This window comes from Pelomonas sp. CA6, from assembly GCF_022549225.1.
In the GTDB taxonomy this organism is placed as follows: Bacteria; Pseudomonadota; Gammaproteobacteria; order Burkholderiales; family Burkholderiaceae_C; genus Roseateles.
Window position 1 is genome coordinate 55,274 of record NZ_JAKZFD010000005.1, and the last position, 226,242, is coordinate 281,515.

Below are 226,242 nucleotides of genomic sequence, written 5' to 3' on the forward strand. Positions count from 1 at the left end.
ACCATCACATGGCCGACGTCGAACACCTGCTCCATGGGCTTGCCCTCGTGGCGCAGGTGCGCCAGCGCGCTGGGCTCGGTGACGAAGAACCAGTCGGTGATCGCGTCGGTGACCAGGCGGTTGATTTCCTCGGGCATGCGCATGTCGCCGCTGCGCAGCCCGGCCTCGACGTGGGCGACCGGGATGCCGGCCTTCTTCGCGACGATGGAGCAGGCCAGCGTGGAGTTGACGTCGCCGACCACCAGGCAGGCGGCCGGCGGTTCGCTGGCGCACAGCTGTTCATAGGCCTGCATGATGCGGCCGGTCTGCTCGGCGTGGCTGCCGCCGCCGCAGCCCAGGCGCACGTCCGGCGCGGGGATGCCCAGCTCTTCGAAGAAGACCTCGTTCATGTCGCGGTCGTAGTGCTGACCGGTGTGGATGATCTTCCAGGCCAGGCGGCCATCGGCCCGCAGCGCGCGCACGATGGGCGCGATCTTCATGAAATTCGGCCGGGCTCCGGCGATCAGGTGCAGCAGGGCTTGGCTCATGCGGGTGGGGTCTCCTGGCGACCGCGCCGATTCTAGGCGGGCCCGCGGCGGCGCCGTGGCCAGTTGGGGGCGGCTCCCACCTGTTCGGGGGTGGGCGCGCGGCTGTTCGTCAGCCTCGCTGCGGGAGAATGGGGGCCCCTCGCTCAGGAGATCCCGTGAAGGTACTTGTCACCGGCGCCGCCGGATTCATCGGCATGCATGTGAGCCAGCTGCTGCTGGCGCGTGGCGACCAGGTCGTGGGCCTGGACAACCTGAACGACTACTACGACCCGGCCCTGAAGCTGTCGCGGCTGGCGCGCCTGCAGGGGCAGCCGGGCTTTTCCTTCGTGAAGCTGTCGGTGGAGGACCGCGAGGGCATGGCGGCGCTGTTCGCCCAGCAGCGCTTCGACAAGGTGGTGCATCTGGCCGCGCAGGCGGGGGTGCGCTATTCGCTGCAGAACCCGCATGCCTACATCGACGCCAATGTGCAAGGCTTTCTGAACGTGCTGGAGGGCTGCCGCCACCATGGCGTGCAGCATCTGGTCTATGCGTCCAGCTCCAGCGTGTACGGCGGCAACGAGCTGATGCCTTTCAGCGAGCACCACAGCGTGGACCATCCGGTGAGCCTGTACGCGGCGACCAAAAAGGCCAACGAGCTGATGGCGCACACCTATAGCCATCTGTTCGGCATCCCGACCACGGGGCTGCGCTTCTTCACGGTCTACGGCCCCTGGGGGCGGCCGGACATGGCGCTGTTCCTGTTCACCAAGGCCATCCTGGCCGGTGAGCCCATCCAGGTGTTCAACCATGGCCAGATGGTGCGCGACTTCACCTATGTGGACGACATCGCCAACGGCGTCGTCAAGGTGCTGGACCGCAACGCCACGGCGGATCCGGACTACGACCCGCTGCGCGCCGATCCGGCGCGCTCCAGCGCGCCCTACCGCGTCTTCAACATCGGCAACCACGACCCGGTGACGCTGATGGCCTTCATCGAGGCGATCGAGCAGGCCGTGGGCCGCGAGGCGGTGAAGAACTTCATGCCGCTGCAGGACGGCGACGTGCCGGCCACCCATGCCGACGTCAGCGAGCTGCAGGCCTGGACCGGCTTCAAGCCGGCCATGCCGGTGGCGCAGGGGATCGGGCGCTTTGTGGCGTGGTACAGGGAGTACTACAAGGTCTGAGCGCCCCGCCGGCCGCCGGCCGGCCCTCAGGCAAAGCTCGCCGCGTCAGCGAGCCGCGGCGCTGCGGCGTCCTTGCCGGCCAGCTGGGGCACCAGCCCGTCCTGCAAGGGCCATTCGATGCCGATGGCCGGATCGTCCCAGCGCACGCAGCCTTCGGCCTGCGGCGCGTAGTAATCGGTGGTCTTGTACAGAAAGTCGGCACTGTCGCTGAGCACCAGGAAGCCGTGGGCAAAACCGGGCGGGATCCAGAGTTGGCGGTGGTTCTCCCCACTGAGCTCCACGCCCTCCCATTTGCCGAAGTTGGGGCTGGAGCGGCGCATGTCGACCGCGACGTCGAAGACCCGGCCCTGCGTGACCCGCACCAGCTTGCCTTGCGCATGCGGCGGCAGCTGGAAATGCAGGCCGCGCAGCACGCCACGGCTGGAGCGCGAGTGGTTGTCCTGAACGAAGCGGACCTCATGGCCGACGGCCTCGTCGAAGCGCTGCTGATTCCAGCTCTCCATGAAGAAGCCGCGCGCGTCGCCGAAGACCTTGGGTTCGATGATCAGGACTTCGGGCAGCGAGGTAGGGCGGATATTCATCGGTAATTCTTGTCCAACAGGTTCAACAGGTACTGGCCGTAGCCGTTCTTCTTCATGGGCTGGGCCAGCGTTTCCAGCTGCTCGGCGCTGATCCAGCCGCTGCGGAAGGCGATCTCTTCCGGGCAGGCCACCTTCAGGCCCTGGCGCTTCTCCAGCGTGGCGATGAACTGGCTGGCCTCCAGCAGGCTGTCATGGGTGCCGGTATCCAGCCAGGCATAGCCGCGGCCCATGATCTCAACCTGCAGCTGGTTCTGCGCCAGATAGCGAGCATTGACGTCGGTGATTTCCAGCTCGCCGCGCGCCGAGGGCTTGATGTCGGCCGCAATGTCGCAGACCTGCTCGTCGTAGAAGTACAGCCCGGTCACCGCGTAGTTGCTCTTAGGGCGGCTGGGCTTTTCTTCGATGCTCAGTGCGCGGAACCGCGGGTCGAACTCCACCACGCCATAGCGCTCGGGATCGGTCACGTGGTAGGCGAAGACGGAGGCGCCGTCCTCTCGCACCGTGGCGTTCTTTAGCAGACCCTGGAAGTCGTGGCCGTAGAAGATGTTGTCCCCCAGCACCAGGGCGCTGGTCGCGCCGTTGATGAACGATCGGCCGAGGATGAAGGCTTGCGCCAGGCCATCCGGGCTGGGCTGAACACAGTAGCTGAGGTTGATGCCCCAGCGCGAGCCGTCGCCCAGCAGGGCTTCGAATCGCGGCAGGTCCTGGGGCGTACTGATCAGCAGGATGTCCCGCATGCCCGCCAGCATCAGCGTGCTGAGCGGGTAGTACACCATGGGCTTGTCATAGATGGGCAGCAGCTGCTTGCTGATGGCCAGCGTGGCCGGGTGCAGCCGGGTGCCGGACCCGCCAGCGAGGATGATGCCCTTGCGCGTCTTGTCGGTCATATGTCGGTCCTCTCTAGTGCCCCTAGGCATCACAGGATTTCGGCCAGCATGCGGTCCACGCCGATGCGCCAATCGGGCAGGCAAAGGCCGAAGTTCTGTTGCAGTTTGCGTGTCTCCAGGCGCGAGTTGAGCGGCCGGCGCGCCGGGGTCGGGTACTGGCTGCTCGCCAGCGGCTCGACCTGGTCGGCCCGCACCTTCAGCACCCGGCCCGCGGCTTCGGCGCGCGCCAGCACATGCTGGGCGTAGTGGTGCCAGCTGGTCTCTCCAGCGGCCACCGCGTGGTAGAGGCCGCACAGCGAGTCGTCGCGCAGCGCCGCATGGGCCATGTGGGCGCTGAGATCGGCGAGCAGATCGGCGCCGGTGGGCGCGCCGATCTGGTCGGCGACGACCTTGAGCTGCTCGCGCTCGGCGGCCAGCTTCAGCATGGTCTTGGCGAAATTGCCGCCGCGCGCGGCGTAGACCCAGCTGGTGCGCAGGATCAGGTGGCGGCAGCCGGTGGCCTGGATGGCGCGCTCGCCGTCCAGCTTGCTCTGTCCGTAGACGCTCAGCGGCCCCGTGGGTGCCTGCTCGTCGCGCGCCTGCTCGCCGCTGCCGTCGAAGACGTAGTCGCTGCTGTAGTGCAGCAGCAGCGCGCCGAGCCGGCCCGCCTCCTCGGCCAGCAGGCCCGGTGCCTGGGCATTGATGCGCCGCGCCAGCTCGGGCTCGGACTCGGCCTTGTCCACCGCGGTATAGGCCGCGGCATTGACGATGAGCTGCGGGCGCAGCTGCTTCACGGTGGCGCGCAGCGCCTCGCCATCGGCGAGGTCGCCGCCGTCGTCGCGGCCGGGGGTAAACAGTTCGCCCAGCGGCGCGAGCGAGCGCTGCAGCTCCCAGCCGAGTTGGCCATGGCGGCCCAGCAGAAGAATCTTCATCGCGTCAGCCACCGTACTGCTGGTCGACCCATTCACGATAGGCGCCGGACTGCACGCGCGCCACCCACTCGGGATGGTCCAGGTACCACTGCACCGTCTTGCGTATGCCCGTCTCGAAGGTCTCGGCCGGGCGCCAGCCCAGCTCGTCGGCGATCTTGCGCGCGTCGATCGCGTAGCGACGGTCGTGGCCGGGGCGGTCGGTCACATGGCTGATCAGCCGGCTGTAGGGGCCGGCCGGGTCGGGGCGCAGCTCGTCCAGCAGCGCGCAGACGATGCGCACGATGTCGATGTTGGCCTTCTCGTTCCAGCCGCCGATGTTGTAGGTCTCGCCGACGCGGCCGCCGGCCAGCACCGCGCGTATGCCGGAGCAGTGGTCGGTGACGTAGAGCCAGTCGCGGATCTGCTGGCCGTCGCCGTAGACGGGCAGCGGCTTGCCGGCCAGCGCGTTGACGATCATCAGCGGGATCAGCTTCTCGGGGAAATGGTAGGGGCCGTAGTTGTTGCTGCAGTTGGTCGTCAGCACGGGCAGCCCGTAGGTGTGGTGCCAGGCGCGCACCAGGTGGTCGCTCGACGCCTTGGAGGCCGAGTAAGGGCTGTTGGGCTCGTAGGGGTGGGTCTCGGCGAAGGGCGGGTCTTGGGGCTTCAGCGAGCCATAGACCTCGTCAGTGGACACATGGTGGAAGCGGAACGAGGACTTCGCGTCGCCCTGCAGCTGCGACCAGTAGGCGCGCGCCGCTTCCAGCAGGGTGAAAGTCCCTTCGACATTGGTGCGCATGAAGGCGCCAGGCCCGTGGATGGAGCGGTCCACATGGCTTTCGGCGGCGAAATGCACGATGGCGCGCGGACGGTGCGTGGCCAGCAGCGCGTCGACCTGCGCGCGGTCGCAGATGTCGCCCTTCACGAAGACATGGCGCGCATCGCCGTCCAGGCTTTTCAGGTTCTCCAGATTGCCGGCATAGGTGAGCGCATCGAGATTGACGACGGTCTCATCGCTGCCGCGCAGCCAGTCCAACACGAAGTTGCTGCCAATGAAGCCGGCACCGCCGGTCACCAGGATGGTCATGGGGAATCCTCGTTCTAAAGTGAACAGGCGCAGCAACCTGGGTGTTGCTGCGCCTGGCAAACAAGTTGCGGCCCGTACTTTACAGGCGCCAGAGTCTCAGTCCCGCCGACACGATGGCCTCGGCATCAAACGCCGCCTTGACGTCGATGAAGGCGCCGCCCTTGACCAGCTTGCGGCACAGGTCCTCGACCCCCAGGGCCTTGTACTCCTTGTGGGCCACGGCGGCGACGATGGCATCGGCGCGCGGCAGGTCGTCGTAGGACATCAGGCGCACGCCGTACTCATGCATGGCCTCGTCCGGATCGGCCGAGGGGTCGGTCACGAAGACGTCCACGCCATAGCTCTGCAGCTCATGGATGATGTCGATCACCTTGGAGTTGCGCAGGTCCGCGCAGTCTTCCTTGAAGGTCAGCCCCAGCACGTTGACCTTGGCGCCCTTGATGTAGCTGCCGCTGGCGATCATCTGCTTGATCGTCTGTTCGGCGACGAACTTGCCCATGCCGTCGTTGATGCGCCGGCCGGCCAGGATGACCTGCGGGTGGTAGCCCAGCATGTCGGCCTTGTGGGTGAGGTAGTAGGGGTCCACGCCGATGCAGTGGCCGCCCACCAGGCCCGGCTTGAACTTCAGGAAGTTCCACTTGGTGCCGGCGGCCTCCAGCACCTCGGAGGTGTCCAGGCCGATCTTGTCGAAGATGATGGCCAGCTCGTTCATCAGCGCGATGTTGAGGTCGCGCTGGGTGTTCTCGATCACCTTGGCCGCCTCGGCGGTCTTGATGCTGGAGGCGCGGTGCACGCCGGGCTGGATGATGCGCTCGTAGACCTCGGCCACCTTGTTGAGCGTCTGCGGCGTGTCGCCCGAGACGATCTTCAGGATCTTGGTCAGCGTGTGTTCCTTGTCGCCGGGGTTGATGCGCTCCGGGCTGTAGCCGACGAAGAAGTCCTGCTTCCACTTCATGCCCGACTCGCGCTCCAGCACCGGGATGCAGACCTCTTCGGTGGCGCCGGGGTAGACCGTGCTTTCATAGACCACGATCGCGCCCTTCTTCATGTGCCGGCCCACGCTGGTGGAGGAACCGATGAGCGGCTTGAAGTCAGGGATGTGGGCCTCGTCCACCGGCGTCGGCACGGCGACGATGATCACGTCGGCCTCGGCCAGGCACCGGGGATCGCTGGAGTACTCGGCGTGTTTGGCGGCCTGCACCTCGGCGTCGCTCAGCTCGCGCGAGGGGTCGGTGCCGGCGCGGCACTTGGCGACCTTGTCCTCGGCGATGTCGAAGCCGATGGTGCGGCCCAGCTTGCCGAACTCGACCACCAGCGGCAGCCCCACATAACCCAGACCCACAACCGCGATCACTGACACGATAGATCTCCCGTCTTCAAGTGTTGCCGGATTTGGCCCGGCCATAAGTGTCCTGGAAGCGGACGATGTCGTCCTCCCCCAGATAGGAACCCGACTGCACCTCGATGATCTCCAGCGGCACCTTGCCCGGGTTGGACAGCCGGTGCACCGCGCCCAGCGGGATGTAGGTGCTCTGGTTCTCGCTCAGCAGCAGCACCTCGTCGCCGCGCTGCACCTCGGCGGTGCCGGACACGACGATCCAGTGCTCGGCGCGGTGGTGGTGCATCTGCAGGCTCAGCGAGGCGCCGGGCTTCACGAGGATGCGCTTGACCTGGAAGCGCGGGCCCATGTCGATGCTGTCGTACCAGCCCCAGGGGCGATGGACCTTGCGGTGCAGGGTGTGCTCGCCGCGCTGCTGCTGACCCAGCTGCTGGACGATCTTCTTGACGTCCTGGCTCTTGCTGCGGTCGGCCACCAGCACCGCATCGGGCGTCTCGACGACCACGACGTTGTCCAGGCCCACCGCGGACACCAGCCGGCTGGTGGCATGGACCAGGGTGTTGCGGCTGTCGGTGATCAGCGCGTCGCCGCGCTGGGCATTGCCGTCCGCGTCCTTGTCGGCCACCTGCCAGACCGCGTCCCAGGCGCCCAGGTCGCTCCAGCCGGCGTCCAGCTCGACCATGCGCAGCGGGATGTCGCTGCCGGGGCAGTGCTCCATGACGGCGTAGTCGATGGATTCGGAGGGGACTTGGCCGAAAAGTGCCGCGTCGGGGCGGACAAAGGCATCGTCCTGGGTTCCGGCCTTGAAGGCGGCCTCCGTGGCGGCGGCGATGTCCGGCCGGAAACGGCGCAGGGCCTCCATCCAGCGGCTGGCGCGCAGCACGAACATGCCGCTGTTCCAGCAGTAGCCCCCTTCCGCCAGGTAACGCTCGGCCGTGGCCAGGTCGGGCTTCTCGACGAAGGCGAGCACGCTGCGGATGCCCTCATTACCAGGGTGGCTGTGGATGTAGCCGAATCCGGTCTCCGGCCGGTCAGGGCGTATGCCCAGGATCACGATGTCGCCCGCCGCCGCTTGGCGGATGGCCCGCCGCAAGGCCGAGGTGTAAGCCGCGGCGTCGGTGACCGTCTGATCGGCCGGGGTGACCACCAGCACCGGGTCCTGTCCACCGGCCAGGGCCTGCAGCGCGGCCAGCGTCAGCGCCGGTGCCGTATTGCGGCCCAAGGGCTCCAGCAGCACCGAGGCGGGGGTTTGCTTGAGCTCGCGCAGTTGATCCAGCACCATGAACCGGTGCTCCTCATTGCCGACGATCAGCGGAGGCGCGAAGTCGATGCCGGGCTCGGCGAGCTCGGCCATGCGCTGTGCCGCCTGCTGGAAGAGGCTTTGATTGCCCGAAAGCACCAGGAACTGCTTGGGATAGCCGGCGCGCGACAAGGGCCACAGCCGAGTGCCGCTGCCGCCGGCCATGATGACGGCCTGAGCCGGGATGGTTGAGGTCATAGGAAAAATTGGGTTTCAGCCTTCGTAGCCGTTGGGGTTCATTGCCTGCCAGCGCCAGCTGTCCTCGCACATGCGCTGCAGGTCCAGCTTCGCGGTCCAGCCCAGGCGCTCGCGCGCCAGTTGCGGATCGGCCCAGCACGCGGCGACATCACCGGCGCGACGCGGCGCAATATCGTACGGGATGCGGCGGCCGCTGGCCTGCTCGTAGGCGCGGACCAGTTCCAGCACGCTGTAGCCCCGGCCGGTGCCCAGGTTGACCCAGATCGAGTCGCGGCCCTGCAGCAGATAGCGCAGCGCCGCCACATGGCCGTCGGCGAGGTCGAGCACGTGGATGTAGTCGCGCACGCCGGTGCCGTCGGGCGTGTCGTAGTCGCTGCCGAAGACCTGCAGGCGTTCGCGCCGGCCCACCGCGACCTGGGCCACATAGGGCATCAGGTTGTTGGGCGTGCCGCGCGGGTCCTCGCCGATGCGGCCGCTCGGATGGGCGCCGACCGGGTTGAAATAGCGCAGGCAGGCGGTCTGCCAATTCGGGTCGGCGCGGCCTTGGTCGCGCAGGATCTGCTCGCCGAAGAGCTTGGTCGCGCCATAGGGGCTCATCGCCGCCAGCTCGGCGTCCTCGCGCAGCGGCAGGGCCTTGGGCTGGCCGTAGACGGTGGCGCTGGACGAGAACACGATGCGCGAGCAGCCCTGCGCCTGCATGGCCTCGCAGACGCTCAGCAGCGCGTCCAGGTTGTTGCGGTAGTAGCGCAGCGGCTGCGCGGCCGATTCGCCCACCGCCTTGTAGGCGGCGAAATGCACCACCGCGGCCGGCTGGTGGCGCGCGAACAAGGCCTTCATCGCGGCCGTGTCGCAGCAATCGGCCTGCTCGAAGACGGGGGTCTCGCCGCACAGCTCCGCCAGCCGCTCCAGCACGCGCGGCGAGCTGTTGGCGAAGTTGTCCACGCCCACGACCCGGAAGCCGGCGGCCAGCAGCGCGAGCCAGGTGTGGGAGGCGATGTAACCGGTGGCGCCGGTCAGCAGAATGGTGGGAGTCGTCATGGTCTAGCGAAGAATGCCCTGGATGTAGCAGCCATAGGTGCGTGCGTCATAGGCATAGCCCGGCACCGTGGAGTCCCGGGTCTGTTGAGTCAGGTTGCAGCCCAGCTCCAGTGCGCGACGCGGCTGCCAGCGCAGCCCCACACTGTAGCTGCGCGTATGGTCGTTGGCCTGGGTGGCGAGCAGGCTGTTGTCGCGGTCGGCGCGGCCGTAGCTGAATCCCGCCTCCAGCTGCAGCTTGTGGCTCAGTTCGTAGACGGCGCGGGTCTGGAAGCTGGTGGTGATGGTGGTGTAGTCGGCGCTGAGATTGCCGACGCCCAGGTAGTAACTCTCGATGCCGGAGTCGCGCGCGATGCGCGTCTGCAGCGACAGCCGGCCGCCGGGGCGCCAGGCCCAGGCCAGCGCGCCGGTCAGCCCGCGCAGGTTGCGCGCCGAGGCGGCGTCGTGCGTGGACCGGCTCACGCTGACACGGGCGTCCAGCGAGTGCGCGCTGCTGGGGTTCCACTCGGCACTCAGGTCCAGGTCATTGCGGCTGAACTCGTCGGCTTGCGTGGCGCCCGAGCTGAGCCGGCGGTAATGCGGATACTCGCCACGCGTGTGGCGCAGCGCCACACCCAGGCGCAGCGGCTCGCTGGGTTTGTAGAACAGGCCCAGCGAGCCGGCGTTCTGGCGGTACTCGAGGCTGTCGTACTCGACCGCGCTAAAGCGCCGATCGCGGTGGGTCAGCGTGCCCTCCAGCGTCAGCTTGGTCACCAGGCCCAGCCGGGCGATCGCCTGCAGCTGGCGGTTGTCCTCGGTGTTCTTGACGAAGATGGGCTGGATGCCGCCGACGTTGTAGTCGGCAAGGCTGCGGCGCAGGTCGGCGCTGACCTCGCCGGACAGATTGCCCACCGTGGCCCATTCCAGCCCGCCGCGCAGGTTGTAGCCCAGATGGTTGAGGCGCGAATTCTGCTGGTAGCGGTTGTGCTGCACCGAAGCGTCCACGAACAGGCGCTGGCGTCCGAAGCGCTTGTCCAGCCCGGCCAGCAGGCTGCTGCTGAGGATGGTGTCGCTGCTGCCGCCGCTGGCCTGCTGGTAGACGTTGCTGCTGTGATAGGCGCCCAGCGAGGCGCCGAGGTAATAGGGGCCGGCCTCCGCCGCCTCCTGGGCCCGGGCGGGCAGGGCGGTCAGCAGGACGGCCGCCGCCGCGGCCGCGGTCAGGGGGGCGGCCCGGAAGCGGGACGAAACGGGGGGGCGCAAGGGCATGGGTGGTTCAGCAGCGGCGGGACAGCGGGGCCCTGTCCATCAACAGACGTCCATCAATAGGCATGCCGGTCGAACAGCACCAACCGGATCGTGCGCACGATGATCTGCAGGTCCAGGCCCAGGGACCAGTTGCGCAGGTACTCCAGGTCGTACTCCACGCGCAGCTTCATCTTCTCGATAGTATCGGTCTCGCCACGCAGTCCATTGACCTGGGCCCACCCCGTGATTCCGGGCTTGACCTTGTGGCGCACCATGTAGGCCTTGATCAGCGTGCGGTACTCTTCGTTGTGGGCTACCGCGTGCGGCCGCGGGCCGACGATGCTCATGCGGCCCTGCAGCACGTTGATGAATTGCGGCAGTTCGTCCAGCGAGCTGCGGCGCAGCAAGGCGCCCAGCGGCGTGACCCGCGGGTCGTCCTTGGTCGCCTGGCGCACCACCTCGCCGTCGTCCAGCACGCGCATGGTGCGGAACTTGTAGACGGTGATCTCCTCGCCGTCCAGCCCGTTGCGGCGCTGGCGGAAGATCACCGGCCCCGGCGAGCTGAGCTTCACGCCCAGCGCGATCAGCAGCATCAGCGGCGACACCAGCAGCAGGATCAGCGCCGACAGCAGCACGTCGCTGGCGCGCTTGATCAGCTCGTTGGTGCCCGTGAAGGGGGTGTCGCAAATGCCCACCACCGGCACCCCGTTCAGGTCCTGCAGCCGGCCCTGGATGATGCTGATGCCGAACACGTCGGGCACGTAGAACAGCGAGGCGGTCGTGCCCTGCAGCGACTCCAGCAGCTGCACGATGCGCGGTTGCGAGCCCAGCGGCAGCGTGATATAGACCTCGCGCACCCCCTGCTCGCGCACATAGGCGCTGAGCCGGTCCAGCGAGCCCAGCAGATGGCGGGCGGCGTCCGGATGCAGCCGGTCCGGGCCGCGATCGTCGAAGAAGCCCAGGCAGGCCACGCTGTGGCGGGGCAGCCGCTCCAGCGCCTGGGCCGTCTTCGCGCCCAGCGCCCCGGCGCCCACGATTACCGCGCTGCGCCGGTGGCGGGGCTGCGCGGCACGCCAGCGCAGCAGCTGGCGCCCGGCCATCACGGCGGCGAACTGCAGCAGCGGGGTCAGGGCCAGCCACCAGACCAGGGCCGGCCCCTCGAAGTAATGCAGGCTGCTGGTGGCATAGCCGAACAGGCCCAGGATGAGCAGCAGCGTCAGCCAGGCCCACAGAATGTCCAGGAAGGCGCTCACCGGATGCTCGGCGAAGCGGTCACGCCCCGGAAAGGTCAGCGCGAACACCAGCAGGCACAGAATGTAGGTTGCGCGCAGCACCGGCTCGTCGAACCAGGCGAGCACGGCCAGATAGGTCAGCACGATGAGGCTGGGCTCGAGGATGGCCGCGACGAAGGACTGGATGGACTGCGGCGCGCTGTAAAACGTTCTTTTGTGACTGCGATCCTCGAACATCGTGCGGACCTGGTTCGTATCGCACGATTCTCACCCAATCCCCAGGGCCGCCGACCCGGCGCGCTGTTGCACTGTTCACGCTGCGGCCCCCCGGCCCCCCGCGCCAGGGGGGAGGCCGGCCCGGCTGCCTACAATCCGCCCATGCTCCAAGACTGGTCCTCCTTCTTCGCGCCGGCCCTGCAGGACCGGCTGACCCTGCTGCTCAACCATGTGCTGTCGCGCGAGCCGCTGGCCATGGCCCGCCTCGTGCCGCATGCCGGCAAGCGCGTCAATGTCCACCTGGCCGGCTGGCCGGGCCTGCTGCCGGCGGCGCCGGACCTGGTGCTGGTGATCAGCCGCGCCGGTCTGTGGGAGCGCGTGGACGGTGCCGACGGCACGCCGGCCGACCTGCGCATCGAGGTCGACGCGCGCAACCCGGCCGCGATGGCGCTGGCCAGCCTGGCCGGCGAGAACCCCAAGGTCCAGGTCCAAGGCGATGCCCAGCTGGCCGGTGAAATCAACTGGCTGACGCAAAACCTTCGCTGGGACATCGAGGACGACCTGGCCCAGCTGATGGGCCCGGCGGCGGCCCACCAGCTCGGGCGCGTCGCCCGCGCGGCCGCCAAGGCGCTGGCCCGTCTGAGCGCCGGTGCCGCGCGCCTGATGCCGGGTGGAACGCCGGCGGCGTGATGCGTTATTTTTCCCGCCTGCTGGTCATCCTCTGGACCGTCTATCGCTACGGTCTGGACGATCTGGCCCTGTCCACCCTCAAGCGCCGGCGCTTCCGTTTCCTGCGCAGCCTGATCACGCTCGGGCGCGCCTGGGAGCAGCCGCGCGGCGTGCGCATGCGCCTGGCGCTGGAGCGCCTGGGCCCCATCTTCGTCAAATTCGGCCAGTTGCTGTCCACGCGCCGCGACCTGGTGCCGCCGGACATGATCGAGGAGCTGTCCAAGCTCCAGGACGCCGTGCCGCCCTTTCCCGCGGCGCAGTCGCGGGCGCTGATCGAGCAGGCCTTTGGCCGGCGCATCGAAGAGGTGTTCGAGCAGTTCGACGCCGAGCCGGTGGCCAGCGCCTCCATCGCCCAGGTGCACTTCGGTCGCCTGCACGACGGCCGCGAGGTCGCCGTCAAGGTGCTGCGGCCCGGCATGCTGGACATCATCGAGGACGACCTGGCCCTGCTGCGCACGCTGGCGGGCTGGGTGGAGCGCTTCTCGGCCGACGGCCGGCGCCTCAAGCCGCGCGAGGTGGTGGCCGAGTTCAACACCTATCTGCACGACGAGCTGGACCTGGTGCGCGAGGCCGCCAACGCCGCCCAGCTGCGGCGCAACATGGACGGGCTGGACCTCGTGCTGGTGCCCGAGATGGTCTGGGATCTGTGCACCAGCCAGGTCATCGTGATGCAGCGCATGCGCGGCGTGCCGATCTCGCAGGTGCAGCGGCTGCGCGAGGCGGGGGTGGACATCAAGAAGCTGGCGCGCGACGGCGTCACCATCTTCTTCACCCAGGTCTTTCGCGACGGCTTTTTCCACGCCGACATGCACCCGGGCAACATCCAGGTCAGTCTGCATCCGGCCACCTTCGGCCGCTACATCGCGCTGGACTTCGGCATCATCGGCACGTTGACCGAGGTGGACAAAGACTATCTGGCGCAGAACTTCATCGCCTTCTTCCGCCGCGACTACAAGCGCGTCGCCGAGCTGCACATCGAGTCCGGCTGGGTGCCGCCGCAGACCCGGGTCGACGAACTGGAGGGCGCGGTGCGCACGGTCTGCGAGCCGCATTTCGACCGCCCGCTGAAGGACATCTCGCTGGGCCAGGTGCTGATGCGGCTGTTCCAGATCTCGCGCCGCTTCAATGTAGAGATCCAGCCCCAGCTGGTGCTGCTGCAGAAGACCCTGCTCAACGTCGAGGGCCTGGGCCGCCAGCTGGACCCGGAGCTGGACCTCTGGGCCACGGCCAAGCCCTTCCTGGAGCGCTGGATGGACGAACAGGTGGGCTGGCGCGCGCTGGCGCGTCAGGTGCGCGACGAGGCGCCGCGCTATGCCAAGCTGCTGCCCGAGCTGCCGCGGCTGCTGCACGACGCACTGCGTCAGCGGGCCGGCGGCGACGCCGAACGCACCATGCGGGCGCTGCTGCAGGAGCAGCGGCGCACCAACGCGCTGCTGCAGGGCCTGATCTGGGGCGTGCTGGGCTTCACGCTGGGGCTGCTCGCGGCCCAGTTCTGGAACTGGCACTGAGCGGGCGCGGTGCGGCCCGGGCCGGTCCCGGCCCCGCGTCGCCTTGAGAGATCTCCCGAGGTGCCGTTGACGCGCGCTCAACGATAATGCGCCATTTCTCGCGGCCGCCCCTGGGGCGGCCGTTTGTCCACCCCCCTCCCGGTTCGTCCCTGCCCGGTCTGTGACATGAACATCACGCTGATCGTCTTCGTCGTGCTTTATCTCCTGGGCACCCTGGCCCTGGGCGTCTGGGCCGGCACCCGGATCAAGAACACCAGCGACTTCGCGATCGCCGGCCGCAGCCTGCCGCTGGTGATGGTGATCACCACCACCTTCGCGACCTGGTTCGGCGCCGAGACGGTGATGGGCATCCCGGCCAAGTTCGTGCAGGGCGGCCTCAACGCCATCGTCGAGGACCCCTTCGGCGCCGGCACCTGTCTGATCCTGGTCGGCCTGTTCTTCGCGACCAAGCTGTACCGCCAGAACCTGCTGACCATCGGCGACTTCTACCGCCAGCGCTATGGCAAGGGCGTGGAGGTGTTCTGCTCCTCCGCCATCATCCTGAGTTACCTGGGCTGGGTCGCGGCACAGATCACCGCGCTGGGCCTGGTGTTCTCGGTGCTGACCCAGGGGGCGATGTCCGAAACGGCCGGCATGATCGTCGGCACGCTGGCCGTGCTGATCTATGTCGTGATCGGCGGCTTCCTGGCCGTGGCCTGGACCGACTTCATCCAGATGATCGTGCTGGTGCTGGGCCTGTCGGCCATCGCCGTCTTCTCGGCCGATCTGGCCGGCGGCGCCGACAAGGTGGTGGCGATGGCGCAGAGCCAGAACCTGTTCCGCGTCCTGCCCGACCCCAACCTGACCGACGTGGTGATGTTCGTCGGCGCCGCGATCACGATGATGCTGGGCAGCATTCCGCAGCAGGACGTGTTCCAGCGCGTCATGTCGGCCAAGGACGAGAAGACCGCCCGCAACGGCGCGGTGATCGGCGGCCTGAGCTACATCCTGTTCGCCGCCGTGCCGATGTTCATCGTTTCGGCCGCGGTGGTCGTGATGGGCCAGCAGGCGTTGGACATCGCGCGCGACGACTACCAGAAGCTGCTGCCCACCTTCGTGCTGTCGAAGATGCCGCTGCTGATGCAGATCCTGTTCTTTGGCGCGCTGCTGTCGGCGATCAAGAGCACCTCGTCGGCGACGCTGCTGGCGCCGTCGACCAGCTTCGTCGAGAACATCCTGAAGAACCTGCGTCCGCACATGAAGGACCGCGAGCAGCTGATGGCGATGCGCTGGACCCTGGTGATCTTCGCCGCGCTGGTGCTGGCCTATGCGATTGCGATGCAGGGCACCTCCATCTACGAGCTGGTCTCGTCGGCCTACCAGGTCACGCTGGTGGCGGCCTTCATCCCGCTGGTCTGCGGCCTGTACTGGAAGCGCGCCACCACGCAGGGCGCCATCTTCTCGCTGGTCGCCGGCATCGGCACCTGGATCGCCTTCATGCCCCAGGTCAGCGTGCTGGGTGAATTCATGCCGGGGCAGCTGGCCGGCCTGCTGGCCGCGCTGGCGGGCATGCTGTTCGGCAGCCTGGCGCCGCAGTGGCTGAAGAACCGCCACGAGCACAAGGCTCATGTGGCGGGCCTGCCGGACGAGGCCAACGCCTGATCCGGCGCCCACGTCGCCGGACGTCGAACAAAGGCTTCGGGCGCCCGCGGGCGACCGGGGCCTCTATAATTTCCTGTTTTTCATCAACAGCTTAGACAACCATGCCGATCTACGCTTACCGCTGCGCCTCCTGCGGTCACGCCAAGGACGTGCTGCAAAAGCTTTCCGACGCCCCGCTGAGCACCTGCCCGGCCTGCGGCGCCGAGGCCTTTCAGAAGCAGATCACCGCCGCGGGCTTCCAGCTCAAGGGCTCGGGCTGGTATGTGACCGACTTCCGTGGCGGCTCGGGCGGCAGCAGCGCGACGGGCGCCGCCGCCGCTGCATCCACCGGTGGCAGCGAAGCCGCGCCGGCCGCGGCCAGCGGCGGTTCCGAGAGCAGCAGCGCGTCGGCCGCCACGCCCTGCGGCGGCTCCTGCGCCTGCCACTGACGCATCCCGACCGAGGCACGCGACCCGCAGCATGAGAAAGTACATCATCACCGGCCTGCTGGTCTGGCTGCCCCTGGCCATCACCATCTGGGTGCTGCTGTGGGTGCTGGGCCTGATCAACGCGGTCTTCACCTCGCTGCTCGCCGCGGCGCAGGCGCTGTTGCCGGTATCGGCGCATGCGTCGCTGGACTGGCTGCGCTCGGTGCCGGGCCTGGGCGTGATCCTGCTGGTGCTGGGCATGCTGCTGACCGGCATGTTCGTCGCGAACATCTTCGGCCAGTGGTGGCTGCGCCAGTGGGACCGGCTGCTCTTCAAGATCCCCATCGTCAAGAGCATCTACAGCTCGGTCAAGCAGGTGTCCGACACCCTGTTCTCGTCCAGCGGCAATGCCTTCCGCGAGGCGGTGCTGGTGCCCTATCCGCATGCCGAGTCCTGGACCATCGCCTTCGTCACCGGCAAGCCCGGCGGCGAAGTGGCGCAGCAACTGCAGTCGGGCGCCGAGGAGGAATACCTCAGCCTCTACGTGCCGACCACGCCCAACCCCACGTCGGGCTTCTTCCTGATGATGCCGCGCGCCAAGATCCGGCCGCTGGCGATGAGCGTGGACGAGGCGCTGAAGTACATCATCTCGATGGGCGTCGTCGCGCCCGTCGAAGCCCAGCCCGTCGCGAATCGAAATTGACCGGGTTGAGCGCCTCGGCAAGCGCTCAGCCCTGAGGGCCTGGCCGTTGCCAGTGCCTCCCAGCGCCAGCCAAGACCCAGGGGCCGCGCCGTGGCGCGCGCTCCCGACCCGACTACCCTGCGGAGAAAGAATCCATGCGTACCTGCTATGCCGGCCAAGTCAGCGAAAAGCTGCTCGACCAGACCGTGACCCTGATGGGCTGGGCCCATCGTCGTCGTGACCACGGCGGCGTGATCTTCATCGACCTGCGCGACCGCGAAGGCCTGGTGCAGATCGTCTGCGACCCCGACCGCCCCGAGATGTTCAAGGTGGCCGAGGACGTGCGCAACGAGTTCTGCCTGAAGGTCGTGGGCAAGGTGCGCGCGCGCCCCGCCGGGACTGAGAACGCCGGCCTGGTGAGCGGCAAGATCGAGGTGCTGGCCCATGAGCTGGAGGTGCTCAACCCCAGCGTCACGCCGCCGTTCCAGCTCGACGACGAGAACATCTCCGAGACCACGCGCCTGACCCACCGCGTGCTGGACCTGCGCCGTCCCTACATGCAGAACAACCTGATGCTGCGCTACCGCGTGGCGATGGAAGTGCGCAAATACCTGGACGAGCAGGGCTTCGTCGACATCGAGACCCCGATGCTGACCAAGAGCACGCCCGAAGGCGCGCGCGACTACCTGGTGCCCAGCCGCGTGCACGACGGCATGTTCTTCGCGCTGCCGCAGTCGCCCCAGCTGTTCAAGCAGCTGCTGATGGTGGCGGGCTACGACCGCTACTACCAGATCACCAAGTGCTTCCGCGACGAGGACCTGCGCGCCGACCGCCAGCCCGAGTTCACCCAGATCGATATCGAGACCTCCTTCCTGACCGAGGAAGAAATCCGCTCGATGTTCGAGGGCATGATCCGCCACGTCTTCCGCAAGGCGCTGAACGTCGAGCTGGGCGACTACCCGGTGATGAAGTACGCCGACGCGATGTTCCTCTACGGTTCGGACAAGCCCGATCTGCGCGTCAAGCTGCAGTTCACCGAACTGACCGAGGTGATGGCCGACGTCGACTTCAAGGTCTTCTCCACCCCCGCCACGACCAAGGGTGGCCGCGTGGTCGCGCTGCGCGTGCCCGGTGGCGCCGAGCTCTCGCGCGGCGAGATCGACAGCTACACCGAGTTCGTCAAGATCTACGGCGCCAAGGGCCTGGCCTGGATCAAGGTCAATGAGCTGGCCAAGGGCCGCGAAGGCCTGCAGTCGCCCATCGTGAAGAACCTGCACGACAAGGCCGTGCAGGAGATCCTGTCGCGCACCGGCGCGCAGGACGGCGACCTGATCTTCTTCGGCGCCGACAAGGCCAAGGTCGTCAACGACGCGATCGGCGCGCTGCGGCTGAAGATCGGCCACAGCGAGTTCGGCAAGGCCCGCGGCCTGTTCGAGGACCGCTGGGCGCCGCTGTGGGTGGTCGACTTCCCGATGTTCGAGGAAGACGAGGAGAACAAGCGCTGGGCCGCGGTTCACCATCCCTTCACCGCGCCGAAGGACGGCCACGAGGACCTGATGGTCACCGACCCGGGCGCCTGCGTCGCCAAGGCCTACGACATGGTGCTCAACGGCTGGGAGCTGGGCGGCGGCTCGGTGCGTATCCACCGCGCCGAGGTCCAGGCCAAGGTCTTCGAGGCGCTCAACATCACGCCCGAAGAGCAGCGCATCAAGTTCGGCTTCCTGCTCGACGCGCTGCAGTACGGCGCGCCGCCGCATGGTGGCCTGGCCTTCGGCCTGGACCGCCTGGTGACGCTGATGACCAAGGCCGAGTCCATCCGCGACGTGATCGCCTTCCCCAAGACCCAGCGCGCCCAGTGCCTGCTGACCGGGGCGCCGTCCAACGTCGACGAGAAGCAGCTGCGCGAGCTGCACATCCGCTTGCGCAACCCCGCCGCGGGCGGCGCGGCCTGAGCATGACGCCAAGCGCTTGACGCGGAGAAGGGCAGCCTGGGCTGCCCTTCTTTTTGTCTGTATCCAAACGTAGAGGGAGTTGAGAACAATGAAAGCACGACACCATGCGCTGATCCTGGCCTGCGCGCTGCTGCTGACCGCCTGCGGCAAGCAGGGCGCCCAGCTGGGCGAGGGCAGTTCCGAAGTCACCGGCTCGGCCGGCCCGGCCGGCGCGCACAAGGCCAACCGCGAACTGATGAAGTGCGATGCGCCGGTGGCCACGCTGGCCCTGGTCGAGAACCCCAATGGCTACACCGTGCAGGGCGGCTACAACCTGCCGGCGACGCCGCTGCCGCTGGTGCGGCTGCTGGCGCAGCAGAGCGGCTGTTTCCGTGTGATGGACCGCGCCGCCGGCCTGCGCGCGACCATCAAGGAACAGGAGCTGAAGGACGCCGGTGTGCTGCGCAAGGAGGGCAGCACCGTCGCCAAGGGCAAGGGCTACGAGGCCCAGTACACGCTGACGCCCAGCCTGACCTTCAGCGAGCAGGACGCGGGGCGCCAAGTCGGCGGGCTCCTGGCCATGATCCCCGTGCTGAACAAATTCGTCGGCGCGGCCGAGCAGGTCAAGCTCAAGGAGGCCCAGGTGGCCCTGCTGCTGACCGACAACGAGACCACCGAGCAGGTGGCCGCCGCCACCGGCTCGGTGCGCGTCACCGACCTGGGCATGGGCGGCCTGGTGCTGGGCAAGATGGGCGGCGCCGCCGGCGCCGGCTGGAGCAACAGCAACGAGGGCAAGGTGATCGCCGCCGCCTTCCTGGACGCCCACAACCAGCTGGTCGTGCAGGCGCGCGAACTGGCTGCCAAGGCGCTGCCCGATCCGGTGCCCACGCGCCAGGGCGCGGCGGCCGGCAAGTCCTGATTCTTGCGGTGATCCGCGGCGCGTCAGCCAGCGCGAGGGCCGCAGCCGCTATCCTTGCGGGTTGCTCCAACCGATGCCGCCGATGAACGCCCAAGCCGCCTTCGCCTACGCCACCGCCCGCTGGGAGCGCGGCATCATGCGCCATCCCGCGCTGATGCTGCCGCTGCTGCAGCGCCAGGCCCAGCACAGCGGCAAGCCCGAGGCGCGCGCGGCGCTGCTGGGCGCCTTCTTCGTGCTGGAGCGCTGGGGCCGTGGCGTCGAACTGCAGGGCGAGCTGACCCAGGCGCTGGAACGCGCGCTGGCGCAGCGCGCGCTCGCCGAGGCCGCCGAACTCAGCGAGGCGCTGGGGCGGCTGCACTACCAGCGCGGCGACTATGTCCAGGCCTGCAAATGCTGGAGCCAGACCCTGGAGCTGGCCGAGGACGACGCGCGCAGCGCCTGCCTCGCGCGCATCGGCCTGGCCCATTTGTGCTTCGCTCTGGGCGACTGGGCGCGCGGCGGCCGCGTGCTGGACCAGGCCGAGCTGCACTATCCCAACCTCGCGGGCGACGCCTATCTGCGCGCCAAGATCGCGCTGAACCGTGCCGTCTCGCTGCGCGCCACCCAGGGCCCGCAGCCGGCGCTGGCGGCGCTGGACGAAGCCCAGGCCGCCGCGCGCACCGCCGGCCACCGCGACTACGAGGCCGAGGCGCGCTGGCACCGGGCCCGCTGCGCGCGCGACAGCGGCGCGCCCGACGAGGCGCTGGGCCTGGCGCGCCAGGCCCGCGCGATGGCGCAGCGCAGCCGCTACCGCTGGCTGGAGTCGCAGGCGCTGATGCTGGTCAGCGAACTGGAGCAGGGCGAGGCCGCGCTGGACGCCGCGCGCCAGGCGCTCGCGCTGGCCGAGTCGCTGCAATCGCGCTCGCTGCAGGCCGCGGCCCATGGCCGCATCGGCCAGCTGATGCTGGAACGCGGCGAACTGGGGCCCAGCTGGCACCACATGCAGCAGCGCCAGCAGCTGGAGGCCAGCCTGACCCAGCCCGAGTTGCCGATGCGAGTGGAGGCGCTGGCCCGCTTCGATGCCGACCCGCAGGGCGTTCTGGGCCTGCTGCGCGAGCTACAGCGCCTGTGCGAACAGCTGGAGACCCAGGACCTCGCGCTGCGCGACTGGGTCGACGGCCACCCCGAGCGCGCCGAGGCCGTGGCCCAGGCCATGGAGCGATTGCTGCCCAGGCTGCGGCGCGGCTGAGGCGGTCGCCTAACGCAGCGGCAGCGGCGCTCCGCTTTTCACACTGCGGATCGCGAAGCTGCTGGTGAGCTCCTGCACCATGGGCAGGGCCTGCAGGCGGCGCACGATGAGCTCGTAGTCGGGCAGGTCGGCCACCACGACCTCGAGCAGGTAGTCGTGCGCGCCGGACACCACGTGGCAGGCCACGACCTCGCTCATGGCCTCCATCGCCGCTTCGAATTCGCGCACCGCGTCCTCGCGGTGGTGCATCAGCCGCACATGGACGAAGACCGTGGTGCCCAGGTTCAGGCGCTTGCGGTCCAGCACGGCACGGTAGCCGCTGATCAGGCCGTCTTCCTCCAGGCGCTTGAGCCGGCGCGCGCAAGGGCTTTGCGACAGCGAGACCCGCTCCGACAACTCGGCCACCGTCAGCCGTCCTTCGCGTTGCAGCAGATCGAGGATCTGCAGGTCGATTCTGTCCATGGGTGGAATCCGCTCCAGAGGCTGTAGGAAGCGCAGATTCTCGCCAAGGTCGGCCGTTGTTGGAAGTGAATCCGCGTGAATCTGCCCAGAGGCCCCGCGCACAATCCCCGCCGAAGCCGTACCGCAGTCCCCATCCCCATGTCTTTGCCCGCCGCTCAGCTCGCCGTTTCCGCACTGCCTCTCTGTACCGAGGCGCAACGGGCCCGGCGCCGCCAGGAGCTGCAGGGCTGGGCCGCGCTGGCCGTGACGCTGGCGATCTGGGCCGGCTTCTTCATCTCACTGCGCGCCGGGGCCCGCGTCGCGCTGCCGCCGGCCGAGCTGGCGCTGATCCGCTTCGGGCCCGCGGGGCTGCTGTTCCTGCCGCTGCTGGCGACGCGCTGGCGCCGCTTTGCCGCGCTGCCGGCGCGGCTGTGGGTCGGCATCATCGCGGGCGCCGGGCTGCCGTACTTCCTGATCGCCGGCTGGGCCATGCGCCATGCGCCGGTGGCCGACGGCGCCACGCTGATTCCCGGCACGCTGCCGCTGAGCACCGCGCTGCTGGGGCTGGCGCTGCAGGGGCGCGCCGCGTTCGCGCGCTGGCCGGCGCTGCTGTGCATCGCCGCCGGCGTGGCCAGCCTGATCGCCTTCGGGGCCGGCGCCCATGGACAGGCGGTGGGCTATGCGCTGTTCCTGCTGTGCAGCCTGCTGTGGTCCAACTACACGCTGGCGCTGCGCGAGGCCCGGCTGCAGCCGCTGGAGGCCGCGGCGCTGATCTCCAGCGTTTCGCTGATCGCGCTGCTGCCCTGGTGCCTGCTGAACCCGCCGCGCGCGCTGCTGGCGCTGGACGCCAGCCAGCTGCTGCTGCACGGCGCCATCCAGGGTCTGGGCGTGGGGCTGGTCTCCACACTGAGCTACAGCCTGGCCGTGCAGCGTCTGGGCGCGCAGCGCTGCGCCGCCGTCGGCGCCTTGACCCCGGTGCTGGCCGGCGTGCTGGCCTGGGCGGCCTTTGGCGAACAGCCGGGCCTGGCCACCGTGATGGGCATGGGGCTCATCGTCGGCGGCGTGTGGTGGAGCCAGCGGGCCCCGCGCTGACGCAGTCTCCTGCGCGCGCCGTGTGGGTGCGAGGCCTCTCTGGCCACACCCGCGCCGCGAGGCCGGTCATGTGCGCTGGGATATGCTTTGCGCATGACCGAGGCTGTGACACGTCCCTACAAAATTCCCGAGTCGGTGCTGGTCGTGGTGCACACGCCGGACCTGCAGGTGCTGATGCTGGAGAGGGCCGACCGCCCGGGCTTCTGGCAGTGCGTGACCGGCTCCAAGGACGCGCCCGACGAGCCGCTGGCCTGGACGGCGCAGCGCGAGGTCGCCGAGGAAACCGGCATCGCCGCGCAAGACCTGCCCCCCGGCGCGCTGCAGGACTGGGGACTGGCCAATGTCTACGAGATCTATCCCGTCTGGCGCCATCGCTATGCGCCCGGCGTGACGCACAACACCGAACATGTGTTCGGTCTCACCGTGCCCGCCGGCACGCCGGTACGGCTGGCGCCACGCGAACACCTGCAGTACCGCTGGCTGCCCTGGCGCGAGGCCGCCGACCTGTGCTTTTCGCCGTCCAACGCCGAGGCCGTGCTGCAGTTGCCGGTGCGCCAAGGCGGTGACGGCAAGGAGAGCCGCTGATGCGTGCCCACGCCCACCATGTTCGCCACGAGCCGGCCCAATCGGCCGACGCGCCGCGCCTGAGCGTCGCCACCTACAACATCCACAAGGGTGTGCGCGGCGTCGGGCCGGGCAAGCGGCTGGAGATTCACAACCTCGGGCAGGGGGTGCAGGCCATGGACGCCGACCTGGTCTTCCTGCAGGAGGTGCGCCATTTCCATCACCGCGAGGCCAAGCAGTTCGCCCACACCTGGTTCGGCTGGCCCGACCAGGGGCAGGCCGAGTTCCTCGCTCCGGACGGCTACGAGGTGGCCTACCGCACCAACGCGGTGACGCGCCATGGCGAGCACGGCAATGCGCTGCTGTCGCGCTTTCCCATCGGCGATGTGGGCCACCACGACGTGTCCGACCATCGCTTCGAGCAGCGCGGCCTGCTGCATGTGCCAGTGCACTGGCAGGGGCGGGTGGTGCATGCCGTCGTCGCCCACCTGGGGCTGATGCACAGCAGCCGGGTGCGCCAGGTGCAGCGGCTGTCGGACTTCATCGCCGCGCACGTGCCGCCGGACGAGTTGCTGGTGGTGGCGGGCGACTTCAACGACTGGGGCGAGCGCCTGGACGCGCCGATGCGCGCCTGCGGGCTAGAGCGCGCCGAGGCGCCCGACGGCCGGCGCCGGCTGGCCACCTTTCCGTCGCGGGTGCCGGTGTTCTCGCTGGACCGCATCTACATCCGTGGCCTGCGCTGCGTCGGGCTCAAGGTGCCCCGTGGCCCGGCCTGGTCGCGCATGTCCGACCATCTGCCGCTGCTGGCGGAACTCACGCTCGCGTCATGAAGCGCCGCGGTCCGGCCCAGGCCCAGGCGGCTGCGGAGGCCTCGGAGCCGCTGTTCCCCTGGACCCTCGCCACGCTGCCGCGCTACAGCGGCGCCAATGAGGTGCGGCTGCTGCGCGGCGGCGATGCGCTGTTCCCGGCGCAGAACGAGGCCATCGCCCACGCCACGCACGAAGTCTGGCTGGCGACCTACATCTTCCACCACGACGCGGCCGGCGAGGCGCTGGTCGCGGCGCTGCGCGCGGCGGCGGCGCGCGGCGTGCGCGTGCGGGTGGTGGTGGACGGCTTCGGCTCCATGGGCAGCATGGACTGGCTGCAGCAAAGCCTGGCGGGGTCCAGCGTGGCGCTGGCGGTGTTCCGCCCGATCGACCGATGGTGGCGCTGGCTGCAGCCGGGCCAGCTGCGCCGGTTGCATCAGAAGCTCTGCGTGGTGGATGGACAGCAGGCTTTCGTTGGCGGCATCAACGTGATCGACGACCGGCTGGACGTGCGCCATGGACCCACGGACCGGCCGCGGCTGGACTATGCGGTGGCGCTGCGCGGGCCGGTGGTGCTGGAGGTGGAGCAGGCCGCGCGTGCGGTCTGGACGCGCGCCTGGCTGGGCCACGACTTCGGCGACGAGATGCTGGCGCTGATGCGCAGCGCCTACCCATTGGCGCGCGCCAAGCGCCTGCTGCGCCGGCTGCGCATGCCGCGTGGCCGCCACCTGCGCGGCGGCGGCGAGGGCCTGTCGCCCATGGTCACCGCCTTCGTGCTGCGCGACAACCTGCGTCAGCGCCGCACGATAGAGCGCGCCTACATCGAGGCGATACGTGCCGCCACCGAGCGCGTGGACCTGATCACGCCGTATTTCTACCCCGGGCAGCGCTTCCGCCGCGCGCTGCGCGACGCCGCGCGACGCGGCGTGCGCGTGCGCCTGCTGCTGCAGGGCAAGGTGGACTACCGCATCGCCGCGATGGCGGCCCGCGCGCTCTATGCCGAGCTGCTGGGGCATGGCGTGGAGATCTACGAATACCTGCCGGCCTTTCTGCACGCCAAGGTCTGCGTGGTCGACGAGCGCTGGGCCACGGTGGGCAGCTCCAACATCGACCCGCTGTCGCTGTTGCTCAATCTGGAGGCCAATGTCGCGGTGCGCGACACCGCCTTCGCCGGCGCGCTGGCGCAGGAGTTCGACCAGGCCGTCGCCGAATCGCAGCGCATCGAATGGCGCCAGGCGCGCGGGCTCAGCGGCATGTTCAGCCGCGCGCTGGTGGCCTGGGGGGCCTATGTCTATCTGAGGGTGGCGGGGGCGACGGGGCGGTACTGAAGAGCGCGGCCCCTCGGCCAAGGCCTCGCCTGGCCGACCATCGGCGGGACGCCGACGGCGCTCGGCCCGCGACCGGCACCATTGCCGAGCCGGGTGAACGGGGGCCTCAGCCGCCCAGCACGGCGCGGACGTCGAAGGGGTAGCGGCGCAGCAGCGGGTTCAGCGCGCGGCTGTAGCGGCGGAAGTCCACGCCTTGCAGGCCTTGCTGCTGGCGCAGCTGGACGCGCCGCGCGAACGCGGCGTCGAACTCGACGAACATGGGCAGTTGCAGTTCCAGCCCCAGGTCGGCGAAGTCACGGCCATGGTGGACGTCATGCAGCATCACCAGCGCGAAGGCGCCGGCGAGGAAATGCCCGCCCGACAGCGCGCTGAGCCGGCCCTGCTGCAGCGCCTGCAGCGCCTCGTCGGAAGTGTTGATGGCGGAGAACAGCACCTGCCGCCCGGGCAGGCGGCCGCTGGCTTCCAGGGCCTCCATGGCGCCGAAAGCCATCTGGTCGCTGCCGGCCCAGACCAGGCGCAAGTCCGGCAGCCGTGGCAGCAGGGTGCGCACCAGCTCGCGCGCGCGCTCGCGCTGCCAGTCGGCGAACAGCACCTGGACCAGCTCGACCTCGGCATGCTCGGCCACCGCGCGGCGCATGCCGGCATTGCGCGCGATGGAGACCGGGGTGGAGCGGTCGCCGGCGATCGCCAGCAGCGGCAGCCGTCCCTGGGCGTCCTGGCGCCGCTCGCGCAGCGCCTGCCGGATCAGGCTCTTGGCGGTCTGGTAGCCGGCCTCGTCGGCGAGCGGCTCCAGGCTGCCCAGCAGTCCTGGCAGGCCGTGGCGCGGCGCCCATTGCGCGCGCTCCTGCGGCAGCAAGCCGCTGAAGGCGGCCATGCAGCGGATGCCCGCGGCCTGCAGCACGCGCACGCTGGACACCAGCGCGCCTTTCTCGTTGACGACGACCGCATAGTCCGGCCGCTCGGCGGCGGGGCGCGCCGCGACCTGCTGGGCCAGCGCGATCGCGCGCTGCGGGTCGCGCTCGGCGAACAGCTGCTCCAGCCGCAGCCCCAGCGAATGCGCGGCGGCCTGCATGGCGCGGCCGGCGCCCACCCAGTAGGCCTCGTCCGAGCGTCCCGGGTTGATGAAGACCACGGCAAAGCTCTCGCCATGCGCATGGGCGCGCAGCGAGGGCAGCGGCAGGCAGGCACTCAGCAGGCGGACGGCCCACCGGCGCCGCGACCGGTCGGGTGGAACTACGGGACGCAACGCAAGAACTCCGCGAATTGCGAAGCCCCTATTGTCGCGTCAGTCGTCGAACGGATTGACTCAGCGCAAGACCCGCAGCCCGGTCACTTGCGTCAAAAGGCCGGCAAACGCGCCGGCGTCGACCTGATCCTTGGCGGCGCTGATGGACGGCGCCAGGAAATGATCGCTGGGCATGGGCGGGCAATCGCGGCGCAGCAGCGCATGCGCCTGCTCCAGCGTGGCCGAGCTCTTCAGCGGGCGCAGGAACTCGATGCCCTGGGCCGCGGCGAGCAGTTCGATGCCGATGATGTGGGCGGTGTTGTCCAGCATCGGGCCCAGGCGGCGCGCGCCGAAGGTGGCCATGGAGACATGGTCTTCCTGGTTGGCGCTGGTGGGCAGGCTGTCCACGCTGGCCGGGTGGGCGAGCGACTTGTTCTCGCTGGCCAGCGCCGCGGCGGTGACGTGGGCGATCATGAAGCCGGAGTTCAGCCCCGCGTTGGCGGTCAGGAAGGGCGGCAGGCGCGAAACGCCGGCATCGATCAGCATCGCGATGCGGCGCTCGGCAATCGCGCCGACCTCGGCAATCGCGCAGGCCAGCGCGTCCGCGGCCAGCGCCACCGGCTCGGCGTGGAAGTTGCCGCCGGAGACCATGTAGGCCGGCTCGCCCTCGGGCGCAAAGACCAGCGGGTTGTCGGTCACCGCGTTCGCCTCGCGCAGCAGCACCTCGGCGCAGTAGCGCGCCTGGTCCAGGCAGGCGCCCATGACCTGCGGCTGGCAGCGCAGGCAGTAGGGGTCCTGCACGCGGTCGTCGCCGTCGCGGTGGGACTGGCGAATCTCGCTGCCGGCCAGCACCTGGCGGTAGGCCGCGGCGACCTCGATCTGGCCGGGCTGGCCGCGCACCTCGTGGATGCGCGGGTCGAAGGGGCCGTCGCTGCCGCGCGCCGCATCCAGGCTCAGCGAGCCGCTGACCACGGCGCTGGCGTACACCGTCTCGAAGCGCAGCAGGCCTTCCAGCGCCAGCGCGGTGGAGGTCTGCGTGCCGTTGATCAGCGCCAGGCCTTCCTTGGCCTGCAGCACCAGCGGCACGAGGCCGGCGGCTTCCAGCACCTGGCGCGCGGGCCGCCGCTCGCCGTCCACCAGCATCTCGCCCTCGCCCAGCAGGGCCAGCGTCATGTGCGACAGCGGGGCCAGGTCGCCCGAGGCGCCCACCGAGCCCTGGCTGGGCACATAAGGCACCAGGCCGGCGTTGAACACATCCAGCAGGCATTGCACGACCTCGGGCCGCACGCCGGAGAAGCCGCGCGCCAGCGACGCCGCCTTGGTGGCCAGCATCAGCCGCACCACGCCGGGCGCCAGCGGCGCGCCCACCCCCACGCTGTGCGAACGGATCAGGTTGAACTGCAGCGTGGCCAGGTCTTCCTTGCTGATGCGCGTGGAGGCCAGCTTGCCGAAGCCGGTGTTCACGCCGTAGACCGGCGCGTCGCCGGCCGCGGCGGCCTGCACCACGGCGGCGCTGCGGCGGATCGCGGCATCGGCCGAGGCATGCAGGCTCAGGCGCACGCCGCCCGCGCGGATTTGTCGCAGCTGGTCCAGGGTCAGCTGGCCGGGGGTGATTTCGATGGAGGTCATAGGGGTCTCAGTTCTTGTGCTTCCAAGCGGAGTCCGAGCGTCCGGCGTTGCCGGGGCCTGCGGACGCGCGCCCTGGAAAGGGCGCGCGGAGCGGGTCAGGAGTGGGGCGTCAGCCAGTGATCATGGGCAGCTTCAGGCCGCGCTCCTTGGCGCATTGCACGGCGATGTCGTAGCCGGCGTCGGCATGGCGCATCACGCCGGTGCCCGGGTCATTGACCAGCACGCGCGCGATGCGCTTATCGGCCGCCTCGCTGCCGTCGCAGACGATGACCACGCCGCTGTGCTGCGAGAAGCCCATGCCCACGCCGCCGCCATGGTGCAGGCTGACCCAGGTGGCGCCGCCGGCGGTGTTGAGCAGCGCGTTGAGCAGCGGCCAGTCGGACACGGCATCCGAGCCGTCCCTCATGCTCTCGGTCTCGCGGTTGGGGCTGGCGACCGAGCCGGAATCCAGGTGGTCGCGGCCGATCACGATGGGCGCCTTCAGCTCGCCCTTGCGCACCATCTCATTGAAGGCGAGGCCCGCCCGGTGGCGCTCGCCCAGGCCCAGCCAGCAGATGCGCGCCGGCAGGCCCTGGAAGCTGATGCGCTCGCGCGCCATGTCCAGCCAGCGGTGCACGCCGGCATGGTGGGGGAAGAGTTCCTTGATCTTGGCGTCGGTCTTGTAGATGTCCTCGGGGTCGCCGGACAGCGCCACCCAGCGGAAGGGGCCGCGGCCTTCGCAGAACTGCGGGCGCACATAGGCGGGCACGAAGCCGGGGAAATCGAAGGCGTTCTTCACGCCCTGGTCCAGCGCGACCTGGCGGATGTTGTTGCCATAGTCCACGGTCGGGATGCCCAGGGCCTGGAAGTCCAGCATGGCCTGCACATGCACCGCGCAGCCGCGCGCGGCGGCGGCCTTCAGGTCGGCATGCTGGGCCGGGTCGGTGGCGGCGGCCTTCCATTGCGCCACCGTCCAGCCGGCCGGCAGGTAGCCGTTGATCAGGTCATGCGCCGAGGTCTGGTCGGTGACCAGGTCGGGCTTGATCGCGGTGCCGGCCTTCACCCGCCTCACCAGCTCGGGCAGGACCTCGGCCGCATTGCCCAGCAGCGCGATGGAAACGGCCTTTTTCTCGGCGGTATAGCGGGCGATGCGCGCCAGCGCGTCGTCCAGGTCGCGGGCCTGCTCGTCCACATAGCGGGTCTTCAGGCGGAAGTCGATGCGCGACTGCTGGCATTCGATGTTCAGCGAGCAGGCCCCCGCGAAGGTGGCGGCCAGCGGCTGCGCGCCGCCCATGCCGCCCAGGCCGGCGGTGAGGATCCAGCGGCCTTCCATCGAGCCGCCGTAGTGCTGGCGGCCGGCCTCGGCGAAGGTCTCGTAGGTGCCCTGCACGATGCCTTGCGAGCCGATGTAGATCCAGCTGCCGGCCGTCATCTGGCCGTACATCATCAGGCCCTTGCGGTCCAGCTCGTTGAAGTGCTCCCAGGTGGCCCAGTGCGGCACCAGGTTGGAGTTGGCCAGCAGCACGCGCGGCGCGTCGGCATGGGTCTTGAACACGCCCACCGGCTTGCCGCTCTGGATCAGCAGGGTCTCGTCCTCGTTGAGTTCCTTCAGCGTGGCGAGGATGGCGTCGAAGCAGTCCCAGTTGCGCGCGGCCTTGCCGATGCCGCCGTAGACCACCAGCTGGTCGGGGTTCTCGGCCACCACCGGGTCCAGGTTGTTCTGGATCATGCGGTAGGCGGCTTCGGTCAGCCAGTTCTTGCAATGCAGCTGCGTGCCGGTGGGGGCACGGACGACGCGGGCTTGGCTCATGCTTGTCTCCTCGCAAAGGACGGGTGGCGGTCCGGGCGGCGCGGACGCGGCGCCGTGCTGCCCGTGTTGGAATGGGCCGGACTCTAGTTGTCTATACAAGTAAAGTCAACTACCATCGCAGCCACCATGGTCAACGCCCGCATCGGCGGCCCGGCGCCGCAATACCTCAAGGTCAAGACCCATCTGCGCGAGGGCATCGCGGCCGGCCGCTGGCGGCCCGGCGAGCGCCTGCCGTCGGAGGCCGAGCTGACCGAAGCCTTTGGCGTCAGCCGCATGACGGTCAACCGCGCGCTGCGCGAGCTGCATCAGGAGGGAATGGTCGACCGCGTGCAGGGCGTGGGCAGCTTTGTCGCGCAGCTGCACCGCATCGCGTCCACGCTGACCGTGCGCGACGTGCACGAGGAGATCGCCGAGCGCGGCCATCGCCACGAATCGCGCCTGCACCTGCTGGAGTCGGTGCGTGCCGACGACGAGCAGGCGGCGCTGTTCGCGCTGCGGCCCGGAGCGCCGCTCTTCCACAGCGTCATCGTGCATCTCGAGAATGGCGTGCCCATCCAGTGCGAGGACCGGCTGGTCAACGCGGCTTGCGCGCCGGACTACATGGCGCAGGACTTTGCCCGCGTGACCCCCACCCACTACCTGCTGCAGGTGGCGCCGCTGTCCGAGGCGCGCTACACCATCGAGGCGCAACTGCCCAGCAGCCAGGACGCGAAGCTGCTGGCCATCCCCAAGGGCGAGCCCTGCCTGGTGGTCCGGCGCAGCACGCTGAGCCAGGGCCGGGTGGTCACCGCGGTCCGCCTGGTGCATCCGGGCAGCCGCTACTTTCTACAGGGAGCTTTTCAGGCATGAGCTGGATCCACCTCAGTGCGGCGCAGGTCGCGCCCAGCCCCTGGCGCAATGGCGGCGGCCAGACCCGCGAGCTGCTGGCCTGGCCGCATGCGCAGGACTGGACGCTGCGCATCAGCGTGGCCGACATCACCGCCGACGGACCGTTCTCCAGCTTCCCCGGCGTGGACCGCTGGTTCGCGGTGCTGTCGGGCGACGGCGTGGACCTGCAGGGTCAGGTCTTGCGCCCCGGCGACCCGGTGTTCGCCTTCGACGGCGAACGGGCGCCCGGCTGCCGGCTGCTGGGCGGCGCGACGCAGGACTTCAATGCCATGCACCGGCGCGGCGCCGGCCGCTTCGAGCTGCGGCCGGCCACCGAGGCCCTTGTCCCGCGCTGCGACTGGCTGGGGCTGTTCACCGAAGAGGGTGGGTCGCTGAACCATGGCGGCCGTGCCCGGGCGCTGCCGCCGCGCACGCTGGCCTGGTGCGAGAAGCCGGCGGCTCAGCCTTGCCGCTTTGCCTCGACGCACGGGCGGGGAGGGCCGGGCGCCGCCTGGTGGTTGATCTGGAGCGAGACATGACACAAACAACGCTGTGGCGCGACGCGCAATTGGTGACCCTGACCCCGGCGCAGGGCTGGGGCCTGGTGCCGGATGGCGCGTTGCTGACCGAGGGCGAGCGCCTGCGCTGGGCCGGCCCGCTGGCCGAGCTGCCGGCCGAGTGGCGCGCCAGCGTCGCCGCCGAGCAGGGGCTGGACGGCGCGCTGGTCACGCCGGGGCTGATCGACTGCCACACCCATCTGGTCTATGGCGGCGAGCGCTCGGCCGAGTTCGAGCTGCGCCTGCAAGGCGCCAGCTATGAAGAGATCGCGCGCGCCGGCGGCGGCATCCGCGCCACCGTCGCGGCGACGCGCGCGGCCGACGAGGCGCAGCTGGCCCGCGGCGCCGCGGCGCGCGCGCGCGCGCTGATGGCCGAGGGGCTGACCACGCTGGAAGTGAAATCCGGCTATGGCCTGTCGCTGGAGCAGGAGGCCAAATGCCTGCGCGTGGCGCGTGGACTCGCCGGGCTGGGGCTGAGCGTGCGCACCACCTACCTCGGCGCGCACGCGCTGCCGCCGGAGTTCGAGGGCCGCCAGGACGACTATGTGGACGCCGTCTGCGCGTGGATGCCGCAGTTGCACCAGGACGGGCTGATCGACGCGGTCGACGCCTTCTGTGAACGCATCGCCTTCACGCCGGCGCAGACGCGGCGCGTGTTCGAGGCCGCGCGGCGCCTGAACCTGCCCGTCAAGCTGCATGCCGAGCAGCTCAGCGACCAGGGTGGCGCGCAGCTGGCGGCCGAGTTCGGCGCGCTCTCCTGCGACCACCTGGAATACCTCGGTGAGGCCGGGGTCCGCGCGATGGCCGCGGCCGGCACCGTCGCGGTGCTGCTGCCCGGCGCCTACTACTTCTTGCGCGAGACCCAGTTGCCGCCCATGGCCGCGCTGCGCGAGGCCGGCGTGCCCATCGCGCTGGCCACCGACCACAACCCGGGCAGCTCGCCGGGGCTGTCGCTGCTGCTGATGCTCAACATGGCCTGCACGCTGTTCCGCATGACGCCGGAAGAAGCCCTGCGCGGGCTGACCGTGAACGCCGCGCGCGCGCTGGGCCTGGCCGACCGCGGCCGGCTGGCTGCCGGGATGCGCGCCGACTTCTGCGTCTGGGACGCCGCGCATCCGCGCGAGCTGGCCTATTACTTCGGCCGCAACCCGCTGCGCCAGACCGTGGCGGGCGGCCTTCCGCGCGCCTGACGCCTCGCGAGGAGACTGATCGAATGAAGCACGAGACCTTTGAACTGCGCCCGGGCCGCGGCCCGCTGCTGATCAGCATGCCCCACGTGGGCTCGCTGATCCCCGAGGACCAGCACCACCGCTACGTGGAGCGCGCGCTCGCCAGTGAGGACACCGACTGGCACCTGGAGCAGCTCTACGCGCCCATCGCCGAGCGCCTGGGCGCGGGCCTGCTGATCCCGCGCTATTCGCGCTATCTGATCGACCTCAACCGGCCGCCGCAGGACACGCCCATGTATCCCGGCGCCTCCAACACCGAGCTGTGCCCGACCCGCTTCTTCACCGGCGAGCCGCTCTACCGCGAGGGCCTGGCGCCCGATGCCGACGAGAAGCAGCGCCGGCTGGAAACCTACTGGGCGCCCTACCACCAGGCGCTGCAGGGCGAGCTGCAGCGCCTGCGCCAGCAGCACGGCCAGGCGCTGCTGTTCGAGGCGCATAGCATCCGCTCCGAGCTGCCCTGGCTGTTCGACGGGCAGCTGCCCGACCTGAACCTGGGCACCGTCGAGGGCCAGTCCTGCCGCGCGATCACGCGCGAGGCCATGGGCGTGGTGCTCGGCGCCCAGTCCACCTTCACGCAGGTGACCGACGGCCGTTTCAAGGGCGGCTACATCACGCGCCAGTACGGCCGCCCCCAGCTGGGTCAGCAGGCCGTGCAGCTGGAGATGTGCTATCGCTGCTACATGCAGGAGCGTGGGCTGGGCGAGGCCGGCTACCAGATTGACGAGGCGCGCGCCGCGCAGGTGCGCCCGTTGCTGGCGATGCTGCTGCAGGCCTATCTGATGGCCAACGGTTTCGTGTCGGAGCTCGGCGCATGACGGCGGCCCGCTTCCACGCGCCTCTGGCCTGGCTGCAGGGTCGCTGGCAGCGCCAGGTGCTGCTGGAAACCGACGCGCAGGGCCGCTGGGCGCGCATCGAGGCCGGCGTGGCGGTCGCGCCCGAAGGCTGCGTGGCGCTGGCCGGCCCGGTGCTGCCGGGGCTGGTCGACGCCCACAGCCACGCCTTCCAGCGTGCGTTCGCCGGCCTGGCCGAGCGGCGCGACAGCGACAGCGACGACTTCTGGTCCTGGCGCGACCGCATGTACGGTGTGGCGCTGCGTGTGACGCCCGACCAGCTGCGCGTGATCGCAACCCAGCTCTACACCGAGCTGCTGGCCGGCGGCTACACCCAGGTCTGCGAGTTCCACTACCTGCAGCACCGGCCGGATGGACAACCCTACGAGGATGAGCTGGCCATGGCCTGGGCGCTGGCCGACGCGGCGCGCGAGGTCGGCCTGGGCCTGACGCTGCTGCCGGTGCTCTATGCCCACCAGGGCTTCGGCCAGCGCGGACTGCGCGACACGCAGCGCCGCTTCGCAACCGACGCGGCCTGGGTCTGGCGCGCCTGCGAGCGCATCAACGCGGCCGGCCTGCCCGGCGTGCAGGCCGGCGTGGCGCTGCATTCGCTGCGCGCCGCGCACGAGGACGACATCGCCGCGCTGCGCCGCCTCGTCGGCGACGCGGACCTGCCCATCCATGTCCACGTCGCCGAGCAGCAGCAGGAGGTGCGCGACTGCCTGGCCGCCACCGGCCGGCGGCCGATCGAGCAGCTGTGCCAGCTGGGCCTGGACGCGCGCTGGCAGCTGGTGCACGCCACCCACAGCGAGCCGGCCGAGATCGACGCGGTGGCGCGCAGCGGGGCCGGCGTGGTGATCTGCCCCACCACCGAGGCCAACCTCGGCGACGGCCTGGCCGACCTGCCGGGCTGGCTCGCGGCCGGCGTGCCGCTGAGCCTGGGCTCGGACAGCCAGATCGGGCGCAGCGCGATCGAGGAGCTGCGCTGGCTGGAGTACGGCCAGCGCCTGGGCCTGCAGCGACGCAACGTGGCCGCCGCGCCGGGCCGCCTGCCCAGCACCGGCGAACGCCTGTTCGACGCCGCGCTGCAGGGCGGCGCCCGTCCCGCCGGGCTGGCGGCGCATGGGCTGCTGCCGGGCGCGCGGGCCGACTTCGTCGTGCTCGACGGCGCGGCCGACGGCCTGGCCGGCCTGCCGCAGAGCGCGCTGATGGACGGCCTGCTGTTCGCCAGCCAGGGCCAGGTCTTGCGCGAGGTCTTCGTCGCCGGCCGCCCGCGCTGGCGGGACGGTGCGCCGCTGCTGGCGGCGCGGCGCCAAGCCTTTGTCCAGACCCTGCAGGAGCTCTGGGACGACTGAGCGTTTGGTGCGAAATCCGCACTTCCGGCCGTGGCGCTGGACTGTTAGGCTGTGCGAAAAGAGGTGCCAGGGAGCCGCCATGTTCTCGCCAGCGAGGTGTCGCCATGTGGTCTCTGAGGAACTATTCCATCCGCGCGCGGCTGTTCGCGCTGGCGGCGCTGTCCATGCTGGCCATCGCGCTGATCGCGGCCAACGGACTCTGGAGCCAGGCCCGGGCGAGCGACGATTTCCGTCACTACGTCGCCCATGACGTCGAGTCGCTGGCCCGCCTGGCCGAGGTGCGCGCCGGCGTGGGTAATTTGCGCCGCTACGAGAAAGACCTGCTGATCAACCTGGGCGATCCCCGGGCGGTGGCGCGCTACAAGACGGAGTGGGAGTCGGCCTTCGCCAAGGTGGAGCAGGGGCTGCAGGCCATGGTCGCGCTGGACGTGCCGCAGACCGTGCGCGCGCTGCCGCCGCGCATGAGCCTGGCGCTGGCCGAGTACCGCCGCGGCTTTGACGTCGTCATCGCCCGCGTGCAGGCGCAGGGCTTCGCCGACACCACCGAGGCCAACCGTGCCACCGAGCCGATCAAGGGGCCGGTGCGCGAGATGGACCAGCAGCTGGCCGAGATGACGCGGCGGGTCGCCGAGAACGGCGAGGCGCAGTCGCAGCGCCTTGCGCAGCAGGCGCAGCGCGTGCGCCTGGCGCTGAGTTCGGTGTCGCTGATCGGTGTGCTCTGCATCGCGGTGTTCACCTTCTTCAACGTCCGCTCCATCGTCGCGCCGCTGTCGGCGGCGGTGCGCAGCACCGAGCGCATCGCGCGCCAGGACCTCAGCGAGACGGTGGCGGTGCAGGGCATTGACGAGACGGCCGCGATGATGCGCGGCGTGCAGGGCATGCAACATGCGTTGCGCCGGGTGGTGCAGGGCGTGCGCAGCGCCACCGACAGCATCGCGACCGCGTCGCGCGAGGTCTCCGACGGCGCGCAGGACTTGAGCAACCGCACCGAGCAGGCGGCGTCCAACCTGCAGGAGACCGCGTCGGCGATGGAGCAGCTGACCGCCAGCGTGCAGCACAACGCCGATTCGGCGCGCCGCGCCGACGCGATGGCGGGCTCGGCCGCCGAAGCCGCGCAGCGCGGCGCCGCGGTGATGGGCGAGGTGGTGCAGACCATGGAGCGCATCAGCGCCTCGTCCGCCCAGATCGGCGAGATCATCGCGGTGATCGACGGCATCGCGTTCCAGACCAACATCCTCGCGTTGAACGCCGCGGTGGAGGCCGCGCGCGCCGGCGAGCAGGGGCGCGGCTTCGCGGTCGTTGCCGGCGAGGTGCGCCAGCTCGCGCAGCGCAGCGCCGAGGCGGCCAAGGAGATCAAGGGCCTGATCACGCACAGCGGCGAGAACGTCGCCAGCGGCGCCGCGCAGGTGCAGCGCGCGGGCCAGGCGATGGGCGAGATTTCCGCGGCCATCGAACGGGTCTCGCGCATCGTCGCCGAGATCAGCCATGCCACGCAGGAGCAGAGCGGCGGCATCGCGCAGATCGGCACGGCGATCTCGCAGCTGGACCAGATGACGCAGCAGAACGCGGCGCTGGTGGAGGAATCCGCCGCGGCGGCGCAAAGCCTGCGTCAGCAGGCCGACGCCCTGTCAGAGTCGGTCGCGGTGTTCAAGCTCGCCTGAGCGCCGGCCGCGCCGATCAAAGGCGCTGCAGCACGACCTGGTCGCGGCCGCCGCGTTTGGCGCCGTACAGCGCCTGGTCGGCCGCCTCCACCAGCGCGCGCGGGTCCTGGCCCGGCTCGCCGCAGGCCAGGCCCATGCTGACCGTGATGCGCAGCGCCGGCGCCAGGCTGCCCCAGCCATGCGCGCGCACCGCGCGCAGCAGGCGCTCGCAGACCTCCAGCGCCAGGTCGGGCGGCGTGCCGACGAAGACCAGCATGAACTCTTCGCCGCCCACGCGCGCGATCAGGTCGGCGCCGCGCAGCTGGCTGCGCAGCAGCAGCGCCACCTGCTGCAGCACGCGGTCGCCGGTGCCATGGCCCAACGTGTCGTTGACGTGCTTGAAATGATCGATGTCCAACATCGCCAGCGCCACCGGCACCGCATCGGTCCGCGCGCGCTCCAGCAGCAGGGGCAGCGCGAACTCGGCATGGCGGCGGTTGTGCAGGCCCGTCAGCGCGTCTTCGTGGGCCATGCGCCCCCATTCGGCGGCCTGCTCGCGCAGCTGCGCCTGCTCGCGCTCCAGCTGGCTCGCGCGCTCGCGGGCCTGGCGCGCGTCCTGTAGCGCGTGTTCGGCGCGCGCCTGCGCATGGCGGAATTCCTGGCGGATCAGCATGGCCTCGGTCTGCAGCGCCATGGTGTCGCGCGCCACCTGGCGTTCCAGCTCGGCCAGCGTCTCGTGGTAGTGCAGGGCCTGCTCGAACTGGCCCTGGTCCTTGTAGGCCAGGTACAGCGCGCGGCAGAGCTGGCGGCGGCGGCGCGGCGTCGGGCCGGCTTGCTGGTCCAGCGCCCGCAGTTCGGCGATCGCCTCACCGAGCCGGCCGTTGGCAGACAGGATCAGCGCGCGCTGCAGCCGGGCCTGGACCTGCAGGTCGGGGTAGCCATGGGTCCGCGCCAGCGCTTCGTATTCCTCGATCAGCGGCAGCACCTCGGGCGAGGGCGCCTCGAACAGCCGCGCCTCGGCCAGATTGGACAGCGCGATCGCGGTGCAGAAGCGGCTGTCCATCTGCCGGCCCAGCCGCAGCGACTGCTCGGCGCAGTGCGTGGCCTGCTCCAGCGCGCGGCCGGCGCGACGCCTGTCTTGTTCGCGGCGCGCCTCCTCGTGCACCTGCAGCCAGATGAAGGCGAGGTTGTTCAGGCAGGAAAAGCGCAGCTCGTGGTCGGCCTGCGGGCCCTGCGCGATCTCCAGCGCCTGTTCGGTGTAGTGGCAGCCCTGCTCGGGATGACCCAGGCTGGCACAGGTCAGCCCCAGGCGGTTCAGCGCCCAGGCCTCCAGGTCCGGGCGTCCGGCGCGGCGCGCCTCGTGCAGGCCCTGCCAGGTGGTGTCCAGCGCTTCGCGGCCCATCAGGTACTGGGCATAGACATAGCCCAGCGAGATCAGCGAGGCCGACATCAGCGCCGCGTCGTCGATCTTGCTGCTCAGCGCCACGGCTTCGCTGGCGCGGCGCAGCGCCTCGTGCAGCTCGCCCTGGCGCGGCAGATGGTGGGCCAGCAGCGCCAGAATGCGCGCACGGTCGCGGTCGCGCAACGGCAGGTCCAACTGGGAACGAAGCAGGGCGGTCGCCTTCGCGTACTCTCCGCGCGCCGCCAGGTGCCGCGCCTGCGCCAGTTGTGCCTTCACTCAAACTCCTTGGCCGACGCGCGTCCGGGGGCTAGCCTCATGAGCCCCTTGCCAGTGCAGGCTGACGGCCATGACGCTAGCATCCGGAAGCCCCGCGTCCGCGTCAAGCCCAGACTTGCCTCAATGTCGCACGGACAATGACTTCTTTCCCCATGGACGCCGCCTTGTTCGGCGTGGATTTCTCCAGCGCCCCGGGACCGCGCAAGCCCATCGTCGTGGCCGGCGGCCAGCGCCAGGGCGCGGTGCTGCGTCTCGGCGGTCTGGAGGCGCTGCCCTCGCTGGACGGCTTCGACGACTGGCTGCGTCGGCCCGGTCCCTGGCTGGCGGCGCTGGACCTGCCCTTCGGCCTGCCGCGCGAGCTGGTCGAGGCCCTGGGCTGGCCGCGCGAATGGCTGGCGCTGATCGATCACTACGCCGCGCTGAGCCGGGCCGAGATCCGCGCGCGGTTTGCCGCGTTCTGCGCGGCGCGGCCGGTCGGTGGCAAGTTCGCCCACCGGGCCTGCGACGCGCCGGCCGGGGCCTCGCCCAGCATGAAATGGGTCAACCCGCCGGTGGCCTACATGCTGCACGCGGGTGTGCCACGGCTGGTGGCGGCCGACCTCAGCCTGCCCGGGCTGCGCCAGGGCGATCCGGCGCGGGTGGGGCTGGAGGCCTATCCGGGCCTGCTGGCGCGCGAGCTCATCGGCCGGCGCAGCTACAAGAGCGACGAGCGCGGCCGGCAGACGCCGGAGCGCCTGATCGCGCGCAAGGACTTGGTGGACGCGCTGGAGCAGGGGCGCAGCCGCCTGGGCCTGCGCCTGAAGCTCAGCCATGCGCAGCGCGATGCGCTGGTGGACGACGCCAGTGGCGACAGCCTGGACGCGGTGCTGTGCCTGATGCAGGCGGCCTGGGCGTCCGCCCGGCCGGGCTATGGACTGCCGCCGACCCTGGACCCGCTGGAGGGCTGGATCGTCAGCGCCTGAAGTTCGTCGACAAACGGTCTAGGATCTCGGCTCCACGATGACAGGAGCTTTGCCATGTCCGCCGCTAACGCCCCCGCGTCCGAACCCGTGCTGCGCATCGCCGTGATGGGCGCCGGCGCCGTGGGCTGCTTCTTTGGCGCGCTGCTGGCGCGCGCTGGCCACGCGGTGGTGCTGATCGGCCGCCCCGCCCATGTGGAGGCCGTGCGCCGCGACGGACTGCGTCTGGAGATGAAGGGGCGCGACGAGCGTCTGCCGATGGAGGCCAGCACCGAGGCCCGTGCGGCGCAGGGGGCCGACCTGGTGCTGTTCTGCGTCAAGTCCGCCGACACCGAATCCGCCGCGGCGCAGCTGCGGCCCTGGCTGAAGCCGGACACCTTGCTGCTGTCGCTGCAGAACGGCGTGGACAACGCCGAACGCCTGCGCGCCGCGCTGCCGGGTCAGCCGGTGGCCGCCGCGGTGGTCTATGTGGCCACCGAGATGGCGGGGCCCGGCCATGTACGCCACCATGGGCGCGGCGAGCTGGTGATCGAGCCCGCGCGGGGCGGCGAACGCGTGGCGCGCGCGCTGGTCGCGGCAGGCATCCCGACCGAGGTGTCGGCCGAGGTCCGCGCCGCGCTGTGGACCAAGCTGGTGATCAACTGCGCCTACAACGCGCTGTCGGCCATCAGCCAGCGCCCCTACGGCGAGGTGGTGCGGGGCGAGGGCGTGGCGCAGACCATGCGCGAGATCGTCGCCGAATGCCGTGCCGTGGCCCAGGCCGAGGGCGTGGCGCTGCCCGCCGACCTGGACGAGCGCGTGAGCCGGCTGGCCGACAGCATGCCGGGCCAGTATTCGTCCACCGCGCAAGACCTGGCACGCGGCAAGCCCAGCGAGATCGACCACCTCAACGGCCATGTGGTCCGCCGCGGCGAGGCGCTGGGCGTGGCCACGCCGGTGAACCGCGCGCTGCAGGCGCTGGTCAAGCTGCTGGAGACGCGGCGCGCGGGCTGAGCGCCCGGCCGGCGCTCATTTGCGCATCAGCGTGCTCTTGCCGAACAGCGATTCGATCAGGTCCACGGCGATCAGCGCGGTCTTGTTCCTGACGTCCAGCGCCGGGTTCAGCTCCATCACATCCAGCGACGCGAGGCGGCCGGTGTCGGCGATCATCTCCATGCACAGCTGGGCTTCGCGGTAGGTCGGGCCGCCGGGCACGGTGGTGCCGACGCCGGGGGCGACGTCGGGGTCCAGGAAGTCCACGTCGAAGGAGACGTGCAGATGGGTGTTGGCGTCCAGCGTGGCCAGCGCCAGCTCCATGGTGTGGCGCATGCCCATTTCGTCGATGTAGCGCATGTCGAACACCTCCAGCTCCTGCTCGTGCACGAAGCGCTTCTCGCCCGCGTCCACGCTGCGGATGCCGATCTGGCGCACCCACTTGGGGCTGATCGCCGGCACCTGGCCGCCGATGGAGATCAGCTCCTGCGGGCCGAAACCGCACAGGCAGGCCACCGGCATGCCGTGGATGTTGCCGCTGGGGGTCAGCGCGCTGGTGTTGAAGTCGGCATGCGCGTCCAGCCACAGCACGCGCAGCTTCTTGCCGGTCTCGCGGCAGTGGCGCGCCACCGCGCTGATGGAGCCCAGGCCCAGGCAATGGTCGCCGCCCAGCAGGATGGGCATGCGGCCGCCCTGCAGTTCCTGGTGCACCGCGTCGTGCACCGCCTGGTTCCAGGCCGCGACCTCGCCCAGGTGGCGGTAGCCGTCCACCGGCGGCAGCCAGGGGTTGGAGGGGCCGCTGAGATTGCCGCGGTCCAGCACGTCCACACCATGCCCGCGCAGCGCCTCGGCCAGCCCGGCCACGCGCAGGGCCTCGGGGCCCATGCTGGCCCCGCGGGCGCCGGCGCCCACATCGGTGGGGGCGCCAATCAGGGAAACGGAACGCGCTTGGGTCATCGCAGGCCTCGTCAGATGGGTTCGTTGGAATTCACGTGGTTGTGGTTGCCGATCTCGTACTCCGCCTTCAGCAAGGCCCAGGCCTCCTCGGCGGTTTCGACATAGCGGAAGAGCTGCTCGTCGCCGGGGCTGATCATGCCGGAGTCGATCAGCAGTTCGAAGTCGATCAGGCGCGACCAGAACTCGCGCCCGAACAGCAGGATGGGCCGGCGGCGGCACTTGCCGGTCTGGATCAGCGTGAGGGTTTCGAACAACTCGTCCAGCGTGCCGTAGCCGCCCGGGAAGCACACCAGCGCCACCGAGCGGATCAGGAAGTGCATCTTGCGCAGCCCGAAATAGTGAAAGCGGAAGCACAGCTCGGGCGTGATGTAGGGGTTGGGGAACTGCTCGTGCGGCAGCACGATGTTCAGCCCCAGGCTGCGTCCGCCCGCCTCGTAGGCGCCACGGTTGCCGGCCTCCATGATGCCGGGGCCGCCGCCGGTCACGACATAGATGGGGTGCGGGCGGCTGCCGGTGTTCTCGGTCACCAGGCGCGCGAAGCGGCGCGCCTCCTCGTAGTAGCGGCTCATGCCCAGGCGGCGTTCGGCGCGGCGGATGGCGTCGGGGTCGGCGTCCGCGCGCGCCTGCTCCAGCGCCTGTTCGGCGCTGGCCCGGTCCGGGATGCGCGCGCTGCCGAAGATCACCACTGTGTGCTCGATGCCCAGCTCCTTCTGGATCAGCTCGGGCTTGAGCAGCTCCAGCTGCATGCGCACCGGGCGCAGTTCCTCGCGCAGCAGGAAGTCCTCGTCGGCGAAGGCCAGCCGGTAGGCGGGCAGTTGGCTGATTTCCTGCGGTGCGGGTTGGCGGGCCTCTTCCTCGGCGGACGGGAAGTTGCGGGCGGCGAGCTTGTCGTGGCGGATCATGGTGGTCTGGCCCACGCGGGGCGGCGGTAGCTTAAGGGGCGATGGGAGTAATTTCCTGATCGCTTGGGCTGTGAATACGGCGTTTTATTGCGTCGGACCGCGGTGTTCGCGGCAGCAGGCGCAGGCCGGGTCGGGCTGGAGGCGGATTTCGTTCCACTCCATGCGGCGCGCGTCCAGCACCAGCAGCCGGCCGGGCAGCTGGCTGTCCATGCCGGACATCAGCTTCAGGGCTTCGGCGGCCTGCATGCTGCCGATGATGCCCACCAGCGGCGCGAACACACCCAGGGTGGCGCAGCGCTGTTCCTCGAAGCCCGGGTCGGGCGGGAACAGGCAGGCATAACAGGGCGAGTCGGCGCGGCGCGTGTCATACACGCTCAACTGGCCGTCAAAGCCCAACGCGGCGCCGGAAACCAGCGGGCGGCCATGGCGCACGCAGGCGGCGTTGACCAGGTGGCGGGTGGCGAAGTTGTCGCTGCAGTCCAGCACCACATCGGCCTGCGGCACCCATTCGTCCAGCAGGGCGGCGCCGGCGCGCTGCTGCAGCGCCCGGACCTCGGGTTCGGGGTTGATCGCGGCGATGCCGGCCGCGGCCGACAGCACCTTGGGCTGACCCACGCGGGCCAGGTTGTGCGCCAGCTGGCGTTGCAGATTGGTGAGGTCCACCGTGTCGGCGTCCACCAGCGTGATGCGGCCCACGCCGGCACTGCCCAGGAACAGCGCCACCGGCGATCCCAGGCCGCCGGCGCCGATCACCAGCGCATGGGACTGCAGCAGGCGCTGCTGTCCCTCCACGCCCAGCTCGTCGAGCAGGATGTGCCGCGAGTAGCGCAGCAGTTGTTCGTCAGTCATGGGTGAAGCATAGCCTCCGGGGGACCCGTGACAGGGGAAAGGGGCGGGCCGCCCGACCCGACTGGCCCCTCGCGCGGATTCATGGCGTTGCGGAGGTTTTGACATTAAATATGCATGCATATAATAATTGCACATACATAAAGGAGCTGATCATGCCGTCGACCCCTCTTGCCACCCGCTCTGTTCTGGGCCATTGCGCGGCTTCGCCGCAGGCGGTCTGGGACTGTCTGTCCGATGTCGCCCGGTGGCACGAATGGAACCCAGGCGTGCGCAGCGCGGCCCTGGACGGTTTATTTGCCGAGGGCGCCTGGTTCACCATGGACCTGCCTGAGGGGATGTCTCTCCGCTCTCGGCTTGTCGATGTGGTGCCGGCCCGGTGCTTCACCGACGAGACCGAGGTCGGGCCGATGATGGTCCGCGTGCGCCACGAGATCCTGCCGTCCGCGTCGGCCGACGGAACGGGCTGCCGCATCTGCTACACGATCGAGGTGCGGGGGCCGGATGCCCAGTCCCTGTGCGACGAGGTTTCGTCGGACTTTCCGCAAGTGATCGAAGCGCTGGCCCAACGGGCGCAGGCCGCGTCGACCTCTCGGGACGCGGCATGAAGGCGACGCTGGGCGTGGTGTCGCACCTGCGAGTGATGGGCGAAAATCCGTCACTCTGCGCAAGCCCGAACGGGGGCACGGTGCCGCGGCGGGGGCTGGAGCCCTGGTCGCAGCAGGATGCGCGCCACCTTCTCCTCGCCATGGACCAGCCCTCGGAAGACGCCGGGGCCGCCGCCTGACTCTGTCATGAAGCCCAGCCGCCCCGCCAAGCCTCTGCCCACCCGCCATCCGGGTCCGAACGACAGCCCCGGCTTTCTGCTCTGGCGGGTGTCCAACGCCTGGCAACGCGAGCAACGCGCGGCGCTGCAGCCGCTGGGGCTGACGCACACGCAATTTGTCATGCTGGCGGTGAGCACCTGGTTCGGCGACCCTCAGCCGCTCACGCAGGCCGCGCTGGCGCAGCTGGCGGGCAGCGACCCCATGACCACCTCGCAGGTGGTGCGCACCCTGGTGGCCCAAGGCTGGGTCACCCGCGAGTCCCATCCCGAGGACACCCGCGCCAAGCTGATCCGCGCCACGCCCCATGGCCGGGCGCTGGCGGCGCGCGCCGTGCAGGTCGTCGAAGCCGTGGATCAGCGATTCTTCGAGATCCTGGGGGCGGACGATCGCGCGGCGCTGGTGAAGAGCTTCCAGGGCTTGCTCGACCGAGGGGAGCCGGCCGGCGAATCCCGGCCGGACCTGGGCCGGGCCTGAAAGCAAGAGCGCCGCAAAGGTGCGGCGCTCTGGGGGAAGGGTGACGGCCGGGCGGCCGACGCGTCAGCGACTTATTCGCCCGGCTTGGCCTCGGCCTTGCGCTCGGTGGCGGTCTTGGACGCAATCACCGGCTTGCCCTTGAGCTGATTCAGCGCCTGCTGCAGCGGGAAGTCTTCGGTGCTGCCGAACTCGGGCAGCGGCTTGGGCGGCTCGTGGCGCTTGGCGAATTCCTCTTCCAGCTTCTTGCGCGCTTCCTCGCGCGCCTTCTCGCGCTCCTTGGCGGCGGCCTCGTCCTTGACCTCGTCCTTGCCGGTCAGGTGCTTTTCCAGGTCGGCCTCGCGGGTGCGCAGCGCGGCGAAGACATTGCCCTCGGCGGTCTCGTCCAGCATCACGTCGGGCACGATGCCGGTGGCCTGGATGGAGCGGCCCTTGGGCGTGTAGTAGCGCGCGGTCGTGAGCTTGAGCGCGCTCTCCGGGCCCAGCTGGCGCACGGTCTGCACCGAGCCCTTGCCGAAGGTCTGTTCGCCCATCACCATCGCGCGCTTGTGGTCCTGCAGCGCGCCGGCGACGATCTCGCTGGCCGACGCCGAACCGCCGTTGACCAGCACCACCAGCGGCACGTTCTTCACCGCCTCGGGCAGCTTCTTCAGCGGGTCGCTGCTGCCGCGGCGCAGGTAGTAGTCGGGGCTGGCCTTGTAGCTGGCCTTGGCCTCGGCGATCTGGCCGTTGGTCGACACCACCTCGACGCCGCCGGGCAGGAAGGCCGCCGACAGCGCCACCGCGCCCTCGAGCAGGCCGCCCGGGTCGTTGCGCAGGTCCAGCACCAGGCCCTTGAGCTTGGGGTCCTGCTTGTACAGATCGGCCAGCTTGGCGGCGAAATCTTCCACCGTGCGGTCCTGGAACTGGCTCACGCGCAGCCAGGCGTAGCCCGGCTCCACCATCTTGGCGCGCACGCTCTGCACGCGGATTTCCTCGCGCGTGATCGTGACCGGGAAGGTGCGCGACTCGGTCTTGCGGAAGATGGTCAGCATCACCTTGGTGCTGGGCTCGCCGCGCATGCGCTTGACGGCCTGGTCCAGGCTCAGGCCCTTGACCGCGGTGTCGTCGATCTTGGTGATCAGGTCGCCGCTCTTCAGGCCGGCGCGGAAGGCGGGGGATCCCTCGATCGGCGAGACGATCTTGACCAGGCCGTCTTCCATGCCGATCTCGATGCCCACGCCGACGAACTTGCCGCTGGTGCTCTCGCGGAACTCCTTGAAGTTCTTCTTGTCGAAGTACTGCGAGTGCGGATCCAGCCCGGCCACCATGCCGGAGATGGCGTCGTTGATCAGCTTTTTCTCGTCGACCGCCTCGACGTAGTCGGACTTCACGATGCCGAACACCGCGGCGAGCTGCTGCAGCTCTTCCAGCGGCAGGGGAGAGAGGGGGCTGCGGGCGTTCGCCTGCAGTTGCATCGTGGTCAATGCGCCGGTGACGGCGCCCAGCGCGACCCAACCCGCGACCTTCAATTTGCTGCCCATGATGCGTGGATTCCTAATGTCTGACTCAGCCTTGCTGCTTGGCTTCAAGAAAACGAAGGGCGGCCCCGAGTTTTCTGACCCCCCTCGGGGGCGGTCCGGGCCAGGGCCTGGACCAGGGGCACCTTCTTTCCGCTCCGAAGCGGGCGGACGTTGGGCGCCTTCAGTATATGCCTGGCCCCATGATCTCTGCAGGCGCCGGTCACGCGATAAGCCCGGTGTTTCCCCAGGAAACACGCGGGTTCGTGGATTGCTGGCGCCGCGGGGATGCCGGAAGACACCGAGCTTGGGGCGATCCGGCCGGTTTCAATCGGCCTGGGCCGGGTGGGGTTCGCGCGCGAAGGTCACCACATGGTCCATCGCCGCGCGTATGCCTATCCATTCGCCGATCTGGTGGTCGTGGTGCGAGGGCACATGGGCCATCAGGCGCTCGCCGCTGGCCAGGCGCAGCGTGTAGAGGAACTCGGCGCCGCGGAAGACCTTGCGCTCGATCTGCGCCTTGGACGGCGCGCTGTCGTCGTGGACGATGTCGTCGGCGCGCAGCAGCAGCTCGCATTCGCCGTCCGGGTAGGCGCTGGGCAGCGGGCAGGCCTGGCTGTCCGGGGGGCCGGACAGCACGCCCAGCCCGCCCACCTCGCCCAGCGGGGTCTGCACGCGCGGCCCGTCGGGGCCGGCGACGATGCGCGCCGGCACGAAGACGCCATGGCCGATGAAGTCGGCGACGAAGCGCGTCGCCGGGCGGTGGTAGACCGCGTAGGCCTCGTCCCATTGCTCCAGCCGGCCCTGGTGCATCACGCCGACGCGGTCGCCGATCGCGAAGGCCTCGGCCTGGTCGTGCGTCACGAACAGCGCGGTCGTGCCCATCTCGCGCAGGATGGCGCGCAGCTCCTGCGACAGGCGCTCGCGCAGGTCCACGTCCAGGCTGGAGAAGGGCTCGTCCAGCAGCAGCAGGCGCGGCGCCGGCGCCAGCGCGCGTGCCAGCGCGACGCGCTGCTGCTGGCCGCCGGACAGCTGGTGCGGCGCGCGCCGGGCGGCGTGGCCCAAGCCCACCAGGTCCAGCATCTGCTCGATGCGCTGCTGGCGTTCGGCGCGCGCCAGGTGCTTGAGGCCGAAGCCAATGTTGTCGGCGATGCTCAGGTGCGGGAACAGCGCATAGTCCTGGAAGACCATGCCGATGCGGCGCGCCTCCGGCGCCAGATGCAGGCCCTGCTGCGCATCGGCCAGGGTCTCGCCGGCGATGGCGATGCGGCCCTCGTGCAGCCGTTCCAGGCCGGCGATCGCGCGCAGCAGCGTGGTCTTGCCGCAGCCCGACGGGCCGATCAGCACCCCGATCTGGCCCTGCGCCAATCCCAGCGTCGCCGCGGCGACGGCGTCGCGCCGGCCGCTGGACTGGGGGTAGCGCAGGCCGACCTGTTCGAGAGACAGAAACATGGGCAGATATGATATCGGGTTGGCCCACCCGCCCTCACCAAGCCCCGCAAGGGCTAGCCCCCGTGCGACGACTGATCCTTCTGTTCTGCCTGCTGCTGGCCCTGCCGGTGCTCTCGGTGCTGGGCTCCTGGCTGACCCTGGACGCGCAGTCGCTGGCGCTGCTCAAGCACCAGGCCAGCACCGTGCTGCCCGACTATGCCTGGAGTTCGCTGAAGCTCTCGCTCGCGGTGGCGCTGGGCGTGGCACTGCTGGGCGGGGCCTGCGCCGCGGCGGTGAGCCTGTTCGACTTCCCGGGGCGGCGCTGGTTTGAATGGGCGCTGCTGCTGCCCATGGCGATGCCGGCCTATGTGGCGGCCTATGCCTACACCGACTTCTTCCAGTTCAGCGGCCCGCTGCAGGTCGGCCTGCGCGCGCTCACCGGGCGCGAGGGCGCGCTGCTGCCGGACCCGCGCAGTCTCTGGGGCGCGGTGCTGGTCTTCGTGTTGTGCCTCTATCCCTATGTCTACCTGCTCACGCGCACCGCGCTGGCGGAACGCGCCGTGGTGCTGATGGAGGCCGCGCGGCTGCTGGGCGCCGGGCCGTGGCGGCGCGTGCGCGAGGTCGCGCTGCCGCTGGCGCGGCCGGCGCTGGCGGCCGGCGTCGCGCTGGTGCTGATGGAGACGCTGGCCGACTACGGCGTGGGTGCCTATTTCGGGCTCAACACCTTCACCACGGGGGTGTACAAGGCCTGGCTGGTGATGAACGACCGTGCCGCCGCGGCGCAGCTGGCTTCGGTGCTGCTGCTCGTGGTGGCGCTGCTGCTGTGGGCCGAGCACCGCGCGCAGGCGCGTCTGCGCTTCGCCACCAGCCGTGCCGGCGCCCAGCATGGCGCCGAGGCCCGCCCGCTGCGCCTGCACGGCGGCGCGGCGATCGGGGCCTGGCTGCTGTGCGCGCTGCCCATCCTGCTGGGCTTCGTCGTGCCCTTGGCGGTGTTGGTGCGTCTGCTGTTGCTGGAGCTGAAGTACTCGGAGCTGGAGCCGGCGCTGGCGCTGAACCTCGCGCGCTACGGGCAGTGGAGCTGGACCAGCCTGAAGCTGGCCGGCCTGGCCGCGCTGGGCGCGGTGCTGCTGGCCCTGGTGCTGGGCCATGCGCAGCGCCTGCGCGCGCGCGGGGCCGCGCAGGATCAGGTCGCGGCGCAAGGCTGGCGCGCCTGGCGGAGCTGGGGTGAGCGCCTGGAGCAAGGCCTGCTGGCGGCGGCCGGCCGCGTGGTGTCGCTGGGCTATGCGGTGCCGGGCGCGGTGATCGCGGTGGGGCTGCTGCTGCCCATGGGCTGGATGCAGCAGGCCTGGCCCACGCTCCAGCTGCCGGCGCTGATGACGGGGACCATGCTCGGTTTGATGTATGCCTATCTGGTGCGCTTCTCCGGCGTGGCGCTGCAGTCGGTGCAGGCGGGCTACGCGCGCATCTCGCCGCTGGTGGACGAGAGCGCGCGCATGCTGGGCGCCTCGCGCCGGCGCCTGTTCCTGGAGCTGCATGCGCCGCTGCTGACGCGTTCGGCGCTGGCCGCGGCGCTGCTGGTCTTTGTCGACGTGATGAAGGAACTGCCCGCCACGCTGGTGCTGCGCCCCTTCGACAGCGACACCCTGGCCGTGGTGGCCTACCAGCTGGCGCGCGACGAGCGCCTGGGCGAAGCCGCGCTGCCGTCGCTCACCATCGTGCTGGTCGGGCTGGTGCCGGTGCTGATGCTGTCGCGCGCGATGCGGCGGCGCTGAGTCGCGCGCGACGCGCCGCCGAGCCCGGCTGGCTCGGGCTCGGCGGCCCAGGGCTTGCGGGGTGAGCCGAGGCGAGTCGGGGCGACTGCGAAGCCGCCCGGTCCTCCGTCGCTTCAAGGGCGGCCGCGGCAGGCGGCACCCGGCGCTCAGCGCCCGCGCTTGAGGCGGGTCAGCGCGAGCGCGACGCCGTTGGACGCGCTGGCGAACTCGGAGCCCGAGCCCAGCAGGCGCTGGGCGTCGCCCATCTGTCCGGCATTGATGCGCCGCGCCACCTCGCCGGCCGCGCGGTGGAAGGCCTGGTGCTGCTCCAGCAGCGTGACGAAGCCGGGGGCGCTGCTCATGCGCTGGCCGTCCCTGCCGTAGATCCACTGCCCCAGCACGCAGGCGTCGTCACAGGCGATCTGCTCGGCGTTCAGCTGCAGCCGGTTCTCGAGCGCGGCGCGCAACCGCACCTTCCACTGGCGGTGGGCGTCGATCGCGGCGTCGATGTCCAGGTCCTGCGGCGCGGTGGCGCTCATCTGCGCGCTGCGCTGCTTCGCCATCGCGGCGCGCGCCTGGGGCGGCAGCTTGAAGCGCGCCACCTGCTCGTTGAGCGCGCGCGCCAGGTCGCGCAGCGCTGCGGCGCCGGCGGCGGTCTGCTCCACCATCGCGGCGTTCTGCTGCGTCACGCGGTCCAGCTCCTGCACCGATTCGCGCACCTGGCCGAGGCCCTGGCTCTGCTCGCGCGACGCGGTGGCGATCTGGCCCAGCAGGCCGTTGACCTGGGCCGCGCTGCTGACGATCTCTTCCATCGTCGCCCCTGCCTCGCGGGCCACCTCGGTGCCCCCGCCGATGCGCGCCACGCTGGACTGGATCAGGGCCTTGATCTCCTTGGCCGCCTCGGCGCTGCGCTGCGCGAGCTGGCGCACCTCGCCGGCGACGACCGCGAAGCCGCGGCCCTGTTCGCCGGCGCGCGCCGCTTCCACCGCGGCGTTGAGCGCGAGGATGTTGGTCTGGAAGGCGATGCCGTCGATCACGCCGATGATGTCGGCAATGCGGTGGGAGGACTGCTGGATCTCCTCCATCGTGCCCACCATCTGCGTCATCACCGCGCCGCCGCGCTGCGCGAAACGGGCGTTCTCGCTGGCGCCGGCGGTCGCGCTCTGCGTGTGCTGCGCGGTCTGCTGCACGGTGGCGCTGATCTGCTCCATCGCGGCGGCGGACTGCTGCAGGTTGGCCGCGGTCTGCTCGGTGCGGCCGGACAGGTCCATCGCGCCGCTGGCGATCTCGTCGCTGGCATGGGCGATGTCCTCGGCCGAGCCGCCGACGTTGAGCACCATCCGACGCAGGCTCTCCTGCATGCGCGCCATCACGTGCATCAGCTCCGCGGCTTCGTCGCGGCCCCAGGGGTGCGGCGTGGTGGTGAGGTCGCCCTCGCTCATCGCGTCCAGATGGCGAGCGACCTCGCGCAGGCCGCCGTCCATCACCAGGTAGAAGGAATGGAACAGATAGCCCGCGATGAGCAGGCCCAGCAGCACCGCGCCAAAGGCCCAGTCGCGCGCCGACTCGGTGCGCTCGATGCGCGCCTGCAGCAGCTCATCGAGCAGCCGGGTCGCGTCCTGGCTCAGGGCCCGCAGGCTGTCCACCGCCGCCTGGCCCGGCTGGCCGAGCTTCTGCACCTCGGCGGCAAAGCTGTCGCCGAACCAGGCCTGCGCGGCGGCGTCGTAGAAGGCGCGGGTGACGCGCAGTGCTTCGGCGGTGCCGAGCCGCTGCTGCAGTTCCGGATTCGCCGCGGTCGCCCGCTGGGCCGCGGTGTCGATCAGCTGGAGCTTGCCATAGCCCTGGTGCCAGACCGCGTAGAGCTCGCGCAGCGTGGCGCCGTCGCCCCGGCCTTCGCGCGCGGCCGCGCCGGCCAGGGCGCGCGAGCGCGAGACCGACTCGATCACGTCCGAGCTGATCTCGGTGGCCACCAGCATCACGTAGTGGCTGTCCTGGTCGCGGTCCAGCGTCAGCTCCGAGCGGTCCAGGATCAGTCGCCGCAGTCCGCGTATCGCCTCCACATACTCCTGCAGCGGCGCGGCCAGCGCCGCGGGCTCGCCGCGGGCCCGGGCCAGCGTCTCATGCGCGGGCTGCAGTGCCGCCAGGTCCTGGGCCAGGTCCAGCCCGCCGGGCTGGCTCTGGATCAGCTCGGCCAGCGCGGCGCGCTGCTTGGCGATGGCGTCCATGTCGGGCCTGGCGCTGAGACCGGACAGCACCAGGCGGCGCTGCTTCTGCACCTCGATCAGCCAGGGCTCGAGCGCCTGCATCAGCGCGACGCCGGCGCGCTCGTGGCGCGAAACTTCCAGCGTGGCCTGCGCCGTGCGCCAGTACGCCGCCGCCAGCAGCAGCAGCGGCAGCAGAAAGGCCAGCGAGATCAGCGCCGCCTTGGGGCCGAAGCGCAGGCTGCGAAACAGCCGCACGCCGGGGGCCCAGGCGCCGTGGTACTGGAAGAAGCGGCTGTCGTGGGCAAGGGGCCGGGAGTCGGGCGAAGAAGCCATGGGGATGATCGATTTTTATGTTTCTGGGAGGAGGGCCGGCCGCGAAGTGCTAAGGGCATGTGCGCAACCTGCCGGCACATCCTCGCCAGCGTGGCTGACGGCTGGCTTGACTTGGGTCTAGGGCGCGGGCCGCCGATCGCGCGGCAAGCGCGGGCTTCGTGCAGAAATGCTCGCAACGGCTGTCGCCGACGGGACAGCGCAGCGGCGGGAGGGGGGGAGCGGGGCGACGCTGTCATGAGGCGCGGGGGGGCTCACGGATCACGCATCGCAGGAGGAAGAGGCTTCGCGCTGGCGCGCATGGTCCCGCCGACAGGAATCGAACCTGTATTTGCCGCTTAGGAGGCGGCCGTTCTATCCATTGAACTACGGCGAGCCCGGGTGCCTGGCGGCACCGAAGCGCGGGATTGTCGCATGAACCGACTGGGCCGCCGGGGTGGGCCCGGTGCGGTGGTCAGGGGCGATGCGAGGGCCCGGGCAGGGGCTTGAAGTGCCCGGGGTCAGGTCTTGCGGGCGGGGCTTATTCCCACTTCCATTGCCAGATCAGGTCCAGCCCCTGTTCTTCGCCGGCCAGCGCGCGCAGCGTGAAGCGGTTGGCGAGGCGGTAGATCAGCTGCCAGCTGCCGGTGGTGGCGTTGAGCCCGCGCTCGTAGCCCAGGTAGACGTTGCGGCTGATCTGCTTGCCCAGACGCACCACGGTGCCGCGCGCGTCCTCGGTGTCGCCGCCGAAGCTCAGCTCGTCCAGCCCCAGGCTCTTGATCAGCTTGTCGCTGCTGCTCTCGCCGCTGCCCGACAGCAGGGCCAGCGCGGCGCGCTGCATCAGCACGGTGTCGCTGCGGCCCAGGTTGTCGGGCGAGCGGCCCAGCACCAGCCAGGACAGCTTGGCGGTTTCGCTCATCTCGGGGTCGGAATAGAGCTTGATGCGCGGATTGTGCGCGGTGCCGCCGACGGTCACGCCCACGCGCACCTCGTCCAGCCCGGGCTTGATCGCGAGCACGTCCAGGCGCGGGTTGTCCAGCGGGCCGACGAAGCTGAAGACGCCTTTCTCGACGGTCAGCTTCTGGCCATAGGCGGCGAAGCTGCCGCCCACGGTGCGCACGCTGCCGTTCAGTGTCGGCTTGCCGGTGCCCGACTGCGCGAGCTTCAGCGTGCCGCCCAGCCGGGTGTCGATGCCGTAGCCCTTCAGGCGCAGGCGCTCGCCCAGGTCCAGGTCCAGGTCGAGCTGCACCTGCACGGGCTTGTCCGTGCCCTGGGCCGCCTTGGCCTGGGCCTGGCTGGGCTCGCGCAGCACCTGGACGTCGGCGTCCAGCTGCGGCGCGCCGGCGCGCGAGAAATCGACCAGGCCCTCGTCGACCGCGAAGCGCCCGTTCAGCGCCAGCGACCGCAGCCCCAGCTCCAGCGTCGCGTCGCCGCTGGCGACGACGCGACGGTCCACGCGCTGCAGCAGCGCGAAGCGGCGCGCCTCGATCTGCAGCTTGGCCTGCGGCTTGGCGCCGAAGACCAGCGGACCCTTCAGGTTCAGCGTGCCGTCGCCGGCCTTGGCGCTGAAGCGCTCCAGCAGCGCCTGTTGGCCGTCCATCTGCAGCGCGAACTCGCCCTGCGCCATGTCCACGCCCAGCAGCGGGTTGCGCACCGACAGCGCGCTGCCGCCAGCGCGGCCATGCAGCTGCGGCGAGCCGAGCCGGCCGGACAGGCTCATGGACGCGAACAGGCTGCCGCCCAGGCGCCAGCCCGCCGGCACCCAGGCGCCCCAGTTGCCCAGGTTGGCCACCTGCGCTTCCAGCACGCCCTCCAGCGCGGCCTGGGCGCCGGGCAGCGCGAAGGGGTCGCCGACGCGCGCGGTCAGCGCGCCGCCCACCGCGCCCAGGTTCTTGCCGGCGATGCCCTGGGTCAGGTGCCAGACGCCGCGGTCGGCCTGCAGCCCCAGGCGCAGGTCGCTCAGGCCCAGCCACTGGGTGTTGAGTTCGTCGGTCACGCTGAGGTCGCCGCTGCTGCGTTCCAGCGCCAGCTCCAGCACCAGGCCGCGCGCGTCGCGCCGCGTGCTCAGCTGGCCGTTGATCAGCAGGTCGCCGCCCCAGCCGAAGTCCGGCTGCAGCCGCGCCAGCAGCGGCGCTGCCTTCAGCGGCTCCAGCGCCAGCTCGGCCTGCCAGCCCTGCGGAGCCTGCAGCTCGGCGCGCGCCCAGCGCAGCCCCGCGCCCAGCAGCTCCATACGGCCGGGGGCCAACTGCAGCGCGGTCGGCGTGGCGCCGGGGTCCAGCTCCAGCGTCAGGCCCAGCCCGCTGGCCTGCAGCCAAGGCAGGGTGCCCGTGGCGGCGGGCTGGGCCAGCAGTTCCAGCGCCTGCGCCTGCCAGCGGCCGCCATGGGCCCACAGCGCGGGCAGGTCGGCGCCGCCGCGGCGCTCGCGCGGCAGCAGCGCGCCCTCCAACGCCAGCCGCGCGCGGGCCGGGTACAGCACCGGGCCGGGCTTGCGCGCAGCCGACGCGTCCTCGCGCGGCAGCGGCCCGGCGGTCGGCGCCAGCAGCGCCGGCAGTGCCAGCCGTCCCTGCGTTTCCAGCAGCAGCCGGTGCTTGGCCCAGCTGCCATCCAGATTCAGGCGCGCCTGCTCCAGGCGCAGCTGCGGCAGGGTCAGCCCGTTCAGCTCGACGCGCCCCAGCAGCGGCCGCTCGGCCGCGCTGGCGAGCTGCCACTGGCCTTGCAGCGAGTCCAGCCGCGCCGTGCTGAGGCCGGGCAGGCCGGCCAGGTTCAGCGCGCGCCCTTGCAGTTCGCCGTCGCTGGCGAACTGGGCGGTGCCGCCGCGCGTGCCCGGCGCCAGGTTCAGGCGCAGGTCGGCGCGCAGCTGGCCGTCGAGCCTGGCCTTGGGCCACAGCCCCTGCAGCAGCGGCTGCAGGCTGGCCAGGCGGGGCAGTTCCGCGCCCAGCTGCAGCTGCAGATCGCTGGTGGCCGCGGCCGCCGTGCCTTGCGCGGCCACGGTGGACGAGGCCTGCAGCGACGCGTCGGCCAACGCCAGCCGGGCCTGCAGTTCGGGCCGCGCGGCGCCGCTGCGGCGGTAGTCCAGCCGGCCCTGCAGCGGCAGCCCGGCCCATTGGCTGGGCAGGATCTCCAGCTGCGCCGTGCCCTCGGGCCAGACCGTGGCGGGGCCGCCGGCCAGCCGGGCCTGCAGGCGGCCATGCAGCTCATGAGGGGCGCTGGACGCGGCGGCCAGCGCCGGAACGAAGCGGCGCGGGTCCAGCCCCTGGATCTGCGCCTCGCTCTTCAAGGACCAGCCCTGGTCCAGGCTCAGCGCCTTGCGCAACGCCAGTTCGGCACTGGCCTGCAGCCGCGCCGGGCCGCTGTGCAGCTGCAGGCTTTGCAGCTGCAGCGACTGCGGCGCCAGCAGGGCCTGCAGCTCCACCGTCAGCGGCAGCGGCGGCTGGTTCTTGGCCTCGCGCGGCGCGCCGGCTGCCGGCCCGCCGCCCAGCTCGCCGCTCAGCTGGCCCTGCAGCTTCAGCGGCTGCGCCAGCAGGTCGCCGGACAGGGCCGCGCGCGTCTGCAGGCGCAGCTCGCCGCGGGCGCGCAGCGCGGGCCAGCGGGCGTCGATCTCGCGGCTGTCCAGCCCGTCCAGGCGCAGGCGCAGCTCGCTGCCGTCACCGCCGCTGCTCTGGCCCGTGGCACGCAGCTGGCCCTGGCCGGGCAGCGTGGCGTCCAGCTGGCGCAGCTGCAGCCGGCTCCAGTCGGACGGGTCGAGCTGCAGGTCCAGCTGCAGCGACCGCAGCGGCGCGCGGCCCTGGTCCAGCCGGCCGGCGCGTCCGTTGGCGAGCTGGCTGCGCAGCCGCAGCAGGCCGGCGCCCCGCGCGCCCGGCGCGCGGTCCAGGTCCGCGCTGCCGGTCAGCGCGGTGGCGGGCAGCGAGTCCAGCAGCGCCGACAGGTCCAGCTCGTGGGCGCGCGCCTGCAGGCGCTGCAGCGGCAAGGCGTCGAAGGGCAGCAGCGTGGCCTGCAGGTCCAGGGCCTGCCGCGCGGCCCGCAGCGTGGCCGTGAGTTGCGGCGCGCGCAGCGGGCCGTCCAGCGCCAGCGCGGCCTGCCAGGGCAGCGCCGCGTCGGCGTCCTGCGCCAGCGTGAAGCTGCCGCGCAGCGCCATCGTGTCGCGCGTCGCCACGCGGGCCTGGCCCTGCAGACGCAGCGTCTGCCAGGCGAGCGAGCGCAGTTCGGCGCGGTGCAGCTCGCCGCCTTCGTCGCCCAGCGCGAGCCGGCCGGAGATGCCGCGCAGCGGCGCCTTGCCCGGCTCGAAGCTCAGCTCGGCGATGTCCAGCTGCTCGACGAAGAGCGCCAGCGGCAGCAGCAGGTCGGTCGGCGGCTTGCTGGGTTCGGCGTCCTTGGACGGTGCCAGCTGCAGCGTGAGCCGGTCCATGGTCAGGCGCCGCAGATGCAGCTCGCCCCACAGCAGCGGCGAGCGATTCCAGGCCAGGGTCAGGTCTTGCCATTGCAGCGCGTCGATGCGGACGAGGCCGCCGTCGCCAGGCAACTGCAGCTGCACGCGGCGCGCGCTGAAGTCGCCGACCAGGCTGCCGCGCGCGTCCTCCACGCTCAGCCCGGGCACGCGCGCCAGCACCCAGGCGGTGCCCGACTCGCTCTTCAGTGCCCAGGTGAGCAGCAACAGGGCCAGCGCCACCAGCAGCGGCGCGGCCAGCATGGCCAGCAGCAGGCCGCGGGCGCGGCGGCGCCGGGCGGGCGAGGCGTTGGGGGGCGGTGCCCCGTCTTCGGGCGAGGGCGGCGAGGACGTCATAGCGCAATGGCGACGCTGAAATGCAGGCGCGGCCGGTCGGCCTGGTTGCCCTTGGCGATGTCCATGCGCAGCACGCCCACCGGGCTGCGGTAGCGCAGGCCCAGGCCATAGCTCCAGGCGGGTTTCAGATCGCTCCAGCGCGGCGCGGCCTGGCCGGCGTCGATGAAGACCGCGCCCAGCAGCCCCGGCACGCGCGCGGTGAGCGGATGGGCCAGTTCCACGCTGCCGTTCCAGAGCACCCGGCCGCCGGTGCGGTTGCCCTTGGCGTCGGTGGGGCCGAGGTCTTCGAAGCCATAGCCGCGCACGGTGTCGTCGCCACCGGTTCGGAAGCGCAGCGCCTCGGGCAGGCCGAGGTCCTCGCGGGCGAAGATCTGGCCGAACTCGGTGCGCGCGGTGAACAGCCAGCGGGAGGGCAGCGGGCGGTACCAGGTGCCCAGCACGCGCAGCCGGCCGAAGGGGCCGCGGCTCTCGGTGTTGCTGTCGGCCCAGCCGGCGCCCAGCAGCACGCTGGCGCTGTAGCCGCGCGTGGGCAGCAGCTTGGAATCCAGCCGGCGCCAGATGCGCTGCTCGTTCAGGGAGATCGCGCTGGCGCGTGTCTGGGGCAGTCCCGGCGCGCGCTCCCAGGCGTGCAGCAGTTCCAGGTAGTCCAGCCGGTCCTGGCGTTCGGTCTCGCGCGCATAGCCCAGCCGGGTGCGCAGGTTGGTGTTGACCTGCTGGTCCGCCTTGATCCGCTCCAGGTAGAGCGCGGCCAGGCTGCGCTGCATGTCGGGGCGGGGATGGGAGCTGATCTCGGTGTCGATCACGCTCTTGTCGCGGCCCAGGTTGAGCTTGGTGCGCGCGCGCAGGTTCAGCCCCAGCGGGCGGCGGTGGATGTGCTCGACGCCGATCGACGGCCCGTTGGCGCTGTGATAGCCCAGGCTCAGCGTGACCTGCTGGCGCGCCGCTTCGCGCAGCTGCACGCGCACCGGTACCTGCACGGTCTCCTGACCGGCCGCGGCGCTGACCGCCTCGGGCTGGATCTCCACCGCGACGCTGTCGAACAGCTGGGTGTTGATCAGCCGCTCCTGGAAGTCCAGCAGGGTCTTCTCGCGATAGGGGTCGCCCTCGTCATAGCCGGCGATGCGGCGCACGCTCAGCTCGGGCTGGTTCTTCAGCCCCTCGATCTGCAGTTCGCCCAGCAGGAACAGCGGGCCGCTGTCCAGCACCAGTTCCAGCTCGACCTGGTTGTCGGCGGCGAGCACGCGTGCCTGGCTGTCGCTGAGCCGGGCCAGCGGGTAGCCCTGGCTGCGCGCGCGCGTCAGCAGCGCGTTCTTGGCTGCCGACCACTGTGGCTGGCTGAAGCCGGTCTGCGGCTGCAGCGGCCAGTCGTTCTGCAGTCCGTCCAGCAGGCGTTGCGCGCGGCGCTCGCCCCGCTGGGCGGCGGCCTGCAGCGCGCCGTCCACGCGCAGGTTCAGCCGGCTGACCAGGGTGCGCGGGCCGGGGTCCACCTGCAGGGCCAGCTGGTAGAGGCCGTCCGATTCGCGGCGCTGGCGCTGCAGCTCGATCTGTGGGTTGAAGTAGCCCTCGGTTTCGAGCAGCGCGCGGGCCTGCTCGGGGGCGCTGGCGGCCAGGCGGGCCAGCTCGGAGGGGCTGAGCCGCTGGTCGGCCGGGGCCTCGCGAAAGCGCGCCAGGTCCAGGTGCTGCATCAGCAGATCGTCCAGCCCGCCGGGGGCGCTGATGCGCAGCTCATAGGCCGCGACGCGCGGCCCCTGCTCGACGGCGGCCGGCACGCCGGCCGCGGCGTCCGGCGCCGGCTGGCGTGTCAGCACCGAGCAGCCGCCCAGCAGCAGCGCCAGCAGCAGCCCGGCCGCGAGTCGGGAGCCGCGTCCCGTCATTTGCTGAGCATGCGCATGGCCGCTTCCAGACCGCTCAGGGACAGCGGGAACATGCGCTGGTGCATCAGCTGCTGGATCAGCGCAATGCTCTGGCGGTACTGCCAGACGCCTTGCGGCTCGGGGTTGATCCAGGCGTGGCTGGGAAAGGCGTGGGTGAGACGCTGCAGCCATTCGGCGCCGGGCTCCTCGTTGTTGTATTCGACGCTGCCGCCGGCCTGCAGGATTTCGTAGGGGCTCATGGTCGCGTCGCCGACGAAGATGAGCTTGTAGTCCTTGTTGTACTTGTGGATCAGGTCCCAGGTCGGGGTCTTTTCGGCGAAGCGGCGGCGGTTGTTCTTCCAGACGAAGTCATAGACGCAGTTGTGGAAGTAAAAGAACTCCAGGTGCTTGAACTCGCTCTTCACCGCGGAGAACAGCTCCTCGACGCGGTGCACATGCTCGTCCATCGTGCCGCCGACGTCCATCAGCAGCAGCAGCTTCACCTTGTTGTGCCGCTCGGGCACCATCTTGATGTCCAGCAGCCCGGCATTGGCCGCGGTGGCCTGGATGGTGTGCTCCAGGTCCAGTTCCAGCTCCGAGCCCTCGCGGGCGAAGCGACGCAGCCGGCGCAGCGCCACCTTGATGTTGCGCGTGCCCAGCTCGACGGCGTCGTCGTAGTCGCGGTAGGCGCGCTGCTCCCAGACCTTGACCGCGCTGCGCTGCCCGCCGGGCCCGCCGATGCGCACGCCGCGCGGATTGGCGCCGCCATGGCCGAAGGGGCTGGTGCCGCCGGTGCCTATCCAACGGTTCCCGCCCTCGTGGCGCTCCTTCTGTTCCTCGAGGCGCTTCTTCAGCGTGTCCATCAACTCGTCCCAGCCCAGCGCCTCCAGCTGAGCGCGCTGCTCGGGCGTCAGCTCCAGTTCCAGCTGTTTGCGCAGCCAGTCCTCGGGCAAGGCGCGTGCCAGATCGGTGACCATCTCCACGCCCTTGAAGTAGGCGCCGAAGGCGCGGTCGAACTTGTCGAACAGCGCCTCGTCCTTGACCAGGCAGGCGCGCGCCAGCACGTAGAACTTGTCCAGCGTGGGGCCACCGTCGTCGTCGAGCACGCCGGCCTTCAAGGCTTCGAGCAAACCCAGGTACTCCTTCACGGAGACCGGCAGCTTGGCGGCGCGCAGCGTGTAGAAAAACTGGATCAGCATGGTTCGCGAAAGCTAGGCGGTTCATTATCCACGGCGTGCATTTGCTTACGTTCGACCGAGAGGGGGTGGTATGGACCAGGGCGACGTGGATCTGACCTTGCAGGCCCTGCATGGGGCCCTCGCGCAACGCGAGGGGCGCTGGTTCGCGGCGTTCCAGGGCCTGGAGCTGTCCACCCATTTCCAACCCATCTACAGCTTTCCGCACCGCCGGCCGGTGGGTTTCGAGGCCCTGGTGCGGGTGCACGACGGGCAGGGCGGGGCGGTATCACCGATCCGCGCCTTCGAATCCGCGCGCGGCGCCGAGCAGCAGCTGATGCTGGACCGGCTGTGCCGGCTGCTGCACGTCCGCAACTTCCTCGCCCAGCGGCAGGACGACTGCTGGCTCTTCCTGAACATCCACCCGGCGGTCTTCGTGCGCGCCGCGGCCCAGCCCCTGATGCTGGCCGGCGCGGTGGAGGCGATGGAGCAGCTGGGCATGCCGCTGCACCGGCTGGTCTTCGAGGTGACCGAGGACGTGATGGCGCAGGAGCAGGACTTCGAGTCCGCGGTGAAGGCGGCGCGCGCCACCGGCTGTCTGCTGGCGCTGGACGATTTCGGTGTCGGCCATTCCAACTTCGACCGCATCTGGCGCATGCGGCCGGAGATCGTCAAGCTGGACCGCAGCCTGCTGCTGCGCGCGCTGGAATCCAACTCCATGGCGCGCGTGCTGGCGCAGATGGTGGCGCTGCTGCACGAGTGCGGGGCCATGGTGCTGCTGGAGGGCGTGGAGACCCGCGACGAGGCCCATGTGGCGCTGGACGCCGACGTGGACCTGGTGCAGGGCTATGCCTTCGGCCGCCCCGGCGCCGAGCTGCTGCGCGGCGGGGTCAGCGCGGAGATCGAGGACATCTGGTCGCTGTTCGACGAGCGGCTGCAATCGCGCCGGCGCGGCGCCGCCGAGCGGCTGGGGCCTTTCCGCACCGCGCTGGCGCTGGCGTTGCAGCCGCTGCAGGAAGGCCAGCCCTTGGCCCTGGCCTGCCAGGCCTTTCTGGCGTTGCAGGGCAGCCAGGTCTGCTACCTGCTCGACGAACAGGGCCGCGAGCTGGGCGAGCGCGTCACGCTGCGCAGCGCCGAGCCCGACCCGCGCTTCGCGCCCATCGAGCGCGCCGGCGACGCACGCTGGGCGCGCCGCCCCTACTTCCGCCGCGCCATCGAGGCCGTCGGCGAGCTGCAGGTCACGCGGCCCTATTTGAGCCTGCACGGCTCGCGGCTGTGCGTGACGCTGTCGGTCGCCTACTGGTCCGCGGGGCGGTTGCGCGTGCTGTGCGGCGACGTGGACTGGAGCGCGTCGGACTAGGCCCGCGCGCTCCGCGGCTTGCGTGCCGCGCGCCGGCCCGGGTCGTGGCGCGCCAGCCAGTCGAAGAACTCGCGGTACCAGAGCTGGCTGTTGCGCGGCTTGAGCACCCAGTGGTTCTCATCCGGGAACCAGACCAGGCGCGCCGGCACGCCCTGGGCCTTGAGCGTGTTGTAGTACATCAGGCCCTGGGCGTCGGGCACGCGGTAGTCCAGCTGGCCGTGGATCACCAGCGTGGGCGTGCGCATGTGGCGGGCGAAGCCGTGCGGGCTCTGCGCGGCGACGCGCTGCGGCTCGTCCCAGTAGTGCGCGCCCAGCTCCTTGGGGAACCAGTCGAAGGCATCGGCCGCGAACATGGACTGCCAGTCGTAGCAGCCGGCATGGCAGACATAGGCCTGGTAGCGCCCGGGCTTCAGGTGGCCGTTCATCCACGCCACCATGTAGCCGCCGTAGCTGCCGCCGGTGGCGAACAGGCGCTGGCGGTCGCTCCAGGGCTTCTTCAGCAGCCAGTCGGTGGCCGCCTCCACGTCCTGCAGCTCCAGCTCGCCCCAGCGGTGCGTGATGGTGTCCAGGAAGCCATGGCCGAAGCTGGACGAGCCGTGGTAGTTGACGCAGGCCACCACATAGCCCTGCGCGGCGAAGGCCTGGTGGTTCCAGCGCCAGTGCCAGCCATCGCCGAAGGCGGTGTGCGGGCCGCCGTGGATCACGTGCATCACCGGGTACTTCTTGCGCGCGTCGAAGCCGGGCGGGTAGACCAGCCACATCTGCACCTGCTCGCCCTGCGCGCCCTTGAACCAGACCTCCTCGTGCGCGCCCAGGCGCAGCGGCGTCAGCAGCGCGTCGTTGAAGCGCTCGATGCGCCGCGCGCGCGCCTCGTCGCCCTCCTGCTCGACGACGCTGATGCGCGACGGATGCTGCAGGCTGTCGTGCTGCACGACCAGGGTGCCGGCTTCCAGCGCGAAGCCGGTGGTGGTGCCGCCGTTGAAGAGCACGAAGGGCTCGCAGGTCTTGACGTCGAAGCGCCACAGGTGGCGCCGGCCCTGGTCCTCGGCGCAGAAGATAACGCCCAGGTCGTCCTCGTCCCAGCGCAGCGGGGCGGCGACCTCGCGGTCCCAGTGCTCGGACAGCACCGCCCAGTGGCCGTGCGTGTCCAGCACGGCCAGCTGCTGGGGCATGGTGTGGCGCAGCGCCTGGTGGCTGGCCAGGAAGGCCAGGTGCTGGCCGGCATGGCTGTAGGCCGGCGCGGCGAAGTCCCAGTCCTTGTCCTGCAGCAGCGTGCGCACCGTGCCGCCGCGCAGTTCGATCTCGGCCAGCGCGTGGCGCGCGTCCAGCTTTTTCACCGGGGCCGGATCGAACGCGAACGCGATGCGGCGGCCGTCCGGCGAGATGGCGAAGGTGTGGGCGTCGGGCTCGGCGCGGTTCAGCTCGTAGTCCGTGCCTTCGAACAGGTCGCGCGTGCGCCCGCTGTCCACGTCGATGACGTGCAGGTGCGGCACGCGGCCCATGGGGATGTGGTGGTCCCAGAAGCGGTAGACGCTTTCCTCGGTGGTGTAGGCGCTTTCCTTGCGTTCCTTGTGCGCCTTCAGCGCGCGCGCCTGCGCGGCCGCGCCCTTGAGCTGCGGCCAGACCCAGGAGACGAAGGCGATGCGCTTGCCGTCCGGGAACCACTTGAAGGCCTCGACGCCGGTAGCGATGCGGCTGACGCGGCGCGCCTCGCCGCCGTCGGGCGGGATGACGTAGAGCTGCGGCGCCTCGTCCTTTTCGCCCTGCTGCTCGCGCCGCGCGACGAAGGCGATCAGGTCGCCGCGCGGGCTCCATTGCGGCTGGCTGTCCTTGGCCTCGGGGCTGCCGGCCTGGGTCAGCACGCGTGGCTCGCCGCCCAGCGTGGACAGCAGCCACAGCGAGCTGGCCGAGCTGTTCTTGTCCATGTCGTGGCGCGTCAGCGCGACCACGGCCTGGGCGCCGTCCGGCGAGAGGCTGGGCGCGCCCACGCGCTCCAGCTGCCACAGGGTCTGGACGTCCAGGGTCCGGCTGTTCTTGCTCATCGGTTTCCTTTGTCAGGGACTTGGCGTGGCGCCATGGGGCGCCGGCCACGGGGCGGCCCGTGCCGCCATGGGGTCAGGTCTTGCGCGGCAACAGAAGCCGGCGCATCAGCCAGCGGCAGCCGCCCATGCCGGCCAGGATCAGCAGCAGGCCCAGCAGGTGGGGGCCCGAGAAGCCCGGCGTGGCGAGGACGTCCACGCCCAGCCAGCGCGACAGCTGCCAGCCGGCCAGCCCGCCAAGCACGAAGCCCAGCGCGTCGGCCAGCCCCTCTCGCAATGCGGCACGGGTGTCGAAGGCCATCGCGTCGCGCTCAGCGGTTGCGGCTCTGCATCATCACCAGCTTTTCGAACAGGGTCAGGTCCTGCTCGTTCTTCAGCAGCGCGCCCACCAGCGGCGGGATGGCGATCTTCTCGTCCTGCGACTGCAGCGTCTCCAGCGGAATGTCCTCGGCCAGCAGCAGCTTGAGCCAGTCGATCAGCTCCGAGGTGCTGGGCTTCTTCTTCAGGCCGGGCAGCTTGCGCACCTCGTAGAAGGTCTTCAGCGCCGCGGCGAGCAGCTCCTTCTTCAGGCCGGGGAAGTGCACGTCCACGATGGCCTGCATGGTGTCCGGCTCGGGGAACTTGATGAAGTGGAAGAAGCAGCGACGCAGGAAGGCGTCGGGCAGCTCCTTCTCGTTGTTGGAGGTGATGAAGACCAGCGGCCGGTGCTTGGCGCGCACCCATTCGCGGGTCTCGTACACATAGAACTCCATGCGGTCGAGTTCGCGCAGCAGGTCGTTGGGGAACTCGATGTCGGCCTTGTCGATCTCGTCGATCAGCAGCGCCACCGGCTGCTCGGCCGAGAAGGCCTGCCACAGCTGGCCCTTGACGATGTAGTTGCGGATGTCCTTGACCCGCTCGTCGCCGGCGCCGGCGAGCTGGCTGTCGCGCAGCCGGCTCACCGCGTCGTATTCGTACAGCCCCTGCTGCGCCTTGGTGGTGCTCTTCACATGCCACTGCAGCAGCGGCAGGTTCAGTGCGCGGGCCACCTCTTCGGCCAGCATGGTCTTGCCGGTGCCCGGCTCGCCCTTGATCAGCAGCGGGCGCTGCAGCGTGATCGCGGCGTTGACCGCCAGCATCAGATCCGGGGTGGCAACGTAGTGCTCGGAACCTAGGAATTTCATGTGTTGTATCAAAGACAGCGAGTCTCGGTTCAGTATATAAGCGGCCCCTATAATCGCCGGCCACATCCGACCACTGTGATCACATCGGGACCATGAAGACGATACTCAAAATTTCGCTCGCATTGGCTCTGGCCGCTTCCGGCACCGTCAACGCCCAGGAGGCCAACATCCAAGCCAAGGTTGCCATGTGCATCGGCTGCCACGGCATCCCCGGCTACCAGTCCAGTTTCCCCGAAGTGCACAAGGTCCCGATGATCGCGGGCCAGAACTCCAAATACATCGCGGCGGCGCTGACCGCCTATGCCAAGGGCGAGCGCAAGCACCCGACCATGCGCGGCATCGCGCAAACCCTGAGCGACAAGGACATCGCCGAGGTCGCCGCCTATTACGAGCAGCAGGCCAAGGTCAGCGCGCCCGAGAGCCTGCCGGCCGCGCCCGAGGCGGTGGCCAAGCTGCTGGAGAAGGGCGCCTGCGTGTCCTGCCACGGCGCCAACTTCAGCAAGCCCATCGACGGCAGCTACCCCAAGCTGGCCGGCCAGCATGCCGACTACCTGTATGCGGCGCTGAAGTCCTACCAGACCGAGGGTAATCCCGTGGTCGGCCGCGGCAACGCCATCATGGCGGCCCAGGTCAAGCAGTTCAGCCATGCCGAACTGAAGACGCTGGCGGCCTACCTGGCCTCGCTGCCCGGCGAAGTCCGTACGGTGCCGCAGAGCCGCACGCGTTGATGCGCCGCAGGCGCGGGCCGTGAAGATTCCATAAGCCGCCCTCCGGGGCGGCTTTTTGTTGGCAGCAGGCCATTGAGCAGGCGGGGAGCGGGGCGCGATACTGGCGCCAGTTCCAGAATTTGTTGCCATGCTCAAGAAGATCGCGATGCAAGAGCTGCGGCTGGGGATGTTCCTGCAGTCCGTGGAAGGGTCCTGGCTGTCTCACCCGTTCTGGAAGGCGCGCTTCCTGCTGACCGACCCCGAGGACCTGCGCAAGCTGCAGTCCTGTGGCGCCACCGCATGCTGGATCGACAGTGCGCGCGGGGCGGATGTCGGCGGGGATGCTGCGCCCGCCACAGCCGCGGCGGCGCCCGCTGCCGCGCCGGAGCCGGCCTCCGCCACGAGCCTGCCGGCCGAGCCCGCGGCGCCACAGGCCACGGAACCCGCCGCCGCGCCGGCGCGCGTCGAGATGGCCTCGGAGCTGGAGCGCGCCGCGCAGGTGATGAACCGCGCGCGCACCGTGGTCACCTCGCTGTTCGGCGAGGCGCGGCTGGGCCGCGCGGTGCAGACCGAACAGTGCATCCCGCTGGTGGAGGAGATCGCCGATTCGGTCACGCGCAATCCGTCCGCGCTGATCAGCCTGGCGCGGCTGAAGACCAAGGACGACTACACCTACATGCACTCCGTCGCGGTGTGCGCGCTGATGGTTTCGCTGGGCCGCCAGATGGGCTTCAGCGACGCGCAGAGCCGCGAGGCCGGGCTGGCCGGGCTGCTGCACGACGTGGGCAAGATGGCCATGCCGCTGGAGGTGCTGAACAAGCCCGGCGCGCTGACCGACGACGAGTACATGGTGATGAAGTCGCACCCGGTGCGCGGCTTCGAGCTGTTGCGCGAAGGCGGCGCGGTGCCGCATGCGGCGCTGGACGTCTGTTTGCACCACCACGAGAAGATGGATGGCACCGGCTATCCGCGCCGCCTCGCCGGCACGCAGATCAGCCTGCTGGCGCGCATGGGGGCGGTCTGCGACGTCTACGACGCGATCACGTCCAACCGGCCCTACAAGACCGCCTGGGACCCGGCCGGCTCGCTGGCGCGCATGGCGCAGTGGAAGGGCCACTTCGACCCCGAGGTGTTCCAGGCCTTCATCCGCTGCGTCGGCATCTATCCGGTGGGCACGCTGGTGCGGCTGCAGTCCGGCCGGCTGGGCGTGGTGGTCGAGCAGAACGCCACCGCGCTGACCGCGCCCATCGTGCGCGTGTTCTTCTCCACCAAGTCGCAGCTGCCCATCCCGACCGAGGTGCTGGATCTCGCGGCGGCCGACGCCCATGACCGCATCACCGGCCGCGAGGACCCGGCCGAATGGGGCTTCAGCCGGCTCGAGGAACTCTGGACCCAGCCCGCCGGCTGAACCCGCCGCGCCCGCCCGGCCCTCAGCGCGGGCGCGCCTGGATGCGCTGCGCGACGCGCAAGGCGTTGGCGGCGATGGTCAGCGAGGGATTGGTGCCGCCGCTGCTGGGGAAGAAGGACGCGTCGACGATGTAGAGGTTGTCCAGCTCGTGGCAGCGGTTGTCGGCGTCGACCACGCTGTCGTCCGGATTGCTGCCGGCGCGGCAGGTGCCGCAGACATGGGCCAGCATCGCCGGGTTCTCCGCGGCCGCGATGAACTGCGTTCGGAACGGCGTCAGCAGCTCGCGCATGGCCTGGCGCATCAGCGCGACGCGCTTCTGGTCCTGCGCATGCAGCGTGTACTCCAGCACCGGCCGGCCGTCGTGCAGGCGCAGGCGGTTGCCGGCCAGCGGCAGGTCCTCGCAGATGCTGGCCATCACGACACGCCGCTCGGCCAGCTCGCGCAGCACCGGGCGGACCAGCGGCAGCGCGGCGCGCACCAGCGGCGTGGCCAGCGCGAAGGGGCCGGCGGCCAGGTCGTCCAGCAGCGACGCGCCCAGCATGCTCGCCGGCGGCAGCTGGCCGAAGGACTGCACCGTGCCCAGCGGCATCTCGTTGCCGTTGCCGGGCTCGTACCAGTCGTTGAACGCGATCTGCTTGAGCAGCCCCTGCGGTGCCGCCTTGGTGCGTATCGCGTAGAGATCGGTGCCATGGCGCATCAGATGGCGCCCGACCGCGTCGCTGCCGTTGGCCAGGCCGCGCGGCCAGCGCGCGTCGGCCGAGGCCAGCAGCAGCGCCGGCGTGGCCAGCGCGCCGGCGGCGAGCACGACCAAGTCGGCATGCAGGGTCAGGTCTTGCCCATTGCGGCGCGCATGCACCGCGCTGACGCGCCGTCCGTCGGTTTCCAGCCGCGTCACCTCGCAGCGGTCCAGCAACTGCGCGCCATGACGGGCCAGCGCGGGCGCCAGCGCCACGGTGGCGGCGTCGCGCTTGCAGTCGCGCGCGCACAGATAACCCTGGCAGCCGCGGCAGCCCGGTTCGAAGCGGCAGCCCAGCGGGATGTGATACGGGTGCAGCCCGCGGCTGGAGAAGTGGCGTGCCAGCTCCATGGACGCTGGGCTCAGCCCCGGCGGCTCGGCCAGCGCCACCGGGTCCGGGCGCAGCGGGTCGGGGCTGCCGCGCAGCCCGAACAGCGCCTCGGCCTCCTCGTAGAAGGGCAGCAGCTCGGCGTAGTCGAAGGGCCAGCGTTCGGGCAGCGGCAGGTCCAGGCCCGCGTGCTTGGCGCGCGGCTGGAAGTCGCAGGGGAAGAAGCGCTCCAGCGCCATGCCGTACAGCGCGCTGGAGCCGCCCGCGCCGCTGCCGATGAAGGGCAGGCTGCGGCGCAGGCCGCGCGGCGTCTGGATGTCCAGCGGCTCGGCCAGCCGGCCCGCGCGGCGCAGCAGCGCGGCATCCCCGGCGCCGGGCACGCGCGGCGTGTCCAGCGCCAGCTCGGCGTAGCCGCCGCGCAGCGCGTCGCTGGCCGTCAGGTGGTTCTGGCCCTTTTCGACGAAGAGCACGCGCAGCCCCGCGCGCGCCAGCGACCAGCCCAGCAGCGAGCCGCCCACGCCGGTGCCGACGATGAGGCAGTCCCAGTGGCTGCGTTCGGGGAAGTCCAGGGCTTGCGCGGCGTCCATCGGGGTCGGCATTCGTCCAAGTGTGTGGGCCGCATTGTGCCGGGCCGCGCAGCCATTAGCATGCCTGTCCATGGCCGACACTTTTCCTTTCGCTCCGGCAGGCGCCGGCTTGCCCCAGACACCCGGGCCCGTCGACGGAAGCGGGCCACCCGGCGCGGCCGGCCAGCGCTGGCTGGCCCGGCTGCAGGCCGAGTACCGGCTGGAACGCGGCCGCACCGTGGTGCAGCACCGGCACGAGGGGCCGCTGCGCTTGTTGCGCAGCCTCTATCCCGAGGGCGACGCGGTCTGCCACAGCGTGATGGTCCATCCGCCCAGCGGGCTGGTCGGGGGCGATGTGCTGGACATCCAAGTGGCGCTGCAGCCCGGCGCCCATGCGCTGCTCACCACGCCCGGCGCGACGCGCTTCTATCGCAGCGAAGGGCCGCTGGCCTGCCAGCGCGTGGAGGCCCGGCTGGCGCCGGGCAGCCGGCTGGAGTGGCTGCCGCTGGAGGCCATCGCCTATCCTGGCTGCCAGGCCCGCAACGAGGCCCGCTTCCATCTCGCCCCCGGGGCCGAGCTGCTGAGCTGGGACCTCACCGCCTTCGGTCTGCCCGGCGCCGGCCAGGCCTTCGACGCCGGCTGCTTCACCCAGCATCTGGAGATTCCCGGCCTGTGGCTGGAGCGCGGTGCCCTGGACGGCGGCGATGCGCTGCTGAAGGATGGCGCGCTGGGGCTGGCCGGCCACCGCTGCCTGGGCACCCTGGTGTTCGCGGCCGGCGGCGTCTTGTCGCCCGAGCGCCGCGAGCGCGCGTTGGAGCGCGTGCGCGAGCGCATCGAGGCCGATCCGCTGCGGGCCAGCGCCGGCGCCACCTGCGCGCAGGACTCGGTGCTGGTGCTGCGCGTGCTGGCGCCGGTGGTCGAACCCGCGCAGCGGTTGTTGCGTGACTGCTGGGCGCTGTGGCGCGAGCTGCTGTGGGATCTGAAGGGGCAGGAGCCCAGGCTGTGGTCGCTGTAAGGGCGGCGCGACCGGGCGGGTTCAGATCGCCACGAGGTCGCGGATCTCGGGCTGGCGCATCTGCGCGCGGTCGCCGCGGGCGATGACACTGCCGCGTTCCAGCACCAGGAATTCGTCGGCCAGCTCGGCCGCGAAGTCGTAGTACTGCTCGCACAGCAGCACCGCGACCGGGTGGCCGTCCAGCCCCTGGTCGGCCAGCTGGCGGATCACGCGCCCGATGTCCTTGATGATGCTGGGCTGGATGCCTTCGGTCGGCTCGTCCAGCACCAGCACCGAGGGCGAGGCCGCCAGCGCGCGGGCAATGGCCAGCTGCTGTTGTTGGCCGCCGGAGAGATCGCCGCCGCGGCGCGACAGCATCTGCTGCAGCACCGGGAAGAGCTCGTACAGATGCGCCGGGATGGGCCTGCGGCCGGGCTGGCCGGCCAGGCCCATGCGCAGGTTCTCTTCCACCGTCAGCCGGGCGAAGATCTCGCGCCCCTGCGGCACATAGCCGATGCCGGCGCGCGCGCGCTCGTAGGGCGCGGCACGGGTGATGTCGCGGCCCTGCAGCCGCAGCTCGCCGCTGCGGATGGGCACCACGCCCATCAGGCTCTTGAGCAGCGTGGTCTTGCCCACGCCATTGCGCCCCAGCAGCACGGTCACGCGGCCGGGCCGGGCGCTGACGGACACATCGCGCAGGATGTGCGAGCCGCCGTAGTACTGATGGATGTTCCGGGCTTCCAGCATGGTGAATCCTGGGGGTTCAGCGACCGAGGTAGACCTCGATCACGCGTTCGTCGGCCTGCACCTGGGCCAGCGTGCCCTCGGCCAGCACCGCGCCTTCGGCGAGCACGGTGACCTTCTCGGCGATGCGCTCGATGAAGCCCATGTCATGTTCGACGACGATCATCGAGTGGCGGCCCTTGAGCGCGAGGAAGAGCTCGGCGGTGCGCTCGGTTTCAGGGTCGGTCATGCCGGCCACCGGCTCGTCCAGCAGCAGCAGCTTGGGGTCCTGCACCAGCAGCATGCCGATTTCCAGCCACTGCTTCTGCCCATGGCTGAGTAGCCCGGCGGGGCGCTCCATCGCATCCGCGAGCCGGATCAGCGCCAGCACCTCGGCCAGCCGGTCCTTCTGCGCGCCGCTGAGCCGGCCCCACAGCGACGCGCTCAGCGCCCGCGAGCCCTGCAGCGCCAGCTCCAGGTTCTCGTAGACGCTCATCGCCTCGAAGACCGTGGGCCGCTGGAACTTGCGGCCTATGCCCAGCTGCGCGATTTCGGCCTCGCTGTGGCGCAGCAGGTCGATGGTGCCGCCGAAGAACACCGTGCCCTGGTCGGGCCGGGTCTTGCCGGTGATGATGTCCATCATCGTGGTCTTGCCCGCGCCGTTGGGTCCGATGATGCAGCGCAGCTCGCCCGGCGCGATGTCCAGCGAGAGCTTGTGGATCGCGCGAAAGCCGTCGAAGCTGACGCTGACCTCGTCCAGGTACAGGATGCGCCCGTGGGTCAGGTCCAGCTGCCCGGGCTCGATGCGCCGGCCATAGCCGGCGCCGCCGGCGGCCGGGCTGGGGTTCTGCGCGTCCTGGTGCGCGCTCAGGCGCTCCCGGCCTTGCTCCATCAGATCGGGGTTCATGGCGCGCTCCTCGCGGTCTCGTCGGACGCTTCGGGCATCGCGGCGGTCCGGGCCGCGCGGTGCTCGCGCCATTGCCGCGCCAGGCCGATCAGCCCGCCCGGCATGAACAGCGTCACCGCGACGAACAGGGCGCCCAGCAGATAGAGCCAGAACTCCGGCGCCACTTGGGTCAGCCAGCTCTTGGCGCCATTGACGGCGAAGGCGCCCAGAATCGGCCCGAGCAGGGTGCCGCGCCCGCCCACCGCGGCCCACACGGCGATCTCGATCGAGTTGGCCACGCTCATCTCGCTGGGGTTGATGATGCCGACCTGCGGCACATACAGCGCTCCCGCCAGCGCGCACAGCAGCGCCGAAAGCACCCAGGCCGCCAGCTTGTAGGGCAGCGGCGAGTAGCCGCAGAACATCAGCCGCGACTCGGCGTCGCGGATCGCGCCCAGCACGCGGCCGAACTTGGCCCGCGTCAGCCAGCGCAGCAGCAGCGCGCTGCCGATCAGCGCCAGCGCCGACAGCACGAACAGCCCCACCCGCGTGCCCGGCGTGGTGATGCCGTGGCCGAGGATGCGCTTGAAATCGGTGAAGCCGTTGTTGCCGCCGAAGCCGGTTTCGTTGCGGAAGAAGAGCAGCATCGCCGCATAGGTCATCGCCTGCATGATGATGGAAAAGTACACGCCCTGGATGCGCGAGCGGAAGGCGAAGAAGCCGAACACCAGCGCCACCCCGCCCGGCACCAGCAGCACCAGCAGCAGCGTGGCGGCAAAGGAATCGCTCAGCGCCCAGTGCCAGGGCAGGGCCTTCCAGTCTAGGAAGACCATGAAGTCCGGCAGCGTGCTCTGGTACTGGCCTTCGGTGCCGATCTGGCGCATCAGGTACATGCCCATCACATAGCCGCCCAGCGCGAAGTACAGCCCGTGGCCCAGCGACAGGATGCCGGCATAGCCCCAGATCAGGTCCATCGCCAGCGCGCAGATCGCGTAGCAGCAGAACTTGCCCAGCAGGCTCACCCAGTAGGCGTCCAGGTGCAGCGCATGCCCCTCGGGGACGAACAGGTTCAGTGCGGGCACCACCCCGCAGGCCAGCAGCAGGGCCAGGCCCACGCCCAGCCAGCCGGCGCGGCCGAGCAGTGCCGTCGGCCGGGGCAGCGACAGTGACACAGCGGAGCTCATGCCTGCCTTCCCTTCACGGCGAAGAGCCCCTGCGGACGCTTCTGGATGAACACGATGATGAACAGCAGCACGGCGATCTTGGCCAGCACCGCGCCGACCACGCCTTCCAGCGCCTTGTTCGCCAGGCCCAGGCCCAGCGCGGCCAGCACCGTGCCGGCCAGCTGGCCCACGCCGCCGAGCACGACGACCATGAAGGCGTCGACGACGTAGCTCTGCCCGAGGTCGGGGCCGACGTTGCCCACCTGGCTCAGCGCGCAGCCGGCCAGGCCGGCAAGACCCGACCCCAGAGCGAAGGCGTAGGTGTCCACCCGCGCGGTGTGCACGCCGGTGCAGGCGGCCATGCGGCGGTTCTGCGTCACCGCGCGCACGAACAGGCCCAGCCGCGTGCGGCCGATCACCAGGGTCATGCCGGCCAGCACCGCCAGCGCGAAGGCGATGATCACGACGCGGTTGACCGGCAGCGCCAGCCCCGGCAGCAGCGCCAGGCTGCCGCCCATCCACGCCGGGCTTTCCACCGCGACGTTCTGCGCCCCGAACAGGCTGCGCACCGCCTGCATCAGGATCAGGCTCAGGCCCCAGGTGGCCAGCAACGTCTCCAGCGGGCGGCCGTAGAGCCAGCGCAGCACGCTGCGCTCCAGCGCCGCGCCCACCGCCGCCGCGGCCAGGAAGGCCGCGGGCACGGCCAGCAGCAGATAGGCGTCGAACCAGGCCTCGGGCAGCCAGCGACGAACCCCCAGCTGCACCAGGTAGGTGGCATAGGCGCCGATCATCATCAGCTCGCCATGGGCCATGTTGATCACGCCCATCAGGCCGTAGGTGATCGCCAGGCCCAGGGCCACCAGCAGCAGGATGCTGCCCAGGCTGATGCCGCTGAACAGCGCGGCGATGCGCTCGCCCCAGGCGCGGCTGGCCTGCACCTCGCGCAGCGAGCGCTGCAGCGCGCGCCGGACTTCGGGGTCGGCCTCCGCCCCCAGGCGCTCGTTCAGCAGGCGCAGCGCATCGGCGCTGCGGGCCTGGCCCAGGGCCCTGGCGGCGTCCATGCGCTGCGCCGGCACGGGGCTGGCGGCCAGCGCGGCGGCGCGGGCCAGGGCCAGCGCCTCGCGCACGGCGGCGTCCTGTTCGCGCTGCAGCGCGGCCTCCAGCAGCGGCAGGCGCTGCGGCGCGGCGTCGGCGTCCATGTCCTTGAACAGGGCCTGCGCGGCGGCCAGGCGCTCGGCGGCCACCGGGCTGGCCAGGCGCAGGCTGCCCAGCGCGGCGTCGATCTCGCCGCGCAGCCGGTTGTTGACCATCACGTCCTCCAGCGCCTCGGGAGGCGACGCCAAGGGCGCGCCGGTGACGGCGTCTTCCAGCTGGCCATCGGCGCGCTGCAGCAGTACGCGATCTCCGGCCCGCTTCAGCCGGTCCTCGCCCAGGGCCTGGAGCACCGTGGCCAGACGCGCGTCCGGCGGGGTGCCGGGCGCGGCCGCCGCGGCCGCGGCGCTGAGCTGGTTCAGCGCCGCGATGCGCTCGTCCGTCTCGCCCTGCGCCAGCCGCAGGGCCTGGGCCGGGGTCAGGGCCATCGCCGCCGGGGCCAGCGCCGCGATCCACAAGGCGGCCAGTGCGAGCGTGCGCAACATGGTCACTTCTTCGCGGGCTCGTCCGGCTTGCCTTCGTTGCCCGCGATGTAGGGGCTCCAGGGCTTGGCCTTCACCGGGGCCGGGGTCTTCCAGACCACGTTGAACTGGCCGTCGGCCTTGATCTCGCCGATGAACACCGACTTGTGCAGGTGGTGGTTCTTCTCGTCCATCTTGGAGGTGATGCCCGAGGGCGCGGTGAAGGTCTGGCCGGACATCGCGGCGATGACCTTGTCCACGTCGGTGCTCTTGGCCTTCTCGACCGCCTGCTTCCACATGTTGATGCCGATGTAGGTGGCCTCCATCGGGTCGTTGGTCAGCGGCTTGTCCTTGTGGCCGGCGATGTTCTTGGCCTTGGCGTAGGCCGACCACTTCTTGATGAAGGCGTCGTTGGTGGGGTTCTTGATCGACATGAAATAGTTCCAGGCCGCCAGGTGGCCCACCAGCGGCTTGGTGTCCACGCCGCGCAGTTCTTCCTCGCCGACCGAGAAGGCGACCACCGGCACGTCTTTGGCCTTCAGGCCCGCGTTGCCCAGCTCCTTGTAGAAGGGCACGTTGGAGTCGCCGTTGATGGTGGAGACCACCGCGGTCTTGCCGCCGGCGGAGAACTTCTTGATGTCGGCGACGATGGTCTGGTAGTCGCTGTGGCCGAAGGGGGTGTACTTCTCGTCGATGTCGCTGTCCTTCACGCCCTTGCTCTTCAGGTAGGCGCGCAGGATCTTGTTCGTGGTGCGCGGGTAAACATAGTCGGTGCCCAGCAGCACCCAGCGCTTTGCGCCGCCGCCGTCCTTGCTCATGAGGTAGTCCACCGCGGGAATGGCCTGCTGGTTGGGCGCGGCGCCGGTGTAGAAGACGTTCTTGCTCAGTTCCTCGCCTTCATACTGCACCGGATAGAAGAGCAGGCCGTTGAGCTCCTCGACCACCGGCAGCACCGACTTGCGCGACACCGAGGTCCAGCAGCCGAAGATGACCGCGACCTTGTCCTGCGTGAGCAGCTGGCGGGTCTTCTCGGCGAACAGCGGCCAGTTGGAGGCCGGGTCCACGACCACCGGCTCCAGCTTCTTGCCCAGCACGCCGCCCTTGGCGTTGATCTCGTCAATCGCCATCAGCACCGTGTCCTTGAGCACGGTTTCCGAAATGGCCATGGTGCCGGACAGGCTGTGCAGCACGCCCACCTTGATGGTGTCCGCGGCGAGGGCGGGCAAGGCGCCGAGCCCGAGGCCGGCCAGCGCGCTCGCGGCGGCCAGGGTTTTCAGGGTGTGGCGGCGGGGGGAGAACAAAGACATGGCGCGACTCCTTGAGGACGGTAGGAAAGGGATGAGCCATGCTAGGCAGCCCCCCACGGCCGGGCCATACGGCGGATGGCGTACGCCGCGCCGGCCCGTGGCGCGCCGGCCTCAGCCGGCCCATCCCGGATGCAAATCCCGCACCCGCTGCAGCGCCATCGCGGCGGCGGCGGTGCGGGTCTCGACGCCCAGCTTGGCGTGGATGCGTTCCAGGTGCTTCTTCACCGTGGCCGGGCTGGCGCCGAGGATGTCGGCGATGTCGCGGTTGATCTTGCCCTGGATCACCCAGTACAGCACCTCGGCCTCGCGCGCGGTCAGGCCGAAGCTCAGCGAGAGCGAGGCGATCACCGCATGGTCGGAGTGCTGGCGCATCACGATCAGCCAGTCCTGCTCCTCGGGTTCGCCGTCGGCGCCGATGCGCTGGTGCAGCGCGAAGCTCAGCCGTTCGACGCCGTGGGCGGTCCGGCGTTCCACCCCCCAGCGCGGGGCTTCGGCAGCGCCCGCGGACAGCGCGCCGGTCTGCTGGCGCAGCCAGTCCAGCAGCGCGGGCGGCGCCATCGGGCCTTCGCTGCCGAAGTAGTCGCGCAGCAACTCGCGCGCCAGTGGCGTCTGCCACAGCAGCCGGCCGGTGCTGGCGCGCAGCGCGATGCTGGCGTAGCCGAAGGCGTCCAGGGCCTGGCGCGCCTGGCGCCGCTCTCGCGCGCTGCGCAGGTGCACCTGCATGCGCGCCAGCACCTCGCGCGGCGCGACGGGCTTGGTGACGTAGTCCACCCCGCCGGCTTCCAGTGCGGCGACCAGGTGCTCGGTCTCGGTCAGCCCGGTCATGAAGATGATAGGGATGTGCGCGGTGGCCGGGTCGGCCTTGAGCCGGCGCGCGACCTCGAAGCCGTCCAGCCCCGGCATGACGGCGTCCAGCAGCACGATGTCCGGGCGTGCCTGCACGGCGCGCGCCAGCGCGGCTTCGCCGCTGGTGGCGGCCAGCACGGTGTAGCCGGCCTCGTCCAGCGCGTCGTGCAGCAGCGCGAGGTTGTCCGGCACGTCATCGACGACCAGCACGCGCTCGCCGTGGGGGTCCAGGCGCTGCGCGCCCGCCGGCGGCGGCATGTCGGGTGGGGAGGGGAGGCTGTCGCGCATCGGCTCATCAGGGTGTTGAAGCGGGCGGCGGCTCCAGCACGCGCAGCATGGCGTCGAACTGGAACTGCCGGGCCATGGCGCGCAGCCGCTCGCACCAGGGCGCGTGCGCGGCATCCAGCCGCGCCAGCCGGTCCAGCTGCTGGTGCACGCCGCGCGCCCAGCCCAGCCGCAGCGCCTCGCGCAGCTCGGCCAGCAAGGCGGGGTCGGGCGCGGCGCCGCTGCTGGCGGTCGCGGTGGGGGACGGGATGGTTTCGGCCGTGTCGGCGGCGGGCTCGTGCCATTGCAGCGCCAGGCGCCGGCCCAGCCAGTCGAGCAGCGCGTCGTGGCGGACCGGCTTGAGCAGGAAGTCCTGTGCCGCGATGCCGACATCGTTGGCCTGCCCGCGCTCGAAGGCATTGGCCGAGACCACCGCCAGCGCCGGCAGTCGCTCGCCCGCGCCCTGCAGCGTCGCGCGCAGCCGGCGCAAGGTCTCCCAACCGTCGATGCCGGGCATGGCCAGGTCCATCAGCACCGCGTCCGGTCGCAGCCCGGCCTGGATCAGATCCAGCGCGTCCGGGCCCTGGGCGGCCTGGTGGACCTGGAAGCCCAGGGGCTCCAGCAACTCCAGCAGCAGCCCGCGGTCGGCGGCTTCGTTGTCCACGATCAGCAGGCTGCGGCGTGCGCCCGTGTAGCCGTGGCGCTGGCGCGCGGGCGTCGGCAGCGTGGCCGGCACCCGGTCCGCCGGCAGCGCCGGCAGGAAGAGCCGCACGCGGAAGCACGAGCCTTCGCCGGGCGTGCTGTGGGCCTCCAGCGCGCCGCCCATCAGCACGGTGAGCATCTGCGCGATGGTCAGGCCCAGGCCCGCGCCGGTGATGTCGCCCTGGCTCGGGCCGCCGCCGCGCGCGAAGGGCTCGAACACGCGCGCCAGCTCGCCGGGGGCCATGCCGGGGCCGGTGTCCTCGACCTCGATCCAGGCCATCTCGCGGGCATGGCGCGCGCGCAGCGTGACGCCGCCGTGCGACGTGAACTTCAGCGCGTTGCCCAGCAGGTTGATGAGGATCTGGCGCAGGCGCTTGTCGTCGGCCCGCACCCACGCGGGCAGCCGGCCCTGCGCTTCGAAGCGGAAATACAGGCCCTTGGCCGCGGCCTGGGGCTCGAACATCTGCGCCAGCTCGGCCAGCATGTCGGCGAAGCGCGTCGGCGCCGGCTCCAGGCTCAGCCGGCCGGCCTCGATGCGGGCGATGTCCAGCGTGCCGTCGATCAACTGCAGCAGGTGTTCGCCGCTGCGCTTGATCACCTGCACCGCCTGGCGGCGCGGCGCGGGCAGGTCGCGGTCCTGGGCCATCAGCTGTGCGTAGCCCAGGATGCTGTTCAGCGGCGTGCGCAGCTCGTGGCTGATGGCGCCGATGTAGCGGCTCTTGGCCTGGTTGGCGCTTTCGGCCGCGGCCTGCGCGCGCTCGGCCTGGGCGCGGGCGGCCTGCAGGGCCTGGTCGGTGCGGCGGTGGGAATCGACCTCGCGCAGCAGCGCCTGGGTCTGTCGGCGCGACTCCTCCTGCGCCACCTCGCGGCTGCGCTGGGCCAGCACCAGCCACCAGGCCACCGTGCCGGCCACCAGCAGCAGCGCGAAGAAGGCCTTGAGCAGCGCCAGATGCAGGCTTTCGCGCAGCGCGGCCTGCGCCGCCGCGTCGAGCAGCGGCAGCTGCTGCAGTTGCTGGTAATGGAGCAGCGCGAACACCGCCGCCAGCAGCGGCGTGATCACCGCCATCAGCAGCAGGTAGTGGGCGAGCCCTGCGTCCAGATAGGGCCCCATGCGCCGCGGCAGCAGGCGCCGCAGCAGCCGCGCCCACTGTGTGGCCAGCCGGGCCTGCGGCTTGCACTGGTCGGCGCAGCGCGCGTCCAGTGTGCAGCACAGCGAGCAGATCGGGCCCTGGTAGGCGGGGCAGCGTGCCATGTCCGGGCCTTCGTACTCGCGTTCGCAGACCACGCAGCGCAGGCTTTGCAGCCGTCCATAGGGGCCCGAAGCGTCCTCGGCGGGGCGCGCGAGGTAGTAGCGCCCGCCGGTGGCCCAGGCGATCAGCGGGCTGGCGAGCAGCGCGGTGGCCATCGCGATCAGTGCCGAGAAGGCCTGGGCCAGCGGCCCGAACAGCCCCAGGTGCGCCGCGATGGACAGCGCCGAGGCCAGCGCCATCGCGCCCACGCCGACCGGATTGATGTCGTACAGATGGGCGCGCTTGAACTCGATGCCCGGCGGCGACAGCCCCAGCGGCTTGTTGATCACCAGGTCGGCCACCACCGCCATGATCCAGGCGATCGCGAGGTTGGCGTACAGGCCCAGCACATGTTCCAGCGCCCGGAACACGTCCATCTCCATCAGCAGGAAGGCGATCAGGGTGTTGAACACCACCCACACGACGCGGCCGGGATGGCTGTGGGTCAGGCGCGAAAAGAAATTGCTCCAGGCCAGCGAGCCGGCATAGGCGTTGGTGACGTTGATCTTCAGCTGCGAGACGACGACGAACAAGGCTGTCACCGCGACCGCCCAGCCGTAGCGCGGGAACAGGGTCTCGTAGGCCGCCAGGTACATCTGGTTGGGGTCCACCGCGCGCTCGCTCGGCACCATGTGGCTCAGCGCCAGCCAGGCCAGCAGCGCGCCGCCCAGCATCTTCAACACCCCCACCACGACCCAGCCCGGTCCGCCCAGCAGCACCGCGCCCCACCAGCGCGCCCGCCCCAGGCGGCCCGGGCGGGCCGGGGGCATGAAGCGCAGGTAGTCGGCCTGCTCGCCCATCTGCGTGATCAGGGCCACGCCCACGGTCAGCGCGGCACCAAATCCGTGCAGTGTGAAGCCGGCGCTGCCCGTCTGTGACCCAGCTTGGTTCACGATGCCGGAAAACGCCTGCGGCTGGTGCATGCCCAGCCAGGCATAGGGCAGCACCAGCAGGGCCAGCCACAGCCCCTGCGTCCACAGCTGCAGCCGGCTGATCGCCGAGATGCCATGCGTCACCAGCGGGATCACCACCAGCGCGCAGATCAGATAGCCCCAGTGCGGCGGGATGTCCAGCGCCAGGTCCAGCGCATAGGCCATCACCGCGGCCTCGAGCGCGAAGAAGATGAAGGTGAAGCTGGCGTAGATCAGCGAGGTCAGCGTGGAGCCGATGTAGCCGAAGCCCGCGCCGCGGGTGAGCAGGTCCATGTCCACGCCGTGGCGCGCCGCGGTGACGCTGATCGGCAAGCCGGCCAGGAAGATGACCAGCCCGGTGGCCAGCGTGGCCCACAGCGCGTTGGTCCAGCCGTACTGCAGCAGCAGCGTCGCGCCCACCGCCTCCAGAACGAGGAAGGACGCGGCCCCGAAGGCCGTCTGCGCCACCCGCATCGTCGACCAGCGCCGAAAGCGCAGCGGGGTGTAGCGCAGCGCGTAGTCCTCCAATGTCTCGCTCGCCACCCAGGCGTTGTAGTCGCGCCGCAGCTTGATCACATGCTGCGGCGCCGAGACCGGGGCATCGGCGGAGGCGGGGAGGGCGTCGTGCGGCGTCACGCCCGCGGCGTGTGCAGGTTCCGTGCCTGCCGCTGCGGCACCGGGGCCTGCGTCTCGGGGGGCGGGGCCGTGCCGGCATGGTGCTTGCTAGATGAGACGGGACCCCGCCACCCGAGCGCCGCCGCCATGGAACTGACCCCGCGAGAAAAAGACAAGCTGCTGATCTTCACCGCCGCGCTGCTGGCCGAGCGGCGCAAGGCGCGCGGGCTGAAGCTGAACTACCCCGAGGCCGTGGCCTACCTCAGCGCCGCGGTGATGGAGGGCGCGCGCGACGGCCGCAGCGTCGCGCAGCTGATGGCCGAGGGGCGCGCGCTGCTGACCCGCGACGACGTGATGGACGGCGTCGCCGAGATGATCCCCGACATCCAGGTGGAAGCCACCTTTCCCGACGGCACCAAGCTGGTCACCGTCCATCAGCCGATTCCCTGAGGGCGGCGGGCCGCGAGGCCGGCCGCGAACACGCGATAGAGCGACGAAAGCGACGAGAGGTCCCATGACGCAAGCACGATGGAAACGCACGGCGGCCCTGGCCACCGTGGCCGCGCTGGCCGCGGTGCCCGGCCTGGCCCTGGCGCATGCCGATGCGACGGCGCATGCGCACGGCTGGACGCAAGGCTTTGCCCACCCCTTCACCGGGCTGGACCACCTGGCCGCGATGGCCGCCGTGGGCCTGTGGAGCGCGCTGACCCAGCGCGGCGCGCGCATGCTGGCGGCGCCGCTGGCCTTTGCCGCGCTGCTGCTGGCCGGCGCGCTGGCGGGCGCGGCGCTGGGGCCGGTGGCGGGCGTGGAGCCCCTGGTCAGCGTGTCGGTGCTGCTGCTGGGCCTGCTGGTCGCCAGCCGGCAGCGCCTGGCGGCCGGGGTGGCGGCGGCGATGGTGGGCGGGTTCGCGCTGGCCCACGGCCTGGCCCATGGCGCCGAGCTGGCGCCGGGCGCGGCGCTCGCGGGCATGGTCGCCGCCACCGCGCTGCTGCATGGCGCGGGGCTGGCGCTGGGCCTGTGGCTGCGCGCGCTGGCGCCGCGCTGGTCGCGCCTGACCGGTGGCGGTGTCGCGCTGCTGGGCCTGTCGCTGCTGACGCGGGCGGTGCTGGCATGACGCCCGGCGAACTGCGGGTCGACGAGGGCGAGCTGGTGCTCAACCCCGGGCGCCGGACGCTCAGCCTGGTTGTCGTCAACGGCGCGGACCGGCCCATCCAGGTCGGTTCGCACTACCACTTCGCCGAGACCAATGCGGCGCTGCGCTTCGATCGCGACGCGGCGCGCGGCATGCGGCTGAACATCGCCTCCGGCACGGCGGTGCGCTTCGAGCCGGGGCAGCAACGCACGGTGGAGCTGGTGGACATCGGCGGCGCGCGCGAGGTCTGGGGATTTCGCGGCCTCGTCCAGGGCAAGCTATGAGCAGGATCGGCAAGCGCGCCTATGCCGAGATGTTCGGCCCCACCGTGGGCGACCGGCTGCGGCTGGCGGACACCGCGCTGGTCATCGAGGTCGAGCAAGACCTGACCCTGCGCGCCGGCGGCTATGGCGAGGAAGTCAAGTTCGGCGGCGGCAAGACCATACGCGACGGCATGGCCCAGTCGCAGCGCACCCGCGCCGAAGGGGCGGTGGACACGGTGCTGACCAATGCGCTGATCCTGGACCATTGGGGCATCGTCAAGGCCGACATCGGCCTGATCGGCCACCGCATCGCCGCGATCGGCAAGGCCGGCAACCCCGACACCCAGCCCGGCGTGGACATCGTCATCGGTCCGGGCACCGAGGTCATCGCCTGCGAGGGCCTGATCGTCACCGCCGGCGCGGTGGATTCGCACATCCACTTCATCTGCCCGCAGCAGATCGAGGAGGCGCTGGCCAGCGGCGTCACCACCATGCTGGGTGGCGGCACCGGCCCGGCCACCGGCACCTTCGCCACCACCTGCACGCCCGGCCCCTGGCACATCGAGCGCATGCTGCAGGCGGCCGACGCCTTCCCGATGAACCTAGGCTTTCTCGGCAAGGGCAACGCCAGCCGGCCCGAGGCGCTGCACGAGCAGATCGCGGCCGGCGCGATCGGGCTCAAGCTGCACGAGGACTGGGGCACCACGCCGGCGGCGATCGACAACTGCCTGAACGTGGCCGAGGCCACCGACACGCAGGTCGCGATCCACACCGACACGCTGAACGAATCAGGCTTCGTCGAGGACACGGTGGCCGCCTTCAAGGGCCGCACCATCCACACCTTCCACACCGAGGGCGCGGGCGGCGGCCATGCGCCCGACATCCTGAAGGTGGTGGGCGAAGCCAACGTGCTGCCCAGCTCCACCAACCCGACCCGGCCCTACACGGTCAACACGCTGGACGAGCATGTGGACATGCTGATGGTGTGCCACCACCTGGATCCGGCCATCGCCGAGGACCTGGCCTTTGCCGAGAGCCGCATCCGCAAGGAGACCATCGCCGCCGAGGACATCCTGCACGACCTGGGCGCGATCAGCATGTTCAGCTCCGACTCGCAGGCCATGGGCCGCGTCGGCGAGGTGGTCCTGCGCTGCTGGCAGACCGCGCACAAGATGAAGCAGCAGCGCGGCCCGCTGCCCGGCGACGGCGAACGCCACGACAACGCGCGCGTCAAGCGCTACGTGGCCAAGCTGGCAATCAACCCGGCCATCGCGCATGGCATCAGCCACGAGGTGGGCAGCATCGAGGTCGGCAAATGGGCCGACCTGGTGATCTGGAAGCCGGCCTTCTTCGGCGTCAAGCCGGCGCTGGTGCTCAAGGGCGGGGTGATCGCGCTCGCCGCGATGGGTGATCCCAATGCCTCCATCCCGACGCCGCAGCCGGTGCACTACCGGCCCATGTTCGGCAGCTTCGGCGGCTCGCTGGCGCGCGCCAGCCTGAGCTTTGTCTCGCAGGCCGCGCTGGCCGCGGGCCGGCCGCAGCATTACGGGCTGCGCAAGACCGCGGTCGCGGTGAAGGGCATACGCGGGGTGCGCAAGCAGGACATGCTGCACAACGGCTACGCGCCGCGCATGGAGGTCGACCCGCAGACCTACGCGGTGCGCGCCGACGGCCTGCTGCTGCATTGCGAACCCGCCACCGAGCTGCCGATGGCGCAGCGCTACTTCCTCTTCTGAACCATGGACACGTCAGACCCGACCCCCGTGCTGAGCATCCGCCTGGACGATCTCAGCGACCCGCGCATCGCCGCCTTCCTGGAGGAGCACCTGGCCGACATGCGCCGGACCTCGCCGCCGGAGAGCGTGCACGCGCTGGACCTGGACCGGCTGCGCCGGCCGGAGATCCGCTTCTGGACCGTCTGGCACCATGGCGACGACGGCGTGGCGCTGGTGGGCACCGGCGCGATCAAGCAGCTGGACGCGACGCATGCCGAGCTCAAGTCCATGCGCACCGGCGCCGCCAGCCGCGGCCAGGGCATCGCGCGGCGCCTGCTGGCGCACATCGTCGAGCAGGCGCGCCAGCTGGGCTACCAACGCCTGAGCCTGGAGACCGGCACGCACGCCTTCTTCGAGCCGGCCCAGGCGCTCTACCGGCGCCATGGCTTCGTCGACTGCGCGCCCTTTGGCGACTACCGCGAAGACCCGAACAGCCGCTTCATGACGCTGGCGCTGGCCTGAGCCCGCCGGGCCCGCTCAGGCGCCCAGCAGGCGCAGCAGCAGCGCGCGGTGCGCGGCACGCGCGCGTTCCAGCGGACGCGGCCGCAGGTCCGGCAGCAGCAGTTCCATCAGCAGCGCCTGCAGCGCCGGCGACAGCGCCATCCACGGCTCCTGCGCCAGCAGCGGGTCGCGCCGCCCGCTCGCGGCCAGGGTCTGTTGCATCAGCCGGCCCAGCGCGTCGACATAGGGCTGGACCACCCGCTGATGCCATTGCGCCACCAGATGCGGCACGCGCTCGCTCTCGGCGACCAGCAGGCGCAGCGCGGCCTGGGTCTGGGGGTCCTGCAAGCGGTCGTAGAGCTGCTCGATCAGCCAGTCGGCCAGCTGCGTGGGGCTCAGCGGCAGCGGTTCGCGCGGCGGCGTCAGCGCCGGGGCGGCCAGCGCGCGCTGCAGCAAGGCTTCGAGCACCTCGTCCTTGCTCGCGAAATGCGCATACAGCCCGCCCTTGGAGAGCTCGCAGCGCTGCGCGAGGTCGTCCATGCGCGCGGCGGCGAAGCCGCGCTCGGCGAACAGCGCCAGCGCGGCGTCGAGGATCTGCGGGATGCGGACATCGGGCGACAGGCGCAGCCGCGCGCCGCGCCGAGCGACCTGCGCAGGGCTTGTCATGACCATGTCTCCTCGTTGTTGTAGACCGCAGTAGATACCGACCCGCTGGTCGTTTGCATGATCTACGTCAAACGGAACCGGCACGGGCCTTTCTACATTGAAGCCAAACCACCGATGGAGGGCAGGCTGATGGACAGCGCAAACGAGGCCGTGCTGGGCGAGGAACTGGACGCGGCCTTCCACGCGGCGCTGGCGCGCTGGACGCGCTCGCTGTCGCTGGTGTCGCCGGGGCTGGCGGCGGCCGACTGGGCGCTGCACCTGGCCTTGTCGCCGGGCCGCCGTCTGGCGCTGGCCGAGCTGGCGCAGCAGCAGTGGATGGACCTCGCCCGCTATGCGCAGGGCAGCGCGATGGCGGCCTGCTCGCTGGGCGGGCCGGCGCAGCCGCCCGCGCCGCCGGTCGCCGACCGCCGCTTCGCCGCCGCCGAGTGGCAGCAGTGGCCCTTCAACGTGATCCACCAGGGTTTTTTGCTCCACCAGCATTGGTGGGAGGCCGCGACGCGCGGCGTCTGGGGCGTGGAGCGCCACCACGGCGATCTGGTCGGCTTCTGGGCCCGGCAGGCGCTGGACATGATGTCTCCGGGCAACTGGGGCCTGGCCAATCCGCAGGTGCTGCGGCGCACGCAGGACGAAGGCGGCGCCAACCTGCTGCGCGGCGCGCAGTTCCTCGCCGACGACCTGCAGCGCCTGGCGACCCAGGCGCCGGCCGCCGGCACCGAGGCCTTCCGCGTCGGCGAGCAGCTGGCGCGCACGCCCGGCCGCGTGGTGCTGCGCAACGAGCTGATGGAGCTGATCCAGTACGAGCCAGCCACGCCCAAGGTGCAGGCCGAGCCGGTGCTGATCGTGCCGGCCTGGATCATGAAGTACTACATCCTGGACCTGGAGCCCGGCGCCTCGCTGGTGGAATACCTGGTCCAGCGCGGGCACACGGTGTTCTGCATCTCCTGGCGCAATCCGGGCGAGGCGCAGCGCGAGCTGGGCATGGACGACTACCTGCGCCTGGGCATCGCCGCGGCGCTGGAGGCGGTCGGTTCCATCGCGCCGCGGCGGCGCGTGCATGGCGTGGGCTATTGCCTGGGCGGCACCCTGCTGAGCATGGCCGCGGCGGCGATGGCGCGCGACGGCGACGAGCGCTTCGCGACGCTGACGCTGTTCGCCGCGCAGACCGATTTCAGCGAGCCCGGCGAGCTGGGCCTGTTCATCGACGAAAGCCAGCTCAGCCTGCTGGAGGCGCAGATGCGCCAGCAGGGCTATCTGCGCGCCGACCAGATGGCCGGGGCCTTCCAGATGCTGCGCTCCTACGACCTGCTGTGGTCGCGCCTGGTGCAGGCCTATCTGATGGGCGAGCGGCCGGCGCTGAACGCGCTGATGGCCTGGAACGCCGACGCCACGCGCATGCCCGCGCGCATGCATGCCGAGTACCTGCGCCACCTGTTCCTGCACAACGATCTGGCCGAGGGGCGCTACCGCATCGGCGGCCGCGCGGTCGCGCTCAGCGACATCCGCCAGCCGGTGTTCATGGTGGGCACCGAAACAGACCATGTCGCGCCGTGGCGCTCGGTGTACAAGCTGCACCATCTGAGCCCGGCCGAGATCAGCTTCGTGCTGACCAGCGGCGGGCACAACGCCGGCATCGTCAATCCGCCGGGCCAGGGGCACCGCCATTTCCGCCTGGCGACCGCACGGCCGGGCGAACCCTACCGGGAGCCGCAGGACTGGCTGGCGCAGACCGCCGAGCAGCCGGGCTCGTGGTGGCCGGCCTGGGCCGACTGGCTGGCCGCGCACAGCAGCGGCGCGGTCGCGCCGCCGCGCCTGGGCTCGCGCGCCTTCCCGGCGCAAGACCCGGCCCCGGGCCGCTATGTGCTGGAGCGCTGAACGATGAGCAAGACCTTGTCCTCCCAGGCCTGCACCGCCGCGCTCGCGCTGCTGGCGCTGGCCGGCTGCGCGCCGCTGGCGGGGCCGCCGCCACGGCCCGATGCCGGGCTGCCGGCGCGCTACGAGGCCCAGCCGGCCGACGCCGACCCTGCGGCGGCGCCGGCCTGGCGCGAGTACTTCCGCGACGCGGCGCTGCAGGCCCTGATCGAGGACGCGCTGGCCCACAACCGCGACCGCCGCCAGGCGCTGGCGCGGCTGGACGAGGCCAGGGCGCTGGCCGGGCTGCAGGCGGCGCAGCGCTGGCCGCAGATCGGCGCGCAGCTGGACGCGCAGCGCGCTCGCGTGCCGGCCGATCTCAATTTGGCGCGCCGGCCGCTGCTGGGCGACCAGTTCCAGTTCGGCCTGGGGCTGGCGAGCTGGGAGCTGGACCTGTGGGGCCGGCTGGCGAGCCTGGACGAGGCGGCGCGCGAGGCCGCGCTGTCCAGCGAGGCCGGCAGCCGCGCGCTGACGCTGGCGCTGATCACCCAGGTGGCCCAGGGCTGGTATGCGCTGGGCGAGCTGGACGAGCGGCTGCGCCTGGCCTGCCGCACGCTGGACAGCCGCAACGAGAGCCTGCGCATCTTCACGCGCCGCGTCGAGGTGGGCGCCACCTCGCGGCTGGCGCTGACCCAGGTGCAGGTGCTGCAGACCCAGGCGCAGGCGCTGGTGGCCCAGCTGGAGCAGGCGCGCGACGCGCAGCGCCATGCGCTGGCGCTGCTGGTGGGGCGGCCGCCGGGCGACCTTGCGCCCGCGCTGGAGGCGTTGCCGCCGCTGAAGGCGGGGCTGCCGTCGGCGCTGCTGAACCAGCGGCCGGACCTGATCGCCGCCGAGCACCAGCTGCGCGCGGCGCAGGCCAATGTGGCCGCGGCGCGTGCCGCCTATTTCCCGCGCCTGAGCCTGACCGCCGCCTTCGGCAGCGCCAGCGCCGAGCTGTCCGGGCTGTTCGACGGCGGCAGCCAGGCCTGGAGCCTTGCGCCCTCGGTCGCGCTGCCGCTGCTGGACGGCGGCCGGCGTTCGCAGAACCTGGCCGTGCAGCAGGCGCGCCAGGCGCAGGCGCTGGCCGGCTATGAGCGCGCGGTGCAGCAGGCCTTCCGCGAGGTCAGCGACGCGCTGTCGGCGCGCCAGTGGCTGGCCGAGCAGCAGCGCATCGCCGCGCGCAGCCTGGACGCGCAGGCCGAGCGCGCGCGCCTGGCGCAGCGCCGCTACGAGCAGGGCGCCGCCGCCTTCCTGGAGGTGCTGGACGCGCAGCGCGACCTGATGGCCGCCGAACAACTGCTGGTGCAGGCGCGGCGCGCGCTGCTGGCCAGCCAGGTCAGCCTCTATGCCGCGCTGGGCGGCGCCGCGGCGACCGAACCGCTTTCCGAGACCGAGGCCCGTACACGATGAAGCTCTCTGCGAAGACGATGATCCTGCCGGTGGCCGCGGCCGCCGGCGCGCTGGCCCTGGCCGTCTGGGCCTGGCCCCGGCTGCAGGGCGGCGGCCCCGGCGAGGCCTTTGTGCGCGGCAACGGCCGCATCGAGGCCACCGAGGTCGACGTCGCGACCAAGCTGCCCGGCCGCCTGCAGGAGGTGCTGGTGGGCGAGGGCGACTTCGTGCGCGCCGGACAGCCGCTGGCGCGCATGCAGGTGCAGTCGCTGGAGGCCCAGCATGCCGAGGCCCAGGCGCGGCTGCGCCAGGCCGAGAGCACGGTGGCCAGCGCCGACGCGCAGGTCAGCGTGCGCGAGAGCGACCGCAAGGCCTTGCTGGCCGTGGTGGCGCAGCGCGAGGCCGAGCTGGACGCCGCGCGCCGCCGCCTGGCGCGCTCGCAGGCCCTGGCCGGCGAGGGCGCGTCGTCCGAACAGGAGCTGGACGACGACCGCGCCCGCGTGCGCAGCGTGGAAGCGGCGCTGGCCGCGGCCCAGGCCCAGGTGGCCGCGGCCGGCGCGGCGGTGGAAGCCGCGCGCACCCAGGCCGCGGGCATGCGCGCCACGGTCGCCGCCGGCGCGGCCACCGTGGACCGCGTGAAGGCCGACCTGGACGACGCGGTGCTGGTGGCGCCGCGCGCCGGCCGGGTGCAATACCGCATCGCCGAGGCCGGCGAGGTGCTGGGCGCGGGCGGCAAGGTGCTCAACCTGGTTGACCTCAGCGACGTCTACATGACCTTCTTCGTGCCCGAGCCGGTCGCCGGCCGGCTGGCGCTGGGCAGCGAGGTGCGCCTGGTGCTGGACGCGGCGCCGCGCTTCGTGATCCCGGCCCGCGTGTCCTTCGTCTCCAGCACGGCGCAGTTCACGCCCAAGACGGTGGAGACCGCCAGCGAGCGGCAGAAGCTGATGTTCCGCGTGCGCGCGCAGATCGACCGCGAGCTGCTGCAGAAGCACCTGGCCCAGGTCAAGACCGGCCTGCCCGGTGTCGCCTGGGTGCGCCTGGATGCCGCGCAGCCCTGGCCGGCGGAACTGGCCGCCAAGGTCCAGCCGTGAGTTCGACGCCCGCCGACGGCGTGCTGGCGCGGGTGCAGGCGGTCAGCCTGCACTATGGCGCGACGCGCGCGCTGCAGGACATCACGCTGGAGCTGCCGGCCGGCCGCATGCTGGGCCTGATCGGACCCGACGGCGTGGGCAAGTCCAGCCTGCTCGCGCTGCTGGCCGGCGCGCGCGTGGTGCAGCAGGGCCGCGTGGAGGTGCTGGGCGGCGACGTCGCGCAGCGCGCCCATCGCGAACAGGTGGGGCCGCGCATCGCCTACATGCCGCAGGGCCTGGGCCGCAACCTCTACCCCACGCTGTCGGTGGAGGAGAACCTGCAGTTCTTCGGCCGCCTGTTCGGCCATGACGCGGCGGAGCGCCGCCGGCGCATCGACGCGCTGTGCGCCAGCACCGGGCTGCTGCCCTTCCTGGCGCGGCCGGCCGGCAAGCTGTCCGGCGGCATGAAGCAGAAGCTGGGGCTGTGCTGCGCGCTGATCCACGACCCGGACCTGCTCATCCTCGACGAACCCACCACCGGCGTGGACCCGCTGTCGCGCGCCCAGTTCTGGCAGCTGATCGCGCGCATCCGCGGCGAGCGTCCGGGCATGAGCGTCATCGTCGCCACCGCCTACATGGAGGAGGCGCAGGGCTTCGACTGGCTGGTCGCGATGGACGCCGGCCGCGTGCTGGCCACTGGCTCGCCGCAGGCGCTGCGCGGCACGGCCGCGAGCCTGGAAGAAGCCTTCATCGCGCTGCTGCCCGAGGCGCGCCGCGCCGGCCACCAGGCCGTCGTCGTGCCGCCGCTGGCGGCCGGCGGCGCGGACGAGCCGGTGGCGATCGAAGCGCGCGGGCTGTCCATGCGCTTCGGCGATTTCACCGCGGTGGACCGCGTGAGCTTTCGCATCCGCCGCGGCGAGATCTTCGGCTTCCTCGGCTCCAACGGCTGCGGCAAGTCGACCACGATGAAGATGCTGACCGGGCTGCTGCCGGCCAGCGAGGGCGAGGCCTCGCTGTTCGGCCACCCGGTCGATCCGCGCGACATGCAGACGCGCCGCCGCGTGGGCTACATGACCCAGGCCTTCTCGCTCTATGGCGAGCTCAGCGTGGAGCAGAACCTGGTGCTGCACGCGCGGCTGTTCGAGGTGCCCGAGGCGGAACTGACGGCGCGCGTGGACGAGATGACGCGCCGCTTCGGGCTGGACGAGGTGCGCCACAGCCTGCCCGAGGCGCTGCCGCTGGGCATGCGCCAGCGCCTGTCCCTGGCGGTGGCCATGGTGCACAAGCCCGAGCTGCTGATCCTGGACGAGCCGACCTCGGGCGTGGACCCGGTGGCGCGCGACATGTTCTGGTCGCTGATGGTGGAGCTGGCGCGGCGCGACGGCGTGACCATCTTCATCTCCACCCACTTCATGAACGAGGCACAGCGCTGCGACCGCATCTCGCTGATGCATGCCGGGCGCGTGCTGGTCAGCGACACGCCGCAGGCCATCGTGCAGCGGCGCGGCGCGGCCACGCTGGAGCAGGCCTTCATCGACTACTTGCGCGAGGCCGCCGGCGAGGCCGAGCCAGCGGCGCCCGCGGCGGTGACGCCGCCGCCCGAGGCCGCGGCGCCCGCCGCGCCGGCCCGCCGGCCGCGCCGCCGTCTGTTCAGCCTGGGGCGCGCGCTGAGCTATAGCCTGCGCGAGACGCTGGAGCTGCGCCGCGACCCGGTGCGCGCGACGCTGGCGCTGCTGGGCACGGCGCTGCTGATGTTCATCATCGGCTACGGCATCAGCCTGGACGTGGAGAACCTGCGCGTGGCGGTGCTGGATCAGGACCAGTCCCAGCTGAGCCAGAACTACGCGCAGCGCCTGGTCGGCTCGCGCTACTTCATCGAGCAGCCGGCGCTGGCCGACCATGGCGAGTTGGACCGGCGCATGCGCGCCGGCGAGCTGGCGGTGGCGATCGAGATCCCGCATGGCTTCGCGCGCGACGTGGCGCGCGGGCATGCGGTGCAGATCGGCGTCTGGGTGGACGGCGCCATGCCCACACGCGGCGAGACCTCGCGCGGCTATGTGATGGCCATGCACCAGCAATGGCTGGCCGAGATGGCGCGCGAGCGCCTGGGCCTGAACCTGGCCGCGCCCAGCCGCGTGGAGCTGCGCTATCGCTACAACCCGGACGTGAAGAGCCTGCCCGCCATGGTGCCGGCGGTGATCCCCATGCTGCTGATGATGATTCCGGCCATGCTCACCGCGCTGTCGGTGGTGCGCGAGAAGGAGCTGGGTTCCATCCTCAACCTCTATGTGACGCCGGTGACGCGCACCGAGTTCCTGCTCGGCAAGCAGCTGCCTTATCTGGTGCTGGCGATGCTGAACTTCTTCCTGCTGGTGCTGCTGGCGGTCACGGTGTTCGGCGTGCCGCTGAAGGGCAGCCTGGCCGCGCTGACACTGGCGGCGCTGCTCTACGTCACCGCGGCCACCGGGCTGGGCTTGCTCGCGTCCACCTTCACGCGCAGCCAGATCGCCGCGCTGTTCGTCACCATGATCGGCACGCTGATCCCCTGCGTGCAGTTCGCCGGGCTGATCGACCCGGTGTCCTCGCTGGAGGGCGTGGGCGCGGCGATCGGGCGCGTCTACCCGGCGGCGCATTTCCTCACCATCAGCCGCGGCGTGTTCAGCAAGGCGCTGGGCCTGGCCGAGCTGCAGTCCAGCCTGCTGCCGCTGGCGGCCGCGGTGCCGGTGATCCTGGGCCTGGCCGTGGCGCTGTTGCGCAAGCAGGAGCGCTGAGATGAAGCGCATGGTCCAGCGCCGATGCCGGCCGGCCCGCCCAGCGCACGGCGCCGGCCTCCCGCGCCGCGGGCGGCGCACCCTTGCAAGGGGTCACTGAAGATGCTGCGTCCCTCCCATGTCTTCCGCCTGGGCGTCAAGGAGCTGTGGAGCCTGTGGCGCGACCCGATGATGCTGGTGCTGATCGTCTACACCTTCAGCGTCTCCATCTATGTCGCGGCGACGGCGATGCCGGAGAGCCTGCGCCATGCCGCGATCGCCATCGTCGACGAGGACGCGTCGCCGCTGTCCGCGCGCATCGCCGCGAGCTTTTACGAACCGCACTTCCGCACGCCGCGGCTGGTCAGCGCCGCCGAGGTGGACGGGCTGATGGACCGCGGCGAGCAGACCTTCGTGCTGGTGATCCCGCCGGGCTTCCAGCGCGAGGTGCTGGCCGGCCGCGCGCCGGCGCTGCAGCTCAACATCGACGCCACGCGCATGAGCCAGGCCTTCACCGGCGGCGGCTACATCCAGCAGATGCTGGCGGCCGAGATCGGCGGCTTTCTGCAGCGCCATGGCGGTGCCGCGCCGCCGCCGGTGGACATGGCGCTGCGCATGCGCTTCAACCCCAATCTGGAGCACGCCTGGTTTGGTTCGCTGATGGAGATCATCAACAACGTCACCATGCTGTCCATCATCCTGACCGGCGCCGCGCTGATCCGCGAACGCGAGCACGGCACGGTGGAGCATCTGCTGGTGATGCCGGTGACGCCGTCGGAGATCATGCTGGCCAAGGTCTGGTCCATGGGCCTGGTGGTGCTGGTGGCGGCGCTGGGTGCGCTGCTGCTGGTGGTGCAGGGCGCGCTGCATGTGCCGGTGCAGGGCTCGCTGGCGCTGTTCGCGCTGGCCACCGCGCTGCATCTGTTCGCCACCACCTCCATGGGCATCTTCCTGGCCACGCTGGCGCGCACCATGCCGCAGTTCGGCATGCTGCTGGTGCTGGTGCTGCTGCCGCTGCAGCTGCTGTCCGGCGGCGTGACGCCGCGCGAGAGCATGCCGCTGGCGGTGCAATGGATCATGCAGGCGGCGCCGACCACGCATTTCGTCGCCGCCGGGCAGGCCATCCTGTACCGCGGCGCCGGGCTGGCGGTGGTGTGGCCGCAGCTGCTCGCCGTGCTGGCGATCGGCAGTGTGCTGTTCGGCGCGGCGCTGTCGCGTTTCCGCAAGACCATCGCGCAGATGGCCTGAGCACGAACGACAAGGGGGTGAGATGAACGAGAGTCTGGACCTGCTGCACAACCGCAGCTTCGACGAGATCGCGGTGGGCGACCGCGCGAGCATGACGCGCATCGTCACCGCGGCCGACCTGCAGCTGTTCGCCATCCTCTCCGGCGACATCAATCCGCAGCACCTGGACGAGGGCTTCGCCGCGACGACGCGCTTTCACGGCGTGATCGCGCACGGCATGCTGGGCGGCGCGCTGATCTCCGCGGTGCTGGGCACGCGGCTGCCGGGGCCGGGCACCATCTACCTGGGGCAGACGCTGCGCTTCCTGGCGCCGGTGCGCATCGGCGACCGGCTGGAGGTCAGCGTCGCCGTCATCGCGCGCCAGGAGGCCAAGCGGCGCGTGACGCTGGACTGCCGCTGCGTCAACCAGGACGGCGTCACCGTGGTCGACGGGCAGGCCGAGGTGATCGCGCCGCAGGAGCGCATCGAGTGGCGCGCCAGCGCGTTGCCCGAGCTGCGGCTCAGCGAAGGCGGTGGCGGCCTGGCGCGGCTGCTGGCGGCGGCGCGGCCGCTGGGGCCGCTGCGCATGGCGGTGGTCCATCCCTGCGACGCGGCCAGCCTCGGCGCCGCGCTGGAGGCGCGCGACGCCGGGCTGATCGAGCCGGTGCTGGTCGCGCCGCGCGCGCGGCTGGAAGCGGTGGCGCAGCAGGAGGGCTGGTCGCTGCAGGGCGTGGCGATCGAGGACGCGGCGCACAGCCACGACAGCGCCGCGCGCGCCGCCGCGCTGGCGGCCGCCGGCGAGGTGGGCGCGCTGATGAAGGGCAGCCTGCACACCGACGAGCTGATGGCGGCCGTGCTGTCCGACGCCGGCGGGCTGCGCACCAAGCGCCGCGCCAGCCATTGCTTCCTGATGCAGTCGCCGGCCTATCCGCGCCCCTTCATCATCACCGACGCGGCGCTCAACATCGCGCCCACGCTGGAGCACAAGGCCGACATCGTGCGCAACGCCGTGGAGCTGGCGCAGGCCATCGGCGTGGCGCAGCCGCGTGTGGCCATCCTCGCCGCGGTGGAGACGGTGAACCCGCACATGCCCGCGACGCTGGACGCCGCCGCGCTGTGCAAGATGGCCGACCGCGGCCAGATCGCCGGCGCGGTGGTCGATGGGCCGCTGGCCTTCGACAACGCCATCTCCATCGCCGCCGCGCGCATCAAAGGCATACGGTCGGAGGTGGCGGGGCAGGCCGACATCCTGGTCGTGCCCGACCTGGAGAGCGGCAACATGCTGGCCAAGCAGCTGGAATACCTGGGTGGCGCGGCCAGCGCCGGCCTGGTGATGGGCGCGCGCGTGCCGGTGGTGCTGACCAGCCGCGCCGATTCGCGCGAGTCGCGCATCGCCTCCTGCGCGCTGGCGCTGCTGCTGGCCCAGCATTACCGGAGCACGCCGCCGTGAGCGCCGCCACCCGGGTCGCGGTGCTGAACTGCGGGTCGTCCAGCATCAAGTTCGCGCTGTTCGACGCCGACGGCGGCGTGGCCGGCCTGGCGCGCCGTCCGCGCTGGGGCGGGCGCGTCGAGGGCATCGGCGGGCCGGCGCCGCGCCTGCTGCTCAGCGACGCCGAGCCGCGCGCGCTGGCGCTGGACCCCGCCGCGCCCTATCACGCGGCGCTGGAAACGCTGCGCGACGCGATGCGCGAGCGCCTGGGCGCCGACCGCCTGCTGGCGGTGGCGCACCGCGTGGTGCACGGCGGCGCCCACCATGCCGCGCCGCTGCGGCTGGACGCCGCGCTGCTGGCCGAGCTGCGCGCGCTGATCCCGCTGGCGCCGCTGCACCAGCCCTTCGCGCTGGAAGCCATCGAGGTGCTGCTGCGCGAGCGCCCCACGCTGCCACAGATTGCCTGCTTCGACACCGCCTTCCACCACACGCTGCCGCTGGAGGAGCAGCTGCTGCCGCTGCCCTGGTCGGCCTACGAGCGCGGGCTGCGCCGCTACGGCTTCCACGGCCTGTCCTACGAATACCAGGCCACCGTGCTGCCGGAACGCCATGGCGACCGCGCGCGCGGTCGCGTGCTGGTGGCGCACCTGGGCAGCGGCGCCAGCCTGTGCGCGATGCGCGGGCTGCGCAGCGTGGCCACCACCATGGGCTTCTCGGCGCTGGACGGCCTGATGATGGGCACGCGCTGCGGCGCGCTGGACCCCGGCGCGCTGCTCTATCTGATGGAGCAGGAGGGGCTGAGCCCGCACGACGTGGGCCAGATGCTCTACCACGAGGCCGGGCTGCTGGGCGTGTCGGGCACGTCCGCCGAGCCGCGCGTGCTGCTGCCGCGCGAGGCCGGGGACGCGCGCGCCGCCGCGGCGCTGGCGCTGTACGTGCGCCGCATCGTGCGCGAGGCCGGCGCGCTGGTCGCGGTGCTGGGCGGGTTGGACCTGCTGGTGTTCACCGCCGGCATCGGCGAGCACCAGCCCGAGATCCGCAGCCGCGTCTGCGCCGGGCTGGCCTTCCTCGGGCTGCGGCTGGACGAGGCCGCCAATGCGCGCCACGAGCCCTTGATCTCCGCGCCCGGCAGCGCGGTGCGCGTCGCGGTGGAGCCGGCCAACGAGGAGTGGGTGGCCGCCCGCCACGCGCTGGCGCTGCTGCAGCCCCACGCCGGGCCGGCCGAGGGCTGAAGCGGTACAGTGCGGGACGAACGAACGGAGTGCTCCCGCGATGATCCAAGTGACCAAATGCCTGCCCCGCGGCCGGGGCCTGGCCCCCGTGCTGCTCAAGCGCGCCGCCACCGTGGTGCTGGACTGGGACACGCGGCAGAAGAGCCGTTTCCAGGCCCGCGACAGCGAGGGCCGCGAGCTGGGCGTCTTCCTCCCGCGCGGCAGCGTGGTGCGCGGCGGCGACGTGCTGGTGGCCGAGGACGGCTCGCTGATCCGCGTGCAGGCGGCGGCCCAGCCGCTGCTGCGCATCACCGCCTGCGGCGAGCATGGTTCGCCCTTCGACCTGACCCGCGCCGCCTACCACCTGGGCAACCGCCATGTCGCCATCGAGCTGCAGCCCGACCACCTGAAGATCGAACCCGACCATGTGCTGGCCGACATGCTGCGCGCAATGCACCTCACGGTGCAGGCGGTGGAGGAGGGCTTCGAGCCCGAGGGCGGCGCCTATGCGGCGCAGGGGCATGACCACGGGCACGGGCACGGGCATGCGCATGCGCATGGCGAGGGCCACGTTCACGGCCCCGGCTGCAGCCATGGCCACGACCATGGCCATGCCCACGCCCCGGCCGCCGTGTCCGTGCCGCTGGAGCGCATTCCGGTGAAGGCCGCGCCCCATGTCCACGGTCCGGGTTGCAAGCACGGGCACGAGCATGGCCACGACCATGGGCATCACGCTCATGGCCACGGCGATGAACACAGCCCCGCCAAACATGGACACGGCGGCCACGGCCACTGATCCGCCGCCGCGCTGGGACGCGGTGCCGCCGGCGCTGCGCCTGGCCTGGCTGGCGTCGCCGGCGCTGCCGATCGGCGCGTTCTCCTATTCCGAGGGGCTGGAGTCGGCCGTCGAGCATGGCCTGGTGCGCGACGAGGCCGGTGCGACGCACTGGCTGGCGCAGCAGCTGGCGCTGATGGCGCGCGGCGATCTGGCCGCGATCGCGCAGGGCCTGGCGGCCTGGCGCGCCGACGACACCGCCGCGCTGGCGGCGCTGCACGACTGGCTGCGCTGCAGCCGCGACGGCGCCGAGTCGCGCCTGCAGAGCGAGCAGACCGGGCAGTCGCTGGCGGTCTGGCTGCGTGGCTGGGCGGCGCAGGACGCGCCGCTGGCCGGGCGCCTGGCGCTGCTGCGGACCCTGGGCGCGCCGCCCCCGTTCGCGCTCGTGATGGCGCTGGCGCTGGCCAGCATTCCGCTGCCCGACGAGGCGCTGCTGTCCGGCTGCGCCTTTGGCTGGGCCGAGAACCAGGTCCAGGCGGCGCTCAAGGCCGTGCCGCTGGGCCAGAGCGCCGGCCAGCGCGTGCTGGGCCATCTGGCCGCCCGCATCCCCGCCGCGGTGGCCACGGCCCTCGCGACCCCGCCCGCGCAGCGCCAGCTGTTCGCTCCCATGCTGTCCATCCTGGCCGCGCGTCACGAAACCCAGTATTCACGCCTGTTCCGATCATGAGCCAAGCTCTGCACCACATCCCCGGCCGCACCAAGACCCTGCCTCCGCTGCGCGTGGGCATCGGCGGACCGGTGGGGTCCGGCAAGACCACGCTGCTGGAAATGCTGTGCAAAGCCATGCGCGAGCGCTGGGACCTGGTCGCGATCACCAACGACATCTACACCAAGGAAGACCAGCGTTTGCTCACCGTCAGCGGCGCGCTGCCGCCGGAGCGCATCCTGGGCGTGGAGACCGGCGGCTGCCCGCACACCGCGATCCGCGAGGACGCCTCGATCAACCTCGAGGCCATCGACCGCATGCTGGCCCGCTTTCCCGAGGCCGACGTGGTCTTCATCGAATCCGGCGGCGACAACCTCGCCGCCACCTTCAGCCCCGAGCTCAGCGACCTGACCCTCTACGTGATCGACGTTGCGGCCGGCGAGAAGATCCCGCGCAAGGGCGGCCCCGGCATCACCAAGAGCGACCTCTTCGTGATCAACAAGACCGACCTCGCGCCCCATGTGGGCGCCGACCTCGCGGTGATGGAAGCCGACACGCGGCGCATGCGCTCGTCGCGGCCCTTCGTGATGACCAACCTGAAGACCCTGGCGGGGCTGGATCAGGTGGTGGCCTTCATCGAGCAGAAGGGCATGCTGGGGAAGGGCTGAGTCCGAGCGTCATGACGCAGCGCCCGTTGCCGGGACGGCGACGGGTGTCGTGTCCGCTGGCGATCGGCTGAAGAGCGCCAGCGGGAGACTCACTTCTCTTTGATCTTCCGGTACACGAAGACCGTCAGGCCGACACAGAGGCAAGACAGGCTCCCCAGGATGATGATCTGCGTCCAGTCGTGCTCCATGTTCCCATTGCTTCGCCCCAGTTGGGCGTTCACCTCGACGAGGTGCAGATAGCTGCTGACCACCTGCCCGAGCATGAGGAGACACACCAGGGTCGCGAAAACCATCAACATGACATGCCGTGCATTGAGCTGATTGTGGCTGGGTGAGGCCACGGTGAGTTCCTCTCGCGAAGGGAATGGCGCGATTCTGCCAAGCGGGCTGTCACCAGCCCCCAGAAATGCACGCAAGGGGCGCAGCAGCGGGCGCCGCCCGGTCGTGGCGCCCCGCCAACCGGCCGGGTCTCGCCCTTGACGAACATCACCAGGCCGCCGGCGGCCCCTCTTAAGATGTCCGCATGAATGCACGGCACTTTCCCTGGGCCGCACCGTGGCCGGCCGGACCCGATGGCGTTGGCGCGCGGCCCCCGGGCACCCCGCGCGCGAGGACGGCGCGATGAGCGCCTGGCGTCCGAAGCGGTGGCAGCTGGGTCTGCTGGCCGGCGTGGCCTTGGCCGCGGCGTCGCTGGCGCTGTGGAGCTGGCGCGATCCGGTGCTGGAAGTGGCCGAGGTGCACGCCGCACCGCTGCGCCAGACGCTGCAGTTCAGCGCCCGCGTGCAGTCGCCCAAGCGCGTGGAGATGGGCAGCACGCTGACGGCGCGGGTGGCCGAGGTGCGGGTGCGCGAGGGCGACCGGGTGCGCCAGGGTCAGGTCTTGCTGCAGCTGGACGCGGCGGAGTGGCAGGCGGCGCTGGACCAGGCCCGCGCCCAGGCGCTGCAGGCGCGCGAGAAGCTGCGCAGCCAGCGCGAGCAGGGGTTGCTGGTGGCCCAGGCGCAGCTGGCGCAGGCCCAGGCCGCGCAGGCGCAGGCCGAGCAGGACTGGACGCGCACGCAGTCGCTGGTGGGCGCGGGGTTTCTGAGCCCGGCGCGCCTGGACGACGCGCGCAAGGCGCTGGACGTGGCCCAGGCCCAGGTACGCAGCGCGCAGGCGCAGCTGGACGCGCAGGCGCGCCAGGGCAGTGAAGCCGCCGCGGCGCTGGCGCAGTGGCAGGCCGCCGAGGCGGCCGCGCGGCTGGCGCAGAGCAAGCTGGCGCAGACGCAGATCCTCGCGGTGGCCGACGGCCAGGTGCTGGAGCGGCTGGCCGAGCCGGGGCAGATCGTGCAGCCGGGCAAGGCGCTGCTGGGCCAGTCGGTCGACGGGCCGCTGGAACTCATTGCACTGGTCGATGAACGCTACCTGGGCCAGCTGCAGCCGGGGCAGGCGGCGCGCGTGCTCGCCGATGCCTATCCGGGCCGGCCCTTCGACGCGCGGCTGGACCGCCTGGCGCCGCAGGTGGACGCGCAGCGCGGCGCGGTGCAGGTCTGGCTGCGCCCCGAGGGCGCGGCGCCGGCCTTTCTGCGCGAGGACATGACGCTGTCGGTGGAGCTGCTCACCGCGCAGCGCGAACGCGCGCTGACGGTGCCGCTGACCGCGCTGCGCAGCGACCGCGGCGCCGAGGGCAGCGTGGCCGTGCTGCGCGAGGGCCGGGTGGAGGAGCGCGCGATCGGACTGGGGCTGCGCAACCTGGACCATGTCGAGGTGCTGCGCGGATTGTCCGACGGCGAACAGCTGCTGCTGGACGCGCAGGCGCCGCTGGGCCACCGGGCGCGGGCGCGCGTGGTCGAGACGGCCACGCCCAAGGGCGTGAGCCGCGACGCGCGCGGCCTGGGCGGGATGCGCTGAATGCGCTGGCGCGGCCTGGGCTTCGAATGGCGGGTGGCGTTGCGCTTCCTGTTCGAGGGGCGCTTCCAGAGCCTGCTGATCATCGTCGGCGTCGCCGCCGGCGTGGCCGTGGTGGCCTACATCTCGGCGCTGGTCGGCGGGCTGCAGCGCAACACGCTGGAGAAGACGCTGGGCGCGCAGCCGCATGTGGTGATCTCGCCACCCGACGAGGTGGTGCGTCCGGCCTGGCCGGCGCCGCCCGGCGTGCGCCCGCTGACCGACACGCAGGCGCGCGCGCAGCGCCTGCTCAGCCTGGGCAACTGGCCCGCGGCGCGCGCCTGGCTGGACACGCGGCCCGAGATCGCCGCGGTGTCGCCGCTGGTGGCCGGCGCCGCGCTGGCGCAGCGCGGCGAGGCCAGCCGCTCGGTGTCGGTGCAGGGCGTGGAGCTGGAAAGCTATGCGCGCATCGTCAATCTGCGCCAGCGCATCGCCGCCGGCGAGATGCGCCTGCTGCCCGGCGAGGCGCTGATCGGCCAGCAGCTGGCGGCGGACCTGGGCCTGCGCGTGGGTGACCGGCTGGTGCTCAACACCGGCAGCCGCAGCGACAACGTGCGCATCAGCGGGCTGCTGGACTATGGCGCGCGCGAGCTCAACCGGCGCACCGTGCTGCTGCCGCTGCGCAGCGCGCAAAGCCTGCTGGACCTGCCCGGCGGCGCGACGCAGATCGACCTGTCGCTGCGCGACGTCTGGGCGGCGCAGGAGCTGGCGCAGCAGCTGGGCCGCATGCTGCCCTACAAGGTGGAGAGCTGGCAGGAGACGAATGCGCAGCTGGTCTCGGCGCTGAACGCGCAGAGCGTCAGCACCACGCTGATCCGCGCCGTGGTGATGGTGGTCGTGGTGCTGGGCATCGCCAGCGTGCTGGTGGTGACGGTGGTGCAGAAGCGCCGCGAAATCGGCATCCTGCGCGCGATGGGGGTCACGCGGGCGCAGATCATGCGCGTCTTCCTGGTCCAGGGCGCGGTGGTCGCGGTGCTGGGCTCGCTGCTGGGCGTGGCGCTGGCGGTGGCCATGGTCTATCTGTTCACGCATTTCGTGCGCGGCTCCGACGGGCTGCCGCTGTTCGTGATCCAGCTGCCGGCGTCGGTGGCGCTGCAGGTCAGTGGCATGGCGCTGCTGGCCGGCGTACTGGCCGCGTGGGCGCCGGCGCGCCGCGCCGCGGCCATGGACCCGGCGCAGGCGATACGGCTATGAGCGCGCCCGCGAGTCCTCCCTCCGAGGTGTCGCGCGCGCCACTGGTGCGGCTGCAGGCGCTGTCCAAGACCTACAACCTCGGCGAACCGGGCGAGACTCAGGTGCTGCACGAGCTGTCGCTGCAGATCGCGCATGGCGAGTTTGCCGCGCTGATCGGGCCTTCGGGCTCGGGCAAGAGCACGCTGCTGAACATCCTCGGCCTCTTGGAGCGGCCCAGCGCGGGCGGCTACGAGCTGGACGGCCGCGCCGTGCAGGACCTGGACGACGACGCGCTGACCGAAGCGCGCCAGCGCCAGCTGGGCTTCGTGTTCCAGTTCCATCACCTGCTGCCGGCCTTCAGCGCGCTTGAAAACGTCTGCCTGCCGGCGATGGCGCGCGATGGCCGCATCAGCGCCGCGGTGCGCGAGCGCGGCCGCGCGCTGCTGGCCGCGGTGGGGCTGGCGCAGGCGATGGAGCGCAGCCCGCGCCAGCTCTCGGGCGGCATGCAGCAGCGCGTGGCGATCGCGCGCGCGCTGATGCTGGAGCCGGCGCTGGTGCTGGCCGACGAGCCCACCGGGAATCTGGACACCGCGTCGTCGGACGAGGTCTTCGCGCTGCTGCGCCGCATGCATGCCGAGGTGGGCACGACCTTTCTGGTCGTCACGCACGACCCGCGCCTGGCGGCGCGCTGCGACCGCGTGATCGAGCTGGTCGACGGCCGCATCGCCCACGACGGCCCGCCGCCGGCGCCCGCGGACCGAGCGCCGCAATAGCACGGACCCGGCCCGGCTAATGCGGCGTTTGCCGCGCGCGGCGCTGGGCATACTGGGGCGGTCTTCAACGAGGCGGGCTCGCGCCCGCACGCCGCTGCCATGTCGTCGCGCCCCTGCATCCGCCCCTTGTCCTCCCTGCTGCTCGCCGCCGGGCTGGCGACCGGCCTGGCCGCTTGCGGCGGCGGAGGGGGCGGGGGTGGCGGCGACTCGGCTGGCTCGCCGGCGGTGGACCTGACGCTGTCGGGCGTGGTCGCAGCGGGCGCGCCGGTGGGCGGCGCCAAAGTCAGCGTGGTGGACGCCAAGGGCCAGAACCTGGGCAGCACCACCGCGCATGCGGTGGAGGGGCGCTACAGCCTCAAGCTCAGCGGCGGCTCGCCCAGCTTTCCGCTGCTGGTCGAGGCCAGCGGGCTGGACGCCGCCGGCAACCCGGTGCAGCTGCACGCCAGCGTGGCGACCCAGGCCAGCGCGATGACGGCCAATGTGACCCCGCTGTCGGACGCGCTGGTGGCCCTGCTGCTGGGCACGGCGCCGGCCCCGGTGTTCGCCCAGGCCAAGGACAAGGGCGACCTGCTGGCCGCGCTGGCCCAGCCGGGCGCCGCCAGCGATTTCCTGAAGACCCTGATCAAGAGCCAGCTCACCGACCTCAAGCTCAGCGCCAGCACGCTGGACCTGCAGGGCGACGCCGGCTTCGCCGCCAACAAGAGCGCGCAGGACCTGCTGCTGGAGGCGCTGCGCGTGAGCCTGACGCGCGACGCCAAGGGGCTGGAGCAGCTGCAGCTGGGCAACAAGCTGCTCAACACCCAGTCGGCCGAGGTGCAGGTGGACCTGGCCAGCGCGCGCACCGAGCTGCTCAAGACCGCCGGCACGCCGGCCAACGCGATCGGCTCCACGCTCAAGGCCACGACCAGCGCGACCAAGGTGCTGGCCAATGCCGCGGCACTGGACGACCTGGGGGCGGCGCTGAACAAGCTGATCGCGCAGGGGCTCAACGCCAGCGCGCTGACCAGCCACGCGCTGCTGAAGGGCTTCGACAAACACGACGGACTGTTGCTCGCCGACCTGGCCGCGCAGCTGGCCGGCTATGCGCAGAACAACTGGCAGCTGGGGCGCTTCCAGTTCACCGGCTGCGCCGACGAAACCCAGACCAGCGCGACCGACTGCGCCCGGCCCACGGTCAGCGCGCCGGTGCTCAGCAGCAGTGGCGAGCTCAAGGGCTTCTTCAGCTCCGCGGTGGGCTACAACGCGAAGAACACGCCGGCCTGGGGCCTGCTCGGCAACGGGCGCAAGCTGGGCTTCGCCGTGGTGCCGGCCAGCTGGCTGGCGCTGGAGGCCAACGGTGTCGCCAGCACCGGGCTGAGTGCCGGCAATCCCAGCGCCGGGGTCAAGCTGCTGATGCGCAGCACCGGCAACGGTGCGACGCTGGACAAGGCGACGGTGCAGACTCCGGGCGGCTTCAGCATCCCGCTGGCCAACTGCGGTTCCGAGTGGCTGTGCATCAGCGCGACGGCCGGCGCCAGCAGCGCCGTGCCCACGCTGGGCATGGCCGACCAGCTGATGCAGCCCGCCAGCACCGGCTGGATGGGCAGCGCCGACACCCTGCGCGGCGCCAAATACCTGGCCACCCATGCGCAGGCCGCGGCCCAGCCGGCCTGGCTGCGTGCCGAGCTGCCCACCACGCTGCCCGCGGTGGCGCGTTTCCCGCAGCTGGACGGCGTGTCCGCCAGCGCGGTGCTGAGCGGCAGCGCGCTGGCCGATGCCGCCGGCTACAAGGCCGTGTGGGCGGGCTGGGCCGCGGCCAATCCGGACCTGCGCCTGGACCAGGTTCGCGTGGTCTTCCTGATGAGCGACCAGGCGCGCCAGACCGTGCTCGTGCCGGCCCCCGGCGCCACCCAGCTGCAGCTGCCTCAGATCACCGACCCGGTGGTCGCCGGCGCCAGCGTGCAGGGGCAGCAGCTGTGGCTGCGCGCGGTCGACGCGTCGGGGCGCTGGTACGAGACGCGCTACACCGTGCAGCGCTGAAGCTGTCGTCCGGCTGACGCGCGACTGGCGCGGCCTACGCACATTCCGCAACTAGGCGCGGAGCGGAGGCGGGGGAATCATGGCGGCCATCGTCGGAGCCGGCGCGCATGCTCGCGCGCGGCGACCGGCCCCGGCCCATGTCCACCGCCCGTCGCGGACGGCTGACATGGGCACAGCAGGAGACAGCCCATGCACACCCCCGAGGCCCGCCGGCCCTTCTACCGTTCGCTGTACTTCCAGGTCATCACCGCCATCGTGATCGGCGTGTTCCTGGGGCATTTCTATCCCGAGAGCGGCGCTGCGATGAAGCCGCTGGGCGACGGCTTCATCAAGCTGATCAAGATGATGATCGCGCCCATCATCTTCTGCACCGTGGTCGTCGGCATCGCGGGCATGGAAGACATGAAGCGCGTCGGCAAGACCGGCGGCTACGCGCTGCTGTACTTCGAGGTCGTCAGCACGCTGGCGCTGGTGATTGGGCTGGTGATCGTCAACCTGATCCAGCCGGGCGCCGGCATGCACGTGGACCCGCACACGCTGGACACCAAGGGCATCGCCGCCTACACCGGCCCGGGCAAGATGCAGGGCACGGTGGACTTTCTGCTCGCCATCATCCCGACCACGGTCTTCGACGCCTTCGCCAAGGGCGAGATGCTGCAGGTGCTGCTGATCTCGGTGCTGTTCGGCTTTGCGCTGCACCGCTTCGGCGGCCGTGGCACGCTGGTCTTCGACTTCATCGAAAAGAGCTCGCACGTGCTCTTCGTGATCATCGGCTACATCATGAAGCTGGCCCCGATCGGCGCCTTCGGCGCGATGGCCTTCACGATCGGCAAATACGGTGTCCGCTCGCTGGTGCAGCTGGGGGCGCTGATGGGCACCTTCTACCTGACCTGCCTGATCTTCATCTTCGTCGTGCTGGGCCTGATCGCGCGTCTGCACGGCTTCTCGGTCTGGAAGTTCATCAAGTACATCAAGGAAGAGCTGCTGATCGTGCTGGGCACCTCGTCCAGTGAATCGGTGCTGCCGCGCATGATGGCCAAGCTGGAGAACCTGGGCGTCAAGAAGTCCACGGTGGGCCTGGTGATCCCGACCGGCTACTCCTTCAACCTGGACGGCACCTCCATCTACCTGACCATGGCCGCGGTCTTCATCGCCCAGGCCACCGACACGCCGATGAGCCTGCTGCAACAGCTGACCCTGCTGGCCGTGCTGCTGCTGACCTCCAAGGGCGCGGCCGGCGTCACCGGCAGCGGCTTCATCGTGCTGGCGGCCACGCTGTCGGCGGTGGGCGGCGTGCCGGTCGCCGGGCTGGCGCTGATCCTGGGCATCGACCGCTTCATGTCCGAGGCGCGCGCGCTGACCAACCTGATCGGCAATGGCGTGGCCACCGTGGTGGTGGGCAAGTGGACCGGCGACGTCGACGAGGCGCGCCTGCGCGCCCAGCTGGACCGCGAGACCGACCTGGAGGCCGACGCGCCCGAGCAGGTGCTGGACACCACCGACTACCACATGCCCTCACCGGGCCAGGCGCCGCGCTGATCGGCGACCCCCTGCAGCGGCGGCCTAGAATTCCTGGGCCGCCGTTTTTCTTTGGCGGTCCCCAGAGGACTTCTCCACGCCATTGCATGCCTCTTGAACTCGCCCGCCGACTGGTCGGCAAGGACCGGACGGTCGCCGCCAACCGCAGCCTGGGACGGCTGCTGGCCTTTGTGGCCGGGGCGATCAACGCGGGCGGCTTTCTCGCTGTCCAGCAATACACCTCGCACGTCACCGGCATGCTGTCCGCGCTGGCCGACAACCTGGCGCTGGGGCAGCTGGCGCTGGTGTTCGACGGCCTGGTCGCGGTGCTGTCCTTCCTGTCCGGGGCCATGGCCTGCGCGGTGCTGGTGAACTATGCGCGGCGCCGGCGCCTGTCCAGCGAATACGCGCTGCCGCTGCTGGCGGAGGCGCTGCTGATCCTGTGCTTCGGGCTGCTGGGCTCGCAGCTGACGCAGTTTGAGGCCCTGCTGGTGCCCTTCACCGTGATCCTGCTGTGCTTCATCATGGGGCTGCAGAACGCGGTGGTCACCAAGCTCTCCAACGCGGTGATCCGCACCACCCACATGACCGGCATCGTCACCGACCTGGGCATCGAACTGGGCAAGCTGCTCTACGTGAACGACCGCCGCGTCGAGATGGCGCCGGTGCGCGCCGACCGCGACCGCCTCGCGGTGCTGGCCAGCCTGCTGCTGTCCTTCGTGATGGGGGGCGTGGTGGGGGCCTTCGGCTTCAAGTGGGTGGGCTATGCCTTCACGGTGCCGATCGCGCTGCTGCTGGCGACCTTCGCGCTGGTGCCTTTCTGGGATGACCTGAGGCGCTAGCGTCGGCTCAGCGCGAGGGTAGCGGCTGGCGCACCCAGCGCCGCAGCGCGCGCGCGAAGGCCAGCGGATCGATGGGCTTGTCCAGGCGCGCGTCCATGCCGGCGTCGCGGCATTGCTCCCACAGCAGGTCCGAGCTGTCCGCGCTCAGCGCGAGGATGGGCAACTGCTCGCGGCCGGGCATCGCGCGGATCAGCCGGGTTGCCTCCAGCCCGCCCATGTCGGGCATCTCCAGGTCCATCAGCACGAGGTCGAAGTGCTCGTGGCGCACCAGGCTGAGCGCCTCGGCGCCGGTGCCGGCGCTGGCCGAGGCCATGCCGGAGGCCCTCAGATAGGCGCTGGCGACCTCGCGGTTGACCGGGTTGTCGTCCACCACCAGCGCGCGCGTGCCGGACAGCTCGCGGGCCAGGGCCGCAAAGTCGGGCCCATCGGCCGGCGCGGCGCTGGGTGTTTGCGATTGCGACTGCAGCCGGACCAGCGCTTCGCGCAGCCGCGTGCGCAGCAGCGGCAGGCGGACCAGCGCGACGCGCAGCCCCGGCAGCGGCGCGGCGCCGTCGGCCATGGGGTCGGGCAGGGCGCTGAGCACCAGCAGACCCGGCCGAGGCCCGTCCGGCAGCAGGGCCAGCAGGCGCTGCAGATAGGCCGGCAGCGCGCCGTCGTCACTGCCCCAGCCCAGCGCGACGAGGTCCCAGTGCTCGTCGAAGTCGCCCAGCGCATGGGCGCGCGCCTGCTCCTCCAGCGCGCGCGCGTCCACCGTCATGTCCAGCGCCTCCAGCTGGCGCTGCAGCCGGTCGCGCGCGGCGCCGGGCGGGGCCAGCACCAGCACGCGCGCGGGCAGGGGGCGGCGTGGCGCCTCGGCGTCGGCAGGCAGGCCGAAGCTGGCGCTGAAGCTGACCGTCGTGCCCTCGCCGCGGCGGCTTTGCAGCGTGATCTGGCCGCCCATCAACGCCACCAGCCGGCGGCAGATCGCCAGTCCCAGCCCGGTGCCGCCATGGCGCCGCGCCACGTCGGGCGCGGCCTGCGAGAAGGCCTCGAACAGCCGCGACTGCTGCGCCGGGTCCATGCCGATGCCGGTGTCCTGCACGCTGAACTCCAGCCGCACCTGCCGTGCCTCGCGCGACAGCAGCCGCACCGCCAGCAGCACCTCGCCGCGTTCGGTGAACTTCACGGCATTGCCGGTCAGATTGTTGAGCACCTGCATCAGCCGCATCGCGTCGCCGACCAGCTGCTCCGGCACCTCGGGCGCCACCGCGAAGCGCAGCTCTACGCCGGCCTGGCTGGCGCGCGCGGCGAACAGATCGCCGACCGATTCCAGCGCCTCGTCGAGCCGGAAGGGCTCGCGTTCCAGCTCCATCTTGCCGGCCTCGGCCTTGGAGTAGTCCAGGATGTGGTTGAGCAGGCGCAGCAGGGCCTGCGACGAGGCATGGGCCTTGGTCAGGAAGTCGCGCTGCATGGGTTCCAGCCGCGTCTGCAGCACCAGGTGGGTCAGCCCGATCGCGGCGTTCATCGGCGTGCGGATCTCATGGGCCATGCTGGCCAGGAACAGATCGCGCGCACGTATGCCGGCCTGCGCCTCGTCGCGCGCGCGCTCCAGCTCGACGCCGCGCCGCAGCGCCGACTCATGCGCCTCGGCGAGACGGCCGTAGAGCAGCGCGTTCTCGAACAGCAGCTCCAGCAGCACCACGGCGCAGGCGATCAGCCCGTAGATGCGACCGGCATAGAAACCCAGGTCGAAGCGCCCCGCGTTGAACATGGCCGACAGGGCGATGTCGAACAGCCAGGCCGTGCAGACCACGACCAGCCACAGGTCCAGCACCGTCGCCGAGCGGCGCCGCAGCAGGCACAGCAGCGCGGCCAGGCTGAGCAGCCAGACGCTGGTCACCGTCGGCGCCATCGCCGGCGTGTAGCGGTTCTGCGCCATGATGGCCGGCAGCAGCGACTGCCCCGCGGTGGCCAGCGCCAGCAGGACCAGCGCCAGCGCCACGCTGCCCAGCAGCAGCGCGCGCTCGGCGGTCCGCGACAACGGGCCGGTGCGCGGAGACAGCCCCACATAGGCGATCACGAAGAGTGGGAAGCCGCCATGCCACAGCATGTAGATCCAGGCCGTGCCCTGGGCGCCAGCGCCCAGCAGTCCGGTGGGCGCGAACAGTCCCGGAAAGCTCAGCGCATGGCCCACGGTCAGGGTCGCGGTGTACAGATAAGCGGCGACCAGCATCAGCAGGCTGGCCTGGCGGCGCACGCGGAACTGGCCGTAGAGCAGGGTCGCGGTGATGAGATCCATCATCACCAGCAGCGCTTCGTAGATGGGAATGAAGGCGGGCACCGCGGCCAGTTGCTGCTGCGCGAAGGGCAGCATCGCGACGAAGGCCGTGGCCGACAGCAGCTGCACGCTGAGCACGCGCCGGTGTTGCAGCGGCGTGGCCTGCTCGGCCAGCAGAAAGCCCGCCGGCGCGCCCGCGGCGGCCGGCGGCAGGACGGCCCCTTCGACCATCGGCTTCGGACCGAACTTCACGCATCCTCCCTGGCGTTGCGTGCCCCTGCGGCCACGGCCATGACCGGCCGGACGTCGGGTGTTGGCCACAGCATCGCCCGGCTGTGTGATGTCGAACAAATTTCACGGAACATAGACCCTGCGGTCGGCATGGGCATGGGTGGCAGCCGTGCGAAGCCGGCCAACATCGGACCATCACCGGTCCGCCGGGGCCGGTGAGGGCGTCCGGATCCCCGTGGGAGGAGGGCATGATGCAAGAGGAAGTTCAGCGGCCGGTGCTGCTGTTCGTCGACGACGAGGCGGCCATCCTGAGCGCCTTGCGGCGCCTGTTCCGCCCCGAGGGCTATCGCATCCTGCTGGCCGAGAGTGCCGCGGCCGGGTTGGCGATCCTGGAGACCGAGCCGGTGGATCTGGTGGTGTCGGACATGCGCATGCCGGGCATGGATGGCGCGCAGTTCCTGGAGCAGGTGCGGCTGCGCTGGCCTCAGGTGGTGCGCATGCTGCTGACCGGCTATGCCGACATCGGCTCCACCATCGCGGCGATCAACCGCGGCGAGATCCACCGCTACATCGCCAAACCCTGGGAAGACCACGAGATGCTGCTGAGCGTGCGCGACGGGCTGGACCGGCGCCGCCTGCAGCGCGAGAACGAGGCGCTGCAGGCGCTGACTCAGGCCCAGAACGAGGAGCTGCGGCGCGTCAACGACAGCCTGGCCAGCCGCGTGAAGGCGCGCACGCAGGAACTGGAGCAGGTCAACGCGATGCTGGAGAAGGCTTACGCGCAGCTGCAGGACAACTTCCTGCTCTCCATCCGCGTCTTCTCCGGGCTGATGGAGCTGCGCCTGGGCGGCAACGCCGGCTATTCGCGCCGCGTCGCCGAGCTGGCCCGGCGCATCGCGCGCGAGATGAAGCTGGGCCCGCAGCTGGAGCAGGACGTGTTCGTCGCCGGGCTGCTGCACGAGGTCGGCAAGATCGGCCTGCCGGATGCGCTGCTGGGCAAGCCGCTGTCGGCGCTGTCGGCCGAGGAGCTGGGCCGTTACCGCCGCCACACGCTGGCTGGCGAGGCGGCGCTGATGCCGCTGGAGCAGCTGCGCCGCGCCGCCGGCTATCTGCGCTCGCACCATGAGCGCGTCGACGGCAAGGGCTTCCCTGATGGGCTGAGCGGCGAAGCCGTGCCGCTGGGCGCGCAGATCCTCGCGGTGGCGAGCGACTACCACGCGGCGCAGTCGGGCCGCATGGCGCAGAAGCGCTACAGCGAGGACGAGGCGCGCGCGCTGATCCACGGCGGACGCGGCACGCGCTACGAGGCGCAGGTGGTGGAGGGCTTCGACGCCGCGGTGCGCGCGCTCGCGGCCGAGCCGCCGGCCGACCGCCTGATCGCGGCGCAGGACGTGCAGCCGGGCATGGTGCTGGCGCGCGACCTGACCACGCCGCGCGGCGCGCTGCTGCTGGCCCAGGGCCACGTGTTCGATGCACGCGTGGTGCGCCAGATCCGCGAGTATGTGCAGCGCGAGGGCGCGCGCCTGACCCTGTATGTGCGCAACGACGAGGCCGCCGGCCGCGCGCCAGCGCCCGGGACCGGGGCCGGGGCCGGGGCCGCGGCGCTGCCATCGCAAGGAGGATAGCCATGAGCTCTCACGCAGACGGCGGCGGCGCCGGTGCCGAGCGCATCCTGCTGGTCGACGACGACCCCGGCGTGCTGCAGGCCCTGCAGCGCGTGATCCGCCTCGGCCTGCGCGGCGCCGACGGCGGGCGCTGCACGGTGGACGCCTTCGCCAGCGCCGACGCGGCGCTGGCCGTGGCGCAGCGGGTGCCGTATGCGCTGGCGATCTCGGACTACCGCATGCCGGGGCGCGACGGGGTCGAGTTCCTGATGGCGCTGCGCGAGCTGCAGCCCGACTGCGCGCGCATCATCCTGTCGGGTTATTCGGACCTCAACCTGCTGCTCAGCGCGATCAACCGGCTGGAGATCGCGCGCTTCATCTCCAAGCCCTGGACCGACCACGAGCTGCTCGCCGCGCTGGACCATGTGTTGGCGATACGCCGGCTGACGCTGGAGAACCGGCGCCTGGCCGACCAGGTGCGGGTGCGCAGCGGCGAGCTGTCGCCGCAGGAAGCCGAGAGGCGCCGGCTGGAACTGCTGGAGCCGGGCATCACCGAGGTGCAGTGGGGCGAGGATGGGTCCTTCATCCTCGAGGACCCGGGAGAACCGACGCCGTGAGTGCCGACGCTCCCACGCCCCAGGAGGCAGGCCAGGCCGCGCCGCTGGCGCTGTTGTGCCAGGCGCTGGAGGCGGTGACGCTGCCCACGCTGGTCCACCAGGGCGGCCCGGTGCTCTATGCCAACGACGCGATGCGCCGCCTGCTCGGCCGCGACGACGCCGCGCTACAGGCTCTGCCGTTCTACGGCTGGGCCGATGCGGCGCAGCAGGCCCAGGTGCGCGACTACGGGCTGGACGGGCTGCGCCGCGGCGAGGCACTGCCGGCCATCGAGGTGGAGGCCTTGTCCGGCGGCGGCGCGCGCCGGCTGGTGGAACTCAGCGGCCGACCGCTGCGCAGCGCCGAGGGCCTGCTGGGCGTGTTCACGCTGCAGGACCTCAGCGACATCCGCCTGGTGCAGACCAGCCTGCTCAATGCCGGGCGCGTGCTGCATCAGATCATCGAGAACAATCCGGTGGCTTGCTTCGTGATCGACGCCAAGCACCGCGTCACGCACTGGAACGCCGCCTGCGCGCAGCTCACTGGCGTGGAGGCCTCGACGGTGCTGGGCTCGCGCGAGGCCTGGCGCGCCTTCTATGCCGAGGCCCGGCCGCTGCTGGCCGACCTGATCGTCGACGGCCGCGTGGAGGCGGAGCGTGAGCGCCTTTACGGCGACCAGTGCCGGCCGTCCAGCGCGATCGACCAAGCCTTCGAGGTGGAAGGCTTCTTTCCGAACTTCGGCGGCGGCGGCAGCTGGCTGTATTTCACCGCGGCGCCGCTGATGGATGCGCAGGGCGGGGTGATCGGCGCGATCGAGACGCTGCAGGACGTGACCCGGCGCCACGAGGCCGAGGAGCGCATGCGCCAGCACCACACCGCGCTGGAGTCCATGGTGGCGGACCGCACGGCCGAGCTGCTGAGCACCCACCACGAGCTGGAGGCCTTCCTGGAGAACGCGTCGGTGGGCATCATCTCCACCGCGCAGCAGCGCATCGTGCGCGGCAACCGCAAGTTCTGCGAGATGTTTGAGCTGGACGACCGTTCCGCGCACGGCCTGCCCACGCGGGGCTTCTTCCTCAGCGAAGAGGACTATGCCGAGCTGGGCCGCGTCGCCTACCCGGTGCTGTCGCAGGGGCAGTCGCTGTCGCACGAGATGGCGATGAAGACGCTCAGGGGCAACCGCATCTGGGTGCAGCTGATCGCCTACGTGGCCGACCCCGACAACCCGACCGCCAGCACCTGGTGGCTGATCCAGGACCGCACCGAGGTGCGCCGCGTGCAGCACGAGCTGCAGCTCAACTACGAGCGCATCAAGCAGACCAACGCGCGGCTGGAGGAGGCGCAGAACCAGCTGCTGCAGTCCGAGAAGATGGCCTCCATCGGCCAGTTGGCCGCCGGCGTGGCGCATGAGATCAACAACCCCATCGGCTTCGTCGGCTCCAACCTGGGATCGCTGCGCCGCTATCTGGCCCCCATGATGCCGCTGCTGAGCCAGCTCAACCGCTGCGACGCGCAGGCGCTGCCGCCGGCCCTGGGCGAGGCGCTGCAGACGCTGCGCGGCGCGGTGGACCTCGAGTTCATCGAGGAAGACCTGCCGCAGCTGCTGGACGAGAGCGAGGAGGGTCTGGCGCGCGTGAAGAAGATCGTCCAGGACCTGAAGGACTTCTCGCGCGTGGACCATGCCGACTGGCAGGACGCCGACCTCAACAGCGGGCTGGACTCCACGCTCAACGTGGTGATGAACGAGGTCAAGTACAAGGCCGAGGTGGTCAAGCGCTATGGCGAGCTGCCGGCCGTGTATTGCATCGCGGCGCAGCTGAACCAGGTCTTCATGAACCTGATCGTCAATGCCGCGCATGCGATCCAGGGCCGGGGCGTGATCACGCTGAGCACCTGGACCCGGGACGACTGGGTCTGCGTGGAGGTGCGCGACACCGGCTGCGGCATGAGCGAGGAGGTGCGGCGGCGCATCTTCGAACCCTTCTTCACGACCAAGCCGGTGGGACAGGGCACGGGGCTGGGGCTGTCGCTGTCGTTTTCCATCGTGCAGAAGCACGGCGGGCATATCGAGGTGGACTCGGCGCCGGGCGTGGGCACGGCCTTCCGCGTCTGGGTGCCGGTCCGGCGCGCGCAGGCTGAGCCTTCGGCGGCGGCGGATGACTGAAGGGCCGGGAGCGTGCGCTTGTTGACAAAAATGCAATAAGCACTTCTGTCATTTATATCAATTCAAGGCGATGATGCACCCGTGCGGTCGGATGACCGTCGGGAGCGAATCATGAACACCTTTGAATTCCTGCGCCGTCTGCGTGTCAGCACCCGCCTCGGGGTGCTGGCCGCGCTCAGCGTGCTGGCGGTGCTGCTGGCCGCCTCGGTGGGGCTGTGGGCCGCGTCGCGGCTGACCACGCTCAGCGAGAACGTCTTCACGACCAAGGACTTGGTCGCCGATGTGCTGCCGCCCCCTCTGTATCTGATCGAGATGCGCCTGGTGGTGTCGCGCGTGATGGAGAAAACGCTGGCGCCCGAGGAAGGCCGCAAGGCGCTGGAGCGCCTGGGCAAGGAGCACGACGATCGCGTCGCGCACTGGCGCAAAAACCCCGTCACCGGGGTGGACCCGCAGCTGCTGGAGCGCCAGGCCGAGTCCTCGCGCCGCTTCATCGAGGCCGCGACCCATGCGCTCACACAGGCGCAGCAGCAGGGCGTGGAGGCGGCGGCCGGCGAGTTGCCGGCGCTGGACCGCCTCTATCTGGCGCATCGCGGCGAGGTGGACCGCACGGTGGAGGCGGCCAGCCGCGAGGCCGACGATGCCATCGCCCAGTTCGGGGCCGTGATCCGCACCAGCCGCGCGCTGCTGTGGATCACGCTGGCCGCCGCCAGCCTGTGCACCGCGCTGCTGTTCTTCTTCATCGTGCGCTCCATCCTGGTGCCGCTGGGGCAGTCCATCGCCGCGGTGCAGCGCGTCGCCGAGGGCGACCTGAGCCAGGACGTCCAGGTGCAGGGCCGCGACGAGCTGAGCCGGCTGCAGGACGCGCTGCGCGAGATGCAGGGCTCGCTGTCCGGCATCGTGCGCACGGTGCGCGGCAACGCGGAAAGCGTGGCCACCGCCAGCGCGGAGATCGCGCAGGGCAACCTGGACCTGTGCGAACGCACCGAGGCCCAGGCCAGCGCGCTGCAGCAGACCGCCGCCACCATGGACCAGCTGGGCAGCACGGTGCGCAGCAATGCCGACCATGCCCGCGAGGCGAGCGCGCTGGCGCTGGATGCCAGCGGCATCGCCGAGCGCGGCGGCCAGGTGATGGGCGAGATGGTGCAAACCATGGGCGGCATCAGCGAGAGCTCGCGCCGCATCGGCGAGATCATCGGCGTGATCGATGGCATCGCCTTCCAGACCAACATCCTGGCGCTGAACGCCGCGGTGGAGGCCGCGCGTGCCGGCGAGCAGGGGCGCGGCTTTGCCGTGGTCGCCACCGAGGTGCGCCAGCTGGCGCAGCGCAGCGCGCAGGCGGCGCGCGAGATCAAGTCGCTGATCGAGGCCAGCGCCGAACGTGTCAGCGAGGGCAACCGCCTGGTCGGCAGCGCCGGCCAGACCATGAGCCAGACGGTGGAGGCGATCCGCCGCGTGCAGTCGGCGGTGGCGCAGATCAGCTCGGCCAGCGCGGAGCAGAGCCAGGGCGTGGCCCAGGTGGGCGAGGCGGTCAACCAGATGGACGAGAACACCCAGCGCAATGCGGCGCTGGTCGAGCAGAGCGCCGCCGCGGCCGAAAGCCTGCGCCAGCAGTCGCACCAGCTGGTCAGCGCGGTGGCGAGCTTCCGCCTCGACGCCGCCTGATGCGGCGCAACGCCGTCAGCGCCGCGCCGGCCACAGCCAGCGCAGCGCCGCCGGCCGCCAGGCCAGTGTCAGCGCCACGCCCAGCGCGGCGGCGGCCAGCAGCATGACCCAGACCAGCGCCGCCATGCTCGCGTGATCGGCGCGCAGGCACAGCGCCAGCGCGCCCAGCAGGGCCCCCGCGCCCAGCCACCGCAGCCGCGGCGCGCTGCCGGCCGGCGGCCCTTCGCGGCCGTGGACCTGGGCCCAGTGCACCTCCATCGCCAGCGCCAGCCAGCCCATGCCCAGCAGCGCCAGCACCGAGGCCATGGCCAGCGCGATCCCGCCTGTCTCACCCATGGCGGGCTCCTTCGTGGAGGGGCAGCGCCCGCGGCGCGGCCGCGTGGTCCGCGGACGAGGCGGGCACCGCCGCGCGCTCATGGCGCGCCAGCCGGCGCGCCGCCAGCGTCGCCAGCGCGGCGCTGGCCAGCAGACAGAGGTCCAGTCCCGCCACCGGCCAGTACCCGGCCGCCAGCGTGCGGGCCAGGTGGTCGCCGGTGGTGATGGCGTTCAGCGCGACAGCGGCCAGCGCGAGGGCCGCGACCGCCCAGCATTGCTCGCGCCAGGCGGGCGCCAGGCGCGCCTGCGCGGTGGGCGCGCTGCGCCAGGCGGCGTGCAGCGCGGCCAGCAGCCACAGGGCCCAGAAGGAGCGCTGCTCCAGTTCGCCGCGCGGCGGCCAGCCCGCGGGCAGGGTCTCGGGCAGCAGGCGGTTGACCACCAGCAGGCCCAGCGTGGCGACCAGCATGCCGGTCACGGTGCTCACCGCCAGCGCGTCCACGACGCGGGCGCCGGCCGCGCCGCGCCTGGCATGCTGGCGCTTGCGCTTTTCGACGAAGAAGATGAAGCCGGTGGCGATGCAGACGCAGCCCGCCAGCCCGCCCAGCACATAGAGCCAGCGCAGCAGCCAGTGGCGGAAATGCTGCAGGTGCAGCCCGGTGAGGAACTCGTTGACGCGCGCCACGGCGGTGCTGGGCGGGTCCTCGCGCAGCAGCTCGCCGGTGCTGGCCTTGAAGTGCAGGCCCTGGCCGGTCAGCGCGATGCGGTCGGTGCCGGCGCGGTAGATGCTGACATAGCTGTTGGCATCGCCCACATGCTGGATGGACAGAAAGCCCACCTCGCCGGCCATGCCGCGCGCGGCCCAGCGGGCCTGCGCCCGCGCCACCATCGCGTCCACCGAGGCCAGCGGCGCGGCGCGGCCGGCGCGCTCGTGCGGCAGGCCGGTCTCGCCGGCCTCCAGCTTCTCGTGCAGCTCGTGCAGCGGATGCAGCTGGGTGTGCGTGACCGGGAAATAGAGCCCGGCGAAGATGACCAGCCCGGTGAAGGCGAAGAAGAAGTGGAAGGGCAGCGCGACCACGCCGGTCAGGTTGTGCAGGTCCAGCGCGCTGCGCTGGGTGCTCTTGGCGGGGCGGAAGGTGAAGAACTCGCGGAAGAACTTGCGATGCATCACCACGCCGCTGACCAGCGCGACCAGCATGACGAGCGCCGCGAAGCCGACGATCCAGGTGCCCAGGTCCTGCCAGTGCAGGTTGAGGCTGTAGTGCAGCGGGTAGAAGAAGCGGCTGCCGATCTTCAGCCGGTCGTCGGGCAGCGGCCGGCCGTTGCGCGGATCCAGGGTGCGGGTGCCCCAGACCGCTTCGTCCGGGTCGCGCGCGCCGGGTAGCTCAAAGCCGGCGTACAGGCTGAGCACCGGGTCGCGGTGGGTGGTGTAGGCGCTCCAGCTGCGCACGGTGTCGAAGCGTTCGGGCAGCGGGCCGTCGACGCGCGAACGCGCCTGCGCCAGCGCCTCCGGCGCGGGCTGCATGGTCTCGAAGACCGGGCGCAGCAGGCGGTCGAAGGAGGGCATGGGCTGGGGCTCGAAGCGCGTCTGCGGCAGAGCCCAGCGGTCGATCTCGCGGTCGAACACCGACAGCGAGCCGAAGAAGAACGCGACCATCAGCACCAGGCCCAGCACGAGGCCGAACCAGGTGTGCAGCCAGGCCATCGTGAGGCGGACGTTGTGAAACATGGTGTTCTCCCCGGAATCAGACCAGTCGGCTCTGGATCAGCGCGGCCAGGCCGGTCATGAGGGCGCCGCCCGGCAGGAGCAGCAGCCAGACGCGGGCCAGACGGCGCGCGCAGAAGCTCCACAGGAACAGCCCCAGGTAGACCAGCAGGCCCAGCAGGCTGGCCAGGTGTTCGGCGTCATGGAAGGGCATGCCGGCGGCGAACAGCGCCGCGACGCCCAGCGCGATGAAGCCCCAGCAAAAGGCATAGCCGCCCAGCACGGCGGCGGCCATGCGGCCGAGGATCTGGGCGCGTGTGACGCCGGCGACGGCGGAGGGTTCGGTGATGCGGGGCATGGGGCAGTCCTCGGTGCTGCAATGGGCCAGGCCGCGCGGCGCCCCGGCACGGGCGTGGGGCGCGCGAACCGGGGCGCCGCACGGCGTCCTTTCCTGTTTGACGGACGAGGGCGCGGAACTGGAACCGCGCCGCCCTCTTTTTTAGAACAGCGCGCGCAGGCTCAGCCCGAAGGAGCGCGGCGCGCCCCAGGTGTAGTGCAGCGCGCGGAAATCGGTCACGCCGGCGAGATAGCGCTGGTCGAACAGATTGTTGAGCTGGGCGCTGAGGCTCAGGCGGTCGTTGAGCGGGTAGCGTGCCATCAGGTCCACCAGCCAGTAGGCGCGCTGCTCCAGCAGCGCCTTGTCCGAGGCGACCGAGATGGCGCTCTGCCAGCGCGTGGCCGCGCCCAGCGTCAGCCCGCGCAAGCGGCCCTGGGCGATACGGTGGCTGAGGCCCAGCTTGAACTGGTGCTTGGGCGTGTTGCGGGCGCTCTCCAGGTTGCTGCTGTTCATCACATAGCTGCCCTGGGCCTGCCAGCCGCGCGCCAGCTCGCCGGACAGCTCCAGCTCGTAGCCGCGCCGCGTGGCGCCGCTCACCGCGCGGTAGGCGGCGTCGCCGCCGGGTGTCTGGCCGCCGGTTTCCTCGGCGGTGTTGTCGGTCTTCATCCAGAAATGGCTCAGCGCCAGGTGCAGACGGCCGTCCAGCAGCTCGGCCTTGGCGCCCAGCTCGTAGGTGCGGCCGTCCTCGGGCGGCAGCGTGCGGCCCTGCTCGTCCTGCGCGCTCTGCGCCTGGAAGATGCTGGCATAGCTGGCGTACAGCGACAGCTGGCGGTTCAGGTCCCAGACCAGGCCGGCATAGGGCGTGGTCACGCCGTTCTCGACCAGGTGGTAGTTCCACCAGGAGGCGGTGGTGTCGTGCTGGCGGTAGTCGGTGCTGCGCAGGCCGGCGATGAGCTTGAGCGAGTCGCTCAGGCTGAAGCGGCCGGCCGCGTAGAGCGAACGCTGGCGCTGGACCCAGCTTTCGGCGTTGTAGGCCCAGGCCTGGTCGTCGGGGCGGGGCAGCTCGGCGCCGCCTTGCGCGTAGTCCAGACCCAGGTCCGCCAGCGTCGCGCGCGAGCCGTCGCCGCGTAGCGCACCGGCGCGGAAGCGGGTGACCTCCAGCCCGGCGAGCAGCTCGTGCTGGCGGCCGAACAGCGCCAGCGGCCCGGACAGCGCCAGGCTGAGGTTCTGGTTGCGGCTGTGGATGTCGGTCCAGCGGTTGAAGGCGGCCTGGTCGTGGCCGAGCAGATAGCCCACGCGCATCTCCGGGCTCTCCATCGTCTCGTGCCCCAGCTGCAGCCGGGCCAGCCAGCCGCGGCCCAGCTGCTGTTCCAGCCGCACGAACAGATTGATCGAGCGCTGCTCGTAGCCGGCCCAGCGCGCGCCGACGTTGAAGCCGCGTGGCGTCCAGCCGAGGACCTCGCCGCGCTCGGTATAGGCCTGGATGGGCTGGGTGCTGCCCATGCCCTGCAGTTCGCGCCGGCGCAGGCTCAGGCCCACGCTGAGCAGGGTGTCGCTGCCCAGGTCGGCTTCCATGGTGCCGTAGAGCAGCTGGCTGTTGCGGCGTTCATGGTCGCGGAAGCTCTCGCCCTCGGCCGCCGCGGCGACGACGCGGCCGCGCAGGCGGCGGTCCTCGCTCAGCGGGCCGCTGAGGTCGGCGTCGACGCGCAGGTTGTTCCAGCTGGAGACCCCGGCGCTGACGCTGGCCTGGAACTCACGCGTGGGCCTCTTGCGGATCCGGTTGACGGTGCCGCCGGGGTAGCCCGCGCCATTGACCAGGCCGGAGGAGCCCTTGAGTACCTCGACGCGGTCGATCTCGGCCATGTCGTCCAGCGAGTACTGGGTGCTGGTGAGGTAGTACCAGCCCGAGGAGATCTGGCGCACGCCGTCGGTCTGCAGGTTCAACGGGTTGCCGCGGGCGCGGAAGTCGATCGCGTTGCCCTGGCGCGTGACACTGAGACCGGGTGTCTGCTCCAGCACCTCGGCCAGGGTCTCCAGCCGGAAATCGTCCATGCGCTCGCGCGTGATCACGCTCAGCGACTGCGGCGTCTCGCGCAGACTCAGGCTCAGCCCCGTGGCGCTGCTGCTGGGGCCGGTGGCGCCATAGCGGCCCGTGCCTTCGGTGACGGCGCCGGCTTCGGAGCGCGCCTTGGCGCGCACGGTGGGCAACAGCGTGGGGGTGTCGGCCTCAGAGGCCGGTGCGGGAATGGGTTCCAGCACATAGCCGGCCTCGGTGCGGCGCGCCTGCAGGCCGCTGCCCTGCAGCAGGCGCGCGAAGCCCTGCTCCGCGCTGACCGGCCCGGACAGCCCGGCGCTGTGCAGGCCCTGCAGCTGGCGCGCGTCCATCACCAGCGCCACGCCGGCCTGCAGCGCGAAGCGGCTCAGCGCGTCGGCCAGCGGGCCCGCGGGCACGCGGGCCGGGATGCTGGCCGCAGCCTGGGCCTGCACGACGGCGCCACCGCCCGCCAGGCCCAGGGCCAGCGCGCACAACAGGGGCAGGGCGCGCCGCGCGGGCGGGCGCAGCGGGACGGTCCGGGCCGCGTGGCGGCCAGAGGAGGAGAGGGGGCGATGAGGCATGGAGAAAGTCCTTGTGGAGCTACGGCTTCTCTCCATTGACGGGCGAGGCGGCCCGACTGGAACCCGCGCGCGGGCCTTGCTCAGTGCCGGGTGTCGACGCTGAGAATCCAGGGCGTCAGCGCGCGCACGCGCAGTTGCGGAAAGCGGGCCGCCAGCAGCTGCAGCGCGCGCTCGGGCTCGTCCAGCGGCAGCACCGCGGTGACGCGCATTGGCTGCAGGGCCTCGCGCTCGTAGCGCAGCAGGCCGCGATGCTGGCGCGCCAGCTCGTCCAGCACCTCGGGCAGCGGACGGTCGTGCACCACCAGCCGGCGCTGGGTGAAGGCTTCCTCGACCAGCGCCGGGTCGACGGGCGAGGGCAGCAGCCGGGCGCCCTGATCGCTCAGCCGTGCCTGCTGGCCCGCCTGGACGGTGAGCCCGCCCGTGCCCGCCTGGCCCGCGGGCAGGACCTGGGTGCGCGACTCGATCATGGTCAGCAGCGTGGCGTCGGCCTCGCGGCGCACCAGGAAGCGCGTGCCCAGCGCGCGGATGCGGCCCTGCGGCGTGCTGACTTCGAAGGGACGCCGGGCATCGGGCGCCACTTCGACCAGCAGCTCGCCGCGCAGCAACTCCAGCTCGCGCCGATGCGCGTCCATGCGCACATTGACCGCGCTGGCGCCGCCCAGCAGCAGGCGCGAGCCGTCGTCCAGCGTCTGCTGTCGCGACGCGCCGGGCGCGGTGCTCAGGTCGGCCAGCCAGCGGGACTGGGCTTCCGGCTGGAACGCCAGCGCGCCGGCCAGCCCCAGTGTCAGCGCGAGCGCCAGCAGCGGGCCGCGGCCACGGCCACGGCTTGGGGTCTTGCCGGACGGTTTGGCGGGGTCGGCCTGCAGTAGCGCATCCAGCGTCGCGCGCGCCGCGCTGGGGCCGCCGCGCGCCGAGGCCTCGGCCAGCCCGCGGGCACGCGCGACGAAGCGTTCCATGTCGGCCGCCATCGCGGCGTGGCGCGGGTCGGCGCGCTTCCAGGCCTCGTAGTCGCGGCGCGCGGCGGCGCGCTGCTGCGGGTCGTCGTCGTCCAGCTGCACGATCCAGGCCGCGGCGGCCTCGGCCAGGGTTTGTTCGTCGTCGGCCGATAGCGGGGGCGAGGGCGGCGTCATGGCTGCAGGTCCAGCGCCCGTGCGCGCAGCAGCACCTGCGCGAGGTACTTCTGCACCATCTTGGTCGACACCGCCAGCTCGCCGGCCACGACGGCATGGGTCTCGCCGTCCAGGTAGTGGCGCACGAAGGCGTGGCGGGCCTTGTCCGACACGGCCTGCAGCACGGCGCTGAGCTGCATCAGCGCCTGCACCGCGGCCAGCGTCTGCTCCGGCGACGGGAAGCCCTCCTGGTCGGCAAACGACAGCTGCAAGGCGGCCAGATAGGCCTGCTCGACCTGCTGGCGCCGGGCCTCGTCGATCAGCAGGCGCTTGGCCGTGGTGGTCAGCCAGGCGCGCGGCTGGGCCACCTCGTTCAGCGCGTCGCGCGCGGCCAGCACGCGCAAAAAGGTGTTCTGCGCTACATCGGCCGCATGGTGCGGGCAGCCCAGCTTGCGCCGCAGCCAGGCGAGCAGCCAGCCATGGTGGTCGCAGTACAGCGCATGAAACTGATGGTGCAGCACGAATTCGGCGGTGGACACAGGCACTCCCGGTGCAACGGCGGGGCCGGCACGCTTTAAATGCAATTGCGAATAGTTCGCATTATATGATTTTGAAACGCCGCCGCGACAAGCGCCGACGATCAGGCGTTCGGGCGGTCCGCTGCCGCGGCGCGGGAGCAGGCCAGGAATCCTTCAGCGGACCTTCATGCTGGATTCAGGCCGGCCTGACCCACTGCGGCCTCGCGCGGACGTGTCGCAGACCCAGGGCCAGACCCCGGTTGCGGGGCGACGGGCGCACTGCTTCACTCTTCTGGCTCACAACGTGCAAGGCAATCGATCCGCTAGGCTTCACATCGTTCACGTCGTCTTCTCGCCGCACATCGCGGGCGGGGAGCAGCATTGCCTGGACCTCGCCGCGGCGCAGGCGGAGGCTGGGCATCAGGTCCACATCGTCGGCTCGGCCCGGTCGGCGATGCGCGAGGCGGCGGCTTCCTCGATTCAGTACCACCCGCTCAGCCTGCCGCTGCTGCGCGGGCAGCGTCTGCGCTCGCTGATGGGGCGGCTGGGCGCGCAGGTCTGCCATGCCCATCTGGGCGCCGCCTGCCGGGCGCTGGCGCCGTGCCGGGATCTGCCGCGCGTCGCGACGCTGCACGCCGGCTACAAGCCCCAGATCCACGGCCGGCTGGACGGCCTGATCTGCGTGAACCGCGACCAATGGGAGTCGCTGGGAACATTCGGCGGGGTCAGCCGCGTGATCCACAACTGGGCGCCGCAGCGCCCGGTGCGGCTGCCCAACCACGACTTGCGCCAGGAGCTGGGCCTGGCGCCCGGACAAGTGCTGGTCGGCGCGGTGGGCCAACTGCATCCGCGCAAGGGCCTGGACGTGCTGGTGGAGGCCTTCACCCGCTACGCGCCGCGCAACGGCGTGCTGGCGCTGCTGGGCGACGGGCCGCAGCTGCCCGAACTCAAGCGCCTGGCGGGCAGCGACGAGCGCATCCGCTTCCTCGGCTTCCGCCACGATGTCGACGCGGCGCTGCAGTCGCTGGACCTGTTCGTCTCGCCCTCTCGCGAGGCGGCCTGCCCCTTGTCCGTGCTGGAGGCCATGCGTGCTGAGCTGCCCATCATCTGCACCGCGACCTCGGGGCTGAAGGAGATGCTGGTGGGCGAGGCCGCCGCCATCGTGCCGGTGGGCAATCCCATGGCGCTGGGGGTGGCGATCCGCAACCACATCTGCCATCTGGGCGAGCGCCGCCAGGTGCTGCGCCAGCGCGTGCGCTACGACCTGAGCCGCTATTCGCGCGCCGGCTCGGTGGCGCGCGTGGAAGTGCTGTACCGGGAGCTGATCGCCCGCCATGCGCAGCTGCGGCGCGCCTGAGCCGGCCTGCCGGCGGCGCCGCACCTACGCGGTGCGCCGACCCTCGTGGCCAGACGTGCGCCGCTTCTTTTCCTGGTAAGACATCTCGTCGGCCGCGGCCACCAGTTCCTCGAAGCTCTTCTCGCCGCGCGACACGGCATAGCCGATGGACGCGCCGATGGCGATCCGCATGCCGTCGATCTCCACCGGCTCGCCCAGGGCCAGATTCAGCCGCGCCTGGATATGGCCGGCGCGCAGCACCTCGTCCAGGCCGGGCAGCACGGCGATGAATTCGTCGCCGCCGACGCGGGCGAGGATGTCGGCCTCCCGGCACTGCTCGCGCAGCCGCAGGCCGACGGTGCGCAGCACCTCGTCGCCGGCGCCATGGCCATAGCGGTCGTTGACCTGCTTGAAGCCGTCCAGATCGAACACCATCACGGCCATGGCCCGCCCCTGCAGTTCACGGGTCTTGCGTTCCAGCGCGCGGCGGTTGAACAGACCGGTCAGCGGATCGGTGTCGGCGCTGACCTCCAGCTTGCTCATGTCCTGGTCGCTCAGGCGAACCAGCCGCGACGAATAGGCGATGGTTCCCAGCATGAAGGCCGTGAACAGCCCGCCCAGCCCGATGGCCCAGCGCTTGAGGGCGGCGAGTTCGCGGTTCTGCGCGTCCTGCCGGGCCGTCAGCAACAAGCGCTCGGCGTGCTCCATGTCGTCCAGCAGCACCCTCAGCCGGCGCGTGCCGTCGCTGCTGATGCGCTCGTCCAGCAAGCGGCGCAGCGCGCCCGGCCCGTCGCGCTCGGCGATGACGGCCGAGGACAGCAGCCAGCCGGCGATCTCCATGACTTCGGCGCGCAGCTCGGTGGCCCGCGCCGACTGCGCCTCGTTGTCGTCCACCAGGGCCTCCAGCGCGAGCGCGGCCTTGCGCGCCTCGACGCTGGCGCTGCGCAGGGTTTCCAGCGAGGCCGCCTGCGGCACCAGCGCGTGGTTGCGCAACGCGATGCCACCGCGCAGGGCTGCCGTGCGCACGCGCTGCAGCTGGTCCAGCACCTCATGGGTGTGCACGACCCAGTCGTTCGCCTCGCCATAGCCCCGCGCGCTGAACACCAGCGCCGACGCCGTGCCCAGCACCAGCACGAGGACCAGGGTCTGGGTCAGCTGCAGGACGCGCGCGATCCGCCGCAGCGCGGGGTTGGTGAGCGTGGAGAGTGTCGCCAAAGGACTGGGGGGTGGTCAGTTCGACCGAATCCTAGCCGCATGGACCGCGCGGTGGTGCGACCGTTGCACGCTGGACGGCCGGTGCGGCGGCGCGCAGGCGGGCCGAGGCACGATGAAACGGAAACCCGCGCTGCGTCACAGCCTGACCCGTTGACCTGACCGCTTGCGGGCCACGATGTACGGGCGGTGGTCGCGGCCCTTTGTGGCGTGGTGTTCGCTGGCAAGAATGACGAAGCCCGCCGCGCTGAACTGCCGACCCAGGTCCGCCTCCCGAAAAACGCCGGCATAGGGGGCCATACCGATCACGTGCATCGCAGGCAACAAGGCCCACCGGATGAGTGGGTGCATATCCCCGACGCAGGGCGTCTTGGTGATGAGCAAACCCTCTGGTGCCAGCAAGCTGTGGATGCGGCGTAGCGTGCCCGGCAGATCGCGGACCAGATGGAGATAGTTGAAGCCCAGCACCGCGTTGAACCGCCCGGCCTCCAGCGCCGTGTCCTCCACGGTCGTGGCGCGGAACACCAGGCCTGGGACGGGGCTGGCGGCGTGTCTCTCGTGGGCGATCTCGATCATCGCAGCGGAGATGTCCGTCGCCAGATAGCTTTGCACCTCGCTCGCCAGCCGGAGCGCGCTCGTTCCCGTTCCGCAGCCCAATTCCAGCACTTGGTCGCTTGGCCCGAGCAGGGCGCGTGTCCGGTCCAGCGTGCGTTCATACCCGCCCGGGTCCGCAATCGCACCTTTGGCGTACTTCCGTGCACTCCGATTCCAGAAGCGGGCATCGCGCGCTGTGTTCATGACGCTGTCCTCTCGAACTCCAACCTTGTTTTGTTCGGCATTCAGACGTTCACAGGCAAAACCTATTTGCTCTAGGTACTCTTCAGGATCGTGCCCGGGCGCTCACGCGGCTACCCACCGTGGTAGCGCGGCCTAGCGAAGGTTATCGTAACCAGTGAGATCCGTTGTGCACTAAAGCTCGTACTTCGTCGTTACGAAATCATTGGCGTCCCGACCCAAAGGTACAAGCCGACGTATTACGGCGACTCGCGGAGAGCGTGGGATTCGACTCCCGCGGAATGTTTTATCTCTCGCTGGTTTTAAATGTGATGATTGACTATTTTGGATGAGCGACTTAGGAGGGGTGTTTCTGTGGCCTTATTGGTTTATATATCAATCTATTTGTTTTGTTGTCTCGGAATTGAGTGGAGGTGTCTTCGAGTTGAATCTTAGTCCCAACGCAGTTGCCGGAATTAAAACGGAATTGTCATTCCGCACTAATATCCTCGTCCAGTCCCAGCCAGTGGCGTGCATCATGCCTATGCCCGTCTGAGTTCTGCCAACCTTCGTCACCATAATCGAAGACTTCGCCCCGTGCTCCCTTAGCAATAATTTTTCCTTGCTCGCCAGTTACTAGGTTGACTTTTGACTGGAGAAGAAAGAACCCCAATGGTGTCAAACTGGTCGTTGCGAGAAATGCAATTGTCTCTGCCCCGGCTTCAAGTGTCGTTGGCCAGTGTCCAAACTTCGTCTTAAAACCATTTAATGCTTCGATGAGGCGTACAGTAATTCCGCCGGGAGATTTGATGGTGTTGTTCATCACGGTCTTCTTTGTTTATGTTGCTGTATTCCAGTTGCTCCACAGTGATGCCAGTGCTTCCAGAGAAGGTACTGAATCGAATTCTGATGCATGAGCCCGCGCATTCGATATATCGATGCGCACATCCGCAAGGAATTTACGGAAATCCGGGTTTTCCTTGGCAAGTTTGTTGGCTCCATCCCAATCAATGGAATCTTTACCTCGGGCTTGAAAAATAACCTCGCTTAGTCCTGGTTTTTCCAGATTTAGCTCGATGACCCCAATCCCAAACGATCCAGAAAGCCGAGAAAGCTCCGCTCGCAACTCTGGTAATTCATCTATATTGGCTGCGACCAAGTAGCCCTCATGCGCCCATGAGGAGTTAGATACTGCTTGAAAGAAGCTCTCTCGAAGATTTCCGAAGTTTAATTCGCGCTTCAGCTCAAAAGAGTAGAAGCGAGCGATTGACAAACCATTGCCAGAAAGCGCCAGAAGCTCCTTGTTGTAATCCTGGAATGGGAACCAGAAGCCCACAAGATCGGGGTGCAACCATTCTGTGTAATTTTTCTTCGAGGAAAACTCGTGAAAAATTGTCTTGCAATATGAACCACCGAACTGATGAGCAGCAAACCAGGCTACGAAAGGGTGTAGGTCTCTCTCTTTATAGGGGTACTTCGCCGCCTTTGTAGGAACAAGATTAACGGCAGTCTCGGCGTCGTCTACTCCTGGCTCCAACATTCCCGATGAAAGCTGCTTGTTGACCTCATGGAGCCCTAACTGGCTCTTCGTCTTGTCTTTGAGTCGATACCTCGCAGGTTTGACGCTCTCTCGAACGAAGGCGGTGGCAGGGTTATCTCGAAAGTCGACAAGTAGTCGTGCATTCATGCTGTCCCATGGCGTCTGCCCCTTGCTTCCAAGTTTTTTGTCAAGACCCTGGGTTACACCTAGATCCCAAATTTCAAAGGCACTCAGGGCTTTGTCTTGTCCGAGTAGTACCTCTTCTGCCATCATTAAGAATGTATATTTTGCCAATGTCTCTCCTGTGATTTTAATTGAGTTTCAATTGATGCGGGGTGGGTGATTTACTGTCGGTGTATTTGGGCGATAAAGGCGTCGTCATTCCCTTGAGGTCTTAGCCAAGTTGCCGTTCGTGAATCCTAAAGGCTGGCGGGTGAAGTTGCGCGCCGGCGCAGCGCCTTGCCCACGCGGGCATGCTTGAGGTGAAGGTCCGTGCTTGGCTAGCCGCGTGATTTTTCGCGCACCACCTCCAACAGCCGGCTGTCGGCCGGGTGCGCGAGGGCTTTCTCCTGGACAGTGCTGTGCTGTTCACGATCACGCGTTCGACTCCGTCGGCTTGATCGCCTTAATGCCCACGGTCGCCTCGATTGTCGTCTTGAGAAACTGCTTCATATCGGCCTCGCCAAGCACGCGACTGAAGCGCCCGATCTGCGTCGCGTCGCACGACAGCTGAGTTCGAAGTACACACCTGGCCACTGAACAACTGGAAGTACAGGTCCAAGGCCTAGCGCTCAACCACGGACTCTTCACTCCAAGTGTGGCCACTGGCGGAGAGCGTGGGATTCGAACCCACGGAAGGGTTCCCCCTTCGCTGGTTTTCAAGACCAGTGCCTTAAACCGCTCGGCCAGCTCTCCTTGCGCAAGAGGCCGCGCCGTCCCGGCGGGGCTCTTGTTTGCGAGGCTCGCATTGTAGCCCCGCGCCCGTGACGGTCTGCGCGGCGCCGGCCATCGTTGGCCCACGAACGGTGGCGTCCGTGGCGGTCGTGACGGCTCGCGTACACTGCGCGTCATGAGCAGGATCTGGCGTCTGGCGTTTGCATGGCTGTTGGCCATCGCGTTGCCCCTACAGGGCTACGCGGCGCAAGCCATGACGCTGTGCGGCCCGGCCCACCATGCGCCCGCCGCAGCTCCGGCCGCGAAGGTCCTGGATCACCCTGCCGCTGTCGCCCACATGGTCCACACGGCCCACACGGCCCATGCGACCTCCGATGCCTCGCAGGCCGCGCCGTCCGACGAGGGAAGCGGGGCGGACGAGCAATGGCCATCCGGCCATGCCGGCAAGTGCAGTGTCTGCGCTTCGTGCTGCAATGCCGCGGCGCTGGCCGTGGCCGCGCCCGTCGTGCCCGTCGTGCCGCCGCAGCCGGTGGACGTGGCCACCATCCCGCAGGCGCAGGAGCGCATGTGGGTGGGCGGCCTGGAACGACCTCCCCGAGCTCTTCTCGCCTGAACCGGGCCGCCGTGAGCGGCCTTGACGCACCCGGAAGGCGGCGCGCCTGCGTCGCCGCACCGGGCAGCCCTGGAGCTTCCAGGACGATTCAAGCGAGATCCCATGAATACCGAACACACCACGCCGGCCGCCCGCCACGGGCGCGCCGGATCCTGGATGGCCCTGCTGGCCATCACCTTCAGCGCCTGGCCGGCGTTGGCCCAGGACCGGGCGTCCGTCGCCCCGCCTTCTTCGCCGACCTCATCGGCCACGCCCGCCGACCCGCTGGACCCCCGCGCGCCGGTGCCGGCGCTGCGCCACCGCTCGGTCACGCGCGACTACCGCGTGCCAGACTTGGACGCCCCCGATCCGTCGCAGGCCTGGGTGCGCGCCCATGCCCGCGTCGGCGAAGTCGGCGGCTGGCGGGCCTATGCGCGCGAAGCGCAGGGCGCCGCCCCGGCGTCGGCCGCGCATCCGGACCCCGGCGCGCCGGCGCGAACACCCGAGAAAGCGCCCACCCAAGCCAAGCCCGGCCAGGGTGAGCGGCGCGGCCACCACCACGGTGGCGGCCATGGGCAGCATCACTGAGGGGGTGGCGATGACACCGAACAAGATTCTCCCGGGCGGGCGTCTGCGCCGCCTCGCGCTGGCCTCGGCCGCGCTGTGGCTGACCGGCTGCGCCAGCCTGAGCCCGGACGGCGGGCTGCAGCCCGTGCGCGACGCGACGCGCCAGCACCTGGACCAGGAACTGGCGCTGCCGCGCGACGCGCAACAGCAGGACGAACTGGCGCGGCGCGTGCAGGAGCTGCTGGCGCAGCCGCTCAGCGAGCGCAGCGCGGTGCAGGTCGCGCTGCTGAACAACCGTGGGCTGCGCGCCAGCCTGCATGCGCTGGGCGTCGCGGACGCCGACCGCGTGCAGGCCAGTCGGCTGCCGAATCCGGGCTTCAGCTTCGCGCGCCTGAAGAAGGGCGACGAGCGCGAGATCGAGCGCGGCTTCACGCTGGACCTGGCGCATGTGATCGCGCTGCCGCTGGCGCGCCGGGTGGAAGACCGGCGTTTCGCCGCGCTGCAGCGCGCCACGGTGATGGAGGTGCTGGCGCTGGCGGCCGAGACGCGCAAGGCCTACGTGGCGGCCGTAGCGGCCGAGCAGATGGCGCGCTATCAGCAGGACGTGCGCGAGAGCGCCGAGGCCGGCGCCGAGCTGGCGGCGCGCCTGGCCCGCATCGGCAACTTCAGCAAGCTGCAGCAGGCGCGCGAGCAGGGCTTCCATTCGGAGGCGGTGCTCAACGCCGCGCGCGCCGAGCAGGCCCGGGTCGCGGCGCGCGAGCGTCTCACGCGCCTGCTGGGCCTGTGGGGCGCGCAGACGCAGTTCCAGCTGCCGGAGCGTCTGCCGGATCTGCCCCAGCAGCCCGACGCGCGCGAGGGTCTGGAGCAGCTCGCGATGGCACAGCGCCTGGACGTACAGGCCGCGCGCGCGCAGATGGAGGCCACCGCGCACGGCCTGGGGCTGACCCGGGTCACGCGTCTGGCGAGCGCGCTGGAGCTGGGCTGGACGCACAACACCAGCAACGAGGCGCCACGCCAGACCGGCTGGGAGATCGGCTTCGAGATCCCGCTGTTCGACTGGGGCGAGGCGCGCAGCGCGCGCGCCGAGTCGCTCTACCTGCAAAGCGCCAACCGCGCGGTGCAGACCGCGATCGAGGCGCGCTCCGAGGTGCGCGAGGCCTATCTGGGCTACCGCGCCGCCTATGACATCGCACGCCACTACCGCGACGAGGTCGTGCCCGCGGCCAAGCGGGTCTCGGACGAGAACCTGCTGCGCTACAACGGCATGTTCATCAGCGTCTTCGAGCTGCTGGCCGACGCGCGCGCGCAGATCGCCGCGGTCAACGCGTCCATCGCCGCGCAGCGCGACTTCTGGACCGCCCAGGCCGACCTGGACATGGCGCTGATCGGCAAGCCCAGCCTGGCCGCGCCCGCCGCCCCCGGTGCCGCCGCGCCCGGCAATGCCGCCGCCGGCCATTGAACAAGGAGAACATGCAATGGTTTCCCGACGAGATTTCTTCCGCGGTGCCGGCGCGGTGACCGCGGCCGTTTCGGCGGCCTCGGTCAGCCGCGTCGCGATGGCGGCGCTGCCCGAGCCCGTGCTGCAGGCAAGCCCTGACACCATGGCCCCGCTGCTGCCGCCCAACGGCCGGCCCTACAACCCCGTGGTCACGCTCAACGGCTGGACGCTGCCCTGGCGCATGAACCAGGGCGTGAAGGAGTTCCACCTGGTGGCCGAGCCGGTGGTGCGCGAGCTGGCGCCCGGCATGAAGGCCCATCTGTGGGGCTACAACGGCCAGTCGCCCGGTCCCACCATCGAAGTGGTGGAGGGCGACCGCGTGCGCATCTTCGTGACCAACAAGCTGCCCGAGCACACCAGCGTGCACTGGCATGGCCAGCGTCTGCCCAACGGCATGGACGGCGTCAGCGGGCTCACGCAGAAGGCGATACAGCCGGGCAAGACCTATGTCTACGAGTTCGTCGCACGCCGCCCCGGCACCTTCATGTACCACCCGCATGCGGACGAGATGACCCAGATGGCCATGGGCATGATGGGCTTCTGGGTCACCCACCCCAAGACCCGGCACCCGCTGATCAGCGAGGTGGACCGCGACTTCTGCTTCCTGCTCAACGCCTTCGACATCGAGCCGGGCAGCGCGACGCCCAAGATCATGACCATGCTGGACTTCAACCTGTGGTGCTGGAACAGCCGCGTCTTTCCCGGCATTTCCAGCTTCAATGTGCGCCAGGGGGACCGCGTGCGCATGCGCATCGGCAATCTGACGATGACCAACCACCCCATCCATGTCCACGGCCATGAATTCGAAGTCACTGGCACCGATGGCGGTCCGGTGCCCAAGGGGGCGCGCTGGCCCGAGGTGACGACGGACGTCGCGGTGGGGCAGATGCGGCAGATCGAGTTCGTCGCCGATGAACCGGGCGACTGGGCCCTGCATTGCCACAAGAGCCATCACACGATGAACGCGATGGGCCACAACCTGCCCACGCTGATCGGCGCCGACCACAGTGGTCTGGTGAAGAAGCTCAACCGGCTGGTGCCCGACTACATGGTGATGGGCGAGCGCGGCATGGCGGACATGGCCGAAATGGACATGCCGCTGCCGGACAACACGCTGCCGATGATGACCGGGCAGGGGCCGTTCGGCGGTGTGGAAATGGGCGGCATGTTTTCGGTGCTGAAGGTGCGCAAGGAGCAACAGCGCGGCGACTATTCGGACCCGGGCTGGTATGCCCACCCCCGGGGCGAGGTCGCGTTCGAATGGACCGGCGCGCTGCCGCAGCCGGCGCGCTTCGCGGCCGAGGGTGGTCGCTCCATGCCGGCGCGCCAGACCGCGGAGCCGGCCGTTGAGCTGAAGGCGCGCAAGCCCGCCGGCGGCCATGCCGGGCATTGATTCAAGGAGATGCGCATGAACCGATTCCCCCGCATTGGCGCGGCCCTCGGGCTGCTGGCCCTGCTGACGCAGGCGCCCGCGGCAATGGCCCATGGCGATGGTGCGCATGGCGCCGCGCCGCGCGCCGCGCCGGTCGAGCGCGAGCAGCAGGACTGGGGCGTGGCCGCCGCGCCCGGCGTCCGCGCGCGCACCGTGCAGATCCGCATGCTGGACGGCATGCGCTTCGTGCCCGATCGCCTGAGCGTCCGGCAGGGCGAGACCCTGCGCCTGGTCTTCCGCAACGAGGGTCAGCTCTTGCACGAGGCGGTGCTGGGCACGCCCGCCTCGCTGAACGCCCATGCCGAGATGATGCTGAAGCATCCCGACATGGAGCACGAGGAGGCGCACATGGTCCATGTCGCCGCCGGCAAGAGCGGCGAGATCGTCTGGACCTTCAACCGCGCCGGCGAGTTCGATTTCGCCTGCCTGATTCCCGGCCACTTCCAGGCCGGCATGGTGGGGCGCATCCGCGTGCTGCCGGCCGCCGCCGGCGCCACGGCCCCCCAATCCACACAAGGAGAAACGCATGAATCCCATGCGCATTGAAGCACCCGCGCGCCGCGCCTGGCTGCGTGGCGGGCTGGCCCTGGCGCTGGGCGCGGGACTGGGGCTGCGGGCCGGCGCCACGGCGCAGGCGCCGCTGGTCAAGGTCTGGAAGGGGCCCAGCTGCGGCTGTTGCAAGGACTGGATTACGCACCTGCAGGCGAACGGTTTCCGCACCCAGGCGGTGGACGAGGGCAACACCGATGCCCGCGAGCGCCTGGGCGTGGCACTGCAGTACGGCTCCTGCCACACCGCGCTGGTGGGCGGCTACGCGATCGAGGGCCATGTGCCGGCGCGCGAGATTCAGCGTCTGCTCAAGGAACGCCCGCGCGCGATCGGCCTGGCGGTACCGGCGATGCCCCTGGGTTCGCCCGGCATGGACGGCCCCGAGTACGGCGGCCGCAAAGACCCCTATGACGTGTTGCTGCTGCTGCCCGGTGGCGGCTCGCGTGTCTATCAAAGCTACCGCTGATTGAAGGAGAACCCCATGCAACGAATCCTGCTGAATGGTCTGGCCGCGCTGACCCTGGCCCTGGGGCCGGTGGCCGCGCGCGCGCAGCACCACGACCACGGCGCGGCCTCGGCCGCGCCGGCCACACTGGGCGCTTCCGCCGCGGTGGCGGACTGGACGCCGGCCGAGCTGCGCAAGCTGGACCTGGCGGCGCTGAAGGTCACGCTCAAACACGGCGAGATCCGCAACCTGGCGATGCCGCCGATGACCATGGTCTTCCATGTGCGCGACGCGGCCCAGCTGCAGGGGCTGAAGGTCGGCGACCCGGTCCGCTTCCGCGCCGAGCGGCGCGAGGGCGGCGGCTTTGTTGTCGTCGAGATCCAGAAGGCGGACTGACGCGGCTGACGCGGCGCGCACCCGGCGCTCAGTCGCCAGGCTTCTGCGCCTGCGCGCAATCGACCTGCACGATCTCCAGCACGCGGCCCTGCGCGATGCGGGCCGCGCTGAGGCAGCCGCCCCAGACGCAGCCGGTGTCCAGCGCCAGCAGGTCGGGGCGCTGCAGCAGGCCCAGCGTGGACCAATGGCCGAAGGCCACCGGCTGCCCGGCGCTGAGCCGCCCCGGCACCTCGAACCAGGGCATGTAGCCCTCGGGCGCGCTGCCCAGGCCTTCCTTGGTCTTGAAGTCCAGCTTGCCGCGGGCGTTGCAGAAGCGCAGCCGGGTCAGCACATTGATCGTGAAACGCAGCCGGTCGGCGCCGGCCAGATCCTCGCGCCAGCGGTCGGGCTTGTTGCCGTACATCTGCGGCAGGAACTCGGCCAGCCCGGGGCCGCGCAGCATCGCCTCGACCTCCGCCGCCAGCGCCAGAGTCTGGGCCGCGTCCCATTGCGGCACGATGCCGGCATGCACCATCAGCCAGCCCTGGTCCAGGCAGGCCAGGCGCTGGTGGCGCAGCCAATGCAGCAGCGGTTCGCGGTCGGCGGCCCGGAGCACGCCGTCCAGTGTGTCGTTGCGCTGCGGCTCGCGCACACCCGCGGCGGTCGCCAGCAGATGCAGGTCGTGGTTGCCCAGCAGGCAGGTCACCGCCCCGCCCAGCGACTGCAGCCGGCGCAACACGCTCAGCGAGTCCGGGCCGCGGTTGACCAGGTCACCGAGCAGGTGCAGGTGGTCGCGCGAGGGGGAGAAGTCGATTTTGTGGAGCAGGCGGGCGAAGGCGTCGCCGCAGCCCTGGAGGTCGCCGATCAAATAGTGCATACCGGGATTGTGCTGTCGGTCCTGTCAGATCCTTCTGATACGCTTGCGCCCTTCCGAATTGCCGTGCGCACCGGGTCAAACCCGGGCGCCCTCCATGGACACTGCGCTTGTCATTTTCCTGATTCTGCTCAACGGCCTGTTTGCGATGTCCGAGATGGCCCTCACCGCCGCTCGCAAGGCCAGACTCCAGGTGATGCTGGAGGCCGGGGAGTCCGGCGCGCAGGCCGCGATGGACCTGCATGAGAACCCCACCAAGTTCCTCTCCACGGTGCAGATCGGAATCACCTCCATTGGCGTGCTCAACGGCATCGTGGGCGAGGCGGCGTTCTCCGACCCGGTCGCGCATTGGCTGATGAGCATGCTGCCGCTGGAGACGCGCGTGGCCCAGATCGCCGCCACCGCGCTGGTGGTGATCAGCCTGACCATCCTGACCATCATCTTCGGCGAGCTGGTGCCCAAGCGCCTGGGCCAGATGTATCCCGAGGTGGTGGCGCGCATGGTGGCACCGCCGATGGAGCTGCTGTCCACGGCGGCCAAGCCCTTCGTGAAGCTGCTGAGCTTCAGCACCGAGGCGGTGCTGGGCCTGATGGGCCTGCGCGGCAGCGGCCAGCGCAGCGTGACCGAAGAAGAGATCGCCGCCAGCCTGGAGGAGGGCCTGGACGCCGGCGTGATCGAGGCGCACGAGCACCAGATGGTGCGCAATGTGTTCCGACTCGACGAGCGCCAGATCGGCTCGATGATGATCCCGCGCGCCGAAATCGCCTGGCTGGACGTGACGGACGGCACCGAGCAGGTGCTGCAAGTGATGAAGGCGCATGGCTTCAGCCGCTACCCGGTCTGCCGCGGCGGACTGGGCGACGTGCTGGGCGTGATCAGCGCGCAGCAACTGGCGGCGCGCGCGCTGTCCGGCGCGCCGCTGGACCTCAGCCAGGACCTGGAGGCCGCCGTCTACGTGCCGGAGACACTGTCCGGCATGGAGCTGCTGGCGCACATGCGTGCGTCGGACGCGCAACTGATTTTCGTGGTCGACGAATACGGCGAAGTGCAGGGCGTGATCGCGCTGCGCGACGTGCTGGAGGCCATCGCGGGCGAGTTCAGTGCGCCCAGCGATGGCGATGCCTGGGCGGTGCAACGCGAGGACGGGAGCTGGCTGATGGACGGCCTGATCCCGGTGCCCGAGCTGAAAGACCGCCTGGACCTGAAGGAACTGCCCGAGGAGGATCGTGGGCGCTACAACACCCTGGCCGGCATGGTGATGCTGCTGCTGGGGCGTCTGCCGCGCACGGCCGATGTGGTGGAGTGGGACGCGTGGAGATTCGAGGTCGTGGACCTCGACGGCAAGCGTGTGGACAAGGTGCTGGTCTCGAGACTGGCCAATGATGGAGATGAGCTGAAATGAGCACCCCCCCGATGTACAGCAGCCTGGTGGCGCTGGACCGTGAGCAGCATCGCAAGCTGCGCCTGAAGACCGACCTGTCCTCGCTGGACCGGGTCGCCGGACTGAACTCCGTGTTCCTGGCGGTCGTCGAGTTCGCCGACGCCTGCAAGGACTTCCCCATCGTCTTCGTGCGCGTGGGTACGCCGGCCGAGGGCCAGCCCCAAGCCGTGGCGCCGCTGGCCGTGTTCGGCCTGAAGCCGGGCAGCAACCTGTTCGTCAAGGACGGCCAATGGACCGGCCGCTACATGCCCGCCTACGTGCGCCGCTATCCCTTCGCGATGGCCCGTCTGGCCGAAGGCTCGCAGGACATGGCCATGGTCTTCGACGGCGGCTGGGAAGGCCTGTCCGAGACCGAGGGCAATGCGCTGTTCAACGATGACGGCGAGCCCAGCGAGTTCCTGCTCGGTGCCAAGTCCTTCGTCGAGAACTTCGAGGTGGAATCCGAGCGCACGCGCCTGGCCTGCGAAGAGCTGATGACGCTGGATCTGCTGCGCGACATGCGTTTCGAGGCCACGCTGCCCAATGGCGAGAAGATCGACGTCGAGGGCTTCCTGACCGTCGACGAGGAAAAGCTGGCGGCGCTGGACGATGCGAAAGTCGCACAGCTGTTCCGCAATGGCCTGCTCGCGCTGATCGAGATGCACCGTGTCTCGCTGGGCAATATGAGCCGGCTCGCCGGACAGTACTGAGCCCGTGCCGCGAGGGCTCGCGGGCCCTGACCGCCGCCAGGCACGGCCGTCCCGAGGGCGACGGCCTGTGCCTGGCGTGCCCCCGCGAGGGGGCGTGAGCGTCCGCGGCAGTCCGCCCTGAACGCGGCGGAACTGACTGACGTCTGACACCGGCAAGATCTGGCCTCCGACCTGTGCATTCGGGGAGACAGTCTTGCGGGTTTGCTTGATCTTCTTTCCCCCAGTCTCTGGTTAGCATGTCTTCACTTGTAATGGAGACAAGGCCCGATTGATGACCGTGATGGTGTTTGAGGCCTTCATCTCCACACCGCAGATGCAGGCGGTGTACGCCGAGGGCGCGGTCGCGCAGGCGTTGATGGATGTGGAGGCAGCGGTGGCGAGGGTGCAGGCCAGGCTGGGCCTGATCCCGTCGCACGCGGGTCAGGCGATCGCCAGCCTGTGCCGCGCCGAACTGTACGACGTGCCTGCCATCATGGCCGCCGCCGCCCGCCGTGGCGGGCCGGCCCAGCCGCTGGTGCAGAAGCTGCGCGAGACCGTCGCGTTGTTCGACCCCGTGGCCGCGGGCTACGTGCACTGGGGGTGTACCGACCAGGACCTGGTCGATACCGCGCAGGCCCTGCTCACGCAGCGCGCGCTGCGCCTGATCGATGAGGACCTGCTGCAGCTCTGCGGCCATTTGCTGGACCTGGCCGAGCGCGAGGTGCAGCGCCCCATGCTGACGCGCATCCAGCTGCGGCCGGATTCGGTGCAGAGCCTGCGCGCCAAGATCGTCACCTGGCTGGCGCCGCTGCTGCGCTCCGCGCAGGCCTTGCGCAGCGCCGCGCGCGACACACTGATGCTGCAGCTGGGCGGCCTGGGCGGCGCCCAGGTGGCCTGGGGCAGCAAGGACGACGCGCTGCGCGAGCAGGTGGCCGGCGAGCTGCACCTGGGTTGCCCGGCCACCGGCTGGCACAGCCAGCGCGACCGTGGCGCACGCCTGGGCGCGGAGCTGGGACTTCTGTGCATGGTGCTGGGCAAGCTGGCGCAAGACCTGACCCTTTTGTCGCAACCCGAGGTCGATGAGCTGGACTGGCCGGCAACCACCGCCAGCGGCACGCAGATCGGCTGCACGCCAGCACTGTCGGCGGCGCGCCGCGCGCCGCAGCGGGTCTCGGCGCTGCTCGCCTGCATGCCGCAGGTGCTGGAACACGAGGCCGGCGCCTGGCACGCCGAGCTGGCCGAATGGGCGGGGCTGATGCTGTCCGCCCATGGCTCGGTCCACGCGCTGGTGCAGGTGCTGGCCAGCCTGCGCATCAAGCCCGCGCGCATGCTGTCGCAGATCGAGGCGCAGAGCGACCTGGTGTTCCAGGCTCCGCTGCGGCAGCTGCTGACCGACGAGCTGGGGCGCTCCCGCGCCGAGCCGCTGATGGACGACCTGCTGGCCCTGGTCCGCGATGGGCAGGGGCCTCTGCGCCGCCTGGCCCAGGGACTGCTGGGTGAAGGCGCGCCGCTGGCCGGCCGCATGACGCCGGCGCGCATGGCCCAGGTCTTCGATGTGGACGCTGCGGCGGCGCGCGCCGACGCGCGTGCGGTTGGCAGCCTGCAGCAGGCCCGTTCGCTGTGGGCCGAACTGTGCGATAGCGCACCGTTCTGAGCTTGCGAGCGGGCCGGTCCCCCGGGTTTCCCCGCCTAAGGGGGATTGCAGCCATTTGTAACGTCCTTGCGCAGTTGTTAGGCGCGATCGGAATGCGACAGACCAGTCATGCCGAGGCTCTAGACTTCGCCCGCTGCTTGAAAGAGGCGCGGGCAGGAGAACGGAATGGCTGAGGATTTCACGACATGGACTGACACCGAAGAGACGGCACAGCTCTCTCCGGCCGTTCTTCCAAGCTCGCTCCGTTCCACGCCGGCCGACAGCCTGATCGACTGGAGTTTTGCCCAGGGCGCGCGGCTTGCGGAGCGCTCCAGCGAGGCGGGCCCCATCGTGTTGCGCGCGATGACGCCATCGAGCACGCGCAGTCTGCTGGAGCGTCGTTATGCCTGGCGCGGCTACCGGCTGGGGCAGCCGGTGCGCAGCGGGGCGCTGGCGCTGGGCGCCGAACTGAATGGGCGCCTGGTCGGCACGCTGGGCCTGCGCCACGATGGCCACCAGGGTCTGATGGTGGACGCCAGCTTCCCGCGCGCAATGGCCGAGCTGCGCGAGCAGGGCTACAAGCTGTGCGAGTTCACGCGCCTGGCTGTCGAGCCGACGTCGGCGTCCAAGACCATCCTCTCCGGTCTTTTCCACCTGGCCTATTTGCATGCCAGCCGCCATTGGGGCACGCGCATGCTGGTGATCGAGGTCAACCCGCGCCACGTGAGCTTCTACCGCCGCATGCTGGGGTTCCGTGCCCACGGCGAAGTGGCCGTCAACCGCAGCGTCGGCGCGCCGGCGGTGCTGATGACGCTGGACCTGGATGAGGGCGCGCAACAGGTGGCCCGCTATGGCGGCGAGCTGGCGCTGGCGCGTCAGGTGCGCAGCCTCTATCCCTACTTCTTCTCGCCGATCGAGGAGCCGCGGCTGGTGCGCCGTCTGGCGCAGGCCTTCGGCTGATCGGCATGGGCGGGCGCGGCGACGCGGCGGTCTCGTGCCGCCGCCCGGACGGGTGCGGCTCGGGCCGGTGGTGCGCGCGCCTCGAGTCGGGCGGCGGCTCTTAAAATCGCCGCGCTATGCAGGATTCCAACGTGCAGCACGCGGTCGTGCTGACGGTCTTCACGATCGTCTATCTGGGCATGATTCTGGGCGGCTTGCCACGCCTGAAGCTGGACCGCACGGGGGTGGCGCTGCTGGGCGCCATCGTCATCGTCGGCAGCGAGGTGATGACGCCCGAGGCGGCGGCGCTGTCCATCCATCTGCCCACCATCCTGCTGCTGTTCTCCTTCATGGTGATCTCGGCGCAGATGCGGCTGGGCGGCTTCTACGACGCGGTGACGCGCCGCGTCGCCGCGCTGCCGCTGTCGGAGACGCAGCTGCTGGGCGTGGTGATCGCGGTGGCGGGCGGCCTGTCGGCGCTGTTCTCCAATGACATCGTCTGTCTGGCGATGGCGCCGGTGCTGGCGCGCGCCATCGTGCGCCGCGGCCTTGATCCCATTCCCTATCTCCTCGCGCTGGCCTGCGCGAGCAACATCGGCTCGGCCGCCACGCTGATCGGCAATCCGCAGAACATGCTGATCGGCGAGGTGCTGCACCTGCATTTCGGCGACTATCTGCGCCAGGCAGCGGTGCCGGTGCTGCTGTCGCTGCTGCTGCTGTGGGCCTGGATGGCGCTGATGCTGCACCGGCGCGCGCGCGCCGAAGCGGGCGACACGGGCCGGCCCCGGGCCGCGGAAGCGGTGCCGGCCGCGCTGTCCCAGGGTGCCGAAGAAACCATCCCCTTCGACGGCTGGCAGACGCTCAAGGGCCTGCTGGTGGCCGGCGTGCTGGTCTGGGTCTTCGTCGCGACCGACTGGCCGCGCGACGTCGCGGCGCTGGTCGGCGCGGGCCTGCTGCTGCTGTCGCAGCGCTTCCATTCCTCGCGCGTGCTGGGGCAGATTGACTGGGAGCTGCTGGTGCTCTTCATGGGCTTGTTCGTCGTCAACCATGCCTTCGAGCTCACCGGCATGGCAGCCCAGGCCCTGCAGTGGCTGTTGGCCAAGGGCTGGAATCTGCATGAGCCCTGGACCCTGTTCTTCAGCACGCTGGGCCTGTCCAACCTGGTGTCCAACGTGCCCGCGGTGATGCTGCTGCTGCCGGCCGCGTCGGAGCCTGGCGCCCCGGCCCACGCCGGGCTGGGCCTGGCGCTGGTCAGCACAATGGCGGGCAACCTGCTGATCGTGGGCTCCATCGCCAACATCATCGTCGTCGATGCCGCGCGCAAGCTGGGGCTGGAGATCGACTGGAAGCGCCATGCCCTGACCGGCGTGCCGGTCACGCTGCTGAGCCTGGCGGTGACGGCGGCCTGGCTAATGGGCCAGGGCTGACGCGCAGGACGGAGCCTGGGCGCTTCCGTCCAGGGCTGTTGTCCCGACTGGCCCGGCTGGCAAGAGGGTCAGGGCTTGTCCTCACCCGGGGCAGGACCGAAACTTGCCCGACAGCGATCCCGACCCTGCCTCGCTTCCCCCGCCTTCCGCGGACTCCGGCGAGATGGGTGACGGGGCAGGGAGGTGAGCGATGTTTGACAGTCTCTCGATCGGGCGGCGACTGGCACTCTCTTTTGGCGCCGTGATTGCCGTGTTCCTTGTCGTCGTGGCCAGTGCCTTCACCAGCGTGACCCGGCTGAACGACGCGGAGCGCATGACCACGCACACCTACCAGGTGCTCGCGACGGGCGACAACATGCTCAAGGCCATGGTCAACATGGAGACCGGCACGCGTGGTTTCCTGCTGGCCGGCCGGGACGAATACCTGGAGCCTTTCAACAAGGGCCTGGCGGCCTTCGACAAGCACTGGTCGGAAGCCCGGCAGCTGACCTCGGACAACCCCACCCAGCAGAAGCGCCTGGAGGACATGAAGGCGCGCCAGCAGGCCTTCAAGGCGGTGGCCGAGTCCCTGATCCAGCTGCGCCGCGAGGTGGGCACCGGCGCGAAGACCGCCGCCGAGCTGAGCGCGGCCTTTGGCGAGGGCCGGGACAAGGCGTCGATGGACGCCTTCCGCGCGCTGCAGGCCGACTTCGACGAGATGGAGCGCAGCCTGCTGAGCGTGCGCGCGCATGAGACCGAGCAGACGCGCAACAGGACCCGGCTGGTCCAGCTGCTGGGCAGTGCGGTGGCCGTGGCGGTGGCCCTCTGGCTGGGCTGGTGGATCAGCCGTTCCATCGCCAGTCCCATCCGCGAAGCGGTCAGCGTGGCGCAGACTGTGGCCGCGGGCGACCTGCGCTCCAACATCTCGAGCAGCCGGCGCGATGAGACCGGTTTGTTGCTGCAGGCGCTGGGCCTGATGAATGGCGCGCTGGTCCAGGTCGTCTCGACGGTGCGGCAGAGCAGCGAGTCCATCGCCTCGGGCTCGACGCAGATCGCCAACGGCAACGCGGACCTGAGCCAGCGCACCGAGGAACAGGCGAGCAATCTGCAGCAGACCGCGGCGTCGATGGAGCAGCTCTCCAGCACCGTGCGCACCAGCGGCGAGAACGCGCGGCAGGCCAGCCAGGCCGCCGACGGCGCGCGCGACGCCGCGGTGCGCGGTGGCGAGGTCGTCGCTCGCGTGGTGGGCACCATGGAGGCCATCAGCGCCAATTCGAACCGAATCGCCGACATCATCGGCGTCATCGACGGCATCGCCTTCCAGACCAACATCCTGGCGCTGAATGCCGCCGTCGAGGCGGCGCGCGCCGGCGAGCAGGGCCGCGGATTCGCCGTCGTGGCCGGCGAGGTGCGCAGCCTGGCCCAGCGCTCGGCCGAGGCCGCCCGCGAGATCAAGACGCTGATCACGACCAGCGTGGAAACGGTGGAGGCCGGCAGCCACCTGGCCGGCGAGGCTCGCACGGCCATGGACGACATCGTCACCCAGGTCAAGCGCGTGGCCCAGCTGATCTCGGCCATCAGCGCCGCGGCCGCCGAGCAGACGGCGGGCATCGGCCAGATCAGCGACGCCGTGATGCAGCTGGATCAGGTCACGCAGCAGAACGCGGCGCTGGTGGAGGAAAGCGCCGCCGCGGCCGAGAGCCTGCGCCACCAGGCAGCCCGCCTGGTCGAGGCGGTGCAGGTGTTCAAGCTCTAGCCTCTCGCCGGGGCCGGGCATGAAAAAAGCCGCCCGTGAAGGGCGGCTTGTCGCTCGGCGAGGCGGGGCCTCAGTCGAACACCGGCGTTTCCACGCCCAGCACCTTGTGCAGCTTGGGGCTGGTGGTGGTGTATTGCAGGTGCACGCGCTTCTCCGGGTTGATGTAGGGCGCGGCGCCGAAGGCGGCCAGCGCGGCCTCGTGGAAGCCCGACAGGATCAGCTTCTTCTTGCCCGGGTAGGTGTTGATGTCGCCCACCGCGAAGATGCCAGGGATGCTGGTCTCGAACTTCTCGGTGTCGACGACGATCTGCTTGCGCTCCAGCGCCAGGCCCCATTCGGCGATCGGGCCCAGCTTGGGGGAGAGTCCGAAGAACACCAGCACCTGGTCGGCCGGCACGACGCGGGTCACGCCGTCGCCGCCGGTGACCTTCACGCCCTTGAGCGCGCCGTCCTCGGCCTCGTCCAGGTCGGTGACCTGGCCGACGATGAACTGCATCTCATAGGCCTCGCACAGCTCCTTCATCTTGGCCACGCTGGCCGGCGCGGCGCGGAAACCGTCGCGGCGGTGGACCAGGATCACACTCTCGGCCTTGTGCGGGTTGCCGTCCGCATTGCCGGCGCAGAAATTCAGCGCCCAGTCCAGCGCCGAGTCGCCGCCACCGACGATGAGCAGGTTCTTGCCAGCGAACTGCGCCGGGTTGCGCACCCGGTAGTGGACCTGCGAGCCCTCGTGTTTCTCAATGCCCTCGACCTTCAGCGTGCGCGGCTGGAACGAACCCACGCCGCCGGCGATGAAGATGGTCTTGGTGAGGAACTGCGTGCCCTTGGAGGTGGCGACGAAGAAGCGGCCGTCCTCGCGCTTTTCCACCGTCGTGACTTCCTGGCCCAGATGGAAGGTCGCGCCGAAGGGCTCGATCTGCTTCATCAGGTTATCCGTCAGCTCCTTGCCGGTCACCACGGGCAGGGCCGGAATGTCGTAGATGGGCTTGTCCGGATACAGCTCGATGCACTGGCCGCCGGGGTAGGCCAGCGAGTCGATGATGTGGGCCTTGATCTCCAGCAGGCCCAGTTCGAAGACCTGGAACAGGCCCACGGGGCCGGCGCCGACGATGACGGCATCGGTTTCGATCACGCCTGCGGGCGCGGCGGAGGTCGCTTGAGTCACTTGGTTTTCCATGATGTCGGGAGGAGCCCCCAAAGGCTCCGGGATGCGGCCGCGAGGCCGGAACGGGATCTCAGCGGATCAGCTCGTTCAGCTTGCCGGTGCGGTCTTTCCACTCGTCGGCGTCGGGCAGCGGGGACTTGCGCTTGGTGATACTGGGCCACTTCTTCGCCAGGTCCGCGTTGATCTTGGTCATGTGCTGCTGATCGCCCGGCACGTCTTCCTCGGGCATGATGGCGTTGACCGGGCACTCGGGGATGCAGACCGCACAGTCGATGCACTCATCCGGGTCGATGGCCAGGAAGTTGGGGCCTTCGCGGAAGCAGTCGACGGGGCAGACGTCGACGCAGTCGGTGTATTTGCAGCGGATGCAGGCTTCGGTGACGACGTGGGTCATGGAGCGGCTCTTGTGGTGAGGGGGGCCCGTGGGAATCGGCGCGCAACCCGCTCCGACCTCCGGAGCAGCGTCTGCGTCGATGACAAACGGGGAATTTTAATCGTTCAGGGTTTGTGCCAGGGTTTGAGTCCGGTCAACCAAGGGGCTTTGCGCCAGCTCAAGGAGTGCGTGGGTCGGCGGGGATGCGGTCCAGGTCGGGGGCGGAGGCTGGCAGGCTGCTCTGCGGCACGGCGGGCCGGGCGCCCGCGCCCACAATGACCACGGTCGGACGGTCACGGTGCAGCAGCGACGCGCTGGCCAGCTGGTCCAGGCGATGCTCGCTGGCGCGTGCATCGGCGCAGGCCGCGCGCGACACCACGCTGACCGCGCTGTCGGCCGGCCAGCCCGCCTCCAGCAGCTGGCGCTGCAGCGCGGCGAGCTGTCGGCCGGCCATGTAGAAGACCTCGGTGTCGGCCTTGGGGCCGGGGCTGCCGGGCAACTCGAATTCGCGGGTCATCGCGGTGCAGAGGCTGACGCTGCGTCCCTGGCCGCGGCGCGTCAGCGGCCGCCGGGTCTGCGCGGCGGCGGCCAGCGCGGCGGTGACGCCGGGCACGACCTCGCAGTCAATGCCGGCCTCGTGCAGCACCCGCAATTCCTCTTCAAGGCGGCCGAACACGCTGGCATCGCCGCCCTTGAGGCGCACGACCAGCGCATGCTGCCCGGCCTCGCGCACGAGCGCGGCATTGATCGCGGTCTGCGCGGTCGAGTGGCAGAAGCCCCGCTTGCCCACGTCCACCCAGCGCGCCTGCGGCGCGAGTTCGCGCAGGCCGGGGTCGATCAGCGCGTCGGCCAGCACCACCTCGGCCTGGCCCAGCAGCCGCGCGCCGCGCAGCGTGATCAGGTCGGCCGCACCGGGGCCGGCGCTGACGAAGGCGACGCGTCCCATGGCGGGCCTGGGTCAGCGCACCAGCAGCGCGCCGCTGGTGCGGTTGCTGCTCGGGTCGACGACGATCAGCGCGCCGCCGACGCGGTTGTCCGCATAGGGCTGCAGCGGCAGTTCGGCCTGCAGCTCGACGAGCACATGGCCGATCTCGTTGACCGACAGCTCATGGGCCTCGGCCTCGGCCAGGGTCTGCACGTCCAGCCGGTGCGCGATCTCGACGATGCGCGCCTGCACCCAGCGGTTGCCATGGCGCACCCAGTATTTGCGGCCGAGCACGGCGGGCTCGGTGTCCAGCCAGGCCAGCGTGGCCTCGAAGCTGCGGCGCGGCTGCGCGGCACCGGGGGTGACGATCCAGTCGCCGCGCGAGACGTCGATCTGTCGGTCCAGCAGCACGCCGACCGATTCGCCGGCCAGGCCGTGGCCGACCGTTTCGCCGGCGCGGCGCAGCTCGGCGACCATGCCTTGTTGCCCGCTGGGCAGGATCTGCACGGTGTCACCCACGCTGACCTGGCCCTGGGCCACGCGGCCCCACAGCGTGCGCGGCTGGTTGCCGGTGCCTTCGCCTTCGCGGGCCACGTACTGCACGGGGATGCGCAGCTGGCCTTCGACGGTTTCCTGCACCGTGGGCAGGGCCTCGAGTACCTGCAGCAGCGACGGCCCCTCGTACCAGTCGGCCTGCAGCGGCTGGGTGACGTTGTCGCCGCGCAGCGCCGAGACCGGCACGATGGCGGTGACCGCGATGCCCGCCGCCTCCGCGAAGGCGCGCAGCGCCGCGCCGACCTTGGCGAAGGCCTCGCCGGGTCGGGCCGCGGCGTCGATCTTGTTGACCGCGAACACGATGGAGGGCACGCGCAGCAGATGCGCCAGCAGGCTATGGCGGCGGGTCTGCGGCAGCAGCGCGACCACGTCGGCGTCCAGGTCCAGCTTGGTCACGTCGACCAGCACCACGGCGGCGTCGCTGCCAGCGGCGGCGGTCACCATGTTGCGCGTGTACTGCTCATGGCCGGGCGCGTCGGCGATGATGAACTTGCGCGTCTTGGTCGCGAAGTAGCGGTAGGCCACGTCAATGGTGATGCCTTGCTCGCGCTCGGCCTCCAGGCCGTCGGTCAGCAGCGACAGGTCGATGGGCTGGCCGGCGGCGCGGCGCTCCAGCGTGTCCAGCTGGTCGGCCAGGATGGCGCGGCTGTCGTAGAGCAGGCGGCCGATCAGCGTGCTCTTGCCGTCGTCCACGCTGCCCGCGGTGAGGAAGCGCAGCGCGCGGTGCGTGGTGTCCAGGTCCTGCTGGTGGACGGTGGTGTCGTGCTTGGGGACTGCGCTCATGGTCAGAAATAGCCTTCCTTCTTGCGTCGCTCCATCGAGGCCTCGGAGCTGCGGTCGTCCATGCGGGTGGCGCCGCGCTCGCTGATGGTGACGGTCAGCGTCTCGGCGACGATCTCGGCCGCGCTGGCGGCCGCGCTTTCCACCGGGCAGGTGCAGGTCATGTCGCCGACGGTGCGGAAGCGCACGGTGGCGGAGTCCACCGTTTCGCCCGCCTCGGGCGGCGTGACCTCGGTCAGCGGCACCAGCAGGCCCTTGCGGCGGATGACCGGGCGTTCATGCGCGTAGTACAGGCTGGGCAGTGGGATGTTCTCGCGCGCGATGTACAGCCACACGTCCAGCTCGGTCCAGTTGCTGATCGGGAAGGCGCGGAAGTGCTCGCCGGGGCGGATGCGGGTGTTGAACAGATTCCACAACTCGGGGCGCTGCTCCTTGGGCTGCCATTGGCCGAAGCTGTCGCGGTGGCTGAAGATGCGCTCCTTGGCGCGCGCCTTTTCCTCGTCGCGGCGGGCGCCGCCGATCAGCACGTCGAAGCGGTGCTCCTCGATGGTCTCCAGCAGCGTCACGGTCTGGTGGCCGTTGCGCGATTCCAGCGGATGGGCGAGGCGCACCGTGCCCTTGGCGATCGAGTCTTCCAGATGGCCCACGATCAGTCGTTCGCCCATCTCGGCGACGCGGCGGTCGCGGAACTCGATCACTTCGGGGAAGTTGTGGCCGGTGTCCACATGGACCAGCGGGAAGGGCAGCCTGCCGCTGAAATCATGGCCGGCGATCCGGCGCTTGAAGGCCTTCTCGGCCAGGCGCAGCACGACGCAGGAGTCCTTGCCACCCGAGAACAGCAGGGCGGGGCGCTCGAACGCGGCGGCGACCTCGCGCAGGATGAAGATGGCCTCTTCCTCGAGGTGGTCCAGGTGGCGGTGGTCCGCCAGCGGCAGCAGGTGTTCCAGGTTCACGGGGGCGTTCATGCCGGGGCTCCGGAGTTCGCTTGGGAGGGGGACGGTTCGTGGCGCGTGGCGTGCAGGCCGCATTCCTTGGCGGAGTCTTCCCACCACCAGCGGCCGGCGCGGAAGTCCTCGCCGACGGCGATGGCGCGCGTGCACGGGGCGCAGCCGATGCTGGGCATGAACTGGTCGTGCAGCGGGTTGGTGGGCACCCCGTGCTGTTGCACGTAGTACCACACGTCGGCCCAGCTCCAGTCGGCCAGCACGTTGAGCTTGCTGCGGCCCTGGCCGTCGGGTTCGCTGAAGGGCACGTCGGCGCGGTTGCTGCTCTGCTCGCGGCGCAGGCCAGTAATCCAGGCACTGCGTCCGGCCAGCATGCGCGACAGCGGCTCCAGCTTGCGCAGCGCGCAGCATTCCTTGCGCAGCGCGACGCTTTCGTACATGGGGTTCTCGCCGTGCGCGCGCACGAAGCGGATCACCTGTTCCTGGGGCGGCGCGAAGACCTCGACCGCCAGGCCGTAGCGCGCCTCGAGGCGCGGGATCAGCGCCAGCGTTTCGGCATGCAGCCGGCCGGTGTCCAGCGTGGCGACCGCGACGGGCAGCCGGTGGCGCGCGATCAGGTCGGTGATCACCATGTCCTCGACGCCCAGCGAGGTGCTCTGCACCAGGCCGGCGCCGAAGTCCTGGACGGCCTGCTTCAGCAGGGCCACGGTGTGCGCCACGCGGACCTCATGGCCGGCCGTGTGGCGCGCGTAGAGGCCGATGGCGGAACCGGCGCCAACGCCGGGCAGTGCGGAGGCCAGCGGCAGCGCGGAGGCGGCCGTCATGCGGCATCCCGGGCGAACAGCGGGCGCGGCTGCAGCACGTCGCCCTGGTAGTGGGCGGGGAAGAAGGCGAGCGCGCGCTGCGCGGCGTCCAGGCTCTGGTCGTGGCGCAACTGTGCGGCGTCGACGCCGCAACGCTGCAGCAGCGGCAGCATGTCGACCAGCACCTCGCCGGTGGCGCGGAGTTCGCCGCGGAAGCGGTAGCGGCCGCGCAGCAGCCGCGCCTGGCTGTAGGCGCGGCCATCGACCCACTTGGGGAACTGCAGCACCACCAGCTGCAGTCGCGGCAGGTCCTCGGCCAGGGTCTCGACGTCGGCGTCGTTGGGCAGGATCACGCCGGTGGCCAGCTCGGCCGGCCAGGTGTCGCGCACCGCATGCCATTGCTCCAACGTCAGCAGCTTGTGGTCGGCGGCGGCCGGGTGGGGCTGGGGCCCGTCTTCGCCGGCGCAGGTGTGCCAGGGGTCCTGGGCTTTGGAGATGAATTTCATCGCGGAGCTCCGGCGGTGTTCAGTGGGCCACGGCGGCGCCGTCCTTGGCGCTGTCGCGGGCGGCGGTGGTGCGGCGGATGGCGTTCGCGGCCTGCTTGAAGGGCTCCAGGCCCACGCGGCGCACGGTCTCGACGAAGCGCTCGCCGGGCTGGCGCTCGCGGCGGTAGGTGGCGATCACGGCTTCCACCGCGTCGGCGGCCTCGTCCGCCGCGAACGATGGGCCGATCACCTTGCCCGGCACGGCGCCGCCGGACAGCGTCGAGCCGTCGGAGCCGCCCAGCGTGATCTGGTACCACTCGCTGCCGTCCTTGTCGACGCCGAGGATGCCGATGTGGCCGCTGTGGTGGTGGCCGCAGGAGTTGATGCAGCCGCTGATATGCAGGTCGATGTCGCCGATGTCCCAGAGCTCGTCCAGGTCCTGGAAGCGCTCGGTGATCTCGGCCGCCACCGGGATGGAGCGGGCGTTGGCCAGCGCGCAGAAGTCACCGCCCGGGCAGGTGATCATGTCGGTCAGCAGGCCGATGTTGGGCGTGGCAAAGCCCTGCGCCTTGGCGGCTTCGTGCAGCGCGGGCAGGTCGGCCTCGCGCACCCAGGGCAGCAGCAGGTTCTGGTCGTGGGTGACGCGCAGCTCGCCCAGGCTGAAGCGGTCGGACAGCTCGGCGGCGGCTTCCATCTGCGTGTCGGTGGCGTCGCCCGGCGGCAGGCCCACGCGCTTGAGCGACAGCGTGACGGCGCGATAGCCGCTGACGCGGTGGGCATGGACGTTGCGTTCCAGCCAGCGGCGGTAGGCACCCTGCGCCCCGGCGAAGAGGTCGCCGCCGGCCACGGGCGTCACGCCCGCCGGCTGCACGAAGCTGGCGGCGACGCGAGCCAGTTCCGCCTCGGGAATGATCTGTTCATGGCCGCCCAGGTCGTCGGCGAGGATGTGGCGGTACTCGGCGTTGACGGCGTCGAAGAACTTCTGCCCCTCGGCCTTCACGAGGATCTTGATGCGTGCCTTGTAGAGGTTGTCGCGCCGGCCGTAGCGGTTGTAGACGCGGACGATGGCCTCCAGATAGACCAGGATGTGCTGCCAGGGCACGAAGGCGTGGATCTCCTGCGCGATCACCGGCGTGCGGCCCATGCCGCCGCCCACCAGCACCTGGAAGCCGACTTCGCCGGCGGCGTTCTTGCGCAGCTGCAGACCGATGTCATGCCAGGCGATCGCGGCGCGGTCCTCGGCGGCCCCGGAGATGGCGATCTTGAACTTGCGCGGCAGGAAGGCGAACTCGGGGTGCAGCGTGCTCCATTGGCGCAGCACCTCGGCATAGGGGCGCGGGTCGACGATCTCGTCGGGCGCGATGCCGGCGGTGGCGTCGGCGGTGATGTTGCGGATGCAGTTGCCGCTGGTCTGGATGCCGTGCATGTCCGCATCGGCCAGCAGGTCCATCACATCGGCCGACCGGGTCAGCGGGATCCAGTTGTACTGGAGGTTCTGGCGCGTCGTGAAATGGCCATAGCCCTTGTCGAACTCGCGGGCAATGCGCGCCAGCTGGCGCAGCTGGCGGCTGGCCAGCACGCCGTAGGGCACGGCGACGCGCAGCATGGGCGCATGGCGCTGGATGTACCAGCCGTTCTGCAGGCGCAGCGGGCGGAACTCGTCGTCCGACAGGCTGCCGGCCAGGTTGCGTTCCAGTTGATCACGGAACTGCGCGGCGCGGGCGCGGACGAACTGGCGGTCGAAATCGGTATAGGCGTACATGGGGTGTCGGCGTGCTCCGGTCAGCAAATCCGGACGGGGCCTGCCGCAGCAACCGACACCGCGACCGCCCCGAACTGACCGGGGAGATCGCACTGTATGAACGCTTTTTATATATGAGAACTACAAAATCGTAGATTGCTTATGCCCGCATAAGCATATGAACGGTTCTGCAATCAGTCTTGCGCGAGACGTCGCAGGGCCTGGACCTGTTCCTGGATGCGTTGCGGCACCGGCTCCCGGCCGTCCAGCATCGCGCGGATCAGCCGGGCATTGGCCTCGGGCTCGCAGTCCTCGTGCAAGGCTTGTTCCAGTGCTTCATTGGGCTGCGGGTTCAAGTCCAGCGTCTGGCCGTCGGCGAAGCCCTGCAGGTGCGCGGCGCGGCGCAGGTGGGCATAGGCTTCGCCCTCGCTGGCGCGCATCAGCAGCGCGCGGCCACCGTCGCTGCAGAGTCGCGGCAGGGCCTGGGCCATGCTGTCCAGATACTCGGGGTGCGTGACGGCCACCACGCGCACGCTGCGGCCTGGCGCGGGGTCCAGCAGCTTGGCGACGCTGTGGCTGCTGTTGCGCACGCCCATGCGGGCGCGCAGCGCCATCAGCGCGTCCAGTCCTGGGTTCAGCGCCGCCAGCGGCAGGCAGGCCAGGCGCGCGCTGGCCAGGCGCGCCTGGGCCTGGTCCAGGTCGTGGCTCAAGGGAATGTCCAGCACGGCGAACAGCTCGAAGGGGCTGATGCGGCTGTCGAAGTCATGCCGGCCGTGGATCAGCACCGGCACGCCCTCGCGCGCCAGCAGCAGCGCGACCAGCGGCATCAGATTGGCCTGCTTGCGCGCGCCGTTGAAGCTGGGCAGCAGCACCAGGCGCGGGCCCGCCGGTGGCGCCAGCCGCGCGGTGCGCGCCTGCATCGCATCGACCAGGCCCAGCAGCTCCTCGGCGCTCTCGCCCTTGATGCGCCAGGCGATCAGCATCGCGCCCAACTCCAGCTCGGGCACGCGGCCGTCCAGCATCGCGCCGTAGAGCTGCGCGGCCTGGTCGCGCTCCAGGTCGCGTGCACCGCGTCGACCGCGGCCTATGTCTTTGATCCAGCGGGCGTAGTCCATCGTGGCAGTGTAGGGGCGAAAAAAAGCCGGCCCCGAGGGGCCGGCTCGCCGTGCGATACCGCGGAGCGGGATCAGAACGCGAAGGTGGCGCCGACCGTGAAGGCCTGCACGTTGCCCTTTTCGTTCAGGCCGTTCTTGTCGAACTTGCTGCGGCTGAGGTCCAGGCCAGCGTCCAGCTTGATGGCCGGGGTCAGCGCGTAGCCCACGCCCACGCCGACGTACGGCGCGACGTTGGTGTCGGACACGGAGCCCGACAGGTTGCCCGAGCGGCCGGACAGCTTGGTCTTCATGCTGATGATGCCGCCACGCACGGTGAAGTCCACGGCTTGGCTGGCGGGGATGCGATAGGCCAGGCCCAGCGCGATGCCGGCGCTCTTGATGTCGATGGAGCCGGTGGCGTCGGAAGCCTTGGCCTTGCCGAAGCTCAGGTAGCCCAGTTCGGCGGACAGGTTGTTGCCGAAGCCGTAGCCGCCGACCAGCTTGAAGGCCGTGCCGGTCTTGTCGCAGTTGGCGACGCCGTTGCAATCCAGGTTGGTGCGGCCCACGCCCACGGCGCCGGACACGTACGCTTGGGCGCTGGCGCCAGCGGCGGCGGTGGCCAGCAGAGCGGCGACGATGATCTTGTTCATGGTTTGTTTCCCTATCTAGTTCGAACAACACTTCAGCCCTCGGGAGCTGAAGAGGCGCGAATCATAGGGAGAACCCGAGTGCTCAGCCGAAACTCACGTGGCGTCCGCCCCACGGATCGTCTTCGCTCCCTTGGGGGATTGATGGCGCATTGTTGTTCGATATGGGAACTTTTTCTGGTATGCGCCTTGGCGGAAGCCCTAAGTTTTCAGATCTGGAGGGCGCCTTGCCTCCTCTGAAAATCGAAAGCCGCTCTTCGTTCCCAGACCGGCTTCAATCTGTGCGAATGGCGGATTTTTTGAAACTCAAGAGGTGCTGTCAATCCTGACCGCAGAATCGTTCGCATCAGCCAATGGGGCGGAATCGCGTGATTTCCTCACGCTCCGGACCCCGGGGCTTTGACCCCATTCGCGGCCAGGTTTTGCTTAGAACATGAAGGTGGCGCCCGCCGTGTAGGCTCGGACATTGCTCCGTTCGCCACTGCCCATATGGGAATACTTGTTGCGACTGAAATCCAGATGGGCGTCGAGGCGCAGGCGCGGACTGACGCTGTAGCCGGCCGCCAGTCCGAGGTGGGGTGCTGTGCTGGGGGAGGATGCATAGCCATACAGGCTGGTCCGGATGCCGCTGAACCGGGTCTTCATGCGCAGCAGGCCGCCGCGCAACGTGAAGTCCCAGGACGGGTTGAGCGGAAGGCGGTAGGCCAGGTCCAATCCGATACCGTCACTCTTGCTTTCGCCCTGGAAGCCCCCATCCACGGAGGCCTTGCCGAAGCTCATGTATGCCAGCTCGACCGCCAGGTTGTGGCCCACGCCATAACCACCGACGAGTTTGTAGGCGGTGCCTGTTGTGTCGCTGTGCAGAATACCCATGGGATCCAGCTTGGTGTTGTCCCGGCCCACCCCTGCGGCCGCGGACACATAGGCTTGCGCTTGAGCCACGCCGGCTGTTGCGGCCAACAATATTGCAGTCAGGTGCTGGATCATGCATCTCCCTTGATGTATTCAATGCGCGCCAGGCCGTCTGAGCCCGCGCGGCGCGCAGAATAAATCAAGGGGCCGGAACGAGCGGCCAAGTCGTCTGGCATATCGCACGCGGGATCGGGCGAATACTCCGCTCGCCAGGAATGAGAAATCCGACCCCGTGAGGGCGCCACGCGGCCCACATCAGCTCCGGCAGGCGCCAGTGATTCGGGTCGGGGTGAGGTTTGCCTGCAAGTCAGTTCGGAGTTGCCCTGAATGCGACAGTGGGGCGTTCCGCGCAGACCCTCAAGCCGCCTGACGCATATCCGAAACCCCATGCCGCAGTTCCCCGAACAGGTTGCGGGGGTCGCTCAGGACAGGCACCAGATCGAGTGAGGAGCCCAGGCCCAGCGCGGTGGCCTGGTGGGCCAGCCAGCGCAGCGTGGAGAAATCCTCCAGCGCGAAGCCCACCGAGTCGAAGACGGTGATCTCGTCGGCGCGCACGCGGCCGGGGCGCTGGCCGGACAGCACCTGCCACAGCTCCGTGACCGGGAAATCCGCCGGCATCTGCTGCACATCGCCTTCGATGCGCGACTGCGGCTCGTATTCGACGAAGACACGGGCCGCTTCCAGCACGCCGCGGTGCAACTCCGTCTTGCCCGGGCAGTCGCCGCCGACGCCGTTGATGTGCATGCCGGGCTGAATCATCTCGGGCGTCAGGATGGTCGCGTTGGTTTTGTCGGCGGTGACCGTGGTGACGATGTCGGCGCCCTGGGCGGCATCGGCAATGCTGGCGCAACGGCGCAGGGCAAGACCCGGCACCGACTGCAGGTTGCGCACCAGCCTGTCGGTGGCCGCGGGGTCGATGTCGTAGAGACGGATCTCCTGGATGCCCAGCAGGTGGTGGAAGGCCAGGGCCTGGAACTCGCTCTGCGCGCCGTTGCCGATCAGCGCCATGCACCGGGAATCGGGCCGCGCCAGCACGCGCGCGGCGAGCGCCGAGGTGGCCGCGGTGCGCAGCGCGGTGGACAGGGTCAGCTCCGACAGCAGCCGCGGGATGCCGGTGGCCACGTCGGCGAGCACGCCAAAAGCCATCACGGTCGGCAGGCCGACGCGGTGGTTTTTGGGGTGTCCGTTGACGTACTTGAAGCTGTAGGACTGGGCGTCGGCGATGGGCATCAGCTCGATCACGCCGTCCTGCGAATGCGCAGCGACGCGCGCGGTCTTGTCGAACTGGGGCCAGCGCAAATAGTCGGCGCGGATGGCCTCGGCCAGCTGTTCCAGGCACAGGGGCAGGCCCAGGCGGTGGACGATGCGGGCGACGTCGGGGGTGCTGAGAAATTGCGTCATGGGCAGGCTCATGGCTGTGGAGATGGTTCGATTCTTCAGAGCCGCCCCGCCAGCGAGAAGCCAGAAAATTGATCAACAGTCATCATGTGTTGTACAAAACGGCAAGAACAAATGCCGTTTTGATAGCGACTTCGGGTTAACCCTGGGCGAATTCCGCCCCGCTGGGGCCCAAGAGCACCGAAGCGGTGCAACAGGGAGCGCATGGACACGCTGGACCAACAACTGATCGCCTTGCTGCGCCAGGATGCGCGCGCCAGCGTGGCAACGCTGGCGCACAAGCTGAAGGTGGCGCGCGGCACCGTGACCAACCGGCTGGCCAAGCTGGAAGACGCCGGGGTGATCACCGGCTACACGGTGCGCCTGCGCGCCGACGCGGCGCCGCGCCACATCGTGGCCTGGATGAGCATCGCCGTGGAAGGCAACCGCACGCGCGAGGTGGTGGGCATCCTGATGGGGGAGCCGGGGGTTTCCGGGTTGTTCGACACCAATGGCCGCTGGGACCTGCTGGCCGAGCTTCGCGCCGAGACGCTCAACGAGCTGGCCGAGATTCTGGAGCGGGTGCGTCTGATCAAGGGCATAGGCGCCACCGAAACCAGCATCCACCTGCAGACCTACAAGCTGGGCTGAGCGGGTTTTTTCCACGCGTCGGTCCGCCCACGCTCTGCTAAAACCTCGACGTTTTCATTCACTGCGCGGGGCTTGCATGTTGTCTTTCTCTTCTTGGCGCCTGCGTACGCGCGTCCTGTCCGGCTTTGCGTTGGTGATGGCGCTGATGGGGGCGGCCTCGCTCTATGGCGTCTGGCGCATCGTCCAGCTCAGCGCCCATGTCGATCAGCTGGTCCAGGCCGACGTGCAGGCGCTGGAGCTGGCGCGGCTGTGGGCCGGGCTGACCGAGGCCAACATCCAGCGCCGCGTCGTCACGCTGGCGATCGACGACGCGGAGTTCGTCAAGGCCTTCTCGCGCAAGTCCAAGGAGACTTCGGCGCGCGTGGACAAGGTGCAGGAAATGCTGGACCAGCTGAGCAAGACGCCCGAATCGGAGCGTCTCAGCGACCGCATTGGCGAGACGCGCAAGGCCTACCAGGCGCTGCGCGACGAGATCACGCGGCAGAAGACCGCAGGTCAGGATGTCAGGGCCCGCGTGACGCGCGAACTGATCCCGGCGATGGAAACCTATCTGGACGCCATCAACGCCTATGCCGACCACGCCCGCCAGCAACTGGACGCGAAGCGGGCCGAAGCCGGGCGCGAGGCCGCCGCCACGCGCGCCTGGGTGCTGGCCGCCACCGCGATCGCGGCGGTGCTGGGCGTGTTCGTGGCATTGGGCATCACCCGCTCGGTGACGCGACCGCTGCAACAAGCCCGCGGCCTGACCCAGCGCATCGCCGACGGCGACCTGACCCCGCGCGCGCCCAGCACCGGGCAGGACGAGCTGGCCCAGCTGATGCAGGCGCTGGAGCAGATGCAGGGCAAGCTCGCCACCACCATCGCCGGGGTGCGCGGGGCGGCCGAGCAGGTGCGGCTGGCCTCGTCGGAAATCGCCAGCGGCAACCTGGACCTGTCCAACCGCACCGAGCAGACCGCTTCCAGCCTGGAGCAGACCGGCGCCGCGATGCAGCAGCTGGGCGACGGCGTGCGGCTGAACGCCAATGCGGCGCGCGAGGCCGACGGGCTGGCGCAGTCGGCCTCGCAGGTGGCCGACCGCGGTGGTGAGATGGTCAGCCGCGTGGTGCAGACCATGGGCGAGATCCAGCAGTCGTCCAACAAGATCGGCGACATCATCGGCGTGATCGACGGCATCGCCTTCCAGACCAACATCCTGGCGCTGAACGCCGCGGTGGAAGCCGCACGCGCGGGCGAGCAGGGCCGCGGCTTCGCGGTGGTGGCCGGCGAGGTGCGGGCGCTCGCGCAGCGCAGCGCCCAGGCTGCGCGCGAGATCAAGGCGCTGATCGCCGCTTCGGTCGAGAAGGTGGAAAGCGGCAGCGTGCTGGTGCGCGATACCGGCAGCACCATCGCCGAGGTCGTGCAGGCCGTGCAGCGCGTGACCCGCATCGTCGGCGAGATCTCCGCGTCGACCGGCGCCCAGGCCCAGACCCTGGGCGAGATCGGCGCGGCCGTCGGTCAGCTGGACCAGATGACGCAGCAGAACGCGTCGCTGGTGGAGCAGTCCGCGGCCGCCGCGGAAAGCCTGCGCGAGCAGGCCTCGCAGCTGGTGGAGTCGGTGGCCGCGTTCAAGCTGCGCGGCTGAGTCGACCCGGGCCCTCGCCCCGGTCCGGGCCGCATGGGGGCGCCGTCAGTTGGTGCTCAGTTCGACCTGCAGCTGCTGGACGTGCGAGGTCACGAATGCGCTGCCTTTGCGAAGTCCGGGCGAGATCTGCCCGGACAGGTCCCGTCGCAGCAGTTCCAACGTCATGCTGCATTGGACGTTGCGCGCGATTTCGCTGCCAAAGATGTCCTTGGCCAGTTGTGCTGGATCCAGGCGATAGACGCTGCCGCTGGCGTGAACCAGGGGGGAGCCAAGACTTCCGAACATGGAGAAGGCGCGGCCGTTCGAGCATTTGCCTCGGGTTTCGCCCGTCAGGACTTCGGTCGTGGGGACGTTCACCACGAGCTCCACTGGCGTGCCGGGGTGGGTGAGATTGAGGACGTATTGCGTCGGCGCCAGCACTCGGAAAGGGGGCGGAAGAATGCCTGAGCCGGTGAAAGTGCTGCCGTCAGCACGCACGAACTCCATGCGAACCTGGCGGTCGGCCGGGATGCCTGCCAACTGGGCTTCCCAGTTCATGCCTGTTGTATCGCCTGACAGTCTCACCCGTGAGTGGTTGCCAGAGGACGCGTAGAGCATATCGCCGCCCTCCAGCGTGACGCCACCCATGACCTTTCCGGTCGAGAAGGTGCCCATGGCCCTGAGATTCTGGCCGTCGCTGCGCACTTCGAGGCTCACGACCAGGTCGGCACTGGCGACGTCCTTGGAGGGGCGGCAGCCTACGATGCCGCAAGCGATGCCATCTGCGATGGCCTGGCCCACGGCCTCGCCGGCCGATCCCATGCCGCAGCCGGCTGTCAGCGCTGTCAGTCCCGCGAGCGCCCCGGCCAGTGCCAGGCGGCTCCGTGGACGACGGGCCTGGATAGGTTTCTTGTTCATGGGCTCCTCTCCCTCTCGGTTCATGGTCGGAGGCGCGGAGATATCAGGACGGCCTACCTCGCGAGCATCCGCGATGCGTGTGGCTGGCGAGCATAGCCTGCGCCCCGCGGGGGCGGCTTCACCCCAACGGGGGGTTGGCGAGGGCGAGCGGTCGAGGCAAGTACGGGCCCAGGGTGGCGCCACCGCGCCGTGTACAGTGCCGCCATGCCCAAGACCTGTCTGCTGATCATCGACCCGCAGAACGATTTCTGCGACCTGCCGCCGTCATGGCGGGGCCGCGATCCCCTGACCGGCGCCGAGATCGCGCCCGCGCTGCCGGTGCCGGGCGCCCACGCCGATCTGCTGCGCCTGGCCGACTTCGTGCGGCGGCGTTCGGCGGCCCTGGATCAGGTCGTGATCACGCTGGATTCGCACCAGCGCTGGGACATCGCCCATCCCGGCTTCTGGGCCGGACCCGACGGCGCGTCGCCGGCCCCCTTCACACCGATTGCCGCGGCCCAGGTTCGCGCGGGCGAGTTCCTGCCGCGCGACGCGGCCGCGCTCGGCCGCGTGCTGGCCTACCTGGACGCGCTGGAGGCGGCCGGCCGCTACACCCTGATGGTCTGGCCGGTGCACTGCGAGGTGGGCAGCTGGGGCCACGGCGTGCATGCCGCGCTGCGCGCCGCCTGCGACGACTGGGAGCTGCGGCGCCACCGCGCCACCTGGCATGTGTTCAAGGGCCTGAATCCCTGGACCGAGCACTACAGCGCGCTGCAGGCCGAGGTGCCCGATGCCGATGACGCACACACCGGGCTCAACCGCGAGCTGCTGCGCCGGCTCGAGGGCTTCCAGCGCATCCTGGTGGCCGGCGAGGCCGGCAGCCATTGCGTGAAGTCCACCGTCGAGCATCTGGTGCAGCACCTGCCGCGCCCGCAAGACCTGACCCTGTTGAGCGACGCCATGAGCCCGGTCACCGGCTTCGAGGGCCAGCAACAGGCCTTTTTCGACGCGATGCGCGCCGCCGGCCTGCAGATTTCCACCACCCAGACCTGGGACGCATGAGCACCGCCACGCCACCGGTGATCTCCAGCCTGCTGGAGACCGATCTCTACAAGTTCACGATGTGGCAGGCCATGCTGCATCGCCATCCGACCGCGCAGGCCGAATACCGCTTCGCCTGCCGCAACACGCCGCAGTACCCGCTGGCCGAGCTGGTCGAGGACCTGGGCCGCGAGCTGGACCATTTGTGCAGCCTGAGCCTGGACCGCGACGAGCTGACCTATCTGCGTGGGCTGCGCTTCATCAAGTCCGACTTCGTCGACTTCCTGCGCATCTTCCGCTTCCAGCGCGACTTCATCGAGGTGACGCCGCGCGGCGAAGCGCTGGAGATCGTCGTGCGCGGTCCCCAGGTCCATGTGATGGGCTTCGAGATCTTCGTGCTCGCGATGGTCAACGAGCTCTACTTCCGCCGCTACGACGCCGCGGTCGCGCTGGCCCAGGGGCGAGAGCGTCTGCGCGCCAAGATCGAGCTGCTGCGCCGCTTCGAGCGCGAGGAGCCGCCGCACCGCCATCCCTTCGAGTTTTTCGACTTCGGCCTGCGCCGCCGCTTTTCCGGTGCCTGGCACCGCGAAGTCCTGTCCACGCTGAAGACCGAGCTGCCGCAGTTCTTCAAGGGCACCTCCAACGTGATGCTGGCGCGCGAGCTGGACCTGGTCCCCATCGGCACCATGGCCCACGAGTATTTGCAGAGCTACCAGGCCACCGGTGTGCGCCTGCGCGACCACCAGAAGGCGGCGCTGGAAGACTGGGTGCAGGAGTACCGTGGCGACCTGGGCATCGCGCTGACCGACGTCGTGAGCATGGATGCCTTCCTGGCCGACTTCGACCTCTACTTCGCCAAGCTCTTCGATGGCCTGCGCCACGATTCGGGCGACCCCTGCGAGTGGGGCGAAAAGGCGCTGGCCCACTACGGCCGGCTGCGCATCGACCCGCATACCAAGCGCCTGGTGTTCTCCGATGCGCTGGACATGCACAAGGCGCTGGCGCTGTACCGCCATTTCGCGGACCGTACCCAGCTGGGCTTTGGCATCGGCACCCAGCTCAGCAACGACATGGGTCTGCCAACGCTGAACATCGTGGTCAAGCTGACCCATGTGAACGGCCAGCCCGTGGCCAAGCTGTCCGACAGCCCCGGCAAGACCATGTGCGAGGACCAGACCTTCCTGGCCTATCTGCGCCAGGTCTTCCAGGTGGCGCCGCGCTGAGCGGCGCCGGCGCTTCCCTAGAATCCCGGTCCATGTCTGATGTCTCCCGCCGCGCGGCCGCCTGGGGCCGCCGCCGCCTGCTGACCCGGGGCGCCGCCCTGGGCTTGAGCGGCCTGCTCGCCGCCTGCACCACCACCGCGCCCGTGCCCGCGCGCCCCGAGCCGCCGCCCGAGCTGCCTGCGCCGCCCAAGGCCGCGCCCCGCCCGCCGCGCATCGGACTGGCGCTGGGCGGCGGTGCCGCGCGCGGCTTCGCGCATATCGGCGTGCTGCAGGTGCTGGAAGAGCAGGGCATCAAGGCCGACCTCGTGGCCGGCACCTCGGCCGGCAGCCTGGTCGCGGCGCTGTTCGCCAGCGGCAAGAGCCCGCGCGAGCTGGCCCAACTGGCCGAGAACATGGACGAGGGCGCGATCACCGACTGGACCTTCCCGATGCGCGGGCTGATCCGCGGCGAGGCGCTGGCCCGCTACGTGCGCGCCCAGACCGGCAACCGGCCCATCGAGCAGATGTCGGTGCCGCTGGGCATCGTGGCCACAGACCTGTACGACGGCTCGCCGGTGCTGTTCCGCAGCGGCGATCTGGGGACCGCGGTGCGCGCCTCCAGCAGCGTGCCCGCGGTATTCCAGCCGGTGAAGATCGGCCAGCGCGAGTATGTGGACGGCGGCCTGGTCTCCCCGGTGCCGGTGCGCTTTGCCCGGCAGATGGGCGCGGATCTGGTGATCGCGGTGGACATCAGCGAGCCGCCGCAGCCCAACCCGCCCGGCGATGCGATGCGCATGCTGCTGCAGACCTTCTCCATCATGGGGCGCTCGATCAACCATTTCGAGCTGCGCGAGGCGGACGTCGTGCTGCGCCCGCGGCTGGACGGGGTGGGCGGCGCGGACTTCGGCGCACGCCGCCGCGCGATCCAGGCCGGCCGGGAGGCCGCTCAGCTGGCCCTGGCGCAGATCCGCCAGCGCATCGCGGCGAAGACGCGCTGAACGGGCCGCGCCGCCTCAGGTCAACAGCGTCAGGATCAGCACCGCGGCCAGCGCGAAGCCGATCGTGAACAGGTTGAGCAGCAACAGCAGCCCGGCGCGCAGCAGCGTGCTCCACCAGCGGCGCGCGTAGACCCGCTGCAGCGCCACCAGCGGGTAGAGCAGGCAGGCCCCGGCGGTCAGCGTGCGCAGCCAGGGCAGCGGGGGCAGGCACAGCAACAGCGCGGCGAACCAGAAGGCATGCAGGTGCAGCGCGAACACCAGGTGCTCGGTGTAGCGTCGCCCGGTGTCCAGCCACAGCAGCTTGAGCCACAGCGCGAACAGCGGCAGCAGCAGGAACATCGCCGTGGCCCAGTGCCCGATGAAGCGGTCCTTGCCGTCCTGCACCTCGGCGGCCAGCGCGGCCGGTTCCGCATGGAGGCGGCGCCGCAAGCGCTCGCACATGGGCGCGGGCAGGTTTTCGCAATAGAAGCGGCCCTGTTCCAGGCCGGCGCGCCAATGCCCCAGCTCAATGAAGTGCAGCTGCTCGCCAGGGTCAATGCGCAGCGCCTTGCCCTCCTGGCCCCTCAGTTCCAGCCCGCCGGCCAGCTTCAGGATCAGGAAGGCCACCACGCTGACCGTCAGGTACAGGCGCAGCGGCAGCACATAACGCCGGCGCCGGCCGGCCAGGTATTCCAGGGTCAGCTGGCCCGGCACCAGCAGCCGCGCCAGGCTGCGCCACAGCGCGCCCTCGGTGGACAGGTAGGCGCCGCCGAACTGCTGCAGGAACTCCATCAGCGTGGGCGGCCGCAGCCGGCTTTCCTGCCCGCAATGGGCGCAGTAGTTAGGCAGCGGGAGCGGCAGCGGCTGCGCGCAGTTGGCGCAGCGGGTCTGGGGCGCGGGGGCGGCGTCGGGGGCGTTCATCGGCGCCGCATCTTAGGGGCGGACCGCCGGCGCCCTGGCGAGGGGAGACCCGGAAAAAAAGAGCCCAGCCAAGGGGCTGGGCGCAAGGGTACTTGGGAAGCCAGGCTTCCGTGGGTACCGAGGAGACAATCGGTACGGGCCGCCTTGGGCGGCCAGCGACGCTCAGGCGGCGGTGCGCTTGGCGCTGCGCGCGGCGTTCTGGCTCGCCTTCACGGCGGTGTTGGTCACGGCGTTGAAGTTGGCTTCAGCCACTTCGGTCGCCTGCTTAGCGGCCTTCTGCAGGCTTTCATAGGCGTTGTTGGCGGCGGCCATCGCGGACTTGACCAGCGCGACGGCGTTCTCGGTGCCCGCCGGCGCGTTCTTCGCGGCGTTGTCCACCAGCGACGAGGTCTTCTTCTGCGCGTCGGCGATCTGCGATTCGGCCAGCTTGGTGAACTCGGCGCTGGTCGCGGAGGCGATGTCGTAGATGTGGCGGCTGTAGGCGGCGGCCTTCTCGGCGCTGGGCTGCAGCAGCGAGGCCTGCAGCGACAGCAACTCCTGCGCGTCCTTCACCGACAGCGCGGCCTGCACGGTCTCGGCGGTTTCGCCCAGCGCGGTCTTGGCGACTTGCAGGTTCAGTTCGATCAGCTTTTCCACGCCTTCAAAGGCCTTGCTGGTCAGACCGAACAGGGTTTCCACATTGGCCTTGTGGGCGGCGATCAGTTGTTCTGCGGTCAGCATGATGAGACTCTCCAAACGGGTTGATGGGTCGGGATCAATTGCTGCACTGCAGCATGAGTCGAAGTATAAGGAGGATCCGGGCGATTGCAAGAATTTTTTGCTGCACTGCAGCATCAATAGTGGCCGCGCTCTAGAACCCGGCCTCCTGCTCATTTGCGTCGGGGTTGGCTGCCTGCGCGCCTTGCCTGTCGCCGCCCGCTTCGGTCACGCTGCCGGCGCGTGCAGACTGCCTGGAGCGGGTGACGGCTTGGTGACGACGGGTGGCCGCGGCGCCGAAATCCGCGATCCGCTATCGTTCCCGCCATGCTCGCCTTCCACTACGACACCCATGCGCTGGAGTTGCCGCCCGGGCACCGCTTCCCGCAGTCCAAGTACCGCATGCTCAGAGAGCGGGTGATGGCCGCGCCGGGCGCCATCCGCCTGCGCGAAGCGCCGGCGGCGACGCCCGACGAGCTGGTGTTGGCTCACACGCCGGACTACGTCGACGCGGTGCTGCAAGGCACGCTGAGCGCGGCGGCGCAGCGCGAGATCGGCTTCCCGTGGACGCCGGCGATGCCGCTGCGCTCTTGCCGTTCGGTGGGCGCCACCCTGGCCGCGGCGCGGGCCGCGCTGGACGAGGGCGTGGCCGCCAGCCTGGCCGGCGGTACCCACCATGCGCAGGCGGACAAGGGCAGCGGCTTTTGCGTCTTCAACGATGTCGCGGTCGCCGCCCGGCGGATGCAGGCGCAATGGCATCGCCTGCGCCCTGCGGGCGCGCCGGCCGGATTGCAGGTGCTGGTGATCGACCTGGACGTGCACCAGGGCAATGGCACGGCGGCGATCTTCCGCGACGACCCCAGCGTGTTCACGCTGTCCATCCACGGCGAGAAGAACTTCCCGTTTCGCAAGGAGGCCGGTGACCTGGACGTCGGCCTGCCGGACGCCTGTGGCGACGCGGCCTATCTCCGGGCGCTGGACGAGGCGCTGGCCGAGGTCTGGCGCCGGCTGCGCGAGCGGCCGCCCGGGCTGGCCTTCTACCTGGCCGGCGCCGACCCGCACGAGGGCGACCGCCTGGGCCGGCTGAAGATCAGCGCGCCGGCGCTGGCCGAGCGCGACCGCCGCGTGCTCGCCGCCTTGCGCGAGCGCGGCATCCCGGTGGCGTTGAGCATGGCGGGCGGCTATGGCGAGGATCTGGCCGTGACCGTCGAGGTGCAGGCGCGGACCCTGGCCCTGGCGGCCGAGTCCTGGGCCTTGTGGCAGGGGCGGCGCGAGCCGGGCGGTGAAAGCCCGGGGTCGTCTTGCGCCCCAGGCGACAGCCTGCCGTCAGGCCGGCTGGAAGAATCGGCACCATGAGCGACAAGCCGATGCCTCCCGCCCGCCCCGCGCCCGAGCCGCGCAGCGCCTTCGCCCGCTTCGTGCCGGTGCCCACGCGCTGGATGGACAACGACCTCTACGGCCATCTGAACAATGTCGTCTACTACAGCCTGTTCGATACCGCCGTGAACCGCTACCTGATCGAACAAGGCGCGCTGGACATCCATGCCGGCGCGGTGATCGGGCTGGTGGTGGAAACGCACTGCAACTTCTTCGCGTCGCTGGCCTTCCCGCAGGCCGTGGAGGCCGGGTTGCGCGTGGCGCAACGCGGGCGCTCCAGCGTGCGCTACGAGATCGGCCTCTTTGCCGAGGGTGAGCCGCTGTGCGCCGCGCGCGGCCATTTCGTCCATGTCTATGTCGAACGGGACAGCCGCCGCCCCGTGGCGCAGCTGCCCCAGCCCTTTCTGAACGCCTTGCAAGCCCTGGAGATGTCATGAGCCTGCCCGACCCCTTTGTGCCGCCCACCGACGCGCAGCGCGCCGCGGTGGATGCCGCGATCGAAACCCGCCATTCGATGCGCGCCTACCTGCCGCAGTCGGTGCCGCAGCAGATGGTGGAGGACATCCTGCGCGTCGCGTCGCGCGCGCCCTCGGGCACCAACACCCAGCCCTGGCAGGTGCATGTGCTGACCGGTGCCGCCAAGGACCGGCTGGCCGCGCGCATCCAGGCGGCCTACGACGATCCCGAGGAACTGGCCACCCACCAGGAGGAGTACGCCTACTACCCGCGCGAATGGGTCTCGCCCTACATCGACCGCCGCCGCAAGGTGGGCTGGGACCTCTATGGCCTGCTCGGCATCGCCAAGGGCGACAAGCTGCGCATGCACGAGCAGCACGGGCGCAACTACAGCTTCTTCGACGCGCCGGTGGGGATGATGTTCACCATCGACCGCGTGATGCAGCAGGGCAGCTGGCTGGACTACGGCATGTTTGTCCAGAACGTGATGATCGCTGCGCGCGCGCGCGGCCTGCATACCTGCCCGCAGGCCGCGTTCACGCAGTTCCACCGCCTGATCGCCGACGAGCTGAAGCTCTCGCCCGAACAGATGGTGGTCTGCGGGCTGTCGCTGGGCTATGCGGATCCGGCCGCGCCGGAAAACCAGCTCGTCACCGAGCGCGAGCCGGTGGCTTCGTTCGCGCGCTTCCTGACCGACTGACGCGCCTCCCCGGGGGCCTGGGGTTTGCCCCAGGCTTCAGGCGGAATTCAGCGGATGCCGCCGCTTTGGCGGCATCATGCGGCGCCATGCAAGCCCATTCGCTCGACACCCTGCATGCGCTGTGGGGGCTGCCCTTCGCCGGCATGCTGCTTTCCATCGCGCTGATGCCGCTGCTGCTGCCGCGCCTGTGGCATCACCACTACGGCAAGATCTCGCTCAGCTGGGCGGCGCTGGTGCTGCTGCCGCTGGCCGCCACTCACGGGCCGGGCATGGCCGGCGGGCTGGTGCTGCACATGCTGGTGGGCGAATACCTGCCCTTCATCGTGCTGCTGACGGCCTTGTTCACGACCGCAGGCGGCATCTATGTGCGCGGCAACCTGCACGGCAGCCCGGCGCTGAACACCGGGCTGATGGCGCTGGGCGCGGTGCTGGCGAGTCTGATGGGCACGACGGGCGCCTCCATGCTGCTGGTGCGTCCGCTGATCCGCGCCAATGACAACCGCCGCCATTGCGCGCATGTGTTCGTCTTCTTCATCTTCATCGTCAGCAATGCCGGCGGCTCGCTGACGCCGCTGGGCGATCCGCCGCTGTTCCTGGGCTTTCTGCAGGGCGTGCATTTCGGCTGGACCCTGTCGCACCTGCTGCCCGAGACGGCCTTCCTAGTCGGCAGCCTGCTGGCGATCTTCTATGGGCTTGACCGCTACTGGTATGCCAAGGAGGGCGTGCTGCCGCGCGATCCGACGCCGGACGACCACCGCTTCGGCATCGTCGGCGCCGTCAATCTGCTGCCGCTGGCGCTGATCGTCGGGCTGGTGCTGATGAGCGGGCTGTGGAAGCCCGGCGTGGTCGTGCCACTGCTGGGCGTGGACGTGGCGCTGCCGGCGCTGCTGCGCGACCTGGGCCTGGTCGCGGTGACCGGGCTGTCGCTGGCGATCACGCCGCGCCGGGTGCGCGAGGCCAACCAGTTCTCCTGGGCACCCATGCAGGAAGTGGCCAAGCTTTTCATTGGCATCTTCGTCACCATGCTGCCGGTGCTGGCCATGCTCAAGGCCGGCGAGGCGGGAGCCTTCGGGGCCGTCGCGCGCGCGGTGAGCGGCGCGGACGGCGCGCCGCGGCCCTGGGCCTATTTCTGGCTCAGCGGGCTGCTGTCGTCCTTCCTGGACAATGCGCCCACCTACCTGGTCTTCTTCAACCTGGCCGGCGGCGACGCCGCCACGCTGATGGGGTCGGGCGCGGCGGTGCTGGCCGCGATCTCGGCCGGCTCGGTCTTCATGGGCGCGAACAGCTACATCGGCAACGCGCCCAACTTCATGGTCAAGGCCATCGTCGAGGACCGCGGGCTGCGCATGCCCAGCTTCTTCGGCTACATGGCCTGGTCGGGCGCGGTGCTGATCCCGCTGTTCCTGCTGATGACCTGGCTCTTCTTTGTTTGAACCGGCGCGGCCGCGCCGCACGACACCATGAAGCCTTCGCTGCTGATCGCCCGCAAGATCTTCCCCGAGACCGTCGAGCGCCTGCGCGCGCACTTCGCGCTGGACTGGCACGACGACGATGTTCCGCTGGCACCCGCCGCGCTGGCGCAGCGGCTGCAGGGCAAGCAGGGGCTGTTCGCGTCCGGCACCGAGCGCATCGATGCCGCGCTGCTGGACCAGTGCCCCGAGCTGCGCGCCGTCTGCCTGATGACGGTGGGCTACAACAACGTGGATGTGGACGCCTGCAGCGCGCGCGGCGTGCTGGTGAGCAACGCGCCGGATGTGCTGACCGAGACCACCGCGGACTTCGGCTTCGCGCTGATGATGGCGGCGGCGCGGCGCATCACCGAGAGCGAGCATTTCCTGCGCGCGGGCCGCTGGCGCGACTGGCGCGTGGACCTGTTCGCCGGCGCCGAGGTGCATGGGCGCACGCTCGCGGTATTGGGCATGGGGCGCATCGGCCAGGCCATCGCGCGGCGCGGCCACCATGGCTTCGGCATGCCGGTGGTCTATCACAACCGCAGCCGGCTCAGCGCCGCGCAGGAGGCCGAACTGGGCGCGCGCTGGCTGCCCAAGGACGAGCTGCTGCGCGCGGCCGACCATCTCGTCATCGTCACGCCCTACACGCCGCAGACCCATCATCTGGTGGCCGACGCGGAGCTGGCGCTGATGAAGCCCACGGCGACGCTGACCAACATCGCGCGCGGCGGCGTGGTGGACGATGCCGCGCTGGCGCGCGCGCTGCGCGAGGGACGGCTGGCCGCGGCGGGGCTGGACGTGTTCGAGGGCGAGCCCACGGTGCACCCCGAGCTGCTGGCCTGCACCAACGTCGTGCTCACGCCGCACATCGCCAGCGCCACCGTGCCCACCCGGCGCGCGATGTGCGAGCTGGCGGCCGACAACCTGATCGCCGCGCTGATCGACGGGCGCGAGCCGCCCACGCTGCTGAACCCGGCCGCCTGGGCGACAAGCCGCGCCGCGGCACGCTGAGACAATCGGGGCCATGAGCCCTGTTGAACTGATGAGCCTGGGCGCGCTGGCGCTCCTCGTGCCGGTAGCGCTGTGGATCGCGCTGCGTCTGGGCGGCCTGGAGCGCCGCATCGCCGAATCGCAGGCCGCCGTGCCGACGCTGGAACGGCTGGAGCGCCTGGAGCGCGAGCTGCGCGATGAGCTGTCGCGCACGCTGGCGGCCACGCGCCAGGAGCTGTCGCAGCAGATGAGCCAGCAGTCGGCCCAGCTGCAGCAGACGCTGATCGCGCAGAACGGCGATGCGCTGCGCACGCAGAACGAGCAGATCGACGCGCTGCGCGTTCAGGTGGGCCAGCTGCAGCAAGGCCTGGGGCAGGGCCTGCAGCAGACCACGCAGGGGCTCACCCAGTCGCTCGCCCAGCAGGCCCTGGCCGCGCGCGAGGCGCAGGACGGCGCGTCCGCCCGCCTGGGCACGCTGCTGACCGAACAGCTGCAGCTGCTGTCGCAGCGCAACGAGGCCGGGCTGGCCGAAACCCGTCGCAGCGTGGAGCAGCGGCTGGCGCAGGTGCAGACCCAGGTGGACCAGCGCCTGGTCGCGATCCAGCAGGACAACGAGAAGAAGCTGGAGCAGATGCGCGCCACCGTGGACGAAAAGCTGCACGCCACGCTGGAGCAGCGCCTGGGCGAGAGCTTCAAGCAGGTCGCCGAACGCCTGGAGCAGGTGCACAAGGGCCTGGGCGAGATGCAGGGGCTGGCGCGCGACGTCGGCTCGCTGAACCGCGTGCTGACCAATGTGAAGACGCGTGGCATCTTCGGCGAGGTGCAGCTGGCCGCGCTGCTGGAGCAGGTATTCACGCCCGAGCAGTACGCCTCCAACGTTGCCACCGTGCCCGGATCGGCCGAGCGGGTGGAATTCGCGATCGCGCTGCCCGGCCCCAAGGGGCGCGACGACGCCAGCCATGCGCCGCTGTGGCTGCCCATCGACGCCAAATTCCCGCGCGAGGACTACGAACGCCTGCTCGAGGCGCAGGAGCGCGGCGACCCCGCCGCGGCCGAGACCGCCGCGAAGGCCATCGAGACCCGGCTGCGGCTGGAGGCACGCAGCATCCGCGACAAATACGTGGCCCCGCCGCACACCACCGACTTCGGCATCCTTTTCGTGCCCACCGAGGGCCTCTATGCCGAGGCGCTGCGCCGCCCCGGCCTGGTGGAATCGCTGCAGCGCGAGCACAAGGTCATGCTCGCCGGCCCGACCACGCTGCTGGCGACGCTGAATTCGCTGCAGATGGGCTTTCGCACGCTGGCGCTGGAGAAGCGCTCGGCCGAGGTCTGGGAGGTGCTCTCCGCGGTCAAGACCGAGTTCGGCAAGTTCGGCGAGGTGCTGGCCAAGACCAAGAAGAAGCTGGACGAGGCCAGCAACGTCATCGAGCAGGCCGAGACCCGCACGCGCCAGATGTCGCGCAAGCTCAAGACCGTCGAGGCACTGCCCGACGAGCAGTCTCAGCGCCTGCTGGGATTGGGTGAGAAAGCGGAGGCCGGCCGCGCCGACGCCGACGCGGGAGCCGAGCTCGAATGAACGATGGCCCCCTGGGGCGCGGCTTTGCCTGGGTGATCGCCAGCCTGGTCGCGGTGCATGCGTGCATGGCGGTCACCCGTGTCTCGGCCAGCCTGTGGGTGTTGCAGCGCGGCTTCGGTGAATGGGTGGTGGGGCTGCTGCTGAGCCTGTTCGCGGTGGCGCCCATCCTGCTGTCGCTGTGGGCGGGCCGGCTCGCCGACCGCCACGGCTTCCATCGCCCCGTGGGTGTCGGCGTTGCGATGGCGGCGGCCGGCGCGCTGGTGGCGCTGCTCACGCGCAATCTGGCGGGCATCGCGCTGGGCTGCCTGCTGTGCGGCGGTGCGGTCGCGGTGGCCGCGGTGGCCATCCAGCGCGAGGCCGGGCTGCTGGTGCAGCGGCCCGACCAGCTCAAGCGCGTCTTCAGCTGGGTGGCCCTGGCGCCCGCCTTCTCCAACACGGTTTCGCCGGTGGTCACCGGGCTGCTCATCGACCACGCCGGCTTCGGCGCCGCGTTCGCACTGGCGCTGCTGCTGCCGGGCGTGGCCTGGCTGGTCGCGCGCCGCGTGCCGCGCCATACCCCGGTGGCGCAGGCGCACAAGCCGCGCCAGGGGCCGGCCTGGGCTCTGCTGCGCGAGCCCATGCTGCGCCGGCTGCTGATCGTCAACATCGTCCTCTCGGCCTGCTGGGACGCGCACAGCTTCGTGGTGCCCGTCATCGGCCATGCCAAGGGCCTCAGCGCGTCCAGCATCGGCCTGGTGCTGGGCGCCTTCGCCATCGCGGCCACCTGCGTGCGCCTGGCCATCGTGCGCTTCGCCGAAGGGCTGGACGAACTCAAGGCGCTGCGCGCCGCGATGAGCCTGGCCATGGTGATGCTGGCGGGCTATGCCTGGCTGCCGGGCACGGCGGGGCTGATGTTCGGCTCGGCCGTGCTGGGCCTGGCGCTGGGGTCGGTGCAGCCCATGGTGCTGTCCATGCTGCACCGGGTCACGCCGGCCCATGCGCATGGCCAGGCGCTGGGCCTGCGCATGCTGATGATCAACGCGGCGACGGTGGGCATGCCGCTGGGCTTCGGCCTGCTGGCCGGCGCCACGGTCGCGGCGGCGCCGATGTGGCTGATGGCCGGCGGCCTGGGCCTCGCCCAATGGGTGTTGCGCCGGATCCAGCCGCCGCAGTGACGGACGTCCCCTGCGTGCGGGGCCACAGGGGGCCCCGGGGCCCGGCCTGACGGCGGTCTTTCCTGAGGGCGGGCGCGAGGGACGCAGAATGCCGCTGCGGCCGCAGGTCGGCATGGTGCCGCCCGCCGCAGGGAGCAGGCTTCGATGAGCACTCAAGACCAAGGACGGCCGTGCCGCCGTGTCTGGCGGGCGCTGGCGCTCGCATGGACCGCCGCCGGACTGATGCAGGCCGCGGTAGCGGCCACCGCGCCGGTCGCGGACGCCCCGTCCGCCAAGGCGCCCAGGTCCACCAAGGGCGCCAAGGCGCTGCCGGCGCAGGAACCGGCGGCCCGGCCCGCGCAGCCGCAGCCGCAGTTCGTCCGCGAGATGGGCGGCATCCACGAATACCGCCTGCCCAACGGGCTGCAGATCCTGCTCTTTCCCGACGAGTCGCAGACCACCACCATGGTCAATGTGACTTACCGCGTGGGCAGCCGGCATGAAGCGCCGGGCGAGTTCGGCATGGCCCATCTGCTGGAGCACATGCTCTTCAAGGGCACGCCGACGCTGCGCGACCTGCCCGAGGAATTCGCCCGGCGCGGCGTGCAGTTCAACGGCACGACCACCACCGACCGCACCAACTACTTCGCCAGCTTCAACGCCAGCGACGAGACCCTGCAATGGCTGCTCGCCGCCGAGGCGGACCGCATGGTCAACAGCCTGATCGCCAAGGCCGACCTGGACAAGGAAATGAGCGTCGTGCGCAACGAGTTCGAGCGCGGCGAGAACAACCCGGGCCAGGTGCTGAGCCAGCGCGTCCAGGCGGTGGCCTACGACTGGCATCCCTACGGACATGTGACCATCGGCGCGCAGAGCGACATCGAGCACCTGCCCATCGAGCGCCTGCAGGCCTTCTACCGGCGCTACTACCGGCCGGACAACGCCACGCTGCTGGTGGCCGGCCGCTTCGAGCCGGCGGCGGTGCTGGCGCAGGCGACCCGGCTGTTCGGTCCCATCGCCCGCCCGGCGGAGCCGCTGCCGCGGCCCTATACCGTCGAGCCGCCGCAGGACGGCGAGCGCAGCGTCACGGTGCGCCGTGTCGGCGGCACGCCCATGCTGATGGCGCGCTACCACGTGCCGGCGCTGGCCCATCCCGATTCGGCGCCGCTGATGCTGCTGGGGATGATGATGACGATGCAGCCCAGCGGGCTGCTGTACAAGGAGCTGGTGGAACCCCAGCTGGCCGGCATGGCCGGGATGGGGGGCCTGGGCGGGGCCGATCCGGGCGGCATCACGGCGGTGGCCGTGGTGGCCCCCGGCGCGGACCCGGCCAAGGTCGAGCAGCGGCTGCTGGACGTGGTGGAGGGGCGCGGCGCGCCGGCCCTGAGCGAGGCCGAGATCGCCCGCGTGCGCGAGATCGCGGTGCTCGCCTACCGGCAGCAGATGAAGAGTCCGCAGGTGCTGATTCAGCAGGTCTCGGGTTTGCTGGGGGCGGGTGACTGGCGGCTGATGTTCCAGCTGTTGGAAGACCTGCCGCATGTCACGCTGGCCGACGTCGAACGGGTGCGCAAGGCCTATCTGCGGCCGGCCAACCGCACGCTGGGGCGCTTCCTGCCCGCGCGCGAGGTGGAGCGGGTGGAGATCCCCGCGGCGCCGCCCGTCGAGGATCGGCTGGCCCGGCTGCAGGGCCCACCCCGGCTGGAGGAGGGCGAGCATCTGCTGCCCACGCCCGAGAACCTGCAGGCGCGCACCGTGGCGCGCCGCCTGCCCAGCGGTATCGCGCTGCAGACGCTGGAAAAGAAGACGCGCGGCAACACGGTGCAGCTGCAGTTGCGGCTGCGCTGGGGCGAGCGCCGCGAGACTTTCGCGCAGCCCGGCACCGACCTGCCGGGCCGGCTGCTGCTAGAGGGCGCTGAAGGCCTGGACAAGCAGGCGCTGCAGGACCAGCTGATCCGGCTGAAGGCTTTGCTCAGCTTCGACAGCGGCGACCAGGGCGTGGTCATGAACCTGGCCGCCGAGCGCGACACCGTGCTCGACGCGCTGGCGCTGGCCGCGCGGCTGCTGCGCCAGCCGCTGCTGCCCCAGCCCGCCTTCGAGCGGATGCAGAACGTGGCGCTGGGGCAGCTCAAGGCCTCGCGCGAGGAATTGGGCGGGCTGGCGGACGAGGCGGTGCGCGCCCATTACAACCAGGCCCGCGGCCTGGACTTCGGCGACCCCGACTACCTGCAAGGGGTGGACGACCGCATCACCCAGCTCCACCGCACCCGGCTCGAAGACCTGCGCGCCTTTCACGCGCGCTACTGGTCGGCCGACGACGCGCAGGTGGCCGTGGTCGGCGCGCTGCCGCCGGGTCTGGACGAGGCGCTGGAGCGCTTGCTGGGCGACTGGAAGAAGCCGCAGGCGCCGCGCTTCGTGCGCGAGCCGCGCGTGTACAAACCGGTGCCCGGCGCCCATTTCGAGGCGCGCGCCAAAGACAAGCCCAGCGCGCTGCTGCGCCTGCAGCAAGACCTGGCCCTGAACGACGCCGACGACGACGCGCTGGCGCTCGCGCTGGCCGTGCAGGTGCTGGGCGGTGGCGGGCTGGAGAACCGCCTCGCCACGCGCGTGCGCCGCCAGGAGGGGCTGAGCTACGGCATATCGGCCGAGCTGCGCGTCCCCCAGTTCGGCAATGCCGCGCGGCTCCTGATCTCGGGCAGCTATGCCCCGCAGGCGCGCGACCGGATTCTTGCGCTGGTGCGCGACGAGCTGCGCAAGATGGGCGAGCAGGGCATCACCGAGGCCGAACTGGCGCGGGCGCGCACCGGCCTGCTGGAAGGCTGGCGCCGCGCACGCGCCAACGATCGCGCGCTGGCGGGCCAGCTGCTGACGCTGGCGGACCGCGGCGAAGACTGGGCCGACGAGCAGCGCCGCGAGGCCCAGCTGGCGGTGCTGACGCTGGACCAGGTCAACGCCGCCTGGCGCCGCCATGTGCGGCCGGACGCCTTCGTCTCCGTCGTGGTCGGCGACTTCAAGTGAGGCGAGCACGGACCGCGGTCCGTGCGCGGCCAGCGGCTCAGTCTTGCCGGGCCGGTTGAGTGTCGGCGGGCGGTGAGCGCAGCGGCAGGCGCAGCTCGAAGCAGGCGCCTTCGCCGGGCTGGGAGCGCACCGTCAGCCGGCCCTCCATCAGCTCCGCGAGGGCGCGCGACAGCGCCAGGCCCAGGCCCGTGCCGCCATGCTGGTAGCTGACGCGGGCGTCGCCCTGGCGGAATTTCTCGAAGATCTGCTCCTGCTTGTCCAGCGGGATGCCTGGCCCGCTGTCCTGCACCTGGACCAACAGGCCCTCGCCCTCGCGCCGCACGCGCACGACGATCTCGCCCTGCTCGGTGAACTTGAGCGCGTTGGAGAGCAGGTTGTTGAGGATCTGCTTCAGGCGCAGCCCGTCGCAGAACACGCGTGCGGGCAGGTCCGGGTCCAGCTCGCTGGCGAGCTTCAGGCCCTTGGCGCTGGCGCTGAGCGCGAAGAAGTCCACCGTGCCGTTCAACAGCGCGCGCAGGTCCACCGGTTCGGGGCTGAGCTGCATGGAGCCGGCCTCGACCTTGGCCAGGTCCAGGATTTCGGTGAGCAGCGCATTGAGGTGCTCGGCCCCCTTGCGGATCAGACTGGCGGCCTCGCGGAAGCGCTCTTCCTGCAGGCGCCGCTCCATCAGCTCGGCAAAGCCGCGGATGCTGGTCAGCGGCGTGCGCAGCTCATGCGAGATCGCGGCCAGGAATTCGCTCTTGGCCTGGTTGGCCGCCTGGGCCTCGGCCTCGCTGTGGCGCAGCGCCTCGTGGCTTTGCTCCAGCCGGCGCAGTCCGGTGACGAAGATGCTGGCCGCCGCCAGCAGCGCCAGCGTGACCACGGCGCACAGCCCCAGCATGCTGGTGCGGGTGTCGCGCCAGTCGCTGAGCGATTCCTGCACGCCGGTGCTCACGATGATGAACAGCGGATAGGGGCCGATGCGCTGGAAGGCGTAGATGCGCTCGGTGCCGTCCAGGCTGCTGGGCGCGCGGAAGGTGCCGGCCGCGTCCTTGGTGCGCGCGGCGAAGGGGGAGTTGGGCGCCAGCTGCGAGCCCATCGCGCTGGGCGCACCGCCCACCACGCGCGCGCGCACGCCCAGGTCCTCGCCCACCATGGCCACGCTGCCTGTGCTTCCCACGTCCACGCCGCGGTAGACCTCGTGGAAGTAGCTGGGGTCCAGCGACGCGACGACGACGCCGATCATGCGTCCGTCGGGGCTGCGCACCGCGCGCGACAGCTGGATGGTCCAGCGCCGCGAGACCTTGCCGAGCACGGACTTGCCGATGAAAAGGGCATCCTGGGCCGCAGGGCGATCGGGCTGGGCCAGGTGGGCCTTGATGTGCTCGCGCGCTGACAGATCCACCGGGCCGGTCTTCTGCCCGCTCGGGTCCAGGTTGCTGCCGCGGAAGCGGCCCTGCGCGTCCACCACCGAGAGCTGGACCAGGATCTGGGGCGCCAGCCCGGTCTCATTGGCGTAGCGCACCAGGTCCTCGGGCCGCAGCTGGTCCTGCGCCTGTGCCTGCGAAAGCCGCTGCATGGCCTGGTCCGCGGTGGCCAGCACGCGCAGCGACTGCTCCGTGAAGGCGCGCGCCAGGTTGCGGTTCTGCTGCGCCTCGGCGCTCAGCGCATCGTTGCGCTTGAGCACCAGCACGCCGGCAACGGCCAGCCAGACGACGACGATCAGCAGCGCGGCGAACAGCCAGGCCATCGCGCTGAGGCGCAGCCTGCGCACCGACGAGGGCTTGGGCACCCGCATGCTGGCCGCCGCCTCAGGCCATGCCCTGATGGCGCAGCAGCGCGTCTATGCGCGGCTCGCGGCCGCGGAAGGCCTTGAAGTTGTCCATCGCGTCGCGCACGCTGCCCATCGCGAGGATCTCGTCCAGGTAGCGCCGGCCGGTGGCGGGGTTGAACACGCCTTCTTCCTCGAACGCGGCCCAGCAGTCGGCCGACAGCACCTCGGCCCATTTGTAGCTGTAATAGCCCGCCGCATAGCCGCCCGCGAAGATGTGCGAGAAGCTGTGCTGGAAGCGGTTGAAGTCGGGGGGCGGGTTGACCGAGACCTCGGCGCGCACCTCGTCGAGCAGGGCCTGGATGGACTGTTCCGCGCCGGGCTCGCTGTGCAGCCGCATGTCGAAGAGCGCGAATTCGATCTGGCGCAGCGTCTGCAGCCCGGCCTGGTAGTTCTTGGCCGCCAGCATCTTGTCGAACAGCGCGCGCGGCAGCGGCTCGCCGCTGTCGACATGGGCCGAGAGCTGCTGCAGCACCTCCCATTCCCAGCAGAAGTTCTCCATGAACTGGCTGGGCAGCTCCACCGCGTCCCATTCCACGCCGGAAATGCCCGAGACGCCCAGCTCGTTCACCCGCGTGAGCAGATGGTGCAGGCCATGGCCGCATTCGTGGAAGAGGGTGGTGACGTCGTCGTGCGTCAGCAGCGCGGGCTTGCCGTCGGCGCCCTGCGGGAAGTTGCACACCAGATGGGCGACCGGGATTTGCTCGCCATCGGCGGCGGCGCGGTCGGGGCGGGCCCAGCGGCTGCGCACCTCGTCCATCCAGGCGCCCGGGCGCTTGCCGGCGCGGGCGTAGAGGTCCAGGTAGACCTGGCCGATCACGCGGCCCTCGCGCTGCAGCTCGTAGAACTGCACGCTGTCGTGCCAGACCGAGGCCTGCGCGGCGACGAAGCGCACGCCGAACAGGCGCTCGACGATGCTGAACAGCCCATCGAGCACGCGCGGCAGGGTCAGGTATTGCCTCACCTCCTGGTCGGAGAAGGCATAGCGCGCTTCCTTGAGCTTCTCGGAGACATAGGCCAGGTCCCAGGCCTGCGGCTCGTCCATCTGCAGCGCGGCGCGGGCGAAGTCGCGCAGTTCGTCCAGGTCGCGCTGCGCATAGGGGCGGGCGCGTCGCGCCAGGTCGCGCAGGAAGTCCAGCACCTGCTGCGGCGAGTGCGCCATCTTGGCCACCAGCGAGGCCTCGGCGAAATTGGCATAGCCCAGCAGGCGGGCCTCTTCCTGGCGCAGCTGCACGATCTCCTGCATCAGCGGGCCGTTGTCCCAGTCGGGCTTGTCGCCCAGCTCGCTGGCGCGCGTGACATAGGCGCGGTAGAGGCGCTCGCGCAGCGCGCGGTTTTCGGCGTACTGCATCACCGGCATGTAGACCGGGAAGTGCAGACCGAGCTTGTGGCCCTGCTGGCCGTCCTTCTCGGCCGCGGCGCGCGCGTTGGCCACCACGTCGGCCGGCACGCCGCGCAGCTCGTCGGCATCGACCAGGGTGTGCCAGCCGTCGGTGGCGTCCATCACATGCTCGGAGAAGGCCTGCGCCAGCTCGGCGCTGCGTTCCTGGATCTGCGCGAAGCGCGTCTTCGCGTCGCCGTGCAGTTCGGCGCCAGAGAGCACGAAGTCGCGGATCGCGTGCCTGAGCAGCTGCGCGCGCGCCGGGGTCAGGTCTTGCTGCGCGGCGATGGCCTTGTACAGCGCGTACAGCTTCTCGTTGGCGCCGAGCTGGGTGTGGAACTCGGTCACCGCCGGCAGCACGGCGTTGTAGGCCTCGCGCAGCTCGGGCGTGTTGGCCACGGCGTTCAGGTGGCCCACGGCGCCCCAGGCGCAGGACAGGCGCTCGGTGGCGGTGTTCAGCACGCGGGCGAGCCGCTCGTAGTTGGCCGGCGCGCCGTCGGCGGTGACCTGCGCCAGCGCGGCGCGGGCCTGCTCGAGCAGCTCCGTGATGGCCGGCTGGATGTGTTCCGGACGGATGGCGCCGAAGTCGGGCAGCGGCGCGGTGGAGAGCAGCGGATTGGTGGTCATGGTCGTCGGGGCGCTGGGTGCGGATCTCAGGAGGCGGGCGCCTGGCGCAGCTCCACTGCGTCGGGCGTCCAATGCAAGTCGGCCCATTCTCCCTGGATCAGCGAGAGCTGGGGCGGCACATAGCCGATGTCGGCATCGACGAGCACGGGCAGGCCCAGTGCGTCGAGCGCGGCGTGCAGCGCGTCTTCATGGCTGAGCCGTTGCGGCGCGTCCACGCGGGGCGCGGCATGGCGGCCGATCAGCACGCCGGCGGCCTGGTCGAACCAGCCGTGCAGCTTCAGGCTGCACAGCGCGCGCAGCAGCTCGCACGGGGCCATCTCGGCGTTCTCCAGGAAAAGCAGATGCGGGCCCATGCCCGGCCGGCGCAGCCAGGCGCGCAGGTCGCCGAAGGCGGTGCCGGCGATGCGGCCCAGCGTGTCCAGGCAGCCGCCGATCAGCCGGCCGCGCAGGCGCAGTGGCGCGTCGCCGCCGTCCAGGCGGCGCCAGCGGGTGGCCTCGGTGAGGGTGTAGCCGGCGCCGGGCTGGGCCACCCAGTTCGAGCCGCGCGACTGCCAGCGCGGCGAGGCCCGCTGACACAGCGGCTGCCCGGGCGGCAAGCTCAGCGCGGTCCAGACGCCGGCCGTCGTCGCGTCCAGCGTGTCCGCGCCCAGCTCCATCAGGTTGGGGCCGTGCAGGCTCATCCAGCCCGCGTTCAGGCACAGCGGGAGCTGCAGCGTGCTGAGGTCGGAAAAGCCGCTGAACCACTTGGGCGGGGCCGCGGCCAGGCGCTCGAAGTCCAGCAGCGGCAGCAGCTCGATCGCGCGTTCGCCGCCCCAGGGGGGCAGCACCGCGGCCACCTCGGGGTCCAGCAGCAGGGCCTGCAGCTCGGCGGCCCGCTCCTGGGCCGGCGCGCTGCATTGCTGGTGCTGGCGGCGCAGCGTGGCGCCCTCGCGCACACGCAGGCCGCGCCGGCGCAGCGCGGCGATGGCGCGCTCCAGGCGCGGGAACAGCGCGGGCTCCACGCCGGACGAGGGCGCGCACAGCGCGACCAGGTCGCCTTCGCGCAGGGGGCGCGGTCGGCGTGGCAGGCCCGCGGGCATCAGGCCTGCCTTGCCGCGGCGCGCTCGGCCGATTCCATGGTGTTGACCAGCAGCATGGTGATGGTCATCGGGCCGACGCCGCCGGGCACCGGGGTGATCCAGCCGGCCACCTGACGCACGCCGTCGAAGTCCACGTCGCCGCAGAGCTTGCCCTCGTCGTTGCGGTTCATGCCGACGTCGATCACGACGGCGCCGGGCTTGACCATGTCAGCCGTCAGCACATTGCGCTTGCCGACCGCGGCCACGACGATGTCGGCCTGGCGCGTCATCGCGCCCAGGTCGGCGGTGCCGCTGTGGCAGATGGTGACGGTCGCGTTGGCCTGCAGCAGCATCATGGCCATGGGCTTGCCGACGATGTTGGAGCGGCCGATCACCACCGCGTGCTTGCCGCGCAGGTCCTTCATGCCGATGGACTCCAGCATCTTCATGCAGCCATAGGGCGTGCAGGCCTTGAAGCCGGCTTCCCCGACCATCAGCGCGCCGGCCGACGCCACGTGGAAGCCGTCCACATCCTTCTCGGGCGAGATGGCCTCGATGACCTTGTGGTCGTCGATGTGGGCGGGCAGCGGCAGCTGGACCAGGATGCCGTGGATGCTGGGGTCGCCGTTCAGCGCGGCGATGCGCTCCAGCAGCTGGGCCTCGGTCATCGTGGCCTCGTACTTTTCAAGCACCGAGTGCAGGCCGGCGTCCTGGCAGGCCTTGACCTTGTTGCGCACATAGACCTGGCTGGCCGGGTTGTCGCCCACCAGCACCACGGCCAGCCCGGGCTTGAGGCCGCGCTGGGTCAGCAGCGCGGCGCGCTGGGCCACTTCGGCTCGCAGTTGCTGGGACAGGGCGTTGCCATCGATCAGGCGGGCGGTGCTCATGGGGGTCACTCCGGAAAATCAGCAATGTCCACGCGCGGCACGAATGGACGAGGTCGAACAACCCGGGATTATCGCGGCCCGCAGTGCGGGGCCGGGCCGCGAAGCGGGCCGCAAAAGAAGAAGGCCGCGATGAACGCGGCCCGGATGTGCGCGAATGCCCGTCGCGGGCACGCCGCTCAGGCGGTCTTGCCGGCCTGCGCGTGGTTGGCGCCCAGCGCGATCTTCAGCAGATCGGCCACGGTGTTGGCGTTGAGCTTCTCCATGATGTTGGCGCGGTGCGCCTCCACGGTCTTGATGGAGATGCCCAGGTCGTCGGCGATCTGCTTGTTCAACCGGCCGGCGACGATGCGCTCCAGCACCTGGGCCTCGCGCGTGGTCAGGCGCGAGAGCAGGGCGTCGCGGCTGGCCGCCTCCTGCTGGGTGGCGAAGGCTTCGCGCGCCTGCTCCAGCATGCGCTCGACCAGCGCGAGCAGCTCGTCTTCCTTGAAGGGCTTCTCGATGAAGTCGGCGGCGCCCTTCTTCATGGTCTGCACCGCCATCGGCACGTCGCCGTGGCCGGTGATGAAGACGATGGGCAGCGGGCTCTTGCGTTCGATCAGGCGGTCCTGCAGTTCCAGGCCGCTCATGCCGTCCATGCGGATGTCGGCGATCAGGCAGGCGACTTCGCGCGGGTCGTAGCGCGACAGGAAGGCCTCGGCCGACTCGAAGCACTTGACCCGGTAGTCCTTGCCTTCCAGCAGCCATTGCAGGGAATCGCGCACGGCCTCGTCGTCGTCCACGACGTAGACATTACCCTTCTTCGGAATCAGGCTCATGGTGTTGATGCTGTGTTTTGAGCAGTCCCCGAATCCCTGCCCTGCAGGAGGGGCTCGGGGCGTGTGATGTCCACGGGGATCGTGAACGCGAACCGGCACCCGACGATGGACGCGGCATTGTATAAGTTCTCCGCGCGTATCCTGCCCTGGTGGGACTCGATGATGGAGCGGCATAACCCTAGGCCGATGCCCAGTCCATCGGCCTTGGTCGAGAAGAAGGCCTCGTACATGCGCTCGATCACTTCCTCGGGCAGTCCGGGGCCCATGTCGGTCACCGAGAACTCGATGTTGGCGCCCAGCTCCTGCGTGTGCTTGGGCACCACGCGCAGCTCGATGTGGCGGCGCGAGGGCGGCAGCCCGGCGTTGTCGATCGCCTCGGCGGCGTTCTTCAGCAGGTTGAGCAGCACCTGCTCGATCAGGATGGGGTCCACCATCATCGTGGGCAGGCGCTGTGCCACATAGGTGTGGATCGCGACATTGCGGCGGCGCAGCTCGATGCCGGCCAGCTCCACCGCGTCCTCGACGATGGCGGCGGCCTGCGCGGCCTGGCGCTGGGGCTCGCTGCGCTTCACGAAGTTGCGGATGCGGTGGATGATCTGGCCCGCGCGCTGGGCCTGCTTGGCGGTCTTTTCCAGCGCGGCGAGCAGATCCTCCTTCTTGATCGAATCGCCCTTCACGCGCGAGACCATGCCGTTGCAATAGTTGCTGATCGCGGTGAGCGGCTGGTTCAGCTCGTGCGCGACGCTGGAGGCCATCTCGCCCATGGTGATCAGCCGGCTGGTGACCTGGGCCTTCTCGGCCTGCTGCTGCGCCAGCAGCTCGGCGCGGCGGCGCGCGCTGACGTCGGTGGCGATCAGCATCTGCGCCAGGCGACCGTCGGTCCACTGCAGATAGCGGGCGCGCACGTCGAACCACATGTCCAGTTGTTCGACATAGACCTCGCGCGGGTCCGAGCCCATGTCGGTGAGCTGCTGCGCGGGCAGGCCGGAGTAGTCGTCCACCTCGTCCTGCAGTTCGCCGGGGCTGCGCGCCAGCTGCGAGCCGGCCAGCATCGCGTGGCCGGCGGGGTCGGCGCCGAACCACAGCCGGTAGCTGCGGTTGGCGAACAGCAGCTCGGCCTGCTGCACCGACAGCACGGACACGGCGGCGTCCAGGCCTTCCAGCACGGTGGTGAAGCGCTCGTGCGAGGCGCTGAGCTGGTCGCGCACGCGCTTGGCCTCGGTGATGTTGGTCATCGAGGTCATCCAGCCGCTCTGCTTGCCCTTGGGGTCGATCAGCGGCGAGACATACATGCGCGCGTCGAACACGCTGCCGTCCTTGCGCATCACCTTGACCTCGGAGCCGCCGGCCGGGCTGCGGCCCTGCATCTCCTGCTGCAGCAGGCGCAGGTTCTCCTCGTAGCGGTCGGGCGGCCAGTAGGGGAAGGGCGGCTTGCGGCCGATCAGCTCCGACTCCGAGAACCCGGTCATCGCGCAGAAGGCGGGGTTCACATAGGAAATGCGCGTGTCCAGGTCCATGGCCCGCATGCCGGTCAGCATGGAGTTCTCCATCGCGCGACGGAAATTGGTCTCGGCGGCGAGCGCGTTCTGCACATGGGCGCGGCGGCGCATGTGCTTCCAGGTGCCCAGCAGCATCCAGACGGTGAGCACCGACAGCGCCACCACCATCCAGAACAGGGTGTTGGAGATCAGGCCGATGGAGGTGCGGTAGCCCTGGCCGCGTAGCACCAGGCCGTTGGTGGCCGGCGCCAGCGGCACCTCGTGATAGATGGGCGCCCGCGCGATGCGCTGGCCCGGCATGGGGGTGACGGTGCTGGCGACGATCTGCTCGCGCGAGTCCACCACCACGACCGCGTGGCGGGCGGCCACCTCGGAGGGCATGTAGTAGCGCAGCAGGGCCTCCACCGAGTACTCGGCGATCAGCACGCCGGAGAAGCCGCTGCGGTCGGTCAGCGGTACCTGCAGCTGGAAGACGATGTTGTTGTTGGCGTCGGCGAAGGGCGGCGAATACTTGGGCTGGCGCGTGTCGCGCACGGCCTGGAAGGCGATCTCCGGCGCGGCACCGGGCTGGCCGGCCGGCATCGAGGGGTCGTTGCCGGACAGCGTCATCAGGCTTTCCGCCTGGTAGCCGGCGGCGCTGACGCTGGCGCGGCGCTCGCGACGCTGGCTCAGCCAGGTCACATGGGTGATCTCGGGGCGCTGTCGCGCGAAGGCCGAGGCCTGGGCACTGAACTCCTGGGTGTCGATTGCGCGCGTGACGATCTCGCGCGCGATGCGGGCCAGCAGCTCCTGGTTCTCGGTCAGGCGCAGCCGGATGGCGAGCTGGACGATCTCGGTGTCCCGCTTGACGGCCTCGGCCTCGCGCTCTATCTCCTCATTACGCAGGTACCAGAAGGCGGCAATGATGGCGGCGAGAAACAGCGCCACCGACAGCAGCGGCCCCAGCGTGGCGAAGCGGTCCTGGCGCGCCGGCGACTGGCGGCGCCACCAGGCCTGGGCCAGGTGTTTCAACGGAAGGGCGAGGCGGCGCAGGGCCCCTCGAATGTCATGGCGGGCGGACATGGGCGGATTATCTGGGGGGCAGATGGGCCGCCGGCTTGGCGCTATCCCCTGGCGTTGTTTCGCAATATGAAACGTTCTCGCACTATTTGGAAAAATAAACCTTTGTGAGAAACTCCGGGCCGCCCCCTCATCAGAAGCGAAGGGTCGCCCTCAGGCCCTCAGGCGTTCGACCGACACAGGAGACAAGATATGTCCGAGCCCCAATCCCTCCCAGGCGCAGCCGCTCTCGACACCGATGCACAGGAAACCAAGGAATGGCTGGACGCGCTGTCGGCCGTCATCGGCGAGGAGGGCGGTGAGCGCGCGCACTATCTGCTCAACACGCTGATCGACCACGCCCGCCAGGCCGGCGTCGACGTGCCTTTCTCCGCGAACACGGCCTACGTCAACACCATCCCGCCGGACCAGGAAGCCCATTGCCCGGGTAACATCGCGATCGAGAAGCGCCTGCGTGCCTACATGCGCTGGAACGCGATGGCCATGGTGGTGCGCGCCAACCGGCTGAATCCGGCCGATGGCGGCGACCTGGGCGGCCACATCGGCTCGTTCGCGTCGCTGGCCTCGATGCTGGGCGCCGGCTTCAACCATTTCTGGCACGCCGAGAACGAAAACCACGGCGGCGACCTGCTCTACATCCAGGGCCACAGCGCGCCCGGCATTTATGCCCGCGCCTTCCTGGAGGGCCGCCTGAGCGAGGCGCAGCTGGACAGCTTCCGCCAGGAGGTCGATGGCCAGGGCCTCTCCAGCTACCCGCATCCCAAGCTGATGCCGGAGTTCTGGCAGTTCCCCACCGTCTCCATGGGCCTGGGGCCCTTGATGGCGATCTACCAGGCGCGCTTCCTGAAGTACCTGCACGCACGCGGCATCGCCGACACGGCCCAGCGCAAGGTCTGGGCCTTCATGGGCGACGGTGAAATGGACGAGCCGGAAAGCCTGGGCGCGATCAGCCTGGCCGCCCGCGAAGGACTGGACAACCTGGTCTTCGTCATCAACTGCAACCTGCAGCGCCTGGACGGCCCGGTGCGCGGCAACGGCAAGATCATCCAGGAGCTGGAAGGCGAGTTCCGCGGCAGCGGCTGGAACGTGATCAAGCTGATCTGGGGCAAGGGCTGGGACGAGCTGCTGGCGCGCGACAAGAGTGGCAAGCTCAAACAGCTGATGATGGAGACGCTGGACGGCGACTACCAGGCCATGAAGGCCAATGACGGCGCCTATGTCCGCAAGCACTTCTTCGGCAAGTACCCGGAGACGGCCAAGCTCGTCGAGCACATGAGTGACGAGGAGATCTTCGAGCTGCGCCGCGGTGGCCACCAGCCCGAGAAGGTCTACGCCGCCTTCCATGCCGCGCACCACAACACGACGGGCCAGCCCACCGTGCTGCTGGTGAAGACCGTCAAGGGCTATGGCATGGGCAAGGCCGGCGAGGGCAAGAACACCGTCCACCAGACCAAGAAGCTGACCGACGACGACATCAAGTACATCCGCGATCGCTTCGGCATCCCCATCCCGGACAGCGAGCTGCCCAAGCTCCCGTACTACAAGCCGGCCGACGACACGCCGGAGATGCGCTATCTGCACGAGCGCCGCCAGGCCCTGGGTGGCTACCTGCCCAAGCGCCGCGTGAAGGCCGACGAGAGCTTCACCGTGCCCTCGCTGGAAACCTTCAAGGCCGTGCTGGAACCGACCGCCGAAGGGCGCGAGATCTCCACGACCCAGGCCTATGTGCGCTTCCTGACCCAGCTGCTGCGCGACCAGGCCCTGGGCCCGCGCGTGGTGCCCATCCTGGTCGACGAGGCGCGCACCTTCGGCATGGAAGGCCTGTTCCGCCAGATCGGCATCTACAACCCCAAGGGCCAGCTCTACACCCCGGTCGACAAGGACCAGGTGATGTACTACCGCGAGGACAAGGCCGGCCAGATCCTGCAGGAAGGCATCAACGAGGCCGGCGGCATGGCCAGCTGGATCGCGGCGGCCACGAGCTACTCGACGAACAACCGGGTGATGATCCCGTTCTACGTCTACTACTCGATGTTCGGCTTCCAGCGCATCGGCGACCTGGCCTGGGCCGCGGGCGACATGCAGGCGCGCGGCTTCCTGCTGGGCGGCACCTCGGGCCGTACGACGCTGAACGGCGAGGGCCTGCAGCACGAGGACGGCCACAGCCACATCCTGGCCGGCACCATCCCGAACTGCATCTCCTACGACCCGACCTTCGCGCATGAGGTCGCGGTGATCCTGCACCATGGCCTGAAGCGCATGGTGGAGAAGCAGGAGAACGTGTTCTTCTACCTGACGCTGCTGAACGAGAACTACGCGATGCCCGGCCTGCGCGCCGGCACCGAGGCCGAGATCATCCAGGGCATGTACCTGCTCGATCCGGCTTCGCCCGAGGCCCAGCTGCGCGTCAACCTGCTGGGCTCCGGCAGCATCCTGCGCGAGTCCATCGCCGCCAAGGATTTGCTGAAGGCCGAGTGGGGCGTGGATGCCGACATCTGGTCCTGCCCCAGCTTCAACGAGCTGGCCCGCGAGGGTCAGGACGCCGAGCGCTGGAACCTGCTGCATCCGACCGAGACGCCGCGCCAGGCCTTCGTGGCGCAGCAGCTGGCCAAGACCAGCGGCCCGGTGATCGCGTCGACCGATTACATGAAGAACTACGCGGAGCAGATCCGCGCCTTCGTGCCGGCCGGCCGCCGCTACAAGGTGCTGGGCACCGATGGCTTCGGCCGCTCGGACTTCCGTTCCCGCCTGCGCGAGCACTTCGAGATCAACCGCCACTACATCGTCGTCGCCGCGCTGAAGTCGCTCGCCGACGAGGGTCAGCTGCCGGCGGCCAAGGTGGCCGAGGCGATCCAGAAGTACGGCATCGCCGCCGACAAGATCAACCCCCTCTACGCCTGAGCGGGCACGACGGAGACAAGACATGGCATTGGTGGAAGTCAAGGTTCCGGACATCGGCGACTTCAGCGAGGTCGCGGTGATCGAGGTGCTGGTCAAGCCGGGCGACACGATCAAGGTCGAGCAAAGCCTGGTGACCGTGGAGTCGGACAAGGCGTCGATGGAGATCCCGTCCTCGCATGCCGGCGTGGTCAAGGAAGTGAAAGTCCAGTTGGGCGACAAGGTCAGCGAGGGTTCGCTGCTGGTCCTGGTGGAGGCTGAAGGCGCTGCCGCGGCGGTCCCCGCGCCGGCGGCCGCAGCGGCTCCGGCCGCCGCACCCGCACCCGCACCCGCACCGGCCCCGGCGCCGGCGCCGGCCCCTGCGGCGGTGCCCGCCAGCGCCGGCGGCCTGGTCGAGGTGCTGGTGCCCGACATCGGCGATTTCAGCGAGGTGGCCGTGATCGAGCTGCTCGTGCAGCCCGGCGCCACCGTGCAGGTGGAGCAGAGCCTGATCACCGTCGAGAGCGACAAGGCCTCGATGGAGATCCCCAGCAGCCATGCCGGCGTGCTCAAGCAGCTCTTCGTGCAGCTGGGCGACAAGGTCAGCAAGGGCAGCAAGCTCGCGCTGATCGAAACCCAGGGTGGTGCATCCGCGCCCGCGCCTGCGCCGACCCCGGCCGCCGCGCCGGCCGTGGCTGCTGCCGCCCAGGCGCCCGCGGCGGCCAGCGTGGCGGTGCCGGCGCCGGCCGTCGTCGCGGCGCACAACCCCACGGTCGCCCCCAGCGGCCGGCTGCCCCATGCCAGCCCCAGCGTGCGCAAGTTCGCGCGCGAACTGGGCGTGCCGCTGGCCGAGGTCAAGGGCTCCGGGCCCAAGGGCCGCATCACGGCCGAGGACGTGCAGGGCTTCGTCAAGCAGGTCATGGCCGGCTCGGTGCAGACCGTCGCGCAAAAGGCCGCCGCGCCCGCCGCCGCGTCCGCGGGCGGTGCCTTCCCCGGCCTGCTGCCCTGGCCCAAGGTGGACTTCGAGAAGTTCGGCCCAGTCGAGCGCAAGGAGATGGGCCGCATCAAGAAGATCAGCGGCGCCAACCTGCATCGCAACTGGGTGGTCATCCCGCATGTGACCAACCACGACGACGCCGACATCACCGAGCTGGAAGCCTTCCGCGTCCAGCTGAACAAGGAGAACGAGAAGTCCGGCATCAAGGTCACGATGCTGGCCTTCATGATCAAGGCCGCGGTCGCCGCGCTGAAGAAGTTCCCCGAGTTCAACGCCTCGCTGGACGGGCAGGGCGACCAGGCCCAGCTGGTGCTGAAGAACTACTTCCACATCGGCTTCGCCGCCGACACGCCCAACGGGCTGGTCGTGCCGGTGATCCGCGATGCCGACAAGAAGGGCATCTTCCAGATCAGCCAGGAGATGAGCGAGCTGGCCAAGAAGGCCCGCGATGGCAAGCTCTCGCCGGCCGAGATGCAGGGTGGCTGCTTCTCCATCTCCAGCCTGGGCGGCATCGGTGGCCGCTACTTCACCCCCATCATCAACGCCCCCGAGGTTGCGATCATGGGCGTGTGCAAGAGCCAGATCGAGCCCAAGTGGGACGGCAAGCAGTTCCAGCCGCGCCTGATGCTGCCGCTGTCGCTGAGCTGGGATCACCGCGTGATCGACGGCGCGGCCGCGGCCCGCTTCAACGTGTACTTCGCGTCCCTGCTGGCGGACTTCCGCCGCATCGCGCTCTGACGGAGGCCGGACATGGCATTGGTTGAAGTGAAGGTCCCGGACATCGGAGACTTCAAGGACGTGGCCATCATCGAGGTGCTGGTCAAGCCGGGCGACACCGTGCGCGCGGAGCAGAGCCTGATCACGGTCGAGAGCGACAAGGCCTCGATGGAGATCCCCAGCTCGCACGCGGGCGTGGTCAAGGAGATCAAGGTCCAGCTGGGCGACAAGGTGAACGAGGGCAGCGTGATCCTCGCGCTGGAGGCCTCCGACGCCGGTGCCGCCGCGTCGACCCCCGCCCCGGCGCCCGCGGCGCCGGCACCGGCGCCAGCTGCGTCCGCACCCGTGGCGGCGTCCACCGCGGCCAGCTTCGGCGGCAGCGCCGACATCGACTGCGACGTGCTGGTGCTGGGCGGCGGCCCGGGCGGCTATTCGGCCGCGTTCCGCGCGGCGGACCTTGGCCTCAAGGTCGTCGTCGTCGAGCGCTACGCCACCCTGGGCGGCGTCTGTCTGAACGTGGGCTGCATTCCGTCCAAGGCCCTGCTGCACGTGGCGGCGGTGATGGACGAGGTCAGCCACCTGGGCGACCTGGGCGTCGAGTTCGGCCAGCCCGTCGTCAACGTGGACAAGCTGCGCGCGCACAAGGAAAAGGTCATCGGCAAGCTGACCGGCGGCCTTGCGGCCATGGCCAAGATGCGCAAGGTCACCACCGTGCGCGGCTATGGCGCGTTTGTCGGCCCCCACCATGTCGAGGTCGAGGAGACCACCGGCACCGGGCAAGAGAAGACCGGTACGAAGAAGGTCGTGGCCTTCAAGACCTGCATCATCGCCGCCGGCTCGCAGGCGGTGCGCCTGCCCTTCATGCCCGACGACCCGCGCGTGGTCGACTCCACCGGCGCGCTGGCGCTGCAGGGCGTGCCCAAGAAAATGCTCATCGTCGGCGGCGGCATCATCGGCCTGGAGATGGGCACCGTGTACAGCACGCTGGGCGCGCGGCTGGACGTGGTCGAGATGATGGACGGCCTGATGCAGGGCGCGGACCGCGACCTGGTCAAGGTCTGGGAGAAGATGAACAAGGGCCGCTTCGACAACATCCTGTTGAAGACCAAGACCGTCGGCGCGCAGGCCACGCCGGAGGGCATCCGGGTGCAGTTCGAGGGCTTGGACGGCACGAAGAGCGAAGGCACCTACGACCTGGTGCTGCAGGCCGTGGGCCGCACGCCCAATGGCAAGAAGATCGCCGCCGACAAGGCCGGCGTCGCCGTTGGCGAGCGCGGCTTCATCCCGGTGGACATCCAGATGCGCACCAACGTGCCGCACATCTTCGCCATCGGCGACATCGTCGGCCAGCCCATGCTGGCGCACAAGGCGGTGCACGAGGGCCATGTGGCCGCCGAGGTCATCGCCGGCGAGCTGCAGGGCAACAAGGAGCTGGCCGCGGCCGCCTTCAACGCCCGCGTGATCCCCAGCGTGGCCTACACCGACCCCGAGGTGGCCTGGGTGGGCCTCACCGAGGACCAGGCCAAGGCGCAGGGGATCAAGGTCAAGAAGGGCCTGTTCCCGTGGACGGCCTCCGGCCGCGCGATCGCCAATGGCCGCGACGAGGGCTTCACCAAGCTGCTGTTCGACGACAGCCCCGAGGCGCACGGCCATGGCCGCATCCTCGGTGGCGGCATCGTCGGCACGCATGCCGGCGACATGATCGGCGAGATCGCGCTGGCCATCGAGATGGGCGCCGACGCGGTGGACATCGGCAAGACCATCCATCCGCACCCCACGCTGGGCGAGAGCATCGGCATGGCCGCGGAGGTGGCGCATGGCAGCTGCACCGACGTGCCGCCAGCGCGGCGCTGAGTCACCGAGCGGCTGACGCTCCGTTTTGAAAAACCCGCGGCCGGCCCGCGGTTTTTTTTCGTCTTTGCCTTTCTTTGCCCGCAGCGGATTGGAGGGCGCGGCGGATCTCGCCACAATGCGCGCCAATCCAAAACTGCCTCCGTTGACGCCATGTCTGTCTTGCTGCGCCTCACCGCGATCGCCTGCCTGCTGTCTCCGCTGTTGCTTCCTGCCCCCGTCGAGGCGGCGACCCGGGTGGCCGGTGGCGAGGACGGTTGGTCGCAACGCGTGGCGCGCGACTGGGCGCCGCGCGCCGACGCCGCGCAGCAGGCGTTGGGCGAGCTGCTGCAGCGGCACTATGGCCCGCTCGCCGGCTTGGCCCTGCCCGCGCTGACTCTGCAGACCGCGCCCAGGGCCAGCCTGCCGCCCGAGGCGGGCACGCCGGTTTTGCTGGAGGCCGGTCTGGCCGAGTCCGAACTGCGCGAGCGCGCGCTGCTGCGGCCGTTGCGCCAGCAGGCGCTGGCGGTGCTGCAAGCGCTGGCCGGCCAGTCCGGCGAACCCGACTGGCTGGTCTGGGCGCTGGCCGACGCGTTGGCGCGCGAAGCCGTTGCCGCGCTGGCGCTGCCCGCGCTGCCGGACGGCGAGGCCGAGCCGCCGCTGACCCGCTCGCCAGGGCGGGACGCGCGCGCGGTGGAACGCCAGCTGCAGGCCCAGCAGCGCGCGCGCCTGGCGCTGCGCTCGGGGCGCGAGGCGGTGGACCTGCTGCGCGCGCGCCTGGGCGCCGACTTCCATCCGCGCATGAAGGCCTATCTGCAGGGCCTGGCCAGCGCCGACGCCGCGCGCGACGAACTCTTCGCGCGCCAGTTCGGCCTGCGCGAGGCGGCGCTGATGGCCGAGCTGGAACCCCGCCTGCTCGCCGCGCCGGCGCCCGCCCGGTCCGTGGCCGCGGGCCTGCGCCTGGACGCGCTGCCCGAGGGCGAGCTGTCGGAGAGCCAGCGCGAGGCGCTGCAGCGCTTCAAGGCCGCGGAGCGGCCGCGCGCGCTGGTCTTCGCGCCGGACGGCCGCTGGGGCGTGGGCGAGCGCAGCCCGCGCGCCATCGACCGCGCGCTGCAGGAATGCCAGCAGCGCGGCGGCCAGGGCTGCCGCCTGTTCGCGCTGGACGACGAGGTGCTGCCGCACCCCGATCGGGCCCGCGTGATGGTGCAGATGGGCGGCCATGTCCAGGACGAATTCGCCACCCGCGTCGAGCGCGAATGGCTGGGCGTGGTGCGCCAGGCCGGCGCGCAGTTCGACCACCTGGTCCAGGACGTGCTGCAGGCACGGCTGCAGCGCGATGCGCGCGTCTATGTCGGCGCCGGTGTTGAGGACTACGAGCAGATCCTGCAGCAGGACATGGGCCTGAATGCCGAGCGCGCGGAGCTGCAGGGCGAGGTCAGCGGCGGCCTGTCCAACAGCCGCGGCCAGATCGCGCTGAAATTCACGCCGCGCCAGACACGCGCCGCCGCCTATGAGATGGCGGTCAAGACCACGCTGCACGAGCTGACGCACGAGCTGCAGAAGCAGCTGGACCACAACCACGCCGGCTTCCGCCCGCCGGTGTGGCTGCGCGAGGGCACGGCCGACCTGATGGCCTACCGGCTCGCGGCGCGGGTGCGCATCGAAGACACGCCCGCCGAGGCTCTGCGCAACTGGCGCGAGCGCAACCTGGACTGGTGGCGCCAGGGCAACCGCAGCGGCCTGACGCCGGACGAGGTGGCCACGGCGCGCCCCGCGGACTGGACCCGGCTGATGAAGGAGCGCCGCGGCCCCTACCAGATGGCCGGGCTGATGAGCCTGTACCTGCAGGCCTTGTGCGGCGAGCGCTTCCTGCCAGCCTGGGTGGCCTACTACCGGCTCGCCGGGCAGAAAGGGCAGAGCGCGGCCCAGGCCTTTGAGCAGAGCTTCGGCCTCGGCGAGGCCGAGTTCCTGGCCGACTTCAAGCGCTGGCTGGCCCTGCAGTAGCGCGGCGGCCGGGCGCCAGGATTCAGAAAAGAAGTTCTAGACAATTTTTTCTAGAAAAGATATTCTGAATGCATGACGACACCTCTGCCCAAACCCACCGCCGCCGAGCTGGACCTGCTGCAGGTGCTCTGGCGCACCGGCCCGGTCTCGGCGCGCCAGGCGCATGAGGCGCTGCGCGAGGAGCGGCCCGACATCAGCGAGGCCAATGTGCTGCGCCAGCTGCAGCTGATGCATGCCAAGGGCCTGCTGACGCGCGACGAGGGCCAGCGCCCGCATGTGTACGCGGCCGCCCATGCCCAGGACAAGCTGCAGAACCAGCTGCTCAAGGACGTGGTCGCCAAGCTCTTCGCTGGCTCCGGCAAGGCCTTGGTGATGACCGCGCTGCGCACCCAGGTCAGCAAGAAGGAGCGCGAGGAGATCGCCCGCTACCTGAGCGGCGCGGACGACGAGCCGGGCGGGGAGCGCCGTTCATGAGCGCCGCCGAGCTGGTGAAGCCGCTCAGCGAGACCCTGCTGCACCTGTCCTGGCAGCTGGGGCTGCTGGGCCTGCTGGCCGCGCTGCTGCTGCGCGTGCTGCACCGGCGCAGCGCGCAGCTGCGCTATGCGCTGTGCACGGCGGCGCTGCTGCTGAGCCTGCTGCTCGCGGCGCTGCAGCTGGGCGCGCGCTGGTCGGCGACGGAAGGGCTGGCCCTGCCGGCTGCCGCGGTGGCGCATCTGGAGATCCCCGCAGCGCCGCAGGCGGCCTTGCCGCTGCGCGCCGACGCGGTCGGTGACGAGACCGAGCCGCTGCCCGTGGCGCCGGTCTGGCGTTTCTGGCTGGTGGCCGCCTGGGCCGGCGGCGTGGTGCTGATGGCGCTGCGCCTGGTGGCCGGGTTGCTGTGCGTGGCGCGCTGGCGCCGCGCCGCGCGGCCCGCGCCGCCCGCGTGGCAGGCGCGGCTGGACCGGCTGGCCGCCGCGATGGGCCTGCGCCGCCCGGTCGTGCTGGCCCTGCTGCCCGAGGGCCAGCAAGGGCACAGCCCCTTCACCGTGGGCGGCTGGCGTCCGGTGGTGTTGATGCCGGCGGCGCTGCTCAGTGGCATGCCGGTCGCGCTGCTGGAAGCGCTGCTGGCCCATGAACTGGCCCATGTGCGGCGCTGGGACTACCTGGCCCAGCTGCTGCAGCGCGTGGTCGAGGCCTTGCTGTTCTTCCATCCGGCGATCTGGTGGTTGTCGCGCCGCCTGCGCGTGGAGCGCGAGCTGGTGGCCGACGCGATTGCGGCGCAATGCCTGGCCTCGCCACGCCAGCTTGCGCTGGCCCTGCAGTCCTTGGCCGAGACCGAGGCGGCACCGGTGCTGGCCCTGGCCGCCGCGGCGCCGCGGGACGGCGAGCTGTTGCAGCGCGTCAAGGCTTTGATCCAGCCACCCCAGGCGCGCCGTGGCGGCCTGCAGCTGGCATCGTCGCTGGGCCTGCTGGCGTTGCTGATGGCGTTGCTGGCGGCGCCGCTGCTGCCCGGCATGCGCGCGGTCGCCGCGCCGGCGCAAGCGGCGGCGGTGGCTCCGTCCGGTGTCGAAGGCGCGGCGGCCGAGCCCGCCTGGAGGCAGGCCCTGTCGCAGGTCGAACTGGCCGCTCCCCGCGTGCTGGTGCAGGACGCCGACAGCGGCGAGGTGCTGCTGGCGCGCGATGCGCAGACCTTGGCGCCGGTGGGCTCGATCAGCAAGCTGATGACGGCGCTGGTCGTGCTGCAGGCGGGGCAGGACTTGACGCAGGAGTTGCGCGTGGGCCGCGAGGAGCTGCGCGAGGCCGCCCACAGCAGCGCCGGCCTGTGGCCCGGGCAGCGCCTGAGCCGCGAGGCGGCGCTACAGCTGATGCTGGTTGCCTCCGACAACCGCGCCGCGCTGCTGCTGGCACGCCACTATCCGGGCGGCCGCGAGGCCTTCGAGCGTGCCATGGTGGCGCAGACGCAGCGTCTGGGCCTGCGCCAGACCCAGCTGGCCCATCCCACCGGCGGCCCGCAGAACAGCCGCGCCAGCGCCGCCGACGTCGCGCGGCTGCTGGAGCTCGCCGCCCAGCAGCCGCAGGTCCGCGAGGCGGCGGGCGCGGCCCAGGCGCGCGTGCTGATCGACGGCCGCGAGCGCGTGTTCGCCAACACCAATCCGCTGCTGGGCGCGCCGGACTGGGACATCCGCCTGTCCAAGACCGGCTACACCTCGGCCGCCGGCGGCTGCCTGGCGGTGCAGATGCGCGCCGCGGGACGGCGGCTCAACGTGGTGCTGCTGGGCACGCCCGAGCTGCATCAGCGCCTGGAGGACCTGCAGCGCATCCAAGACGCGCTGCGCGGCTGATCCTCCGAAGGACGGCGGCCGGTCGCGCCGCCGCGCCTTCCTTGTTTCGTTTCTTCTCCCTCTTTTCCTGAACCGATGCCTGCCGGCACGCCGGCCCTGGATGGGCCGGTGCGCCGCTGCATGGCCGCACGGAGTGTTGTTGATGATGGCCTTGTTCGCGCTGCTTCCCGGCAGTCTTCTCCTGCTCTCACCGGCGGCCGCCCAGCCGGCCGCGCCACCCGCGCCCGAGCGCCTGGACCGCGTGCAGGTCCAGGGCGAGGCCCAGCCGCTGTCCCTGGCGCCGGGCGAGGGCGCGGTCGGCCGCGTCGTCGGCGCCGCCGAACTGCTGCGCATGCGCGACGAGCGCCTGGCCGATGCGCTGCGCCGCCTGCCCGGCGTCCGCATGGCGCCTTCCCGCCCGGGCCAGCCCGAACTGCCCAGCCTGCGCGGCATGGGGGCGGGCCGCACCCAGTTGCTGGTCAACGGTCGCCGCGTGGCGCCGGGCTTCAGCCTGGACGAGATCGCGCCGGAGCAGGTGGCGCGGGTGGAGATCCTGCACAGCGCCGGCGCCAGCCTCAGCGGCGAGGCGCTGGCCGGTAGCATCAACATCGTGCTCAAGCCGGCCGCGCGTCAGGCGGTGCGCCGGCTGCAGGCCGGTCTGGGCCTGCAGTCCGGCCAGCCCAGCGCCCGCGCGCAGTTGCAGCGCGGCGGTTCGTTGGGCGCGGGCTGGAGCGGCGATCTGGTGCTGGGGGCGCAGCAGCGCGAGGCTGCCCCGCGCTTCGAGGACCTGGCCGAGACGCCGACCTCGCTGCAGCGCAGCGAGATGCAGCACCACTTCCGCAGCCGCCAGCTGACGCTGGCGCCGCAGCTCGGATGGAGCGGCGAAGGCGGTCTGGCCTTGGGCTGGCAGAACCGGCTGGAGCAGGTTGAGCTGCGCCGCCGCGTGGACCATGCGCTGGACACCGCCTGGGGCGAGCCGCCCGCGTATCCCCGCCACGAGGAGCGCTACGCGCACCGGCGCCAGGCCTGGCGCAGCGAGCTGGAGGGGCGCTGGAACCCGGCGCCGGGCTGGCAGCTGCAGGGCGCGGCGGGCGTGCAGGGGCTGCTGCAGCGCTCCGACTTCAGCGACCAGGGCTCCGGGCTGGACGACCTGACCCTGGGCCGGCTGCACGAACGCGGCGCACAGGCCTCGGCGACGCTGGGCTGGGAGCCCGACGATTCGCACAGCCTCAGCGCCGGGCTGTCCTGGCTGACGCAGCGGCGAACCGAATCGCGCGACCAGTGGTTGTCCGGGCAGGCGGCGAGCCTGCTGACGCTGCAGGCCGGGCAACGCCGCCTGGCCTGGCATCTGCAGGACGAGTGGACGCTGTCGCCCACGCAACACCTGACCCTGGGCTGGCGCCAGGAGACGCTGGCGCTGGACAGCGAGGACCGGCACCAGCGCCTGCGCTTCGCGCTGCCCTCGCTGCAGTGGCGTTGGCTCACGCCGCTGGGCAGCTGGCGCGGCGGGCTGTCGCGCAGCTTCCGCGCGCCCACGCTGGCCCAGTTGCAGCCGCGTCCGTTCGCCACCACCAACAACAGCGCGCTGGACCCCGACCAACTGGGCAACCCGGCGCTCGCGCCGGAGCGGGCCTGGGCGCTGGACCTGCAGTTCCAGCCCCGGCTCGGCGCCGGCCAACGGCTGAGCCTGGGCGGCTTCGCGCGGCGCGTGGAGCAGCCCATGGTCTCGCTGACGCGGCGCCAGGCCGGCCATCTGGGCGCGCCGCGCTGGGTGCGCATGCCGGTGAACGCGCCGCTGGCCTGGGTGGGTGGGCTGGAGCTTGAATTGCGCTGGCCGCTGCGCCAGGGCTTGAGCCTGGATCTGCAGGCCACGCGCAGCTGGTCGCACCTGCGGGGCGAGGACTGGCGCGGGCTGCGCCTGAGCGAGTTCCGGCCGCTCAGCGCTCAGCTGGGGCTGGAGGGCGCCTGGGGCGAGGGCGGCTCATGGCGGCTCAGCTATGCCTGGAGCCCGGGCGGCTGGACCGCCAACGCGCCCGGCGAGCGCGAGTACAGCCGCGGCGAACAGAAGCTGGACCTGGCGCTGCAGCGGCCGCTGCGCCCGGGCTGGGCGCTGCTGCTGAACCTGGACGGCCTGCTTCAGCGCGCGCCCCTGCAGGGGCACGAAGCCTGGCTGGACGGGCAGCACTACCGGGGCGAATCGCGCGGCCGCGCGGCGCCGACGCTGCGCGTGGGGCTGCAGGGCTCGCTCTGAGCCGCGGACCGGGCTCAGGCCTGGTCCAGCAGCGGGCGCAAGGCCTCGTCCCACTGCGCCAGCTCGTCGCCGTCCAGATGCAGCCAGGCCAGCGCCGCACCATGGTTGTGCGCCCAGTCGGCGTCCTCGTCCAGGCCTTCGTGGCGGCGCATCAGGTGTTCGGCGACCAGCCCGGCGGCGATCAGCGTGCGGATCTCGGGTTCCACCGTCTCGTCACGCAGCGCCTCGAAATCGTGGTGCAGCCGGATCGCGGCCATCAGCTGCGGCGCGAGGTTCCAGACCTTGACCACCAGCGCGCCGACGACCGCATGGTCGGTGCGGTGGTTGGCGTTCTCGGTCGCGATGTAGGGGCGGTCGATGCGCGCGGCGGCCTCCACCATGGTGGCGCCGTAGCCGCGCACGCTCTGCAGCAGCACTGGCATGCCGACATGGCAGAACAGGCCGTGGCTGTACGCCAGGTCGGGCGACATGCCGGGCAACTGGCTGGCGATGAAGCGCATCGCGATCGCGCGCTTGGTGGAGCGTTCCCAGAAGCGCATCAGCTGGGTGCTCTTGACCGGGATGGCATGGCGCAGCAGGAAGTTCGCCATGGTCTGCGCGCTTTCCTCCAGGCCGATGCGGGTCATGGCCACGCCCACGCTGGTGCAGGGCAGGCTGCCCACCGGCAGGTGCAGCGGGCTGTTGGCCAGGCGCAGCAGCGTGGCGGACATCGCCACATCGGCTTCGGCGATGCGCGCCACCTGGTTCAGATCGGGCTCTGCCGTCGCCATCACGGCGCGCAGCTGCTGCAGCAGCTCGGGGCAGGGCGGGATCTGGATCTGGCGCAGCGGGCCGCGGTCGCGGGCGTGTTCGAGTTCTTGCCGTACGGATGAGGTCTTCATGGAGTGGGCCGCCTGCCTGCTGCGGCAGGGCCGATTATGGCCTCCGACCCTCCCCGGGGCCTGCGGCATATTGCCGCCTCCGCGGCTTCGTGCGGCGGCCGAGACGCGCCGTGCCCCGGGTGGACCGGCCGCCGCCTGTACAGTGGGGGTCCGTCCGGTTCACTGCCGCCCCGACTGCCCATGCGCAGCCTGTCTTCGCGATCGTTGCGCTGTTTCCTGGCCTGTGCGCTGACGCTGCAGGTCACGCTGGCGCCCGCCTGGCAGGCCGAGCGGGTGCTGGAGTCGGCCGGGCGCATGTCGCCGCGGGTGCTGACCCAGGCGCGCGCGCTGGTGCAACTGGTGGAGCGCCACAGCGGCGCGGCCGACGAGGCCCGCCTGAAGGCGGCCAACGCCTTCTTCAACCAGCGCATCGCCTTCATGGACGACATGCAGGTCTGGGGCCGCGTCGACTACTGGGCCAGCCCGCTGGAGGCGCTGGACAAGGGCCAGGGCGATTGCGAGGACTACGCGATCGCCAAGTACTTCACCCTGCTGGCCATGGGCGTGCCCGAGGCCCGGCTGCGCATGGTCTATGTGCGCGCGATGTTCCAGGGGCGGCCGCAGGCCCACATGGTGCTGGCCTACTATGCCGAGCCGCAGGCCGAGCCGCTGGTGCTGGACAACCTGGACCCGGAAATCAAGCCCGCCTCGCAGCGCGGCGACCTGCAGCCGGTCTTCAGCTTCAACACCGAGGGCCTCTGGCAGGGCGTGGGCAGCACCTCGGCGGGCGACCCGATGCGGCGGCTGGTGCAGTGGCGCGAGCTGCTGGCCAAGGTCCGCGCGGAGGGCTTTTGATGGATGACGAACGGAGGCCGACCGGTCCGGCCGGCGGAGAATCGCGACCATGTCTTTGATGCGTCAAGTCTTGAGCCTGGTGCTCGCGGCGGTGCTGCTGGCCGTGAGCGGCGGCGTGCTGGTGTCCACGCTGTCCATGCGCTCGCTGCTGCAGACCCAGCTGCAACTGAAGAACAACGACAACGCCAACGCGCTGGCGCTGGCCATGTCGCAGCAGGGCGGCGATGCCGCGCTGATGGCCTTGCTGGTGCAGGCCCAGTTCGACGGCGGCGGCTACCAGAGCCTGCGCTGGCGCGATGCCGCGGGCCAGGTGGCCTTCGAACGCGAATCGCCGGCGCGGCCGCAGCAGGCGCCGGCCTGGTTCGCCCGCCTGGTGCCCATGGCGGTGGCGCCGGGCCTGGCCAAGGTCTCCGACGGCTGGCGGGCCGCCGGCGAGATCGAGGTGCTCAGCCAGACCGGCTATGCACAGGACGCGCTGTGGCGCGGCCTCTGCGAGCTGGCGCTGTGGCTGGGCCTGGTCGGGCTGGCGGCGGGGCTGCTGGCGGCGGCCGTGCTGCGCCAGCTGCGCAAGCCGCTGGCGGCGGCGGTGGCGCAGGCCGATGCCTTGATGCAGGGGCGCTTCGAGACACGGCCTGAATCGCGCGTGCCCGAGCTGCGCCGCCTGGGCCGCGCGATGAATGCGATGGTGGCACGGGTGCAGCAGATGTTCGAAGGCCAGTCGGCCCAGCTGCGCCAGCTGCACCAGCAGCTGCTGTGCGATCCGCTGACCGGGCTGTCGCACCGGCGCCAGTTCATGGCCGAGCTGCAGTCGGCGCGCGAGCGCGATGACGGCCCGGAGCGCGCGACGCTGGTGCTGCTGCGTCTGCAGGATCCCGGCGCGCTGAACCAGCGCCTGGGCCATGAGCTGGTGGACCGCGCGCTGCGCGAAGTGGCCGACGCGCTGCAGGTCTATGCCGAGCGCGCGCGCGGCTGCCTGGCCGGCCGCCTCAATGGTGCGGACTTCGCGCTGTGGCTGCCCGCTGCCGGCGTGGCCGGCGAAACCACCGATGCGCTCGCCCGGCACCTGCGCCCGGCGCTGGCGGCGCTGGACGCGGGGCTGCAGGTGGCCATCGCGGCGGTGGAGCTGCCGCGCGGGCGTTCGCTGGGCGAGCTGCTGAGCCTGGCCGACGCGGCGCTGGCGCGCGCCGAGCAGGGGCAGGGCGCGGTGGTGGTCGACCTGGTGCAGGGCGACGAGGAACGCGCGCTGGCCGGCGGCGAACGCGCCTGGCGCCAGCAGATCGTCGATGCGCTGGAGAGCGGACACAGCCGGCTGGCCGAGTTCCCGCTCATCGACCGGGACGGCCGGCTGCTGCACCTGGAATGCCCGCTGCAGATGCGGCTGCTGCCCGAAGGTCCGATGGAGCCGGCGGCGCGCTGGCTGCCGCTGGCGCTGCGCCACCGGCTCAGCGCCGAGGCCGACCTGAACGCGATCGCGCTGGCCCTGGCCGCCTGCGCGGCCGATGGTCGACCGCGCTGCGTCAACATCGCGACGGCCTCGCTGGCCGAGACCAGCTTCGCGGTGCGTGCCCGCGAGCTGGTGCTGGCCCATCCGGCGGCGGCGCGCGGGCTAGGGCTGGAGGCGGCCGAGCCCGCGGCGCACCAGCACTTCGACGCGCTGCAGGGCTTGGGGCGGCTGCTGCGCCCGCTGGGCGTGCAGCTGGGCCTGGAGCATGCGGGGCCGGACCTGGCGCAGGTGGAGCGCCTGTACGAGGCCGGGCTGGACTATGTGAAGCTGGACGGCGCCGTGGTGCGCGGCGTGGCCGGCGACGCGCAGCGCGCCGCCTTCGTGCGCGGCCTGGTCGCGATGCTGCGCAGCCTGGCGCTGAAGGTGCATGCCGAGGGGATCGACGCGGAAGAAGATGCGCGCGCGCTATGGGAGTGCGGCGTCGACGGCGTCACCGGCCCCTGGGCGACGCGCCGCCACGGCGGCTGAGGCCGGCCGCCGACCAGAGAGGACGGTCGCGCCTAGGCGATGTCCGCGCAGTGCAGCGGATAGCCCTGGCCGGCGCGACGGTCGGCGAAGAAGCGCTGCAGCGCCTCGCGCACGGTGCGGAAGGAAATCTCGTCCCAGGGCACCTCGTCTTCGCGGAACAGCCGCGCTTCCAGCGATTCGGGGCCGGGATCGAACTGCGGCGAGAGCAGCCGGGCGCGATAGAACAAATGGACCTGGCCGACGCGCACCACGTTGAGCACGCAGTACAGGTCCTGCAGCTCGATGCGGGCACCGGCCTCCTCGGCGGTCTCGCGGGCCGCGCCCTCGGCGGTGGTCTCGCCCAGCTCCATGAAGCCGGCCGGCAGGGTCCACTTGCCATAGCGCGGCTCGATCGCGCGCTTGCACAGCAGCACCTGGTCTTCCCAGACGGGCAGCGTGCCGACCACGTTGAGTGGGTTCTCGTAGTGGATGGCGCCGCAGACGGTGCAGGTGGCCCGCTCGCGGTTGTCATCGGCGGGCACGCGGTAGACGATCTGGCCGCCGCAGCTGGGGCAGTACTGGTAGCGCCGGGTCTGGAACATGGGGTCAGTGTAGCGGGCTGCGTGGCATCATTCCGGGCATCCCCATCCACTGCCGTCCGCCACCATCATGGAGCTCTACAACTACTTTCGTTCGTCCGCTTCCTATCGCGTGCGCATCGCGCTGGCGCTGAAGGGGCTGGACTACGACTACAAGCCGGTGCACCTGGCGAAGAACGAGCAGTTCAACGAATCCTATGCGGCGGTCTCGGCGTCGCGCCTGGTGCCGCTGCTCAAGGACGGCGACCACGCGGTGAGCCAGTCGCTGGCCATCATCGAGTACCTGGACGAGACCCATCCGCAGCCGCCGCTGCTGCCCGGCAGCGCGCTCGAGCGCGCCTATGTGCGCGCGCTGGCGCAGGACATCGCCTGCGAGATCCATCCGCTGAACAACCTGCGCGTGCTGCGCTACCTGGTGAAGGACCTGGGCGTCAGCGAGGACAACAAGATCCGCTGGTACCAGCACTGGGTGGAAAGCGGTCTGTCCGTCGTCGAACAACGGTTGCTGCGCGAAGGGCGCAGCGGCCGCTTCTGCCTGGGCGACACGCCCACGCTGGCCGACTGCGTGCTGGTGCCGCAGGTTTTCAACGCGCGCCGCTTCGAGTGCCGGCTGGACCATGTGCCCACCGTGCTGAAGGTCGTCGACCACTGCATGCAGCTGGACGCCTTCGCGAAGACCCAGCCCTCGCAATGCCCGGATGCCGAATGACCGGCCGATGAGTCCCGCGGCGACCGCCTTGCAATCCCACTTGCACCCGGACTGGCTGCGGCCTGACTGGGACGCGCCGCAGGTGCTCGCTTTCATGACCACGCGAGCCGGCGGCGTCAGCGAGGGGCCGTATGCCGGGCTCAATGTCGGCGTTGCGGTCGGCGACCAGCCCCAGGCGGTGCGCAGCAACCGCGAGCGCGTGGCCAGCGCGCTGGGCGCGACGCCGGTCTTCCTGCGCCAGGTGCATGGCGCCGAGGTGCTGCGGTTGCGGCCCGAGCACGGCCAGCCCGGCGCCGAACTGCCGGCCGCCGATGCCAGCGTCAGCACCGATCCGGCGCTGGGCTGCGCGGTGCAGGCCGCCGACTGCCTGCCGGTGCTGTTCGCGGCGCCGGGCGGCGTGGGCGCGGCCCATGCCGGCTGGCGCGGCCTTGCGGCTGGCGTGCTGGAGAACACGCTGCGCGCGCTGTGCGAGGCCGCGCACTGCGCGCCCGCGCAGGTGCATGCCTGGCTGGGGGCCTGCATCGGCCCCGAGGCCTTCGAGGTGGGGGAGGATGTGCTGCGGGCCTTCGGGTGCGCACCGCGCCACGAGGATCAGCCGCTGTTCGCGTTCCGGCCCGATGCGGCCGGGCGGGCGCGCTGGCGCGCGGACCTGGCCGGCCTGGCGCGCCAGCGGCTGTCGATGCTGGGGCTGGCCTCGGTCGGCGGTGGCGGCTGGTGCACGGTCAGCGAGGCGTCACGGTTCTTCTCGTTCCGCCGCGAGCCCCCGGGCGGGCGCATGGTCGCCGTGATCCGGCTGCGCGGATGAATCCTGCAGCGCCTGCTGCTCGGCGCGCCGGCGCGCGCGGCGCCGCTGCGGCGTGCCCATCAGGTAGAGCACGATGGACAGCGGCAACAGCCCGTACAGCAGCAGCGTGAAAAAGGCGCCCAGCAGCGTGCCCTGCGGGCTCATGGCCTCGGCCGCGGCCATCATCAGCACCACATACATCCAAGCGATCGCAACCAGATACATGGCAGGCGGGCTCCTCGCGGCCGCGCGCGGGCATGTCACGCGCGGGTAAGCTTGGCCCTATAAAAAGTGCCAAGCATAGGCCAAGCGCCGCGCTCAGCGGCGTCGCCGGCTGTGGCAAGCTGCGGACCGGGACGCCACGCGACGAGGAAACCATGACTGCTCACAACCCTGCCGCCGCCGCCGAAGCCATGATGGCCCAGGCCGCCGACCTGGCCGAACGCGCCAGCCAGAACGCCGCCCAGATGAGCCACGAGTTTGGCGACGCGATGCGCCAGCTGGCCGGCCTGCAGATTCCGCTGGAGCGCTGGAACGAACTGCAGCAGGACTACCTCAGCCAGGCCGGCGCGCTGTGGAGCCAGGCGCTGGGCGAGCCCGGCGCGGCCGCCGCCAAGCTGGGCGACCGCCGCTTCGCCGACGCGTCCTGGTCGGACAACCCGCTGGCCAGCTTCACCGCGCAGCTCTATCTGCTGAACGCGCGCACGCTGCAGCGCATGGCCGAGCAGGTGCAGGGCGACGAGAAGACGCGCGCGCGCATCCGCTTCGCGGTGCAGCAGTTCGTCGACGCCGCCGCGCCCAGCAACTTCCTGGCGCTGAACCCCGAGGCCCAGCAACTGGCGCTGAAGACCCAGGGCGAGAGCATCGCGCGTGGCATGCAGCTGCTGATGGCGGACATCCAGCGCGGCCATGTCTCGCAGACCGACGAAAGCGCCTTCGAGGTCGGCCGCAACGTCGCCACCACCGAGGGCTCGGTGGTGTTCGAGAACGAGTTCTTCCAGCTGCTGGAATACAAGCCGCTGACCGCGCAGGTGTACGAGCGGCCCTTCCTGATGGTGCCGCCCTGCATCAACAAGTTCTACATCCTGGACCTGCAGCCGGACAACTCGCTGATCCGCTACGCCGTGGAGCAGGGGCACCGCACCTTTGTGCTGAGCTGGCGCAACCCGGACGAGGGCTGCAAGCACTGGACCTGGGACGACTATGTCGAACAGGCGGTGATCAAAGCCATCGAGGTGGTGCGCGAGATCAGCGGCGCGAAGACGATCAACACGTTGGGCTTCTGCGTGGGCGGCACCTTGCTGGCCACCGCGCTGGGCGTGCTGGCCGCGCGCGGCGAGCAGCCGGCGCAGAGCCTGACGCTGCTGACCACGCTGATCGACTTCAGCAGCAATGGCGTGCTGGACCTGTTCATCGACGAGAACCTGGTGCGCATGCGCGAGATGACGCTGGGCGCGCAGTCGCCGCGCGGCCCCGGGCTGCTGGCCGGCAAGGAGCTGGCCACGACCTTCAGCTTCCTGCGCCCCAACGACCTGGTGTGGAACTACGTGGTCGGCAACTACCTGAAAGGCGAGGCACCGCCCGCCTTCGACCTGCTCTACTGGAACGGTGACTCGACCAATCTGCCCGGGCCCATGTATTGCTGGTATCTGCGCCATACCTATCTGCAGAACGAGCTGAAGAAGCCGGGCGCGCTGACCGTGTGTGGCGAGGCGCTGGACCTGGGCGCGATCAAGGCGCCGGTCTACATCTACGGCTCGCGCGAGGATCACATCGTGCCCTGGGACGCCGCTTATCGCAGCACCCAGGTGTTCAAGGGCAAGAAGCGCTTCGTGCTGGGCGCGTCGGGTCATATCGCCGGCGTGATCAATCCGCCCGCCAAGGGCAAGCGCAGCCACTGGATCGCCAAGGGCAGCGCGCTGCCGGCCGAGCACCAGGACTGGCTGGCCGCCGCGCAGGAACACCCGGGCAGCTGGTGGACCGACTGGTCGCAGTGGCTGGCCGCGCAGGCGGGGGCCCGCAAGGCCGCGCCCAAGACACCAGGGAGCCGCAAGTACCCCGCGATCGAGCCCGCGCCGGGCCGCTATGTGAAAGTGAAGGCCTGAGGCCAATCCCCGCATCCCAAGGAGAACCCGATGAGCAGCAAGCAAGACATCGTGATCGTCGCCGCGGCCCGCACCGCGATCGGCAAGTTTGGCGGCACGCTTTCCAAGACGCCCGCGTCGGAACTGGGCGCCACCGTGCTCCGCGAGCTGCTGCGCCGCAGCGGCGTGGACGGCGCGCAGGTCGGCGAGGTCATCCTCGGCCAGGTGCTGCAGGCCGGCTGCGGCCAGAACCCGGCGCGCCAGGCGGTGATCCGTGCCGGCCTGCCCAATGCCGTGCCGGCGATGACCATCAACAAGGTCTGCGGCTCCGGGCTGAAGGCGGTGATGCTGGCGACGCAGGCGCTGCGCGATGGCGACGCCGAAATCGTGATCGCCGGCGGCCAGGAGAACATGAGCCTGTCGCCGCACGTGCTGCAGGGCTCGCGCGAAGGTCAGCGCATGGGCGACTGGAAGATGATCGACTCCATGATCACCGACGGCCTGTGGGACGCCTACAACCACTACCACATGGGCATCACGGCCGAGAACGTGGCCAAGGAGTACGGCGTCAGCCGCGCCGCGCAGGACGAGCTGGCGCTGGAGAGCCAGCGCAAGGCCGCCGCCGCGCAGGACGCGGGCCGCTTCAAGGACGAGATCGTGCCGGTCAGCATCGCGCAGAAGAAGGGCGATCCCCTGCTCTTCGATGCCGACGAATTCATCAACCGCAAGAGCACGGCCGAGGCGCTGGCCGGGCTGCGTCCGGCCTTCGACAAGGCCGGCAGCGTGACCGCCGGCAATGCCTCGGGCCTCAACGACGGCGCCGCCGCGCTGATGCTGATGAGCGCCGCCACCGCGGCGCGCCTGAACCTCACGCCGCTGGCGCGCATCGCCTCCTATGCCAGCGCGGGCCTGGACCCGGCGACCATGGGCATGGGGCCGGTGCCGGCCTCGCGCCGCGCGCTGGAGCGCGCCGGCTGGAAGCCGCAGGACCTGGACCTGCTGGAGATCAACGAGGCCTTCGCCGCCCAGGCCTGCGCGGTGCACCAGCAGATGGGCTGGGACACGAGCAAGGTCAACGTCAATGGCGGCGCGATCGCGCTGGGCCATCCCATCGGCGCGTCGGGCGCGCGCATCCTCGTGACGCTGGTGCACGAGATGATCAAGCGCGACGCCAAGAAGGGCATCGCCTCGCTGTGCATCGGCGGCGGCATGGGCGTGGCGCTGACGGTGGAGCGCTGAGACCCATCGCGGTGCATCATGGGACTAGGGGGAGCTAGGGGCAACCCGCTTGACCGTTGCCGGTGCAGGCGGGAGGCTCATTGCGAGAACGAAGGGCGGCTCGCGCGGTGCCCGCGCCGCGGGATGCCGGATCCGGACTTTCAGCGAACGCGTCTGTTCAACATCAAAGGCCAGCGTGGCGCAAAGGCGCGGCGCCGACACGGCGGCCTGGAGGCAAGTCATGAGTCAGAAAATTGCATATGTCACCGGCGGTATGGGCGGCATCGGCACCGCCATCTGCCAACGCCTGTTCAAGGACGGGTTCAAGGTCATCGCCGGCTGCGGCCCCAGCCGCGACTACCAGAAGTGGCTGGATGAGCAGAAGGCGCTGGGTTATGTCTTCCACGCCTCGGTGGGCAATGTGGCGGACTGGGACTCCACCGTACAGGCCTTTCAGAAGGCCATCGACGAGCACGGCGCGGTCGACGTGCTGGTCAACAACGCCGGCATCACGCGCGACCGCATGTTCCTGAAGATGACGCCGGACGACTGGAAGGCGGTGATCGATACCAACCTGAACAGCATGTTCAACGTCACCAAACAGGTGGTGCCGGGCATGGTGGAGAAGGGCTGGGGCCGCATCATCCAGATCAGCTCGGTGAACGGCGAGAAGGGCCAGGCCGGGCAGACCAACTACTCGGCCGCCAAGGCCGGCATGCATGGCTTCACGATGGCGCTGGCGCAGGAGCTGGCCAGCAAGGGCGTGACGGTCAACACCGTGAGTCCCGGCTACATCGGGACCGACATGGTGCGGTCGATCAAGCCCGAGATCCTCGAAAAGATCGTTTCCACCATCCCGGTGCGCCGGCTCGGCACGCCCGAGGAGATCGGCTCCATCGTCGCCTGGCTGGCCGGCGACGACAGCGGCTTCACGACCGGCGCAGACTTCAGCTGCAACGGCGGCCTGCACATGGGGTGAGCGCCACCGCTTCGCCCTGGCTGTCGGCGCAGGGACTCGCGGCCTCCCGGGGCGGGACGCCGCTGTTCCGTGACCTGGACTTCGAGCTGGTGCCCGGGCTCAGCCTGGTGCTGGGCGGCGAGGGGCGCGGCAAGACCACGCTGCTGAGCGTGCTGGCCGGCGAGCAGCCGCCCGACGCGGGCGTGCTGCGGCGCCATGTGCCGCTGCAGCCCCTCTACGTCCAGCCCGAGTCGCCGCAGCACGACGCGCAGCGCGCACGTGACTGGCTGGCGCAATGCCGCGAGCGGCAGCCGCGCTGGTCGACGCCCAGCGCGGACGCGCTGGTCCAGGCCTTCGCGCTGCAGGAGCATCTGGACAAGCAGATGCACATGCTGTCGGCCGGCAGCCGGCGCAAGCTGGGCCTGCTCGCCGCGGCGGCCAGCGGCGCCGGCCTGGTGCTGCTGGACACGCCCTTCGCGGCGCTGGACGGCCGGTCGCGCGCGGTGCTGGTCGAGCTGTTGCGCGAGGCCTGCGCGAGCCGCGATCAGGTCTGGGTGCTGGCCGACTATGTGAGGCCCGCGGGCCTGGACCCGCGGGATTTCGCGCTGCATCTGGACCTGGGCGACTGAACGCCCGCGCGGGGCTACAGCGTGTACAGCCCCTGGGCCTCGGGCTGGAAGGCCAGCTCGGCGATGCGCGCTTCGCGCTGCTCTCCGCCGGGCAGGGTCCAGCAGGCCAGTTCACCGACACGCCGGCCCAGCAGGCCCGCGCCCAGCGGCGACAGCACCGAGACCTGGCCGGCGGCCGGCGCGGTCTGGTCGGGGTAGCACAGGGTCAGCTGCTGGCGCTGGCCGCTGTCCTCATGCGCCAGCACGACGCGCGAATGCATGGTGACGACGTCGGCGGGCATCTCCTGCGGTTCGTAGAGGTCGTAGTCGTCCAGCAGCTCGCGCAGCGCGGCGGGCATGCGGCCCTGGCCCAGTTTCTTGAGGCGGGCGAAATCCAGCGTGCTCAGCACGCGTTCCTGCGGCGGAACGGGGTCCTTGCGGTGATGCATGGGCATCCTCCTGTGCGGCGCTCGCGCGGAGCGCCAGGGTCATCGCGCGGAGTGGGGGCCCGGCGATGAGGAGTTGCGCAACAAGAGGTGCTGGGGATCGCCGGGCTCAGGAATGTGCGGCCGGCGTGCGCAGCGGGGCCGCGCTCCACACGAAGCGCCAGGCCAGTGCGCGCGCGCCTCGCAGCGGCAGGCTGCAGGCGGCGGAGGCGGACGAGGGCAAGGCGGGGTGGATGGACACGATGGCTGGGGTCAAAGCCGTGGCCGCAGTATCGGCCAGCCCGGCGCGCCGGGCAAGCCGCGCACAGCAAGCGCCGAAGCCACGGCCGGCGGCGCTATGCTCGGCGCCTTGTCACGAGACCGTCATTTGCAAAGGGAGTCTTCATGTCCGGTTCCGCCTGGTCCTTTCCCCTGCGTGCATGCGCGCTGGCCGTTCCGCTGATGCTGGGGGCGTGCGCCTCGAGCGGCGGCAAGTCGGGCGATGCGGCGGCGGCCCCGTCGCGTGGTGAGCAGACCGGGGCGCAGGTCGCCCAGGCGGTGACGGCGCCACTGGGCGACCTCAACATCGTCCGTGCCGAGATCCCGCCGGTGCTGAAGGCCGCGCAGAAAGGGCCTTACGAACTGCCCGCGGACCGCAGCTGCGCGGCTCTGCTGGCCCAGGTGAAGGCGCTGGATGCGGTGCTGGGCGCGGACCTGGACGTGCCGCCGTCGGCCGGCCAGCCCAGCCTGCTGGAGCGCGGCACCGATGCGGCCGGCAGCGCGGCCGTCAGCGCGGTGCGCAACACCACCGAGGGTGTCGTGCCCTTCCGCGGCTGGGTGCGCAAGCTGACCGGCGCGGAGCGCTACGCCCGAGAGGTGAACGGCGCGATCGCCGCCGGCACGGTGCGGCGCGCCTACCTGAAGGGCCTGGGCCAGGCCGCCGGCTGCGAGCCGCCCGCGGCGCCGCGCGTGTCGGCGCCCGCGCAGGCGGCCAGCGCCGTGCAGCAGCCGTCCTGAACGCCGGACTCGGGGCCAGCGCGCCCCGGGCGCGGCCATGCGCGTTGTACGGGGAGGGCTCAGCCCTTGATCTGCAGCAGGCGCGAGATGCTCTGGGCGGCGTCCAGCAGTCGCGGCAGCGCCAGCTGCAGCAGCTGATCGGGCGGCGTGCGCGTGACCTGGGCGCCGACGTTCAGCGCCGCGATCACCTGGCCGTCGCGGCCGGTGATGGGCGTGGCCAGCGAGACCAGGCCTTCTTCGAGTTCCTGGTCCACCAGGCACCAGCCCTGTTCGCGCGCCTGCGCGATGCGCTCGCGCAGCTGGGCCTCGTCGCGCACGGTGCGCGCGGTGAGCGGCTCGTAGTGCACCTGGGCCAGGTGCAGGTCCAGCGCCTCGGGCGGCAGGCCCGCGAGCAGCACGCGGCCCATGGAGGTGCACCAGGCGGGCAGCCGGCTGCCCACGCCCAGGTTGATGCTCATGATCTTGCGCGCCGGGACGCGCAGCACATAGACGATGTCCTCGCCTTCCAGCACGGCGGCGGAGCAGGACTCCTTCAGCTCCGAGGCCAGCTGCTGCATCAGGGGTTCGGCGAACTGCCACAGCGGCTGCGAGGACAGGTAGGCAAAGCCCAGGTCCAGGATCTTGGGCGTGAGCGAGAACAGCCGGCCATCGGCACGCACATAGCCCAGGGTCTGCAGGGTCAGCAGGATGCGCCGCGCTCCGGCGCGCGTGAGGCCGCAGTGCTTGGCCACCTCGGTGAGGGTCTGGCGCGGCGCCTGGGCATTGAAGGCACGTATCACCGCCAGGCCACGGGCGAAGGACTGCACATAGTGGTCGCCGGGCTTCAGGTCCTCGGCGTCGGCGGCGGGGCGGACACTCATGCGCCGCAGTATAGGCAGCGCGCACGCGCGGGCGGCCTGGCGTTTCCTTGAGAGAAACTCTCTCAAATCACTGTCTCGGTTCCTCATCGCGGGGCGCTAACATGCCGCCCCATTGTTCCCATTGGAGATTCTGAACATGGCCATGGACGTGGTGGACTACGAAATCAAGGGCGCCGAAATGCAGTTCGTCGAGGTCGAGCTCGACCCAGGCGAGGCCGCGATCGGCGAGGCCGGCAGCATGATGTTCATGGACGCCGGCATCGCGATGGACACGGTGTTCGGCGATGGCTCCAAGCAGCAGGGCGGCTTCTTCGGCAAGCTGCTGGGCGCCGGCAAGCGCCTGGTCACCGGCGAATCGCTGTTCACGACCATCTACACCAACAATGCCGCCGGCAAGCAGCGCGTGGCCTTCGCGGCGCCCTATCCGGGCAAGATCCTGCCCATGGACCTGGGCAAGCTCGGCGGCACGCTGATCTGCCAGAAGGACGCCTTCCTGTGCGCGGCGCGCGGCGTTTCGCTGGGCATCGCGATCCAGCAAAAGCTCAGCACCGGCTTCTTCGGCGGCGAGGGTTTCATCATGCAGAAGCTCGAAGGCGATGGCCTGGCCTTCGTGCACGCCGGCGGCACCGTGGTGCGCCGCACGCTGCAGCCGGGGCAGACCGTGCTGGTGGACACCGGCTGCGTGGTCGCCTACACGCCCAGCGTGAACTTTGAGATCCAGTACGTCGGCAAGATCAAGACCGCGCTGTTCGGGGGCGAGGGCTTGTTCCTGGCCAAGCTGACCGGCCCGGGCGAGGTCTGGCTGCAGAGCCTGCCGTTCTCGCGACTGGCCTCGCGCATCTTCGCCGCGGCGCCGCAGACCGGCGGCGGCGGACGCGAGGAGGGCTCGCTGCTGGGGGGCTTCGCGGCCGGTGGCCTGCTCGGCGGCGTGTTGGGCGGCGACGACGAATAAGACCGCCATTGACGCCGGTCATGGCCCGCCTCCCGGTGGTGGCAGGGCCGGCGTCTACACTCTCGTTACCGCGCCGGCCGCATTCCTTCCGGGCCGGCGCCGGTTTTCGAGAAAGTTGTTCCCCATGTCTTGCATGAACAGCCGGTCCGGCGGCCGTCCCCGTATTGCCGCAGCCTGGATCGCGGGCCTGCTCTTGGGCTTGAGTGCCTGGTCGGCCCAGGCCGCGCCGCCCGCCCAACGTCCGATCTTTGTGCTCAATTCGCTCGATGCGGATGTCAGCGTGATCGACCCGGTCAGCTTCCAGCAGGTCAAGCGCATACCGACGGGCAAGGAGCCCCACCACCTCTACCTGACGCCGGACAACAAGTCCATGATCGTCGCGAACGCGCTGGGCGATTCGCTGACCTTCATCGATCCGGTCACGGCCGAGGTGCAGCGCACGCTGCGCGGCATCGTCGACCCCTACCATCTGCGCTTCTCGCCAGATATGAAGTGGTTCGTCACCGCCGGCAACCGGCTGGACCATGTGGACCTCTATCTGTGGCAGCCCACCAATGCGGAGCAGCCGCTGAAGCTGGTCAAGCGCATCTCCGCGCCCAAGACGCCCAGCCATCTGGCGATCGACACGCGCAGCTCCGTGGTCTACGTGAGCCTGCAGGACAGCAACGAACTGCTCGCCGTGGACCTGGCCACCCAGGCGGTGCGCTGGAAGGTGCCGGTGGGGCAGATGCCGGCCGACATCTATCTGACGCCTGACGACAAGCACCTGCTGGTCGCGCTGACCGGCGACAAGATGGTCGAGGTCTACGAAGTCGGCGGCCTGGCCCAGCCGCGCCTGGTCAAGCGCCTGCCCACCGGCGATGGCGCCCATTCCTTCCGCGCCTGGGGCGACAAGCGCCATGTGCTGGTCTCCAACCGCGCCGCCAACACCATCAGCAAGATCGACTTCCAGGCGCTGGCGGTGGTGGACGAGTTCCGCGCCCCCGGCGGTCCCGACGACATGGAGATCCTGCCCGACGGCCGCACGCTGATCTACACCTCGCGCTGGGCGCGCAAGCTGACCATGATGGACCTGCAGACCAAGAAGGTGCTGCAGCAGGTCAAGGTGGGCAAGTCGCCGCACGGCGTCTGGACCCTGGACCACGTGTCGCGCCAGTGAGTCTGACGCGGATGTTCCGGGCCGCGCGCGCGGTCCTGCTGCCGGTGGCGCTGGGCGCCGCCGCAGCGCTCGCGCCGGCCCAGCCGCGCTGCGACAAGCCGGTCTATCTGAGCTTTGACACCGGCCACATGGGCGTGGCGCCGCTGGTCGCTCAAACGCTGAAGCAGTTCGACGCCCGCGCCACCTTCTTCCTCGCCCAGGAACCCACGCTGGACGGCGGCCAGACGCTGGACGATCACTGGGCGCCCTGGTGGAAGGCGCGCGCCGCCGAGGGGCACGACTTCGGCTCGCACACCTGGTTCCACGACACCTGGGTGGCCGACCTGCCCGATGGCCGCCTGCGCTTCAAACGCGCCGCGGGCGTCCAGGCACCGCAATTCGTCACGCTGACGCCCGAGGCCTACTGCGAGGAGCTGCGCAAGCCCGCGCGCCGCTTCCAGGAGATGACCGGCCAGCCCATGGCGCCCATCTTCCGCGCGCCGGCGGGGCGCACCTCGCCGGCGCTGCTGGCGGCCGCCCAGGCCTGCGGCTTCAAGCATGTGGGCTGGAGTCCGGCCGGATTCCTCGGCGACGAGCTGCCCAGCGAGCGCTATTCCAACCCGGCGCTGCTGGCGCAGGCGCTGCGCAACATCCGGTCCGGCGATATCCTGATGGCCCATCTGGGCATCTGGTCGCGCCAGCAAGCCTGGGCGCCCGAAGTGCTGGTGCCGTTGATGCAGGGGCTCAAGGAGCGCGGCTTCTGCTTCGCGCCGCTGCGCGAGCATCCCGACTACGCCGGCTGGATGAGCCGGCGCTGAGCAAAGAGGAATGATGATGGAGTGGTTCACCGATCTGTTCGGCCAGGCCCAGCAGGCCTTGTTCGAATCGGTGGTGCAGCCCCTGGTCTTCGGGCTGGGCTGGGGCAATCTGCTGGAGGATGCCTACGACGCCACCGGCTGGCTGTTGGTGGGGCTGCTGCAGATCGCGGTGATCGCCGTGCTGATCGGTGCGCTGCAGCGCTGGCGCCCGGTGGAGGCGGTGCAGGACCGCCAGGCGGTGCGCGTGGACGTGATCTACACGCTGATCCAGCGCCTGGGCCTGTTCCGGCTGGTGATGTTCTTTAGCGTCGACCCGCTGGCCGACGCGATCAGCGGCCAGCTGCGCCTGTGGGGCCTGCCCAGCCTGCAGCTGGATGCCGTCTGGCCCGGTGTCAGCGACCTGCCTTGGGTCAGTTTCCTGCTCTATCTGCTCGCCTTCGACTTCCTGATGTACTGGCTGCACCGCGCGCAGCACCAGTTCAACTGGTGGTGGGCGCTGCACTCGCTGCACCATAGCCAGCGCCAGATGACCATGTGGACGGACAGCCGCAACCATCTGCTGGACGACCTGCTGATCGACGCCGTGTTCGCGCTGGTGGCGCGGCTGATCGGTGTCGGGCCGGGTCAGTTCGTCGCGCTGGTCGCGCTGTCTCAGCTGATGGAGAACCTGCAGCATGCCAATGTGCGTCTGTCCTTCGGACGCTTCGGCGAGCGGCTGCTGGTGAGCCCGCGCTTCCACCGCCTGCACCATTCGATCGGCGTGGGCCACGAAACCTCCGGCCGCGGCACGCTGGGCGGGCATAACTTCGCGGTGCTCTTCCCGGTCTGGGATGTGCTGTTCGGCACCGCCAGCTTCGCGGACCGCTACGACCCCACCGGCGTGCGCGACCAGCTGCCGGAAGAGGGCGGGCGCGACTACGGGCGCGGCTTCTGGGCCCAGCAATGGCTGGGGCTGCGGCGGCTGCTGGCGAAGTAGGGGGCGGTCGTCCCCGCGTCGATCCGCGAGGCTTCCGTGACTTATGCTGCGCGGCTAGGAGGATCGCTCTGATGATCAACACCATGGGGTGGGTGGCCGACTCGTTCTGGCGTGCCGCCGCCTATTGCCTGCATCCGCGCGTGATCGCGCTGTCGCTGCTGCCGCTGCTGATCGCCGCCGGGCTGGCCGGCGGCCTGGCCTACTTCTATTGGGAAGCCGCGGTGGCCGCGGTGCGCGGCACGCTGGAATCGTGGATGCTGGTGGGCAGCCTGCTGAGCTGGCTGGAGCGCATGGGCGCCGATGGCTTCCGCAGCGTGCTGGCGCCCATGCTGGTGCTGGTGATCTCGCTGCCGGTGCTGGTGCTGCTGAGCCTGCTGCTGGTGGCCATGCTGATGACGCCCGCGCTCGCGGACCTGGTCGCGCAGCGGCGCTTCTCCGGGCTGGAGCGCAAGAAGGGCGCGAGCTTCGTGGGCAGCGCGCTGTGGTCCGGCGGCCATACCGTGGTCGCCCTGGTGGGGCTGTTGCTGACCATGCCCTTCTGGCTGATCCCGCCGCTGGCGCTGATCCTGCCGCCGCTGATCTGGGGCTGGCTGGGCTACCGTGTGTTCACCTTCGATGTGCTGGCCGACTATGCCTCGGCGGCCGAGCGTCGCCAGTTGCTCAAGGAACACCGGCTGCCGCTGCTGGTGCTGGGCGTGGCGACCGGCTATCTGGGCGCAGCGCCCGCGGCGATCTGGGCCTTCGGCGCGATCGTGATCGCGCTGGCGCCGCTGCTGATCCTGGTGTCGGTGTGGCTGTACACCCTGGTCTTCGCCTTCAGTTCGCTGTGGTTCGCCCACTATGCGCTGGCGGCGCTGCAGGAGCTGCGCCGGCGCGACAGCATCGCGCCGCAGCAGGACCTGGAGGCCGCGGCCGCGCCGCCGCTGCCGCCGCTGCTGTCCTGATTCACCCTGGAGGCCTCGCGGCCCGGTGCCGGTGGCCTGCTCGCTTTTTGCGGAGACCTCTTTCATGAACATCGGTCTGATCATCGTCGGCGACGAAATCCTGTCCGGCAAACGCCAGGACAAGCACTTGTCCACCTTCATCGAGAAGCTGGCCGCTCGCGGCCTGCAGCTGGACTGGGCCCAGTATGTCGGCGACGACCGCGAGCGCCTCACCGCGCTGCTGCGCCAGGCCTTTGCCAGTGGCGATCTGGTGATCAGCTGCGGCGGCATCGGCGCGACGCCAGACGACCATACGCGTCAGTCCGCGGCCGCCGCGCTGGGGCGCGAACTGGTGCTGCACCCCGAGGCGGCCGAGCTGATCTGGGAGCGCGTGCAGCAGATGGCGCGCGAGCAGGGCAACACAGTGGAGCGCGACGCGCCGGACACGCTGCGGCGTCTGGAAATGGGGGTGTTCCCCGCCGGCGCCGGCATCATTCCCAATCCCTTCAACCGAATTCCCGGCTTCTTCGTCGGCACGGTCTATTTCGTGCCCGGCTTCCCGGTGATGGCCCATCCGATGATGGACTGGGTGCTGGACCAGCGCCACCCGGAGCTGCAGCGCCCGGTGGCCACGCGCGAGCGTTCGCTGATCGTGCAGGGCGCGATGGAGGCCACGCTGACGCCGCTGATGGAGGAGATCGAGGCCCGCTTCCCCGGCATCAAGGTTTTCTCGCTGCCCAGCGTGGATCACCCCCAATGGGGCCGCCACATTGAACTGGGCGTGAAGCCGGCCGCCAGCTCGGCGCAGGACGCGTTGGAGCCGGCCTACCAAGCCCTCAAAGAGGGCTTGGCCCAGGTTGGTGCATGCATAAGCACCGAGTTGGTGCGATGATTCCGGTATAGGCGCACGATCCTGGTGCGATCCCGGTCGGGGCCCTGCGAATGGGCAGGAAACTGCCCTCGATCGGCGCGCATAATCCGGCGCGTCGCCGGGCTCACGCCGAGGAATGCACCGGGCTGGCGATGTGCCGAGCGATCCACGCCCAAGGGGGCGCACTTGGCATGCAACCTGCTAACGAATGTGGTGCGCGCCGGCATGGAGCTTTCCCGCCGGCGATCACCGAATCCGAATCCACTACCCGTCCCGCTAGGAGTGATTGATGGCCAAGACCGTCGCCGATGTGATGAAGATGGTGAAGGAGAACGAGGTCAAGTTCGTTGACTTCCGCTTCACCGACACCCGTGGCAAGGAACAGCACGTGTCCGTGCCTGTTTCCCATTTCGACGAAGACAAGTTCGCCTCGGGCCATGCCTTCGACGGCTCGTCGATCGCCGGCTGGAAGGGCATCGAGGCGTCGGACATGCTGCTGATGCCGGATCCCGACACCGCCAACATCGACCCCTTCTTCGAAGAGCCGACGCTGATCCTGAGCTGCGACGTGATCGATCCGGCCGACGGCAAGGCCTATGAGCGCGATCCCCGCTCGCTGGCCAAGCGCGCCGAGGCCTACCTGAAGGCCTCCGGCCTGGGCGATACCGCCTACTTCGGTCCCGAGCCCGAGTTCTTCATCTTCGACTCGGTGCGTTGGGGCAACGACATGTCCGGCTCGTTCTTCAAGATCGAATCGGAAGAGGCCGCCTGGAACACCGGCAAGGAATACGAGCACGGCAACAGCGGCTACCGTCCCACCGTCAAGGGCGGCTACTTCCCCGTGCCCCCGGTCGACAGCGGCCAGGATATGCGCTCGGAGATGTGCCTGATCCTGGAGCAGATGGGCATCCCGGTCGAAGTGCACCACCATGAGGTGGCCAACGCCGGCCAGATGGAAATCGGCACCAAGTTCAGCACGCTGACCAAGCGCGCCGACTGGCTGCAACTGCAGAAGTACATCATCCAGAACGTCGCCCATGCCTATGGCAAGACCGCGACCTTCATGCCCAAGCCCATCGTCGGCGACAACGGCTCCGGCATGCACGTGCACCAGTCGATCTGGAAGGATGGCAAGAACCTGTTCGCTGGTGACGGTTATGCCGGCCTGTCCGAGTTCGCGCTGTACTACATCGGCGGCATCATCAAGCACGCCCGCGCGCTGAACGCGATCACCAACCCTGGCACGAACAGCTACAAGCGTCTGGTGCCCGGCTTCGAAGCGCCGGTGAAGCTGGCCTATTCGGCCAAGAACCGCTCGGCCTCGATCCGCATCCCCTATGTGGCCAACCCCAAGGGCCGCCGCATCGAGGCGCGCTTCCCGGATCCCAGCGCCAACCCCTACCTGGCGTTCGCCGCGCTGATGATGGCCGGCCTGGACGGCGTGGAGAACAAGATCCACCCGGGCGAAGCCGCGACCAAGGATCTCTACCACCTGCCGCCGGAAGAAGACGCGAAGATCCCGACCGTCTGCCACAGCCTGGACCAGGCGCTGGAGTACCTGGACAAGGACCGCGCGTTCCTGACCAAGGGCGGCGTGTTCACCGACAGCTTCCTCGATGCCTACATCGAGCTGAAGATGCAGGAGGTGACCCGCTTCCGCATGGCCACGCACCCGGTCGAGTTCGACATGTACTACGCCCTGTGATGCGGCAGGCGACCGGGATGAGCCGCGTGCGACTCAACTCCCGGATCGCCGGCTGTGACAGCGAGGGACGGCTCAGGCCGTCCCTTTTCGTTGGGCCTTCCAGATGCGCCACAATGCAGGTTGATCACAGGCTGCAAGCAGCATTCGATGCAATACAAGCGATCAAGCAAATGGCGCGCCGCGGCGCTGATCCTGGCGCTGTATGCCACGGGCGTGAGCGCGGGCGCGCAGTCGGTGGTCTACCGCTGTCCCGGCCCCCCCGTGCTCTACACCGACGCGCTGACGCCCAAGGAGGCGCAGGAGAAGGGCTGCCGCAGCATCGAGGGCACGCCCATCACGGTGCTGCAGGCGCCCAAGCCGCGTGCGGCGACGCCGGCGTCCGCGTCGTCACCGGAAGCGCGCGGCAGCGATGGCCGCGTGGACCCGGACAAGCAGCGCAGCCGCGACGGCGAGCGCCGGCGTGTGCTGGAGCAGGAATTGCGCGACGCCGAGGAGCGCCTCTCGGCGCTGCAGCGCGAGTACAACGCGGGCCAGCCCGAACGCCGTGGCGACGAGCGCAACTACCAGAAGTATCTGGACCGCGTGGCCGAGCTGAAAGCCAGCATCGCCCGCCAGGAAAGCGACATCCAGGCCATCAAGCGCGAGCTGTCCAAGCTGCCGTCCTGACCCGCGCCTGCCCGACTGGCCTGCGCGCGGCACACCCCGCGGGCCGCCCATGAAGGACCTGTCATCCTCCCCGGCCGGCGTCGCCGGCTTCCAGGCGCTGGACCTGCTCGCCACCATGGTGGCCGTGCTGCGCCCCGACGGCACCTGCGAATTCGCCAACACCGCGTTCGAAACCATGCTGCGCCAGCCGCGCCGCGCGCTGCAGGGCAGCCGGCTGAGCGACTGGTTCGCCGACACGACGCGCCTGAACGAGGCGCTGGATGGCGTGGCCCGTAACGCGTATTCGAGCAGCCGCTTCGACGCGCAGATCCGTCGCGGCGCGCGTGCCGCGCCGGGGGCACCCGAGGACCTGCTGCCGGTGCAGGTCATCGTCAGCCAGGCCGAGCATGGCGGGCGGCTGCTGATCGAGCTCATCGAGAATGCCCAGCAGAGCCGCCAGGACCGCGAGGAGCGCAGCCTGGACCAGCTGCGCTCGACCAAGGAGCTGGTGCGCAACCTGGCCCATGAGATCAAGAACCCGCTGGGCGGCATACGCGGCGCGGCGCAACTGCTGGCCCTGGAGCTGCAGCCCACCGAGCTGTGGGACGAGCTGCAGGAGTACACCCAGGTCATCATCCACGAGGCCGACCGGCTGCAGTCGCTGGTGGACCGCCTGCTGGCGCCGCACCGCCGCGCCCAGGTCGTGGGGGACGTCAACATCCACGAGGTCTGCGAGCGCGTGCGCTCGCTGATCCTGGCCGAGCATCCCAAAGGCCTGTGCGTGCTGCGCGACTACGACATCTCGCTGCCCGACTTCCGCGGTGACCGCGAGCAGCTGATCCAGGCCGTGCTCAACATCGTGCAGAACGCGGCCCAGGCGCTCTCGGCGCGCATCGCCGCTGGCGACGCGCAGATCACGCTGCGCACCCGCGTGGCGCGCCAGGTCACCATAGGCAAGCAGCGCTGGCGCTTGGCATTGGAATTGCATATCGAGGACAACGGCCCCGGTGTGCCCGAGGACATCAAGGACCGCATCTTCTACCCGCTGGTGTCGGGGCGGGAGGGCGGTTCCGGACTCGGGCTCACGCTGGCGCAGACCATCGCCCAGCAGCACCAGGGCATGATCGACTGCGACAGCCAGCCGGGCCGGACCGATTTTCGAATCACCCTGCCTTTGCCCTGAGCGCGGCCACAAGCCGGCAGGGGCCGAGGGGAGTCACCGATGAAGTCGATTTGGATTGTTGACGACGATCATTCCATCCGCTTTGTGCTCGAGAAGGCGCTGGCGCGCGAGGGGTTGCCGGTGCGCAGCTTTTCGCAGAGCCGCGACCTGCTGGCCGCGCTGGAGGAGGACACGCCGCTGGTGCTGGTGTCCGACATCCGCATGCCTGGCGGCTCCGGACTGGAGCTGCTGGCCACCATCAAGAAGCGCCTCCCGGGCCTGCCGGTCATCATCATGACCGCCTATTCGGACCTGGACAGCGCGGTCGCCGCCTTTCAGGGCGGGGCCTTCGAGTACCTCCCCAAGCCCTTCGACCTGTCGCGCGCGGTCGAGCTGATCCGCCGCGCGATGGAGGAGGGCCAGCGCGAATCCGTCGTCGAGGAAGCCCAGGTCCAGATGCCCGAGATGCTGGGCCAGGCCCCGGCGATGCAGGACGTGTTCCGCGCCATCGGGCGGCTGTCGCAAAGCCATGTCACGGTGTTGATCACGGGCGAATCCGGCTCCGGCAAGGAGCTGGTGGCGCGCGCGCTGCACAAGCACAGCCCGCGCGCCGACGGGCCCTTCGTCGCGATCAACACCGCGGCCATTCCGAAGGACCTGCTGGAGTCGGAACTGTTCGGCCACGAACGAGGCGCCTTCACCGGCGCGCAGGCCAGCCGCCGCGGCCGCTTCGAGCAGGCCGAGGGCGGCACGCTGTTCCTGGACGAGATCGGCGACATGCCACTGGACCTGCAGACCCGGCTGTTGCGCGTGCTTTCCGACGGACAGTACTACCGCGTCGGCGGCCACAGCCCGCAGCGCGCCAACGTGCGCGTGGTCGCCGCCACGCACCAGAACCTGGAGGCGCTGGTGCGCGAGGGGCGCTTCCGCGAGGATCTGTTCCACCGCCTCAACGTGATCCGGCTGCGCCTGCCGCCGCTGCGCGAGCGCCGCGAGGACGTGCCACTGCTGGCGCGCTACTTCTTGCAACGCAGCGCGGCCGAGCTGGGCGTGGAGCCCAAGCGCCTGTCCGATGCCGCGCTGCAGCGCCTGGTGGGCTTCGACTTCCCGGGCAATGTGCGCCAACTGGAGAACATCTGCCACTGGCTCAGCGTGATGGCGCCCAGCCAGGTCGTCGAGGCCAAGGACCTGCCGCAGGAGTTGCTGGCCGGCGTCCCGGTCGCGGCGGGCGAGGCGGGCGCTGCGCCCGTGCCGGCCCTGGGCGGCAGCGAGCTGCCGTCCGCCGCGCCATCGCCCGGCGCGACCCTGCCGGGACCACAGGCCGATGCCTGGGTGGCAGAGATGGCGCGCGAGGCGCGCCGCCTGCTGGCCGCCGGCGAAACCGAGGTCTGGGACCGCCTGACCCGGCGCTTCGAGGCCAGCCTGATCCTCACCGCGCTGGAGTTGACCCGCGGCCGCCGCATCGAGGCGGCGCAGAAGCTGGGCATAGGCCGCAACACCATCACGCGCAAGATCCAGGAACTGGGGCTGGATGCGTGACGCGGACCTGATGCCGGTATTGCGTCAGCCTGGGATCGCGGGCGTGCCGAGGGTGGCCTGAACGCCCCGTGATGGTGCGTGGCGCCCGCTCCTGGGCGCACCCCGGGTGCCGCTGGGGGTCAGGTCTTGTCCAGCCAGACGGCCAGGCCCTGGGCGTTGAGCTCTACATCCATCGCCAGCAGCTCAGCGACGGTGGACGCCGCCATGGCGCTACCCAGGTGGCGGCTGGCGCGCTCCTGGTACAGCGCCAGCAGTTCCTGCTTCAGCCGCGCATGCCGGTCGGGATCCTGGCGTAGTCGCTCGGCGATCTCCACCATGGCGTCCAGCTGCAGCAGCAGTTCGTCGGCCAGCTGGCGGACGGCGGCCTCGCTGCCGCCGATCTGGCTGTAGTGCGTCAGGTACATGCGCTGCGGGCGGGCGTCCAGCAGCCGCTGGATCGACTGGCGCAGCGCGTCGGGATCGAACTGCACCGGCGTGCTGGTGGGCAGGATCCAGACGCCACGCTCGGGATGGTCGAACTCGCGGTAGGACAGCCCGAAGGTGTCGCCGGTGAACCAGCCCCGGCTGGTCTCGTCCCAGACGCAATGGTGGTGGCGCGCATGGCCGGGTGTGTCGATCAGGCGCAGCATGCGCCCGCCCAGGCGTATCTGCTGCTCGTCGCTGCTGGCGCGGGCGCGTTCGGGCGCTACGCCCAGCAGCTCGCCGTAGGAGCGCCGCATCTCGTCCTCGCCATAGACGGCCATCGCACCGGACCACAGCGCCGCCGGGTCCAGCATGTGGCGCAGTCCGCGTGGATGCACCAGCAGCATTGCGCGTGGCAGGGCCTGCATCAGCGGGCCGACGCCGCCGGCATGGTCGAGGTGAACATGGGTGGGGATGACCCAGTCCACCGCGTCCAGCGGCAGGTCCAGCGCCTCCAGTGCACCCAGCAGGCGGGGCAGGGCATGCCGGGTGCCGGTGTCGACGAAGGCGGCGCGGCCCTGGTCGACGATCAGGAAGGCGGCATCGAAGCGCGGGCGCTGGAAGCCGGTGTCGATCGCATAGACCCCGTGGCCCAGCGGCTGCAGATAGTCGGGCACGTTGTTCTCCTCGTCAGTTCCGGCGATGCGGACTCTTGGGATGGAAACAGGAAACCCGGGTGCTCCGCGTTTCCCTGGGAAAATCAGCCCACAGATTAAGCGATGAACGAAGAGCGAGGACAGCCATGGCGGTACGCGAGATTCTCCGGATGGGCGATGCCCGCTTGCTGCGCCAGGCGCAGCCGGTGCGGGACTTCGACACGCCCGAGCTGCATGCGCTGCTGCAGGACATGTTCGACACCATGGCGGCGGCCCAGGGCGCCGGCCTGGCGGCCCCGCAGATCGGGGTGGACCTGCAGGTGGTGGTGTTTGGCTTCCAGCACAACGAGCGCTACCCCGAGGCGCCGCCGGTGCCGATGACGGTGCTGATCAATCCGCAGGTCACCCCGCTGTCCGAAGAGCGGGTGGATGGCTGGGAGGGCTGCCTGTCCGTGCCGGGCTTGCGCGGCGTGGTGCCGCGCTGGAGCCGCATCCGCTACCAGGGTTTCGACGCGCAGGGCCGGCCGCTGGGCCGTGAGGCCGAGGGCTTCCACGCCCGCGTGGTGCAGCACGAGTGCGACCATCTGGAGGGCGTGCTCTACCCGATGCGGGTTCGAGACTTCAGCCGCTTTGGCTTCACCGAGGTCCTGTTTCCGGGCATGGATCCCCGCGCCGACGACTGAGACGGCCCGCGGGCCGTCCGCGTTGCGGGCGTGTAAGGCATGTAAAGACCGTCCTCCGGAAGGGCGAGTCGCGCGTTGAGCGGGCAGCATCCGGAGCTGCCGATGAAATTCCTTGCCCCTGACTTCTGGTCTTCCGGCCGGGCGCGCCTGCGCGCGGCCGGCGCGTTGCTGCTGTCGCTGTGCCTGGCCCTGCCGGTGCTCGCCGACCCGCCGGGCCGTGCCGGCCGCGTGGCCTCGCTGAGCGGCCAGGCCTGGATCTACGACAGCCAGGAGCGCCAGTGGCAGGCCCTGCTGCCCAACCAGACCGTCGGTGATGGCGACCGGCTGCGCACCGACGTCAACAGCCGGCTGGCCCTGCGCGTGGGCTCCACCTCGCTGTGGCTGGACCAGGCCGCCGAGATCGAATTCAGCGCGCTGACCGACGCCCGCGTGTCGGTGCAGTTGCTGCGCGGCGCGCTGGGGCTGCGCCTGCGCAACCAGGACGCTGTCGACGAATGGAGCGTGGCCACGCTGGAGGGGCGCAGCTGGTTCGAACGCCAGGGTCTCTACCGGCTGACTCAGTTGCCTCGCGCCACCCAGGCCCAGGCCTGGCAGGGCCGGCTGCGCTTCGAGTCGCGCTTCTTCAGTCCCGGCGGCAGCGCCCAGCCGCTGTGGCTGAGCACAAACGAACAGGCCGAGCTGTGGTCCGACGGCAGCGGCCCGCGCGCGGAGCGCCAGGCGCTGATGCGCGATGGCTTTGCCGACTGGCTGCTGGCCAGCAGCCGTGCCGAGGGCGATCCGCAGCTGGCCCATGTCTCGCCGGAGATGACCGGCGCCGAAGAGCTGGACCGCTACGGCGAGTGGGCGCAGAGCGAGGAGCATGGCGTGGTCTGGATACCGCGCCAGGTCGCGGTGGACTGGGTGCCCTACAGCCAGGGGCGCTGGGTCTGGTCGCGCCACTGGGGCTGGACCTGGGTGGACGAGATGCCGTGGGGCTTCGCTCCCTTCCACTATGGGCGCTGGGTGATGTGGCGCGATCGCTGGTGCTGGAGCCCGGGGCCCTGGGTGGCCCGTCCCGTCTATGCGCCGGCGCTCGTGGCATGGTCCGGTCCGGGCGTCAGCGTCAATCTGTTCCTGGGCCGGCATGCGCCGCCGCCGCGTTACGGCTGGGCGCCGCTGCCCTGGCATGAGCCCTACCGGCCGCCCTATCGCTACAGCCCCGACTATTGGCGTCGGATCAATCCCGACCCGGTGACGGTGCGCCCCGCGCCGATGCCGCCGACGCCAGCGCCGCGCCCCTGGCCGCGCGACGGGGCGCAGCCCGGGCTGGGGCAGCGCCCCGACGGGCCGCCGGTGCGCGTGGAGCGTCCGCGCAGCGAACTGCCGGCCGCACTGATCGCCCAGCCGGGCGGCGCCGTCGGACCCGGCCTGCCCAGGCGCGACAGCGAACCGCCGGTCCGGGCCCAGCCGATGCCTATGCCCGATGCCGGCGCCGGGCGCGACGAACTGCCGCGCCGCCGCCATGCCGAGCGACCGGACGTTCCCGACCGCATGGACCGCTTCGAGCGGCCGCCCCGGGCCGAGGCGGTGCCGCCGGTGCGCAGTGAGCCACCGCGCATGGAGCCTCCTCGCATGGAGGCGCCGCGCATGGAGCCGCCTCGCCGGGAAGTACCGAGGATGGAGGCGCCGCCACGCATGGAAGTGCCTCGCCCATCCCCGGGGCCGGGGGCCGAGCCTCGGCGGGAGAGCCGCCCCGAGCCCGGCCGAGCCGAAGTCAACCGGCCGCCGGTGCGCGACGACGGGCCACGCCGCCAGGTCGAGCGCTGAGCCTCTCCCGGTCCATCCGCCGCCGCGGGCGGGCCGGGCTTCAGAGCAGGGGCTTCAAAGACTGCCAGACGTTGTCCAGCATGCGTGGATGGGCCTTGGCCAGCGGGTGGATGCGGTCGGGCTGGAACCAGTCCATCGCGTCGGCGCGGTCGGCGATGCCGGCCAGCAGGAAGGGCTGCAGCGCCACCTTCTCTTCCTTGGCGACCTCGCCGAACAGCGCGGCGAAATCGCGCCCGTAGCTGGCCCCATAGTTGGGTGGCAGCTGCATGCCCACCACCAGCACCTTGGCGCGGGCCTCCTTGCCGGCGCGCACCATGGCACGCAGGTTGTCGCGCGTCATCGCCAGCGACAGCCCGCGCAGCGCATCGTTGCCGCCCAGCTCGATGATCAGATGCGTGGGCTTGTGGGTGGCGAGCAGGGCGGGCAGGCGCGAGCGGCCGCCCGAGGTGGTGTCGCCGCTGATGCTGGCGTTGACGACCTCCGCACCGGGCGCCTGCGCCGCGAGGCGCTGCTGCAGCAGCGCGACCCAGCCGCTGCCGCGCGCAATGCCGTACTCCGCCGACAAGCTGTCGCCCAGCACCACGACGCGCGGCGTCGCGCGCTGGGCCGATGCCGGCCGCCAAATCCCCGTCGCGGCCGCTGCCAGCATCCACGCGCTACAGTCCACCATCCATTGACGACGCCGCATCCGCCACCTTTCATGTCCGAATTCATCATCGAAGTCGACCGGGTCAGTAAGTCCGTGAAGGACGCGACCGGCTCGCTGACCATTCTGCACGAGCTGAGCTTCGGGCTGCGGCCGCGGGAGTCGGTTGCCATCGTCGGCGCCTCGGGTTCTGGCAAGAGCACGCTGCTGTCCATCCTCGCCGGCCTGGACACGCCCAGCAGCGGCACCGTGCGGCTGCAGGGCCAGGACCTGTTCGCGCTGGACGAGGACGGCCGCGCACGGCTGCGCGGCGAACATCTGGGCTTTGTGTTCCAGAGCTTCCAGCTGCTGTCGCACCTGACCGCGCTGGAGAACGTGATGCTGCCGCTGGAATTGCGCGGCGAGCGGGATGCCCAGGCGCAGGCGCGCCAGATGCTGGAGCGGGTGGGGCTGAAGGAGCGGCTGTCGCATTACCCGCGTGTGCTCTCGGGCGGCGAGCAGCAACGCGTCGCGCTGGCGCGCGCCTTCGTGCAGCGGCCGGCGCTGCTGCTGGCCGACGAGCCCACCGGCAGCCTGGACTACGCCACCGGCGAGCAGGTGATGGCGCTGATGTTCGAGCTCAACCGCGAGCAGGGCACGACGCTGGTGCTGGTCACCCACGACGCCGGCATCGCCGGCCGTTGCGAGCGGCAACTGCGCATCTCGGCGGGACGGCTGCAGGACAGCGCGCTGGCCGAGCTGCCGGCCTGACGGCTCCGGATTACCGCGAGCGCAGCCAGAGACGGCGCTTGCGCTCGCCGCGTATCACCAGGGCCCAGCCCAGGTAGACGACCACATAGGCCAGCGCACCCAGCAGCAGCCCGGCCAGCGGCAGGCCCACGAGCAGTGGCGGGCCCAGGCTGCTGAGCCATTCGCCCAGCGCGTGCCACCAGCTGCCCGGATCGGTCCAGTCCAGCGCCAGCTCGCGCGGAGAGGCGATGGGGCCGTGCTCGCCCAGCGCCAGCCGGCCCAGAAAGATGGCCAGGCTCCAGATCGGCACCAGGGTCAGCGGATTGGTGAGCCAGGTCGCGGCCACCGCGGCCGCCACATTGGCGCGCAACAGGATGGCCGCCGCGGCGGCCAGCACCATCTGCGTCGGCAAGGGGATCACGCCCACCGCCAGGCCCACGGCCACGCCCATCGCGACGCGGCGCCGGTGCGCCACCCACAGCCAGGGGCGCTCACGCAGATAGCGGCCCAGCCAGGCCAGGCCCTTGGTGCGCTCCAGCGCTTCGGGCGAGGGCAGCAGGCGGCGGGCGAGTCGGGAAGCGGGCATGGACGGGCGAGGGAAGCGTCAGCTCAGGGCAAAAGAAAGGCCCGCACGGGCAGCGGACTGCTCGGCGGGCCGTTCGAGGGGCGCAAGCCAGCTCAGTTGGGGCTGAACTTGTAGTCGGTCTTGGCCTTGTCCTTCAGCTCTTCCTGGAACTTGGCCAGCTTCTGCTGCTGCAGGCGCTGCACGACCTGGGCCTTGACGTCCTCGAAGGCGGGGAACTGGGCCTCGCGGGTCTCTTCCAGGCGGATGATGTGGAAGCCGAATTGCGACTTCACCGGCGTGTCGGTCATCTGGCCGGGCTTGAGCGCAACCAGGGCCTGGCTGAACTCGGGCACGTAGGCGTCCGGCGCCGACCAGCCCAGCTCGCCGCCGTTGGCCGCGGAACCGGTGTCCTTGGAGTTCTTGCTCGCCAGGTCCTCGAACTTGGCGCCGCCCTTGATCTGGGCGATCAGGGCCTTGGCGTCGTCTTCCTTCTCGACCAGGATGTGGCGGGCGCGGTACTCGTTGCCCTTGGCCTGGGCCTTGAACTTGTCGTACTCGGCTTGCGCATCGGCGTCGGTGACGGGGTTCTTCTTCGCGAAGTCGGCGAACAGTTCGCGGATCAGGATGCCCTGGCGGGCCAGTTCCATCTGCGCCTTGTAGTCGGCGCTGGCGGCCAGGCCGCGCTTCTCGGCTTCCTGCATGAAGATCTCGCGCATCACGATCTCGTCCTTCACGCGGGCTTCCATCTCGGGCGTGCGCGGCTGGCCGTTCTTGGTGATCTGGCCGAGCAGCATGTCGACGCGGGCCTTGGGCACGGCCTTGCCGTTGACGATCGCGATGTTCTGCGCGCTGACCGGCAGGGTCACGGCGCCGAGAGCCGCCACGCAGGCAGCAAGCACAAATTTCTTCATGGACAAAGGGCCTTTCAAAAGACTCCTGGGGCGCAAAGGCGCTTGCAAAACAAAGCGCCTCCTCGGCGCTACGGTGCTGGCCTCAGTCTTCGCCGGGCGCGCGGGCGTCGATCACCAGCGCATGGATGCCCCGCTGCATCAGCTCAGCCAAAGCATCATATACGAGCCGATGGCGGGCCAGCCGTGAACGCCCGGTAAAGGCGGCGCTGACGATGCGCAGCCGGTAATGCCCGCCTTCGCGCGCGCCGGCATGGCCGGCGTGGGCGGCACTGTCGTCCGCCAGCGCCAGCTGCTCGGGCTGCAGGCGCTCGCGCAGCCGAGCCTCCATCAGCGCCAGCGAGGCGCGCGGGGCGGGGCTGTCGCTCATCGCGGCTCTCCTTCGCCGGCGGCGGGCTCGGTCTCGATGACGTGGCGGCTCAGGTACAGGCCCTGCGCCAGCGTGAACAGCACGATCAGCCCGGTGACGCCGAAGACCTTGAAGTTGGCCCAGGCGCCGTCGCTGTAGTGGTAGGCCACGTAGAGATTGGCCACCCCCAGCAGCGCGAAAAACAGCACCCAGGCCCAGTTCAGGCGCTTCCAGACGCCTTCGGGCAGCGGCAGATCCTTCAGCATGGCCTTGAGCAGGTTCTTGCCGAACAGCAGTTCGCTGAGCAGGAAGGCCAGCGCGCCCGCCCAGTACAGCAGCGTGGGCTTCCACTTGATGAAGGTGGCGTTGTGGAACCAGATCGTGGCGCCGCCCAGCACGACGACCAGCGCCAGGCTGATCCACAGCATCAGGTCGATCTTCTTGCCGCGCAGCTTGGTGATCAGGGCCTGGATCAGCGTTGCCGCCATCACGACCAGGGTGGCCAGCAGCACCGGAGCCTCGGTCTTGCCGACCACGCCGCCGGAGACCAGGAAGCCCAGGTGTTCGGTAGCGAAGGCCGCCGCCGCGTCGGGCTGGCCCTCGGTCAGCTTGAAGGTGGCGAAGAAGAGGACGAGGGGGAGAAAGTCAAGCAGAAGCTTCATGGGGCTGGAAGTCTATCGCGGCCGAGTTGATGCAGTAGCGCTCGCCGGTCGGTGCCGGCCCGTCCGGGAAGACGTGGCCCAGGTGGGAGCCGCAGCGCTGGCAGCGTACCTCGATGCGCACCATGCCGTGGCTGTGGTCCACCACGCGTTCGATGACGTCCGCATTGACCGGCGCCCAGTAGCTGGGCCAGCCGCAGCCGGCGTCGAACTTGGTCTGCGATTCAAACAGCGGCGTGCCGCAGCCCACGCAGCGGTACTGGCCGGCGTCCCAGTGGTCCCAGTATTGGCCGGTGAAGGCGCGCTCGGTGGCCGCGTGGCGGGTCACCTGGTATTGCATCTCGTCGAGCTGCTCGCGCCACTCGGCGTCGGTCTTCTTCACGGGATAGTCGTTCATGATGAGCAGGACACCTCGATGTGTTGCGCCCAGTCAGGCGGGAAGTCCGCGTCGGCGGCGCGCTCGGGCGCGTCGAAGGGACGGCGGAGCACGTCCAGCAGGCGCTGCACCTCGCCGAAGTCGCCGGCCTCGGCCTGGCGGATCGCCGTTTCGGCCAGGTGGTTGCGCAGCACCACGGCCGGGTTGACCGCATGCATCGCGGCGCGGCGCTGCGCCGGGTCCTCCGGCTCCTGGGCCAGGCGGTCGCGGTAGCGTCGCAGCCAGGCGTCCAGCGCCTCGCGGTCCAGGAACAGGTCGCGCAAGCCCTCGGCGCCGGCGGGCAGCTGCGCCTCGCCCAGTCGCCGGTGGGCGATGCTGTAGTCCACGCGGGTGGCGGCGAGCAGGCGCAGCCAGTCGTCGACCAGCGCGCCATCGCCGTCGCGCGCCTCGCGCAGCCCCAGCTTGGCGCGCATGCGCAGGAGCATGGCCTGCGCGAAGCGATCCGGATAGGCCTGCAGCGCCTCTCGCAGCAGTGCGGCCGCGGCCTCCTCGTCGCCCGGGATCAGCGGCAGCAGGGCCTGGGCCAGCGCATGCAAATTCCAGTAGGCCACCTGGGGCTGGCGCGCGAAGGCGTAGCGCCCCTGGGTGTCGGAGTGGTTGCAGACATGGCCCGGATCGAAGCCGTCCAGGAAACCGTAGGGGCCGTAGTCGATGCTCAGGCCCAGCAGCGACATGTTGTCGGTGTTCATCACGCCATGGCAGAAGCCCACGGCCTGCCAGTGGGCGAGGAGATCGGCGGTCTGCGTCGCCACCTGGGCCAGCAGCGCCACCACCGGCTGCGGGGCGGCCTGGCATTGCGGCGCGTGGTGCTCGATCAGATGCTGCACGAGCTCGCGCAGCTCGTCGTGCAGCCCATGGTGGGCGAAGTGTTCGACATGGCCGAAGCGCAGAAAGCTGGGCGCGACCCGGGTGACGATGGCGGCCGTCTCGGTCGTTTCACGGCGAACGGGCAGGGCGGTGGAGGCGGTCAGCGCCAGCGCCCGCGTGGTCGGGATGCCCAGTGCGGCCATGGCCTCGGAGGCGAGGAACTCGCGGATGGACGAGCGCAGCACGGCGCGGCCGTCGCCCATGCGCGAATAAGGCGTGCGCCCCGCGCCCTTGAGCTGCAGCTCCATCGGGCCCTGGGGCGTGTCCAATTCGCCCAGCCACAGTGCGCGCCCATCGCCCAGCTGGCCGGCCCAGACACCGAACTGATGGCCGCTGTACACGCTGGCCAGCGGGCGCATGCCGGGCCACAGCGCATTGCCGCTGAAGACGCGCAGCGCCTCTGGCGTCTGCCAGCCGGTGGCGGGCCAGCCCAGCAGCCGCGCGCAGTCGGCGCTGGTGGCGACCCAGTGCGGGTCGGGCAGGCCGGCGGGCGGCAGCTCGGTGTAGAAACGGGGACCCAGCGCGGCGAGGCGGTGGGTCCAGTTCAGCTCGCCGATCGCGGCAGGCACGGCGACGGACGGCAGGGGGGCATGCATCGGCGCAGTGTAGCCAGCGCCCCCGGGCCTTGCTCCGCCGGGGTCTTGCCGTGCCCGCTCGGGACTCAGAGGCGGAAGATGGACACCGCCTGGTTCAGCTGCGCCGCCTGGTGCCGGAGGCTTTCGGCCGCCGCCGCGCTCTCTTCCACCAGCGCGGCGTTCTGCTGGGTGACGCGGTCCAGCTGGCTGATCGCGTCGCCGACCTGGTCGATGCCCTGGCTCTGTTCGCTGCTGGCGGCGCTGATCTCGGCGATCAGCTCGGACACGCGGCGCACTTCCTGGACGATGCGGCCCATGGTCTCGCCGGCGCCGCCGGCCAGCCGGCTGCCGGCCTCGACCTTGCCGCTGCTGTCGCCGATCAGCGACTTGATCTCCTTGGCCGCCTCGGCGCTGCGCTGCGCCAGCTGGCGCACCTCGCTCGCGACGACGGCAAAGCCACGGCCCTGCTCGCCCGCGCGCGCGGCTTCCACCGCGGCGTTCAGCGCCAGGATGTTGGTCTGGAAGGCGATGCCGTCGATCACGCCGATGATGTCGTTGATCTTGCGCGAGCTGGCGTCGATCTGCGCCATCACCTCGACCAGCTCCTGCACCGCACGACCGCCCTCGGCGGCGACGCCGGAGGCGCTTTGCGCGAGCTGGGTGGCGGTGCGCGCGGTGTCGGCGTTGTGCTTCACGGTGGAGGTCAGTTCTTCCATCGACGCGGCGGTCTGCTGCAGGTTGGCGGCCTGCTCCTCGGTGCGCTGGGACAGGTCGGCATTGCCGCTGGCGATCTCGCCGGTGCCGGTGGCGATGGAGTCGCTGCTCTGGCGCACCTGGCCGACGATGCCGGTCAGGCTCTCGTTCATGCGCCGCAGCGCGGCCAGCAGCTGGCCGGTTTCGTCGCGGCCCTGGTGTTCGATGCGCGAGCGCAGGTCGCCGCCGGCCACGGATTCCGCGACCCGCACCGCCTCCGCCAGCGGGCGCACAATGGCGCGGCCCAGCGCCCAGGCGATGCCCATGCCGGCCGCCACGATCAGCAGCGCGCCCAGCCCGGCCTGCCAGCGCAGCGCCTGGCGCGCCTCGCGCGAGGCCTGCCGCGCCGCGTCGGCGCGCTGCTCCTGCATTTGCACGAAGGCGCCGATGGCATCCAGGTAAAGCTTGGCCGACGGCGCGTATTCCTTTTCGATGACGCGGGTGGTGGCGGTCCAGTCACCTGCGCTGCCGGCGTCGCGCGCCTTCTTGCTGGCGGCCAGCAGGGCCTGGCCCAGCGTGGAGATCTGCTTCAGCTGGGCCTGGTCCTCGGGGCGCTGCGCCTGTTTGCCGATCTGCTCGCGCAGCAGGGCGACGCGCGGCGCGTCGTTGGCGATGTTCTCCTTGAACAGCTCGCCCACCGCGGGGTCCGAACTGATCGCCGCGGCCATGCTGCGCGCCACCGCGGTCTCGGTCATGCCCTGCCATTGCACGGACTTGCGGATCAGATCCTGCGCGTCGTTGATGGCGGTGGTGGCCTCGCTGACGATGCGGTCATTGCGCTCCAGCGTGAAGCCGCCCACCAGCAGCATGGACGTCAGCAGCAGGACGATGGCGCCATTGAGTTTGTGCGCCATCGCAAGATCGCCGAGCTTCATGAAAGTCTCCTTCTCTGTTGTTGTCGTGGGCTGCGATTCTGGGCGCGGCTTGGGCCGCGCCCTAGGAAATCCTCGGCACTTCGGCGCCGTTTTTGA

The 226,242-nt window shown here is 70.5% G+C and carries 194 protein-coding genes and 2 tRNA genes (1 of these 196 running past the window's edge); 110 read left to right on the top strand and 86 right to left on the bottom strand.

Going from position 1 to position 226,242, the window contains the following annotated elements; translation table 11 throughout:
- Positions 1–527 carry the beginning of a non-hydrolyzing UDP-N-acetylglucosamine 2-epimerase gene (gene wecB / locus LZ017_RS10010; protein ID WP_241396680.1) on the bottom strand. Its footprint begins 589 nt before the window's first position, so 527 of the gene's 1,116 nt are visible here — the first part of the coding sequence; the start codon lies at positions 525–527; the stop codon falls past the left edge of the window.
- Positions 528–682: 155 nt separating this feature from the next.
- On the opposite strand from wecB, the gene LZ017_RS10015 reads away from it, so the two are divergent.
- Positions 683–1,690, top strand: coding sequence for an NAD-dependent epimerase (locus LZ017_RS10015; protein WP_308194068.1), 1,008 nt, complete (start codon positions 683–685; stop codon positions 1,688–1,690).
- Between the two features lie 26 nt (positions 1,691–1,716).
- Here LZ017_RS10015 and rfbC read toward each other — a convergent pair whose 3' ends face one another.
- From rfbC to LZ017_RS10060, 9 genes are all read right to left on the bottom strand, one after another.
- Positions 1,717–2,271: a dTDP-4-dehydrorhamnose 3,5-epimerase gene (rfbC, locus tag LZ017_RS10020; protein ID WP_241396682.1), complete on the bottom strand. Its 555-nt coding sequence runs from the start codon at positions 2,269–2,271 to the stop codon at positions 1,717–1,719.
- Complete coding sequence (rfbA, locus tag LZ017_RS10025; protein ID WP_241396683.1) at positions 2,268–3,158, bottom strand: glucose-1-phosphate thymidylyltransferase RfbA; 891 nt, start codon at positions 3,156–3,158, stop codon at positions 2,268–2,270. Before rfbA ends, rfbC begins: the two co-directional genes overlap by 4 nt.
- Before the next feature lie 29 nt (positions 3,159–3,187).
- Complete coding sequence (rfbD, locus tag LZ017_RS10030; protein ID WP_241396684.1) at positions 3,188–4,069, bottom strand: dTDP-4-dehydrorhamnose reductase; 882 nt, start codon at positions 4,067–4,069, stop codon at positions 3,188–3,190.
- A gap of 4 nt (positions 4,070–4,073) precedes the next feature.
- Positions 4,074–5,132: a dTDP-glucose 4,6-dehydratase gene (gene rfbB / locus LZ017_RS10035; protein WP_241396685.1), complete on the bottom strand. Its 1,059-nt coding sequence runs from the start codon at positions 5,130–5,132 to the stop codon at positions 4,074–4,076.
- Between the two features lie 79 nt (positions 5,133–5,211).
- Positions 5,212–6,492: a nucleotide sugar dehydrogenase gene (locus LZ017_RS10040; RefSeq protein ID WP_241396686.1), complete on the bottom strand. Its 1,281-nt coding sequence runs from the start codon at positions 6,490–6,492 to the stop codon at positions 5,212–5,214.
- A 16-nt stretch (positions 6,493–6,508) separates the two neighbouring features.
- Complete coding sequence (locus tag LZ017_RS10045; RefSeq protein ID WP_241396687.1) at positions 6,509–7,969, bottom strand: mannose-1-phosphate guanylyltransferase/mannose-6-phosphate isomerase; 1,461 nt, start codon at positions 7,967–7,969, stop codon at positions 6,509–6,511.
- Positions 7,970–7,984: 15 nt separating this feature from the next.
- On the bottom strand, positions 7,985–9,007 hold the full coding sequence (gene galE / locus LZ017_RS10050; protein WP_241396688.1) for a UDP-glucose 4-epimerase GalE: 1,023 nt from the start codon (positions 9,005–9,007) through the stop codon (positions 7,985–7,987).
- Positions 9,008–9,010: 3 nt separating this feature from the next.
- Entirely contained in the window at positions 9,011–10,249 is a 1,239-nt protein-coding gene (locus tag LZ017_RS10055) for an outer membrane beta-barrel protein (protein ID WP_241396689.1), read from the bottom strand.
- Between the two features lie 53 nt (positions 10,250–10,302).
- Positions 10,303–11,697: an undecaprenyl-phosphate glucose phosphotransferase gene (locus LZ017_RS10060; RefSeq protein ID WP_241396690.1), complete on the bottom strand. Its 1,395-nt coding sequence runs from the start codon at positions 11,695–11,697 to the stop codon at positions 10,303–10,305.
- Between the two features lie 141 nt (positions 11,698–11,838).
- On the opposite strand from LZ017_RS10060, the gene LZ017_RS10065 reads away from it, so the two are divergent.
- The 8 genes from LZ017_RS10065 (at position 11,839) to LZ017_RS10100 (ending at position 20,721) form a co-directional block, all read left to right on the top strand.
- Positions 11,839–12,366, top strand: coding sequence for a hypothetical protein (locus tag LZ017_RS10065; RefSeq protein WP_241396691.1), 528 nt, complete (start codon positions 11,839–11,841; stop codon positions 12,364–12,366).
- Positions 12,366–13,913, top strand: a complete 1,548-nt coding sequence (gene ubiB / locus LZ017_RS10070; protein ID WP_241396692.1) for a ubiquinone biosynthesis regulatory protein kinase UbiB — start codon at positions 12,366–12,368, stop codon at positions 13,911–13,913. The genes LZ017_RS10065 and ubiB overlap by 1 nt, the downstream gene beginning before the upstream one ends.
- A gap of 165 nt (positions 13,914–14,078) precedes the next feature.
- Positions 14,079–15,554 carry a sodium:solute symporter family protein gene (locus LZ017_RS10075; protein ID WP_241396693.1) on the top strand — a complete coding sequence of 492 codons (1,476 nt, stop codon included), beginning with the start codon at positions 14,079–14,081 and terminating at the stop codon, positions 15,552–15,554.
- Positions 15,555–15,655: 101 nt separating this feature from the next.
- A complete protein-coding gene (locus LZ017_RS10080; RefSeq protein ID WP_241396694.1) occupies positions 15,656–15,982 on the top strand; it encodes an FmdB family zinc ribbon protein in 327 nt (108 codons plus the stop codon).
- Positions 15,983–16,013: 31 nt separating this feature from the next.
- Positions 16,014–16,664 (top strand): DUF502 domain-containing protein, encoded by a 651-nt coding sequence (locus LZ017_RS10085; RefSeq protein ID WP_241396695.1) that lies wholly within the window; start codon positions 16,014–16,016, stop codon positions 16,662–16,664.
- 134 nt (positions 16,665–16,798) lie between these two features.
- Positions 16,799–18,595: an aspartate--tRNA ligase gene (gene aspS, locus LZ017_RS10090; protein ID WP_241396696.1), complete on the top strand. Its 1,797-nt coding sequence runs from the start codon at positions 16,799–16,801 to the stop codon at positions 18,593–18,595.
- 88 nt (positions 18,596–18,683) lie between these two features.
- Positions 18,684–19,493, top strand: coding sequence for a CsgG/HfaB family protein (locus LZ017_RS10095; RefSeq protein WP_241396697.1), 810 nt, complete (start codon positions 18,684–18,686; stop codon positions 19,491–19,493).
- An 82-nt stretch (positions 19,494–19,575) separates the two neighbouring features.
- Complete coding sequence (locus tag LZ017_RS10100; protein WP_241396698.1) at positions 19,576–20,721, top strand: hypothetical protein; 1,146 nt, start codon at positions 19,576–19,578, stop codon at positions 20,719–20,721.
- A gap of 9 nt (positions 20,722–20,730) precedes the next feature.
- Here the strand turns inward: LZ017_RS10100 and LZ017_RS10105 are convergent, their stop codons facing one another.
- Complete coding sequence (locus LZ017_RS10105; protein WP_241396699.1) at positions 20,731–21,183, bottom strand: Lrp/AsnC family transcriptional regulator; 453 nt, start codon at positions 21,181–21,183, stop codon at positions 20,731–20,733.
- Between the two features lie 138 nt (positions 21,184–21,321).
- Between LZ017_RS10105 and LZ017_RS10110 the strand changes: the two genes are divergently transcribed.
- From LZ017_RS10110 to clsB, 4 genes are all read left to right on the top strand, one after another.
- Positions 21,322–22,254 (top strand): DMT family transporter, encoded by a 933-nt coding sequence (locus tag LZ017_RS10110; protein WP_241396700.1) that lies wholly within the window; start codon positions 21,322–21,324, stop codon positions 22,252–22,254.
- Positions 22,255–22,347: 93 nt separating this feature from the next.
- On the top strand, positions 22,348–22,839 hold the full coding sequence (nudB, locus tag LZ017_RS10115; protein ID WP_241396701.1) for a dihydroneopterin triphosphate diphosphatase: 492 nt from the start codon (positions 22,348–22,350) through the stop codon (positions 22,837–22,839).
- Positions 22,839–23,648 (top strand): endonuclease/exonuclease/phosphatase family protein, encoded by an 810-nt coding sequence (locus LZ017_RS10120; protein ID WP_241396702.1) that lies wholly within the window; start codon positions 22,839–22,841, stop codon positions 23,646–23,648. The genes nudB and LZ017_RS10120 overlap by 1 nt, the downstream gene beginning before the upstream one ends.
- Entirely contained in the window at positions 23,645–24,952 is a 1,308-nt protein-coding gene (gene clsB, locus LZ017_RS10125) for a cardiolipin synthase ClsB (protein ID WP_241396703.1), read from the top strand. The genes LZ017_RS10120 and clsB overlap by 4 nt, the downstream gene beginning before the upstream one ends.
- Positions 24,953–25,058: 106 nt before the next feature.
- Here the strand turns inward: clsB and LZ017_RS10130 are convergent, their stop codons facing one another.
- The 3 genes from LZ017_RS10130 to hutU form a co-directional block, all read right to left on the bottom strand.
- Positions 25,059–26,198, bottom strand: a complete 1,140-nt coding sequence (locus LZ017_RS10130) for an ABC transporter substrate-binding protein (RefSeq protein ID WP_241396704.1) — start codon at positions 26,196–26,198, stop codon at positions 25,059–25,061.
- Between the two features lie 60 nt (positions 26,199–26,258).
- Positions 26,259–27,806 (bottom strand): histidine ammonia-lyase, encoded by a 1,548-nt coding sequence (gene hutH / locus LZ017_RS10135; protein WP_241396705.1) that lies wholly within the window; start codon positions 27,804–27,806, stop codon positions 26,259–26,261.
- A 109-nt stretch (positions 27,807–27,915) separates the two neighbouring features.
- Positions 27,916–29,595 carry a urocanate hydratase gene (gene hutU, locus LZ017_RS10140; RefSeq protein WP_241396706.1) on the bottom strand — a complete coding sequence of 560 codons (1,680 nt, stop codon included), beginning with the start codon at positions 29,593–29,595 and terminating at the stop codon, positions 27,916–27,918.
- Between the two features lie 126 nt (positions 29,596–29,721).
- Here hutU and hutC point away from each other — a divergent pair, with 126 nt between their 5' ends.
- The 6 genes from hutC (at position 29,722) to LZ017_RS10170 (ending at position 36,094) form a co-directional block, all read left to right on the top strand.
- Positions 29,722–30,444, top strand: coding sequence for a histidine utilization repressor (gene hutC, locus LZ017_RS10145; protein ID WP_241396707.1), 723 nt, complete (start codon positions 29,722–29,724; stop codon positions 30,442–30,444).
- Positions 30,441–31,001, top strand: a complete 561-nt coding sequence (locus LZ017_RS10150; protein WP_241396708.1) for a HutD family protein — start codon at positions 30,441–30,443, stop codon at positions 30,999–31,001. The genes hutC and LZ017_RS10150 overlap by 4 nt, the downstream gene beginning before the upstream one ends.
- On the top strand, positions 30,998–32,209 hold the full coding sequence (hutI, locus tag LZ017_RS10155; RefSeq protein ID WP_241396709.1) for an imidazolonepropionase: 1,212 nt from the start codon (positions 30,998–31,000) through the stop codon (positions 32,207–32,209). The genes LZ017_RS10150 and hutI overlap by 4 nt, the downstream gene beginning before the upstream one ends.
- 23 nt (positions 32,210–32,232) lie before the next feature.
- On the top strand, positions 32,233–33,063 hold the full coding sequence (gene hutG, locus LZ017_RS10160) for an N-formylglutamate deformylase (protein WP_241396710.1): 831 nt from the start codon (positions 32,233–32,235) through the stop codon (positions 33,061–33,063).
- Complete coding sequence (gene hutF, locus LZ017_RS10165; protein WP_241396711.1) at positions 33,060–34,433, top strand: formimidoylglutamate deiminase; 1,374 nt, start codon at positions 33,060–33,062, stop codon at positions 34,431–34,433. The genes hutG and hutF overlap by 4 nt, the downstream gene beginning before the upstream one ends.
- 104 nt (positions 34,434–34,537) lie before the next feature.
- Positions 34,538–36,094 (top strand): methyl-accepting chemotaxis protein, encoded by a 1,557-nt coding sequence (locus LZ017_RS10170; protein WP_241396712.1) that lies wholly within the window; start codon positions 34,538–34,540, stop codon positions 36,092–36,094.
- Positions 36,095–36,110: 16 nt separating this feature from the next.
- On the opposite strand, the gene LZ017_RS22265 is transcribed toward LZ017_RS10170, so the two are convergent.
- Positions 36,111–37,751 (bottom strand): diguanylate cyclase, encoded by a 1,641-nt coding sequence (locus tag LZ017_RS22265; RefSeq protein WP_241396713.1) that lies wholly within the window; start codon positions 37,749–37,751, stop codon positions 36,111–36,113.
- A 152-nt stretch (positions 37,752–37,903) separates the two neighbouring features.
- Between LZ017_RS22265 and LZ017_RS10180 the strand changes: the two genes are divergently transcribed.
- Together LZ017_RS10180 and LZ017_RS10185 are read left to right on the top strand one after the other, a co-directional pair.
- Complete coding sequence (locus tag LZ017_RS10180) at positions 37,904–38,713, top strand: DUF429 domain-containing protein (protein ID WP_241396714.1); 810 nt, start codon at positions 37,904–37,906, stop codon at positions 38,711–38,713.
- 90 nt (positions 38,714–38,803) lie between these two features.
- Entirely contained in the window at positions 38,804–39,703 is a 900-nt protein-coding gene (locus tag LZ017_RS10185) for a ketopantoate reductase family protein (RefSeq protein ID WP_241396931.1), read from the top strand.
- 15 nt (positions 39,704–39,718) lie between these two features.
- On the opposite strand, the gene rocF is transcribed toward LZ017_RS10185, so the two are convergent.
- The 3 genes from rocF to LZ017_RS10200 form a co-directional block, all read right to left on the bottom strand.
- Positions 39,719–40,639 (bottom strand): arginase, encoded by a 921-nt coding sequence (rocF, locus tag LZ017_RS10190; RefSeq protein ID WP_241396715.1) that lies wholly within the window; start codon positions 40,637–40,639, stop codon positions 39,719–39,721.
- Between the two features lie 11 nt (positions 40,640–40,650).
- Positions 40,651–41,541, bottom strand: coding sequence for an LOG family protein (locus LZ017_RS10195; RefSeq protein WP_241396716.1), 891 nt, complete (start codon positions 41,539–41,541; stop codon positions 40,651–40,653).
- Between the two features lie 84 nt (positions 41,542–41,625).
- Positions 41,626–42,390: a HesA/MoeB/ThiF family protein gene (locus LZ017_RS10200; RefSeq protein ID WP_241396717.1), complete on the bottom strand. Its 765-nt coding sequence runs from the start codon at positions 42,388–42,390 to the stop codon at positions 41,626–41,628.
- A 152-nt stretch (positions 42,391–42,542) separates the two neighbouring features.
- Between LZ017_RS10200 and LZ017_RS10205 the strand changes: the two genes are divergently transcribed.
- From LZ017_RS10205 to LZ017_RS10215, 3 genes are read left to right on the top strand one after another with little or no spacing between them, the layout of a single operon-like run.
- A complete protein-coding gene (locus tag LZ017_RS10205) occupies positions 42,543–42,995 on the top strand; it encodes an SRPBCC family protein (RefSeq protein WP_241396718.1) in 453 nt (150 codons plus the stop codon).
- Positions 42,992–43,174: a hypothetical protein gene (locus LZ017_RS10210; protein WP_241396719.1), complete on the top strand. Its 183-nt coding sequence runs from the start codon at positions 42,992–42,994 to the stop codon at positions 43,172–43,174. The genes LZ017_RS10205 and LZ017_RS10210 overlap by 4 nt, the downstream gene beginning before the upstream one ends.
- A 7-nt stretch (positions 43,175–43,181) precedes the next feature.
- The gene (locus tag LZ017_RS10215; protein ID WP_241396720.1) at positions 43,182–43,688 is read left to right on the top strand and encodes a MarR family winged helix-turn-helix transcriptional regulator; all 507 of its coding nucleotides are present in this window, start codon (positions 43,182–43,184) and stop codon (positions 43,686–43,688) included.
- A gap of 71 nt (positions 43,689–43,759) precedes the next feature.
- Here LZ017_RS10215 and LZ017_RS10220 read toward each other — a convergent pair whose 3' ends face one another.
- Positions 43,760–45,208 carry a S41 family peptidase gene (locus tag LZ017_RS10220; RefSeq protein WP_241396721.1) on the bottom strand — a complete coding sequence of 483 codons (1,449 nt, stop codon included), beginning with the start codon at positions 45,206–45,208 and terminating at the stop codon, positions 43,760–43,762.
- Between the two features lie 303 nt (positions 45,209–45,511).
- Positions 45,512–46,636 carry an ABC transporter ATP-binding protein gene (locus LZ017_RS10225; RefSeq protein WP_241396722.1) on the bottom strand — a complete coding sequence of 375 codons (1,125 nt, stop codon included), beginning with the start codon at positions 46,634–46,636 and terminating at the stop codon, positions 45,512–45,514.
- A gap of 8 nt (positions 46,637–46,644) precedes the next feature.
- Here LZ017_RS10225 and LZ017_RS10230 point away from each other — a divergent pair, with 8 nt between their 5' ends.
- Entirely contained in the window at positions 46,645–48,387 is a 1,743-nt protein-coding gene (locus LZ017_RS10230) for an iron ABC transporter permease (RefSeq protein WP_277604633.1), read from the top strand.
- A 146-nt stretch (positions 48,388–48,533) separates the two neighbouring features.
- Here the strand turns inward: LZ017_RS10230 and LZ017_RS10235 are convergent, their stop codons facing one another.
- The 5 genes from LZ017_RS10235 to LZ017_RS10255 form a co-directional block, all read right to left on the bottom strand.
- Positions 48,534–50,903: a methyl-accepting chemotaxis protein gene (locus tag LZ017_RS10235; RefSeq protein WP_241396724.1), complete on the bottom strand. Its 2,370-nt coding sequence runs from the start codon at positions 50,901–50,903 to the stop codon at positions 48,534–48,536.
- A 298-nt stretch (positions 50,904–51,201) separates the two neighbouring features.
- Positions 51,202–51,276 (bottom strand) — tRNA-Arg (locus LZ017_RS10240).
- A gap of 144 nt (positions 51,277–51,420) precedes the next feature.
- Complete coding sequence (locus tag LZ017_RS10245) at positions 51,421–55,659, bottom strand: translocation/assembly module TamB domain-containing protein (protein WP_241396725.1); 4,239 nt, start codon at positions 55,657–55,659, stop codon at positions 51,421–51,423.
- Positions 55,656–57,533 (bottom strand): autotransporter assembly complex family protein, encoded by a 1,878-nt coding sequence (locus LZ017_RS10250; RefSeq protein WP_241396726.1) that lies wholly within the window; start codon positions 57,531–57,533, stop codon positions 55,656–55,658. The genes LZ017_RS10245 and LZ017_RS10250 overlap by 4 nt, the downstream gene beginning before the upstream one ends.
- Positions 57,530–58,711, bottom strand: coding sequence for a VWA domain-containing protein (locus tag LZ017_RS10255; protein ID WP_241396727.1), 1,182 nt, complete (start codon positions 58,709–58,711; stop codon positions 57,530–57,532). Before LZ017_RS10255 ends, LZ017_RS10250 begins: the two co-directional genes overlap by 4 nt.
- Before the next feature lie 70 nt (positions 58,712–58,781).
- On the opposite strand from LZ017_RS10255, the gene LZ017_RS10260 reads away from it, so the two are divergent.
- On the top strand, positions 58,782–60,047 hold the full coding sequence (locus LZ017_RS10260; RefSeq protein ID WP_241396728.1) for an EAL domain-containing protein: 1,266 nt from the start codon (positions 58,782–58,784) through the stop codon (positions 60,045–60,047).
- Here the strand turns inward: LZ017_RS10260 and LZ017_RS10265 are convergent.
- The 3 genes from LZ017_RS10265 to LZ017_RS10275 all read right to left on the bottom strand — a co-directional run bounded on the left by LZ017_RS10265 (position 60,044) and on the right by LZ017_RS10275 (position 63,249).
- Complete coding sequence (locus tag LZ017_RS10265) at positions 60,044–62,089, bottom strand: S9 family peptidase (protein WP_241396729.1); 2,046 nt, start codon at positions 62,087–62,089, stop codon at positions 60,044–60,046. The genes LZ017_RS10260 and LZ017_RS10265 overlap by 4 nt on opposite strands.
- 73 nt (positions 62,090–62,162) lie before the next feature.
- Entirely contained in the window at positions 62,163–62,387 is a 225-nt protein-coding gene (locus LZ017_RS10270; protein WP_241396730.1) for a hypothetical protein, read from the bottom strand.
- Between the two features lie 10 nt (positions 62,388–62,397).
- Complete coding sequence (locus tag LZ017_RS10275) at positions 62,398–63,249, bottom strand: MoxR family ATPase (RefSeq protein ID WP_241396731.1); 852 nt, start codon at positions 63,247–63,249, stop codon at positions 62,398–62,400.
- A gap of 92 nt (positions 63,250–63,341) precedes the next feature.
- Between LZ017_RS10275 and LZ017_RS10280 the strand changes: the two genes are divergently transcribed.
- Both LZ017_RS10280 and LZ017_RS10285 read left to right on the top strand, forming a co-directional pair.
- Positions 63,342–63,977: a cytochrome c gene (locus LZ017_RS10280; RefSeq protein WP_241396732.1), complete on the top strand. Its 636-nt coding sequence runs from the start codon at positions 63,342–63,344 to the stop codon at positions 63,975–63,977.
- 127 nt (positions 63,978–64,104) lie between these two features.
- On the top strand, positions 64,105–65,364 hold the full coding sequence (locus LZ017_RS10285) for an HD-GYP domain-containing protein (protein ID WP_241396733.1): 1,260 nt from the start codon (positions 64,105–64,107) through the stop codon (positions 65,362–65,364).
- A gap of 22 nt (positions 65,365–65,386) precedes the next feature.
- On the opposite strand, the gene LZ017_RS10290 is transcribed toward LZ017_RS10285, so the two are convergent.
- Complete coding sequence (locus LZ017_RS10290; RefSeq protein ID WP_241396734.1) at positions 65,387–67,015, bottom strand: FAD-dependent oxidoreductase; 1,629 nt, start codon at positions 67,013–67,015, stop codon at positions 65,387–65,389.
- Between the two features lie 109 nt (positions 67,016–67,124).
- On the opposite strand from LZ017_RS10290, the gene LZ017_RS10295 reads away from it, so the two are divergent.
- A complete protein-coding gene (locus LZ017_RS10295) occupies positions 67,125–68,009 on the top strand; it encodes an urease accessory protein UreD (protein WP_241396735.1) in 885 nt (294 codons plus the stop codon).
- Between the two features lie 21 nt (positions 68,010–68,030).
- Here the strand turns inward: LZ017_RS10295 and urtE are convergent, their stop codons facing one another.
- The 7 genes from urtE to LZ017_RS10330 all read right to left on the bottom strand — a co-directional run bounded on the left by urtE (position 68,031) and on the right by LZ017_RS10330 (position 78,328).
- Positions 68,031–68,735 carry an urea ABC transporter ATP-binding subunit UrtE gene (gene urtE, locus LZ017_RS10300; RefSeq protein ID WP_241396736.1) on the bottom strand — a complete coding sequence of 235 codons (705 nt, stop codon included), beginning with the start codon at positions 68,733–68,735 and terminating at the stop codon, positions 68,031–68,033.
- Between the two features lie 16 nt (positions 68,736–68,751).
- Positions 68,752–69,618 carry an urea ABC transporter ATP-binding protein UrtD gene (gene urtD, locus LZ017_RS10305; RefSeq protein WP_241396737.1) on the bottom strand — a complete coding sequence of 289 codons (867 nt, stop codon included), beginning with the start codon at positions 69,616–69,618 and terminating at the stop codon, positions 68,752–68,754.
- Complete coding sequence (gene urtC / locus LZ017_RS10310; RefSeq protein WP_241396738.1) at positions 69,615–70,781, bottom strand: urea ABC transporter permease subunit UrtC; 1,167 nt, start codon at positions 70,779–70,781, stop codon at positions 69,615–69,617. The genes urtD and urtC overlap by 4 nt, the downstream gene beginning before the upstream one ends.
- Entirely contained in the window at positions 70,778–72,397 is a 1,620-nt protein-coding gene (gene urtB, locus LZ017_RS10315; protein WP_241396739.1) for an urea ABC transporter permease subunit UrtB, read from the bottom strand. Before urtB ends, urtC begins: the two co-directional genes overlap by 4 nt.
- A gap of 2 nt (positions 72,398–72,399) precedes the next feature.
- A complete protein-coding gene (urtA, locus tag LZ017_RS10320; protein WP_241396740.1) occupies positions 72,400–73,680 on the bottom strand; it encodes an urea ABC transporter substrate-binding protein in 1,281 nt (426 codons plus the stop codon).
- 111 nt (positions 73,681–73,791) lie between these two features.
- Positions 73,792–74,784, bottom strand: coding sequence for a response regulator (locus LZ017_RS10325; RefSeq protein ID WP_241396932.1), 993 nt, complete (start codon positions 74,782–74,784; stop codon positions 73,792–73,794).
- 37 nt (positions 74,785–74,821) lie between these two features.
- Complete coding sequence (locus tag LZ017_RS10330) at positions 74,822–78,328, bottom strand: ATP-binding protein (RefSeq protein WP_241396741.1); 3,507 nt, start codon at positions 78,326–78,328, stop codon at positions 74,822–74,824.
- Positions 78,329–78,454: 126 nt separating this feature from the next.
- On the opposite strand from LZ017_RS10330, the gene LZ017_RS10335 reads away from it, so the two are divergent.
- The 5 genes from LZ017_RS10335 to LZ017_RS10355 all read left to right on the top strand — a co-directional run bounded on the left by LZ017_RS10335 (position 78,455) and on the right by LZ017_RS10355 (position 81,939).
- A complete protein-coding gene (locus LZ017_RS10335; RefSeq protein ID WP_241396742.1) occupies positions 78,455–78,757 on the top strand; it encodes an urease subunit gamma in 303 nt (100 codons plus the stop codon).
- Between the two features lie 64 nt (positions 78,758–78,821).
- Entirely contained in the window at positions 78,822–79,421 is a 600-nt protein-coding gene (locus LZ017_RS10340) for a HupE/UreJ family protein (RefSeq protein ID WP_241396743.1), read from the top strand.
- Positions 79,418–79,723 carry an urease subunit beta gene (locus LZ017_RS10345; protein WP_241396744.1) on the top strand — a complete coding sequence of 102 codons (306 nt, stop codon included), beginning with the start codon at positions 79,418–79,420 and terminating at the stop codon, positions 79,721–79,723. The genes LZ017_RS10340 and LZ017_RS10345 overlap by 4 nt, the downstream gene beginning before the upstream one ends.
- Positions 79,720–81,438: an urease subunit alpha gene (gene ureC / locus LZ017_RS10350; protein WP_241396745.1), complete on the top strand. Its 1,719-nt coding sequence runs from the start codon at positions 79,720–79,722 to the stop codon at positions 81,436–81,438. Before LZ017_RS10345 ends, ureC begins: the two co-directional genes overlap by 4 nt.
- A gap of 3 nt (positions 81,439–81,441) precedes the next feature.
- On the top strand, positions 81,442–81,939 hold the full coding sequence (locus tag LZ017_RS10355) for a GNAT family N-acetyltransferase (protein ID WP_241396746.1): 498 nt from the start codon (positions 81,442–81,444) through the stop codon (positions 81,937–81,939).
- 15 nt (positions 81,940–81,954) lie between these two features.
- On the opposite strand, the gene LZ017_RS10360 is transcribed toward LZ017_RS10355, so the two are convergent.
- Entirely contained in the window at positions 81,955–82,584 is a 630-nt protein-coding gene (locus LZ017_RS10360; protein ID WP_241396747.1) for a TetR/AcrR family transcriptional regulator, read from the bottom strand.
- Positions 82,585–82,713: 129 nt separating this feature from the next.
- On the opposite strand from LZ017_RS10360, the gene LZ017_RS10365 reads away from it, so the two are divergent.
- The 10 genes from LZ017_RS10365 to ureG all read left to right on the top strand — a co-directional run bounded on the left by LZ017_RS10365 (position 82,714) and on the right by ureG (position 95,696).
- Complete coding sequence (locus tag LZ017_RS10365) at positions 82,714–84,456, top strand: alpha/beta hydrolase (protein WP_241396748.1); 1,743 nt, start codon at positions 82,714–82,716, stop codon at positions 84,454–84,456.
- A gap of 3 nt (positions 84,457–84,459) precedes the next feature.
- Positions 84,460–85,881, top strand: a complete 1,422-nt coding sequence (locus LZ017_RS10370) for an efflux transporter outer membrane subunit (RefSeq protein ID WP_241396749.1) — start codon at positions 84,460–84,462, stop codon at positions 85,879–85,881.
- On the top strand, positions 85,878–86,951 hold the full coding sequence (locus tag LZ017_RS10375) for an HlyD family secretion protein (protein ID WP_374109907.1): 1,074 nt from the start codon (positions 85,878–85,880) through the stop codon (positions 86,949–86,951). Before LZ017_RS10370 ends, LZ017_RS10375 begins: the two co-directional genes overlap by 4 nt.
- A complete protein-coding gene (rbbA, locus tag LZ017_RS10380) occupies positions 86,948–89,701 on the top strand; it encodes a ribosome-associated ATPase/putative transporter RbbA (RefSeq protein WP_241396750.1) in 2,754 nt (917 codons plus the stop codon). Before LZ017_RS10375 ends, rbbA begins: the two co-directional genes overlap by 4 nt.
- 102 nt (positions 89,702–89,803) lie before the next feature.
- Positions 89,804–90,928: an ABC transporter permease gene (locus LZ017_RS10385; protein ID WP_241396751.1), complete on the top strand. Its 1,125-nt coding sequence runs from the start codon at positions 89,804–89,806 to the stop codon at positions 90,926–90,928.
- 22 nt (positions 90,929–90,950) lie between these two features.
- On the top strand, positions 90,951–92,357 hold the full coding sequence (locus LZ017_RS10390; protein WP_241396752.1) for a bifunctional enoyl-CoA hydratase/phosphate acetyltransferase: 1,407 nt from the start codon (positions 90,951–90,953) through the stop codon (positions 92,355–92,357).
- Positions 92,354–93,568: an acetate/propionate family kinase gene (locus LZ017_RS10395; RefSeq protein ID WP_241396753.1), complete on the top strand. Its 1,215-nt coding sequence runs from the start codon at positions 92,354–92,356 to the stop codon at positions 93,566–93,568. The genes LZ017_RS10390 and LZ017_RS10395 overlap by 4 nt, the downstream gene beginning before the upstream one ends.
- Positions 93,569–93,608: 40 nt before the next feature.
- Positions 93,609–94,343, top strand: coding sequence for an urease accessory protein UreE (gene ureE / locus LZ017_RS10400; RefSeq protein WP_241396754.1), 735 nt, complete (start codon positions 93,609–93,611; stop codon positions 94,341–94,343).
- A complete protein-coding gene (locus tag LZ017_RS10405) occupies positions 94,318–95,049 on the top strand; it encodes an urease accessory protein UreF (RefSeq protein WP_241396755.1) in 732 nt (243 codons plus the stop codon). The genes ureE and LZ017_RS10405 overlap by 26 nt, the downstream gene beginning before the upstream one ends.
- Entirely contained in the window at positions 95,046–95,696 is a 651-nt protein-coding gene (gene ureG, locus LZ017_RS10410) for an urease accessory protein UreG (protein WP_241396756.1), read from the top strand. The genes LZ017_RS10405 and ureG overlap by 4 nt, the downstream gene beginning before the upstream one ends.
- Before the next feature lie 89 nt (positions 95,697–95,785).
- On the opposite strand, the gene LZ017_RS10415 is transcribed toward ureG, so the two are convergent.
- On the bottom strand, positions 95,786–96,037 hold the full coding sequence (locus LZ017_RS10415; protein WP_241396757.1) for a hypothetical protein: 252 nt from the start codon (positions 96,035–96,037) through the stop codon (positions 95,786–95,788).
- 280 nt (positions 96,038–96,317) lie between these two features.
- On the opposite strand from LZ017_RS10415, the gene LZ017_RS10420 reads away from it, so the two are divergent.
- The 6 genes from LZ017_RS10420 (at position 96,318) to LZ017_RS10445 (ending at position 103,944) form a co-directional block, all read left to right on the top strand.
- The gene (locus LZ017_RS10420; RefSeq protein WP_241396758.1) at positions 96,318–97,583 is read left to right on the top strand and encodes an efflux RND transporter periplasmic adaptor subunit; all 1,266 of its coding nucleotides are present in this window, start codon (positions 96,318–96,320) and stop codon (positions 97,581–97,583) included.
- A complete protein-coding gene (locus LZ017_RS10425) occupies positions 97,584–98,813 on the top strand; it encodes an ABC transporter permease (protein ID WP_241396759.1) in 1,230 nt (409 codons plus the stop codon). It begins immediately after the preceding gene.
- Positions 98,810–99,565, top strand: coding sequence for an ABC transporter ATP-binding protein (locus tag LZ017_RS10430; protein WP_241396760.1), 756 nt, complete (start codon positions 98,810–98,812; stop codon positions 99,563–99,565). The genes LZ017_RS10425 and LZ017_RS10430 overlap by 4 nt, the downstream gene beginning before the upstream one ends.
- A 126-nt stretch (positions 99,566–99,691) precedes the next feature.
- A complete protein-coding gene (locus LZ017_RS10435) occupies positions 99,692–101,584 on the top strand; it encodes a hypothetical protein (RefSeq protein ID WP_241396761.1) in 1,893 nt (630 codons plus the stop codon).
- 189 nt (positions 101,585–101,773) lie between these two features.
- Positions 101,774–103,123: a dicarboxylate/amino acid:cation symporter gene (locus LZ017_RS10440; RefSeq protein WP_241396762.1), complete on the top strand. Its 1,350-nt coding sequence runs from the start codon at positions 101,774–101,776 to the stop codon at positions 103,121–103,123.
- 86 nt (positions 103,124–103,209) lie between these two features.
- Positions 103,210–103,944, top strand: coding sequence for a YoaK family protein (locus LZ017_RS10445; protein ID WP_241396763.1), 735 nt, complete (start codon positions 103,210–103,212; stop codon positions 103,942–103,944).
- Positions 103,945–103,951: 7 nt separating this feature from the next.
- Here the strand turns inward: LZ017_RS10445 and LZ017_RS10450 are convergent, their stop codons facing one another.
- The gene (locus tag LZ017_RS10450; RefSeq protein ID WP_241396764.1) at positions 103,952–106,453 is read right to left on the bottom strand and encodes an MASE4 domain-containing protein; all 2,502 of its coding nucleotides are present in this window, start codon (positions 106,451–106,453) and stop codon (positions 103,952–103,954) included.
- A gap of 227 nt (positions 106,454–106,680) precedes the next feature.
- On the opposite strand from LZ017_RS10450, the gene LZ017_RS10455 reads away from it, so the two are divergent.
- The 4 genes from LZ017_RS10455 (at position 106,681) to LZ017_RS10470 (ending at position 112,456) form a co-directional block, all read left to right on the top strand.
- Positions 106,681–108,057, top strand: coding sequence for an HD domain-containing phosphohydrolase (locus LZ017_RS10455; RefSeq protein WP_241396765.1), 1,377 nt, complete (start codon positions 106,681–106,683; stop codon positions 108,055–108,057).
- A 2-nt stretch (positions 108,058–108,059) separates the two neighbouring features.
- Positions 108,060–108,653, top strand: a complete 594-nt coding sequence (locus tag LZ017_RS10460; RefSeq protein WP_241396766.1) for a response regulator — start codon at positions 108,060–108,062, stop codon at positions 108,651–108,653.
- Positions 108,650–110,794, top strand: coding sequence for an ATP-binding protein (locus LZ017_RS10465; protein WP_241396767.1), 2,145 nt, complete (start codon positions 108,650–108,652; stop codon positions 110,792–110,794). Before LZ017_RS10460 ends, LZ017_RS10465 begins: the two co-directional genes overlap by 4 nt.
- Positions 110,795–110,905: 111 nt before the next feature.
- Positions 110,906–112,456 carry a methyl-accepting chemotaxis protein gene (locus tag LZ017_RS10470; protein WP_241396768.1) on the top strand — a complete coding sequence of 517 codons (1,551 nt, stop codon included), beginning with the start codon at positions 110,906–110,908 and terminating at the stop codon, positions 112,454–112,456.
- A 15-nt stretch (positions 112,457–112,471) separates the two neighbouring features.
- Here the strand turns inward: LZ017_RS10470 and LZ017_RS10475 are convergent, their stop codons facing one another.
- The 6 genes from LZ017_RS10475 to LZ017_RS10500 form a co-directional block, all read right to left on the bottom strand.
- Positions 112,472–112,792, bottom strand: a complete 321-nt coding sequence (locus tag LZ017_RS10475) for a DUF3325 family protein (RefSeq protein ID WP_241396769.1) — start codon at positions 112,790–112,792, stop codon at positions 112,472–112,474.
- Entirely contained in the window at positions 112,785–114,497 is a 1,713-nt protein-coding gene (locus LZ017_RS10480) for a PepSY domain-containing protein (RefSeq protein ID WP_241396770.1), read from the bottom strand. The genes LZ017_RS10475 and LZ017_RS10480 overlap by 8 nt, the downstream gene beginning before the upstream one ends.
- Positions 114,498–114,513: 16 nt before the next feature.
- A complete protein-coding gene (locus tag LZ017_RS10485) occupies positions 114,514–114,831 on the bottom strand; it encodes an iron uptake protein (protein ID WP_241396771.1) in 318 nt (105 codons plus the stop codon).
- A 141-nt stretch (positions 114,832–114,972) separates the two neighbouring features.
- A complete protein-coding gene (locus LZ017_RS10490; RefSeq protein WP_241396772.1) occupies positions 114,973–117,426 on the bottom strand; it encodes a TonB-dependent receptor in 2,454 nt (817 codons plus the stop codon).
- Between the two features lie 80 nt (positions 117,427–117,506).
- A complete protein-coding gene (locus LZ017_RS10495; protein ID WP_241396773.1) occupies positions 117,507–118,556 on the bottom strand; it encodes a FecR domain-containing protein in 1,050 nt (349 codons plus the stop codon).
- The gene (locus tag LZ017_RS10500; protein WP_241396774.1) at positions 118,553–119,074 is read right to left on the bottom strand and encodes a sigma-70 family RNA polymerase sigma factor; all 522 of its coding nucleotides are present in this window, start codon (positions 119,072–119,074) and stop codon (positions 118,553–118,555) included. Before LZ017_RS10500 ends, LZ017_RS10495 begins: the two co-directional genes overlap by 4 nt.
- 283 nt (positions 119,075–119,357) lie before the next feature.
- On the opposite strand from LZ017_RS10500, the gene LZ017_RS10505 reads away from it, so the two are divergent.
- The gene (locus tag LZ017_RS10505) at positions 119,358–120,410 is read left to right on the top strand and encodes a glycosyltransferase family 4 protein (RefSeq protein WP_241396775.1); all 1,053 of its coding nucleotides are present in this window, start codon (positions 119,358–119,360) and stop codon (positions 120,408–120,410) included.
- Positions 120,411–120,434: 24 nt separating this feature from the next.
- Here LZ017_RS10505 and LZ017_RS10510 read toward each other — a convergent pair whose 3' ends face one another.
- The 5 genes from LZ017_RS10510 to LZ017_RS10530 form a co-directional block, all read right to left on the bottom strand.
- The gene (locus LZ017_RS10510) at positions 120,435–121,604 is read right to left on the bottom strand and encodes a diguanylate cyclase domain-containing protein (protein ID WP_241396776.1); all 1,170 of its coding nucleotides are present in this window, start codon (positions 121,602–121,604) and stop codon (positions 120,435–120,437) included.
- Positions 121,605–121,739: 135 nt separating this feature from the next.
- On the bottom strand, positions 121,740–122,399 hold the full coding sequence (locus LZ017_RS10515; RefSeq protein ID WP_241396777.1) for a bifunctional 2-polyprenyl-6-hydroxyphenol methylase/3-demethylubiquinol 3-O-methyltransferase UbiG: 660 nt from the start codon (positions 122,397–122,399) through the stop codon (positions 121,740–121,742).
- Positions 122,400–122,865: 466 nt separating this feature from the next.
- Positions 122,866–123,198 carry a hypothetical protein gene (locus LZ017_RS10520; RefSeq protein WP_241396778.1) on the bottom strand — a complete coding sequence of 111 codons (333 nt, stop codon included), beginning with the start codon at positions 123,196–123,198 and terminating at the stop codon, positions 122,866–122,868.
- Between the two features lie 15 nt (positions 123,199–123,213).
- Positions 123,214–124,209, bottom strand: coding sequence for an HTH domain-containing protein (locus LZ017_RS10525; RefSeq protein WP_241396779.1), 996 nt, complete (start codon positions 124,207–124,209; stop codon positions 123,214–123,216).
- A gap of 531 nt (positions 124,210–124,740) precedes the next feature.
- A tRNA-Ser gene (locus LZ017_RS10530) sits at positions 124,741–124,830 on the bottom strand.
- A 154-nt stretch (positions 124,831–124,984) separates the two neighbouring features.
- Here LZ017_RS10530 and LZ017_RS10535 point away from each other — a divergent pair.
- The 7 genes from LZ017_RS10535 (at position 124,985) to LZ017_RS10565 (ending at position 130,288) form a co-directional block, all read left to right on the top strand.
- Positions 124,985–125,422, top strand: coding sequence for a hypothetical protein (locus LZ017_RS10535; protein ID WP_241396780.1), 438 nt, complete (start codon positions 124,985–124,987; stop codon positions 125,420–125,422).
- Between the two features lie 102 nt (positions 125,423–125,524).
- Positions 125,525–125,989 carry a hypothetical protein gene (locus LZ017_RS10540; RefSeq protein WP_241396781.1) on the top strand — a complete coding sequence of 155 codons (465 nt, stop codon included), beginning with the start codon at positions 125,525–125,527 and terminating at the stop codon, positions 125,987–125,989.
- Positions 125,973–127,427 carry a TolC family protein gene (locus LZ017_RS10545; protein ID WP_241396782.1) on the top strand — a complete coding sequence of 485 codons (1,455 nt, stop codon included), beginning with the start codon at positions 125,973–125,975 and terminating at the stop codon, positions 127,425–127,427. The genes LZ017_RS10540 and LZ017_RS10545 overlap by 17 nt, the downstream gene beginning before the upstream one ends.
- A gap of 16 nt (positions 127,428–127,443) precedes the next feature.
- Positions 127,444–128,859 carry a multicopper oxidase family protein gene (locus LZ017_RS10550; RefSeq protein ID WP_241396783.1) on the top strand — a complete coding sequence of 472 codons (1,416 nt, stop codon included), beginning with the start codon at positions 127,444–127,446 and terminating at the stop codon, positions 128,857–128,859.
- A gap of 15 nt (positions 128,860–128,874) precedes the next feature.
- Positions 128,875–129,444, top strand: coding sequence for a plastocyanin/azurin family copper-binding protein (locus tag LZ017_RS10555; RefSeq protein ID WP_374109908.1), 570 nt, complete (start codon positions 128,875–128,877; stop codon positions 129,442–129,444).
- Positions 129,425–129,913: a DUF411 domain-containing protein gene (locus tag LZ017_RS10560; protein WP_241396784.1), complete on the top strand. Its 489-nt coding sequence runs from the start codon at positions 129,425–129,427 to the stop codon at positions 129,911–129,913. The genes LZ017_RS10555 and LZ017_RS10560 overlap by 20 nt, the downstream gene beginning before the upstream one ends.
- 15 nt (positions 129,914–129,928) lie before the next feature.
- Positions 129,929–130,288 (top strand): copper-binding protein, encoded by a 360-nt coding sequence (locus LZ017_RS10565; protein WP_241396785.1) that lies wholly within the window; start codon positions 129,929–129,931, stop codon positions 130,286–130,288.
- A 28-nt stretch (positions 130,289–130,316) separates the two neighbouring features.
- On the opposite strand, the gene LZ017_RS10570 is transcribed toward LZ017_RS10565, so the two are convergent.
- Positions 130,317–131,144 carry a symmetrical bis(5'-nucleosyl)-tetraphosphatase gene (locus tag LZ017_RS10570; RefSeq protein WP_241396786.1) on the bottom strand — a complete coding sequence of 276 codons (828 nt, stop codon included), beginning with the start codon at positions 131,142–131,144 and terminating at the stop codon, positions 130,317–130,319.
- A 94-nt stretch (positions 131,145–131,238) separates the two neighbouring features.
- On the opposite strand from LZ017_RS10570, the gene LZ017_RS10575 reads away from it, so the two are divergent.
- The 6 genes from LZ017_RS10575 (at position 131,239) to LZ017_RS10600 (ending at position 138,984) form a co-directional block, all read left to right on the top strand.
- A complete protein-coding gene (locus tag LZ017_RS10575) occupies positions 131,239–132,543 on the top strand; it encodes a hemolysin family protein (protein ID WP_241396787.1) in 1,305 nt (434 codons plus the stop codon).
- A complete protein-coding gene (locus LZ017_RS10580; protein WP_241396788.1) occupies positions 132,540–133,271 on the top strand; it encodes a SapC family protein in 732 nt (243 codons plus the stop codon). The genes LZ017_RS10575 and LZ017_RS10580 overlap by 4 nt, the downstream gene beginning before the upstream one ends.
- Positions 133,272–133,542: 271 nt before the next feature.
- Positions 133,543–134,904 carry a lyase family protein gene (locus LZ017_RS10585; protein ID WP_241396789.1) on the top strand — a complete coding sequence of 454 codons (1,362 nt, stop codon included), beginning with the start codon at positions 133,543–133,545 and terminating at the stop codon, positions 134,902–134,904.
- A gap of 165 nt (positions 134,905–135,069) precedes the next feature.
- Positions 135,070–135,843: a long-chain N-acyl amino acid synthase gene (locus tag LZ017_RS10590; protein WP_241396790.1), complete on the top strand. Its 774-nt coding sequence runs from the start codon at positions 135,070–135,072 to the stop codon at positions 135,841–135,843.
- Between the two features lie 116 nt (positions 135,844–135,959).
- Positions 135,960–137,249 (top strand): anion transporter, encoded by a 1,290-nt coding sequence (locus tag LZ017_RS10595; protein ID WP_241396791.1) that lies wholly within the window; start codon positions 135,960–135,962, stop codon positions 137,247–137,249.
- Positions 137,250–137,439: 190 nt separating this feature from the next.
- The gene (locus tag LZ017_RS10600; protein ID WP_241396792.1) at positions 137,440–138,984 is read left to right on the top strand and encodes a methyl-accepting chemotaxis protein; all 1,545 of its coding nucleotides are present in this window, start codon (positions 137,440–137,442) and stop codon (positions 138,982–138,984) included.
- Between the two features lie 70 nt (positions 138,985–139,054).
- Here the strand turns inward: LZ017_RS10600 and LZ017_RS10605 are convergent, their stop codons facing one another.
- The 12 genes from LZ017_RS10605 to LZ017_RS10660 all read right to left on the bottom strand — a co-directional run bounded on the left by LZ017_RS10605 (position 139,055) and on the right by LZ017_RS10660 (position 150,809).
- Positions 139,055–140,161, bottom strand: a complete 1,107-nt coding sequence (locus LZ017_RS10605; RefSeq protein WP_241396793.1) for an NAD(P)/FAD-dependent oxidoreductase — start codon at positions 140,159–140,161, stop codon at positions 139,055–139,057.
- Positions 140,162–140,219: 58 nt separating this feature from the next.
- Complete coding sequence (gene fdxA, locus LZ017_RS10610; protein WP_241396794.1) at positions 140,220–140,543, bottom strand: ferredoxin FdxA; 324 nt, start codon at positions 140,541–140,543, stop codon at positions 140,220–140,222.
- A 157-nt stretch (positions 140,544–140,700) separates the two neighbouring features.
- Positions 140,701–141,468, bottom strand: a complete 768-nt coding sequence (cobA, locus tag LZ017_RS10615) for a uroporphyrinogen-III C-methyltransferase (RefSeq protein WP_241396795.1) — start codon at positions 141,466–141,468, stop codon at positions 140,701–140,703.
- Positions 141,469–141,480: 12 nt separating this feature from the next.
- On the bottom strand, positions 141,481–142,785 hold the full coding sequence (locus LZ017_RS10620) for a sulfate adenylyltransferase subunit 1 (protein WP_241396796.1): 1,305 nt from the start codon (positions 142,783–142,785) through the stop codon (positions 141,481–141,483).
- 2 nt (positions 142,786–142,787) lie between these two features.
- Positions 142,788–143,747: a sulfate adenylyltransferase subunit CysD gene (cysD, locus tag LZ017_RS10625; RefSeq protein WP_241396797.1), complete on the bottom strand. Its 960-nt coding sequence runs from the start codon at positions 143,745–143,747 to the stop codon at positions 142,788–142,790.
- Positions 143,744–144,550 (bottom strand): phosphoadenylyl-sulfate reductase, encoded by an 807-nt coding sequence (locus LZ017_RS10630; protein WP_241396798.1) that lies wholly within the window; start codon positions 144,548–144,550, stop codon positions 143,744–143,746. Before LZ017_RS10630 ends, cysD begins: the two co-directional genes overlap by 4 nt.
- On the bottom strand, positions 144,547–145,035 hold the full coding sequence (locus tag LZ017_RS10635; RefSeq protein ID WP_241396799.1) for a DUF934 domain-containing protein: 489 nt from the start codon (positions 145,033–145,035) through the stop codon (positions 144,547–144,549). Before LZ017_RS10635 ends, LZ017_RS10630 begins: the two co-directional genes overlap by 4 nt.
- 19 nt (positions 145,036–145,054) lie before the next feature.
- Complete coding sequence (locus tag LZ017_RS10640; RefSeq protein ID WP_241396800.1) at positions 145,055–146,776, bottom strand: nitrite/sulfite reductase; 1,722 nt, start codon at positions 146,774–146,776, stop codon at positions 145,055–145,057.
- 173 nt (positions 146,777–146,949) lie between these two features.
- A complete protein-coding gene (gene ybiB / locus LZ017_RS10645) occupies positions 146,950–147,870 on the bottom strand; it encodes a DNA-binding protein YbiB (protein ID WP_241396801.1) in 921 nt (306 codons plus the stop codon).
- 71 nt (positions 147,871–147,941) lie between these two features.
- Positions 147,942–148,499 carry an outer membrane beta-barrel protein gene (locus LZ017_RS10650; RefSeq protein ID WP_241396802.1) on the bottom strand — a complete coding sequence of 186 codons (558 nt, stop codon included), beginning with the start codon at positions 148,497–148,499 and terminating at the stop codon, positions 147,942–147,944.
- Positions 148,500–148,922: 423 nt separating this feature from the next.
- Positions 148,923–149,483, bottom strand: a complete 561-nt coding sequence (locus LZ017_RS10655; protein ID WP_241396803.1) for an outer membrane beta-barrel protein — start codon at positions 149,481–149,483, stop codon at positions 148,923–148,925.
- Positions 149,484–149,765: 282 nt separating this feature from the next.
- The gene (locus tag LZ017_RS10660; protein WP_241396804.1) at positions 149,766–150,809 is read right to left on the bottom strand and encodes an ornithine cyclodeaminase; all 1,044 of its coding nucleotides are present in this window, start codon (positions 150,807–150,809) and stop codon (positions 149,766–149,768) included.
- Positions 150,810–151,010: 201 nt separating this feature from the next.
- Here LZ017_RS10660 and LZ017_RS10665 point away from each other — a divergent pair, with 201 nt between their 5' ends.
- Together LZ017_RS10665 and LZ017_RS22095 are read left to right on the top strand one after the other, a co-directional pair.
- Positions 151,011–151,436, top strand: coding sequence for an Lrp/AsnC family transcriptional regulator (locus LZ017_RS10665; protein WP_241396805.1), 426 nt, complete (start codon positions 151,011–151,013; stop codon positions 151,434–151,436).
- A gap of 79 nt (positions 151,437–151,515) precedes the next feature.
- Positions 151,516–153,057 (top strand): methyl-accepting chemotaxis protein, encoded by a 1,542-nt coding sequence (locus tag LZ017_RS22095; protein ID WP_277604635.1) that lies wholly within the window; start codon positions 151,516–151,518, stop codon positions 153,055–153,057.
- Positions 153,058–153,102: 45 nt separating this feature from the next.
- On the opposite strand, the gene LZ017_RS10680 is transcribed toward LZ017_RS22095, so the two are convergent.
- The gene (locus LZ017_RS10680; RefSeq protein ID WP_241396806.1) at positions 153,103–153,954 is read right to left on the bottom strand and encodes a hypothetical protein; all 852 of its coding nucleotides are present in this window, start codon (positions 153,952–153,954) and stop codon (positions 153,103–153,105) included.
- Between the two features lie 204 nt (positions 153,955–154,158).
- Between LZ017_RS10680 and LZ017_RS10685 the strand changes: the two genes are divergently transcribed.
- The 3 genes from LZ017_RS10685 to LZ017_RS10695 are packed head-to-tail and all read left to right on the top strand — an operon-like array spanning position 154,159 to position 157,174.
- The gene (locus LZ017_RS10685; RefSeq protein WP_241396807.1) at positions 154,159–154,995 is read left to right on the top strand and encodes an isochorismatase family protein; all 837 of its coding nucleotides are present in this window, start codon (positions 154,159–154,161) and stop codon (positions 154,993–154,995) included.
- A complete protein-coding gene (pncB, locus tag LZ017_RS10690; protein WP_241396808.1) occupies positions 154,992–156,197 on the top strand; it encodes a nicotinate phosphoribosyltransferase in 1,206 nt (401 codons plus the stop codon). Before LZ017_RS10685 ends, pncB begins: the two co-directional genes overlap by 4 nt.
- 32 nt (positions 156,198–156,229) lie before the next feature.
- Complete coding sequence (locus LZ017_RS10695) at positions 156,230–157,174, top strand: patatin-like phospholipase family protein (protein ID WP_241396809.1); 945 nt, start codon at positions 156,230–156,232, stop codon at positions 157,172–157,174.
- A 15-nt stretch (positions 157,175–157,189) separates the two neighbouring features.
- Here LZ017_RS10695 and LZ017_RS10700 read toward each other — a convergent pair whose 3' ends face one another.
- Both LZ017_RS10700 and phaP read right to left on the bottom strand, forming a co-directional pair.
- On the bottom strand, positions 157,190–158,074 hold the full coding sequence (locus tag LZ017_RS10700; protein ID WP_241396810.1) for a DUF3667 domain-containing protein: 885 nt from the start codon (positions 158,072–158,074) through the stop codon (positions 157,190–157,192).
- 162 nt (positions 158,075–158,236) lie between these two features.
- Positions 158,237–158,794 carry a TIGR01841 family phasin gene (gene phaP, locus LZ017_RS10705; RefSeq protein ID WP_277604636.1) on the bottom strand — a complete coding sequence of 186 codons (558 nt, stop codon included), beginning with the start codon at positions 158,792–158,794 and terminating at the stop codon, positions 158,237–158,239.
- A gap of 303 nt (positions 158,795–159,097) precedes the next feature.
- Here phaP and LZ017_RS10710 point away from each other — a divergent pair, with 303 nt between their 5' ends.
- The 8 genes from LZ017_RS10710 to LZ017_RS10745 all read left to right on the top strand — a co-directional run bounded on the left by LZ017_RS10710 (position 159,098) and on the right by LZ017_RS10745 (position 169,468).
- Complete coding sequence (locus LZ017_RS10710; protein WP_241396811.1) at positions 159,098–160,126, top strand: histone deacetylase; 1,029 nt, start codon at positions 159,098–159,100, stop codon at positions 160,124–160,126.
- A complete protein-coding gene (locus LZ017_RS10715) occupies positions 160,123–160,584 on the top strand; it encodes a thioesterase family protein (protein ID WP_277604637.1) in 462 nt (153 codons plus the stop codon). Before LZ017_RS10710 ends, LZ017_RS10715 begins: the two co-directional genes overlap by 4 nt.
- On the top strand, positions 160,581–161,303 hold the full coding sequence (locus tag LZ017_RS10720) for a nitroreductase (protein WP_241396812.1): 723 nt from the start codon (positions 160,581–160,583) through the stop codon (positions 161,301–161,303). The genes LZ017_RS10715 and LZ017_RS10720 overlap by 4 nt, the downstream gene beginning before the upstream one ends.
- Positions 161,304–161,389: 86 nt before the next feature.
- The gene (locus tag LZ017_RS10725) at positions 161,390–162,736 is read left to right on the top strand and encodes a sodium:proton antiporter (protein ID WP_241396813.1); all 1,347 of its coding nucleotides are present in this window, start codon (positions 161,390–161,392) and stop codon (positions 162,734–162,736) included.
- 27 nt (positions 162,737–162,763) lie between these two features.
- On the top strand, positions 162,764–163,765 hold the full coding sequence (locus LZ017_RS10730; RefSeq protein WP_241396814.1) for a D-glycerate dehydrogenase: 1,002 nt from the start codon (positions 162,764–162,766) through the stop codon (positions 163,763–163,765).
- A gap of 13 nt (positions 163,766–163,778) precedes the next feature.
- Entirely contained in the window at positions 163,779–165,320 is a 1,542-nt protein-coding gene (locus LZ017_RS10735) for a DNA recombination protein RmuC (protein WP_241396815.1), read from the top strand.
- Entirely contained in the window at positions 165,317–166,474 is a 1,158-nt protein-coding gene (locus LZ017_RS10740; protein ID WP_241396816.1) for an MFS transporter, read from the top strand. The genes LZ017_RS10735 and LZ017_RS10740 overlap by 4 nt, the downstream gene beginning before the upstream one ends.
- Before the next feature lie 144 nt (positions 166,475–166,618).
- Positions 166,619–169,468 (top strand): pitrilysin family protein, encoded by a 2,850-nt coding sequence (locus tag LZ017_RS10745; RefSeq protein ID WP_241396817.1) that lies wholly within the window; start codon positions 166,619–166,621, stop codon positions 169,466–169,468.
- 37 nt (positions 169,469–169,505) lie between these two features.
- Here LZ017_RS10745 and LZ017_RS10750 read toward each other — a convergent pair whose 3' ends face one another.
- The 6 genes from LZ017_RS10750 to LZ017_RS10775 all read right to left on the bottom strand — a co-directional run bounded on the left by LZ017_RS10750 (position 169,506) and on the right by LZ017_RS10775 (position 178,607).
- Positions 169,506–171,245: an ATP-binding protein gene (locus LZ017_RS10750; protein ID WP_241396818.1), complete on the bottom strand. Its 1,740-nt coding sequence runs from the start codon at positions 171,243–171,245 to the stop codon at positions 169,506–169,508.
- A 13-nt stretch (positions 171,246–171,258) separates the two neighbouring features.
- Entirely contained in the window at positions 171,259–173,286 is a 2,028-nt protein-coding gene (locus LZ017_RS10755) for a M3 family metallopeptidase (protein WP_241396819.1), read from the bottom strand.
- Between the two features lie 26 nt (positions 173,287–173,312).
- Positions 173,313–174,365 (bottom strand): S66 peptidase family protein, encoded by a 1,053-nt coding sequence (locus tag LZ017_RS10760; protein ID WP_241396820.1) that lies wholly within the window; start codon positions 174,363–174,365, stop codon positions 173,313–173,315.
- Positions 174,365–175,231 carry a bifunctional methylenetetrahydrofolate dehydrogenase/methenyltetrahydrofolate cyclohydrolase FolD gene (gene folD / locus LZ017_RS10765; RefSeq protein WP_241396821.1) on the bottom strand — a complete coding sequence of 289 codons (867 nt, stop codon included), beginning with the start codon at positions 175,229–175,231 and terminating at the stop codon, positions 174,365–174,367. The genes LZ017_RS10760 and folD overlap by 1 nt, the downstream gene beginning before the upstream one ends.
- A gap of 176 nt (positions 175,232–175,407) precedes the next feature.
- Positions 175,408–176,046 (bottom strand): response regulator transcription factor, encoded by a 639-nt coding sequence (locus tag LZ017_RS10770; protein ID WP_241396822.1) that lies wholly within the window; start codon positions 176,044–176,046, stop codon positions 175,408–175,410.
- On the bottom strand, positions 176,043–178,607 hold the full coding sequence (locus LZ017_RS10775) for a PAS domain S-box protein (RefSeq protein WP_241396823.1): 2,565 nt from the start codon (positions 178,605–178,607) through the stop codon (positions 176,043–176,045). Before LZ017_RS10775 ends, LZ017_RS10770 begins: the two co-directional genes overlap by 4 nt.
- Before the next feature lie 189 nt (positions 178,608–178,796).
- Between LZ017_RS10775 and aceE the strand changes: the two genes are divergently transcribed.
- From aceE to LZ017_RS10810, 7 genes are all read left to right on the top strand, one after another.
- Positions 178,797–181,505 carry a pyruvate dehydrogenase (acetyl-transferring), homodimeric type gene (aceE, locus tag LZ017_RS10780; protein WP_241396824.1) on the top strand — a complete coding sequence of 903 codons (2,709 nt, stop codon included), beginning with the start codon at positions 178,797–178,799 and terminating at the stop codon, positions 181,503–181,505.
- 22 nt (positions 181,506–181,527) lie between these two features.
- Positions 181,528–183,216, top strand: a complete 1,689-nt coding sequence (gene aceF / locus LZ017_RS10785; RefSeq protein ID WP_241396825.1) for a dihydrolipoyllysine-residue acetyltransferase — start codon at positions 181,528–181,530, stop codon at positions 183,214–183,216.
- A 12-nt stretch (positions 183,217–183,228) separates the two neighbouring features.
- The gene (gene lpdA, locus LZ017_RS10790) at positions 183,229–185,049 is read left to right on the top strand and encodes a dihydrolipoyl dehydrogenase (protein WP_241396826.1); all 1,821 of its coding nucleotides are present in this window, start codon (positions 183,229–183,231) and stop codon (positions 185,047–185,049) included.
- A 150-nt stretch (positions 185,050–185,199) separates the two neighbouring features.
- Complete coding sequence (locus LZ017_RS10795) at positions 185,200–187,029, top strand: DUF4189 domain-containing protein (RefSeq protein WP_241396827.1); 1,830 nt, start codon at positions 185,200–185,202, stop codon at positions 187,027–187,029.
- Between the two features lie 72 nt (positions 187,030–187,101).
- Positions 187,102–187,503, top strand: coding sequence for a BlaI/MecI/CopY family transcriptional regulator (locus tag LZ017_RS10800; protein ID WP_241396828.1), 402 nt, complete (start codon positions 187,102–187,104; stop codon positions 187,501–187,503).
- Positions 187,500–189,350: a M56 family metallopeptidase gene (locus tag LZ017_RS10805; RefSeq protein ID WP_241396829.1), complete on the top strand. Its 1,851-nt coding sequence runs from the start codon at positions 187,500–187,502 to the stop codon at positions 189,348–189,350. The genes LZ017_RS10800 and LZ017_RS10805 overlap by 4 nt, the downstream gene beginning before the upstream one ends.
- Before the next feature lie 142 nt (positions 189,351–189,492).
- Positions 189,493–191,580 (top strand): TonB-dependent siderophore receptor, encoded by a 2,088-nt coding sequence (locus LZ017_RS10810; RefSeq protein WP_241396830.1) that lies wholly within the window; start codon positions 189,493–189,495, stop codon positions 191,578–191,580.
- A 14-nt stretch (positions 191,581–191,594) separates the two neighbouring features.
- Here the strand turns inward: LZ017_RS10810 and LZ017_RS10815 are convergent, their stop codons facing one another.
- The gene (locus LZ017_RS10815; protein ID WP_241396831.1) at positions 191,595–192,461 is read right to left on the bottom strand and encodes an HDOD domain-containing protein; all 867 of its coding nucleotides are present in this window, start codon (positions 192,459–192,461) and stop codon (positions 191,595–191,597) included.
- Between the two features lie 180 nt (positions 192,462–192,641).
- On the opposite strand from LZ017_RS10815, the gene LZ017_RS10820 reads away from it, so the two are divergent.
- Together LZ017_RS10820 and LZ017_RS10825 are read left to right on the top strand one after the other, a co-directional pair.
- Complete coding sequence (locus tag LZ017_RS10820; protein ID WP_241396832.1) at positions 192,642–193,295, top strand: transglutaminase-like cysteine peptidase; 654 nt, start codon at positions 192,642–192,644, stop codon at positions 193,293–193,295.
- 49 nt (positions 193,296–193,344) lie between these two features.
- Positions 193,345–195,267, top strand: a complete 1,923-nt coding sequence (locus LZ017_RS10825) for a LapD/MoxY N-terminal periplasmic domain-containing protein (protein WP_241396833.1) — start codon at positions 193,345–193,347, stop codon at positions 195,265–195,267.
- Between the two features lie 32 nt (positions 195,268–195,299).
- On the opposite strand, the gene LZ017_RS10830 is transcribed toward LZ017_RS10825, so the two are convergent.
- Complete coding sequence (locus LZ017_RS10830) at positions 195,300–195,848, bottom strand: NUDIX hydrolase (protein ID WP_241396834.1); 549 nt, start codon at positions 195,846–195,848, stop codon at positions 195,300–195,302.
- A 67-nt stretch (positions 195,849–195,915) separates the two neighbouring features.
- Here LZ017_RS10830 and maiA point away from each other — a divergent pair, with 67 nt between their 5' ends.
- Both maiA and pgeF read left to right on the top strand, forming a co-directional pair.
- Positions 195,916–196,554, top strand: a complete 639-nt coding sequence (gene maiA / locus LZ017_RS10835; protein ID WP_241396835.1) for a maleylacetoacetate isomerase — start codon at positions 195,916–195,918, stop codon at positions 196,552–196,554.
- 94 nt (positions 196,555–196,648) lie between these two features.
- Positions 196,649–197,359, top strand: coding sequence for a peptidoglycan editing factor PgeF (pgeF, locus tag LZ017_RS10840; protein WP_241396836.1), 711 nt, complete (start codon positions 196,649–196,651; stop codon positions 197,357–197,359).
- Here the strand turns inward: pgeF and LZ017_RS10845 are convergent.
- Positions 197,288–197,563: a hypothetical protein gene (locus LZ017_RS10845; RefSeq protein WP_241396837.1), complete on the bottom strand. Its 276-nt coding sequence runs from the start codon at positions 197,561–197,563 to the stop codon at positions 197,288–197,290. The genes pgeF and LZ017_RS10845 overlap by 72 nt on opposite strands.
- A 152-nt stretch (positions 197,564–197,715) precedes the next feature.
- On the opposite strand from LZ017_RS10845, the gene phaC reads away from it, so the two are divergent.
- The 4 genes from phaC (at position 197,716) to LZ017_RS10865 (ending at position 202,227) form a co-directional block, all read left to right on the top strand.
- A complete protein-coding gene (phaC, locus tag LZ017_RS10850; protein ID WP_374109909.1) occupies positions 197,716–199,443 on the top strand; it encodes a class I poly(R)-hydroxyalkanoic acid synthase in 1,728 nt (575 codons plus the stop codon).
- A 30-nt stretch (positions 199,444–199,473) separates the two neighbouring features.
- A complete protein-coding gene (locus tag LZ017_RS10855) occupies positions 199,474–200,661 on the top strand; it encodes an acetyl-CoA C-acetyltransferase (RefSeq protein ID WP_241396838.1) in 1,188 nt (395 codons plus the stop codon).
- A gap of 220 nt (positions 200,662–200,881) precedes the next feature.
- Positions 200,882–201,619, top strand: coding sequence for an acetoacetyl-CoA reductase (gene phbB, locus LZ017_RS10860; protein WP_241396839.1), 738 nt, complete (start codon positions 200,882–200,884; stop codon positions 201,617–201,619).
- Positions 201,616–202,227 carry an ATP-binding cassette domain-containing protein gene (locus LZ017_RS10865; protein WP_241396840.1) on the top strand — a complete coding sequence of 204 codons (612 nt, stop codon included), beginning with the start codon at positions 201,616–201,618 and terminating at the stop codon, positions 202,225–202,227. The genes phbB and LZ017_RS10865 overlap by 4 nt, the downstream gene beginning before the upstream one ends.
- Positions 202,228–202,241: 14 nt before the next feature.
- Here LZ017_RS10865 and LZ017_RS10870 read toward each other — a convergent pair whose 3' ends face one another.
- On the bottom strand, positions 202,242–202,655 hold the full coding sequence (locus LZ017_RS10870; RefSeq protein WP_241396841.1) for a GreA/GreB family elongation factor: 414 nt from the start codon (positions 202,653–202,655) through the stop codon (positions 202,242–202,244).
- 381 nt (positions 202,656–203,036) lie between these two features.
- Here LZ017_RS10870 and LZ017_RS10875 point away from each other — a divergent pair, with 381 nt between their 5' ends.
- Positions 203,037–203,648, top strand: coding sequence for a hypothetical protein (locus LZ017_RS10875; protein WP_241396842.1), 612 nt, complete (start codon positions 203,037–203,039; stop codon positions 203,646–203,648).
- A gap of 59 nt (positions 203,649–203,707) precedes the next feature.
- Here the strand turns inward: LZ017_RS10875 and LZ017_RS10880 are convergent, their stop codons facing one another.
- On the bottom strand, positions 203,708–204,508 hold the full coding sequence (locus LZ017_RS10880; RefSeq protein ID WP_241396843.1) for an IclR family transcriptional regulator C-terminal domain-containing protein: 801 nt from the start codon (positions 204,506–204,508) through the stop codon (positions 203,708–203,710).
- Positions 204,509–204,644: 136 nt separating this feature from the next.
- Here LZ017_RS10880 and LZ017_RS10885 point away from each other — a divergent pair, with 136 nt between their 5' ends.
- From LZ017_RS10885 to ntrC, 10 genes are all read left to right on the top strand, one after another.
- Positions 204,645–205,460: a TIGR00266 family protein gene (locus LZ017_RS10885; RefSeq protein ID WP_241396844.1), complete on the top strand. Its 816-nt coding sequence runs from the start codon at positions 204,645–204,647 to the stop codon at positions 205,458–205,460.
- A 133-nt stretch (positions 205,461–205,593) separates the two neighbouring features.
- Positions 205,594–206,619 carry a YncE family protein gene (locus LZ017_RS10890; protein ID WP_241396845.1) on the top strand — a complete coding sequence of 342 codons (1,026 nt, stop codon included), beginning with the start codon at positions 205,594–205,596 and terminating at the stop codon, positions 206,617–206,619.
- An 11-nt stretch (positions 206,620–206,630) separates the two neighbouring features.
- Positions 206,631–207,416 carry a polysaccharide deacetylase family protein gene (locus LZ017_RS10895; RefSeq protein ID WP_374109911.1) on the top strand — a complete coding sequence of 262 codons (786 nt, stop codon included), beginning with the start codon at positions 206,631–206,633 and terminating at the stop codon, positions 207,414–207,416.
- A 16-nt stretch (positions 207,417–207,432) separates the two neighbouring features.
- Positions 207,433–208,392, top strand: a complete 960-nt coding sequence (locus tag LZ017_RS10900) for a sterol desaturase family protein (protein ID WP_241396939.1) — start codon at positions 207,433–207,435, stop codon at positions 208,390–208,392.
- Between the two features lie 71 nt (positions 208,393–208,463).
- The gene (locus LZ017_RS10905; RefSeq protein WP_241396846.1) at positions 208,464–209,336 is read left to right on the top strand and encodes an EI24 domain-containing protein; all 873 of its coding nucleotides are present in this window, start codon (positions 208,464–208,466) and stop codon (positions 209,334–209,336) included.
- Between the two features lie 64 nt (positions 209,337–209,400).
- Positions 209,401–210,207 (top strand): molybdopterin-binding protein, encoded by an 807-nt coding sequence (locus tag LZ017_RS10910; RefSeq protein ID WP_241396847.1) that lies wholly within the window; start codon positions 209,401–209,403, stop codon positions 210,205–210,207.
- A gap of 268 nt (positions 210,208–210,475) precedes the next feature.
- Complete coding sequence (gene glnA, locus LZ017_RS10915) at positions 210,476–211,891, top strand: type I glutamate--ammonia ligase (RefSeq protein WP_241396848.1); 1,416 nt, start codon at positions 210,476–210,478, stop codon at positions 211,889–211,891.
- Positions 211,892–212,038: 147 nt separating this feature from the next.
- On the top strand, positions 212,039–212,557 hold the full coding sequence (locus tag LZ017_RS10920) for a hypothetical protein (RefSeq protein WP_241396849.1): 519 nt from the start codon (positions 212,039–212,041) through the stop codon (positions 212,555–212,557).
- A 49-nt stretch (positions 212,558–212,606) separates the two neighbouring features.
- Complete coding sequence (gene glnL, locus LZ017_RS10925) at positions 212,607–213,719, top strand: nitrogen regulation protein NR(II) (RefSeq protein ID WP_241396850.1); 1,113 nt, start codon at positions 212,607–212,609, stop codon at positions 213,717–213,719.
- A 39-nt stretch (positions 213,720–213,758) separates the two neighbouring features.
- On the top strand, positions 213,759–215,237 hold the full coding sequence (gene ntrC / locus LZ017_RS10930; protein WP_241396851.1) for a nitrogen regulation protein NR(I): 1,479 nt from the start codon (positions 213,759–213,761) through the stop codon (positions 215,235–215,237).
- 119 nt (positions 215,238–215,356) lie between these two features.
- Here the strand turns inward: ntrC and LZ017_RS10935 are convergent, their stop codons facing one another.
- Entirely contained in the window at positions 215,357–216,316 is a 960-nt protein-coding gene (locus LZ017_RS10935; protein WP_241396852.1) for an MBL fold metallo-hydrolase, read from the bottom strand.
- A 125-nt stretch (positions 216,317–216,441) separates the two neighbouring features.
- Between LZ017_RS10935 and def the strand changes: the two genes are divergently transcribed.
- Both def and LZ017_RS10945 read left to right on the top strand, forming a co-directional pair.
- Positions 216,442–216,978 (top strand): peptide deformylase, encoded by a 537-nt coding sequence (def, locus tag LZ017_RS10940; protein ID WP_241396853.1) that lies wholly within the window; start codon positions 216,442–216,444, stop codon positions 216,976–216,978.
- Positions 216,979–217,080: 102 nt separating this feature from the next.
- On the top strand, positions 217,081–218,784 hold the full coding sequence (locus LZ017_RS10945) for a DUF6600 domain-containing protein (RefSeq protein WP_241396854.1): 1,704 nt from the start codon (positions 217,081–217,083) through the stop codon (positions 218,782–218,784).
- A gap of 40 nt (positions 218,785–218,824) precedes the next feature.
- Here LZ017_RS10945 and LZ017_RS10950 read toward each other — a convergent pair whose 3' ends face one another.
- Positions 218,825–219,433: an arylesterase gene (locus LZ017_RS10950; RefSeq protein WP_241396855.1), complete on the bottom strand. Its 609-nt coding sequence runs from the start codon at positions 219,431–219,433 to the stop codon at positions 218,825–218,827.
- Positions 219,434–219,484: 51 nt separating this feature from the next.
- Here LZ017_RS10950 and LZ017_RS10955 point away from each other — a divergent pair, with 51 nt between their 5' ends.
- Entirely contained in the window at positions 219,485–220,180 is a 696-nt protein-coding gene (locus LZ017_RS10955) for an ABC transporter ATP-binding protein (protein WP_241396856.1), read from the top strand.
- 10 nt (positions 220,181–220,190) lie between these two features.
- On the opposite strand, the gene LZ017_RS10960 is transcribed toward LZ017_RS10955, so the two are convergent.
- The 7 genes from LZ017_RS10960 to LZ017_RS22100 form a co-directional block, all read right to left on the bottom strand.
- The gene (locus tag LZ017_RS10960; RefSeq protein WP_241396857.1) at positions 220,191–220,745 is read right to left on the bottom strand and encodes a DUF2062 domain-containing protein; all 555 of its coding nucleotides are present in this window, start codon (positions 220,743–220,745) and stop codon (positions 220,191–220,193) included.
- Positions 220,746–220,837: 92 nt separating this feature from the next.
- On the bottom strand, positions 220,838–221,635 hold the full coding sequence (locus tag LZ017_RS10965) for a peptidylprolyl isomerase (protein WP_241396858.1): 798 nt from the start codon (positions 221,633–221,635) through the stop codon (positions 220,838–220,840).
- 82 nt (positions 221,636–221,717) lie between these two features.
- Complete coding sequence (locus tag LZ017_RS10970; protein WP_241396859.1) at positions 221,718–222,002, bottom strand: BolA family transcriptional regulator; 285 nt, start codon at positions 222,000–222,002, stop codon at positions 221,718–221,720.
- Positions 221,999–222,643, bottom strand: a complete 645-nt coding sequence (locus LZ017_RS10975) for a septation protein A (RefSeq protein WP_241396860.1) — start codon at positions 222,641–222,643, stop codon at positions 221,999–222,001. The genes LZ017_RS10970 and LZ017_RS10975 overlap by 4 nt, the downstream gene beginning before the upstream one ends.
- A complete protein-coding gene (gene msrB, locus LZ017_RS10980) occupies positions 222,627–223,037 on the bottom strand; it encodes a peptide-methionine (R)-S-oxide reductase MsrB (RefSeq protein WP_241396861.1) in 411 nt (136 codons plus the stop codon). Before msrB ends, LZ017_RS10975 begins: the two co-directional genes overlap by 17 nt.
- Entirely contained in the window at positions 223,034–224,539 is a 1,506-nt protein-coding gene (locus LZ017_RS10985; RefSeq protein ID WP_241396862.1) for a YdiU family protein, read from the bottom strand. Before LZ017_RS10985 ends, msrB begins: the two co-directional genes overlap by 4 nt.
- Positions 224,540–224,604: 65 nt before the next feature.
- Positions 224,605–226,146 carry a methyl-accepting chemotaxis protein gene (locus LZ017_RS22100; RefSeq protein WP_277604638.1) on the bottom strand — a complete coding sequence of 514 codons (1,542 nt, stop codon included), beginning with the start codon at positions 226,144–226,146 and terminating at the stop codon, positions 224,605–224,607.
- Positions 226,147–226,242: the final 96 nt, after the last annotated feature.

Coding starts and splice junctions, on each gene's coding strand:
- rfbC (WP_241396682.1), bottom strand. CDS start 2,271: ATGAATATCCGCCCTACCTCGCTGCCCGAAGTCCTGATCATCGAACCC.
- rfbA (WP_241396683.1), bottom strand. CDS start 3,158: ATGACCGACAAGACGCGCAAGGGCATCATCCTCGCTGGCGGGTCCGGC.
- rfbD (WP_241396684.1), bottom strand. CDS start 4,069: ATGAAGATTCTTCTGCTGGGCCGCCATGGCCAACTCGGCTGGGAGCTG.
- rfbB (WP_241396685.1), bottom strand. CDS start 5,132: ATGACCATCCTGGTGACCGGCGGTGCCGGCTTCATTGGCAGCAACTTC.
- LZ017_RS10045 (WP_241396687.1), bottom strand. CDS start 7,969: ATGACCTCAACCATCCCGGCTCAGGCCGTCATCATGGCCGGCGGCAGC.
- galE (WP_241396688.1), bottom strand. CDS start 9,007: ATGACGACTCCCACCATTCTGCTGACCGGCGCCACCGGTTACATCGCC.
- LZ017_RS10055 (WP_241396689.1), bottom strand. CDS start 10,249: ATGCCCTTGCGCCCCCCCGTTTCGTCCCGCTTCCGGGCCGCCCCCCTG.
- LZ017_RS10060 (WP_241396690.1), bottom strand. CDS start 11,697: ATGTTCGAGGATCGCAGTCACAAAAGAACGTTTTACAGCGCGCCGCAG.
- LZ017_RS10065 (WP_241396691.1), top strand. CDS start 11,839: ATGCTCCAAGACTGGTCCTCCTTCTTCGCGCCGGCCCTGCAGGACCGG.
- ubiB (WP_241396692.1), top strand. CDS start 12,366: ATGCGTTATTTTTCCCGCCTGCTGGTCATCCTCTGGACCGTCTATCGC.
- LZ017_RS10075 (WP_241396693.1), top strand. CDS start 14,079: ATGAACATCACGCTGATCGTCTTCGTCGTGCTTTATCTCCTGGGCACC.
- LZ017_RS10080 (WP_241396694.1), top strand. CDS start 15,656: ATGCCGATCTACGCTTACCGCTGCGCCTCCTGCGGTCACGCCAAGGAC.
- LZ017_RS10085 (WP_241396695.1), top strand. CDS start 16,014: ATGAGAAAGTACATCATCACCGGCCTGCTGGTCTGGCTGCCCCTGGCC.
- aspS (WP_241396696.1), top strand. CDS start 16,799: ATGCGTACCTGCTATGCCGGCCAAGTCAGCGAAAAGCTGCTCGACCAG.
- LZ017_RS10095 (WP_241396697.1), top strand. CDS start 18,684: ATGAAAGCACGACACCATGCGCTGATCCTGGCCTGCGCGCTGCTGCTG.
- LZ017_RS10100 (WP_241396698.1), top strand. CDS start 19,576: ATGAACGCCCAAGCCGCCTTCGCCTACGCCACCGCCCGCTGGGAGCGC.
- LZ017_RS10105 (WP_241396699.1), bottom strand. CDS start 21,183: ATGGACAGAATCGACCTGCAGATCCTCGATCTGCTGCAACGCGAAGGA.
- LZ017_RS10110 (WP_241396700.1), top strand. CDS start 21,322: ATGTCTTTGCCCGCCGCTCAGCTCGCCGTTTCCGCACTGCCTCTCTGT.
- nudB (WP_241396701.1), top strand. CDS start 22,348: ATGACCGAGGCTGTGACACGTCCCTACAAAATTCCCGAGTCGGTGCTG.
- LZ017_RS10120 (WP_241396702.1), top strand. CDS start 22,839: ATGCGTGCCCACGCCCACCATGTTCGCCACGAGCCGGCCCAATCGGCC.
- clsB (WP_241396703.1), top strand. CDS start 23,645: ATGAAGCGCCGCGGTCCGGCCCAGGCCCAGGCGGCTGCGGAGGCCTCG.
- hutH (WP_241396705.1), bottom strand. CDS start 27,806: ATGACCTCCATCGAAATCACCCCCGGCCAGCTGACCCTGGACCAGCTG.
- hutU (WP_241396706.1), bottom strand. CDS start 29,595: ATGAGCCAAGCCCGCGTCGTCCGTGCCCCCACCGGCACGCAGCTGCAT.
- hutC (WP_241396707.1), top strand. CDS start 29,722: ATGGTCAACGCCCGCATCGGCGGCCCGGCGCCGCAATACCTCAAGGTC.
- LZ017_RS10150 (WP_241396708.1), top strand. CDS start 30,441: ATGAGCTGGATCCACCTCAGTGCGGCGCAGGTCGCGCCCAGCCCCTGG.
- hutI (WP_241396709.1), top strand. CDS start 30,998: ATGACACAAACAACGCTGTGGCGCGACGCGCAATTGGTGACCCTGACC.
- hutG (WP_241396710.1), top strand. CDS start 32,233: ATGAAGCACGAGACCTTTGAACTGCGCCCGGGCCGCGGCCCGCTGCTG.
- hutF (WP_241396711.1), top strand. CDS start 33,060: ATGACGGCGGCCCGCTTCCACGCGCCTCTGGCCTGGCTGCAGGGTCGC.
- LZ017_RS10170 (WP_241396712.1), top strand. CDS start 34,538: ATGTGGTCTCTGAGGAACTATTCCATCCGCGCGCGGCTGTTCGCGCTG.
- LZ017_RS10180 (WP_241396714.1), top strand. CDS start 37,904: ATGGACGCCGCCTTGTTCGGCGTGGATTTCTCCAGCGCCCCGGGACCG.
- rocF (WP_241396715.1), bottom strand. CDS start 40,639: ATGACCCAAGCGCGTTCCGTTTCCCTGATTGGCGCCCCCACCGATGTG.
- LZ017_RS10195 (WP_241396716.1), bottom strand. CDS start 41,541: ATGATCCGCCACGACAAGCTCGCCGCCCGCAACTTCCCGTCCGCCGAG.
- LZ017_RS10200 (WP_241396717.1), bottom strand. CDS start 42,390: ATGACTGACGAACAACTGCTGCGCTACTCGCGGCACATCCTGCTCGAC.
- LZ017_RS10205 (WP_241396718.1), top strand. CDS start 42,543: ATGCCGTCGACCCCTCTTGCCACCCGCTCTGTTCTGGGCCATTGCGCG.
- LZ017_RS10210 (WP_241396719.1), top strand. CDS start 42,992: ATGAAGGCGACGCTGGGCGTGGTGTCGCACCTGCGAGTGATGGGCGAA.
- LZ017_RS10215 (WP_241396720.1), top strand. CDS start 43,182: ATGAAGCCCAGCCGCCCCGCCAAGCCTCTGCCCACCCGCCATCCGGGT.
- LZ017_RS10220 (WP_241396721.1), bottom strand. CDS start 45,208: ATGGGCAGCAAATTGAAGGTCGCGGGTTGGGTCGCGCTGGGCGCCGTC.
- LZ017_RS10225 (WP_241396722.1), bottom strand. CDS start 46,636: ATGTTTCTGTCTCTCGAACAGGTCGGCCTGCGCTACCCCCAGTCCAGC.
- LZ017_RS10230 (WP_277604633.1), top strand. CDS start 46,645: ATGATATCGGGTTGGCCCACCCGCCCTCACCAAGCCCCGCAAGGGCTA.
- LZ017_RS10235 (WP_241396724.1), bottom strand. CDS start 50,903: ATGGCTTCTTCGCCCGACTCCCGGCCCCTTGCCCACGACAGCCGCTTC.
- LZ017_RS10245 (WP_241396725.1), bottom strand. CDS start 55,659: ATGACGTCCTCGCCGCCCTCGCCCGAAGACGGGGCACCGCCCCCCAAC.
- LZ017_RS10250 (WP_241396726.1), bottom strand. CDS start 57,533: ATGACGGGACGCGGCTCCCGACTCGCGGCCGGGCTGCTGCTGGCGCTG.
- LZ017_RS10255 (WP_241396727.1), bottom strand. CDS start 58,711: ATGCTGATCCAGTTTTTCTACACGCTGCGCGCCGCCAAGCTGCCGGTC.
- LZ017_RS10260 (WP_241396728.1), top strand. CDS start 58,782: ATGGACCAGGGCGACGTGGATCTGACCTTGCAGGCCCTGCATGGGGCC.
- LZ017_RS10265 (WP_241396729.1), bottom strand. CDS start 62,089: ATGAGCAAGAACAGCCGGACCCTGGACGTCCAGACCCTGTGGCAGCTG.
- LZ017_RS10270 (WP_241396730.1), bottom strand. CDS start 62,387: ATGGCCTTCGACACCCGTGCCGCATTGCGAGAGGGGCTGGCCGACGCG.
- LZ017_RS10275 (WP_241396731.1), bottom strand. CDS start 63,249: ATGAAATTCCTAGGTTCCGAGCACTACGTTGCCACCCCGGATCTGATG.
- LZ017_RS10280 (WP_241396732.1), top strand. CDS start 63,342: ATGAAGACGATACTCAAAATTTCGCTCGCATTGGCTCTGGCCGCTTCC.
- LZ017_RS10285 (WP_241396733.1), top strand. CDS start 64,105: ATGCTCAAGAAGATCGCGATGCAAGAGCTGCGGCTGGGGATGTTCCTG.
- LZ017_RS10290 (WP_241396734.1), bottom strand. CDS start 67,015: ATGGACGCCGCGCAAGCCCTGGACTTCCCCGAACGCAGCCACTGGGAC.
- urtE (WP_241396736.1), bottom strand. CDS start 68,735: ATGCTGGAAGCCCGGAACATCCATCAGTACTACGGCGGCTCGCACATC.
- urtD (WP_241396737.1), bottom strand. CDS start 69,618: ATGAACCCCGATCTGATGGAGCAAGGCCGGGAGCGCCTGAGCGCGCAC.
- urtC (WP_241396738.1), bottom strand. CDS start 70,781: ATGAGCTCCGCTGTGTCACTGTCGCTGCCCCGGCCGACGGCACTGCTC.
- urtB (WP_241396739.1), bottom strand. CDS start 72,397: ATGTTGCGCACGCTCGCACTGGCCGCCTTGTGGATCGCGGCGCTGGCC.
- urtA (WP_241396740.1), bottom strand. CDS start 73,680: ATGTCTTTGTTCTCCCCCCGCCGCCACACCCTGAAAACCCTGGCCGCC.
- LZ017_RS10325 (WP_241396932.1), bottom strand. CDS start 74,784: ATGCCGCCGCCGGCGGGCGCGCAGCGCCTGGACCCCCACGGCGAGCGC.
- LZ017_RS10335 (WP_241396742.1), top strand. CDS start 78,455: ATGGAACTGACCCCGCGAGAAAAAGACAAGCTGCTGATCTTCACCGCC.
- LZ017_RS10340 (WP_241396743.1), top strand. CDS start 78,822: ATGACGCAAGCACGATGGAAACGCACGGCGGCCCTGGCCACCGTGGCC.
- LZ017_RS10345 (WP_241396744.1), top strand. CDS start 79,418: ATGACGCCCGGCGAACTGCGGGTCGACGAGGGCGAGCTGGTGCTCAAC.
- ureC (WP_241396745.1), top strand. CDS start 79,720: ATGAGCAGGATCGGCAAGCGCGCCTATGCCGAGATGTTCGGCCCCACC.
- LZ017_RS10355 (WP_241396746.1), top strand. CDS start 81,442: ATGGACACGTCAGACCCGACCCCCGTGCTGAGCATCCGCCTGGACGAT.
- LZ017_RS10360 (WP_241396747.1), bottom strand. CDS start 82,584: ATGACAAGCCCTGCGCAGGTCGCTCGGCGCGGCGCGCGGCTGCGCCTG.
- LZ017_RS10365 (WP_241396748.1), top strand. CDS start 82,714: ATGGACAGCGCAAACGAGGCCGTGCTGGGCGAGGAACTGGACGCGGCC.
- LZ017_RS10370 (WP_241396749.1), top strand. CDS start 84,460: ATGAGCAAGACCTTGTCCTCCCAGGCCTGCACCGCCGCGCTCGCGCTG.
- LZ017_RS10375 (WP_374109907.1), top strand. CDS start 85,878: ATGAAGCTCTCTGCGAAGACGATGATCCTGCCGGTGGCCGCGGCCGCC.
- LZ017_RS10385 (WP_241396751.1), top strand. CDS start 89,804: ATGCTGCGTCCCTCCCATGTCTTCCGCCTGGGCGTCAAGGAGCTGTGG.
- LZ017_RS10390 (WP_241396752.1), top strand. CDS start 90,951: ATGAACGAGAGTCTGGACCTGCTGCACAACCGCAGCTTCGACGAGATC.
- ureE (WP_241396754.1), top strand. CDS start 93,609: ATGATCCAAGTGACCAAATGCCTGCCCCGCGGCCGGGGCCTGGCCCCC.
- LZ017_RS10405 (WP_241396755.1), top strand. CDS start 94,318: ATGGACACGGCGGCCACGGCCACTGATCCGCCGCCGCGCTGGGACGCG.
- ureG (WP_241396756.1), top strand. CDS start 95,046: ATGAGCCAAGCTCTGCACCACATCCCCGGCCGCACCAAGACCCTGCCT.
- LZ017_RS10420 (WP_241396758.1), top strand. CDS start 96,318: ATGAGCGCCTGGCGTCCGAAGCGGTGGCAGCTGGGTCTGCTGGCCGGC.
- LZ017_RS10425 (WP_241396759.1), top strand. CDS start 97,584: ATGCGCTGGCGCGGCCTGGGCTTCGAATGGCGGGTGGCGTTGCGCTTC.
- LZ017_RS10430 (WP_241396760.1), top strand. CDS start 98,810: ATGAGCGCGCCCGCGAGTCCTCCCTCCGAGGTGTCGCGCGCGCCACTG.
- LZ017_RS10440 (WP_241396762.1), top strand. CDS start 101,774: ATGCACACCCCCGAGGCCCGCCGGCCCTTCTACCGTTCGCTGTACTTC.
- LZ017_RS10445 (WP_241396763.1), top strand. CDS start 103,210: ATGCCTCTTGAACTCGCCCGCCGACTGGTCGGCAAGGACCGGACGGTC.
- LZ017_RS10455 (WP_241396765.1), top strand. CDS start 106,681: ATGATGCAAGAGGAAGTTCAGCGGCCGGTGCTGCTGTTCGTCGACGAC.
- LZ017_RS10460 (WP_241396766.1), top strand. CDS start 108,060: ATGAGCTCTCACGCAGACGGCGGCGGCGCCGGTGCCGAGCGCATCCTG.
- LZ017_RS10470 (WP_241396768.1), top strand. CDS start 110,906: ATGAACACCTTTGAATTCCTGCGCCGTCTGCGTGTCAGCACCCGCCTC.
- LZ017_RS10475 (WP_241396769.1), bottom strand. CDS start 112,792: ATGGGTGAGACAGGCGGGATCGCGCTGGCCATGGCCTCGGTGCTGGCG.
- LZ017_RS10480 (WP_241396770.1), bottom strand. CDS start 114,497: ATGTTTCACAACGTCCGCCTCACGATGGCCTGGCTGCACACCTGGTTC.
- LZ017_RS10485 (WP_241396771.1), bottom strand. CDS start 114,831: ATGCCCCGCATCACCGAACCCTCCGCCGTCGCCGGCGTCACACGCGCC.
- LZ017_RS10490 (WP_241396772.1), bottom strand. CDS start 117,426: ATGCCTCATCGCCCCCTCTCCTCCTCTGGCCGCCACGCGGCCCGGACC.
- LZ017_RS10495 (WP_241396773.1), bottom strand. CDS start 118,556: ATGACGCCGCCCTCGCCCCCGCTATCGGCCGACGACGAACAAACCCTG.
- LZ017_RS10515 (WP_241396777.1), bottom strand. CDS start 122,399: ATGAACACAGCGCGCGATGCCCGCTTCTGGAATCGGAGTGCACGGAAG.
- LZ017_RS10520 (WP_241396778.1), bottom strand. CDS start 123,198: ATGAACAACACCATCAAATCTCCCGGCGGAATTACTGTACGCCTCATC.
- LZ017_RS10535 (WP_241396780.1), top strand. CDS start 124,985: ATGAGCAGGATCTGGCGTCTGGCGTTTGCATGGCTGTTGGCCATCGCG.
- LZ017_RS10540 (WP_241396781.1), top strand. CDS start 125,525: ATGAATACCGAACACACCACGCCGGCCGCCCGCCACGGGCGCGCCGGA.
- LZ017_RS10545 (WP_241396782.1), top strand. CDS start 125,973: ATGGGCAGCATCACTGAGGGGGTGGCGATGACACCGAACAAGATTCTC.
- LZ017_RS10550 (WP_241396783.1), top strand. CDS start 127,444: ATGGTTTCCCGACGAGATTTCTTCCGCGGTGCCGGCGCGGTGACCGCG.
- LZ017_RS10555 (WP_374109908.1), top strand. CDS start 128,875: ATGAACCGATTCCCCCGCATTGGCGCGGCCCTCGGGCTGCTGGCCCTG.
- LZ017_RS10560 (WP_241396784.1), top strand. CDS start 129,425: ATGAATCCCATGCGCATTGAAGCACCCGCGCGCCGCGCCTGGCTGCGT.
- LZ017_RS10565 (WP_241396785.1), top strand. CDS start 129,929: ATGCAACGAATCCTGCTGAATGGTCTGGCCGCGCTGACCCTGGCCCTG.
- LZ017_RS10570 (WP_241396786.1), bottom strand. CDS start 131,144: ATGCACTATTTGATCGGCGACCTCCAGGGCTGCGGCGACGCCTTCGCC.
- LZ017_RS10575 (WP_241396787.1), top strand. CDS start 131,239: ATGGACACTGCGCTTGTCATTTTCCTGATTCTGCTCAACGGCCTGTTT.
- LZ017_RS10580 (WP_241396788.1), top strand. CDS start 132,540: ATGAGCACCCCCCCGATGTACAGCAGCCTGGTGGCGCTGGACCGTGAG.
- LZ017_RS10585 (WP_241396789.1), top strand. CDS start 133,543: ATGACCGTGATGGTGTTTGAGGCCTTCATCTCCACACCGCAGATGCAG.
- LZ017_RS10590 (WP_241396790.1), top strand. CDS start 135,070: ATGGCTGAGGATTTCACGACATGGACTGACACCGAAGAGACGGCACAG.
- LZ017_RS10595 (WP_241396791.1), top strand. CDS start 135,960: ATGCAGGATTCCAACGTGCAGCACGCGGTCGTGCTGACGGTCTTCACG.
- LZ017_RS10600 (WP_241396792.1), top strand. CDS start 137,440: ATGTTTGACAGTCTCTCGATCGGGCGGCGACTGGCACTCTCTTTTGGC.
- LZ017_RS10605 (WP_241396793.1), bottom strand. CDS start 140,161: ATGGAAAACCAAGTGACTCAAGCGACCTCCGCCGCGCCCGCAGGCGTG.
- fdxA (WP_241396794.1), bottom strand. CDS start 140,543: ATGACCCACGTCGTCACCGAAGCCTGCATCCGCTGCAAATACACCGAC.
- cobA (WP_241396795.1), bottom strand. CDS start 141,468: ATGGGACGCGTCGCCTTCGTCAGCGCCGGCCCCGGTGCGGCCGACCTG.
- LZ017_RS10620 (WP_241396796.1), bottom strand. CDS start 142,785: ATGAGCGCAGTCCCCAAGCACGACACCACCGTCCACCAGCAGGACCTG.
- cysD (WP_241396797.1), bottom strand. CDS start 143,747: ATGAACGCCCCCGTGAACCTGGAACACCTGCTGCCGCTGGCGGACCAC.
- LZ017_RS10630 (WP_241396798.1), bottom strand. CDS start 144,550: ATGACGGCCGCCTCCGCGCTGCCGCTGGCCTCCGCACTGCCCGGCGTT.
- LZ017_RS10635 (WP_241396799.1), bottom strand. CDS start 145,035: ATGAAATTCATCTCCAAAGCCCAGGACCCCTGGCACACCTGCGCCGGC.
- LZ017_RS10640 (WP_241396800.1), bottom strand. CDS start 146,776: ATGTACGCCTATACCGATTTCGACCGCCAGTTCGTCCGCGCCCGCGCC.
- ybiB (WP_241396801.1), bottom strand. CDS start 147,870: ATGGACTACGCCCGCTGGATCAAAGACATAGGCCGCGGTCGACGCGGT.
- LZ017_RS10650 (WP_241396802.1), bottom strand. CDS start 148,499: ATGAACAAGATCATCGTCGCCGCTCTGCTGGCCACCGCCGCCGCTGGC.
- LZ017_RS10655 (WP_241396803.1), bottom strand. CDS start 149,483: ATGATCCAGCACCTGACTGCAATATTGTTGGCCGCAACAGCCGGCGTG.
- LZ017_RS10660 (WP_241396804.1), bottom strand. CDS start 150,809: ATGACGCAATTTCTCAGCACCCCCGACGTCGCCCGCATCGTCCACCGC.
- LZ017_RS10665 (WP_241396805.1), top strand. CDS start 151,011: ATGGACACGCTGGACCAACAACTGATCGCCTTGCTGCGCCAGGATGCG.
- LZ017_RS10680 (WP_241396806.1), bottom strand. CDS start 153,954: ATGAACAAGAAACCTATCCAGGCCCGTCGTCCACGGAGCCGCCTGGCA.
- LZ017_RS10685 (WP_241396807.1), top strand. CDS start 154,159: ATGCCCAAGACCTGTCTGCTGATCATCGACCCGCAGAACGATTTCTGC.
- pncB (WP_241396808.1), top strand. CDS start 154,992: ATGAGCACCGCCACGCCACCGGTGATCTCCAGCCTGCTGGAGACCGAT.
- LZ017_RS10695 (WP_241396809.1), top strand. CDS start 156,230: ATGTCTGATGTCTCCCGCCGCGCGGCCGCCTGGGGCCGCCGCCGCCTG.
- LZ017_RS10700 (WP_241396810.1), bottom strand. CDS start 158,074: ATGAACGCCCCCGACGCCGCCCCCGCGCCCCAGACCCGCTGCGCCAAC.
- phaP (WP_277604636.1), bottom strand. CDS start 158,794: ATGCTGACCGCAGAACAACTGATCGCCGCCCACAAGGCCAATGTGGAA.
- LZ017_RS10710 (WP_241396811.1), top strand. CDS start 159,098: ATGCTCGCCTTCCACTACGACACCCATGCGCTGGAGTTGCCGCCCGGG.
- LZ017_RS10715 (WP_277604637.1), top strand. CDS start 160,123: ATGAGCGACAAGCCGATGCCTCCCGCCCGCCCCGCGCCCGAGCCGCGC.
- LZ017_RS10720 (WP_241396812.1), top strand. CDS start 160,581: ATGAGCCTGCCCGACCCCTTTGTGCCGCCCACCGACGCGCAGCGCGCC.
- LZ017_RS10725 (WP_241396813.1), top strand. CDS start 161,390: ATGCAAGCCCATTCGCTCGACACCCTGCATGCGCTGTGGGGGCTGCCC.
- LZ017_RS10730 (WP_241396814.1), top strand. CDS start 162,764: ATGAAGCCTTCGCTGCTGATCGCCCGCAAGATCTTCCCCGAGACCGTC.
- LZ017_RS10735 (WP_241396815.1), top strand. CDS start 163,779: ATGAGCCCTGTTGAACTGATGAGCCTGGGCGCGCTGGCGCTCCTCGTG.
- LZ017_RS10740 (WP_241396816.1), top strand. CDS start 165,317: ATGAACGATGGCCCCCTGGGGCGCGGCTTTGCCTGGGTGATCGCCAGC.
- LZ017_RS10745 (WP_241396817.1), top strand. CDS start 166,619: ATGAGCACTCAAGACCAAGGACGGCCGTGCCGCCGTGTCTGGCGGGCG.
- LZ017_RS10750 (WP_241396818.1), bottom strand. CDS start 171,245: ATGCGGGTGCCCAAGCCCTCGTCGGTGCGCAGGCTGCGCCTCAGCGCG.
- LZ017_RS10755 (WP_241396819.1), bottom strand. CDS start 173,286: ATGACCACCAATCCGCTGCTCTCCACCGCGCCGCTGCCCGACTTCGGC.
- LZ017_RS10760 (WP_241396820.1), bottom strand. CDS start 174,365: ATGCCCGCGGGCCTGCCACGCCGACCGCGCCCCCTGCGCGAAGGCGAC.
- folD (WP_241396821.1), bottom strand. CDS start 175,231: ATGAGCACCGCCCGCCTGATCGATGGCAACGCCCTGTCCCAGCAACTG.
- LZ017_RS10770 (WP_241396822.1), bottom strand. CDS start 176,046: ATGAGCCTGATTCCGAAGAAGGGTAATGTCTACGTCGTGGACGACGAC.
- LZ017_RS10775 (WP_241396823.1), bottom strand. CDS start 178,607: ATGTCCGCCCGCCATGACATTCGAGGGGCCCTGCGCCGCCTCGCCCTT.
- aceE (WP_241396824.1), top strand. CDS start 178,797: ATGTCCGAGCCCCAATCCCTCCCAGGCGCAGCCGCTCTCGACACCGAT.
- aceF (WP_241396825.1), top strand. CDS start 181,528: ATGGCATTGGTGGAAGTCAAGGTTCCGGACATCGGCGACTTCAGCGAG.
- lpdA (WP_241396826.1), top strand. CDS start 183,229: ATGGCATTGGTTGAAGTGAAGGTCCCGGACATCGGAGACTTCAAGGAC.
- LZ017_RS10795 (WP_241396827.1), top strand. CDS start 185,200: ATGTCTGTCTTGCTGCGCCTCACCGCGATCGCCTGCCTGCTGTCTCCG.
- LZ017_RS10800 (WP_241396828.1), top strand. CDS start 187,102: ATGACGACACCTCTGCCCAAACCCACCGCCGCCGAGCTGGACCTGCTG.
- LZ017_RS10805 (WP_241396829.1), top strand. CDS start 187,500: ATGAGCGCCGCCGAGCTGGTGAAGCCGCTCAGCGAGACCCTGCTGCAC.
- LZ017_RS10810 (WP_241396830.1), top strand. CDS start 189,493: ATGATGGCCTTGTTCGCGCTGCTTCCCGGCAGTCTTCTCCTGCTCTCA.
- LZ017_RS10815 (WP_241396831.1), bottom strand. CDS start 192,461: ATGAAGACCTCATCCGTACGGCAAGAACTCGAACACGCCCGCGACCGC.
- LZ017_RS10820 (WP_241396832.1), top strand. CDS start 192,642: ATGCGCAGCCTGTCTTCGCGATCGTTGCGCTGTTTCCTGGCCTGTGCG.
- LZ017_RS10825 (WP_241396833.1), top strand. CDS start 193,345: ATGTCTTTGATGCGTCAAGTCTTGAGCCTGGTGCTCGCGGCGGTGCTG.
- LZ017_RS10830 (WP_241396834.1), bottom strand. CDS start 195,848: ATGTTCCAGACCCGGCGCTACCAGTACTGCCCCAGCTGCGGCGGCCAG.
- maiA (WP_241396835.1), top strand. CDS start 195,916: ATGGAGCTCTACAACTACTTTCGTTCGTCCGCTTCCTATCGCGTGCGC.
- pgeF (WP_241396836.1), top strand. CDS start 196,649: ATGACCACGCGAGCCGGCGGCGTCAGCGAGGGGCCGTATGCCGGGCTC.
- LZ017_RS10845 (WP_241396837.1), bottom strand. CDS start 197,563: ATGTATCTGGTTGCGATCGCTTGGATGTATGTGGTGCTGATGATGGCC.
- phaC (WP_374109909.1), top strand. CDS start 197,716: ATGACTGCTCACAACCCTGCCGCCGCCGCCGAAGCCATGATGGCCCAG.
- LZ017_RS10855 (WP_241396838.1), top strand. CDS start 199,474: ATGAGCAGCAAGCAAGACATCGTGATCGTCGCCGCGGCCCGCACCGCG.
- phbB (WP_241396839.1), top strand. CDS start 200,882: ATGAGTCAGAAAATTGCATATGTCACCGGCGGTATGGGCGGCATCGGC.
- LZ017_RS10870 (WP_241396841.1), bottom strand. CDS start 202,655: ATGCATCACCGCAAGGACCCCGTTCCGCCGCAGGAACGCGTGCTGAGC.
- LZ017_RS10875 (WP_241396842.1), top strand. CDS start 203,037: ATGTCCGGTTCCGCCTGGTCCTTTCCCCTGCGTGCATGCGCGCTGGCC.
- LZ017_RS10880 (WP_241396843.1), bottom strand. CDS start 204,508: ATGAGTGTCCGCCCCGCCGCCGACGCCGAGGACCTGAAGCCCGGCGAC.
- LZ017_RS10885 (WP_241396844.1), top strand. CDS start 204,645: ATGGCCATGGACGTGGTGGACTACGAAATCAAGGGCGCCGAAATGCAG.
- LZ017_RS10890 (WP_241396845.1), top strand. CDS start 205,594: ATGAACAGCCGGTCCGGCGGCCGTCCCCGTATTGCCGCAGCCTGGATC.
- LZ017_RS10895 (WP_374109911.1), top strand. CDS start 206,631: ATGTTCCGGGCCGCGCGCGCGGTCCTGCTGCCGGTGGCGCTGGGCGCC.
- LZ017_RS10900 (WP_241396939.1), top strand. CDS start 207,433: ATGGAGTGGTTCACCGATCTGTTCGGCCAGGCCCAGCAGGCCTTGTTC.
- LZ017_RS10905 (WP_241396846.1), top strand. CDS start 208,464: ATGATCAACACCATGGGGTGGGTGGCCGACTCGTTCTGGCGTGCCGCC.
- LZ017_RS10910 (WP_241396847.1), top strand. CDS start 209,401: ATGAACATCGGTCTGATCATCGTCGGCGACGAAATCCTGTCCGGCAAA.
- glnA (WP_241396848.1), top strand. CDS start 210,476: ATGGCCAAGACCGTCGCCGATGTGATGAAGATGGTGAAGGAGAACGAG.
- LZ017_RS10920 (WP_241396849.1), top strand. CDS start 212,039: ATGCAATACAAGCGATCAAGCAAATGGCGCGCCGCGGCGCTGATCCTG.
- glnL (WP_241396850.1), top strand. CDS start 212,607: ATGAAGGACCTGTCATCCTCCCCGGCCGGCGTCGCCGGCTTCCAGGCG.
- ntrC (WP_241396851.1), top strand. CDS start 213,759: ATGAAGTCGATTTGGATTGTTGACGACGATCATTCCATCCGCTTTGTG.
- def (WP_241396853.1), top strand. CDS start 216,442: ATGGCGGTACGCGAGATTCTCCGGATGGGCGATGCCCGCTTGCTGCGC.
- LZ017_RS10945 (WP_241396854.1), top strand. CDS start 217,081: ATGAAATTCCTTGCCCCTGACTTCTGGTCTTCCGGCCGGGCGCGCCTG.
- LZ017_RS10950 (WP_241396855.1), bottom strand. CDS start 219,433: ATGCTGGCAGCGGCCGCGACGGGGATTTGGCGGCCGGCATCGGCCCAG.
- LZ017_RS10955 (WP_241396856.1), top strand. CDS start 219,485: ATGTCCGAATTCATCATCGAAGTCGACCGGGTCAGTAAGTCCGTGAAG.
- LZ017_RS10960 (WP_241396857.1), bottom strand. CDS start 220,745: ATGCCCGCTTCCCGACTCGCCCGCCGCCTGCTGCCCTCGCCCGAAGCG.
- LZ017_RS10965 (WP_241396858.1), bottom strand. CDS start 221,635: ATGAAGAAATTTGTGCTTGCTGCCTGCGTGGCGGCTCTCGGCGCCGTG.
- LZ017_RS10970 (WP_241396859.1), bottom strand. CDS start 222,002: ATGAGCGACAGCCCCGCCCCGCGCGCCTCGCTGGCGCTGATGGAGGCT.
- LZ017_RS10975 (WP_241396860.1), bottom strand. CDS start 222,643: ATGAAGCTTCTGCTTGACTTTCTCCCCCTCGTCCTCTTCTTCGCCACC.
- msrB (WP_241396861.1), bottom strand. CDS start 223,037: ATGAACGACTATCCCGTGAAGAAGACCGACGCCGAGTGGCGCGAGCAG.
- LZ017_RS10985 (WP_241396862.1), bottom strand. CDS start 224,539: ATGCATGCCCCCCTGCCGTCCGTCGCCGTGCCTGCCGCGATCGGCGAG.
- LZ017_RS22100 (WP_277604638.1), bottom strand. CDS start 226,146: ATGAAGCTCGGCGATCTTGCGATGGCGCACAAACTCAATGGCGCCATC.